The sequence below is a fragment of the Nocardia sp. NBC_01327 genome (genome assembly GCF_035958815.1).
GTDB lineage: Bacteria > Actinomycetota > Actinomycetes > Mycobacteriales > Mycobacteriaceae > Nocardia.
In genome coordinates, this window is record NZ_CP108383.1 from 6658055 (window position 1) to 6888740 (window position 230686).

At 66.0% G+C, this 230686-nt stretch carries 207 protein-coding genes, 3 rRNA genes, 7 pseudogenes and 1 riboswitch (2 of these 218 cut by a window edge); of the genes and pseudogenes, 90 read left to right on the plus strand and 127 right to left on the minus strand.

Translation table 11 applies throughout. The features are described from left to right. On the minus strand, positions 1–208 hold the start of the coding sequence (locus OG326_RS30710) for a VOC family protein (protein ID WP_327140633.1). It extends 311 nt beyond the left edge of the window; the window shows 208 of its 519 coding nt (coding positions 1–208); its start codon is at positions 206–208; its stop codon lies beyond the left edge, outside the window. A gap of 144 nt (positions 209–352) precedes the next feature. Here OG326_RS30710 and OG326_RS30715 point away from each other — a divergent pair, with 144 nt between their 5' ends. From OG326_RS30715 to OG326_RS30725, 3 genes are all read left to right on the plus strand, one after another. Beyond that, entirely contained in the window at positions 353–895 is a 543-nt protein-coding gene (locus tag OG326_RS30715) for a TetR/AcrR family transcriptional regulator (protein ID WP_327140634.1), read from the plus strand. Between the two features lie 32 nt (positions 896–927). Beyond that, complete coding sequence (gene merB, locus OG326_RS30720; RefSeq protein WP_327140635.1) at positions 928–1569, plus strand: organomercurial lyase; 642 nt, start codon at positions 928–930, stop codon at positions 1567–1569. Between the two features lie 224 nt (positions 1570–1793). After that, positions 1794–2630: an SAM-dependent methyltransferase gene (locus OG326_RS30725; protein WP_327140636.1), complete on the plus strand. Its 837-nt coding sequence runs from the start codon at positions 1794–1796 to the stop codon at positions 2628–2630. 90 nt (positions 2631–2720) lie between these two features. Here the strand turns inward: OG326_RS30725 and OG326_RS30730 are convergent, their stop codons facing one another. Further along, a complete protein-coding gene (locus OG326_RS30730; RefSeq protein WP_327140637.1) occupies positions 2721–3614 on the minus strand; it encodes an NADP-dependent oxidoreductase in 894 nt (297 codons plus the stop codon). An 87-nt stretch (positions 3615–3701) separates the two neighbouring features. On the opposite strand from OG326_RS30730, the gene OG326_RS30735 reads away from it, so the two are divergent. After that, a complete protein-coding gene (locus OG326_RS30735; RefSeq protein ID WP_327140638.1) occupies positions 3702–4295 on the plus strand; it encodes a TetR/AcrR family transcriptional regulator in 594 nt (197 codons plus the stop codon). Between the two features lie 142 nt (positions 4296–4437). Here OG326_RS30735 and OG326_RS30740 read toward each other — a convergent pair whose 3' ends face one another. Next, positions 4438–4842: a hypothetical protein gene (locus OG326_RS30740; protein ID WP_327140639.1), complete on the minus strand. Its 405-nt coding sequence runs from the start codon at positions 4840–4842 to the stop codon at positions 4438–4440. A gap of 109 nt (positions 4843–4951) precedes the next feature. Here OG326_RS30740 and OG326_RS30745 point away from each other — a divergent pair, with 109 nt between their 5' ends. The 3 genes from OG326_RS30745 (at position 4952) to OG326_RS30755 (ending at position 6777) form a co-directional block, all read left to right on the plus strand. Further along, positions 4952–5380, plus strand: coding sequence for a DUF6892 domain-containing protein (locus OG326_RS30745; RefSeq protein WP_327140640.1), 429 nt, complete (start codon positions 4952–4954; stop codon positions 5378–5380). Positions 5381–5784: 404 nt separating this feature from the next. Next, positions 5785–6312, plus strand: a complete 528-nt coding sequence (locus tag OG326_RS30750; RefSeq protein WP_327140641.1) for a hypothetical protein — start codon at positions 5785–5787, stop codon at positions 6310–6312. A 243-nt stretch (positions 6313–6555) separates the two neighbouring features. Beyond that, positions 6556–6777, plus strand: a complete 222-nt coding sequence (locus OG326_RS30755) for a hypothetical protein (protein WP_327140642.1) — start codon at positions 6556–6558, stop codon at positions 6775–6777. Between the two features lie 207 nt (positions 6778–6984). Here the strand turns inward: OG326_RS30755 and OG326_RS30760 are convergent, their stop codons facing one another. The 3 genes from OG326_RS30760 to OG326_RS30770 form a co-directional block, all read right to left on the minus strand. Beyond that, complete coding sequence (locus OG326_RS30760; RefSeq protein ID WP_327140643.1) at positions 6985–7347, minus strand: hypothetical protein; 363 nt, start codon at positions 7345–7347, stop codon at positions 6985–6987. Further along, positions 7344–7796: a TY-Chap domain-containing protein gene (locus OG326_RS30765; RefSeq protein WP_327140644.1), complete on the minus strand. Its 453-nt coding sequence runs from the start codon at positions 7794–7796 to the stop codon at positions 7344–7346. Before OG326_RS30765 ends, OG326_RS30760 begins: the two co-directional genes overlap by 4 nt. A 999-nt stretch (positions 7797–8795) precedes the next feature. Continuing rightward, positions 8796–9149, minus strand: a complete 354-nt coding sequence (locus tag OG326_RS30770) for a hypothetical protein (RefSeq protein WP_327140645.1) — start codon at positions 9147–9149, stop codon at positions 8796–8798. Positions 9150–9442: 293 nt separating this feature from the next. Here OG326_RS30770 and OG326_RS30775 point away from each other — a divergent pair, with 293 nt between their 5' ends. The 3 genes from OG326_RS30775 (at position 9443) to OG326_RS30785 (ending at position 11999) form a co-directional block, all read left to right on the plus strand. Next, a complete protein-coding gene (locus tag OG326_RS30775) occupies positions 9443–9931 on the plus strand; it encodes a DUF6461 domain-containing protein (RefSeq protein WP_327140646.1) in 489 nt (162 codons plus the stop codon). Positions 9932–10010: 79 nt separating this feature from the next. After that, positions 10011–10778: a hypothetical protein gene (locus OG326_RS30780; protein ID WP_327140647.1), complete on the plus strand. Its 768-nt coding sequence runs from the start codon at positions 10011–10013 to the stop codon at positions 10776–10778. A 471-nt stretch (positions 10779–11249) separates the two neighbouring features. Further along, entirely contained in the window at positions 11250–11999 is a 750-nt protein-coding gene (locus OG326_RS30785; RefSeq protein WP_327140648.1) for a hypothetical protein, read from the plus strand. A gap of 231 nt (positions 12000–12230) precedes the next feature. On the opposite strand, the gene OG326_RS30790 is transcribed toward OG326_RS30785, so the two are convergent. From OG326_RS30790 to OG326_RS30800, 3 genes are all read right to left on the minus strand, one after another. Next, on the minus strand, positions 12231–12776 hold the full coding sequence (locus OG326_RS30790; RefSeq protein WP_327140649.1) for a GNAT family N-acetyltransferase: 546 nt from the start codon (positions 12774–12776) through the stop codon (positions 12231–12233). A gap of 155 nt (positions 12777–12931) precedes the next feature. Beyond that, positions 12932–13843 (minus strand): TY-Chap domain-containing protein, encoded by a 912-nt coding sequence (locus tag OG326_RS30795; protein ID WP_327140650.1) that lies wholly within the window; start codon positions 13841–13843, stop codon positions 12932–12934. 262 nt (positions 13844–14105) lie between these two features. Then, on the minus strand, positions 14106–14837 hold the full coding sequence (locus OG326_RS30800; protein ID WP_327140651.1) for a TY-Chap domain-containing protein: 732 nt from the start codon (positions 14835–14837) through the stop codon (positions 14106–14108). Between the two features lie 344 nt (positions 14838–15181). Here OG326_RS30800 and OG326_RS30805 point away from each other — a divergent pair, with 344 nt between their 5' ends. Continuing rightward, on the plus strand, positions 15182–15595 hold the full coding sequence (locus OG326_RS30805) for a hypothetical protein (RefSeq protein WP_327140652.1): 414 nt from the start codon (positions 15182–15184) through the stop codon (positions 15593–15595). Positions 15596–15622: 27 nt separating this feature from the next. Here OG326_RS30805 and OG326_RS30810 read toward each other — a convergent pair whose 3' ends face one another. Genes OG326_RS30810 through OG326_RS43075 form a run of 3 tightly spaced genes read right to left on the minus strand, consistent with a single transcriptional unit; the run spans position 15623 to position 17974 of the window. After that, positions 15623–15799 carry a tyrosine-type recombinase/integrase gene (locus OG326_RS30810; protein ID WP_327140653.1) on the minus strand — a complete coding sequence of 59 codons (177 nt, stop codon included), beginning with the start codon at positions 15797–15799 and terminating at the stop codon, positions 15623–15625. A gap of 45 nt (positions 15800–15844) precedes the next feature. Next, entirely contained in the window at positions 15845–17848 is a 2004-nt protein-coding gene (locus tag OG326_RS30815) for a DUF6301 family protein (RefSeq protein ID WP_327140654.1), read from the minus strand. Positions 17849–17875: 27 nt separating this feature from the next. Next, positions 17876–17974, minus strand: coding sequence for a hypothetical protein (locus OG326_RS43075; RefSeq protein WP_442790846.1), 99 nt, complete (start codon positions 17972–17974; stop codon positions 17876–17878). 327 nt (positions 17975–18301) lie between these two features. On the opposite strand from OG326_RS43075, the gene OG326_RS30820 reads away from it, so the two are divergent. The 7 genes from OG326_RS30820 to OG326_RS30850 all read left to right on the plus strand — a co-directional run bounded on the left by OG326_RS30820 (position 18302) and on the right by OG326_RS30850 (position 23316). Then, positions 18302–19252, plus strand: coding sequence for a TY-Chap domain-containing protein (locus tag OG326_RS30820; protein ID WP_327140655.1), 951 nt, complete (start codon positions 18302–18304; stop codon positions 19250–19252). Positions 19253–19870: 618 nt separating this feature from the next. Further along, positions 19871–20161 (plus strand): hypothetical protein, encoded by a 291-nt coding sequence (locus OG326_RS30825; protein ID WP_327140656.1) that lies wholly within the window; start codon positions 19871–19873, stop codon positions 20159–20161. Positions 20162–20165: 4 nt separating this feature from the next. Further along, the gene (locus tag OG326_RS30830) at positions 20166–20729 is read left to right on the plus strand and encodes a hypothetical protein (RefSeq protein WP_327140657.1); all 564 of its coding nucleotides are present in this window, start codon (positions 20166–20168) and stop codon (positions 20727–20729) included. Positions 20730–20858: 129 nt separating this feature from the next. Continuing rightward, positions 20859–21281, plus strand: a complete 423-nt coding sequence (locus OG326_RS30835) for a hypothetical protein (protein WP_327140658.1) — start codon at positions 20859–20861, stop codon at positions 21279–21281. A gap of 224 nt (positions 21282–21505) precedes the next feature. Then, the gene (locus OG326_RS30840; protein ID WP_327140659.1) at positions 21506–22396 is read left to right on the plus strand and encodes a TY-Chap domain-containing protein; all 891 of its coding nucleotides are present in this window, start codon (positions 21506–21508) and stop codon (positions 22394–22396) included. A gap of 71 nt (positions 22397–22467) precedes the next feature. Further along, a complete protein-coding gene (locus tag OG326_RS30845; RefSeq protein ID WP_327140660.1) occupies positions 22468–22863 on the plus strand; it encodes a hypothetical protein in 396 nt (131 codons plus the stop codon). A gap of 195 nt (positions 22864–23058) precedes the next feature. Further along, positions 23059–23316, plus strand: a complete 258-nt coding sequence (locus tag OG326_RS30850) for a hypothetical protein (RefSeq protein ID WP_327140661.1) — start codon at positions 23059–23061, stop codon at positions 23314–23316. Between the two features lie 174 nt (positions 23317–23490). Here the strand turns inward: OG326_RS30850 and OG326_RS30855 are convergent, their stop codons facing one another. Beyond that, entirely contained in the window at positions 23491–24249 is a 759-nt protein-coding gene (locus OG326_RS30855; RefSeq protein WP_327140662.1) for an SDR family NAD(P)-dependent oxidoreductase, read from the minus strand. Between the two features lie 148 nt (positions 24250–24397). Between OG326_RS30855 and OG326_RS30860 the strand changes: the two genes are divergently transcribed. Continuing rightward, positions 24398–25033, plus strand: a complete 636-nt coding sequence (locus OG326_RS30860) for a TetR/AcrR family transcriptional regulator (RefSeq protein WP_327140663.1) — start codon at positions 24398–24400, stop codon at positions 25031–25033. A gap of 248 nt (positions 25034–25281) precedes the next feature. Here the strand turns inward: OG326_RS30860 and OG326_RS30865 are convergent, their stop codons facing one another. Beyond that, positions 25282–26067 carry an SDR family NAD(P)-dependent oxidoreductase gene (locus OG326_RS30865; protein ID WP_327140664.1) on the minus strand — a complete coding sequence of 262 codons (786 nt, stop codon included), beginning with the start codon at positions 26065–26067 and terminating at the stop codon, positions 25282–25284. 104 nt (positions 26068–26171) lie between these two features. On the opposite strand from OG326_RS30865, the gene OG326_RS30870 reads away from it, so the two are divergent. Together OG326_RS30870 and OG326_RS30875 are read left to right on the plus strand one after the other, a co-directional pair. After that, complete coding sequence (locus tag OG326_RS30870; protein WP_327140665.1) at positions 26172–26666, plus strand: MarR family winged helix-turn-helix transcriptional regulator; 495 nt, start codon at positions 26172–26174, stop codon at positions 26664–26666. A 308-nt stretch (positions 26667–26974) separates the two neighbouring features. After that, positions 26975–27595 carry a hypothetical protein gene (locus OG326_RS30875; protein WP_327140666.1) on the plus strand — a complete coding sequence of 207 codons (621 nt, stop codon included), beginning with the start codon at positions 26975–26977 and terminating at the stop codon, positions 27593–27595. 32 nt (positions 27596–27627) lie between these two features. On the opposite strand, the gene OG326_RS30880 is transcribed toward OG326_RS30875, so the two are convergent. Further along, positions 27628–28860, minus strand: a complete 1233-nt coding sequence (locus tag OG326_RS30880; protein ID WP_327139852.1) for an IS256 family transposase — start codon at positions 28858–28860, stop codon at positions 27628–27630. 278 nt (positions 28861–29138) lie between these two features. On the opposite strand from OG326_RS30880, the gene OG326_RS30885 reads away from it, so the two are divergent. Beyond that, positions 29139–29486 (plus strand): hypothetical protein, encoded by a 348-nt coding sequence (locus OG326_RS30885; protein ID WP_327140667.1) that lies wholly within the window; start codon positions 29139–29141, stop codon positions 29484–29486. A gap of 391 nt (positions 29487–29877) precedes the next feature. On the opposite strand, the gene OG326_RS30890 is transcribed toward OG326_RS30885, so the two are convergent. Beyond that, positions 29878–30246: a hypothetical protein gene (locus OG326_RS30890; RefSeq protein ID WP_327140668.1), complete on the minus strand. Its 369-nt coding sequence runs from the start codon at positions 30244–30246 to the stop codon at positions 29878–29880. Between the two features lie 317 nt (positions 30247–30563). Between OG326_RS30890 and OG326_RS30895 the strand changes: the two genes are divergently transcribed. From OG326_RS30895 to OG326_RS30905, 3 genes are all read left to right on the plus strand, one after another. Continuing rightward, positions 30564–31082 carry a DUF6630 family protein gene (locus OG326_RS30895; RefSeq protein ID WP_327140669.1) on the plus strand — a complete coding sequence of 173 codons (519 nt, stop codon included), beginning with the start codon at positions 30564–30566 and terminating at the stop codon, positions 31080–31082. A gap of 168 nt (positions 31083–31250) precedes the next feature. Then, positions 31251–31841 carry a DUF6630 family protein gene (locus tag OG326_RS30900; protein WP_327140670.1) on the plus strand — a complete coding sequence of 197 codons (591 nt, stop codon included), beginning with the start codon at positions 31251–31253 and terminating at the stop codon, positions 31839–31841. Between the two features lie 228 nt (positions 31842–32069). Next, positions 32070–33098, plus strand: coding sequence for an alpha/beta fold hydrolase (locus OG326_RS30905; RefSeq protein ID WP_327140671.1), 1029 nt, complete (start codon positions 32070–32072; stop codon positions 33096–33098). A 144-nt stretch (positions 33099–33242) separates the two neighbouring features. On the opposite strand, the pseudogene OG326_RS30910 reads toward OG326_RS30905, so the two are convergent. Both OG326_RS30910 and OG326_RS30915 read right to left on the minus strand, forming a co-directional pair. Then, positions 33243–34226, minus strand: a pseudogene (locus tag OG326_RS30910) (class I SAM-dependent methyltransferase). A 3-nt stretch (positions 34227–34229) separates the two neighbouring features. Next, on the minus strand, positions 34230–34580 hold the full coding sequence (locus tag OG326_RS30915) for a VOC family protein (RefSeq protein WP_327140672.1): 351 nt from the start codon (positions 34578–34580) through the stop codon (positions 34230–34232). A gap of 67 nt (positions 34581–34647) precedes the next feature. Between OG326_RS30915 and OG326_RS30920 the strand changes: the two genes are divergently transcribed. The 5 genes from OG326_RS30920 to OG326_RS30940 all read left to right on the plus strand — a co-directional run bounded on the left by OG326_RS30920 (position 34648) and on the right by OG326_RS30940 (position 39819). Further along, complete coding sequence (locus OG326_RS30920; protein ID WP_327140673.1) at positions 34648–35217, plus strand: TetR/AcrR family transcriptional regulator; 570 nt, start codon at positions 34648–34650, stop codon at positions 35215–35217. Between the two features lie 310 nt (positions 35218–35527). Beyond that, positions 35528–36577: a hypothetical protein gene (locus tag OG326_RS30925; protein ID WP_327140674.1), complete on the plus strand. Its 1050-nt coding sequence runs from the start codon at positions 35528–35530 to the stop codon at positions 36575–36577. Positions 36578–37137: 560 nt separating this feature from the next. Then, the gene (locus OG326_RS30930) at positions 37138–37485 is read left to right on the plus strand and encodes a hypothetical protein (RefSeq protein ID WP_327140675.1); all 348 of its coding nucleotides are present in this window, start codon (positions 37138–37140) and stop codon (positions 37483–37485) included. A gap of 329 nt (positions 37486–37814) precedes the next feature. After that, positions 37815–38327: a nitroreductase/quinone reductase family protein gene (locus tag OG326_RS30935; protein WP_327140676.1), complete on the plus strand. Its 513-nt coding sequence runs from the start codon at positions 37815–37817 to the stop codon at positions 38325–38327. Between the two features lie 118 nt (positions 38328–38445). Beyond that, positions 38446–39819 (plus strand): alpha/beta hydrolase domain-containing protein, encoded by a 1374-nt coding sequence (locus OG326_RS30940; RefSeq protein ID WP_327140677.1) that lies wholly within the window; start codon positions 38446–38448, stop codon positions 39817–39819. 72 nt (positions 39820–39891) lie between these two features. On the opposite strand, the gene OG326_RS30945 is transcribed toward OG326_RS30940, so the two are convergent. From OG326_RS30945 to OG326_RS30955, 3 genes are read right to left on the minus strand one after another with little or no spacing between them, the layout of a single operon-like run. Beyond that, on the minus strand, positions 39892–40422 hold the full coding sequence (locus OG326_RS30945) for a winged helix-turn-helix transcriptional regulator (RefSeq protein WP_327140678.1): 531 nt from the start codon (positions 40420–40422) through the stop codon (positions 39892–39894). Next, positions 40419–42668 carry a molybdopterin-dependent oxidoreductase gene (locus tag OG326_RS30950; RefSeq protein ID WP_327140679.1) on the minus strand — a complete coding sequence of 750 codons (2250 nt, stop codon included), beginning with the start codon at positions 42666–42668 and terminating at the stop codon, positions 40419–40421. Before OG326_RS30950 ends, OG326_RS30945 begins: the two co-directional genes overlap by 4 nt. A gap of 32 nt (positions 42669–42700) precedes the next feature. Beyond that, on the minus strand, positions 42701–45166 hold the full coding sequence (locus tag OG326_RS30955; protein ID WP_327140680.1) for a phosphoketolase family protein: 2466 nt from the start codon (positions 45164–45166) through the stop codon (positions 42701–42703). Positions 45167–45330: 164 nt separating this feature from the next. On the opposite strand from OG326_RS30955, the gene OG326_RS30960 reads away from it, so the two are divergent. Further along, positions 45331–46116 carry a CPBP family intramembrane glutamic endopeptidase gene (locus tag OG326_RS30960; RefSeq protein WP_327140681.1) on the plus strand — a complete coding sequence of 262 codons (786 nt, stop codon included), beginning with the start codon at positions 45331–45333 and terminating at the stop codon, positions 46114–46116. A 3-nt stretch (positions 46117–46119) separates the two neighbouring features. Here the strand turns inward: OG326_RS30960 and OG326_RS30965 are convergent, their stop codons facing one another. Continuing rightward, entirely contained in the window at positions 46120–47802 is a 1683-nt protein-coding gene (locus OG326_RS30965) for a CDGSH iron-sulfur domain-containing protein (RefSeq protein WP_327140682.1), read from the minus strand. A gap of 169 nt (positions 47803–47971) precedes the next feature. Continuing rightward, positions 47972–48142: riboswitch (M-box (ykoK) riboswitch) on the plus strand. Positions 48143–48349: 207 nt separating this feature from the next. Here OG326_RS30965 and OG326_RS30970 point away from each other — a divergent pair. Beyond that, entirely contained in the window at positions 48350–48526 is a 177-nt protein-coding gene (locus OG326_RS30970) for a hypothetical protein (RefSeq protein ID WP_327140683.1), read from the plus strand. Between the two features lie 10 nt (positions 48527–48536). On the opposite strand, the gene OG326_RS30975 is transcribed toward OG326_RS30970, so the two are convergent. The 3 genes from OG326_RS30975 to OG326_RS30985 form a co-directional block, all read right to left on the minus strand. Continuing rightward, positions 48537–49727: a DUF1501 domain-containing protein gene (locus OG326_RS30975; protein WP_327140684.1), complete on the minus strand. Its 1191-nt coding sequence runs from the start codon at positions 49725–49727 to the stop codon at positions 48537–48539. Between the two features lie 18 nt (positions 49728–49745). Then, positions 49746–51056, minus strand: a complete 1311-nt coding sequence (locus tag OG326_RS30980) for a DUF1800 domain-containing protein (protein ID WP_327140685.1) — start codon at positions 51054–51056, stop codon at positions 49746–49748. Positions 51057–51130: 74 nt separating this feature from the next. Beyond that, on the minus strand, positions 51131–51493 hold the full coding sequence (locus OG326_RS30985; RefSeq protein WP_327140686.1) for an ArsR/SmtB family transcription factor: 363 nt from the start codon (positions 51491–51493) through the stop codon (positions 51131–51133). A gap of 44 nt (positions 51494–51537) precedes the next feature. On the opposite strand from OG326_RS30985, the gene OG326_RS30990 reads away from it, so the two are divergent. After that, positions 51538–53553, plus strand: coding sequence for a heavy metal translocating P-type ATPase (locus OG326_RS30990; protein ID WP_442790847.1), 2016 nt, complete (start codon positions 51538–51540; stop codon positions 53551–53553). A 149-nt stretch (positions 53554–53702) separates the two neighbouring features. Here the strand turns inward: OG326_RS30990 and OG326_RS30995 are convergent, their stop codons facing one another. Next, positions 53703–54506 carry an alpha/beta fold hydrolase gene (locus tag OG326_RS30995; protein ID WP_327140688.1) on the minus strand — a complete coding sequence of 268 codons (804 nt, stop codon included), beginning with the start codon at positions 54504–54506 and terminating at the stop codon, positions 53703–53705. Between the two features lie 128 nt (positions 54507–54634). Continuing rightward, positions 54635–55051, minus strand: coding sequence for a MarR family winged helix-turn-helix transcriptional regulator (locus OG326_RS31000; protein ID WP_327140689.1), 417 nt, complete (start codon positions 55049–55051; stop codon positions 54635–54637). A gap of 72 nt (positions 55052–55123) precedes the next feature. Here OG326_RS31000 and OG326_RS31005 point away from each other — a divergent pair, with 72 nt between their 5' ends. Next, entirely contained in the window at positions 55124–55885 is a 762-nt protein-coding gene (locus tag OG326_RS31005) for an alpha/beta fold hydrolase (RefSeq protein WP_327140690.1), read from the plus strand. Here the strand turns inward: OG326_RS31005 and OG326_RS31010 are convergent. Next, on the minus strand, positions 55858–56826 hold the full coding sequence (locus tag OG326_RS31010; RefSeq protein ID WP_327140691.1) for an NAD(P)/FAD-dependent oxidoreductase: 969 nt from the start codon (positions 56824–56826) through the stop codon (positions 55858–55860). The genes OG326_RS31005 and OG326_RS31010 overlap by 28 nt on opposite strands. A gap of 83 nt (positions 56827–56909) precedes the next feature. Between OG326_RS31010 and OG326_RS31015 the strand changes: the two genes are divergently transcribed. The 4 genes from OG326_RS31015 (at position 56910) to OG326_RS31030 (ending at position 59277) form a co-directional block, all read left to right on the plus strand. After that, the gene (locus OG326_RS31015; protein ID WP_327140692.1) at positions 56910–57497 is read left to right on the plus strand and encodes a helix-turn-helix domain-containing protein; all 588 of its coding nucleotides are present in this window, start codon (positions 56910–56912) and stop codon (positions 57495–57497) included. A 111-nt stretch (positions 57498–57608) separates the two neighbouring features. Further along, positions 57609–58379, plus strand: coding sequence for an SDR family NAD(P)-dependent oxidoreductase (locus tag OG326_RS31020; RefSeq protein ID WP_327140693.1), 771 nt, complete (start codon positions 57609–57611; stop codon positions 58377–58379). A 98-nt stretch (positions 58380–58477) separates the two neighbouring features. After that, the gene (locus tag OG326_RS31025; protein WP_327140694.1) at positions 58478–59035 is read left to right on the plus strand and encodes a hypothetical protein; all 558 of its coding nucleotides are present in this window, start codon (positions 58478–58480) and stop codon (positions 59033–59035) included. Beyond that, a complete protein-coding gene (locus tag OG326_RS31030; protein WP_327140695.1) occupies positions 59032–59277 on the plus strand; it encodes a hypothetical protein in 246 nt (81 codons plus the stop codon). Before OG326_RS31025 ends, OG326_RS31030 begins: the two co-directional genes overlap by 4 nt. A 3-nt stretch (positions 59278–59280) precedes the next feature. On the opposite strand, the gene OG326_RS31035 is transcribed toward OG326_RS31030, so the two are convergent. Both OG326_RS31035 and OG326_RS31040 read right to left on the minus strand, forming a co-directional pair. Further along, complete coding sequence (locus OG326_RS31035) at positions 59281–59598, minus strand: hypothetical protein (protein WP_327140696.1); 318 nt, start codon at positions 59596–59598, stop codon at positions 59281–59283. A 126-nt stretch (positions 59599–59724) separates the two neighbouring features. Beyond that, a complete protein-coding gene (locus tag OG326_RS31040; RefSeq protein WP_327140697.1) occupies positions 59725–60366 on the minus strand; it encodes a pentapeptide repeat-containing protein in 642 nt (213 codons plus the stop codon). Positions 60367–60546: 180 nt separating this feature from the next. Between OG326_RS31040 and OG326_RS31045 the strand changes: the two genes are divergently transcribed. Genes OG326_RS31045 through OG326_RS31055 form a run of 3 tightly spaced genes read left to right on the plus strand, consistent with a single transcriptional unit; the run spans position 60547 to position 63098 of the window. Then, positions 60547–61821: an amidohydrolase gene (locus tag OG326_RS31045; protein ID WP_327140698.1), complete on the plus strand. Its 1275-nt coding sequence runs from the start codon at positions 60547–60549 to the stop codon at positions 61819–61821. Further along, on the plus strand, positions 61815–62687 hold the full coding sequence (locus OG326_RS31050; RefSeq protein WP_327146622.1) for an SDR family oxidoreductase: 873 nt from the start codon (positions 61815–61817) through the stop codon (positions 62685–62687). Before OG326_RS31045 ends, OG326_RS31050 begins: the two co-directional genes overlap by 7 nt. 48 nt (positions 62688–62735) lie before the next feature. Further along, positions 62736–63098, plus strand: a complete 363-nt coding sequence (locus OG326_RS31055) for a DUF1304 domain-containing protein (RefSeq protein ID WP_327140699.1) — start codon at positions 62736–62738, stop codon at positions 63096–63098. Positions 63099–63136: 38 nt separating this feature from the next. On the opposite strand, the gene OG326_RS31060 is transcribed toward OG326_RS31055, so the two are convergent. Continuing rightward, positions 63137–64672, minus strand: coding sequence for a helix-turn-helix domain-containing protein (locus tag OG326_RS31060; RefSeq protein ID WP_327140700.1), 1536 nt, complete (start codon positions 64670–64672; stop codon positions 63137–63139). A 241-nt stretch (positions 64673–64913) separates the two neighbouring features. Between OG326_RS31060 and OG326_RS31065 the strand changes: the two genes are divergently transcribed. The 3 genes from OG326_RS31065 to OG326_RS31075 are packed head-to-tail and all read left to right on the plus strand — an operon-like array spanning position 64914 to position 68152. Beyond that, positions 64914–66278, plus strand: coding sequence for a purine-cytosine permease family protein (locus tag OG326_RS31065; RefSeq protein ID WP_327140701.1), 1365 nt, complete (start codon positions 64914–64916; stop codon positions 66276–66278). Beyond that, positions 66275–67621 (plus strand): amidohydrolase family protein, encoded by a 1347-nt coding sequence (locus OG326_RS31070; protein ID WP_327140702.1) that lies wholly within the window; start codon positions 66275–66277, stop codon positions 67619–67621. Before OG326_RS31065 ends, OG326_RS31070 begins: the two co-directional genes overlap by 4 nt. A 12-nt stretch (positions 67622–67633) precedes the next feature. Further along, on the plus strand, positions 67634–68152 hold the full coding sequence (locus OG326_RS31075; protein WP_327140703.1) for a nucleoside deaminase: 519 nt from the start codon (positions 67634–67636) through the stop codon (positions 68150–68152). 15 nt (positions 68153–68167) lie between these two features. Here the strand turns inward: OG326_RS31075 and OG326_RS31080 are convergent, their stop codons facing one another. From OG326_RS31080 to OG326_RS31090, 3 genes are all read right to left on the minus strand, one after another. Continuing rightward, entirely contained in the window at positions 68168–69490 is a 1323-nt protein-coding gene (locus OG326_RS31080; RefSeq protein ID WP_327140704.1) for a cryptochrome/photolyase family protein, read from the minus strand. Positions 69491–69798: 308 nt separating this feature from the next. After that, positions 69799–70383 (minus strand): GNAT family N-acetyltransferase, encoded by a 585-nt coding sequence (locus OG326_RS31085; RefSeq protein WP_327140705.1) that lies wholly within the window; start codon positions 70381–70383, stop codon positions 69799–69801. Continuing rightward, complete coding sequence (locus OG326_RS31090; RefSeq protein ID WP_327140706.1) at positions 70380–71675, minus strand: helix-turn-helix domain-containing protein; 1296 nt, start codon at positions 71673–71675, stop codon at positions 70380–70382. Before OG326_RS31090 ends, OG326_RS31085 begins: the two co-directional genes overlap by 4 nt. Positions 71676–72003: 328 nt before the next feature. Between OG326_RS31090 and OG326_RS31095 the strand changes: the two genes are divergently transcribed. Continuing rightward, entirely contained in the window at positions 72004–72348 is a 345-nt protein-coding gene (locus OG326_RS31095; protein WP_327140707.1) for a hypothetical protein, read from the plus strand. 467 nt (positions 72349–72815) lie between these two features. Further along, positions 72816–73643: an NADPH-dependent oxidoreductase gene (locus tag OG326_RS31100; protein WP_327140708.1), complete on the plus strand. Its 828-nt coding sequence runs from the start codon at positions 72816–72818 to the stop codon at positions 73641–73643. Here OG326_RS31100 and OG326_RS31105 read toward each other — a convergent pair. After that, positions 73615–74493 (minus strand): helix-turn-helix transcriptional regulator, encoded by an 879-nt coding sequence (locus OG326_RS31105; protein ID WP_327140709.1) that lies wholly within the window; start codon positions 74491–74493, stop codon positions 73615–73617. The two genes, OG326_RS31100 and OG326_RS31105, sit on opposite strands and share 29 nt — an antisense overlap. A 121-nt stretch (positions 74494–74614) precedes the next feature. Between OG326_RS31105 and OG326_RS31110 the strand changes: the two genes are divergently transcribed. Then, positions 74615–75391 carry an NAD(P)H-dependent oxidoreductase gene (locus tag OG326_RS31110; protein ID WP_327140710.1) on the plus strand — a complete coding sequence of 259 codons (777 nt, stop codon included), beginning with the start codon at positions 74615–74617 and terminating at the stop codon, positions 75389–75391. Positions 75392–75656: 265 nt separating this feature from the next. Next, entirely contained in the window at positions 75657–76619 is a 963-nt protein-coding gene (locus tag OG326_RS31115; RefSeq protein WP_327140711.1) for an EamA family transporter, read from the plus strand. Between the two features lie 279 nt (positions 76620–76898). On the opposite strand, the gene OG326_RS31120 is transcribed toward OG326_RS31115, so the two are convergent. Continuing rightward, on the minus strand, positions 76899–77762 hold the full coding sequence (locus OG326_RS31120) for an NmrA family NAD(P)-binding protein (RefSeq protein WP_327140712.1): 864 nt from the start codon (positions 77760–77762) through the stop codon (positions 76899–76901). Between the two features lie 89 nt (positions 77763–77851). Between OG326_RS31120 and OG326_RS31125 the strand changes: the two genes are divergently transcribed. Continuing rightward, entirely contained in the window at positions 77852–78583 is a 732-nt protein-coding gene (locus OG326_RS31125) for a TetR/AcrR family transcriptional regulator (protein WP_327140713.1), read from the plus strand. Positions 78584–78587: 4 nt separating this feature from the next. Here OG326_RS31125 and OG326_RS31130 read toward each other — a convergent pair whose 3' ends face one another. After that, complete coding sequence (locus OG326_RS31130; RefSeq protein WP_327140714.1) at positions 78588–79223, minus strand: hypothetical protein; 636 nt, start codon at positions 79221–79223, stop codon at positions 78588–78590. A gap of 36 nt (positions 79224–79259) precedes the next feature. On the opposite strand from OG326_RS31130, the gene OG326_RS31135 reads away from it, so the two are divergent. Beyond that, a complete protein-coding gene (locus tag OG326_RS31135) occupies positions 79260–79907 on the plus strand; it encodes a hypothetical protein (RefSeq protein ID WP_327140715.1) in 648 nt (215 codons plus the stop codon). A 268-nt stretch (positions 79908–80175) separates the two neighbouring features. Here OG326_RS31135 and OG326_RS31140 read toward each other — a convergent pair whose 3' ends face one another. Continuing rightward, entirely contained in the window at positions 80176–81882 is a 1707-nt protein-coding gene (locus OG326_RS31140; protein WP_327140716.1) for a SulP family inorganic anion transporter, read from the minus strand. Positions 81883–82013: 131 nt separating this feature from the next. Beyond that, positions 82014–84536, minus strand: coding sequence for a LuxR C-terminal-related transcriptional regulator (locus tag OG326_RS31145; RefSeq protein ID WP_327140717.1), 2523 nt, complete (start codon positions 84534–84536; stop codon positions 82014–82016). Between the two features lie 276 nt (positions 84537–84812). Between OG326_RS31145 and OG326_RS31150 the strand changes: the two genes are divergently transcribed. After that, complete coding sequence (locus tag OG326_RS31150) at positions 84813–85475, plus strand: GAP family protein (protein WP_327140718.1); 663 nt, start codon at positions 84813–84815, stop codon at positions 85473–85475. A gap of 6 nt (positions 85476–85481) precedes the next feature. On the opposite strand, the gene OG326_RS31155 is transcribed toward OG326_RS31150, so the two are convergent. The 6 genes from OG326_RS31155 to OG326_RS31180 all read right to left on the minus strand — a co-directional run bounded on the left by OG326_RS31155 (position 85482) and on the right by OG326_RS31180 (position 91359). Next, positions 85482–86348, minus strand: coding sequence for a hypothetical protein (locus OG326_RS31155; RefSeq protein ID WP_327140719.1), 867 nt, complete (start codon positions 86346–86348; stop codon positions 85482–85484). A gap of 88 nt (positions 86349–86436) precedes the next feature. Continuing rightward, entirely contained in the window at positions 86437–87510 is a 1074-nt protein-coding gene (locus OG326_RS31160) for a PrsW family intramembrane metalloprotease (RefSeq protein WP_327140720.1), read from the minus strand. Then, positions 87507–88076 (minus strand): hypothetical protein, encoded by a 570-nt coding sequence (locus OG326_RS31165; RefSeq protein WP_327140721.1) that lies wholly within the window; start codon positions 88074–88076, stop codon positions 87507–87509. Before OG326_RS31165 ends, OG326_RS31160 begins: the two co-directional genes overlap by 4 nt. 212 nt (positions 88077–88288) lie before the next feature. Further along, a complete protein-coding gene (locus OG326_RS31170; protein WP_327140722.1) occupies positions 88289–89137 on the minus strand; it encodes a lysophospholipid acyltransferase family protein in 849 nt (282 codons plus the stop codon). Between the two features lie 504 nt (positions 89138–89641). Next, positions 89642–90370 (minus strand): ABC transporter permease, encoded by a 729-nt coding sequence (locus OG326_RS31175; RefSeq protein ID WP_327146623.1) that lies wholly within the window; start codon positions 90368–90370, stop codon positions 89642–89644. A gap of 35 nt (positions 90371–90405) precedes the next feature. Beyond that, a complete protein-coding gene (locus OG326_RS31180; RefSeq protein ID WP_327140723.1) occupies positions 90406–91359 on the minus strand; it encodes an ATP-binding cassette domain-containing protein in 954 nt (317 codons plus the stop codon). Positions 91360–91465: 106 nt separating this feature from the next. Here OG326_RS31180 and OG326_RS31185 point away from each other — a divergent pair, with 106 nt between their 5' ends. Further along, positions 91466–92209 carry a TetR/AcrR family transcriptional regulator gene (locus OG326_RS31185; protein ID WP_327140724.1) on the plus strand — a complete coding sequence of 248 codons (744 nt, stop codon included), beginning with the start codon at positions 91466–91468 and terminating at the stop codon, positions 92207–92209. Between the two features lie 169 nt (positions 92210–92378). On the opposite strand, the gene OG326_RS31190 is transcribed toward OG326_RS31185, so the two are convergent. The 12 genes and pseudogenes from OG326_RS31190 to steA all read right to left on the minus strand — a co-directional run bounded on the left by OG326_RS31190 (position 92379) and on the right by steA (position 107144). Then, positions 92379–94142 (minus strand): hypothetical protein, encoded by a 1764-nt coding sequence (locus tag OG326_RS31190; RefSeq protein WP_327140725.1) that lies wholly within the window; start codon positions 94140–94142, stop codon positions 92379–92381. Positions 94143–94263: 121 nt separating this feature from the next. Continuing rightward, positions 94264–95679: a ribosome biogenesis GTPase Der gene (gene der / locus OG326_RS31195; RefSeq protein ID WP_327140726.1), complete on the minus strand. Its 1416-nt coding sequence runs from the start codon at positions 95677–95679 to the stop codon at positions 94264–94266. Further along, entirely contained in the window at positions 95676–96344 is a 669-nt protein-coding gene (gene cmk, locus OG326_RS31200; RefSeq protein WP_327146624.1) for a (d)CMP kinase, read from the minus strand. The genes der and cmk overlap by 4 nt, the downstream gene beginning before the upstream one ends. A gap of 65 nt (positions 96345–96409) precedes the next feature. Beyond that, positions 96410–97270, minus strand: a pseudogene (locus tag OG326_RS31205) (pseudouridine synthase); the annotation flags it as partial. A gap of 909 nt (positions 97271–98179) precedes the next feature. Then, positions 98180–98842: an SMC-Scp complex subunit ScpB gene (gene scpB, locus OG326_RS31210; RefSeq protein WP_442791064.1), complete on the minus strand. Its 663-nt coding sequence runs from the start codon at positions 98840–98842 to the stop codon at positions 98180–98182. Positions 98843–99069: 227 nt separating this feature from the next. Beyond that, complete coding sequence (locus OG326_RS31215) at positions 99070–99945, minus strand: segregation and condensation protein A (RefSeq protein ID WP_442791065.1); 876 nt, start codon at positions 99943–99945, stop codon at positions 99070–99072. A 155-nt stretch (positions 99946–100100) separates the two neighbouring features. Further along, positions 100101–100994 (minus strand): ParA family protein, encoded by an 894-nt coding sequence (locus OG326_RS31220; protein WP_327146627.1) that lies wholly within the window; start codon positions 100992–100994, stop codon positions 100101–100103. Between the two features lie 193 nt (positions 100995–101187). Further along, positions 101188–102108 carry a site-specific tyrosine recombinase XerD gene (gene xerD / locus OG326_RS31225; protein WP_327140727.1) on the minus strand — a complete coding sequence of 307 codons (921 nt, stop codon included), beginning with the start codon at positions 102106–102108 and terminating at the stop codon, positions 101188–101190. Positions 102109–102357: 249 nt separating this feature from the next. Then, the gene (locus OG326_RS31230; protein WP_297628256.1) at positions 102358–103002 is read right to left on the minus strand and encodes an NUDIX domain-containing protein; all 645 of its coding nucleotides are present in this window, start codon (positions 103000–103002) and stop codon (positions 102358–102360) included. Positions 103003–103177: 175 nt separating this feature from the next. Then, positions 103178–104905 carry a CTP synthase gene (locus OG326_RS31235; protein ID WP_327140728.1) on the minus strand — a complete coding sequence of 576 codons (1728 nt, stop codon included), beginning with the start codon at positions 104903–104905 and terminating at the stop codon, positions 103178–103180. Positions 104906–105004: 99 nt separating this feature from the next. Then, on the minus strand, positions 105005–105925 hold the full coding sequence (locus OG326_RS31240) for a copper transporter (protein ID WP_327140729.1): 921 nt from the start codon (positions 105923–105925) through the stop codon (positions 105005–105007). A 7-nt stretch (positions 105926–105932) separates the two neighbouring features. Beyond that, positions 105933–107144 (minus strand): putative cytokinetic ring protein SteA, encoded by a 1212-nt coding sequence (gene steA, locus OG326_RS31245; RefSeq protein WP_327140730.1) that lies wholly within the window; start codon positions 107142–107144, stop codon positions 105933–105935. Between the two features lie 164 nt (positions 107145–107308). On the opposite strand from steA, the gene OG326_RS31250 reads away from it, so the two are divergent. Next, positions 107309–107728 carry an SRPBCC family protein gene (locus tag OG326_RS31250; protein ID WP_327140731.1) on the plus strand — a complete coding sequence of 140 codons (420 nt, stop codon included), beginning with the start codon at positions 107309–107311 and terminating at the stop codon, positions 107726–107728. A 79-nt stretch (positions 107729–107807) separates the two neighbouring features. On the opposite strand, the gene recN is transcribed toward OG326_RS31250, so the two are convergent. Genes recN through OG326_RS31270 form a run of 4 tightly spaced genes read right to left on the minus strand, consistent with a single transcriptional unit; the run spans position 107808 to position 111735 of the window. Further along, entirely contained in the window at positions 107808–109580 is a 1773-nt protein-coding gene (gene recN / locus OG326_RS31255) for a DNA repair protein RecN (RefSeq protein WP_327140732.1), read from the minus strand. Then, entirely contained in the window at positions 109558–110631 is a 1074-nt protein-coding gene (locus OG326_RS31260; RefSeq protein ID WP_442791066.1) for an NAD kinase, read from the minus strand. Before OG326_RS31260 ends, recN begins: the two co-directional genes overlap by 23 nt. Further along, on the minus strand, positions 110595–111467 hold the full coding sequence (locus OG326_RS31265) for a TlyA family RNA methyltransferase (RefSeq protein ID WP_327140734.1): 873 nt from the start codon (positions 111465–111467) through the stop codon (positions 110595–110597). Before OG326_RS31265 ends, OG326_RS31260 begins: the two co-directional genes overlap by 37 nt. A 1-nt stretch (position 111468) precedes the next feature. After that, the gene (locus tag OG326_RS31270) at positions 111469–111735 is read right to left on the minus strand and encodes a hypothetical protein (RefSeq protein ID WP_327140735.1); all 267 of its coding nucleotides are present in this window, start codon (positions 111733–111735) and stop codon (positions 111469–111471) included. A gap of 138 nt (positions 111736–111873) precedes the next feature. On the opposite strand from OG326_RS31270, the gene OG326_RS31275 reads away from it, so the two are divergent. Beyond that, a complete protein-coding gene (locus OG326_RS31275; RefSeq protein WP_327140736.1) occupies positions 111874–112632 on the plus strand; it encodes a class I SAM-dependent methyltransferase in 759 nt (252 codons plus the stop codon). Between the two features lie 4 nt (positions 112633–112636). Here the strand turns inward: OG326_RS31275 and OG326_RS31280 are convergent, their stop codons facing one another. The 9 genes and pseudogenes from OG326_RS31280 to OG326_RS31320 all read right to left on the minus strand — a co-directional run bounded on the left by OG326_RS31280 (position 112637) and on the right by OG326_RS31320 (position 125759). Beyond that, complete coding sequence (locus OG326_RS31280) at positions 112637–113074, minus strand: GNAT family N-acetyltransferase (protein WP_327140737.1); 438 nt, start codon at positions 113072–113074, stop codon at positions 112637–112639. Between the two features lie 98 nt (positions 113075–113172). Continuing rightward, positions 113173–114075: an HAD-IIA family hydrolase gene (locus tag OG326_RS31285; protein ID WP_327140738.1), complete on the minus strand. Its 903-nt coding sequence runs from the start codon at positions 114073–114075 to the stop codon at positions 113173–113175. 510 nt (positions 114076–114585) lie between these two features. Further along, positions 114586–115311: pseudogene (locus OG326_RS31290) on the minus strand (hypothetical protein); the annotation flags it as partial. A 1772-nt stretch (positions 115312–117083) separates the two neighbouring features. Next, a 5S ribosomal RNA gene (gene rrf, locus OG326_RS31295) occupies positions 117084–117200 on the minus strand. A gap of 195 nt (positions 117201–117395) precedes the next feature. Continuing rightward, a 23S ribosomal RNA gene (locus OG326_RS31300) occupies positions 117396–120514 on the minus strand. A gap of 338 nt (positions 120515–120852) precedes the next feature. Further along, positions 120853–122369 (minus strand): 16S ribosomal RNA (locus OG326_RS31305). The 16S, 23S and 5S rRNA genes sit together here, the layout of an rRNA operon. A 542-nt stretch (positions 122370–122911) precedes the next feature. After that, positions 122912–124192: a tyrosine--tRNA ligase gene (gene tyrS / locus OG326_RS31310; protein WP_327140739.1), complete on the minus strand. Its 1281-nt coding sequence runs from the start codon at positions 124190–124192 to the stop codon at positions 122912–122914. A gap of 236 nt (positions 124193–124428) precedes the next feature. Beyond that, positions 124429–124866, minus strand: coding sequence for a DoxX family protein (locus tag OG326_RS31315; RefSeq protein ID WP_327140740.1), 438 nt, complete (start codon positions 124864–124866; stop codon positions 124429–124431). Between the two features lie 224 nt (positions 124867–125090). Then, entirely contained in the window at positions 125091–125759 is a 669-nt protein-coding gene (locus OG326_RS31320; protein WP_327140741.1) for a FadR/GntR family transcriptional regulator, read from the minus strand. Between the two features lie 172 nt (positions 125760–125931). Between OG326_RS31320 and OG326_RS31325 the strand changes: the two genes are divergently transcribed. Next, a complete protein-coding gene (locus OG326_RS31325) occupies positions 125932–127584 on the plus strand; it encodes a 2-isopropylmalate synthase (RefSeq protein WP_327140742.1) in 1653 nt (550 codons plus the stop codon). 164 nt (positions 127585–127748) lie between these two features. On the opposite strand, the pseudogene OG326_RS31330 reads toward OG326_RS31325, so the two are convergent. From OG326_RS31330 to OG326_RS31350, 5 genes and pseudogenes are all read right to left on the minus strand, one after another. After that, positions 127749–128216 (minus strand): annotated as a pseudogene (locus OG326_RS31330) (Clp protease N-terminal domain-containing protein); the annotation flags it as partial. An 82-nt stretch (positions 128217–128298) separates the two neighbouring features. After that, a complete protein-coding gene (locus OG326_RS31335; RefSeq protein ID WP_327140743.1) occupies positions 128299–128922 on the minus strand; it encodes a DNA-3-methyladenine glycosylase in 624 nt (207 codons plus the stop codon). Positions 128923–128955: 33 nt separating this feature from the next. After that, the gene (locus OG326_RS31340; RefSeq protein WP_327140744.1) at positions 128956–129252 is read right to left on the minus strand and encodes a DUF3761 domain-containing protein; all 297 of its coding nucleotides are present in this window, start codon (positions 129250–129252) and stop codon (positions 128956–128958) included. Positions 129253–129424: 172 nt separating this feature from the next. Further along, the gene (locus OG326_RS31345; protein WP_442790848.1) at positions 129425–130339 is read right to left on the minus strand and encodes an RNA polymerase sigma-70 factor; all 915 of its coding nucleotides are present in this window, start codon (positions 130337–130339) and stop codon (positions 129425–129427) included. 75 nt (positions 130340–130414) lie between these two features. After that, positions 130415–131596, minus strand: a complete 1182-nt coding sequence (locus OG326_RS31350; RefSeq protein ID WP_327140745.1) for an NAD(P)/FAD-dependent oxidoreductase — start codon at positions 131594–131596, stop codon at positions 130415–130417. Between the two features lie 178 nt (positions 131597–131774). Here OG326_RS31350 and OG326_RS31355 point away from each other — a divergent pair, with 178 nt between their 5' ends. After that, complete coding sequence (locus tag OG326_RS31355; protein WP_327140746.1) at positions 131775–132494, plus strand: DsbA family oxidoreductase; 720 nt, start codon at positions 131775–131777, stop codon at positions 132492–132494. Between the two features lie 12 nt (positions 132495–132506). Here OG326_RS31355 and OG326_RS31360 read toward each other — a convergent pair whose 3' ends face one another. The 4 genes from OG326_RS31360 to OG326_RS31380 form a co-directional block, all read right to left on the minus strand. Next, positions 132507–132908 (minus strand): hypothetical protein, encoded by a 402-nt coding sequence (locus tag OG326_RS31360; protein WP_327140747.1) that lies wholly within the window; start codon positions 132906–132908, stop codon positions 132507–132509. Further along, on the minus strand, positions 132905–134458 hold the full coding sequence (locus OG326_RS43080) for a molybdopterin-dependent oxidoreductase (protein WP_442790849.1): 1554 nt from the start codon (positions 134456–134458) through the stop codon (positions 132905–132907). The genes OG326_RS31360 and OG326_RS43080 overlap by 4 nt, the downstream gene beginning before the upstream one ends. A gap of 62 nt (positions 134459–134520) precedes the next feature. Then, positions 134521–135201, minus strand: a complete 681-nt coding sequence (locus tag OG326_RS31375) for a TIGR04282 family arsenosugar biosynthesis glycosyltransferase (protein WP_327140748.1) — start codon at positions 135199–135201, stop codon at positions 134521–134523. After that, the gene (locus tag OG326_RS31380) at positions 135198–135863 is read right to left on the minus strand and encodes a glycosyltransferase family 2 protein (RefSeq protein WP_327140749.1); all 666 of its coding nucleotides are present in this window, start codon (positions 135861–135863) and stop codon (positions 135198–135200) included. Before OG326_RS31380 ends, OG326_RS31375 begins: the two co-directional genes overlap by 4 nt. A 144-nt stretch (positions 135864–136007) precedes the next feature. On the opposite strand from OG326_RS31380, the pseudogene OG326_RS31385 reads away from it, so the two are divergent. The 4 genes and pseudogenes from OG326_RS31385 to OG326_RS31405 form a co-directional block, all read left to right on the plus strand. Next, positions 136008–136616 (plus strand): annotated as a pseudogene (locus tag OG326_RS31385) (hypothetical protein); the annotation flags it as partial. Between the two features lie 1128 nt (positions 136617–137744). Continuing rightward, a pseudogene (locus tag OG326_RS31395) lies at positions 137745–137951 on the plus strand (hypothetical protein); the annotation flags it as partial. 5 nt (positions 137952–137956) lie between these two features. Beyond that, positions 137957–138652 carry a response regulator transcription factor gene (locus OG326_RS31400; protein WP_327140750.1) on the plus strand — a complete coding sequence of 232 codons (696 nt, stop codon included), beginning with the start codon at positions 137957–137959 and terminating at the stop codon, positions 138650–138652. Next, positions 138642–139676, plus strand: a complete 1035-nt coding sequence (locus OG326_RS31405; RefSeq protein WP_327140751.1) for a sensor histidine kinase — start codon at positions 138642–138644, stop codon at positions 139674–139676. Before OG326_RS31400 ends, OG326_RS31405 begins: the two co-directional genes overlap by 11 nt. A 186-nt stretch (positions 139677–139862) precedes the next feature. Here OG326_RS31405 and OG326_RS31410 read toward each other — a convergent pair whose 3' ends face one another. After that, on the minus strand, positions 139863–140918 hold the full coding sequence (locus tag OG326_RS31410) for an NAD-dependent epimerase/dehydratase family protein (protein WP_442791067.1): 1056 nt from the start codon (positions 140916–140918) through the stop codon (positions 139863–139865). A gap of 106 nt (positions 140919–141024) precedes the next feature. After that, entirely contained in the window at positions 141025–142215 is a 1191-nt protein-coding gene (locus OG326_RS31415; protein ID WP_327140753.1) for a low temperature requirement protein A, read from the minus strand. A 188-nt stretch (positions 142216–142403) separates the two neighbouring features. Between OG326_RS31415 and OG326_RS31420 the strand changes: the two genes are divergently transcribed. From OG326_RS31420 to OG326_RS31430, 3 genes are read left to right on the plus strand one after another with little or no spacing between them, the layout of a single operon-like run. Further along, complete coding sequence (locus OG326_RS31420; protein ID WP_327146630.1) at positions 142404–143135, plus strand: ABC transporter ATP-binding protein; 732 nt, start codon at positions 142404–142406, stop codon at positions 143133–143135. Beyond that, positions 143132–143920: an ABC transporter permease gene (locus OG326_RS31425; RefSeq protein ID WP_327140754.1), complete on the plus strand. Its 789-nt coding sequence runs from the start codon at positions 143132–143134 to the stop codon at positions 143918–143920. Before OG326_RS31420 ends, OG326_RS31425 begins: the two co-directional genes overlap by 4 nt. Continuing rightward, positions 143917–144516 (plus strand): TetR/AcrR family transcriptional regulator, encoded by a 600-nt coding sequence (locus OG326_RS31430; RefSeq protein ID WP_327140755.1) that lies wholly within the window; start codon positions 143917–143919, stop codon positions 144514–144516. Before OG326_RS31425 ends, OG326_RS31430 begins: the two co-directional genes overlap by 4 nt. On the opposite strand, the gene OG326_RS31435 is transcribed toward OG326_RS31430, so the two are convergent. The 4 genes from OG326_RS31435 to OG326_RS31450 form a co-directional block, all read right to left on the minus strand. Further along, complete coding sequence (locus OG326_RS31435; protein WP_327140756.1) at positions 144497–145804, minus strand: DUF3824 domain-containing protein; 1308 nt, start codon at positions 145802–145804, stop codon at positions 144497–144499. The genes OG326_RS31430 and OG326_RS31435 overlap by 20 nt on opposite strands. Before the next feature lie 182 nt (positions 145805–145986). After that, positions 145987–146208: a Trm112 family protein gene (locus OG326_RS31440; RefSeq protein ID WP_327140757.1), complete on the minus strand. Its 222-nt coding sequence runs from the start codon at positions 146206–146208 to the stop codon at positions 145987–145989. Positions 146209–146218: 10 nt separating this feature from the next. Next, positions 146219–146752 carry a GtrA family protein gene (locus OG326_RS31445; protein ID WP_327140758.1) on the minus strand — a complete coding sequence of 178 codons (534 nt, stop codon included), beginning with the start codon at positions 146750–146752 and terminating at the stop codon, positions 146219–146221. Positions 146753–147006: 254 nt separating this feature from the next. Then, a complete protein-coding gene (locus tag OG326_RS31450; protein WP_327146631.1) occupies positions 147007–149232 on the minus strand; it encodes a hypothetical protein in 2226 nt (741 codons plus the stop codon). Positions 149233–149567: 335 nt separating this feature from the next. Here OG326_RS31450 and OG326_RS31455 point away from each other — a divergent pair, with 335 nt between their 5' ends. The 3 genes from OG326_RS31455 to OG326_RS31465 all read left to right on the plus strand — a co-directional run bounded on the left by OG326_RS31455 (position 149568) and on the right by OG326_RS31465 (position 153381). Continuing rightward, entirely contained in the window at positions 149568–150599 is a 1032-nt protein-coding gene (locus OG326_RS31455; protein WP_327146632.1) for a glycosyltransferase, read from the plus strand. Next, entirely contained in the window at positions 150589–151728 is a 1140-nt protein-coding gene (rffA, locus tag OG326_RS31460; RefSeq protein ID WP_327140759.1) for a dTDP-4-amino-4,6-dideoxygalactose transaminase, read from the plus strand. Before OG326_RS31455 ends, rffA begins: the two co-directional genes overlap by 11 nt. A 144-nt stretch (positions 151729–151872) precedes the next feature. Beyond that, the gene (locus tag OG326_RS31465; RefSeq protein WP_327140760.1) at positions 151873–153381 is read left to right on the plus strand and encodes an HNH endonuclease signature motif containing protein; all 1509 of its coding nucleotides are present in this window, start codon (positions 151873–151875) and stop codon (positions 153379–153381) included. An 831-nt stretch (positions 153382–154212) separates the two neighbouring features. On the opposite strand, the gene OG326_RS31470 is transcribed toward OG326_RS31465, so the two are convergent. Together OG326_RS31470 and OG326_RS31475 are read right to left on the minus strand one after the other, a co-directional pair. After that, on the minus strand, positions 154213–154854 hold the full coding sequence (locus OG326_RS31470) for a class I SAM-dependent methyltransferase (protein ID WP_327140761.1): 642 nt from the start codon (positions 154852–154854) through the stop codon (positions 154213–154215). A gap of 112 nt (positions 154855–154966) precedes the next feature. Continuing rightward, entirely contained in the window at positions 154967–157933 is a 2967-nt protein-coding gene (locus tag OG326_RS31475; RefSeq protein ID WP_327140762.1) for an AMP-binding protein, read from the minus strand. Positions 157934–158458: 525 nt separating this feature from the next. Between OG326_RS31475 and OG326_RS31480 the strand changes: the two genes are divergently transcribed. From OG326_RS31480 to idi, 4 genes are read left to right on the plus strand one after another with little or no spacing between them, the layout of a single operon-like run. Next, a complete protein-coding gene (locus OG326_RS31480; RefSeq protein ID WP_327140763.1) occupies positions 158459–159865 on the plus strand; it encodes a family 2B encapsulin nanocompartment shell protein in 1407 nt (468 codons plus the stop codon). Between the two features lie 12 nt (positions 159866–159877). Next, positions 159878–161761 (plus strand): family 2 encapsulin nanocompartment cargo protein terpene cyclase, encoded by a 1884-nt coding sequence (locus OG326_RS31485; protein WP_327140764.1) that lies wholly within the window; start codon positions 159878–159880, stop codon positions 161759–161761. Between the two features lie 56 nt (positions 161762–161817). Then, positions 161818–162690, plus strand: a complete 873-nt coding sequence (locus OG326_RS31490; protein ID WP_327140765.1) for a geranyl diphosphate 2-C-methyltransferase — start codon at positions 161818–161820, stop codon at positions 162688–162690. Continuing rightward, entirely contained in the window at positions 162687–163265 is a 579-nt protein-coding gene (idi, locus tag OG326_RS31495; RefSeq protein ID WP_327140766.1) for an isopentenyl-diphosphate Delta-isomerase, read from the plus strand. The genes OG326_RS31490 and idi overlap by 4 nt, the downstream gene beginning before the upstream one ends. Here the strand turns inward: idi and OG326_RS31500 are convergent, their stop codons facing one another. The 3 genes from OG326_RS31500 to OG326_RS31510 all read right to left on the minus strand — a co-directional run bounded on the left by OG326_RS31500 (position 163266) and on the right by OG326_RS31510 (position 166157). Then, positions 163266–164756 (minus strand): NCS1 family nucleobase:cation symporter-1, encoded by a 1491-nt coding sequence (locus OG326_RS31500; protein WP_327140767.1) that lies wholly within the window; start codon positions 164754–164756, stop codon positions 163266–163268. An 80-nt stretch (positions 164757–164836) separates the two neighbouring features. Next, positions 164837–165562, minus strand: a complete 726-nt coding sequence (locus tag OG326_RS31505; protein WP_327140768.1) for a GntR family transcriptional regulator — start codon at positions 165560–165562, stop codon at positions 164837–164839. Between the two features lie 73 nt (positions 165563–165635). Further along, positions 165636–166157 (minus strand): hypothetical protein, encoded by a 522-nt coding sequence (locus OG326_RS31510; protein WP_327140769.1) that lies wholly within the window; start codon positions 166155–166157, stop codon positions 165636–165638. Positions 166158–166354: 197 nt separating this feature from the next. On the opposite strand from OG326_RS31510, the gene ilvA reads away from it, so the two are divergent. Further along, complete coding sequence (gene ilvA / locus OG326_RS31515; protein ID WP_327140770.1) at positions 166355–167569, plus strand: threonine ammonia-lyase; 1215 nt, start codon at positions 166355–166357, stop codon at positions 167567–167569. Positions 167570–167618: 49 nt separating this feature from the next. On the opposite strand, the gene OG326_RS31520 is transcribed toward ilvA, so the two are convergent. Further along, complete coding sequence (locus OG326_RS31520) at positions 167619–167942, minus strand: DMT family transporter (RefSeq protein ID WP_327140771.1); 324 nt, start codon at positions 167940–167942, stop codon at positions 167619–167621. 264 nt (positions 167943–168206) lie between these two features. On the opposite strand from OG326_RS31520, the gene OG326_RS31525 reads away from it, so the two are divergent. Beyond that, positions 168207–168386, plus strand: coding sequence for a hypothetical protein (locus OG326_RS31525; RefSeq protein ID WP_327140772.1), 180 nt, complete (start codon positions 168207–168209; stop codon positions 168384–168386). A gap of 62 nt (positions 168387–168448) precedes the next feature. On the opposite strand, the gene OG326_RS31530 is transcribed toward OG326_RS31525, so the two are convergent. The 14 genes from OG326_RS31530 to OG326_RS31595 all read right to left on the minus strand — a co-directional run bounded on the left by OG326_RS31530 (position 168449) and on the right by OG326_RS31595 (position 183338). Then, the gene (locus tag OG326_RS31530) at positions 168449–168643 is read right to left on the minus strand and encodes a hypothetical protein (RefSeq protein ID WP_327140773.1); all 195 of its coding nucleotides are present in this window, start codon (positions 168641–168643) and stop codon (positions 168449–168451) included. A 51-nt stretch (positions 168644–168694) separates the two neighbouring features. After that, complete coding sequence (gene argH, locus OG326_RS31535; protein ID WP_327140774.1) at positions 168695–170116, minus strand: argininosuccinate lyase; 1422 nt, start codon at positions 170114–170116, stop codon at positions 168695–168697. Continuing rightward, positions 170113–171030: an SAM-dependent methyltransferase gene (locus OG326_RS31540; RefSeq protein WP_327140775.1), complete on the minus strand. Its 918-nt coding sequence runs from the start codon at positions 171028–171030 to the stop codon at positions 170113–170115. The genes argH and OG326_RS31540 overlap by 4 nt, the downstream gene beginning before the upstream one ends. A 40-nt stretch (positions 171031–171070) precedes the next feature. After that, on the minus strand, positions 171071–172273 hold the full coding sequence (locus tag OG326_RS31545) for an argininosuccinate synthase (protein WP_327140776.1): 1203 nt from the start codon (positions 172271–172273) through the stop codon (positions 171071–171073). 134 nt (positions 172274–172407) lie between these two features. Next, positions 172408–172935, minus strand: coding sequence for an arginine repressor (locus tag OG326_RS31550; protein WP_355128412.1), 528 nt, complete (start codon positions 172933–172935; stop codon positions 172408–172410). Next, on the minus strand, positions 172932–173870 hold the full coding sequence (gene argF, locus OG326_RS31555) for an ornithine carbamoyltransferase (protein WP_327140777.1): 939 nt from the start codon (positions 173868–173870) through the stop codon (positions 172932–172934). Before argF ends, OG326_RS31550 begins: the two co-directional genes overlap by 4 nt. Then, a complete protein-coding gene (locus tag OG326_RS31560; protein WP_327140778.1) occupies positions 173867–175069 on the minus strand; it encodes an acetylornithine transaminase in 1203 nt (400 codons plus the stop codon). The genes argF and OG326_RS31560 overlap by 4 nt, the downstream gene beginning before the upstream one ends. Continuing rightward, positions 175066–175983, minus strand: coding sequence for an acetylglutamate kinase (gene argB / locus OG326_RS31565; RefSeq protein WP_327140779.1), 918 nt, complete (start codon positions 175981–175983; stop codon positions 175066–175068). Before argB ends, OG326_RS31560 begins: the two co-directional genes overlap by 4 nt. Further along, complete coding sequence (gene argJ / locus OG326_RS31570) at positions 175980–177191, minus strand: bifunctional glutamate N-acetyltransferase/amino-acid acetyltransferase ArgJ (RefSeq protein ID WP_327140780.1); 1212 nt, start codon at positions 177189–177191, stop codon at positions 175980–175982. Before argJ ends, argB begins: the two co-directional genes overlap by 4 nt. Then, positions 177188–178249 carry an N-acetyl-gamma-glutamyl-phosphate reductase gene (argC, locus tag OG326_RS31575; protein ID WP_327140781.1) on the minus strand — a complete coding sequence of 354 codons (1062 nt, stop codon included), beginning with the start codon at positions 178247–178249 and terminating at the stop codon, positions 177188–177190. Before argC ends, argJ begins: the two co-directional genes overlap by 4 nt. A 90-nt stretch (positions 178250–178339) precedes the next feature. Next, complete coding sequence (locus OG326_RS31580) at positions 178340–179764, minus strand: GntP family permease (protein WP_327140782.1); 1425 nt, start codon at positions 179762–179764, stop codon at positions 178340–178342. Positions 179765–179774: 10 nt separating this feature from the next. Continuing rightward, positions 179775–180383: a bifunctional 4-hydroxy-2-oxoglutarate aldolase/2-dehydro-3-deoxy-phosphogluconate aldolase gene (locus OG326_RS31585; RefSeq protein ID WP_327146634.1), complete on the minus strand. Its 609-nt coding sequence runs from the start codon at positions 180381–180383 to the stop codon at positions 179775–179777. An 8-nt stretch (positions 180384–180391) separates the two neighbouring features. Beyond that, complete coding sequence (locus tag OG326_RS31590; protein WP_327140783.1) at positions 180392–182008, minus strand: N-acyl-D-amino-acid deacylase family protein; 1617 nt, start codon at positions 182006–182008, stop codon at positions 180392–180394. A 10-nt stretch (positions 182009–182018) separates the two neighbouring features. Further along, positions 182019–183338: an amino acid deaminase gene (locus OG326_RS31595; protein WP_327140784.1), complete on the minus strand. Its 1320-nt coding sequence runs from the start codon at positions 183336–183338 to the stop codon at positions 182019–182021. Between the two features lie 153 nt (positions 183339–183491). Here OG326_RS31595 and OG326_RS31600 point away from each other — a divergent pair, with 153 nt between their 5' ends. The 5 genes from OG326_RS31600 (at position 183492) to OG326_RS31620 (ending at position 188240) form a co-directional block, all read left to right on the plus strand. Beyond that, the gene (locus tag OG326_RS31600; protein ID WP_327140785.1) at positions 183492–184526 is read left to right on the plus strand and encodes a sugar kinase; all 1035 of its coding nucleotides are present in this window, start codon (positions 183492–183494) and stop codon (positions 184524–184526) included. Then, the gene (locus OG326_RS31605) at positions 184523–185287 is read left to right on the plus strand and encodes an IclR family transcriptional regulator (protein ID WP_327140786.1); all 765 of its coding nucleotides are present in this window, start codon (positions 184523–184525) and stop codon (positions 185285–185287) included. The genes OG326_RS31600 and OG326_RS31605 overlap by 4 nt, the downstream gene beginning before the upstream one ends. 10 nt (positions 185288–185297) lie before the next feature. Further along, complete coding sequence (locus tag OG326_RS31610; protein WP_327140787.1) at positions 185298–185705, plus strand: RidA family protein; 408 nt, start codon at positions 185298–185300, stop codon at positions 185703–185705. Between the two features lie 120 nt (positions 185706–185825). Beyond that, positions 185826–187487, plus strand: coding sequence for an LCP family protein (locus tag OG326_RS31615; RefSeq protein WP_327140788.1), 1662 nt, complete (start codon positions 185826–185828; stop codon positions 187485–187487). A 252-nt stretch (positions 187488–187739) separates the two neighbouring features. Further along, entirely contained in the window at positions 187740–188240 is a 501-nt protein-coding gene (locus OG326_RS31620; protein ID WP_327140789.1) for a nitroreductase/quinone reductase family protein, read from the plus strand. 7 nt (positions 188241–188247) lie between these two features. Here OG326_RS31620 and OG326_RS31625 read toward each other — a convergent pair whose 3' ends face one another. The 5 genes from OG326_RS31625 to OG326_RS31645 form a co-directional block, all read right to left on the minus strand. Next, positions 188248–188964, minus strand: coding sequence for a helix-turn-helix domain-containing protein (locus tag OG326_RS31625; protein WP_327140790.1), 717 nt, complete (start codon positions 188962–188964; stop codon positions 188248–188250). Positions 188965–189068: 104 nt separating this feature from the next. Further along, complete coding sequence (locus OG326_RS31630) at positions 189069–189800, minus strand: helix-turn-helix domain-containing protein (protein ID WP_327140791.1); 732 nt, start codon at positions 189798–189800, stop codon at positions 189069–189071. 430 nt (positions 189801–190230) lie between these two features. Further along, the gene (locus OG326_RS31635) at positions 190231–190599 is read right to left on the minus strand and encodes a DUF6188 family protein (protein ID WP_327140792.1); all 369 of its coding nucleotides are present in this window, start codon (positions 190597–190599) and stop codon (positions 190231–190233) included. 49 nt (positions 190600–190648) lie between these two features. Beyond that, on the minus strand, positions 190649–191692 hold the full coding sequence (locus tag OG326_RS31640; protein WP_327140793.1) for a hypothetical protein: 1044 nt from the start codon (positions 191690–191692) through the stop codon (positions 190649–190651). A gap of 35 nt (positions 191693–191727) precedes the next feature. Next, positions 191728–192237 (minus strand): PspA/IM30 family protein, encoded by a 510-nt coding sequence (locus OG326_RS31645; protein WP_327140794.1) that lies wholly within the window; start codon positions 192235–192237, stop codon positions 191728–191730. Between the two features lie 416 nt (positions 192238–192653). On the opposite strand from OG326_RS31645, the pseudogene rho reads away from it, so the two are divergent. After that, positions 192654–193793 (plus strand): annotated as a pseudogene (gene rho / locus OG326_RS31650) (transcription termination factor Rho); the annotation flags it as partial. A gap of 3 nt (positions 193794–193796) precedes the next feature. Here rho and OG326_RS31655 read toward each other — a convergent pair. The 4 genes from OG326_RS31655 to OG326_RS31670 form a co-directional block, all read right to left on the minus strand. Next, the gene (locus OG326_RS31655) at positions 193797–194579 is read right to left on the minus strand and encodes an alpha/beta hydrolase (protein WP_327140795.1); all 783 of its coding nucleotides are present in this window, start codon (positions 194577–194579) and stop codon (positions 193797–193799) included. 83 nt (positions 194580–194662) lie between these two features. Next, positions 194663–197161, minus strand: a complete 2499-nt coding sequence (gene pheT / locus OG326_RS31660) for a phenylalanine--tRNA ligase subunit beta (protein ID WP_327140796.1) — start codon at positions 197159–197161, stop codon at positions 194663–194665. A 36-nt stretch (positions 197162–197197) separates the two neighbouring features. Continuing rightward, positions 197198–198259, minus strand: coding sequence for a phenylalanine--tRNA ligase subunit alpha (gene pheS / locus OG326_RS31665; protein WP_327140797.1), 1062 nt, complete (start codon positions 198257–198259; stop codon positions 197198–197200). Between the two features lie 156 nt (positions 198260–198415). Beyond that, positions 198416–199063 (minus strand): nitroreductase family protein, encoded by a 648-nt coding sequence (locus tag OG326_RS31670; RefSeq protein ID WP_327140798.1) that lies wholly within the window; start codon positions 199061–199063, stop codon positions 198416–198418. Between the two features lie 69 nt (positions 199064–199132). Here OG326_RS31670 and OG326_RS31675 point away from each other — a divergent pair, with 69 nt between their 5' ends. Then, the gene (locus tag OG326_RS31675; protein ID WP_327140799.1) at positions 199133–199516 is read left to right on the plus strand and encodes a winged helix-turn-helix transcriptional regulator; all 384 of its coding nucleotides are present in this window, start codon (positions 199133–199135) and stop codon (positions 199514–199516) included. Here the strand turns inward: OG326_RS31675 and OG326_RS31680 are convergent. After that, the gene (locus OG326_RS31680; RefSeq protein ID WP_327140800.1) at positions 199473–200945 is read right to left on the minus strand and encodes an MFS transporter; all 1473 of its coding nucleotides are present in this window, start codon (positions 200943–200945) and stop codon (positions 199473–199475) included. The genes OG326_RS31675 and OG326_RS31680 overlap by 44 nt on opposite strands. 102 nt (positions 200946–201047) lie before the next feature. Here OG326_RS31680 and OG326_RS31685 point away from each other — a divergent pair, with 102 nt between their 5' ends. Beyond that, complete coding sequence (locus OG326_RS31685) at positions 201048–201617, plus strand: TetR/AcrR family transcriptional regulator (RefSeq protein ID WP_327140801.1); 570 nt, start codon at positions 201048–201050, stop codon at positions 201615–201617. A 36-nt stretch (positions 201618–201653) separates the two neighbouring features. Here the strand turns inward: OG326_RS31685 and OG326_RS31690 are convergent, their stop codons facing one another. From OG326_RS31690 to infC, 5 genes are all read right to left on the minus strand, one after another. Beyond that, on the minus strand, positions 201654–203384 hold the full coding sequence (locus OG326_RS31690) for an amidohydrolase (RefSeq protein ID WP_327140802.1): 1731 nt from the start codon (positions 203382–203384) through the stop codon (positions 201654–201656). A 192-nt stretch (positions 203385–203576) separates the two neighbouring features. Beyond that, entirely contained in the window at positions 203577–204380 is an 804-nt protein-coding gene (locus OG326_RS31695) for a TrmH family RNA methyltransferase (protein WP_327146635.1), read from the minus strand. Positions 204381–204420: 40 nt separating this feature from the next. Next, positions 204421–204801 (minus strand): 50S ribosomal protein L20, encoded by a 381-nt coding sequence (rplT, locus tag OG326_RS31700; RefSeq protein WP_327140803.1) that lies wholly within the window; start codon positions 204799–204801, stop codon positions 204421–204423. Positions 204802–204893: 92 nt separating this feature from the next. Continuing rightward, a complete protein-coding gene (rpmI, locus tag OG326_RS31705) occupies positions 204894–205088 on the minus strand; it encodes a 50S ribosomal protein L35 (protein WP_297608498.1) in 195 nt (64 codons plus the stop codon). A gap of 60 nt (positions 205089–205148) precedes the next feature. Next, positions 205149–205889, minus strand: coding sequence for a translation initiation factor IF-3 (infC, locus tag OG326_RS31710; protein ID WP_327146636.1), 741 nt, complete (start codon positions 205887–205889; stop codon positions 205149–205151). Positions 205890–206214: 325 nt separating this feature from the next. On the opposite strand from infC, the gene OG326_RS31715 reads away from it, so the two are divergent. The 5 genes from OG326_RS31715 (at position 206215) to OG326_RS31735 (ending at position 212799) form a co-directional block, all read left to right on the plus strand. Further along, entirely contained in the window at positions 206215–206586 is a 372-nt protein-coding gene (locus OG326_RS31715; RefSeq protein ID WP_297608495.1) for a DUF1844 domain-containing protein, read from the plus strand. Positions 206587–206843: 257 nt separating this feature from the next. Continuing rightward, the gene (locus OG326_RS31720; RefSeq protein WP_327140804.1) at positions 206844–207689 is read left to right on the plus strand and encodes an LppX_LprAFG lipoprotein; all 846 of its coding nucleotides are present in this window, start codon (positions 206844–206846) and stop codon (positions 207687–207689) included. A 278-nt stretch (positions 207690–207967) separates the two neighbouring features. Next, a complete protein-coding gene (locus OG326_RS31725) occupies positions 207968–209428 on the plus strand; it encodes a fatty acid desaturase (RefSeq protein WP_327140805.1) in 1461 nt (486 codons plus the stop codon). 105 nt (positions 209429–209533) lie between these two features. Beyond that, on the plus strand, positions 209534–210688 hold the full coding sequence (locus tag OG326_RS31730; protein ID WP_327146637.1) for a type III polyketide synthase: 1155 nt from the start codon (positions 209534–209536) through the stop codon (positions 210686–210688). A 38-nt stretch (positions 210689–210726) separates the two neighbouring features. After that, complete coding sequence (locus tag OG326_RS31735) at positions 210727–212799, plus strand: ATP-binding cassette domain-containing protein (RefSeq protein WP_327140806.1); 2073 nt, start codon at positions 210727–210729, stop codon at positions 212797–212799. 238 nt (positions 212800–213037) lie between these two features. Here the strand turns inward: OG326_RS31735 and uvrA are convergent, their stop codons facing one another. Together uvrA and OG326_RS31745 are read right to left on the minus strand one after the other, a co-directional pair. Next, positions 213038–216091 (minus strand): excinuclease ABC subunit UvrA, encoded by a 3054-nt coding sequence (gene uvrA, locus OG326_RS31740; RefSeq protein WP_327140807.1) that lies wholly within the window; start codon positions 216089–216091, stop codon positions 213038–213040. Positions 216092–216216: 125 nt separating this feature from the next. Beyond that, the gene (locus OG326_RS31745) at positions 216217–217047 is read right to left on the minus strand and encodes a sigma 54 modulation/S30EA ribosomal C-terminal domain-containing protein (RefSeq protein ID WP_327140808.1); all 831 of its coding nucleotides are present in this window, start codon (positions 217045–217047) and stop codon (positions 216217–216219) included. 252 nt (positions 217048–217299) lie between these two features. On the opposite strand from OG326_RS31745, the gene OG326_RS31750 reads away from it, so the two are divergent. Beyond that, positions 217300–219033, plus strand: coding sequence for a sensor histidine kinase (locus OG326_RS31750; RefSeq protein ID WP_327140809.1), 1734 nt, complete (start codon positions 217300–217302; stop codon positions 219031–219033). 47 nt (positions 219034–219080) lie between these two features. Here OG326_RS31750 and OG326_RS31755 read toward each other — a convergent pair whose 3' ends face one another. Then, a complete protein-coding gene (locus OG326_RS31755; RefSeq protein ID WP_327140810.1) occupies positions 219081–220277 on the minus strand; it encodes a beta-ketoacyl synthase N-terminal-like domain-containing protein in 1197 nt (398 codons plus the stop codon). A 166-nt stretch (positions 220278–220443) separates the two neighbouring features. Between OG326_RS31755 and OG326_RS31760 the strand changes: the two genes are divergently transcribed. Further along, positions 220444–221787, plus strand: coding sequence for a diguanylate cyclase domain-containing protein (locus OG326_RS31760; protein ID WP_327140811.1), 1344 nt, complete (start codon positions 220444–220446; stop codon positions 221785–221787). 183 nt (positions 221788–221970) lie between these two features. Beyond that, entirely contained in the window at positions 221971–224379 is a 2409-nt protein-coding gene (locus tag OG326_RS31765) for a HelD family protein (protein WP_327140812.1), read from the plus strand. Between the two features lie 233 nt (positions 224380–224612). Here the strand turns inward: OG326_RS31765 and OG326_RS31770 are convergent, their stop codons facing one another. The 3 genes from OG326_RS31770 to uvrB all read right to left on the minus strand — a co-directional run bounded on the left by OG326_RS31770 (position 224613) and on the right by uvrB (position 228678). Then, complete coding sequence (locus tag OG326_RS31770) at positions 224613–225065, minus strand: universal stress protein (RefSeq protein WP_327140813.1); 453 nt, start codon at positions 225063–225065, stop codon at positions 224613–224615. 452 nt (positions 225066–225517) lie between these two features. Continuing rightward, a complete protein-coding gene (locus OG326_RS31775; RefSeq protein ID WP_327140814.1) occupies positions 225518–226438 on the minus strand; it encodes a helix-turn-helix domain-containing protein in 921 nt (306 codons plus the stop codon). Positions 226439–226512: 74 nt separating this feature from the next. Then, entirely contained in the window at positions 226513–228678 is a 2166-nt protein-coding gene (gene uvrB / locus OG326_RS31780; protein WP_327140815.1) for an excinuclease ABC subunit UvrB, read from the minus strand. Positions 228679–229140: 462 nt separating this feature from the next. On the opposite strand from uvrB, the gene OG326_RS31785 reads away from it, so the two are divergent. Continuing rightward, positions 229141–229725, plus strand: a complete 585-nt coding sequence (locus OG326_RS31785) for a DUF402 domain-containing protein (RefSeq protein ID WP_327140816.1) — start codon at positions 229141–229143, stop codon at positions 229723–229725. Between the two features lie 88 nt (positions 229726–229813). Here OG326_RS31785 and OG326_RS31790 read toward each other — a convergent pair whose 3' ends face one another. After that, positions 229814–230227, minus strand: coding sequence for a hypothetical protein (locus OG326_RS31790; RefSeq protein ID WP_327140817.1), 414 nt, complete (start codon positions 230225–230227; stop codon positions 229814–229816). A 196-nt stretch (positions 230228–230423) separates the two neighbouring features. On the opposite strand from OG326_RS31790, the gene OG326_RS31795 reads away from it, so the two are divergent. Beyond that, a protein-coding gene (locus OG326_RS31795; protein ID WP_327140818.1) for a DUF402 domain-containing protein crosses the window boundary here: on the plus strand, positions 230424–230686 show its 5' portion. Its footprint extends 262 nt past the window's final position; the window shows 263 of its 525 coding nt (coding positions 1–263); it begins with the start codon at positions 230424–230426; its stop codon lies off the right edge, out of view.

Sequence of the window (230686 nt, forward strand, 5' to 3'; positions counted from 1 at the left end):
CGGGCCAGTCCTGATGCTGGTCGAAAGCGAGCAGAACCGTATCACCGACCCGAATTTCGGCATGCCCGATACTCCCGTCCTCGAGCGGCACCCTCCCCAATTCGATGCCTTCGAACGCGGCCGTGACGAAGTCGAGCAACGCAGCCGTGTCCTTCGTGACGATCCAGGGGGCAACAGCGGTGTAGCCGGCGGGGGCAGTCGTGGTCATCATCGATTCCTTCCTCGTGGTCGCTCTCATCATGGAAGGCAACTAAGTCAGAACATGTCCTAGTAGCCACCGCCGCCGACCGCGATCGTGCACGAGTGCCGCGCGTCACAGTGCACTTTACCTTCCGGATGGTAAAGTAGCTGCATGGTTGCAGACTCCCGGAAGCGGATCCTCGACGGCGCGCTGGATCTGCTGCGCGCCGAGGAGGGCGGCTCGATCACCCTCGAGTCCGCGGCCCGGCAGGTCGGGCTGACCAAACCGGGTCTGATGTATCACTTCCCGACCAAGCACGCGTTGATGCTGGCCGTGGTCGATCACGTCGCGGCCCGCTGGGAACGGCTGCTGCGGGAGCGGCTCGGCCGCCCGCCGCAGGAGGTATCCGCACACGAGCGGATCAGCGTCTACGCCCAGGTCGCGCTGGAAGCGGAGTTCGATCGCAGCGACTTCGCGATCTTCGCCGATGCGCACTATCACCCGGCCCTCACCGAAGCCTGGACCCGTCACCTCACACCGTGGGTGAGCCTGCCCGACGACCTGCCCGCGCGCGAGCGGGCCACCCTGCTGGCGGCACGGCTGCTGGCCGACGGCTACTGGATCTCCGCGGCCGCGGGCCTGCTCACCGTCGACGAGCCCGACCGCCTCGCACTGCGCGCCGTTCTCGAGAACCTGCTGACCCCGATTCGATGATCCGACAGCTTCATTCGACGAAAGGACATGCCATGACCACCACCATGCAGGCCCGCTTCGACAAGCTCACCGACGATCTCATCGCCAAATGGTCCTCACAATCCGGCCGTGAACTCCTCGCCGCCGGAATGCCGATCATGCCTTACCTTTTCGAGCACGGGCCGGTACCGGTCAGCGTCGCCGATGCCGCGCTTCCGGAAGCCGACCGGCACATCGGCTTCGTGAAGTACTACTCCGACCGCCACTACGATGTCGAACTGAACGAGAACGGCGACATCATCGGCGCGGGAATCTCCTTGGCCCCCACCGCCGATCACATCAGCGAGCTCTACGGCAAGCGCTACTACAACTGGTGCATGGGCGATGTGATCATGTTCCCCCTCGTCTTCGGCGTCGACGCCCCCGCGGAAACGATCTGCCCGGTCACCGGGGAGAAGATCACCTTCACCGTCAGCTCGACCGGCCTGGACAACCTTTCGCACCCCGATGCCCATATGTCCCTGGCGCCGGCGACCGGCGGGGAGATCCGCCACGTCTTCTGCAACCACGTCAACCTCTACGCCACCGGCGAGGCCGCCGACATCGCCGCGGCCGCCGATCCCACCATCGCCGTCGCCCCCGCCCAGCACGGATGGGCCGCGATCAAACGACTCGTCGACGACATCGAGATGTAGACCCACAGTGACGGCCCCGAGAAGCCCGCCGCACCAGGGCTTTCCGCAGGCGCGGCGCGGTTCCTCGGGCCATCCGAGATGCCCCGCGTGCGGAACTCGCCCGCAACTTGTCCGGCCGATGCGCGTAGTCAAAGTTATTGGCGATCAACGCATTCGCACGATATTAGCCGCCTCCGTGTCGCATACTTGTGGCGATCTGTACCCATAACACTCAGGAGTCTGCGATGACCGAGTCCGACTACCCGAGCTCGGCACCGGTCGGGGTGGACACCACCCGCGCCAGCATTGCGCGGGTGTACGACGCCTTCCTCAACGGGAAGGACAACTTCGAGGTCGACCGTGAAGTGCTCGCCCGCGTGCAGACCGTCGCACCGCAGGCCACCGATTTGGCCTGGGCCAACCGTGACTTTCTGATCCGGGCGTGCCGATTCCTGGTGCGCAATGCGGGAATCGACCAGTTCCTCGACCTCGGGTCCGGGCTGCCGACGGCCGAGAACACCCATCAGGTGGTGCAACGCGTCAACCCCGATGCCCGCGTGGCGTACGTGGACAACGATCCGATGGTTCTCGCGCACGGCCGGGCACTGCTGGCCGAGAACAACAAGGCCACGATCTCCACCTGCGACATCTTCCAGCCGCTGGAAGTACTCAAGGACGCATCGGTTCTGGAGAATCTGGATTTCACCCGCCCGCTGGCCCTGTTGCAGGTGGGGACACTGCACCACTACCTCGGCGACGACTCGGCGGCGATCATGCAGACCTACATCGACGCACTCCCGTCCGGATCGTTCGTGGTGATCTCCCACTTCTTCGACCCGAAGGATCCGGAGGAGCCCGAACTCAGCACGCTTGCCGAGAACATGGAGGACAAGTTCATTCACAGCCCCATGGGCAGCGGCCGCTTCCGCACCCGCGAGGAAATCCAGGCCATGTTCGGCGATCTGGAGATGATCGAACCCGGATTGGTGCTGTGCGACGACTGGTGGCAGGACGGCCCGCGCCTGCGCATGCTCAGCGCGGTACGCCACTGCATAGTCGGCGGCGTCGGCCTCAAGCGCTAGCGCACGCGGGGCTCGACCAACCCGCCGCCAGATCCGCACGGCCCGTTGATCTTCCGCGGTATTGCGATGGCCGCTTCGAGTGCGGGCCGGTCAGACGAGCAGGACGCGGCGCCCGCGAGTGTGGCCGGATTGGCTGTCCGCGTGCGCTGCGGCGGCCGCGGTGAGCGGGTACGACCGGTCGACCGGGATGCGGAGCCTCCCGCGTCGAATGAGGTCGACGGCAGTGGCGAGTGCTTCGGGCATGCTTCCGCCGATGCCGGCGAATCGGATACCGAGCATCGGCGCCTCGAGGTCGGCGATGGTGACGACCTTGTCCGGGTCTCCGGTCAGGTCCAGGAGTCCGCGCAGGACGCCGGTGCCGTTGAGATCCAGCGCAGCGTCGATCCGGCCGAACTCACGTACGCGCTCGACCCAGCCCGGACCGTAGGTGGTGGCGATCGCGCCGAGGCTTCGCAGGTAGTCCTGGTTCGCGGCCCCGGCGGTGCCGATCACCGTAATTCCCAGGTCGCGGGCGATCTGCAAAACCGTCGACCCGACCCCACCGGCTGCGCCGCTGACCAGCAACGTTTGCCCGGGTCGGACACCGACCATCCGGATGATCCGCAGCGCGGTCTCGACCACCGACGGGTACCCGGCGGCTTCGATGAAGGTGAGCTCGTCGGGCAGGCGCGCCCAGCTGGTGAGCACGGCGTACTCCGCGTACGTGTTCGAACCTCGGCCGAATACGGGCTCGCCGACCTCCACATCGGTGACACCGTCACCGATTTCGTCCACAACGCCCGCGGCATCCTGCCCGACGCCGACGGGTAGCTGAATCGGGTGGACTCGTTGGAACTGCCCCTCGCGGACCCGCCAATCGTGCGGATTCACCCCCGCCGCCCGCACGGCGATGCGTACTTGGCCCGGCCCGGCATGGGGCTCGGCCACCTCAATCAGTTCCAGCACATCCGGGCTGCCGAATTCGGCGAAGCGTATCGCTCTCATGCCTCCAAAATAACGCTAACGGTTAGTGTTTTGCAACGGATAGTGTTTCATGATTGATGCATATTCGTATCTGATAGCATCGGCGGCGTGGACGTGCCGACCGGACGCCGGGAGCGAAAGAAGGCCGCGACCCGCGAGAAGATCGCCGACGCCGCCCGGCGGCTGTTCCTGGAACGCGGGTACGACGCGGTGGGAATCCGCGAGGTGGCCACCGAGGCCGACGTGGCCGTCACCACGCTCTTCGCCCACTTTCCCTCGAAAGAGGCCCTGGTTTTCGAGCATGATGAGGACTTCGAATACCGCCTCACGCACGCGGTCACCGACCGGGCACCGCACGAACCGCTGATCCCCGCACTGCGCAACGAGATCCAGGCCATGGTCCGGCACTGCGCGGCGCCGGAGGCCGTCCCGCTCTGGCACATGATCGACAGCTCACCTGCCTTGCGGCAGTACGACGGGTCGGTCCGGCTGCGGCACGCGGAGTCGCTGGCGGCGGCCATCGCCGCCGATCTCGACCAACCGCCCCCTGCGACAGCCTGCCGGACGATCGCCAGATTCGTGATCGACGCCTATTCCTTGGGTCGTGAGTCACCGGACCCGGAAGCCACGGTGAACGAGATCTTCCGGATGATCGAGGCAGCCTGGGCGGCCACTCCGGTAGGGGTGACCGAAAGACGCTGATGCCCACCGCCAGTTCGAACGTCCTAGTTCGACTCGAAATCGGCGAAAACCTGCCCCACGTCTGCCAGTCCATGCGAGACACCCCCGAAACCACCACGGCTGTCGCCCGCATCGGCGAATTCCTCCACAACCACCTGTGAAGTCAACTCGCCGAGCAGTCCACCAGCCACACCCCGTCAGTCTTGTGCCACACAGTGTGATTGATGGTGCCGTCGGCGAGTTCGACATCGACGCTGCCGGTATCCCCATCCTCGGTGGCCGAGACCAGCCGCTTGGGCAGCGGCCCGTTGTCATTGGTGGCCCCCGGCGTTTCCATCAGATCCTTCATGAGCTCGCGACATCCGGGATTGGTGTAGGGCAGCACGACATGCCCGTCACCACCGGAGTGCAGGGCATCGTCGATCAGCGCCTGCGCGGTATCTCGCAGACTTGCCGAGGGTGCGGCCGCAGCGGTCGGCGCGCCCGCGGTGAGCGCCGCAGCACTCACCATCGTGACCAAAGTCGTTGCGGCGAAGAGCAGTCGGGTACGTCGAATGAAAATCGGCACGGCCGGATTCCCCTAGATGTGTTCGTCGTTGTGCTGCGACAGTAGAGGAAGGCACCGACATCGACTGCGCGCCCAGGCACTCGGGCGGCGCGCTCGCTAGTTTGGGCATGTGACTGTGTTCGCGGACTTCAACCTGAAACTGTCCGTCATCGACGTACTGATGTACGGATTTCATCCGAGCCTTCCGCCCTGGTCTCTGACGGATGCGCTGGAAGCACAGGGGGTTACGGGTGATCTCTGGGCGTATTCGATCGAAAACTACCCAGACCAAATCGTGCCGGAGGCTCGAGCGTACTTCGAAAGCTTGGAGCTACCCACCGACTTACTCATCGGCATCGAGGAGTTGAACTTCGACGGCGGCTGCCGCGTGTATTTCGAATGCTGTCCGCACTGGGACGGTGAGAGCGAGCAGTTCGACGTCACCAGTCTCGACGACCTCGATCTCCTCCCGAATCTGAAGCGTGTAGTAAGCGCAGATTGGCTTGCGCCTCATCTCAAGGAAGTATTGCGCTCCCGCGGCATCGAAATGATCTCCTAGCCAGCCTGTCTCGGATACTCGGAGCAATTGCCAGGAGACGACTCATCACCAGTAGCGCACGTTCGGAAGGCTCCGGATCGGCAGTCCCAGTTGATCTTCCAAGCCTTGGGCTGGCCTGCCCGGTCAGCGCGGTACGGGATCTCGGCTGGCCGCCGGCGCACGAAGTCGCATTGGGGCCGTTCGGGGCCGGGGTTGATGGCCGAGTATTTTCGTCGGCGGTCCCCTACCGAAAGATCAACGGACAGCGTTGCTCTCACCCACTATCCAGCGGCGGCAGTTGAGCGCCAGCATGATCCGCTGAACGACTCCCCCACCTCATGGCCAGAGCACTAGTCTGAGTCTTCGAGGGAGGCAGCGCTATCTATCCAAACTCCGCCACGACGCATCGAGATCCGCACGGCTGCTTGGTTGTTCGCTGGGTCGCCGGTCCCGAGACCGCCGTTCAGATCAGCCGGTCCGAGCTGTCGATCAAATGGCACCAACCCGGAATCTGGCTGATCGCCGCCGGGGTTGCCTTGGCCCCCACGCTGGTTCTCATCATCAAGACGACCGCTGCGGCACATCGTCAGTACAGCCCCATCGGCCATATCTGGAGCATTGCGGGAATCGTGCTGCTCTACGTCGTTGTCTTCGGCCTCGTCCTGGCGATGTTCGCGTTGTTCAGCAGGACAGACGCCCAGCGCGGCTCGAATCGTGTACGCGCCTACGCCTTCCCCGGTGCCGCCATGCAAGCCCGCTACACGTCGAACTATATCGAGCTCACGACCGCCACCGGAATTACACACCACCTCTACACGGCGATCAAGCACGTCCGCATAGCCGACGACACCGTCACCTTCATCAACACAGCGGGATACCTGGTACTCCCCCGCGAATTGGCCCCCCGACCGCGCGATCGCAACCGTTCAAGACTCAATGCGCTAACCCGCTGACACGTGCCCACCGCGGGCCACGCACCTACATCCGATGACACCGGAACACCGCCAACTGCCGCTGCGACTTCCAACGCCAGGCCCACCGCCATGCCCTCTGCCGGAGGCTCTGCGCTCGTTTCCGCGTGACTGCGGATCCGACTGCCGCCGAACGTCGTACAACCCCGTCTATTAGCGAACCGCAAGGTTTCGTTAACGCCTTCCCTGGACTGTGGTCCAGTCAGACGACGAGGGGAGAACACAATGAAGGTACTCGAGAGAACCGCCATGGTCGGCGCAATCATCGCCGCGGCCTGCATCGCATTGGCGGGCACGGCTTCCGCATCAGCGACGCCGGTAGTGCACACCTGGTGTCCCCATAGCGAGGCGATGCATCCGACGTGGGATGTGAACACCGGAGAACCTGTCATCTGCGTCGACACCGGCGTCAGCGGGCTCATGTGGGTTCCCGACGCCACCCGCTGATTCCGACCATCGCGATAGATACACGTGAGGCGATACTGCGTCGAGTCCCGCCCGTATCCGAGCGGGGCCTCGACCCTTCTCAGGTCCATCGCCAGATCTCCACTGCCCGTTGATCTTCGCCATGTCGGCGCTGACCTCGGGTGGCGGCAGTGGCGTGCGTTTGCCGACATCAAGGCAGAGCCAAGCAAGAAATCCGGCTGAGCTCAGTCACGCCTGGCCGGAGTCTGGGTTCGGCGGAACGCCAGGAAATTCCTTGCGGTCGCCGATCGTGAGTCCTGCTGCGCGGACCGCGAGCTCGGCCAGGCCGCGCCACGCCTCTGGAGAGACCGGAAATTCCGAGTCGATCGTTTTCGATGACTCGTCGATCACGATCGACCACACATCCGTATCGCTTCGCCAGAGTGTCAGTTTCGCTGTCGGGACGGACTGTCCGGCATCGGAGCGAGCACCCAAGACCGTGCCAACCGGGTCCGCAGCAGAGCCGATTCTATTCAGGCCCAAGGCGTTACGCAGTGCATCCAGATGTGGCTGGTCGAGTCGCCCGTTCACGGTAAGCAAGAACCGTTTCACGGCAGATCCCGTAATGGTAGGCCCAGCAGCGGCAGCTCGATATTACGTTCGCTCGCTTCGAGATCCCAGGCACTGTAGGCCAACGCCGAGGTACTCGCGATGCGGTGAACGTCGCGAAACCCGGTGACGATCATGCTGGCCAATTGGCGGTGAATCATTACCGATACGGGCCAAGGCAGCTCGATCCACCAACAAGTACCGTGGTCGGAATTTCCCGGTGATTGCCAGCCCACCTCTGACATGAGCTCAGGATCGGTACCGAAAGAGGCCAAGGCACCGGATAGCGGCTCACCCTGAAAGGTCGCCCAGACGCTGCCGCCAGGCCGTACCAGCTGTGCTTGAACGTACGGGACCGACCATCCGACGCTACCGATCGTCACGACCGCGTTCTCCGGGAGCACAGCCACCTGCTGGGTGAGTCGGTCTGCGAAGTCACTCCAGTCGGTCATACCCACCCCGGTCTCGAAGCACCGTCATCCCATCCCAGTTTGGCCGCACTTCGGCTCAGCCCTCTTGCATCCCGCGGACGGTCCGCAGCGGCGCAGCGGATACTAACGCCCCGCGGTACGGATGAGCAGGGTTGCACGTCGGCGTCCAGCTTCACCCTGCTCGCGGCGTGAGAGTGTGTTCGGGTTGCGGGCAGAGGGTATTCGCATACCGGCCGACGATTCGGACGATCTATTCACTGCTTGGCAGTGCGCCAGCTGTGCCCAGAATCCCACCACACCAACATGTTTCGAGTCGTGAGTGTTGTGTTCTACCCCTGAACATTGCGCATTCGGTCGCCGGTACACACCTCACGATGGGCGCTCCTGTCAGATGAGCCCGTTGAACGAAGACGTGGCGCCGGTGATGCCGCCTGTGTTGTCAGGTCGGATCCAATCCGATCCCCGGCGATATTCGCGCAGATACTCGGAGTGCCACCGCGGCCAATCCATATAGATATCCCCCGACTGCTGTCGATATCGGCGGTATTGGCGACCAGCTGTTCGTAGCGACTTGCGAGCCTCGCGTGCTGCGTGCCGAGCCCCCGCGAGCGCGGAGCGCATCTGGGAGGCGCTCAGCTCCACAGGTGGATCGATGAAGATCCCCGTTCTCCGGAACATCTGTTGCTCCTCCACGACGCAATCGCGCGATGACGGAGTCGGATGTCGCCCCAGCACGATCGAAACTATTATCCGCCAGTACCAACCCGGGCCGCCGGGCACCGATTCTTCTGGCTCCCCGCAACATTCGGCCCAGCAGGGCCATCAAGCGACAGTCGCCGATGTCGGTCGAACGCCACCGGTTTGAATGCTCTGAACGGCAACTGCAGACCGGCATGTCCAGTGCATAAGCGTTCGGAACTGGCGGAACCGACAACCATACGCAACCGGGCAGCGGCGGACATTCTTCTGCCGCAACGACTCCCGTGTAGCACTGCATCGCGGCCGGGTTCGCTGGGCGCGTCACTCCACGATCAACCGGCGGGCCTGTTCGATAAGTTCCTCCGGGTGCGGGGGTGTGCTCTTGCACGACTGGCCAACTTGCCGGCCATAGGCGTAGACAACGACGGTATCGGCCATCGTGACGTCTTCACGCGCAGCGGCGTGCCGCACTTGCCGGTAATTGACCGTACCGAAGGTGATGTCGGAGTACTCGGGCTGATGACTGAGCCCGAAACAGGCGGTCAGGGAGCTCCAGCGCTCGTTGCTGCGATACTCGATCACCACAATCTCATTGCTCGTAGTGAACTCATCGATCGTCTTCCATTGCCCGTAAGGGCTGGTGTGAGGATCGAAGGCGATCCACGTAACTGGCATCCGCGTCACCTTTCTGCGAGCTTCCCGCCGACCTGAGAAGCCTGTGCGGAGAGCGGGTTTCGTGTCAACCGCCAGTCCCGATCGCTCAGTTGACATCCGCCAGCCGGAACAGGCGTGGCCAGCGGGCGCGGCGGCCAGCTCAGAACGCGCGGTTCTCGCTCATGGTCGCAAGTGACCGGAATGTCTCTGCGCTACAGGGGAGATCGCCGTGGCTTGTTGCGGCGCATGTCGGTGGGGTTCGCTACCGTTCGGCCAGTCGTCGGAGGACGAGTTATGCCGGGATGGGGTTTGAGATGGGCTGGAAGATAAGCGGATTGGTCGTGGAAGGTGCGCTGGATCCGTCCCGATTACCAGGCTACCCGAGGGACACCGGGGAGACCGTCGGCATCGACGATGTACTCACCGGGGCTATCGACTACGCGGTCACGTCGTCTGGGGATTGGGCTCTTGTTCTCGATCGCGACGGTAGGGCAAGCTTCGATGACGAAGCGCTGGAAGCATTTTCGATTCATGGTCGGGTGTTGGCATTCGTGACCCACAGCGTGGTGACGTTGCATGGATTTGCGTGGTACGTCGACGGTTCGCTGGTGCGCCGAGTCTTCTACTCGGAAGGACAGTTGGCGGATGAGTACGGGGTAGCGATCACGGCGGAGGAACGAACCGAAACCCCGCTCGGGGAAGAGGACATCTTCGAGATCATCTGGGAGCTGACCGGATTGGCTTGGAGCGTCGCGGATGACGCCCGGTACCAGCGGTGGACCTGCACAGAACTCCCTGACTGACTCTGCTGTTGTCCAGCGGCGGGAAGCCGCAAATAGTGCGTTCGGTGCGGAGTACGCGCTGACCGAGGAGGGACATGCCATGGCCGCCAGCGGGTCGGCGCGGTTGATGAAGATGATCACGGTCAGTCTCAGTGAGCGGTTGGCCGCGGAGGGCTTCGCCCCGTCGGTGGTGCCGGAAGGGCTTACGCCGGCCGAGCCGGGCAAGCGCTATCCGCGCTACCGCAGAGAATGGTTCACCTCTCCCGCGAGCAGCAATACTCAGCTGAGGCGGGTGGTCGAGGCCAACATGCTGCGAGACAACGGCGGGAGCGTGGGCCTCACGTGCATTGCAAGGTTGATGGCAGACCCGGTCGCTCGATTGCGAGCGGACTTGTCGGCCGAGGCGTTGGAAAGGAATGCCAAGGTGCGGTTGCCGGGGTGCCTGGAGTCGGTTCAGTTCGGGTTCTTTCCGCATCCGAGCCACCCTGGGAAGGCGACGGTCTGGATCAGCGTCGAGATCGATATCGATTATGGGGTGGACCGGATCATGGGCTTGATGGGTGGTCCGGTCGCCCAATGGTTCGACCAGCGTGCGAGTCTGGCGCAGCTTGTGGAGTTGGCTCGCATGCCGAACTTGACGGACATGGACAGGTCCAATCCGGATCCTGGGCGGTTGCGTGATGTCGTGATGTTGGCGTTGTCGCAGGGACGTGCCCAGGAGGCGGTGTCGTTGATGGAGTGGTATTTGCAACGCGACCGGTTCCACAACTGGGATTCCCTGGAACGGGCGTCCGCTTTCGACGCGGAGATGTCGGTTCGTTTCACTGAGTACGCTCACCTGCGTCGCAGCGAGGGCTCGCTGTCATGATTATTCGGGAACACGATTGAATCGACGGGTTGTAGCGGGTTCTGCTATCGACGCTCCTCGTCCTCAACTCGATGCGGGTTCAGGCGGTCATCGTCCAGGCCGCGGTGTTGCATCGATTTCTGACGTTTTGAGTGGCGGATGGGAAATTTTCGCGACGAACCTTTCAGAATGCCGCTTAGGGCCACTAACAGCAACGGAAATCCTGCCGCCCCCACAACGAATCGCACCCGATTACCTGCCCAGATCATCAGCGAATCATATTGCCACGCATCAGGAAACGCCGTCGACCAACCAGTTTGGACAGCCGACCAACGCGCGGGAAGCTGTGCGGGCTCAGGCGGTCATCGCAACACTTCATCGAGTGCTTCTGATGGTGTGCGGAATCCGAGTGTTTGCCGAGGTCTGGCAGGGGTGTCGTGCGTGATGCGATCATGCTGGGCGACAACCAAGTTACTGAGTCACGGGGTACTGATGGGCGACTACGACTGGGCCGAGTTCGCGACGAATCTTGCCGGCCGGTACATCGAGTTGTTGTCGGAAGAACTCGCGCCGAGGCTTCTGCCCGGGGGTTTTCAGGTATCGCCGTCTCGAAGCGGTGACGATGACGAACTGCGGTTCAGTGGCCGGGTGCCGTTGTTCCCGCAGTTGACCAGGGTGATTGATGTTTTTGTCGAGCCTCTGCGGGATTGGATGGGGATGACGGCCTGGGCGCGCGCGGTGTCGGCCGAGGTTGGTGAGGTGATCGGTGGCCTGCCCGAGTCGGCGCAGTTGACGAACTGCGCGGACCCGCGTACCGAGCTCGGCCTGGTCGACTTGGCCGGGTTTAACAGCTTCATCAACGCAGGTCCGTACGGTTCGTTTGCCTTGCGTGATGAGTCGAGCGTGCGCGGTGCGGCGGACTGGGTGGTCCTGGAGTGTGTGAATGGTCCGGTGGGCGAGTGGTTTTCGCAGCGTGATGATCTGACGAAACTTCTCGGCCTGGCCAAGTATGCGAGGCCGCGGTCGGTGGATCAGGTCAACCCGGATGCCAAGCGGTTGAGGGCTGCTGTCATTTTGTGCTTGTTGAACGAGCGTTTCGCGGACGCGGCCGGGCTGATGGGCTGGTACCTGGAGGCGGGACGGTTCAGTGTCTTCGATTCCTTCGAGCGGGCGTCGGCGTTCGATGCGGCGCTGTGTGAGCGGTTCCCCGGATATGCGCAAGCCCGAGCGCTGATCGGCTGACCGCTGGTGGTTTCCCCATTTTCTGGGCTGAGCAGCTGCCGCTCTGACGAACCCTGCGGCAGAACTACAGCACGACAATCGGCAGATCATTGCGTTCGACCAACACCAGATTCCTTCTGCCGGTTGATCTTCCGAAATTCCGTGCTGGCCGTTTCGAACAGCGCGGTATGCGGCATGTGAGTGCGTTGCCAATTGAACCCGCCTGATCCGACGGACTGTCACAACAATCATCTACACCGTTGGTGGATCGAGCTTGAGTGTCATCCAGATCGAGTCGCCGCGTTCGGGATCCGGGTCGACCCGCCCGCTGCGGTCGAAGCCGAGTTTCTCCAGCACGCGGAACGAAGCCGTGTTCCACTCTCGCACCGTCGCCCACAATCGTCGTCGCCCCGTACATGCCGCGGCCTCGACAACGGCCCGGCCAGCCTCGGTCGCATACCCGTGTCCGTGGGCTCGCCGGACGAGCTCGTAGGCGATCTCCGGTTCGGCGTATGACCCTTGGCCGACGATCAGACCGCAGTAGCCGATGAACTCTCCAGTGTCTCGAACCTCGATGGGAAGCAACCCGAGACCAGGATCAGCACCGAGAGGGTTGGCCACCAACCACTCACGCATTTCCTCCAGGGTCGGCCGACCGTCCGCGCCGATCCTTCGCCGGGCCCGCGCATCGCGCTCGATCCACAACTGCCGGTGTTGCTCCGCGTCTGAGGGCCGCCATCGCCGCAGCCGGAGTCGCTGGGTCGACAGACTCGCCGGAAAGTTCGAGTAGGCCACCACGACCCGAATCTACGCGACATCCAACCAGCGGATCAGCGTGTTCGAGGGACCGAAATGGCCTCGGCTCATTGATCTTTGAGCCCGCTGGTTTGCCGCATCGACCCGCCCGCCTCGCGGCATGACAGTGTGTTGGTCACTCCCTACTGCAGCGGCAACTACTTCCGCCGAACGCTATTCCGACGCAAGTACCTCGTCGCAATAGCGGATAGCTTGGACTGCTTCCGTGGTGGTGCGTCAGCGAAGACGCGCGATCGACAGGGGCGTGGGAGGCGGTTCAATCCGAGGGCATCGACTGCGAAGGCTTGGGAGAGTCCGTCTCTCCATGCCTGAACCTCCAGGTCGATGGGAGCGGCTATCGCCAGCGCACCCGACAGCGCCCATACGACGTCCTCGGTGAGCTCGGTGTAGTCACTCGAGGTTAGGGGTGGGTGCAGTTCCTTCGCCCAGTTTTCTGTCCCGTTGCCCGGGGGCTCGGACCAGCCGTGCGCGGACATAAGAGCTTCCTGCTCTTCGGACATTCGATGTCGCGGGTCCAGGGTGCGGTTCGACGCCACCTCGCAATAGATCTCTCCGGGCCAGTGCACGATCTGGGCGTATCTATCGTCGGTCGCGCGCAGGGTCAGGTAACCATCGGCAGGCATGCCGGCCAGCACCCGCGCCAAACGGTCAGCGAGATCTGGCCAATCGACCGGCGGGGCGGCGAGCTCAGGCTGGAGCCTTCGGCCATCCCCGAGATCTCTGGCAGGATCAGGTAGTTCCCAGTCCTGGTCGGGTAATCCCCAGTCGATCGTGACTCGCGCGTCGGGTACCAGCTCGGCGACTGAGTGTTCGATCTGCGCCTCGAAACGAGGCCCCCACTTGTACCAGCGGGTGATACTCATGGGTGCAGGATCGGTTTCCCCGCGGACCACGAATATTCCGTCGTCGAACGCTTCGCAGTACGTAGGCACCTCGTAGTAGACGCGCTCATGCAGCAATACGGCATCTACCGCGGCGAGCACAGCCCGGGCGAGTGCCTCATCGCCGTCGAACCTGATCGTCAAACGGAGATCGATGTTCTCTGACACGTACTGAAGCTAGATGAACCTTCCGACAACCACTTCCGCTCTACGGCAATCGAGTGCCTCGGGCACGCGCCCGCATCGTGTAATCGGCAAGAGCACGCGCCCGGAACTGCGGCCGGCCAACCAGTTTGGACGGCCGACCAACGCGCGGGTCGCGGCATGAGCGGATATCAACGAAGCGTGCAGGGCCACTTCTCGGGTCGGTCTTCACGCGGCGGGGGATTGCGCACCTCGTGGCAAAGGTCTGGCCCGGAGCTGAGAACCTTCAGGCTTCCCTCAACCCGAGGATCGCAACGTCGGGATCAGGAGTGTCCAGCGCGTCGCACCAGACCGTCACCGTCAGATCTGTCGGCGCAGCTAACCGGAACAAACGCACCATCGCATCGACCGCTTGCGCTGCAACACGCTCGCAGGACCAGGTATCGAAAGCGAGCTCGATCTGCCAGGTGGGCATGCCCTTGTCATCAGGTGCGGTCCACCCTGCCGCACGAAGCCACTCGCCCTCGACATCAGTCATATTGCCGCCGATCGAGCAGATCCACTCGGCCAGGAACTGGATGCACTGGCCATTCGGCATGTTCAACTGGACGACTCCGCAGTACGGTATCTCCTCCAAAACGGTAGCCAGACGACCCGTGAAGTGCTCCCAGCTCACGGGCGGCGCGGCGGGCTCTGCCGCGCGCGACCGCCTGTCTGAGTAGCCATCGGGATAGTCCCATTCAAACCTCACCACCGCCGTCGGTGCTACTGCAGACACCTGCCGTTGCACTTGCTCCTCGAATTCGGGCACCCAAGTAAAAAACCGACTGAACCCCAGCGGCCGCGGCGAAATGACCCGCACATCGACTACTCCGTCGTCGCTCGTACGCCGGACGACCGCGACATCGTGCTCGATGCCCAAGCCTCGGACGACATCTTCGAACACTCTGAACACACGTTCCGCGTCCTGCGGGACGAGGCCGTAGACAGTGAAACAAACATCGATGGGGGTTGACACACCCGAACGTTACCGCCGGTCATTGAGTAGCGACACAACGGCTTTCAACACGGGCTGATGCCGGAGGCGCTGACAGTCGTCCCAAACCGTATCAGCCTGGAGTCGCCGCAGACTCCTGATTCAGGTGCCCGCAAGCGGCAGGTGAACGCGCTCTCGCTCATTGGCGTAGTGCGGCCTGCGGACCCAGATCGCCTCCGCCGGTTGATCTTCGGCTGCCCCGGCTTTGGCCGTTCCGAACCACGCGGGTCGCGGCATGAGCGGATATCCGGTCGCGGACGTGGAGGTTTGTCTTTAGGGTCACGGCGTGGCCGGGATATGTAGTCGTGGCGGAGAGGTGTCGTGGGATGAGCAGATTCGCTGAGGTCATTGTTCTGGCACGTGGGGCGGAGGAGGTCATGAAACATCTGGAGCAGGACGATGATTCCCGGCGGTGGCATCAAAACTTCATGGCGATCGATGATACGAAGTTCTCAGGGGCGGGATTTCAGTATCGGTCTAGCGAGTGCTATGCCTGGATTATCCAGTTCTCCCGAAACACCTGGGGTGGGCTGTTGTCGTATCTCGAAGCCTTGCCGTGGCCACGCCCGGACTCGGTGCAGGTTCTCATCCGCGACGAGGAGGACGACTGCTTCGGACTTTGGATGATCTACGACGGCAAGCTGACCGAAGTGCCTCTTCCGCGAACGGAACGGATCGAGTCCCCCGGCCACTCTGTCACCGGTGTGCTGATCAGACAGGATCGGCAAGAACCATCCTGACATCGGCATGTGCGGATGTTTGATATGTCATGTGGCGGAGGCCATGTAGGCCGCGAGGATGTAATTCGGGTGCCGGTCGAGGTTGGTGCGAGCGCGGTCGTAGCGCATCGTGGTGCGTGGATCGGCGTGCCGGGCGGCGATCTGCACATCACGCAGATCGACGCCAGCGTCGAGCATGGTGGTGACGAAGGTGTGCTGCAACATGCGCACCAGGGCGTTTCAGGGACTGGTGAATTCATTGCGACGCACTCAACTCCATGTCCACACTGCCGTGTCGATGGTGTCCGAACCCTGCACGCGGAGCTTCAACTCCGATAATGAACTGGTCGTTCGCGCACGCAGTGCCCATACCGCACAGTGCGCGAGATGCTGGTAGTCGCGGAACATCACCGGCGACGAGAGCTGCTGATGCCAGTTGAGGCGGGTGTCGTTCGGAGGTGTCCAGCCTTGGTACTCGATCATGTGCCTTTCCGTGCCGTCGCCCATCCGCCATTCTGGGTCGGCGAAGTCGGGGCTGCCGAGCTCGACATCCAGCGCTCCGGGCTGGGAGGTGAAGCGAGCGAACCAGTTGTCTTCTCCGCCAAGGACGAGACTCGATTTGGTGGGGATGCCGGTGGCCAGCATCGCGGCCAGGTCCTCGATCAGCTGGTTCCATGAAGCACGGGCGATGTCGTCCGCCGCCAGCCGCAGCGCGATGGTGCGGCTTCTCTCACGTTGAGCTGGGCTCACCAGCTCCACAACGATTCTGTTGTGATCGCGGATTGCCCCGACGACCGCTACGGGAAACTCCCAGCACAAGCTTTTGCTGTGTCGCAGAGTGCCGTGGACGGATTCTCCCAGCGTGTCTCGGAATCCGCCGAGAGCGGTCTGCAGTGCGCGGTCCAGTTCGCCGTTGAGATGGGAATAGCTGTCACTGTGAAGGTCGTAGTCGCACAGGTCGCTGCTGATAGTGACCTCGACACTCTCGAGCGTGTCGCCGGCGAGCCAGAAAATGGCCTGCGGGGAGCCTTCCAATTTTAGGCCGGTCGTGGCGTAGATCATGCGGTCGAGTTTGAGGTCCGAGACGTCGCGCCACCCGGCGTGTGCAGCGAATCGTTCCACATCGGTGCGGGTCCAGGTCCAGTCGAAGTTCGACGCGGCGCGGATCACATCCAAGCCCCCGGGCACGTCGAGCTCGACGTCGTCGTCCTGATACGACCGCGACGGATTCCTGGGAAGCTCATGGTCATTGGAGGCATAGACTGCTCGTGGCCTGTCGTCCGCCGGTCGGAGTGCGGTGGTGTCCAAGGCGCCGCCGCCGCGACGCCAACCCTCTGACTGCAACTCGTTCGGCGATCCCACACCGATTGCCTGTAATCCGGCAACGACCCGCGACGCGAGGTGGCTGTAGTCCGGCGTCCGTATCGGCTCGGTGCAATCGCGACTCCAGTTGTCTTCGCCGTCCGGCGGTATCCACCCGGCGGCGATGAGTACCCGATCGACGTCCTCGCCGTATTCCCATTCCGGACCGACAAAGCAGGAGTGGCTCAGCTGGGCATACAACGTGCCGGAAGTCTTGGCGAATTGGGCATACCGGTTGCCGGACGCGCTGATGATCAAATTGGTGTCGCTGGGGATGTCTTCGAGATACTGGGCGAGGGTTTCGGCGAACCGGTCCCAGTCGGTCAACCCGGAACGCCGCGTGACCCGCTCTTGCTGACACCCATCCCAAAACCGTTGCCACACAGGGTTTACCAGCATCAGTTCGACGCTGTGCCGCGACGTGACGATGCCGATCGCCACACCCTCCAACTCCCACACCGACCCGTGGTCGGTGCCGATCGCCCCGACCGTGGGCTCGCCGAACACCTGTGCGAGAGCGGCGGTGACCTTTTCGGCCGCCGCGGCCAGCAATTCCGGTGTCTCGTGTTCGAAGCTGTTCGGGCAATCGGAAACGATGACATGCACCTGGCGTAACTCGGCGTCACTGTGCCAGAAAACCGCCGAGCCACCCCACACCGTCAGTGCCGTCCGCACGAACGAGGCTTGTTTGTCCGCACCTTCAATCGTGGCCAGCTCACTCCACCCCACGGATCCGGCGAACCGCTCCCTATCGGTGAGTGACCATTCCCAATCGAAAGACTCAGCTGCCCTGGCGATCTCGACCGCACCCATCACATCCACTCGCACCGGAATCCTCATCACGGTCGCGACGTTAGCGCGCTGCACCGACAGGTAGATGCTGTCTGTAACGAGGACGCCGTGCGCCGCCACAGTCGTTCTACCTGCGGCCACGTGCTTTCATTCAGACGGCCACCGCCGCGTCACGTCATCGCGTTCGACCGCCCGGCGCGCGTGCATCTGCCAACTGCAGCCGTGTCGATGCAGCAGCAACGACACCCGTTGGTCGTGCAGGACGCATGGAAACGACGCCCGATCACGGTCTCGACCCGCGCCAATGTCCAGCAGTGATCGGCATCATCGTGCGTCTGCTGCAGTTCATTGTGCTGAAACCCCACACGGGAAGTCACCGGTCTCGTGCAAGAGCGGTCTGTTCTCCAGCGTTCAAGGCACCACGATTCGCGTGCTGCGTCGCCGAACGTCGGCACGTACATCGGTGGCACCGTCGTTCTGTTCGATCACGGTGTCGGAGAGGCTGTATAGCCTGTCGCGTGTGATCCCGCATCGGCGGGCACGCTGCAGAGTTGGTTCCAGCTAAGGGATTTCATGTCGTTCGATATCGATCGGAGCGCCGCCGAGCGTGCGGTTATCCAACTACTCGCCCCGGACGTCGAATTGCCCAACGACACCGACAGTTTGACGGATCTGCTGTGGGTCAAAGACATCGTGACCTATGTGCTCCTGGACGACTGCCATGGCGCGATCCTCGACCATATCCGTGCACTGCCCAGTTATCCGAGCGATATGGACTGGAGTTGGTACCGCGACTACATCAGCGAACTTCCGTTCCTGGACCACGGAGAGGGGATCGATCGGCTCCTCGAGCTCATCGCCGAACACTGCAGACAACTCGGCGTGCTTATGGTGAGCCTCGATACCCGCGCCGACAACCATGCGGTCGGGTTCGTCGAGGCCAAGCACTGGCAGCGCAACGCCGACGTGGTCACTCAAGCCCACCCGCTCCTGTCGATCATTCGTGAAGGCTCACTGAGCAGGCTGGGCGGTGACACCCAGCACGGCCCGCACCAACTGGCCGAATTGCGGCGCCAAGCCGAGCAGCGGCGTCAAGACATGACCGAATGGGAACGGTTCGCCGAAAACATCGTTGCGCTGCTGGACGGCGGTCCTGTCGGCACGATGGCAGTGCTGGATTGCAGTCGAGGCGGTGTCCAGTTCTCCGACGAACCAGACGCGTTGTCCGTGGAATCCCTCCGAGATGACGCAACGCGCGATGACACCGAGATCAACCAAGTGCTGGCCGAGCAAGGATGGGCTCCCTTCGAGGAATCCTGGGGCCCAGTATGGGAATACCGCATGCCCGCGCGCTATCCCAGATACATCGGCACATATCGGCAGTTCGCTGACCAGGTTGTCATCGGGCTACGAGCATCGAAGATCAACTCACCCACCGAACTGACGGTCTACGGCTACAACATCGTCTCCCAAGCCGACGAACCAGACCTGTCAGTTCTAGGCATCCCAGTCACGGACGGTTGATGTTCAACTGGCCTGCGCCGCCGCTCATTCCGTCGGCCTCAGATCAGTACGGCCGGTTGCTCTTTCGCCTTCTCGTGCTGGCCGAATCCGTAAGCGCGCTATGCAGTGCGGTCTCAGGCGGGCTCATCGCACGCAACTCGGCAATTGCGGACGCTCCGTTGGCCTCAGATCGGCTCGGCCCGTTGATCTTCAGCCTGCCTGGGGTGCCGGACCTGTCAGCGATCACTCGCGGCAATGCCTGACCCAGCGCTGTAGCCCGCAGGATGAACTAACGTTGGCGGGTACGTATCATGATCTGCGGAGGGAACGTGTCGGAGGGGACGCCGACCGGTGTCAGCTATTGGACGGGTGCGACCTTGTCCGTGACGCTTGGGTTCGGCACGTTGGTGGCCATCGGGCTCGTCGCTGGTGCTGCCTGTGACTGGCGGTTCCATGGCGGACCAATGCCGAGTTACTGGCTGGCCACAGCTGTCGGCGGGGTGATTCGGTTGGCAACACGGGGGCGAGGGCGTGACGTGATGCACGGTGTGAGCGCGGGGATATTGGCGAGTTCGGCACTCCTGCTGGTGATCTCGATGGTCGGTACCCTGCTGTGGCTCACGGTCTGATCGCGATCCGATGACCGATACCCAGCGTGAATCCACCGCGGTCGACGACACCGCATGGTTCGGACGGTCCTCGTTCCACGCCGCGACCGTGGTGACGGTGCTGACTGCCGCACCGATTCTGATCCTCGTCTACACAGCCGCTCTGTGCGCAGTGCTTGCCGCCATCGAGTTGCTGACCGCCCTGTACCTGATGATCTCACCAGGTACGTCGCGGCAAGTCGGCGTCGGAATACTGTTCGGGTTGATCGGGTCGGTGATCGCCGTCGGGACATACCTGATCATCACCATCACGCTGGCCTGAGCCGATGACCATACACACGGGCGATCGCGCGACCACGCAGGTGATCCATCCGCTGGCTGTATTGGCCGGCGAGGGTCTGCTCGAGGAGCAAAGCTGGCCCGGTGTCGCCCGAGTCCTTCTCGATCAAGGGTTTCGATGGCCGGCCCTTCCCGAGCTCGCGGCATTGTATGAACCCGAGGAATACCGAGTTGTCTCGAGACTGAAAAACCTTGCCACACAAACCGACCGCGACCTCACCGGCAGTCCACGCCTGGACCCTTGGGACGTGATCGCGGGTCTCTACGGACGCGCCTGGCGGTTGGGGATGCTCGATGAGACCTTGGCGATGTGGCGTATGGACCACGTCTGGTTCCACATCCGAGACCTACAGAAAGATCACAGCCACGGCGTGAGGATCCTGTGGACGGCCATGGGCGTGAAGGAATTCGACGATGACCACCCATCATCGGATGTCCCCGCCCGAGCAGAAGCTGTTCTCTCCGAGGCCGATTCACTGCTGGAGCCACACGCGTTGAGTTACCCACTGTGCGAAGCGATACGCGAAGCCATGGACAACGCCGGTTACTGAAACCCTGTCGATCCTCGGCATCCCCGCGCTAGCCTGTTCGATCATTGCAGTCAGTGGCAGTAGCGGATCTGCCAGTGCACCGGCCCGGGATCGGCGACCGCCCATTCGCGTCCTCATATTGTTGCGGGTATGACGATTCGGCTCGCGCGGCCAGTGCGCGGAGTTACCGTGCGCTCCAGGAAATCTCCGGGCAACTGTGCACCCGACTGGGGCTATGCCGAGCTGGACTTCGAGCCGGTCACCGACGACGAATCGTCTTCTGTCGAGTTCGCCTGCGAACCGTGCGAGGACGAGGAACTCGCGAAGGCCCTCGCCGAGGGAGCTTTGATCGAGCTGGCGGGCGCGGGCACTCATGATCCGGACCGGCACCGGGGACACGCGGTCCTGGCACGAGTGGTGGTCCGCATCATCCAGCAATCTCAGGTCGATTCCTGCGTCGCGGTCTATCGCGGCTTGGGCGTCCTGGCTGTGCGTGAAATGCTCAGCTGCATCGCCGAGGACCGCGTCCCGCAACCGATACAGACCAGGATCAGCATCGGGTTTCGGCCATGACCCGAGGTCGGCTCAGTAGTCGCCGCGCTGCGGCCGATGTGACCGAGCTCGGCGACCGACCTCCGGCTTCGCTGATCGACGACGGTGCTGCGCCGCAATAGGTTTCGGTTGTCGCGAGCCTGCGCTGGCCGGGTCGCCTGAGCCAGGAGGCATTGTCGGATGTTGTTTACTGCAACGGTTCTGGCGTTGAGCGGACGACGGTGAGGCTCGGTACGGTGACGGTCATGGCGAACGCGTACTACCTGATGGAGCTTTCGGCCACTCTCGATGCGGGAGTATCCGAGAACGAGATCGCCGAGTTGCAGTGGCATCTGGGACTGCAGCCCAGTCCTGCGCCACCACTCCAACTGGCTGATGCTGTGAACGTTTTCCAGCGAGGGCCGGCGTACCGCCGCGGCACTGATCCCGATCTGTTCGCTGACCTCGTCCAAAACCCGGGGGCGGGCAACTGGGTACTGACGGCCTGGCAGGAGCCCGATCCGGACGAGCTCGAATCCCTCGAGCTGCTGTTCCTGTGGCTGGCCGCCCGAACCGATACCGCCACAAGGAATATCGACGGATCGGTGTGCCTCGGGCGCATGCGGTTCTGCGATGAAATGAAATGGACGAACACGATCATGGTTTTCAGTGATCAGTGGGTGGCGTATCCGCGCATTCCCGGGCCGCTCGCATCAGAGCTACTGCCCGCAGGTAGTAGCGCAGCGGCAACCTGGGAGGATTTCGCGGTCCGGCTGGCGGTGACATTGTCACGGCTACGCGAGGACGAATGCGTCTCCCTGGAAAACGAGCAGGTTCTCGTTCAGTTCCTCGACTTCTCCAGCGAAGAGATCGTCGGTCATATCGGCTTCGACGACGCCTCAGCGCAGTCGGGTGATTCGGGAACGGACATGCGGCAACGGGGTTGGCGCGAACCAGAGGGCCTGCACAACTGGCATCGTCGTCTGCCCCGTCCGATCAGCGCCGCACAGTTACAAGGTGTGGCCGAGGCGACCGTGTCGGCCCTGCGGGATGTCGTCGGTGTTCGATCGCCACAGGACCTTTCACTTTCCGCGTTCGGCAACTACCTCGGCGAGAAGCCCGATGTATCGGCCATGGGGTTGACGTTGTCTTCGTAGCTCTCGGAGAATCGGCCGAGAGCACGTCCGATCAGGCTCTTGTGTCGGTGGCGGTGGCTAACGTCTGTGTCGTGGACGAAGCGCTTCAGTTCGATATATCCGGTGCCATTGCCGTCGCACTCGCATATTTCGAGAGCGCCTGGGGTGACCCTCTCGACGGTACGGATATCGAGATGATCCGGGCGCGATGGGTCTTCCCGCAGGTGGTGTTCAGTCTTGAACGTCGATTTCACTCGGTCTTCTTCCGACTGACCAGTCCTGCCGCATACGAGACAGAATCCGCCACCATGGCGATCTCCATTCGCGCCGGTAGGCCAACGCCTCTCGAGTATCCGGCTCGGCTTCGTCCGCTGAAGCGAACTGAGAACCGCATCGGCCGACCCGGGCTTCCACTCTTCGACAGTCGCGCGCGTTCGATCGGCAGGTATTCGGTTTGCCTTCTCGCTGAGAATAGCCAGACGGCCTGAACGGCCGAAACATCAAGGAAGGCAAGCATTGTGAGCGCGCAATGCACATCATCAGACCCGGCGAAGATACTGTGGTGGAAACGGCGGTGGCGGATCCGCAGGCGGTCGGCGATCGTGGTTGTGCTGTGCGCGATCGCGGGCCTTGTCGGCTGGGCGGTGTGGGATGACCACCGAGTAGACAACTGGGGAGGGGAAATGACCTTCCAAGTAGTGGCAGGCCACGACAGCGGTCCGCACACCGACGCTCTGCTACCGGTCAAGCCCTTGCCGGCCGCGACTCCCCAGTTCGTCAAAGACGCTGCCGCCGAGGTGATCATGGATTTGGTCCGGCCTGGAACAGTGCCGGACGGTACTCGCGTGGTGTGCCATGTCGATGTGTGGTGGCGTCATTCGGAGATGGGGACCAGGTTCTGGATCGAAAGCTGCACCCCGAACATCGACCGCTACCAGTGAGTCGCCAGATTCCGAGCTTGATGTATCGCATGCGTCCGAACCTAGGAGTTGGAGTGCGCTCCAACGCAACTGCTCCTCGGTCCGGAACTCACAGGCGTCGAACACTGCGACGGCCCCGAGATTGCCCTGTGCCGTTGACCTTCAGCTCGGTACCTGCGCGACCCCGACGGTCCGTCAGAGGAGGGCGCCGCCGGAGACCTCGATGCGCTGGGCGGTCATCCAGCGCAGGCCCTCCGATGCCAGTGTGGCGATGGCGTCGCCGATCTCTTCGGGTTCGCCGACGCGGCCGAGCGCGGTCTGCCCGGCGAGACCCTGGCGCATCTGGGCGTCATCGCGCATGGCACCGCCGTTGAAGTCGGTGGCGGTCGGCCCGGGGGCAATGGAGTTGACTCGGATGCCGCGGGGGCCGAGTTCTGCGGCCAGAGTGCGGCTCAGGGCCTCGACGGCGGCTTTCGAGGCGGAGTAGACCGAGGTCGCGAGACTGGTGTGGCGGGTCAACGACGACGAGACGTTGATGACGCGGGCGCCCTGCGCCAGCAGCGGCACAAGCGACTGGATGAGGAAGAACGTGCCTCGCACGTTCGTGCCGAACACCGTGTCGAAGTCGTCGGCCGTGACAGCTTCCAGCGGGCCGAAGACGCCGACCCCCGCGTTGTTGACCACGATGTCGAGCCGTGAAGCCCCCCAGCGCTCGAGCAGTCCGCTGAGCTCGGAAGTGAAGGCTCCGAAAGAGGAGACGTCGCTGAGGTCGAGACGCACGACAGCGGCAGTCCCGCCCGCAGCGTGCACTTGCTGCGCCGTCTCCTCGGCCCCGGCCGCATCACCGCGATGGGTGACCACGACCCGCACTCCGCGCGTCGCCAGGGCAAGAGCCGTGCTCCGACCCAGGCCACGGTTTGCACCGGTCACCAAAGCGATCCTGTCGACTGTCATCAGCTGCTCCCTCATTGCACGGCACCCGAGAGACTGCGGGCGCCGCAATCAGATGCGAGTCGCTCGACTCGCCTTTGCATCGCAACTGTAGGCATGCCAAAAGAGGCGAGTCAAGTGACTCGCCTCGGAGCTAGGGCATACTGCACGCATGGCAGCAGAGCTCTCCACACATCACCGCCGCCTCGCCCAGCAAAAGCGTGAGGCGATCATCTCCGCAGCCACGGACCTCTTCCTGAACCGCGGTTACGACGGCACTTCCCTCGCCCGCATTGCCGAAGGGGCGGCAGTCTCGAAGTCCACGCTGTTCAAGCAGTTCCCCACCAAGGCAGCCCTTTTCGAGGCCATCGTCACCGAGTCCTGGCAGCGCGATGCCGGCGGCACTGTCGCACGGCCTGAGGTCGGAGACCTGCGTTCCGGCCTGACTTCCATCGGCCACCGCTACGCCGACCTGATCGGCCGGCCCGGCATGACAGCCCTGTTCCGCATCGTCATCGCCGAGCTGCCCCGCTTCCCCGAACTGGGGCGGATGCAGTTTCAGCTCGGCAAGCTGCCCTACTTCACCTCGGTCCAGCACTACCTCGAGTCAGAGCACGAGGCCGGTAATGCCGACGTCCCGGACGCCGAGAGCGCCGCCAACCAGTTCCTCGGGATGATCGCCAACTACGTTCTGTGGCCCCGCATGCTGCTGACCGACTGGAACCCCGCAGCCTCTGACATCCGCTACGCCGTCGAGCAGGCCGTCGAAACCATGCTCGCCCGGTACACCACCGATCGACCAGCCTGATCCGAAACCGGAATTCGTACGCCGGTACCGGGTGCCGAAGGGGCCCCGAGCCGGTTACTGGTAGTCACAGCCTTCCGATGACGAATGCACTTCGCTCGCGCACTGCTGGCACCGAGCGGCGTTCCGGCCGTTGATCTTTCGGGGTGCGCGCTGGCCGGTTCGGTCAGCCCGGTATGCGGCAGGTCCGGATATCGGGTTGCGCCGTCGCTGTCGGAAGTCACGTCGCCAGGCTCTGATCACCGGTCAATTCAGAGAGTGGTTGGGAGAACGCCGCCGTCCGCCCGGATCGCCGCACCGTTGGTCGCCGACGAGCGCGGGCTCGCGAGGAACGTCACCAAGTTCGCGATCTCGCAGGGTTCGATGAAACGCTGGATGAGCGAGGTGTCGCGTACGAGTGAAGATTTCAGGTCCTGCGGCGAGAGTCCCTGAGCGGTCGCGATCCGCTCGACCGTACTCGCCACGCCGTCGGAGTAGGTCGGGCCTCCGAGCACGGTGTTGACGGTGACCCCGGTGCCTTTGGTGAGCTTTGCGAGCCCGTTGCTCAGCGCCAGTCCCGCCGCCTTGGTTGCTCCGTAGTGCACCATGTCGCCGGGGACGTCGACTGCCGATTCGGTTCCGATGAAGATGATCCGCCCCCAGCCGTTCGCGAGCATTCCGTCGAGGACCCCTCGCGAAAGGCGAACCGCGCTCATCACGTTGATATCGAAGTACCGCAGCCACTCCTCATCCGGCACCTCGACGAACGGTTTGACGTCGAACAATCCCACGTTGTTGACAAGCACGTCCACGGGTCCGAGCTCCTCGAGCAGTGCCCGAACCTGTTCCGGCGCAGCGAAATCCGCGGCGATCCCGGAGACCTGAGCGCCCGGCGTGGATGCTCGAAGACGTTCGACCGCCTCGACAACACGTTGCTCGTGCCGCCCATTCAGCACTACGGCAGCACCCTCGACCGCACATGCCGCGGCTACGGAGTAGCCGATTCCCTGCGTGGAACCGCTGATGAAGATCTTCTTGCCTGCGAGCTGCATATCCATGGTCGTATCCCTCCCGGTCCCGTCGACCGCGGTTCACTTGCTTGGGCAAGTGAACCCTACGCGCAGTTACTTTCCCAGGAAAGTTACGAGGTAGGATCCTGAATATGGCAGGCACCGAAGACTCGGACACCTTCACCCCGGACGAGCTAGAGACGTGGTCAGCTCTGGCGACCTTGCTCGAGTGGCTCCCCGTGGCGCTCGACACTCAGCTACAGCGAGATTCGGGCATGAGCCACTTCGAGTTCGGGGTCCTCTTCGCCCTTTCGCAAGCCGCGGACGAGACATTGCGCATGAGCACGCTGGCCGGATACGCCAACAGCACCCTGTCGCGCCTGTCGCGCGCAGTAGCCAGACTGGAGCGCCGGGACTGGGTGCGGCGCGCACCCGATCCCCACGACGGTCGCATTACGATCGCGATCCTCACCGGCGCGGGCCGGGATGCAGCGCGCACGGCGGCACCTGGGCACGTCGCACTTGTACGGAAACTCGTATTCGACTCACTGACGCGTGCGCAGGCGGAGCGGCTCGGTCACTCCAGCCTGCGGATCGCTGAAGCCATCCGTGCAGATGGTCCGTGGCGGCCCGAGAGCGAGCGCTAACATCGACTGCGGCCGTTGGGTTATCGAAATTGATCATCCAACGCCTCATGCCGGCTTCGACGCAAACGGTTCCCCGAATATGTAGCAGCTCGAGCATTGATGGCGTGAGCTTCACAGGGTGTATGGAGTTGCCGCTCGTCGGCATTATGGGGCATCGCCCGCAGCCGAACGACGCTCTACCCGTTGATCTTCGGCAGGCCCGCGAGGCCGCTTCGGAACGCGCGGGTCACGGCATGAGCGGATGCGGCATCGGCCTGCTGATCTCCACCACCCTCCAGTGTGTCAGTCGACGTTGCTAGGTTCGCCATGTGAGTGAACACCAGCAAGATGTGGCCCAGATCGATGAGGTCACAGCGCGATTCCTGCGCCTCAATCGTGGTTCGGACAAATACTCCGAGCGGATCCTGAACTTGGTTGAAGGGCGTCATCTGCTCGATGCGATCCCGCTGCTCGTGGAAGCGGATTTCGGATCGTGGTCTCGCGCGGATATCGACCGCATTCTCGGGGGTGTGGGATGGCCCGTCCAGGAGGATCGGCACGGGGTCAAGGCCGTCATCGAGACGGATTCGCAGTGGTCGTATGTCAGCGCGTCGGTGACGCCTGACTATATGGACCCCGACCGGTGGGGGTTCGGTGAGTTCTATGCCTTGTCGATGACACAGTATGCCGCTCCGGCACAACTGCATCGGGCGTACGTGGCGGCTCTGGAGGCGTGCGTGCGACTGCTCGGCGCGCCACCATTGGTAGGTGGACCCGACGCCTTCTCGATGTGGTGTGGACCGGATATCACCATCAGATTGACGCGTTCGATCAGATACTCCTGCCTCCATCTCGGCATCGAGCCCACCCAGTCGTCGGCCGGCTATGAGCACTGGGATTGGAAGTGGAACGAGGAATGGCAGAGGGTCAAGTCCAAATGCGTGGTGTAGCAACGGTGGTCATCGCTTGATCCGGTAGTGGGTCAGGCGGTCAGTGCCGCGGTGGTGTCCTCCTGTTCGTCGGGGTCGGTGAGCCCGCGGGAGCGGGCAAGAACGTCCAACCCGAGGTAGCGGCGTCCTTCGATCCATTCGTCGTGTTGCTCGGCCAGGACGGCGCCGACGAGACGGATGATCGCGGTGCGATCGGGGAAGATACCGACCACGTCGGTGCGGCGGCGGATCTCTTTGTTCAACCGTTCCTGGGGATTGTTCGACCAGATCTGGCGCCAGATCTGCTTGGGAAACGCGGTGAACGCCAGCAGGTCCGCGCGGGCAGCATCGAGGTGCGCGGCGACTCTGGGCAGCTTCTCGGTCAGGGCGTCGAGCATCCGATCATATTGGGCGGCAACCGATTCGGTATCGGCTTGATCGAATACCGAATGCAACAGGGTGCGAACCCAGGGCCAGGAACTCTTCGGGCAAACCGACATCAGGTTCACCGTGTAATGGGTGCGGCAGCGCTGCCAGCTCGCGCCGGGCAAGGTCGCGCCGATCGCGGCCACCAAACCCGCATGCGCGTCGGAGGTGACCAACGCGACCCCGGACAGGCCGCGAGCGACCAGGTCGCGGAAGAATGCCAGCCAGCCGGCACCGTCCTCGCCGGAAGTGACTTGGATACCCAGGATTTCGCGGTAGCCGTCGGCGTTGACGCCGGTGGCGATCAGGGCGTGGACGTTGACCACGCGCCCGTTCTCGCGGACCTTGAGCACCAGGGCGTCTGCGGCGAGGAACGTGTAAGGGCCCTGATCCAAGGGGCGGGTGCGGAATGCTTCGACCTGGGCATCGAGGTCGCGGGCCATGATCGAGACCTGGGACTTGGAAAGTGTTGTGATGCCCAGGGATTCGACGAGTTTCTCCATCCGCCGTGTCGAGACCCCGAGCAGATAGCAGGTCGCGACCACGCTGGTGAGGGCCCGTTCGGCGCGTTTGCGGCGTTCCAGGAGCCAGTCCGGGAAATACGAGCCGGATCGTAGTTTCGGGATCGCGACGTCGAGGGTGCCGACGCGGGTGTCGAAGTCGCGGTGGCGGTAGCCGTTGCGGTGGTTGATCCGGTCGTCGGAGCGTTCGCCGTAGCCGGCTCCGCAGGCGGCGTCGGCCTCGGCGCTCATCAGGGTTTGCACGAAGCTGGACACCATCTCGCGCAGCAGGTCCGGGCCCATTACCGCCAATTGGTCGGCGAACGGCTTGCCCGGGTCGATAGGCTGGATATTGGTCATCGCGTGAAGTCTCCTTCGAGTGACTGTGAGAGGTCCTTCGAGGATCACGCGGTGACCACCTTGCTGTCCGGGGATTACGCCAGACTCAGCAGCTGATCAGCTGCCGTACACCATCTTCGTGGACGCAACCATGGCAGAGCCGGGACAGCTGGCAGGTGCGGCCTGACTGCAGCCGGAATGTCGGGTTGCCGGCGTGGGGTCATCCCGAGCCGCCCGCGACGACATGGGATGGCCTCGACAACAGGCTCAGCGAACTATTCACCTCACTGGGCGCAGATATGCCCACGCTGCGGGAGTACGTCACCAATATCGTGTGGACGATCCACAGCAGCAGCTCGGAAGGCATTGTGCAGGGCATCTTCTCGACGAATGAAGACACGTGCTACATCGAGATGCGGGACAACGGCGAAGAGCTTTTCAATCAGACCTATCCGCTGACGGTTGAGGGCGGCCGGGACGCAGCAGTCGCGACCCTGGCCCACCTGCATGAAATCGCCGCGACGCCAGAGGAATTGCGACTGAGTCAGGCATGGACAGATGAGGGCTATACAGATGAGGGCCGGGCGCGGCAATCCTCACGATCCCTGTGGGAAATCCGGTTCGGCCTGGGCAGCGAGAATTCCTGACCGTGGTCAGCGATCCTTCGAGAACCTGATCGAGCCCAGAGCGGCGGGGACTGCGCTGCGCACACCGTCCATGATGGTGCCTCCAGAGCAGGGCGAATCACGTTGAGTTCGCGCGCGATCTGCGACCGACAGCGGGTTCGCCTGCTACGGGACATGCATCGCCCGAACCGGGTGATCAGCCTAGGTATGCAACCGCACGCTTATCGACATGAGCGGATACGAGGAAGTGTGCTGTCGGCCAACCGGTTTGGTCGGCCGACCAACGCCGGGTCGCGGCAGATGAGTGCGTTCGCTTGGTGCCCGCCTTCGGATAGGCTGCCTATGCTCGACGTGTTGACCGCAGTCGTTCAGCAGGGACCAGCGGCGACAATCAGCTCACTCGATGTGCCGGCTAATCGCAAGTACCGGTGGCCGCCTTGCTTATTCCCGTAGTCATGGCATCCTGCATAGCCGGCGGCAGAAGTGTATACTGGCTAGTCTTTTTCAGTTCGGCAAGCCTATCTGCCAACTCACGCTCTGGTGTCCAGGTCGAATCCCCGGCAGCTCGCTGTTTGGCGAATTTGAAAACATCGAGCCACTGCCGACAGGTGGTGGTACTGAAGGTCCCATCACCAGGGGCCGGATTGCCTGCGGCGGGCGCGGAACTGGCGGCGGACGGCGGAGGCAGTGCCGTGGTTGCCGTTGTAGCAGTGGTCGATTGCGACGAACAGCTGACGATCAGCGCAGACATGCCGACCAGCAACAGAATCGCAGATTTCATCACGAGAAGTCCCCCTCGATGCATTCGAAGTGCGAATGCTAGCCGACTACCGAACTGAGTGCCTATCCGAACGCCTGTGCTCCACACGCGATTGATCGGCACCGAACGACCCTACGATCTACACGACGCGAATCCTATCCATCAGCATCGACCTTCAGTCGAGTGGCGTGCTGTGGCCAAAGGCCCTCAGCTCGGCAGTCAACCTAGTTCAGCCGACGTCGGATCGGCACGGCGGGTTGATCTTTGGGAGTCCGGTACCGACCGGATCTATCAGCGCGCCATGCGGCATGTCAGTGCGTCCGGTTAGATTCCGATCCATGATCATTGGGGAGGAACAGCGAGGGGCGCTGTTCGGAATTGTCGAACTTCTTGCGCCCGATACAGATGCGGCTCGTGAGCGATTGGAACAACAGCTCGAAGAGGTCGAGGAAGAAGACTACTTCACCCCGGAAGAGGCGCTCATCGACTCCCTCTACGGATTCGACAAGGACGCTGAACCTTTCCGTAGCGGACTGACCTACTGTGACTGGAAGTCGGACCCGAGTGAGATCCGCGATTATCTGAAGGACCTTCCGGCCTATCCGCAAGGGTTGACCTGGGATTGGTGGAACTGGAGCACCGACCAGGAGTGGGATTCGAGCGATCTACAGGACTTCTTGTGGCCTCTGGCCGATCGGTGCCTGGAACTTGGGGTTTCGCTGGTCGGCATTTATGTCGACGGCGATGGCTACACCCTTGGATTCCTGAGTACCGGCAAGATCGAGCGGTTTCTGGAGCTCGCCACACTCGCAGAGGCCCAGGTGCATGTCCATCGGCCGGGTACACCCATGCCGTGACCTTGCTCAGCGGCCACGGACATGGACCACCGCCGTTGGCCCCTCGGACCGAGCGGAACGTCGTGGAATCGGCATGAGCACCGAATGCAATCATCCGTTGATCTCCGCTGTCACCCTCCAGTCCTAAGCTACTGCGGCACAACCTGATCAGAGACTGTAGGAGAATCTTTGTCCGAGCATTCCCGCCCGCAGCCGTCACCGCTGCCCTGTTCCGCTGAGTACGCGCTGATTTCCACAGCTGTGCTGCTCGCCCCGGACGAGAACTGGGCGTCACACCTTGTTCAGATGGTCGGTGAGGCACTCAACGACCCTGACGAGTTCAAAAAGCGGCATCGCAACTGGCTTGACGAACGTCCGTGCACCCCTGTCGAACTCGCACGGGAAGCGCTCATCGTCTCCCTAGGGGGAGGCATGTGGGGCATGGAGGCATACCTGGCCCTGTGTGATCACAGCGAAGGTGCCATCGACGTCTCCGACCGGTTGCGTCACGTGTCCCGCAACTGGAAGGTGTCGTTGGACCTGGATCCCACGAGCCTCGGATTCACTCAGCCCGACCAGCTTGACGGTGATACCTACCTTCGCGAAGTGGCCGGGAAATGTCGCGGGGTGGGTCTGACCTTGTTTCGCTTGTGGCGGGGTGACAGTTACGAATTGGGCTTCGTGCGAACGGACCGTTGCGGTCTGCTGCTAGCCGACGCGGCCTCCGCCGGCTTCACTTACGAGGCGGACCGGATGTTCGAGATCGTAGAACCCCACTGAGGGGCCCGCTCATCGGCATGAGCGCGCACCCGGAAGCGCTGTCGGCCAACTCATTTGGACGGCAGAGCAACGCGCGGGTCGCGGCATGACATTAGGTCGATCACGCATATCACCGGCCTAACGGGCTGGACTTGGGGATCGCCTGAATCGCATGTACCCCAGCCAATCTCGTCCTAAGTGGTCGGTGCGTCGACCATTGTGGACGGGGCGGTGCGTCAGGGTGGCTGAGTGGCGATTACGACGACAGGGGAGTTCATGGAGGGCTTGGCTGGTGATAGCGGTAGTGAACGTTGGGATGGCCGAACGACGTTCGTCCTCGTGCACGGAGCGCATGGCAATGCCGCAGCGTGGTCATCACTGCTGCAAGAGCTTGCATTGCTCGGGCACCGTGCGCTCGCGGTGGATCTGCCAGGCCACGGGATCGACGCGTGTTTCCCGCTGTCGTACCAATCACCGCAAGACTTGGCGGTGTTCAATGCACAATCCTCACCACTGGCCGCGGTAACGCTGGAAGACAACGTCGCACACGTCGAGTCCATGGTTCGCCGGGTCGCGAAGTTCGGGCCGGTCGTGCTTGCCGGGACCAGCGGAGGTGGCGCGACCATCAGCGGCGTCGGCAACACAGTGCCCGGTCTCCTATCTCACATGGTCTATATCTCGGCTTGGTGTTGCGTCGAACTACCAAGCGTGGCAGCATATCTGGCTACTCTCGGCCATCACGATGTCGCCGAATCAATGGTCAACTGGCGCGCGGCCGACCCGCAGTTGCTGGAGGTACTCAAGGCGGGACTGATGGCTGATGCCACCGATGAGCAGTTCCGTGTTTGCTTGAATACGTTGGAACCGGCCGACTCCGCTCAGGTGCTTGCCGCCGATTCCCGCGTGGACGCGGCGACGTGGGGTCGGATTCCGCGAACCTATATCCGGCTTGCGCAGGATCGGGCCATCCCTATCGACTTGCAGGACAAGATGATCGCCGAGGCCGATGCACTCACTCCTGACATCGCTTCGACGTCCTCACGGTCGATACCAGCCATATGGGAATACGACTGCACAGCAACGAAATCGCCGATATCTTCGACCGCCTTGTCGCATCGGACACGCACTGACCAGGGTTGTCTCAGCCGCCCAGCAGCTGTACGTGTGTCGCATCGGCTAGCCATCGAAACATCACCGCCGTCGTCGCCTCCAGAGCGCAAACGCCTTGAACTCGCCATGTGTGTGCGTTCGGCCAGTTCGGATGGCCACCGCCAGTGAATCTTCCGCCGCACGGCTTTGGCTGGTTCGGTCGGCGCAGCCAGCGGCACACAAGTGCGTTTGGAGGTGCTACGGGTGAGCCAACTCGCGGTGGATCGATTCCTTCGACAAACCTGTAGCCCGAGTCGGTCGTTGTATGGGCTACTACTTCACCTTCTTGTTGAGAGCGCCGCTGACGTAGAGGATGTCGCCCATGCTTAGGGGGTCGTCGTTCAGTGACGAAAAGTTGTTGGCGGCGAACAATTCTCGGATGCTGATTTCGTTCAGCGTCCAGCCGCGGGCGGTCAGGTAGGGAGCCGCTTCGTTGCGCTCACCGAGATATCGCAACTTCGCCATGTCACCACTGTCGAACCCGTGGGCGCGCCAGCGTTCCGAGATGCGGTGCAGGCCTTGTTTTGTCGTGTCCTCCTCGTCCGGTTGCGGGTTGGGCCTGCTTTCGGTGGCCACCCGGCTTCCCGGCGCGCTGAGTTCGGTGATGGTGTCCAGCAGGCGGTCTTGTGCCTCGGGCGGCAGGTAGGACAGCAGGCCTTCGGCGGTCCATGCGGTCGGCAGGGCCGGGTCGTATCCGGCGGCGCGCAGTGCGGTGGGCCAATCCTCGCGCAGATCGGCCGCCGTCACTCTTCGGTCGGCGGTGGGTGCAGCACCCAACTCACCGAGTGCGCGGGTCTTGAATTCGATAACCTGCGGCTGGTCGACCTCGTACACCACGGTCCCGGTTGGCCAGGGCAGTCGGTACGCGCGGGAATCGAGCCCTGCGGCCAGGATCACGACCTACGTGATGTCCGCGTTCGTCGCATCGAGGACGAACTCGTCGTAGAACTTGGTGCGTACCACGGCGATATCGATCCATACCTGCTCGACGGTGCCGGCCGTACCGGACATGGCTTCGGCGGACCCAATCGCGCCGCCTGGCACGTCGTTCGAGTCGTTGGGCGGCACTTCGCCGGTCGCCAGCCGGGTGAGGAAGTCGATGCCGACCGCCCGCACGAGCGGTTGCGCGAACGGGTCGTCGATGAGTGGACGATCCGCGCGAGTCGCTATCGCCCGGACTGCCGCGGCCATCGTGGCGGTCATACCGACGCTGGATGCCAGGTCCCAACTGTCTCCATCACGCCTGGTGAAAGTCATTTCCTACTGCTCCGCGGCCTGCCACAGCGCCAGGGTCGCGCCGCCGGGCTCGTCGATGACGACCACCGAACCCGGCGGCAGGTCCATGCGAGGCTTGACGATTCGTGCACCCAGCGCGACAGCGTGCCGGGCGGCGGCATCGACGTCGGGCACCGGAACGTACGGAATCCATTGCGGGCGGCGCGAATCGCCCTCGGCGAGCGGGGTGAATCCGCCCCAGGGTCCGTTGTCGCCACCGAACACGGCACCGGCGGGGGATTCAATGATCGGCCAGCCGAACATCTCGGAGTAGAAGCGGCGTGAGGCGTCGAGGTCAGTGGTGCGAACATCATGAAACACGAAAACCTGGGTCATATGTCCTGACTTTAGGTCGACTGTCCCAAGTTCGCAATGAAGTGGGTAGATTGGTGAGGTGACAGCGATGAGACCCGTGATCGAGGCCAACCGGCGTGGCAAACGCGAGCAGATCATCGATGCGGCCAAACAGGTTCTCGCGCACGACGGTTTGGCCGCGTGCACCACCCGCGCGGTCGCAGAGGCGAGCCCACTCACCAAGAGTGCGGTGCACTACTACTTCGACGACATCCACCAGATCGTGGACCTCGCGATGCGTGAACACGTGACCGCAATGGTCACGGTCCTGCGCTCGGCCGCCGAGACCGAATCCGAGCCGGCCGAAAAACTGTGGGCGGTGGCGCGCACCTACCTGGCGACGTTCGCCGAACAACCCAATGCCGCGTTCCTGTGGTTCGAATACTGGGTCGACACCGGACGCCGCCGATCGACCGACACTGTCGCGGCAACCCTCAACGATATGCAAGCTCTGCTGAGCGACCTCGCCGCAGAACTCCCGATCGACGACCCGGAGGCAACAGCGCGAATGCTGGTGTCCTGGCTGATGGGCGCTGTCATCCAGCAGCAAGTGCGGCCGACCACGCCCAATGTTCTACGCGAAGAACTGAACTCGATCCTGCGAGGCAGGATCGACTAGAGCACACGCGCTCATCTCTCGGTTCGATTCCTGGCAGTCTCATCCATCCGATATTCGCTGCCAATACAGCGCATCGGCCTTGATCATTACTTCTGATCGACCGAGCGCACCAGCATCCTTGAAGGAGATTGACCGAGCGATGGCAGTCTCCAGATAGCCGGGCGGGCAAGTCGTGGCGACTGTCGGGTCGGGCTGTCCGTCGCTCGCCCCGCAATTCCCCAGCCGCGTCGAAATTCTCGCGATACGACCACAGAACTGGGGGCGCATCGGCGGCAGCGCTGTGAGGCCGATTGCTGGCAAGATCAACACTATGCGCTCCAGCGTGCCCACCCTCGTGCTGCTGATGGCGGCTGTTCTGCTGACCGGATGTGGCTATTTCGATCGAGGACGCGACCAGGCCGAGCATGACAGCTGGTCGCGCAAGATCGAGGCGGCCATCCGGGCCCTTCCGGGGGTGACGAGCGCGTCACACCGCTTCGAGCACTACAAGGGCAGGCATTTCAACGCCAAGCTCGACGTTCAGCTCCGCGACGACGCCACACCGGGCGAGGCCGCGTCCGTGGTGAGTGTTATGGGCGCTCAACAGCTTCCGCGCCGCTTCCATGGCGACCCGATAGCGGTCACCATCGACCGGATGGCGGACTCCTATTCCGCGTACTGGATTTTCGGTCGCGAAGTGGGCACGGAAGTGAATGCCGCAAACACCTGGGCGCGACTGTGGGCTGCGGGCACCGAAGTGCACTGGGACTCGAGCGGCGGCTTTGCGGACCGCATAACCAACACCATCGACGTCCGGGCGGGCTCCGAGAGCGAACCTCATCGCGCCATCGCGGCGATGCGCCGAATCATCCGGGACTTCCCCGAACTGGCATCCAACCAGTGGATCGTGTCCACCGTTCATGGACGGGAGCGTGGGTTCACCAATCATTCGGAACGGCGCCCCGGGTCGTATCCATGGTCAGATGATCGCAGCACCCCCCACCAAGAGCCCACCCCTCGCTTCCCGTCCGATGACGAACTCGACCTGTGGCAGTGGTTCCTGACCGATCAACCCATCCCGTATCTCGCTCGAATGTCCGTCTATGACCCGCCTTTCGAAGGCCGCACACTGGGCGTCACCGTATTCCCTCCCCTAGGTACGGAATTCAGCGCCGCACAGACCACACAACTGGCCGATCTACATCTTCCCTACCTGGCCGGCTCCGGCACTGTGGTCGACTACACGATCGACACAACCAACGGCCCCGGCTACTCCTACGGCCGCCCCTTGTTCGAGGTCGTAGTCGGCCGCTGCCAGACACTCGGGCACAACGTCTTACCGGAGTCGCAGCCCTACGTACGTCAATATGAACACTGCTGATCCGCGTCCCACAACCATCGTGTCGAGATGATCGGTAACGCCGACATCGAAAGCCCGGCACGAGATATCGCGGCGAGATCATCCCGCCAGATCTCGCATTACTGCGCTGGTATCGGCCGACTGACGTAGTACGGCGGCGTGAGATGCGCTCGGCCCGTTGATCTTCTAGCTCTGGCCACGTTGGCCGATTCGACTGTTCTCTCGGGCAGGATCACAACGCTACAACCGGTCTCTCCGACCGGGTCTGTCCAATGGCCGACACGGACTCCGGGAATTCCGATTGCCATGTTGCCCCTCCCCCGCGAACGAACTGTTTCGAATGCGATGTCGACCCCACACCGATGCAATCCGTAGGTCATTCCGGACACACAATTCGGCAGATCAGTGCGTTCGGCCGGCACCAGATGGATGCTGCCGGTTGATCTTCCGAGGCACCGCGCTGGCTGTTCGGTCAGCGGCACGCGCCAGCACAGGATGTCAGTGCGCGCTCCGCAGCCGCCCGTAGATGGCTCCCGTCCTACACTGCCACGCGAATAGCCGACGCATTCTAAGATCATCCGGTGAAGCTCGGGGGAACCGCCTGGCAAGACCTGCCGTTGTGGACGAGGATTGCGCTGCGAGTCTGCGGTACTGCGGTCATCGCCGTCATCACAGGTTTGATCGCGTTTGTAATAATTCCGGACTCCGGGGTGCACATGGCCGATGCCCGAGTCGGCGAATGCATCGACATCGCAGACAAGCTTGTCGCATCGTGTTCGGACTCTCGAACCTTGTACCAGGTCACCGCAGTACTTGGCCCAGGTCAGGATTCGAAATGCCCAGCGCTGGACACCACTGCCCTCGGCAAGGTTGCATCGTTCGAGGAAATCGATAGCAAGACTCTGTGTTTGGCAATGGTCATCCGCTAGGCCGTAGCCGCTCCCTGCTGAGCCAGAATATACGGCCGTGCCGTCCTGTAATTGACTGCCGCACAACACCATCGGGCGCGCTGTCAGCTGAGATGACCTTTGCTCATCGACCTTCGGGTCTGCCGCGTGAGCGTTAAGACACGGCACGGTAATCGGCGGTTGTGGACGTTCGGCCGGGCGCGGATGGCTACCGCCGGTTGCTCTTCCGCGGTAGGGCGCCGGCCGGTTCGGTCAGCGCGGTCAGCGACTTCATGGAGGTTGCGAATCGCGTCACGAATTCTCGTTGAACTAGGACCGCAGCTGTCCTATCTCCGCGACACACTCGAATCATGAGCGAAACCGAATCGACTGTAGGACAGACGGATCAGGTCGGCATTACCGACTACAACGATCCGAACGCACCGTGGAACCAGGCGTGGGACCAGGAGGGCGGCATCGCGAACTGGAACGATGATGTGATCAAGGAGTTCCGGGAGAACATGGGCAGGGTGGGTGGCGCTTATGCGGGCGGGGACCTCATTCTGCTCACCACTACAGGAGCCAGGACCGGCAGGCGGCACACAACTCCGCTGGGACCGCTGCACCGGGGTGACACCATGTTCGTGAGCTCGTTCATCGAGGACAAGTGCCCGGCTTGGTGGTACAACATCAAGGCCAATCCGCAGGTCACTATCGAGCTCCGGGGTGAGACCTACCAGGGAACCGGCGCGGTGCTCGAAGGTGCGGACTACGACGAGTTCGCGGCCTGGGCACTGGCCAACAACCCGCTGCTGGCGGACTTCCAGTCCAAGGTCGACCGACCCCTGCCCCTGGTCGTGCTGACTCTCGACAGTGCGAGCTGAGCACTCCAACCTCCCAGCCCCGGCGTCGGCAATGGTGCGCCGGGGCCGACCCGCCCGATGCCGGATCGGCGCGAGTTCGACGATTGTCGAAAAACCAAGCACTTGTTAGGGTTTCGAGATGGAGCTCTCCGGTCCGGCAACTGGTCCGATCACCCTGATCTCGACGTTTTTCCCACTGGCCGATGTCGGTTACGTCGCCGAGGAGTACTTCCTGTCCGGCACAGCCGGGTCCTACCGCCTGACCGGCTCGGCCGGTGACGACGGGGAGTGGGCGACCGAGCCGGACGGTCTCGCGCCGTTCACGACCAGATTCGTGGTCTACCGGCCGGTCGAGGGCTACTCCGGGACGGCTGTCGTGGAGTGGCTCAACGCCTCCTCGGGTGCGGACACGCCGCCGATCTGGCTGCTGGCACACCGGCATCTCATTCGGGCCCGGATGGCCTGGATCGGGATCTCCGCGCAGTACGCCCCGATCCACGGCGGCAGCGTCATGGCCGCGGCCGCCGAGGAGGACGACACCTGGAACTCGGTGTTGCTGCCACCGCTGAAGCAGGCGAATCCGGTGCGATACGCCTATCTCTCGCATCCTGGGGATGCCTACTGCTACGACATCTACCGGCAGGCGGGAGAGATGATCCGAAGGCTGCTGCCCGAAACCCGGCAACTACTCGCGGCCGGGCAGTCGCAATCCGCGGCCGCGCTCGTCACATTTGTGAATGCCGTTGCGCCACATGGCTCGCCGTACGACGGGTACTTCATCGACGGTCGTCCGGGCCGCCCTGCCACGCTGACCGGCTTGGTGGATCCCGAGGCGCTCGACGGTGGCACGCGGGTGCGTGCGGATTCGACCGCGCCGGTGCTCGTGCTCCAAACCGAGTTCGAGGTGGTCGGTCTCATGCGCTCGATCGACTCCCGCCAGCCCGACTCCGACCGCTTCCGGCTCTGGGAGCTGGCCGGCGCCGCACACGCGGACTCCTACACCGTCGGCGCATCGTTCACCGATTCGGGCGCACTGACCGCGCAGGAACTGGCCGAGCGAATGGCGCCACGACGCAATCCACTGGGCGTCGAATTCCCCGAGCCGATCAATTCCGGGCCACAGCATCACTACGTCGCGCAGCAAGCCATCGCGGCGCTGTCCCGCTGGGCCGACGGCGGACCCGCTCCGGCACAGGCCGATCGGCTCACGGTATCCGCCGGAGAACTGGTGCTGGACGTCCATGGCAACGCGCTGGGCGGTATCCGCACACCGTGGATGGACGTGCCACTGGCAGTGCTGTCCGGGCTCGGACAGGAGGGCGGCGGCCCGGCGATCATGTTCGGTTGCACGCGACCACTCCCTGCACCCGCCCCCGACGACTACCTCGCGGCATTCAGCGCGGCAACCGACAAGACGGTCACGGCAGGCTTCCTCCTGACTGAGGACGTACCGGAAATCCTCGCCATGGCAGCCGCGAATCAACCGTCGAGCCCCGAGCACGCATCCCGGTAACCATCTAGCCAAACCCGACCCGTGCCTGGGACGCGATAGATTCAGGTCGTTCGGATTCCCTGGGGGACAGCGCTATCCACCGTCCATCGCACTCTCTGCCGAGTCGGGAGTGGTGAATCTTCCGGTGGCCAGGGCGGTTTCGCGGTGGCGGTCGGGGAAGCCGGGGCCCAGGTGGACGGAGACGTCGGCGTGGTGGAGGGGGGCTCGGCAGTGGGCGCAGACTACTTCGGCGTGGGTGTCGTGGTGGCAGGTGTTGTGGTGGAGGGTGATCGGGGGGCCGGCGTCGGGGGCGAGCCAGGTGTCGCCCCACTGCATCATGGCGGCGATGACGGGGAAGAAGTCGCGGCCCTTGGTGGTGAGGTGGTATTCGTGGCGGGGTGGGCGGTCCTGGTAGGGGATCTTTTCCATGAGGTCCTCCTCTACCAGGCGGGTGAGGCGCTGGGTGAGGACATTGCGGCTGAGGCCCAGGGTGCGCTCGAAATCGTCGAAGCGCTTGGCGCCGTAGAACGCCTCGCGCAGGACCAGTGGTGTCCACCAGTCACCGATGAGGTCTACGGTGCGGGCTACGGTGCACGGCCAGTTCGCGAAAGTCGTCCGTTTCATGCGCCCACGGTATCCAGGCGGGCCGGGACGTACTTGTGCCACGGTGTGCCGACCCATTCGTCCCGGGAGTCGAATTCGGTCAGTTCGTTGGGTGCGACGCCGGTGGTGACCTGCGCACCGGTGGCGTCGGTGACCGAGAGCCCGAAGCCATTGGGCAGCGAGAGGTGTCCGGAGCGCATGCGATCGGTCGGCTCCACCGGTACCTCGACACTGCCGCGCCGGGTGCTCACGCGCACCAGATCGCCCGCGGCCAAGCCCAGCCGGTCGGCGTCGATGACGCTGAGGCGCAGTGTGCCGCCGCTATCACGCTTGCGCCACAGGGGATCTCGGACGATGGTGTTGGCGGTGAAGGCCCGGCGCTCCCCGGCGGAGAGCACAAACGGCCACTGCCCGCCGACGGATTCCGGTTCGGGCAGTGTGGCCACCACCTGCAGCAGTTCCGCGATGCTCAGCTGCACCTTGTTGTCGCGCAGCCGCTTCCAGGTCTCCTCGTAGTCGTCCTCGGTAATGACGACGCCGTGCTCGCCCTCGAGAATGGCTTCGAAGAGCCGCTCCCCCGCAGCCAATCCGGTGCCGTATCCGGCGCGTTCGACACTCTCGGGGAACTTGCGCGCACAGTTGTAGGCCGCCGCCCAGAGCAGGGCGGCAGCTGCCGCACCGTTCGGCAGCGTCGGGCCGAGCGTCCGATACAGCAGTACGGGAGCGAGTTTCGACTTGGCGCGATCGGCGAGCACGCCGAGGAACGCCATGGCGAATGCCTCACGACCCTCCGCGAGCGCGGCCCGCAGCGGCGCGTAATCGTCCTCGGTGAGCGCGCCGGACGCCTCGACCAGGCGGGCATGGATCTCCGGCTCCGACAGCACCCCGCCGGGCGCGGGCAGCACCGGATGGCGGAGGTGGAAGATATTGCGGGGGAAGTCGAAATTGAAGAACGTCGCCTCGTACTTCTCGAACTGGGTCGCCGCGGGCAGCACATAATCGGCCAGGCGCGCGGTCTCGGTCATCGCCACATCGATGACCACCACCAACTCCAGCGCTTCCAGCGCCGCTCGCATCCGAGCCGAATCCGCCAGGGAGTGCACGGGATTGCTGCTCTCGATGAACATGGCGCGGTAGCGGGCCGGATGATCGGTGAGGATCTCCTCGGTGATCACGTTGGCGGGTATCAGGCCACTGATAATGGGCGCGCCGGCCACCGGACTCTTGGGCCACTCCCCCGCCGGATGCCCCCGATCGTGCCCGATGGCGGCCATACCGGTGAACGCGTACTGCGTTCCGGGCTTGCCCAGATTGCCGGTGAGCAGCCAGACCAGCTTCTCCAGATAGCTGACCACGGTGGAGTACCGGTTCATCTGCACGCCGAGATCCTCCAGCGCGGCCACCGAGGTCGCCCGCGCCAGCCGATGTGTCGCGGCCACCACCAGATCGACCTCGACATCGGCTATGGCGCAGTACTTCTCGATGGGAACCCCGCGCAACACCGCGACCACCTCGTCGAGGCCCTCCGCATGCTCGGCGAGCCAGTCCACCTCGATCAGATTGTCGCGCAACAGAATTGCCGCCATCGCCGACAGCAGGTAGACATCCGTGCCCGGTCGCAATTGCAGATGGAAGTCGGCCAGTTCCGCCGTCTCGGTGCGCACCGGATCGAGCACGATCATCGACCGGTCCGGATCCCGCGCGATCTCCTTCAGCACCGTGCGGGCACGCGGAAAACCGTGCGACTGATAGGGATTCTTGCCGATGAAGAACGCCACCTCGGCATGCTCGACATCGGCGCGCACCGGATGCCCGAACATGCGCGCGCCCACCCAGAAGTCGCCGGTCTTCTCCTGCGCCAGCGCGCTCGACCGGTACTTCATGCCGAAGGCGGCCATGGTCGCGGGTGCGTACGCCCCGCCCAGATGATTGCCCTGACCGCCGCCGCCGTAATAGAAGATCGATTCCCCGCCGTAGCGGAGCCCGACCTCCTGCAGCCGCGCGGTGATCTCGGAAATCGCGGTATCCCAGTCGATTTCCTCGAACTCACCATCGGGCCGCCGGCGCAGCGGGGCGGTGATCCGCCCCGTGCGCCCGTTCTGATAGTGATCCAGCCGCAGCGCCTTGTTGCAGGTGTACCCCGCCGAGGCGGGATGCAGTTTATCGCCGCGGATCTTCTCGAAGGACCGTCCGTCCGGCCCGAGCAGCACCTGAATGCCGCAGTTGCACTCGCACAGGATGCATGCCGTGGGCCGCCATTCCGTCATCGGTACAGCGTAGGGCAGTTAGTTCACTAGCGCTACTTACTCGAGTAGGGCCAGGTCCAGCCGGCGACCTCCGGAATATCCTCACCGTGCTCCCGAGTCCAGGCCCGCGCGCTCCAGCGGGCGTCGACCATCTCCTGACGGAGGCCGGCCGCCGTGGTCCCGAGTCCGGGCACCCGATCGATGACATCCATGACCAGGTGGAAGCGGTCCATATCATTGAGCATCACCATGTCGAAAGGCGTTGTGGTGGTGCCCTTCTCCTTGAACCCGCGCACATGCAGGCCGGAATGATTGGCACGGCGGTAGGTCAGGCGGTGGATGAGCCACGGATAGCCGTGGAAGGCGAAGATGACCGGGCGGTCGGTGGTGAACATGGTGTCGAAGAGACTGTCCGACAGACCGTGCGGATGTTCGTCCTGCGGCTGCAGCCGCATCAGATCCACAATATTGATCACGCGAATCCGCAACTGCGGCAGCCGTTCCCGCAGTATGGCGGCGGCGGCGAGAATCTCCAGCGTGGGCACGTCCCCGGCGCAGGCCAGCACCACATCGGGCGTGGTGCCGATATCGTCATTGTGGCCCGCCCACTCCCAGATACCCGCGCCGCGAGCGCAGTGCGCGGCGGCCTCGCCCACCGAAAGCCAGTCGGCCTGAGGCTGTTTGCCCGCCACCACGACATTGACGTAGTGGCGCGAGCGCAGGCAGTGATCATAGGTCGAGAGCAGGGTATTGGCGTCCGGCGGCAGATACACGCGCACGATCTCGGGCGACTTGTTCAGCACGACGTCCAGGAAACCGGGGTCCTGATGGGTGAAGCCATTGTGGTCCTGACGCCAGACATGGGACGAGAGCAGGTAATTGAGGCTCGGTATGGGCCGCCGCCACGCCACCGCCGCACTGGCGTCGAGCCATTTGGCGTGCTGGTTGAACATGGCGTCGATAATATGGATGAAGGCCTCGTAGCAGGTGAAGACGCCGTGCCGCCCGGTGAGCAGATACCCCTCCAGCAGGCCCTCGCACATATGCTCGGATAGCACTTCGATGACGCGGCCCTTGCGATCCAATTTCACGTCGTACTCACCGATTTCGGCCTGCCAGTCGCGGCCGGTCACGGTAAGGATGTCCTGCAGGCGATTGCTGGCGAGTTCATCGGGCGCGAAAGTGAGGAAGTTGTCGGGATTGCCGGCGGTGACATCGCGCAGCCAGGTACCCAGCACCTGGGTCGCCTCATGCATGGTCGCTCCCGGTCCGGGCAACTCCACGCCGTAGTCACGCCAGTCCGGCAGCCGCAGATCGTGCACCAGCATGCCGCCGTTGCTCACCGGATTGGCGCTCATTCGCCGGTCGCCGACCGGCACCAGGCGCTGCAGTTCCGGGACCGGTTGCCCGGCCTCGTCGAAGAGCTCGCCGGGCCGGTAGGACTCGAGCCACTGTTCCAGCACCGCACGGTGTTTCGCATCGGTGCGGGCGGCGGGCAGCGGTACCTGATGCGCACGGAAGGTGCCCTCGACCCGCTCACCGTCGACCACGGGCGGGCAGGTCCAGCCCTTCGGGGTGCGCAGCACGATCATCGGCCAGATCGCGCGGGTGCCGTCACCGCCGCGAGCGGCCTGCTGGATCGCGGCGATCCGGTCGAGGCAGCTGTCCATGGCCGCCGCCATATCCTGATGCACCGTCGCCGGGTCGCTGCCGGAAACGATGACCGGGTCGTAGCCGTATCCGCGCAGCAGCGAGAGCAACTCGGACTCCGGAATACGGGCCAGAATGGTCGGATTCGCGATCTTGTACTGGTTCAGCGCCAGGATCGGCACCACCGCGCCGTCCCGCGCCGGATTGATGAACTTGTTCGCATGCCAGCTACCGGCCAGCGGGCCCGTTTCGGCTTCGCCGTCGCCGATCACACAGAAGACCGTGAGGCTCGGATTGTCCAGTGCCGCACCGAAAGCATGCAGTAGCGAGTAGCCGAGCTCACCGCCCTCGTGGAAGGACCCGGGCGTCTCGGGCGCGCAGTGACTGGGCACCCCGCCCGGGAAGGAGAACTGCGCGAACAGCGCGGCCATGCCCTCGCCATCCCGCGGAATATGGCTGTACAGCTCGGAATACGTGCCCTCCAGCCAGGCGCACGCATTGGGCCCCGGCCCTCCGTGCCCCGGACCCGCGACGAACACCGCATTGAGATCTCGCGCGAGAATCGCCCGATTCGCATGCACCCACACAAGATTCAATCCGGGCACGGTGCCGAAGTGTCCCAGCAGTCGCGGCTTGATCTGCTCCGGCTCGAGCGGCGCCCGCACCAGCGGATTGGCCATCAGATAGATCTGCCCGACCGAGAGATAGTTCGCCGCTCGCCACCACGCGTCGATCCTCACCAACTCGTCGCGTTCGAGCGGCCCGGCCACCTCCCCGAGCCGATAGGGCCGCGGAGCGAGGGTCTCGCCGCCTTGCCCGCCGATATTATCGGCCGAGGTATCACTTGCTGCGCCGGTCAACTGCGTCATGCGTCGAGCTCCTCACGCTTCGGGACATCGCTGGGCGAACCTGCGGGCGGGGATTTCATCGCCCAGGCTACCGGCCACGCGAACCGGCACGCCATTACGACGCACCGCACCCGAGTGTGCTCCGCCCCCGGCGGTAGTGCCGATATTCGTGCAAGGATTCCGGGATGGAAGCCGCGCCCGAGACGAGCACCCCGCAGGTCCAGACACGGTTGCGGACTGTGATCGCGCTCTATATCGCGATCACACTCATCGCGTCGGCGGGATTGCTTGCCGCGCAATCCGTCAGCGGGATCGACGCGGCGGTCCTGTCACTGGTGCAGTTCGCCCCCGCCATCGCGGCCGTGATCACCTGGGTGTCCTTCCGCAAGAGCATTATTGGGCTGCTCCCGGCCGAAATCCCCTGGCGGCGGGTGCGAATCGATCTGCTGGCGATCCTCGTGGCGTGCGTATCGATCTGGCTGCTGGCCGCCGCGAGTATGGCCTGGTCCGGGCACACCATGGTCGGGCCCGCGGCGGTCGCGGGCACCCCCTTCGCGGTATTCGTGGTGCTGCAGCTCATCGGAGCATGCGGCGAGGAGATCGGCTGGCGCGGTCTGTTGCAACCGCTCCTGGAGTCGCGCGTGCGCCGGGCCGCCGCCGTGGCTCTCACCGGGGCGATCTGGGCGCTATGGCACGTCCAAGCCTTCGCCGCGGGTTTCGTGGCCGCCCTTGCGTTCGTCGTGGCGGCCATGTCGTTCTCGGTACTGCTCGGGTACCTGGGCAATGGCAGCGTTCGCCAGCGGGTCCTGATCGCCTCGATCGGGCATTGGCTGATCAATATCGCCTGGTACCTCGTGGCCGGTGATAACACCCTGGACCGGCCGCAGGTCGTCTTCGTCGCGATCGGCGCGGTGCTCGTCGCAGCCGGTGCCATGGCGGTGCGCGCTGCGGTACGCCACCGCGCGCACTGAGCCTCAGGCCGGGCAGCCGTCGGCTATCCAGCGGGCGAAGGCATCCACCCGCTCGGCGGGCCAGGCCCCGTCACACGGCATGCTGCCTTGCCGAAGACGGGCCAGGATGGCCTCGGCGTGCTGCGTGACATCGTCGTGGGACCACAGATCGAACACGAAACTCATGGATTTGCGGTCCATTTCGCGGAACAGCGGCTTGATGTGGTCGGCGAAACCCACCGGCTCACCCTCGGCGGGAAGTTCCACGGTGTGCTCGGCGACCGGAGCCAGGGCCGAGACTCGGGAACCGGGAGTCGCATTGCAGACCCACCACCAGCGCGGCACCGGCATATGCGGGGGCGGCGTCGCACCGGGCTGCGAATTCTCCACCGCGATACGCGAACCCCACTCGATATACGCGGCGAATGCGGCTCGGAATTCCGGATCGGCCGGCAGACCCGCATCATCGGCCGAGCGCGAGATCAGCTGGGCCCAGCGGGCGCGCCACTGCTCGGTGAGCGATTTGTTCGCATGCTCGGCGACCATATGGTCGTAGCCACCGTACTGCTCGGTGTAAAGCTTTGGCCCACCGAAGGTTTCGACGAGCCAGGCGGCCACTCGCTCCGGGTGGTCGGGTGACATGCGCGCGAACAACGGCGCCAGCAGTTCGTCCTGCGGAACGTATTTGCCGTAGAAGATCTTCGTCATCCGCGTGATCGCCGGCAGCCCGCCCGCCCACTCGTACAGGCTCGGATCCTGCGACAGCGGCGGATCCTGGAAGTCGACGTAGTAGTGCATACCGCTGCAGAACGGTTTGTTGCGGGAATGGCCGCACCGGCAGAGGCTGTAGTGCTCGCGGGGCACCGCACCGTCGAGCGCGATATTTCCGGTGACCCGGTAGGGGCCGTCGTTGGAGACCTCGATAGCGGCGGCACGATCGGGGAACGCGACCTGCGGACTGCCCAGGGCACCGGAGGGGCAGGCCCGCACCGCCGCCATCAGCTCGTCCGCGCGGGCTCCGCTGGGCGCGACGAAGGGTTCCGCGGCGGAGCGGAAGGCCGTCGGCGCCCGGTCGGTGCAGAATCCGGAGTGCGCGCACAGACCGCGATTGTCGGTGACCGTCACCGACATGCCCTCGTAGGTATCGAGCCGGTCGGGAACACGGTCGGGATCCTTCTCGCCGGTGAACCCCGCCCCGGCATGGCTGCCATCGCACAGCGGCTTCATTTCCGAAGCGCCGCAACGACATAGCGCCATCTGCGGGAAGGTCCGTATCGGTTCGCCCAGCCAGTTGGTGAGGCGTTCGGGGTTGGTGACCAGGTACGGCCCATCGGTGGCCACCTCGATGCGGGTCGCTGAAACACCCTGTATCTCAGTGAGTTCCGCTACTCGCGCCGTCACAGTCGCTTCGTCCGCGGCGAATACGCAGGCAAGGTGCTGTAGCGCGGCCACGGCCTCCTGCAGTTCGGGCAGATCGCAGGTCGCGCGCAGGCGGGTGGCATCCTTGGCCAGCTCCCACAGTCGCAGCTCCGGAATCTCGATCGACCCGTCGGATTCCGTTGCACCACCGTCGAATTCGCCGAGAGCAGCGGTAAGTGGCCGGATCACCGAGTCCGCGAGCGGGTGGGCTCCGTCGACGAGCTCGCCATCGAGTCGGCGGGCCCGAGCCAGCAGCGCAGACAGTTCGGATTGCGTGGCAGTGGTCAAGGGTCGGCCTTCCCTCACAGTGGCGGATGTCCACCCGAAAGAATGCCAATGAATCGTGCCGGCGGTGCGGTAGTTCGCTCAGCGCGTAGGTGCGCCGCCGCCCCGGCGGGCCACGCCCAGGCGCCGCCGCGGCTTGACAACCGGTCCGTACCGGTCCAGTATTGCCAGGTCAGCACCTCGCTAGGCGAGGCTCCTGTTCGAACACAGGCCACTGATCCGACGACGTCGAGAGACGCCCAGGGTTAGGACAGATCATCCCGGATTAAGGGTCGATCCAAAGTGGCTTCCCCGCTCGGGGATACGTCGTTCAGTGCCGAAGCTCTGACGAGAGGGGTGCCGGCCGAGCCGTTCAGACTCTGGCCTACTCCCCTGCACGAATGCGGTTGACCCGTTTTTTCCAGGCGCCCCCGTGCGCCCCAGCGGCAAGGAGGTGAAGGGACGACATGAAGTCCGGCGATAGTCCGTATCCGAGTCCGGCGTACCACCGCTCGTTCCCAGCCTGCCGCGAAATAGCTTGCGGCGGCTGACTTTCCGTAAGGAGAAAGTCATGACCTTCACCGTATCCCCGCGTCAGCTCACCGTGCTCTCCATACTGGGCGACTCGGCCCGGCGCATGAAGGCCCGGCACACCCTGACCGCTGCCGAGCGCCACAACATGCGGGCGTCCTTCCACCGCACGGCAATCTTCACCGCCTCCATGGGTGGGCCCACCTACTACCGGTGACCAGGGCTTTTCACGCCATCAGTCCGATATCGCGGCGGCCCTGGCCGACGGCCGGACCGGGGTCCGTCGCGACCACCTTGTGCAATAGCTCGTGGTAGACGTCGCGGAAATCGACGGTGGACTTCAGATCGCCATTGTCGAGGTCGGTGAGACTGGGTTCGTCGCCATAGAATCCGCCCCGGATCGGGGCGCCGGCGACGAATACCGGTCCCGCGGTGCCATGGTCGGTGCCCTGCGAGGCATTGGCGGCGACGCGGCGTCCGAATTCGCTGTAGGCCAGCAGAACTACGTCACGACCACGCGGATGGGTTGCCATATCCGCGAGGAAACCGGAGACCGCCGTATCCAACCGGCCCAGTAATTGCTCCTGGGTGCGGCGTTCGTCGGCGTGGGTGTCGAAGCCGCCCAGGCTGACCGAGTAGACCTGGGTCGGGACACCGGCTTTGATGCAGGTGCCGACCAGATCGAGTTGGGCCTGCAGCGGATTGTCCGGTGATTTCGCGGGTGGCTCGACCTTCGAGAATGCCTGCAGCACAGCCTCGTCCGCACCGTAGCCGGCGCACACCAGCGCCTGCGCCGCACTGTCGTGCGGATCCACCGTCGCCAGCCCGCTCAGCGCTGCCGTCATATCGGCCGACAGCGGCGCGGAGGCCGGATCCAGCGCCGCGGCAGTGTATTTCGCGCCGATCGCCAGCTGCGGCAAGACCGGCCCGATACTGACCGCACGAATGGGATCACCGCCGGTGGCATCGAGCCAGCGGCCGATCCAGCCGGAGTTGACCGGCTCGTCCGGTGCGGCGGTCTGCCAGATATCCATCGACCGGAAGTGGCTGTGATCGGGTCGCGGATAGCCGACACCACGCACAATGGCCAGGTTGCGCTGCTGCCACAGCTGCGCGAAACCCTTCATGGCGGGATTGAGCCCGAGCTGCTCATCGAGCCTGAGCACCTCCTCCGGCTGATAGGACAGCTCCGGGCGAGCGGCATGATATGCGTTGTCCGCGTATGGGATTACCGTATTGATGCCGTCGTTTCCGCCATAGAGGGTGAGCAGCACCAGTACGCCCGAGCCCGCCGCCAGCGGTGTGGTGGCCGCACGATGGTGCAGTTCGTCCCAGGTCACACCGGCCGCGCCCAGGACGCCGAGAGCGCCGAGCACACTGCTGCCGACGAGGAAGTTCCGGCGGTTGAATTCCGGCATGGGGCAATGCCTTTCCGCTCAAGTGGTCAGGTATTCGGGAGTGTTCAGGGCAACGGCGGTCAGCCGGATCGGGTCACCGTGCACCGAGGCCAGGACCGCGGCGCTGCGGTCGGACCAGTGCCCGATGCCGAGCCGATGGCCGACGGCATCGATGCGGTCGGCGGCGCCGATCGCGGAAAGCCAGCCCAGGTCGGCTTTTCGCGCCAGCACGGTGGCTGCGCGCAGCCGGGTCTGCGCGGCCGCGGTCGACAGCCACGCCTGACCACTGGACCAGCCGCCCACCGAGGGCGGATAGAAGGGCAGCTGCCCGAGTGTGCGCAGCACGTTCACCTGCGTCTGCACCTGGGCATCGGTGCCCACGGGCACCGCGAGGGCCCGCACCGCGCCGACCAGCCATTCCACCGGCCCCTGCACGACAGTGCCGGTGCCACTGAGGAATTCGGCATCGGTGAGTACGGCGACCACCAGCCGGGTGATATTGCGGTCGGGTCCATAGGCCGCCGTCAGCCGATCGAGCGCGGCCGCCGAGGGGGGTGCGTCGGCGGCCAGCTGCTGCCACATTCGACCCGCCACGAACCGCGCGGACTCGGGACGCGCGAGTACCGCGGCACAGAATTCCCCGGCGCCGAGCGAACCCGTCACGCCCAGCACAGTTTTCGATCCGGCGTCGTGACGCTTCGGATCGAGCCGAGTGGAACCGTCCGCGGCAATCGTCCAGCCGGTCAGGGCGCGGGCGCCCTCGCGGACATCGGTCTCGCTGTACCCATTGCCGTGCCCGAGGGCGAACAGCTCCATGAATTCCCGGGACAGGTTCTCATTGGGCGCTTTCGCGGTATTGGCGGTGCCGTCGAGCCAGCGCAGCATGGCCGGATCGGTGAGCATGGCGTACGCCAGTGTGCCGAAATCGCCTGCGCCGAGCCGGCGTAACGTCTCGTTCTGCACCGCCATCTCGGTGGCACTGCGCACCTTGCTCGCGGAGGTCGCGAAGTGGTTGTGCCACAACAGCGTCAGCTTCTCCGGCAGCGGCCGCTGCGCGGTGGCCATGCGGCGCACCCACCAGCCGGTCAGGGTCTGCAGCTCGGCGGTGAGTGCGCTCTGATACTGCTTGCGGACATCGGTGGCGGCATCCCGGCCCGGTCGCACCGGTTCGGTGAAGACGGGCAGCGGCGTCTGCACCGCACCGGGATCGGCGGACCCGTCCAGCTGAGCGCGGAGATAGTCGGCGACAGGCAGCGTCTGCGCGGCGTCGATCTCCGATCCCGTCGCGCCGAATCCCGCGCGCCGCAGCACTCGGGCGCATTGCATCCATTGCACCGATTGCGACCCCATGCGCCGAGTATCGGCCTGCGATCGGGCGTGTGCGTCTGCGCCGGCGGGAACCTTCAGCCGATCCTCAGACTGACCTAGCCCGCGGCCTCGGGCCGCTCGGTGAGACCGAGCCGCAGATGCTCGCTGTGGTAGACCGCCTCATCCAGGAGCTGTGCGACGTGATTGTCGTACAGGCTGTAGACGATGCTGCGGCCCGCGCGAGTACCGATGACCAGACCCAGATTCCGGAGCAATCGCAATTGATGCGAGACGGCCGACTGTTCCATGCCCACGGACTCGGCCAGTTCGGAGACCGGCCGCGGACCCTGCCGCAGCTCGGTCAGGATGAGCAGTCGGCTCGGGGTGGCCAGCGCCTGCAACGTAGTCGCCACGTGCGCAGCCGATTCCGCGTCGAGGCGCGCCACCGGCCGATCGCGGCCCTCTACCCCGTGTCCCATGAACGTGCAGTCTATCTCACAGGCACTTATGAAGACCTCTTCATATGATCTGTTATTCTCGGGTGGCTTTCTCGCCCCCTGGAGGTCTTCCCGTGGTCTCGTCCACAGCCACGCCCACCCGCCGCGCCGCCGCACCACCGGTCGCGCCGGTGCGGCGCACACGACTGTTCGCACTGCCCGAAATGCGTTGGGCGGCAGCGGCATTGGCGCTCTTCATCCTCGCGCTCGCCGCACAGCAGCTGGGCGGGCCGACGTGGCTGGCTTGGGCGCTGTACCTGGCCTGCTACGTCACCGGCGGCTGGGAGCCCGGGCTGGCGGGGCTTCGAGCGCTGCGCGAGAGGACCCTGGACGTCGATGTGCTGATGGTCGTCGCCGCCCTGGGAGCGGCGGCGATCGGGCAGGTGCTGGACGGCGGACTGCTCATCGTCATCTTCGCCACCTCCGGCGCGCTGGAGGCCCTGGCCACCGCCCGCACCGAGGACTCCGTGCGCGGACTACTGGACCTCGCCCCCGATACCGCGACCCGGCTCACCGCCGACGGCGCCGAGCAGCCCGTGCGGGCGATCGATCTCGCGGTCGGTGAGGTGATCCTGATCCGTCCCGGTGACCGCATTGCCGCGGACGGCAGGGTGGTCGGCGGGGCGAGTGAGGTGGATCAGGCCACCATCACCGGCGAACCGCTGCCGATGGACAAGACCGCCGGTGACGAGGTGTTCGCCGGAACCCTCAACGGCACCGGCGCGCTGCGGGTGCGGGTGGATCGGCGCGCCGCGGATTCGGTGGTGGCGCGGATTGCCGGACTCGTCGAGGAGGCCGGTCGCACGAAGGCCGCGACACAGCTGTTCATCGAGAAGGTCGAGCAGCGCTACTCCCTCGGCATGGTCGCCGCCACGCTCGCGGTATTCGTGGTTCCGCTGCTGTTCGGGGATGCGTTGCGAACCGCACTGCTGCGCGCGATGACGTTCATGATCGTGGCCTCGCCGTGCGCGGTCGTTCTCGCCACGATGCCGCCGCTGCTGGCGGCGATCGCCACCGCGGGGCGGCACGGGGTGCTCGTGAAATCGGCGGTGGTGATGGAACAGCTCGGCGCGACGACCCGAGTCGCCTTCGACAAGACCGGCACGCTGACCCGGGGCACGCCCGAACTGGCCGATATCCGCACGCTGCCCGGTAGCCCGTTCACCGATGAGCAGATCCTGCGGTTGGCCGCAGGCGCCGAGCATTCGAGCGAGCACCCGCTGGCCGCAGCGGTGGTCCGAGCGGCCCGGACGCACGGATTGGCACTGCCGACTGCCGAGGAATTCGCCGCGCTGCCCGGCCGAGGAATCTCCGCGCTGGTCGACGGTCATTTCGTGCAGGTCGGCTCACCGGCCGCGCTACTGGATGCGACAGCACACTCCGCGAGGGCTGTTGCTGAGGACCTGCAGCAGAGCGGGCGGACCGCGGTGCTCGTGCTGTGTGATCGGAGACCTGTTGCCGTACTGGGCATTACCGACCAGATGCGGCCCGAGGCGGCCGCCACGGTTACCGCTCTGACCAAATTGACCGGTGCCGCACCGGTATTGCTCACCGGCGACAACCGTGCCGCTGCATGGCAATTGGCCGGACAGGCTGGTATCACCGATGTGCGCGCCGGATTGCTGCCCGAGGACAAAGTCGCCGCGGTGCTCGAGCTCGAGGCTCAGGGTGCGCACGTGACGATGGTCGGCGACGGCATCAACGACGCGCCCGCGCTGGCTGCCGCGCATACCGGAATCGCCATGGGCAGAGCAGGATCCGACCTCACCCTGCAGACCGCCGATGCCGTCGTGGTCCGTGACGACCTCAGCGCGATTCCCGCGGTCATCGCGCTGTCGCGGCGAGCGCACCGCGTCGTGGTCGCCAATCTTGTCATCGCCGCGACATTCATCGCCGTACTCGTGACGTGGGACCTCGTCGGGCACCTGCCCCTGCCGCTGGGTGTGGCGGGCCACGAGGGATCAACTGTCATCGTCGGACTCAACGGCCTACGCCTGCTGCGCAATTCAGCGTGGAACCGGACTGCCACCACGGCGCACTGACGCTGCGGCGCCCAGCGTGAGCGGCCGGAAGCCGGAGCGCGGCAAGAGAGATCACCGAGCCATACCCGACTTCCGATCGAGCCATACCCGACTTCCGACCGAATCATTCCCGACTTCCGACCGCGCAGGGCGGTCGCAGGTGCCCCCGATCAGTGACCGGCGGCGGACTCCACTACTGCCGCGACCTCGAGGGGATGCGATACCAGCGAGGCGTGGGAGGCGTCGAGTTCGGAGGTGTGGGCGCTCATGCGGGAGGCCATGAAGCGCTGGGAGGCCGGCGGGATCACGTGGTCCTGTGCGGAGACGATGTACCAGCTCGGGGTGTTCGCCCAGGCGGGGGCCGCCGAGGGTTCGATATTCGCGGTGACGGCGAGGGAATGCTGGTGGGCGATCATATCGGCCGCGGTCGCGGGGCTGACGTCCTGCGCGAAGACCGAATTGAACAGGTCGGGGGCGACGTAGCCGTCGAGATTGTGGCCGGCGATGCCGTGCGGGTCATCGACCACGCGCACCAGCAGTGCCGGTGGCAGCAGCTGACTGCCGGGGAATCGGAGGGGATCGAGGGCCTGGAGGGCGACCTCACCCTGGACGGGCGCGAAAGCGGCCACGTAGACCAGGGATTCGACCTTCGGGTCGTGGATCTGGGTGATGACCGTGCCGCCGTAGGAGTGACCGACCAGGACCACGGGGCCGGAGATGGTGTCGAGGGTGCGCTGCACCGCGGCCGCGTCGAAGGCCGGGCCGCGCAGCGGGTTGTCGGGGACCACTACCTGATAGCCGTCATCGCGCAATTTCGCGGCCACACCGTCCCAGCTGGTGGTGTCGGCGAAGGCGCCGTGCACGAGAACCACCGTCGGCAGCGGGTCGGCGTGCGCCGGAGCCGCGGCGACCGCGACACCGAGTGCCAGGGCCACCACCGCGAGGACACCGCGTGCTCTACTTCGGAATTGCATGGACAAACCTGCTTTCCGTTCTCGAGAATGTCGAGCCGATACAGCCTTGCACGAAGGCGGAGGCAGCGCAGCACCTCCCCGGCGTTGTCGATCATTCCGTGACCGAACCGGGAGAGGCCCGCGCCGCGTTATTCGGTTCGAATCCCCACCCGCAGTAGCAGATTCAGCAGTGTGATGTGTTCGGCCGCGGACAGATCGACGAAGGAATCGGCGAGGACCTCGTCGGCGACCCGGTTTCCGGCCGCCAGGACCTGAGCGCCGGTGGCGGTGAGGCGGTGTTCGATGGTGCGGCCGTGGCCGGCGGTGCGGTCGATGAGGCCGCGCGCCGCCAAGCGGTTGGCGAGAGTGCCGAAGGCCTGTTCGCTCTGGAAGGTCTCCTCCGCCAGCGCGCGTGCGCTGGATCCGGGCTCACGGGCTATGGCGCGCAAGGCATCCCACTGCGCCAGGGTCGCGCCGACGCCGGTGAGCGCGCGGTCCAGTGCGCGATGGTGGCGGTACTGGGCTTGTTTGACCGCCCGTCCCAGAGCTTGCAGGTCACTCGGCATGGACAGAACCATAGCAGTATGACTAAGCTTGTTTATATCAACATGTTTAGTCATCGATCGAAGGCGCTACCCATGACCTCTCTGACCATTACCGAATCAGGCAGCGGACCGGCCGTTCTCGTCCTGCACGGCGGCGCGGGACCGTTCAGCGTGGCCGGCATCGCCGAACACTTCGCCCGCACCGCGCACGTACTGACCGCCACACTGCCCGGCTGGAACGGCACCGTGCGACCGGACGAGATCGACACCATCGCCGATCTCGCCGCCGCCTATCTGACCCTGCTGCGCGAGCGCGAGTTGCACGAGGTGCTCGTCATCGGCTCGTCCGTCGGTGGCTGGATCGCCGCCGAGATGGCCGCACAGGATCGCGCGGGCACCGTGGGCGGGGTGGCGCTCATCGATGCCACCGGCGTGTGGATCGACGAGGCGCCGATGCCCGACTTCTTCGGTCTCGACGCCCGCGCGATCGCCGAGTACTCCTATCACGATCCGGATCGCTTCTATCAGGACCCGGCCGATGTTCCGGCCGCGCAATTGGCTGTGCGACAGGCGAATATGGTTACGCTGCGGCATTTCGCGAGTGATCCGTACATGCACGACCCGTCACTGCTGGCGCGGCTGTCCGGCATCACGATCCCCGCGCTGCTGGTGTGGGGCGAGAGCGACCGCATTGTCACCCCGGCGTACGGCGCGGCGTATGCCGCGGCCTTCGGCAATGCCCGGCTCGAAATCATCGGCGCGGCAGGGCATCTGCCGCATATGGAACAGCCGGACGCCACGTTCGCCGTTCTCGACGTATTCGCGAATCAGGTCAGCGGGACGCCCGCGCGGTAGGCCTCGACGGCGGTCAGGGTCTCCTCGTCGACCAAGTCGAAGTTGATCTGCGCACCGGCGAAGGCTCCCGCCGCGGCCGCGGCGCCGACCTGCGCGGAGAGGTCGGCGACATTGCCCGCCAACCACACTCCGGGCACATCGGCACGGCCGGTGGGATCGCTCGGGAGGTACTCACCCATACCCGAGGGGTGCTCCTTGGGCAGGAGCCCCAGCGGTGCAAGGAAACTCGCCTCCGCCACCATGCGTGATCCGACCACCACCGCTTCGCGTTCGACCACCGTGCCGTCGGAAAGACGCAGTCCCGCAAGCCGATCCCCGGCGATCTCCACCGCGGTCACCTCGCCGGTCACCACCCGGATGCCGCGGGCGGCGAATTGCTCGGCCTGCTCCTCGGTCGGCGGCGCGGAGGTGTGGGTGAAGTAGGTGATATCGGAACTCCACTGCCGGAACAGCAGTGCCTGATGCACCGACATCGGGCCGGTGGCCAGCACGCCGATGGCCTGATCGCGCACCTCCCAGCCGTGGCAGTAGGGGCAGTGGATCACATCGCGGCCCCAACGGCTCTGCAGCCCAGGGATATTCGGCAATTGATCGACCAGGCCCGTGGTCACCAGCAGCCGTCGCGCGCGGACGGCCCGGCCGTCGGTGAGCGTCACGGTGAATCCGGCGCCGTCCTGCGCCGCGGTAGCCACCGTGCCCGTCACCACCTGGCCGCCGTACTGCCGCACCTCGGCCCGGCCGCGCTCGATGAGTTCCTGCGGGGCTATGCCCTCGCGGGCCAGCAGCCCGTGCACACCGCCGGCCGGGGCATTACGCGGATGGCCCGCATCGATCACCACCACCGAGCGCCGGGCGCGCGCCAGCATGAGCGCTCCGTTCAATCCGGCCGCACCGCCGCCGACCACCACCACGTCATAACCGTCTGCCAACTGATCTGTCATCAGTGACCACCTCCTTGGTCACGACCATGCGAGAACACCCACAATTTCGGCAAGGAAAGTTGCTGATACGGCAAACTCGAAGGATGGACGAAGAACTCGACCAGGCGCTCGACGCGGTGGGACCACGGTTGCGTGACCTGCGACGACAACGCGAAACCACGCTCGCCGAGCTGTCGAAGACGACCGGTATCTCGGTCAGCACGCTGTCGCGGCTGGAATCGGGGGTGCGGCGGCCGACGCTGGAATTGCTGCTACCGCTCGCCAAGGCGCACGGCGTCACCCTCGATGAGCTCGTCGGCGCGCCGCCCACCGGCGATCCGCGGATTCATCTGCGCCCGGTCAGCCGGGGCGGCATGACCATGGTCCCGCTCACCCGCCGGGCCGGGGGCATCCAGGCCTTCAAGCTGGTGATACCGGCGAACACCCGCAATGAGCCGGATCCGCGGACGCACGAGGGTTACGAGTGGCTCTACGTCCTCAACGGCCGGTTGCGAGTTGTGCTGGGCGAGCACGATTTTGTGATGAATCCGGGCGAGGCGGCCGAATTCGACACCCGAGAGCCGCACTGGTTCGGCCCGGCGGATGAGGGCGAATCGGTCGAATTCCTCAGTCTCTTCGGCAAACAGGGTGAGCGCGCGCACCTGCGCGCCCGCCCGAAGACCGGCTCGTGAGAGGCCGCTAACCGACCAAGCACTTGCTTGTTTCGAGGGAGTGGACTACCAATGAGGTTCGATCCACACACTCGTCGCGCCACCGGGCGCGGCCCGCACCGAAGGAAGTAGATGGACGACTTCGGTCATCGCACCGGAGCCGCACTGGTGCTCGGCGCCAGTGGCGGCCTGGGACTGGTCACGGCGCGCATGCTCATCGAACGCGGCAGCAATGTCGCGCTGACCTACTTCCGATCGGCCGGCAAGCTCGATCCCCTGCTGAAGCTGGCCGAGACCGAGGGGCGCACGGCCGCGGCGTGGCAGCTCGACCTCACCGATGCGGCGCAGACCGCCGAGGTCATCGGGCAGGTGGCCGCCGATTCCGGTGGCATTCACACGCTCGTCTATGCCGCCGGACCGCATATTCCGATGCGGCATCTGAGCCGAATCGCGCCGGAGGACTTCAAGTCTCAGATGATCGACGATGCGGTGGGCTTCTTCCATGCCGCCCACGCCGCACTCCCCCATCTGCGCGCCTGCGGCGGCAATATCGTCGCCATCACCACCGCGGCCACCACGCGCTTCCCGATTCGGGACGGTCTGTCGAGCGCCCCCAAGGCGGCGGTCGAGGCGCTGATTCGCGGTATCGCGGCCGAAGAGGGCCGCTTCGGCATTCGCGCCAATTGTGTCGGCCCGGGCATGACCACCGACGGAATGGCCGATCGGCTCATCAAATCCGGTGATCTCGACCAGAACGCACTCGATATCACCCGGGCCAATATTCCGCTCCGGCGCTTCGGCGATGCCGAGGACATTGCCGAAGCCGTATGTTTCCTCGCTTCCGATCGCGCCGATTTCATCAGCGGCCAGAAATTGGATATCGACGGCGGCTACGGCGTGTAGCAGCCCGCCGCAGCGGCGCGTCCCGAACCGATCCGGGCCCGAATCATCCAAGATGACACAGGGATCGGTCCGGACGAGGTCGGAAGGCGGTATTCGACGTGATCGGTGCGGCATCGGAGGCGGTGACGGGAAATCCGGCGCCCTTCACCTGGGTTACCGCACTGTCGATGCTCATCTTCTGCGGAATCCTGTGGCTGATAGTCGAATACATGCGGACACACACCCGAGCCTCCATGTGGCTGTGGGGTCTGTCGCTGCTGACTTTTCCACTGTGGATTTGGGGCCCGGGGCGCGATATCGGGCTGATCAATTGGTTCTCGTGGGCGAAGATCCTTTCTGTGCTCATTCCGCTGACCGTGGTCGGGGCCATGCGCATCGCGGTGGCCGAGCAGCGGCAGGGACGCGTATGGGAACTACTGCGCAATCCGCGATTCCTGTGGTTCCCGTACGCGATTCTGTTCTTGAACATTGCCGAGGCCACACTGCGCGACTTCCAGCTCGACAATCTCTGGAATGCGGCGGTGGGCGTGGGACTGTGCCTCACCATTCCCTACAGCCCGCGCTTCTGGGCGGTGCTGCCCGGACGTAATGCGGAGCTGGTCGCCTACACCACGATGGCGTGGAACTTCCTGTACACCACATCTTCCCGAAGGTGATGCCGTCCGACGGCTGGTTCAACAATGATGTGTGGCGTGTATGGGGCGTGGTGAATTTCGTGCTCACCATCCCCTATCTTTTCTGGTACACATGGCAATTGGAGTCGGGCCGGGCGTTCATCATGTTCCGGCGCGGGCCTGCCCGGCAGGAGTTTCTGCACGAGCACGGCGATGACATCAAGCGCCTGATGGCGCTGAACTCCTCATTGGATGCCGGCCGGGATACCAGCGAAAAGGCCTGAGCCTCAGCAGCGAGCGGCGTAGGCCGTGTGCGGCGCCGGATGCAGATCGCAGTGGCTGCTGTAGTTCGGCTGATTATCGGGCACGTTCGGAATATTTCCCGTGTCGTTCCCGAAGGTGGTGCCGTTGCTCGCGGGGCCGTTCCCGAAAGTGGTGCCGTTGGTCGAGGGCCCGTTCCCGAAGGTGGTGCCATTGGTCGAGGGGCCGTTGCCGACGGTATTGGACGAAGCATTCGCCAGGGCCGGAGCCAGCGTGGCCGGAACGATCACGAAGGCGCCGACGAGCGCGAAAGCGGCGGCGGCGGTGCGGACATGGTTACACAAACCACGTGCGGTCGGAGGGTATTTCTTCATACCCTGACAACGAGTTCGCCCTTGGCACAGTTCATTTCGGAAATGTTTCGACTGCGCTTCCCCGCTGTTATCTTCACCGTGCCACGGGCGCGGCTCCTAGTCTTTGACCACGATGCCGATCGCGGCGGCGAAAGTGGGGGCGAGATCGAGGAGCTGAGTCGAGGTGATCGTCGCGCCCGCGAGCGCCTCGACACCATCGGAGACATTGAGGTAGCGCGCGCTGCGCAGGTCCACCTTCTTCAGCTCGGCTTTCCGCATGGACAGCGCCTGCACCTCCGAACCCGGAAAGCTGACGGCGGTCAGTTTCGCCTCACTGATATCGATATGGCGCAGTACACAATCCACGAAGGACACATCGTTGAGATGAGCGCCGCGCAGGTTCACCGAATCGAATTTGCAGTTGTAGAACCGGACCCGGCGCAGCCGCGCCCCGAACGCCTCGACACCCGAGAAGGCATTCATCACCAATTCGGTATCCAGCCAAGAACTATCCGACAGGTCGGTACGGATCCACTGGGTGCCGTGGATCCACACGTCATTGAAGCGGGCGTGCCGCATCGTGCCACCGGACACCGTGCCCGCTGTTATCGCGCATTCGGTGAATTGCGCACCCCGGGCCTGCACCTCATCCAGTTGCAGCCCCTCGAAGAGCGCGCAGTCGTACTCCCCCTCCATCCCAATCTCGTCATGCTCCACCAGGTGGCGTGCGAACGACAGGTCGGCCAACTCCCGCGGCATCAGAAGTCCTCACATGATCGGTAATCGAAGCCGATGACATACGTCGCGGCCCCTCGACCGTAGACGAGGGTTTCAGGATCATCGCGAGGCGGAGCGCCCTGCATACGTCCGGAGCGCACGGTGATATACAGGCGTGAACCTTCGCACCGAAACTGACGGAAACGACTGCTAGGAGCGAATTTGACGTCCATTCAGACCATTACCTCCGCACTGGCGGGGCTCGATTCGATCCGCGGCGAGCTGGCCGATTTCTATCGCGATCTGCACGCGCATCCCGAACTGTCCGGAGTCGAGTTCCGCACCGCGGATCAGGTGGCGCGGCAGGCGGCCGCGCTCGGGTACGAGGTGACCACCGAGATCGGCGGCACCGGCGTCATGGCGGTGCTGGCGAACGGTCCGGGTCCGACGGTGCTGGTGCGGGCGGACTTCGACGCCCTGCCCATCCAGGAGGCGACCGGACTGGCATACCAGTCGCGCATCGACGGGGTGATGCACGCCTGCGGGCACGATATGCACGCCACCTGTCTGCTGGGCGCGCTGAAACTGCTCGGCGATGCCCGGGCGTCCTGGTCGGGAACGCTGCTGGCGGTCTTCCAGCCGGCCGAGGAGACCGGCCGCGGTGCGCAGGCCATGATCGACGACGACCTCTTCGCCCGCTTCGGCACCCCCGATATCGTGCTCGCACAGCACACGGCCCCGGTTCCGGTGGGTCTGATCGGCGGGCACAGCGGTATCGCGGCGGCGGCCACCGATGCGCTGCGCATCGTGATGCACGGGCACGGCGGGCACGGTTCCCGGCCCGAGGCCACGGTCGATCCGGTGGTGATGGCGGCGGCCACGGTCATGCGATTGCAGACCATCGTGTCCCGCGAGGTCGCGGCCGATGAGGCCGCGGTGGTGACGGTCGGGGCGATGCGGGCCGGGACCAAGGACAACATCATTCCCGATGACGCTGAGCTGCAACTCAATATCCGCACGTTCACGCCGGAGGTGCGCACGCGGGTACTCGCGGCGGTGGACCGGATCGTGCGGGCCGAGGCGGCGGCGGCCGGTGCGCAGTGGGCGCCGGACACCTCGGTCATCGATGCCTTCCCGGTCATGGTCAATGACGCCGATGCGATGCAGCGCACGCTCGGCGCGTTCGCGGCGGTGTTCGGCAATGACAAGGTGTTCGATCCCGGTCGGATCACCGGCAGTGAGGATGCCGGAAACTTCGCGACCGCGGCCGGAGTTCCCTTGTGCTACTGGATGTTCGGCGTCCTCGATCCGTCGGTGTTCGGCGGTTCCGATCCGGTGCAGATCCTGCACGACCTCATCGGCGGGAGGCTCGATCTGAAGACTGTTCCGGGGCCGCATACCGCGGGTTACGCTCCGGTCGTGGATCCGGCGATCAGGGTCGGGGTCACGGCCATGACGACCGCCGCGCTCACCTGGCTCGGCGAGGCTCGATCGTGACGACCATCGGCGTGACCGGGGCTACCGGCAAGCTGGGATCGCTTGTGGCACAGCGGCTCTCCGCGGCGGGCGCGGATCTGCGATTGATCGCGCGCAGTCCCGGCAAACAGCTGCCGGTTCCCGATGCCGACGTGCGGTATGCCGAATACGGCGACGGGCAGCTGTTCGAGGCGGCGACCACCGGGGTGGACACGCTCCTGCTGGTGTCGGCCATGGAGAGTGAGCTGCGGGTGGCCGAGCACACCACCGCGATCGATGCCGCGCTCGCCGCCGGTGTGCGGCGCATCGTCTACATCTCGTTCCAGGGCGCGGCGCCGGAGGCCACGTTCACCTTCGCGCGCGACCACTGGTACACCGAGCAGCACATCCGGCAGACGGGTGTGGAGTTCACGGTGTTGCGGGACAACAACTATCAGCTGCATCTGCCCGGACTCGCCGATCCGGAGACCGGGGTGATTCGCGGACCGGCCGGTACCGGACGCGTCGCCGCGGTGGCGCACGAGGACATCGCGGAGGTGGCGACCGCAGTTCTGCTCGACGGCACGCTGCTGCCCGGTGAAGTCCGCGATGTCACCGGACCGCAGGCGCTGACGCTCGCCGAGGTCGCCGGCATTCTCAGCAGGCATACCGGGCGGACCATCACCTATGAGCCGGAATCGATTCCCGAGGCGTACGCCAGCCGGGCCGGTTACGGGGCGCCGGAGTGGATGGTCGCGGGCTGGGTCACCTCCTACGAGGCCATCGCGACCGGCGAGCTGGCCGCCGTGTCCGATACGGTGCAGGCGATCACCGGGCGCCTGCCGATCACGTTCGATCGGTATCTCACCGACCATCCCGATATCCTCGGCACGCTGTCCACGTCATGATTAGCGGGCAGGCGCCGAGCTACTCGGAGCACAGGCGAAAGGGTGATCATGCGGGTCGTCGCTGAAATTCTCGTCGGCCTCCTGGCCGTACTGCACCTCTACATCATGGTCATGGAAATGTTCCTCTGGACCACACCCCGCGTGCGCGCTTCCTTCGGCAGCACAGCCGAATTCGCCGAGCAGACGAAGGTCCTGGCGGCAAACCAGGGGCTGTACAACGGCTTTCTCGCCGCGGGCCTGCTCTGGGGCCTGATCGCCTCGGACCCGGTGGGTCACGACGCCCAGATCTTCTTCACGGCCTGTGTGGTGGTGGCGGGACTCTACGGCGGAGCGACAGCCAGCCGCCGAATCCTGCTGGTTCAAGCGCTGCCCGGCGCTATCGCGCTCGCGGCAGTTCTGATCAGCGGTTAGGCGTATCGAACTGTTTCTAGGTCCGCCCGGCTCGGACCTCAGCCGATGGACAGGGCGAGATGGAAGTCGACGCGGTCATTGAGACCGGCCAGACTGTGGCCGGTCAACTGTTCTATGCGGCCGATGCGGTAGCGCAGGGTATTGACATGGACGTGCAGATGGGCGGCGCAGCGGCTCCAGGATCCGGAGGCGTCCAGGAAGGCGGCGAGGGTGGCCACCAGATCGGCGCCGCGCTCGCGGTCGTAATCCTCCAGTGGTCCGATCAGGCGCTGCCGGAACAGGATTCGCACATCGTCGGGAACCGAGGCCAGCAGTAGCAGGTGTGAGGACAATTCGGCGCTGGTCGCGGCGGAGAACCAGTCCTTGGACAGCATTGCCGTGCGGTGTGCGTGGCGCGCTTCGTGCAGCGAACGACGCAGGGCCGTGATGCCTGTCGCCCCGTGACCGATACCGGTGACCACTCGGCCCCCGCCGACGAGGGGGCGCAGCCGTTCGGCGGCCTGGCGCACCACATCGATCAATTCCTTTCCCGCCGTATCGGATTCGACCGGGGTCAGGACGAGGTACCCGGTCTCGGTGCCGATCGGTTCCGTCGATCCCGGCCGGGTGCGCACGATATCGCCGAGGACGACCGCGGCGAGTTCGGCGCCGTACCGGGTGTCGGCGGTACTGGCCAGGACCGCGGTGATCGGGCGATCCGGATCGAGTCCCAGACTGCGCAGCCGCGCTTCGGCAGCTCCGTCGTCGCCGGTGCCCAGGAAGTTCAGGGACTCACGCAGAAACCGCTCCTCGATGAGCCGGCGTTCCTGCCGCGCGGCTTCGGTCATCGCCCAGAGTGCGCATACCTGAGTGATGGCGTCGACGATCCACGGTTCACGGTCGCGGTAGTCGCCCTCGGTCACCAGATACCCCACCGGCGGACGCCGCGCGATCGGCGACTGCACGGGATGCAGTGATGCGGTGCCCTGGCCCACCGCCTGGACACTCGGAAATACCGCCTCCGCCAGCGCATTCCGGAAGGCACGATCCAGTCGGCCGGCCTCGGGTTCCGGCAGCGCACCGCCCATGATCAGCCCGGTCGCCGAGAGCAGGGCGCAGTCGAGCCGCGTCGCACGCCGCAGGGCCGAGACGAGACCCTCGGGTCCTTCTCCCGCCGCCAGACTCGCGAGCAGCTCCCGATGCAGCCCGCTGCCGGGTGCGCCGGTGATCGCGGAATGGACGGCAGCGGTGATGGTGGCGTACGAGACATCGTCGCGCACGGTGCACAGGGTGAGGCGATGCCGTTGGGCCGCATCGCGAATCGCCTGCGGGACGCGGCCGACGATGGCGGTGCCGACCACCAGCGCCGCCGATCCCGCACCGGCGAGCGCGGCGCAGAAGATCTCCGCATCGGATTCGGTGCGGTACCAGCCCGCACTGGTCAGCACCAGCTCCCCGCCCGCGAGGTAGCCGACCGGATCGGGCAGATCGGTGGTGTAGACACCGCGCACAATGCGATCGGACGGACTGTGGCTCAGCAATTCCAGACCGAGGTCGGGACGGTCGAGCAGTTCCGATACCAGCAGCGGCGGCATCGTCCTCACCTCCGAGCGGGATCGAGTGTTACAGCGATGTGCACACCGATGACTCGATGTTCGGAGGATTCTACAAACCCCGCACCGCTGCGGCAGTTCGGGTTCGTACAGCGGCGCTCTGATGAAACCCCCTGGCAGAAGACTTGACTGAAGTAGTCGCCCGATCAATGCCGATCTCGCGCACCCCTCGGAAACGCCGCTCAGGCCGGAGTCCGCCGCTTGTCGCTCGTAGGAGTCACCAATGTCCGCTGCCGATGAGGTCCTCGCGACCGCACGGGAAAATCCCTACGGCATAGAGGTTCTCGGGGTCGAACCCATTCCGCCGGAGCTCCGGCACGGCGGGCCGAGATCGTTGTTCACGCTGTGGTTCGGCGCGAACACCCAGTTCGCGACGCTGTCGGTGGGCGCACTGTCCACCGCGGTGTTCGGGCTGGATCTGGTGCCCGCCATTCTCGCCATCGTGCTGGGCACGCTGATCAGCTCGGTGCTGGTCGGGGTGCTGTCCACCCGCGGTCCGGCCACCGGTCTGCCGCAATTGATTCAAACCAGGGGGCCGTTCGGCTGGTTCGGGAATCTGCCCGCGGTCGTCTCCACGGCGGTGGGCGGGATCGGCTGGTACGTGGTCGATACCACGCTGGGGATCTTCATCCTGCGAGATTTGCTCGATATCGGCTTCACGCCCTCGCTGCTGATCATGGTGGTCGCGCAGTTGATCGTGCCGCTCATCGGCTACCGCCTGATCCACGCGATGGAGAAGTGGCTCGCCACGGGGTTGGTCTGCGTTTTCGCCGTGGTCACCGCCTACGCCACCGGCCAGGTCAGCCTGACCACGGCCACCCATCCTGCGGGGAGCGTCGTCGGGGCATTCCTGCTGACGGTGTCCGTCACCGGTGCGCGGGGATTGGGCTGGGCGGCATATGCCTCCGACTACAGCCGGTATCTACCCGCAGGCACCAGTAGCCGACGCGTATTCGCCGCTGCCGCAGGCGGTTCCATTGTCTCCGGGGTCTGGATCGGCGGGCTCGGGGCGGCGCTCGGCACGGTCGCCGCGGTCGCTGATCCCAGTTCCATGGTCCGGCAATTCCTGCCCTCGATCTTCGGCACCGTCGTGCTCGTATCGCTGCTGCTGTCCACCCTCGCTTCGACGGTGCTGGACCTGCATTCGGGGTCGATGGCCGCCCTCGCCGCCGGGGTGCGCATACCGCGCTGGGCATCGGTGGTGCTGGTATGCCTGATCGGATCGGTGCTGGCCTGGTGGGCCGGGCAGCACGATTTTGTCAGCACCTTCCAGAACTTCCTGCTGATCACCAGCTACTGGCTCGCGCCGTGGGCGGCGGTGACCGTCACCGCCTTCTTCCGGCGCGGCCGAACCGTCGCCACGGCTGTTGAATTGTCCGATCGCCGACGCCGTTTCGGCTGGGGGCTGCCCGCCACCGTGCTCGGTGTGCTGGCGTCGATCCCGTTCATGAGCCAAAGCGTGTACACCGGGCCGATCGCGGCCGCGCATCCTGATATCGCCGGGCTCGGACACGTCATCGGCTGCACTGTCGCAGTTCTCGCCTACATCGCGGTCACCGCTCTCGACCAGGAAAGGGTCCCCGCATGATTTCGCCTCGCACCCTGATTCGCAATGGCATTGTCATCCCCTGCGCCGGAGACAGAGCGGTGTTCGATCCCGGCTCGGTGCTGATCGAGAACGGGCGCATCACCGCCGTCGGAACCGTGGCGCAACTCGACGCCGCGGCCGCCGATGCGATTGTCGTCGATGCCACCGATCACGCGGTCATTCCCGGTCTGCACAACTGTCACCTGCACTCCGGACTGCTGCGCGGGACCGCCGAATCCAAGTCGCTGTGGGATTGGCTGCGCGACTATGTCGATCCCGCGCATCGCGCGCTGACACCGGATATCGCCGAGGCGGCGTCGCTGCTGTGCTACACCGAGGCGCTGCGCGGCGGCACCACCTCGGTGATGGATATGTGGCGCTATATGGAGGGTTCCGCGCACGCTGCGGAGGCGGTGGGCCTGCGTGCCACACTCGTCCCGTACGTTGCCGATCTGCCGGGATACGACTACTTCGAAACGCTCGCGAGCAATCGCGCGCTGCTCGAGAACTATCGCACCTACGCCGATGACCGGGTGCGCTCCTGGGTCGGGCTCGAGCATCTGTTCTATTGCAGCCCTGAAGCTTTCACCGCTGCGGCCGCGCTCGCCGACGAGTTCGACACCGGACTGCACACGCATTCCTCGGAGACTGTTTCCGAAGTCGAGGAATCGCTGCGCAGATTCGGCCGCCGGCCGATCGAAGAGTTCCTGCACCGCGGCATTCTCGGCCCCCGCACCGTGGTGGCGCACTGCGTCTGGGTGGACGAGCGGGAGATGGATATCCTCGCGGAGACCGGAACCAGTGTGGCGCACTGCCCATGCTCGAATATGAAGCTGTCCTCCGGGCCCGCGCCGGTAATCGCCATGCGCGACAAGGGAATCACCGTTGGGCTGGGCAGTGACGGTGAGAAGGAGAACAACAATCTGGATCTGCTCGAGGAGATGAAATTCGGGTCGCTGCTGCAGAAGGTCACCACCCTCGATCCGACGACGGGGGACCCGTGGGACATGTTGACCATGGCGACTATCGACGGCGCACGCGCCCTGGGGCTCGACGGCGAGACCGGGTCGCTCGAGCCCGGTAAGAAGGCTGATGTTGTGCTGGTGGATCTGCGCGCCCTGCACACTACGCCGCTGCTGCACGGTGACGACTTCAATGCGGTGGCGCACCTGGTGTTCTCGGCTTCCGCCGCTGATGTGTCGCAGGTGTATGTCGACGGTCGCCTGGTCGTCGATGACGGGAAGGTGCTGACCGTCGACACCGATGCGGTCCGGGCACGAGCCCAGAATGCCGCCGAAGAACTCTTCGCGCGGCGCGCCGACCTGACCAGAGAGAGGTCCTGAAAGATGACTGTCATGACGGCAAGTACTCAGCCCGGTCCGGGCTCCACCGGCGATTTGCCGGACGGTGATCTCGCCTTGCTGCGCACGGCGATCGCAGAATCGTTCGCCTCTCGGGAGCGGGGGCGGCATCCCTTCGGCGCGCTCGTCGCTGACGAGAACGGGGTGATCGTGGCGCGGCGGGGTAATAATTCCGCGCCTCCGGAGGGTGATCCGACTCAGCATGCCGAGCTCTCCGCTGCTGCGGAGGCGGTCAAGCACCTCACGTCGGAGGAGCTCGCGCGGGCCACCCTGTACACGAGCGCGGAGCCCTGCGTGATGTGCGCGGGGGCCATTTATTGGACGGGTATCGGGCGGGTTGTGTACGCGCTCTCGGAGGAGAAGTTGCTCGGGCTTACCGGGGACAATCCGGAGAACCCCACGTTCGCGCTCCCCTGCCGTGAGGTTTTCGCGCGCGGTCAGCGCCACATCGAGGTGTGCGGGCCGATGCTGGAGGACGAGGCGGCTGCCGCGCATGAGGGGTTCTGGCACTAGCCGCAACGCATTTCGTCACATGCCGTTGCATTCGATGAGCGGGGGCGGGTAGTCGGGGGCGAGGAGGGGGGCTCGCCAGGGTTTGTGGATGTCGGCGCCGGGGAGGTGGGCGAGTTCGGGGAGCCAGCGGCGGGCGTAGGCGCCGTCGGGGTCGTAGCGGTCGGCCTGGCGGATGGGGTTCAGGACTCGGTTGGGGCGGGAGTCGGTGCCGGTGCCCGCGGCCCACTGCCAGTTGAGTTGGTTGTTGGCGACATCGCCGTCGACGAGCCAGCGCTGGAAATGGGCAGCGCCGATACGCCAGTCGATGCCGAGGGATTTGCTGAGGAAGCTCGCCGCGATGAGGCGGGCGCGGCCGGGCATCCAACCCTCGGCCAGGAGTTGACGCATGCCCGCGTCGATGACCGGGTATCCGGTGCGGCCGGCGCACCAGGCCGCGACCGCCTGGGGATCATTGCGCCAGGGTGCCGGGCGGGAGCGATAGTCCTCGGTGGCGACCTCGGGCCGGGCGGCCAAGATCTGATTATTGAAGTCGCGCCAGGCCAATTGGCGGGCGAAGGCGTAGCCGCCGGGGGTCGACAGGTCGGTGCGGCGGACCATTTCGGTGGGTGACAGGCAGCCGAAGTGCAGGTAGGACGCCAGGCGGGAGGTGGCATCGGCGGCCAGATCGTCACTGGCGGAGGCATATTCGCCGATGGGGCCGGAAAGCCAGTCGCGCAACAGCTTTCGCCCGGTCGTCTCGCCGCCCACGGCCAACTGCGGTGAGCTCTCCGCCGAACTCAGGGCGGTGATGTCGGGCAGTGCCGCACCGGCGATATCCGGCACCGTCACCTCGCCGGGTCGTGCCACCGCACTGCGCAGGGGGGTCTCCAGCCAGCGTCGGAAGTACGGCGTGAACACCGCGAAGTGGTCCCGCCCGGTCGCCGGGCGCAGATCCGGAGGATCGACGACGCTCACCGACCCCGAATGCACGATCAGCCGACAATCGCTGCCCCCCAGCCGATCCCGCAGCCGCCGGGCCCGCACGGTGCTGTACCCGCTCACATCCGAGGCGATATGCACCTCCGTCGCCCCGGTCTCGGCGACCACCCCCGCCACCTGCTCAGCGATATCACCCCGCCGCACGACAAGCCGTCCCCCGACAGCCCGCAACTCGCTCTCGAGCTCACCGAGCGCCGCCAGCAGAAACCGAATCCGATTCGCCGAAAGCGACGCCCGCTCGAGAATGCGGTCGTCGAAAACAAACAGCGGCACCACCGCACCGGCACGACAGGCCGCCGCCAACACCGGATTGTCCCGCACCCGCAAATCCCTCGTGAACAGGGCAACTGCGACGCTCATCGAAGATCCACCCTAGGCATCCGGCCATCGTAGCTTCGCCCTAGTGAACAATGAGCCACGTTCGACACCGCCGACAAGGAACGGCAATGAATGAGCCCGTAGGGCCGCGCCAGGCCGCTCTCCTCTCCCCGGAGAACCACCAGCCTCCCCTCCCCGAAGACCATCAGCCTCGTCGTGTGACACGCAGGGGCGCACCGCTTGCCTACCTGATCGCCTGCGAGTCGCTATCGCTTCGTCAGGGCGCGAATCGCTTCCGCGAGCGCGGGCGCTGCGATCAGGTCATCGAGAACGACATCGCCATACGAGCGCTACGACTCCGACTTCAGGTCGCGGATCAGGACATGCAGCGTCGGCGCATCCGGCCAGCTGGGCTTCAGAGTGCCGACTCGCCGCCAGCCCCAATTGATGTAACTGGTGTAGGCGCGCACGTTGTCCGGTTCGACGAGCAGAGTCGCCCGCTGTTCCGGTCGCCCCCCGAGCAACTCGTCGTGCAGTGCCCGGGCTATCCCGCGCCCGGCGAATTCCTTACAGACCATGATCTCGCTGAGCGCAAAGGTCCGCATTCCATTCTCAGCGACGAAAGCCGCGCGATCCCCTTCCCCCAGTGCAAGATTCGCCCACCATCGACTGTTCGAAGCGAGCGGCCAGCCCCACGCCTGCCCGACCGGCTCACCCTCGATACTCCCCACAACAAGCTCGAACCGGCCCGCATGCGGATCGGTATACGCATCGAAGCGCCGCATGAACGCCTCCGGCGCGACAAACGAATCGCCGGCGGCAATCTGGTCGACATACGCATGACGGTAGACACTTTCGACAGTGTCGCGAATCCCACGCGCCTGCGCGGCGGTGTATCGGTCGAATCGCAGCCCGGGGATGAGGTCGGTGCTCATACAGTCACTGTGCACGCCAACGCATCGAACCGGCGGCGAAATTCCTCCGCCACGGGGAGATCCGCTACCGAAAGCCGCATAGGTTCGAGCATCTTGATCGTTCGCGGCGACGCCAACCCGTCGGCGAGATCAGCCAGGACAGGAAGGCTTTCGGAGATCGCATTCGCGAAATCGCCGCCGCTCGCGAATGTCGCTGCCTTGCCCGCACGGTAGAAGGTTGTATTGCGGCCCGGCGCGTCACGTTCCATCTCATTGAAGATCTGGACAGCTCGGTCGGTGTTTCCGAGGCGCGCGTATCCGCGCGCCTCGTGAAACCGGATCTCGCTGTAGGTGACGAAGCGCAGCCACACCGGGCTGGTCTCGATCGGCTCGTTGTCGATAGCTTCCGCGAGCTCTCGCCACGCGGTCGCGACGGCACGCGAAAAGCCCTGCGCATCACCGAGTTGGGCATGGGCTTGCGCATCGCGCGTGGCGATTGCCGCATGGATTCGCCCAGATGGACGGCCACGCAGCAGGTTCCGGGCATGCCCTGTCAGTCGCAGCGCATGCCGGGCGCTCCCTTGCCCGGTCGCGGTGAGCGCCAGCGTCTGCAAGGACTCCGCCACGCACGCGTGCACGGTGACATCGTCGGCACCAGCCTGATTTCCCAGGGAGAACGCATCTGTGACACAGCGTTTGGCGTGCGGGTGCATGGTCGCGTCGAACGCCAGCCAGCTGGCAGTCGCGGCGAGATTCCCTACTTCGGCCGTGAACGCCGACGCCGCTGCGCCAGTATCGAAGATGCAGGTGTCGAGTACCCGCTTCATCTGCTCCAACTGGTAGAACACAGCACGAACGAGCGGAGCGCCGCCGGTTTTACACGCCTGCTGCTCAATCTGATCGGTCAGCAACGCCAATCGCTGAGCATCGCTGACGCCAACGCGGGGCGCGTCCACGTCGACCAGGGGTGCAGCCAACGTAATACCCGCCAGAATTCCGAATTCCCGCCGCTTCATCTCGTCATTGCCCTCCGCGCTGAGCAGTTCGCTACCAGATGGTGGCAAATTCAGGTACGCCTCCGCGAGCGCGATCCGAAAGCGCTCTGACGGTGCGGATTCGAGTCCTGAGAGCAGCGTGTCGAGAGCCTCGGCCGATCGGCCCACTACAGGCCGATCAATCGTGGCTCGCTGCTCCCATTTCTGGACGGTCGGAGTCACGAACCCGAGCGTTTCGGCGAACTCCTCCTGAGTCATTCGTAGTGCCGCCGTGCGCAGCGCTCGAACCTCAGTTCCCGTCCATTTGCTGACGATCATCGTTGCCCCTGCTCCGACCTCGCAACAGTCCGTCTGTGAAGCGTACGACCTCCGTAGTGGCCGCATGGCTGGGATCGGCCATCCCGCTCGGAGATGCTCGACAGGAGCCCCGGAGCTGGGCGCTCGCAACGACAACCGAGGCCAGGGAGGAATCGGGAATGGAACTCATCCTCGCTCTCACGCTCACTGCGACAGTGCTCGCGGCAGCTCTAGCCGGTCGGCGCACGGCGTACCGGCCGCGCCACTGCGCCGGAGTCACGGTCGCTGACCTTCGGGCACGGGTGGCGGCCGATCGCACGTTCCTGCCGGTTGCCAGGGGGTGGTGATCGTGCTCGAAATACCTACTGCCATAGGCTATTTGCGCTCGGATATCTCCCGCTCGCGCCAGCCTTGGGATGAGATTCAAATCCGTAGCCTCGCACGGCGGCTCGGGTATGTGCTGGCGAAGACCGTCGTATTCAGTGAACGCACCGATGATCCGATGCAGCGGGTGATCGATGTTGTCCGCACCATCGATGCCGAAGCGGTGGTCATCCCGGGGCTCGAGCATGTCGACGGGTATCCACCCTCTGCGCTGCTTGCGGTCGCTGATGTCATTACCGTCTCGCCCGAGCAGACCTTCTCGCGGTGGGTCATCCCACCCGATGCGCCTGCCGGTATGAGTGCTCGATGACACATCGTTTCGGCCGTCAATTGCGGCAGGGGACCTTACAAAAAACGGGTGCAGGGCGGGGGTTGGACCGTGTTGGATGGGTGGGTGACATTGCCACGTAAGGGAACTCGGGTGCTTGCCCTGGATGGGGAGCGGTATCGGTGGGTTGTTTCGTCTAGTGATCTGCCCAATTTGCGGTTTGTGATCGAGGCCGAGGATGTGAATGGGCAGCGGGTGGTGGTTGGAGTGGATGATGGGTCGGTGATTACGCCGGCGCTGGTGAGCAGGGCTGTGGCGGAGGCGCTTCGTGCGGGGTGGACGCCGCAGGAGCGTGGTCCGCAGTTGCATTTCCGGCTCGAGGGAGAGCAGTTTGTGCCGCACGGGGTGGGAGGCGGGTGGCCGGCCTGAGGGTATTCGGTGTCTGAGGGTTCGGCTCGAGGTGCGGGCAATACCTGACGGGGCGGGTCGGGGCGGCGACTATTGCGGGTATGACCCAGATCGCGTCCTCTCCTGATCAGGTGGTGGCTCAGCGCTACCGCGACCCGGCACCGACTGCGCCTGCGGGCTGGAATCCGGTGCTGCAGGTGCTGCACGAGCATCGGTCGGTGCGCCGGTATCTGAGCGATCCGGTGCCGGATGCTGTACTCCGACTGCTTGTTTCGGCGGCACAGTCCGCGCCGACCTCCTCCAATCTGCAGGTGTGGAGTGTGATCGCGGTTCGCGATCCGGAGCGGAAGGCACGGCTCGCGGCACTGGCCGGCGATCAGGAGCACATTCGGCAGGCACCGGTACTGCTGGTGTGGACGGCCGATCTGGCGCGGTTGCGCGGGCTGGCGGCCGAGCGTGCGGTTCCGCTGGACGGGGCCGACTATCTCGAGTCGAGCTATGTGGCGTTTCTGGACGCGGCGCTGGCGGCACAGAATGCGGTGGTCGCGGCGGAATCGCTGGGGCTGGGCACCGTCTATATCGGCGCGATTCGCAATAACCCCGAGCAGGTGGCGGCCGAATTGTCCTTGCCGCCTGGGGTTTTCGCGGTGGTCGGCTTGGTCGTGGGCACTCCGGACCCGAGCGAGGACGCGCGTGTGAAGCCGCGCCTGCCGCAGGCCGCGGTGCTGCACGAGGAAACCTACGATGCGAGCGGGCAGAGCGCGCATGTGGCGGAGTACGAGACGCGCATCGCGGAGTTCTACGCCGAACAGCAACTCGACCACTCCTGGACCGACCGGGTGCTGTCCCGCCTCGGCTCGGCCGCCGCCCTCAAGGGACGCGACCGGCTGCGCGATCAGCTTACGGCCCAGGGCTTTCCGCTGCACTGAGCCGCGGTGCGCCGGTGTCGTCCACACCCAGATTGGCGAGCAGTCGAAGGTTGTCCGCAACGATGCTGCCCGGTTCCGGAGCCAAGGTGATCAGCTCCTGACCGGAGCCGTCCGGCAGCATGAACCGCTCCTGATGCAGGGTGATCACGCCGACCATCGGATGCCGAAAGCGTTGCGCCCCATGGCCGCGCACGCTGACCTCGGCGGCGGCCCACAGTTCGCTGAACCGGCGGCTGCCGATGGACAGCTCACCGATGAGCGCGGCCAGTTCCGGGTCATCGGGGAACTCCCCCGCGGCATGACGAAGGTGGGCCACGCTGTCGGCGGTGCACGAGGATCGATCGGCGTACAGCTCGAAGCGGTCGGCGTCGAGAAAGATCATCCGAGCGAGATTGCGTTCCGCGACCGGCATCTGGTCCAGATCGCAGTACAGCAGACCTGCCAGACGGTTGTAGGCCAGCACGTCGATGCGGTGGTTGAGGATCAGCGCCGGATAGTCCGACATGGAGTCCAGCAGTCGTCGCAGTTGCGGTCGGACCACGGTCGGATAGCCGGCCCGCTGCGGCCGGCGGCTGCGCTGTTTGACCAGCCTGTGCAGGTGCTCACGGGCCACCTCGTCCAGTTGCAGCACCCGCGAGAGCGCATCCAGCACCTGCTCCGACGGTTGTGTCGCCCGGCCCTGTTCGAGCCGGGTGTAGTAATCGACGCTCACACCCGCCAGCTGCGCCAGTTCCTCGCGTCGCAAACCGGTCACCTTGCGGCGGCCACCGCCGGTGACGCCGGCCGATTCCGGCGACACCCGCGCTCGGCGCGACTGTAGGAACACGCTGAGGTCGCCGAGATCATCCATACCTCCCAGTATGCGCAGGCGCGGCCGGGACATCGGTGGCCCTGTCAGTCCCAGGGAACCCGGGTCCGGTGGATACGCAAGTCTCTGGTGGCTGCCCCGCATCGGCCACAGGATCGCTGACATGAACGTACTGATCGTCTACGCGCACCCCGACCCGAAATCACTGACCGGATCGCTGAAGGACTTCGCCGTCGACGCCCTGCGCGCGGACGGCCACGAGGTCGCGGTCACGGACCTGTATGCCATGAAATGGCAAGCGGCAGCGCACTTCACCGACTTCGACGGCATTACGGGTCCGGATTTCATGTCCGCCTCCGGGGAGGCCTACCGGTCCGATCGGCTGATCGCGGAGGTGCGCGCCGAACAGCAGAAGCTGCTCGACGCCGACCTGGTCATCCTGCAGTTCCCGCTGTGGTGGTTCACCATGCCCGCGATCCTCAAGGGCTGGATCGACCGCGTCTTCACCTACGACTTCGCCTACGGCGCACAGGTTTCGCGCTACGGCGCGGGACCGTTCACCGGTAAACGCGCTCTGGTCGCCACCACCGTGGGCGGCAGAATCGGGCACTACACCGACCGCGGAGTCAACGGCCCCATCGACGACCTACTGTTCCCGATCAATCACGGCGTGCTGTCCTTCACCGGGTTCGATGTCCTGCCCCCGTTCGTCGCGCACAGCGCGGTCCACCTGAACGACCAGCGCTACACCGAGATTGCCGAAAGCTACCGGCAACACCTCGCGACCGCGTTCACCGCCGAACCGATTCCCTACCGCTCGGAATCGGGCGGCGACTACGCGGGCCTGACCTATCAGGACGGTTCGGAGCTCGTGCCGGGTCGAGAACCCCACGGCACCAGCGGATTCGCACTCCACATCGCTGCCCCGGGCCAGCGGTGACGCTGGTGGCATCAGCAAACGCGAATCGTGCGTACCCACCCATGACGGTGACGTGAACGTGGCGCCGACCAGGAACTGGTGGCGGGATCTTCTCGACGTTTACCGCCCTCAGTTCCTGGTGAGCGTCGTTTCAGTTGTCGGAGAGGGGCATGAGGTGTCGACGCGGCCTGTGCGGTGACGAACTGCGCGGATGTTGGGGACCGGCCGGGCCGGTGGTGGGGAAATCCGGTGGTGCGGTCCGTGATCACGTGGTCACACTGCACTGGTGGCGCGGAGGGAAGAGGCTGGGCGAGTATCGATCCGAACCCGGGCGACCGGGTGGAGTCTGACCTCGTGGGTGTTGTTCGCCGGTTCCGGGCCGTTGGCCAAAGCGGTGATGATGGCGGGCTGGCCTGCGGCGGCGGTGACTTCGGCGCGGATCGTGTTGGCGGCGGGGCTGCTGGTGCCGCTCGTTGCGGTGGTGCGGCCACGGGCGCTGCGATTCCGCCGTGCCGATCTGTGGCTGCTACTCGGGTACGGAATTCTCGGCGTCGCGGGGGTGCAATTGCTGTTCTTCGTTGCGGTGGCACGGGTTCCGGTCGGGGTGGCGATGGTGCTGGTCAATCTTGCGCCGGCGTTGGTCGCGCTCTGGGTGCAGGTGGTGCGGCGCACTCGACTGCCCGGAACGGCGTGGCTGGGCATCGGATTCGCCGTGCTCGGATTGGCCCTGGTCGCACAGATCTGGCAGGGCGCCCGGTTGGACCTGCTCGGCATTGCCGCCGGTCTGGGCTCGGCGATCTGCTCGGCCGGATACTTCCTGCTCGGCGAACACGGTGCGAGCAGGCACGACCCGATCGGGCTGACCGCTGCCGGATTGGCTATCGGCGCAATGGTAGTGGCGGTTTTCGCCCCGCCTTGGACGCTGCCCGCGGCACTACTTTCCGCGCCGGCCGTACTGGGTGATCTACGAACGCCGGTCTGGCCGGTGCTGCTGATCCTGGCGGTGGCCGGCACCGTGCTGCCCTACCTGGCCGGGCTTCGCGCCCTGCGCGATCTGCCCTCGGCATCGGCCAGCGTACTGGCCGTGGTGGAACCTGTGGTGGCCGCCGCACTGGCCTGGCTACTGCTCGGCCAATCGCTCGGACTGATGCAGATGATGGGCGCTGTGATCATGCTGACGGGCGCAATGCTGGTGCAGCTGACCATGTCCGACACCGCTCCCGCCATATCGAACCGGACGCGGCGGTAGCGGTGATCGGCCCGCACGCAGCGAGCCGATCCGCCCGGGTTCACCAGCCGGAGCCGGAACCGCCTGATCCGGTGTTGGCCAGAATGGTGCCGATGATCATTTGGGCGAGCCCGGCGACAGAGCCAAGAAATTCCACGATGTCCTCCGCTATCTCCTCCGCCGATTGTCCGGCGGTAGCCGTGAACCTAACCCAGCAAACTTCTGGAAGACAGATGTTTCATAAAATTCGGTTTGGCTATGACCGGACGTCCGATCGCACCTCAGGGCCCGCGGTAGGGGTCAGTTCGCGGTGATGAGTCCTGCGAGGACCGCACGCAGCGGGGTGGGGGTGCGGCCCAGGAGGCTGCCGAGAGCTGTTCCCGTAGTGGTGAATTCGCCGTTTCGGGAGGCGTGGAACATGCCGAGCAACATGGTGGCCTGGGATGCGGGGACGCCGTGATCGATCAGACCGGCTACCCATTCTTCGTCGTCGATGACAACCCGGTGAATGGGACGGCCGGTGAGGTCGGTGAGGATTGCGGCAATGTCTTTGAGGTCCAGGGCGTTCGGGGCGGTCAGCGGTGGGGTGGGGCCGTCGAAGCAGGGGTCTTCAGTGAGGATGCGGGCGATGGCGGCGGCGAGGTCGCCATGGGTGGTCCAGGAGACCGGGCCGTCGGCGGGGGCGGCGAGTTCGCCGGTTTCGAGGGCGCGGCCCAGTAGCAGGGGGACGGTGCTGGCGTAGAAACCGTTGCGGAGCGATGTGCAGGGGGTGCCGGTTTCGGCGAGATAGCGCTCGGTGGCGGCGTGGTCGGGCATGGGGGCGAAGAGCGAATCAGCGGCTGCGCCTTGGTGACTGGTGTAGAGGATGCGCGCTGCGCCCGCAGCGCAGGCGGCATCGATCGCCGCGGTGTGCCGAGCGACAGCGGAACCGCCGGTTTCATTGGACGAGATGAGGAGCAGCTGCGTGGCGCCCTCGAATGCCGAAACAAGGGAATCGGGGGCGGCGAAGTCGCCCTGGCGAACGCGCACGCCTCGTGCGGCGAGGTCTGCGGCGCGGGCGGTATCGCGAACGCTGACACCGATGCGGTCCGCCGGAATCCGCTCGAGCAACTGCTGGACTATCTGCGAGCCGAGGGTGCCGGTGGCACCGGTAACGATGATCATGCTCTGCCTCTTTCAACTGTTATCGCTGGAATCATATTCACGTTAGCACTGATAAATCAGTGATAGCAACGATGCGTTATCGTTGTTACATGTCGGACGCCAAAACAGGCAGTAGCAGCAGGGACGAGACGCGCGCACAGCTCGTGGAGGTCGCCGCACAGCTGATTCGCGAGCACGGTGCGGCCGCTGTCACCACGCGCGCCGTCGCGCAGGCGGCCGGTGTGCAGGCACCGACGATCTATCGGCTGTTCGGCGATAAGGACGGGCTGCTCGATGCCGTCACCGAGCACGTCTTCGCCGCCTATATCGCCGGGAAGAAGCTCACCGAAGACGACAGCGACCCGGTCGTCGCACTGCACGCGGGCTGGGACACGCATATCGGCTTCGGGCTGGCCAACGCGGCGCTGTTCGGGCTGATCAATGATCCTGCCCGCAATGCCGGAACCTCCGCGGCCAACACCGCGGGCGTGGCGGTGCTGCGCGCGCGCGTGCATCGGGTGGCGGCGATCGGCCGGCTCCGAGTGCCCGAGCGCCGCGCGGTGGAGCTGATTCGCGCCGCGGGCACGGGCACGGTCCTCGCCCTGCTGTCCGTGCCGGAGCAGGATCGGGATCTCGACCTCGCGGATGCCATGTTCGACGCGGTGATGCGGTCGATCCTCACCGATGCGCCCGCACTCGCCGAGGACAGCCCGACTGCGGCGGCGGTCGCCTTCCGCACTGTGGTGCCGGAACTGCCGATGCTCACCGCGACCGAGCGCGCGCTGATGTCGGAGTGGCTCGACCGTGCCACCGCCTCGCAGCAGAGCGGCCGACCGGCCTGAGCGGTCAGGCCGGTTTGCTGTGCATGTCGAGGCCGGCCACAAACGCGGCCGCTTCCCGATGGGAGCGCACTCGGACGAATTCGATGTGCCCGTACACCGGGTCAGCCTGCGCGGTCAGATATTGCGCGCGATTCTTGGCGTGAGTTGTCCACGCCCACATGATCACCGACTGCTCCGGATCGAGCGAGAACAAATTGGTCCAGCGTTCCCGATTGCCGTTCCACAGTTCGCGCCTGGCCAGCGCACGGCCCAGGGTCCGCTTGACGATCTGCGCCATCACCAATGGACGCGGCAGATCGAACCAGATCACGGTGTCCGCCCGGGCCCAGACCAGGTCGCCGACCTTGCTGCGATAGTTCCCGTCCGCCACCCAGCCGGGCTGGGCGATCAACTCGGTGACCACGGCCCGGAATTCCTTGTCGGGCAGCTGGGTCCAATCGGCCTGGTGATAGAGGGCATCCAATTCGATATGCGGAATCCCCAGCTGCAGCGAAATGCGCCGCGCCAGTGAACTCTTTCCCGAACCGGAGGTCCCCACCACCGAAATCCGCCGCGTGCTGCCCACCAGAGCATTATCCACGGGGTTGCCCGGGCGGCGGCGCACGACCCAATCACGCACTACGGCTGCGATATCGAGCATTGGCGGCACCCACCCGGGCGCGCTAGCCTCGTGCGCATGGGGCTGGCTGTGGCAACGCATGTACTCGCTGACGCATTGAAGGACGGTGACGACCCCGAGCACCTCGAGTATCTGCGGGAGCAGTTCCGTGCGATCAACGATCTGCTTGCCGGGGAAGGACTTCCGGCGCATTCCGAGGCCGAGGTCCACGGGACCGCGAGCCGGCGGAGTCGACTGGGCGGCGTGCCCTACAGCTTTGTGCACTATCTGCGGCGCGCGTACGCGCGGGCGCACGAGAAGCCCGATGAGGCGCTGACACCGGTTGCCGCCGGCGAGAATCCCGCCGACGATCCGGCGGTCGATCAGCTCACCTATATGTTCGAGTCGCATCTGCTCTGCCACTCGGACTGCGAAGGCTATTACGTGCCGGTCGATTTCACGGAAGTTCTCTTCCCTGACGATGATTCGGGGCTACCCGGCGGCATGGTCGGATCGAGCAATGCACTGATGCGCGAACTCGTCTACGTCGCACCGTATCTCGGCATCACACTCATCGACGGCGAGTTGCCCGACGCCGAAATCGACAGGCTGTGTGAAGAATTCGACGACGACAGCCCGCTGTACCGCGAGAAGGAGACCTGGCTGCTCTTCTACGAGGCAGCCCGCGTCTCCCTCGAGAACCACACCGTCATCACCTTCTGCTGACTGCCCGGCGATCAGCGCGGACTGAGCCGGATCATGGTTCCGGGGATCACCCACAGCGCCAACGAACCCTTACGCGCCCCGCGACTGCCTGCCTTCTGTGTCATGCCACCAACGCCGATAACCCCTCCCCCACCAGCGCTTCTCGATTCCTGACCGGTCCCGCCCCGACTCACCTCAGGCGGAAGTCGGGGCGGGTGCAGATCCAGCACTACGAGAAGAGTTGCGCCCGTAGGTAATCGGCAGTTCGAGCGGAGGCTGGGATTGCGGGTCAGGGTTTGTCAGGGGTGGGGGTTTCGCCTTCGTGGGCGGCTATCCAGGCGTGGCCGCGGGCGACGGCCTGGTCGAGGGGGCCGAGGAGGACGGTGGTGGCGGGGATGATGTCGTCGGCGCCTAGGAGGTCGGTGATGCCGGTGCGTTGGAGGGCCTGGGCCAGGGCTGGGCGCACGCCGGTGAGGATCAGTTGGCCGCCTTCGGCGTGCAGTTGGTTGGCGTAGCGGCGGAAGAGTTTCAGCATGGCGGAGGACGGGATGTCGGGGGCGGCACGCAGGACCAGGACCAGGACCGCATTGCGCGCGCCGGTGAAATCGGGCAGGCCCGCTTCCAGGCGCGGCAGTTCGGCGAAGAAGCTGGAGCCGTCGTAGTTGAGGACGGTCACCTCACCGGAGGTGAGGGTGGCGGGCACCGGGGCGGTCGACCACACACCGTCCGCACCGCGCTGCAGTGCGGTGAGTTCGGTTCCGCGCGTGGCCTGTACGCAGTAGAGCAGCAGCGACAGGATGGCGCCGATGACGATCGCCTGCTGCAGCGGCAGCTGGGTGGTCGCGGCGAAGGTGGCGAGCATGGCGGCGGTGGAGAGTTTCGAGGTGCGCCAGACCATGACGATATCGGCGCGCTTACCCCAGATGAGCTCACCGCCGACCACCAGAATGAGTCCGCCGATCACCGGCACCGGAATGCGTTCGGCCAGCTTGGCGCAGGTCAGCACCACCACGGCCAGGAAGATGCCGGAGATGACGCCGGCCCATCGGGTGCGCGCGCCGACACTGGCGGCGACACCGGTGCGCGAGAGCGAACCACCGGACGGCAGCGCCTGGAACAGGCCGCCACCGATATTGGCGACACCCTGGGAGATGAAGTCGCCGTTCATATTCGAGCGCGAACCGTCGGGATTGGGCATGGACGGCGCCACACCGGCGGCCTGCGCCAGCGCCACCATGGCCACCGACAGCGCGCCGGGCAGCAGATGCGGCATCGCATCCCAGTTCGGCAGCGACAGACCGGGTAGCGCGGCGGGGATCTCCGCAATCCCCCGCACCAGTTCGACATCCAGGCTCAGCGCGGCGACCGCGACACTGACCACCACCATGGCCACGAGCAGAGCCAGGGATTCGAGTTTCGGTATGGCCCGCGCGATCGCCCACACCGCGACGGTGGCGATCGCCACCCAGGTGGTCGTCGACTGCCAGTGCGATATGCCGGCCAGCCAGTTCCACACCTGCACCAGCTTGTTGTGCCCGCCCGGCTTGTAATCGGTGGCGTCCTTGAACACCCCGGTGATGATCTGCAGCGCGATACCGGTGGAGAAGCCGATCATGACCGCATTGGAGACGAAGCTGAGCACCACGCCCAGTCGCAGCAGCCCCATGAGCAACATGATCAGGCCGACCATAATGGCCAGCGCCGCAACGTTTCCGGTGCTGTGCGCATCCAGGCCCGCATCCGAGAGCACCGACTGCCCGGTCAGGGCGATGGCACTGGTGAGGGTGGTGACCATGAGCACCGTGGACGCGGTGAGCGAACCCAGAATGGGTGGCATCACACCGGCGTAGAGGCCTGCCACCGGACTGAATCCGGCAATGGAGGCGTACGCCATGCCCTCGGGAATGCTGAACAGCCCGGTCGCCATACCGGCGGTCACATCGGCGGCGGTGGGCTTGCCGATCTTGGCGCGTGCGCGCGCGAGCACCGCGCTCACCACGATCTGTTCCCCAGCCCGCCGAATAGCTGCGCAACCATGATGCCTCCTGTCGGCGTGGCGATGTCGATCACTGCTCGACCCTCGTCGACCGGGGGCGGTCTGTCTTCACACGCCACGGGTGAAGTCGATCAGAGCCAGCCCGAGTGCCGGGCGCGATCCATCGCGCCCAGTCGCGAATTGGCATCCAGCTTCGAATAGATGCCGCGCAGATGAGTTTTCACGGTATTGATGGACACCCCCAGATCGGTGGCGATCTGCTGTGCGGTGCGACCGGACGGCAGCTGCTTCAACACGACCATCTCGGTATCGGTGAGCGGCGGATTCGAAGCCCGCTGCCGGGAATTGGGGTGACGTCGAATCAGCTCGGCGAAGGCATCGTAGTTGCCGAATCGGCCCGCATAGGTATCGAGCAGATCGACGGCATGCGGAATATCGAAGAAGGGACGCAGAATTCGCTCCGGCGCGGCAGTGCGCAGCGCTTTCTCGATACCGCTGTGCACCTTTGCCGAACTACTCGAATCTTGCTGCGACAGGGCGTGCAGCAACCATCCGGTAATCGCGGTGACCGGGTGCAGGGTGTCCGCGATCGCGAGCAGCGGATCCAGCAGTGTGCGGGTGGTGTTCGGCCGATTGGCGGCCTGCGCCAGAGCGGCGCGGGCCACCGTGATCTCGGGCGTATCGCCGATGGCGATGCGCGCCCGCTCGACCAGCAGCAGCGCGCTGTGCGGCTCGTGCACCCGCAGCATCACCCAGACCGCGTGCGGAATCAGCCCGCTGCTGGTCACCGGGGCCGGATGCTTGGCCAGCAGTTCGAGCAGACAGTGCCGCACGGCCTCGGCCGCGGCGCCCTTGTCGGCGGCGCGCTCGAACTGCAGCAGCAGCCCGACCACCTGCGCATGGCAACCGCCGACGGGGCCGATCGAACCGTCCCGGCGGGCGTGGCCGGCCAGCGCGGCGGCGATGTAGTCCGGATTCGGTTCCTCACCATGCAGATACGCGCCCAGCGCCGCGAGCGTCATCGCCTGTGTGGTGTCGGCGCTCAGCGGCACGTCATCCGCGGTGGCGATGGCGAGACTGCGTTCGGCCCGCTCCCGCATGGTGGTGACCGCACCGACAACACCGGCCGCCAGGGCCAGCCGGGTCACCGCGTGAATGGCCAGGCGCGGTCGCCCCGCGTGCTCGGCCAGGGCCAGACCGGATTTCAGCAACTGCTCGCCGCGCTCCACCTCACCGCGCGCGACCAGGGCGGTCGCGGTCTGGATGGCCGCATAGCAGTCGATGTCCGCCTGGCCTGTGGAGGGAATCGACTCGGGAATCTCGAACTCGCCCAGGGCGATACCGCCCGAGACCGCGAGATCGGCGGTGATGGCCAGGGTGAGCGAGGCGAGCCAGCAGGCGGGCACGAAAGATTCGCACTGCTCACCGCGGGCCCGGGCGACCGCGAGATAGGCCGCCGCATCAGCGGTGTCGCCGCCGATCAGCGCGGCCACCACCCGCAGCAGCCAGACGAACGGATCATCCGCGAGCGCGGGCTGGGACCGCTGCAGCTGTTCGAAGAGGTCGGCGCCGTCACCATCGAGCACCATGGCCATGCCGGCGTCCGACAGGAACTCCGTCAGCGCGCCGCGGTCGGGCACCTCGAGTAGCTGACGCAGCGCCTGCGACCGCAGACCCAGGTCCCGGAACCAGTCGGCAGCGCGAATATGCAGCTCCGAGCGGTTCTCCCGGCCCAGGCGATTGGCCTCGGCACGAAAGTGCGAGCGCAGGATCGGGTGATATTCGAACCACTGCTCACCGTCGCTCAGCGTGCTGGTGAGCGGGAATTCGAGCCGCCCGAGCTCGTGCATCGCATGCTCGGCGCCGTCGCCGACCAGTGCGTCGGCCAGCGATTCGGTGAAGGTGTCGAGAATGCTGGTGTAGGTCAGGAACATTCGCAGATGCACCGGCAGGTCGGTGATGAATTCGTCGGCCAGATAATCGGATACGGCATGCGGTGCGCGGGCCAGCGCGGTCAGCGCCGCGGCATGCTCGGCCGGATGATCGGCGAGCTGGCTGGCGACGATCCGGACCAGCGCGGGCCAGCCCTCGGTCAGCTCCAGCACGGTCGCGACCTCGGCCTCGCTGAGCCGGCACCCGTGCTGCCCGCACAGCTCGGCGACCTGTCCGGCGGTCAGGGTGAGATCGCCGAAACCGAGCCGGGTCAGGCCGCCGCGCAGGTCCAGCGAATGCCAGCGCAGCGGCGGCGCGACGCGGCCGGAGATGATCGTGGTGACGGTCAGCGGCGAATTCTGCAGGAAGTGTTCGAGTCCCGCGAGCACGTGTGCGTCGGTGAGCAGATGCGCGTCGTCGATCACCAGCACGGTCGGGGTGGCATGACTGGCCAGCGCCGCGCCCAGCGCGACGGCATCGGAGATCTGCGTGGCGGGCATCATGCGGCGGGGCGCGTCGGTGACGGTGACGCCCAGCGCGTGGCGCAGTGCGGCCCAGAAAACCGTGCCCTCGTTCATCTCGTCGGTGACCGTGCACCAGGCGACGCCGGTGCGCAGATACGGGCCGCCGTCGCGGTGCTCCAGCCAGTCCGCCAGCAGGACGGACTTGCCGCTACCGGCGGGCGCGCAAATCAGCAGCACACTCGTATTAGCCGTATCCACAGCACTATCGAGACGTTTCTCCAGACCCGGCCGGGAAATCGTTGGAAAAGCTGGAATCGGAACGCCAGAGGGCCGAACCAACGGAATTGTCACCGTGCCTCCTGCACCGAGTGCCGATACTTCGCCAACGCTGCTGCGTGGGCGAATTTACCGGATGGGAGTGCTGTGAGTGTGAACCCGTTTGATCTTGGTGTGTCCATGTCTATCAAATACTGCACGCCCGGGTCATCCGAAATGGGTGATGCCGCTTACACACGCCGGGGCTATGTTTCCGGCATGGGCTCAGTAATCGGGAATCTGCTACCGCTCGCCGTCGGTGTGGCCATCTCACCGATCCCGATCGTCGCCGTCATTCTGATGTTGCTCGCGCGTAATGCGGGCGGCGCCAGTCTCGGATTCGCGGTCGGCTGGGTCGGCGGCATCGTGATCGCCACCGGAATCTTCGTGCTGCTGGCCGGATCGATCGATACCGGCGGCCACACGGGCGCGCACGCGACGCTCTTCGGCTGGATTCGCATCGGGCTCGGCCTGCTGCTCATCGCTCTCGCGGGCAAGCAGTGGAGCGCCCGCGCCGATACCTCGACACCGCAGTGGATGCGGGCCATCGACGAGGTCACCTTCCCGAAAGCCCTCGGGCTCGGCGCACTGCTGTCCGCGGTCAATCCGAAGAACCTGCTGCTGTGCGTCTCGGCCGGCGTGGCCATCGGTACCGGAACCCTTTCCGGCGGTGGCGAATTCATCGCCCTGATCATCTTCACGGTGCTGGCGGCCGCCACCGTGCTCGTTCCGGTGCTCGGGTATCAGGTCGCCGCCGAGCGCATCCGGCCCACGCTGGACTCGCTGAAGAACTGGCTGCAGGCGAACAATCACATGGTGATGGCCATTCTGCTGCTGGTCATGGGGAGCGTCGTGCTCGGCAAGGGCATCGAGGCGCTCTGAGCCGGTTTACGACGACACACTGGCGGGCGTGCGCGAAATGCGGCCGCCCAGGCGCTCGTTGACGACAAAACCGTGCTGCCTGCACCAGGCCGCCAACCGGGGAACCGCCGAATCGTCATCGCGGTAGGTGGGGACCAGCTGACCGACGATGTAGAGGTGATGGGCGTCGGCGGCGCGGCAGAGGTGCTGTAGCGTCGCGGTGCCCAGGCCGGTGCCGCGCAGTTCGGGATTGACGGTGATGTTGTCGAGTTTGATGGTGTCGGCGTACACGTCGAACACCACGTCGACGAGATGGTCACTGCGGCGCAGGGTTTCGATATCCGACGGCAGTGGGCGCAGTACGCCGGGCAGATGATCGGCCAGTCGTGTTCTCGCGCCGTCGTCGGGGGCGGCGCGGGTCACGACGAGCAGTTGCTCGGTCAGATCCGAGACCGCGATGCGATCGCCCAGCGCGGCCAGTGGACGCGCATCCGCGCTGTTCTCGGTGATCACCCGCAGCTGCCGGACCCAGTGCGGTGCGGTCGGCTCGTACTCGGCGGTGAGCTCGGCAAGGGTGGATTCCAGCCCGACCACGGCGTCACGGCTGCGCAGATAGCCGCCCGACAGCGCGCCCCAGCGGCGATCGTCCGCGCCCACCCCGTGCTGTGCCAGTTCCCGCAGCAGCACATCGCGGCGACCCGACGCATTGGCGATCGGCGCGCCCGGCAGCCGGTGCAACCAGCGCCGCCACCCGCCGAGGTTGGCGCGAATGCGGCTGGCCGCGACATCACCACTGGCCGCCAGGTAGTTGCACAGGGCTTGCTGACGTCGGTCCAGTAGCTCCTGCGCATGATCGGACCCTGGCCGATCGGGTAGCGAATTGCCGTCACTCATAGCAACCAAGCTAGCGTTCAGTGCACCGCTAGCAGGCAACCGGCGCGCTCGTGATTTTCCACACTGGGTGGTCGAAGCCCTCGCGAAGTCAGCGCGGCATGGTTTGCTGATAGTTCCAGACGGGGTTCGGGGGCGGCCGATAATCCGCCAGCGCCGTGACCCGATCGATCAGATCACGCTCGAAACGTCGCGCCTGCGGGCGACTCATCCGCATCGAATACCGAAGACCGGCACGGGCTCTGCGCCGACTGCGGCGGGTAAGCAGCTGCGCCAGCTGGGGTTCCGCACCCAGGGTGCGGGCGATCGGCTGAGAGATGGTGGCGCGCAACCATTTCCGTTCGGTGCCCAGCACCCAGCGGTAGGCCAGGCCGAAGATGATCAGATCGACCACGACCGGCAGGAACAGCACCAGCACCGCGGGACCGTGCGATCGCGGCGCGTCGAAAATGGCGTGCATGGCGACGGCCAGGCCGTAGAAGAGGGCGAACACACCCACCCGCCAGGCCCAGGAACGATCGGTACGGATGAGCAGCAGCACCACGCCGACACCGGCGAGCGCCGACATCGCCCAGTGCGAAGTGAGGGCGGTGATCAGGCGCAGCACCGCCACGATGAGCACATCGGCCACCGGTTCCTGCGGCGCGGCCAGCGCGGTCTGCGCGCTGTAGAGCACGTCCTCGGCGATCTGCGCGCCCAGACCCACGAAGCCGCCAATCAGCAGACCGTGCACGGGACGGCTCAGCAGCGGACGGAACAGCACCGCGACCACCGCGATGCCGATGACCTTGATGAACTCCTCGTCGATGGGCGCGGCGATGGCGGACTGCCAGCTGATCGCGAACCGGTCCCCCGCCAGATTCGTGATCACCGCGGTCACATTGTCATTGGCCCACAGCGCCATGCCCGGCCACACGGTGAAACCCCAGAGGAATCCCATGACAATCGGCGCGATCAGCCTGCGGCGGGCCCGAAACGGGTCCAGCGCGAACAGGATCGCCCCGAAAACGAACAGCGTCAGGGCGGTGATCGGCAGTGCCGCCAGCGCCGGCGTGCCGCCGAACCAGATCAGGCCCGCCGCCTGGAGCACGAACCACAGCGGCCCGAGAACCACCGCACAGCAGTACACCCAGAACAGAGCCGACCGCGGCTGGAACCACCTCATGCCTGCACCGCCCGGCTCGATTCGAGCACGGTCTGGATGAGCGCGCGACCCGCCTCGGGGGTCGAACCGCTGACGGTGATCGTCACCCCGACATCACCGCTGTTGGCCACCGCGCACACCCCGCCCGTCACCTTGGGCAGCACACACAGCAGTCCGTGGAAGGAACCCGCATCGACGGTGCCGCCGTCGAAATGCGCCTTCGGATCACTCGCGCGGATCGGCAGCAGCATTCGCGGGCCCGCGACATCGAAGTCGGTGATGCCGTAGACCGCGGAGATGCCGAGCCGCGTGTCACCGTCCTCGGAGCGGAACAGCGCCCGGGACTCGTCGCCGGTGGCGACGCGGCGCATCGCCTCCGGGACCGCGAAGGTGACGGCATTGTTCGGATCCGCGTTCGAATCCAGCGAGCCGAATCCGGTGGCGGTCAGCGTGATGTGGGCGCCGGCGGCAACGGCGGTTTCCCGGGTCGGCACCACGGCGTTCAGCACCGCGGGCACCACCGCGATCGCGGCCAGCGCGCCGACGGTCGCCAGCGCGGGCACCACCGAATGAACAAGACGCACCATCAGTTCCAGCCTCCCGGTCCGTGCGGTACGCCGGCCACAGCGGCACGCGCCCGAATGGGATCGGTGGCCGGGCAAGCCTCCGCCTGACGATTGTCGCGAGTTAACCACATTCCAGCGCAACGACCGGGAATGCACGCCGGTGCCCACCCGAGGGATTCGGCTCCCGGAGCAGTTCTCCGAGAGCCGAATTCGCACCGCGTGCGGTGCTGCCGCTAGAACAGATTCGCCAGCCCCGACAGCGGGCCGGGCAGTCCGGCCACGTGGTTCTTCACACCGGTCAGCACCGGATTGGGGGTCGCGGCCCGGAGCCGATCGAGTTCGGTCTGCATGGTCGCGACCGTCTCCTCGTAGTAGCCCTCGACCAGATCCGCATCCTCCGGATCACCCGGCTGCGTCGACCAATCCAGCGCGGGCAGGAAGCTCACATCCACATGCGAGGGCAGCGGGATCTGCGGCAGAATCGGCGCCACCCCGAAGGGCAGGCCGACGGTGTACGGAAACACCTTGGCGCGCACCAGCTTGTCGAGGCCGAGCAGTTTGGCGGTGCGCTCACCGCGGCTCAGTACGAAGATCGAATCGTGGCCGCCGTTGGCGACCGCCGGGATCACCGGCACGCCCATTTTGAGCGCCAGCCGGATGAAACCCTTGCGGCCGGCGAAATCCACCTTGCCGCGATCGGTCCAGGGGCGGCACGCCTCCCAGTCCCCGCCCGGGTAGACCATGACCGCGCCGCCGTCCTTGAGCCCGTTCGTGGCCGCCTCCTGCGAGGCCGGAATCACACCGAACGTACGTAGCGTGTCACCGAGACCCGGTGCGCGCAAAAGGATTTCATGTGCCACACCGTAGGTGGGCTCGTTCGGGCGGCGGTCCAGGGCCGCCATGAAGGTGATCCACACCTCGGGCGCCCAGTAGATCGACGAGTGATTGCCGATCACGAGCACCGGGCCGGATGCCGGCAGATTCTCGATGCCGGTCACCTTCGGCGTGAAGTAGCTGGTGTAGGCCCGGGCCACCGGAAGCAGCGGGTGGTTCGGGTCGGGAAGTACCGTCGTATTACTCATGGGTGTGTTCCTGTCGTATTGCCTTGCCGGAGACGAGCGGCACGCGACTACACACACTGACGCTGATCGAGCGACGTCGAGCCGAATTTCATTGCCCCCGGCCACATCCCCATTGATTGTCCCGACGGTCGCGTGGAGCGATCCAGTGTGGCAGTGCGTGTGCGTCGCAACGTTGCGACCTGTGCCCGTCACCGTCCTCCTGCCCTTTCGAGGTTATCAACCCAAGCAATTGCTTGTTAGGAAGTGTGCGAAACCCAACATCCCCGGCGTGAATTCAGCGAAGGTGGGTACCTCAACCCTAGGATGCATATTTGCTCTGACTCTTTGCGTCGTGGCTATGATCTTGCGGCGCAATGCAACTGGACGCATATGCACCTGACCCGAGGGGTCCCCCGGGTTGACATGCCCGCAACACATAGTTAGATGCGCATATCCGTGTAGACGAATATCGGAGGGGTCCGGATGTCCCGGGCCCCTCCGACAGGTGCGGTCGTCGTCCTCGATTCAGTTCATGCCGCGGCGGCGATAGAGCGTCCCGGCTGCCAGGTAACCCACGAGACCGATTCCGGCACACCAGATTACGGCGGTCAGGGCATTGTCACCGATCGGTGTGCCCATGAGCAGGCCGCGCACGGTCTCGGTGACGGAGGTGACGGGCTGATGTTCGGCGAAACCGCGCAGCCAGGTCGGCAGGGTGTGCACCGGCACGAAAGCGCTACTGACGTAAGGCAGGAACATGAAGCTGAAGGTGAATCCATTGGCGGCCTCCGGATTCGGCGCGAGCAGTCCCAGTGCGGCGGCCAGCCAGGACAGCGCAAGAATGTACAACGCGAGCAGTCCGAGAACGGCGAGCCAGCGGATCGGATCGCCGGTGGGCCGGAAGCCCAGGGCCACCGCGACCAGGATCACCAGACCGGTGGTGATGAGATTGCGCAGCACGCTCTCGACCACGTGGCCGGTCAGCACCGAAGAGCGTGAGACCGCCATGGTGCGGAACCGATCGACAATGCCATTGTGCATATCGGTGGAGACGCCGACCGCGGTGGACGCGGAGCCGAAACCCGCGCACAGCAGGATGATTCCCGGCACCACATAGTCGATATAGGCGCCGCTGACATTGATCGCGCCGCCGAAGACGTAGACGAACATCAGCAGAATCATGAGCGGGACCGCGAAGGTCATGATCATGGTGTCCGGACTGCGGAGCGTATGCCGGAGATTGCGGCCGATCATGGTGGTCGAATCCTGGGCCGCGCGAACCAAAGTGGTCACAGCTGTGCACCTTTCGAGGAATTGCCGGTCAGCGCGAAGAAGACATCGTCGAGATCCGGTGTGTGAATGGCCAATTGGCCGATGGTGAGATCGTGATCGTCGAAACGATCGAGCAGTCTGCGAATATCGCCGACACTGCCGTCCGAGGGCACCGCCAGCACCAGCTGTTCGGCATCGATCTCCGCGGTGGGAACCGCCCGCGCGGCGGCCGCCAGACCCTGCTCATCGGCGAAGCTCAAGCGAAGGTGGCCGCCGGGGGCGAGCCGCTTCAGTTCCTCGGCGGTGCCCTCCGCCACGATGCGGCCGTCATCGAGCACCGCGATGCGGTCCGCGAGCTGATCCGCCTCCTCCAGATACTGGGTGGTGAGCAGAATGGTCACGCCGTCGCTGACCAGACCGCGGATGACCGACCACAGCTCACGGCGGCTGCGCGGGTCGAGTCCGGTGGTGGGCTCGTCGAGGAAGACGATGGTCGGCTCGCCCATGAGGCTCATGGCCAGATCGAGCCGGCGCACCATACCGCCGGAGTAGGAGCCGGTGCGCTTACGCGCGGCCTCGACCAGGTCGAACTGCTTGAGCAATCGTGTTGTGCGCTTTGCGGTTTCGGCGGCGCCGAGGTGCAGCAGCCGTCCCACGAGTCGCAGGTTCTCCTCCCCCGTCAGGATCGGATCGACCGCGGAGGACTGTCCCGTCACCCCGATGATCGAGCGCACCGCATCGGGCTCACGCACCGGATCGTGGCCGCCGACCCAGATCTGCCCGGCATCGGGCCTGCCCAGGGTGGCGAGGATCCGGACCATGGTGGTCTTCCCCGCGCCGTTCGGGCCGAGCAGCGAAAAGACTGTTCCGGCAGGGACATTCAAGTCGATGCCGCGGAGCACCGGGTGCTGTCCGAACGATTTTGTCAGCCCGGACACTTCGATGGCGGGCCGGAGGCTGGTGGATGTCATGGGGTCCCCGATCGGAAACTGTTTATGGGATACACTCTGTTTATAGGCTACACAGTTTCCTGGATGGCGCAAGATGTGTGCGGGGACAACAACGACAGGAGGTCGCATGGAGACGCCCGAGGAGCAGGCGCTGCCCAAGCTGGTCAGGCTGCTGTGGGACCTCGACGACCCCGGCAGCCGCGGCCCGAAACGCGGTATGAGCCTGGACGAGATCCTCGAGGCCGCGATCGCCGTTGCCGACGCCGAGGGCTATGCCGCACTCTCGATGAGCCGCGTCGCCAAACAGCTCGGCTTCACCACGATGTCCCTCTACCGCTATGTGGACAGCAAAGAGACACTCGTCGAGCTCCTGCTCGATCGCCTAGTCGGCGCGCCCCCCGCGATACCGGCCGATATCGGCTGGCGCGCCGGACTCGAAGCCTGGGCCTGGGGCGAGTTCCGTGCCATCCGCGTCCACCCCTGGTGGCTGGACATCCCCCTCAGCACTCCCCCGCTGGGCCCGAAGAATATGGACTGGCTCGAAGCCGGACTCACCGCAATGGCCGGCGCCCCCATCCCCGAGCCCGTCAAATTGCAAATGGTGACAAACCTTTCGCTGTACGTCATCGGCCGCGCCCGCTTCCTCAAGGACACCGTCGAACGATCCGAAGACGACACCGACTACGCCGCCATCCTCGCCCAGGTCCTCGACCCCACCCGCTACCCCGCCATCACCAGCGCCCTCACCCACCGCGCCTTCGACGATGACGACATGCACTGGGAGGAAGCCGATTTCCGCTTCTCCCTGGACCGCCTCCTGGACGGCTACGAACACTTCATCACCACATTCACGTCCACACCCCCCGACTGATACCCCCGCACGAGATCCCCCACCACTCAACCCGCATCTGCCACAACAGCATTCGCACCACACAGCGCGTCTCCAGACGGGACACCCTCCGCAAGGGTTGCTCGGCACAGAGACGGGCTGTGTCGTTCGGTGCCGCCGTCGAGAGGCGGCTGCGGGGTTCGCCTTCGGCCTACCCGCGTCGGTCGTCGAGGTATCCGAACAGGTTTCGGGGGTGGGCGGTCTTGAACGCTTCGATGATCGATCGGGCCTGGTCGGCGGGGGCGATGGGGCCGAGTTGCAAGCCGAAGCTGAATTGTTCACGTGGGTCGGTGGATTCGTCGATGAAACAGAGGGTGGTGCGGTCGTATTCGCCCAGGTGGGCGCCAATCCAGTCGATGGAGCAGTTCCAGCGGGCGAGGATGGAGGGGTCTTCCCGCAGGGCTGTGGTGAGCAGGCGGACCAGGGTTCGGGCCGGCCATTCCCAGGCGTGGTCGGCTTCTGCTCGGGCTACCTCGCGGTCGTATTCGGCTGCGGGGAAACGGAATTCAGGTATCAGAGGGCCGATACCCTGGTCCGTTCCACGCCAGAGGACCTCATCGCCCTCCTGAACGATCTCGACATGCAATGCGCCGCAGCAGCCTTCGGCGCACCAGGCGCTGGCGAGTTTCACCACGCGAGGCGTTTCGGTAGCGCGCAATTCGTGGCGGAGCAACAACCACTCGGGCGATCGGGCCGCGCCCTGGCGGAATTGCTCGGCGATGATCGGGCGACCGTCGACCAGAATGCGGGTTTCGACACCGCCCAGAACTCCCGGCCGCGGAGGTATAGGCATGCTTATGCGAATCTCGAAGCGGCGGGGGCCTTCCGCGTCGTATGGAGCGTCAACGATATTGCGCGCCCAGCGCGCCCGCCATGAACAGTACGGGTCAGAATCCGCCGAGACGTTCAGGGTTCGAGTCCATGCCGGGGAGCGTAGGACTCTCAACAGGCGATCCAGTACGGCTTCGCGCTCATCGTCCGCCCAGTCGAGACAGGCCGACGCGCCGGTGCGGAGGTCTTCGACGAGAGCGGTCAGGTCCGCGTAGCGGTCCGATGTCGGTGTCATCCAGGTGGTTTCGGCGGCGACGAGTGCGAGTGCACGCTTCGCATCCGGGTACCGGTCGATGACGGTGGCGTAATCGTCGTGGCTGGTCATCTGCAGCAGCAGGCCGATTGCCTGATCGCGTACCCGATCGTCTCGATCGGCCTCGGTCAGCGCGGCCGCCAGCCCGGTGACTTCCGCGATATGGAGGGCGTAGGCGTTGCGCGCGGGGCTGGAGAAGATCAGCGCATTCCGCAGGAGCCAGTGGCGCGCAACCGGATCCGAGGCGTCCACCAGGCCTTGGAGAACACATTGGCGCTCAGTCGATTTCGTGTGCTGAGCCAGCCAGACAAGATCCGGTGCGGTACCGGCGATAGCGCCCAGTGCCGCAACAGCACCGCGGACGAAGCATGAAGCCAGTGCGATTGTGCGCAGCAATGGAATATCTTCCGACGTTCCGGTCGCCGAGAGTAGCGACAGGCCGGCCAGAACAGGCCTGCGGTCACTGCTATTGCGCACCAGCCAGATTCCGAGCTGTCGGAGCCGTTCCGGATCAGGCCCGGGTAGCGGAATGTCCTCCTTGGCATACTCACCGTCGAATATCGACATTTCCGGGCGGGTGAACACATCGCGAATAGGCTCCGGCCGGGCCTCAGGGTCGGCGATATATGACTCCCACGCAGCGACAAGGGTTGCGCTGCGCTCTTCGGATGTGGTGGTTTCGCACGACCTACGCTGCGCAACAGCCGTATCCGGGAGGGGATCACCACCATCGGGCAGCGGTCCGTCGGGATGCAGCCGGTGCAGCCGGGCAATGTGGTCGAACAGGGAATCCGGGTGCTCGAGCGCGCTGCGCTCGTACGGGGCACTCAACGGAGGAGGGTGGACTCGATTCTCTTGGTCACGCCGACCACGATACCGAGGACCGGCGGAGCCCGCCAGTGGGTATGCGATAGGCCCCCGGTGGGGTGCCGGGGGCCTATCGGTGGGGCGGTTACTTCTTGCGGTCGCGCTTTTCGCGGACGCGGACGTTGACCTGGACCGGCGAACCGTCGAAGTTGAACTCTTCGCGGAGTTTGCGCTCGATGAAGCGGCGGTAGCCGGCCTCGAGGAAGCCTGTGGTGAAGAGGACGAACGTCGGGGGGCGGGTGGAGGCCTGGGTGGCGAACATGACTCGGGGGAGGCGGCCGCCGCGCATGGGGGGCGGGGTGGCGGCCACTACTTCCTTGAGCCAGTTGTTCAGGCGGCCGGTGGAGATGCGCTTGTCCCAGGAATCCAGGGCGGTTTCCATTGCGGGAACGAGCTTTTGCACAGCGCGGCCGGTACTGGCCGAGATGTTCACCCGCTGCGCCCAGCGGACCTGCACCATTTCGCGATCGATTTCACGTTCCAGCTGCTCGCGGCGATCTTCGTCGACCAGATCCCACTTGTTGTAGGCGATCACGAGCGCCCGGCCGGTCTCCGAGATCATGGTGATGACCCGCAGATCCTGCTCGGTGATCGGCTGCGAGGCATCGATGAGGATGACCGCGACCTCGGCGGCCTCGATGGCCGACTTGGTGCGCAGCGAGGCATAGAACTCGGTGCCGCTGGCATTGCCGACCTTGCGCCGCAGACCGGCGGTGTCGACGAAACGCCAAGGCTTGCCGCCCAATTGGACCAGCGAGTCGACCGGGTCGACGGTGGTGCCGGCCACATCGTGCACGACCGACCGCTCCACGCCCGAAAGCTTGTTGATCAGACTGGATTTGCCGACATTCGGCTTGCCGACCAGCGCGACACGACGCGGGCCGCCGACCAGACCTGTTCCCTCACGCGGGGTTTCGGGCAGCTGGACGAGAATCTCGTCGAGCAGATCACCGGTACCGCGACCGTGCGTGGCCGAAACCATCTTGGGCTCACCCAAACCCAGCGACCACAGCATGGCCGCATCCGATTCGACCTTGCCGTTGTCGACCTTGTTGGCGACCAGAATGACCGGAGTCTTACTGCGCCGCAACACCTTCGCCACGGCTTCATCGGTCGCGGTGGCGCCGACTGTGGCGTCCACGACCAGCACGATGGCGTCGGCGGTCTGCATGGCGACCTCGGCCTGCCGGGCCACGGCCTGCTGCAGACCCTTGGCGTCGGGCTCCCAGCCGCCGGTGTCCTGCACCAGGAAACGCCGTCCGGCCCAGTTGGCCTCGTACGAAATGCGGTCCCGGGTCACACCCGGGACATCCTCGACCACCGCTTCACGGCGGCCCAGAATACGGTTCACCAGCGTGGATTTGCCCACGTTCGGCCGGCCGACAATGGCCAGCGTCGGCATGGGCAGATTTTCCGCCGCATGCTCGCCCTCGAGTTCGGCGATCTCCCAGTCGGCTTCATCCGACCAAATGCCGTCACCGGCGAAGGTGTCCTGCGTCACTGCGCGCCTCCTGCCGAAATCTGCTGCCGCACAACGCGATACAGCTCGTCAATAACCTCGTCCTTGTTGAGCTCGCTGGTGTCGACCAGAATCGCGTCCTCGGCGGGACGCAGCGGCGACACCTTGCGGGTGGAGTCGAGGTTGTCGCGGCGCTGCACATCGGCGAGCACCGCCTGGAAATCGTCGCCGCGGCCCTCGGCAATGTTCTGCACATTGCGGCGCTCGGCCCGTGCCTCGGCGGACGCGGTCAGATAGATCTTCACATCGGCGTCGGTCAGCACCACGGTGCCGATATCGCGGCCCTCGACCACAATCCGGCCCGCGGTCGTCGCGATACCGCGCTGCAGCGCGACCAACTGGTCGCGTACCTCGGACACGGCGGACACCGCGGACACGGCCTTGGTCACCGCATTGCCGCGAATCTCCTCCGACACATCCTCACCGTCGAGCAGGATCAGCTCCCGGCTCGGATCGGTGCCGATGGTCAGCGGCAGCTCCTTGACGGCCGCCACAATGGCCTCGGCATCGTCCAGATCGACGCCGCTGCGCAGCACGCGCAGGGTCGCCACCCGGTACATGGCGCCGGTATCGAGGTAGGCGGCGTCCAGCCGGGCGGCCAGCTTCCGCGAGACACTCGACTTGCCGGTACCGGACGGACCGTCCATGGCAACGACCAGCGACGAGGACCCGGTGAGCCCGGCAAGCCGATCTTTCACACTTCCCACACCGTTCACAACGACACCGCCTCGTAGAGCTTCCCGATTTCGTCACGGCCCAGCACACGCAGAGCGCCCGGCCGCTGATCGCCCAGGGCGACCGGACCGACATGGGTGCGCACCAGCGCGGTCACCGGATGGCCGACCTCGGCCAGCAGACGACGCACAATGTGCTTGCGACCCTCGTGCAGCACGAGCTTGACCAGCGACTTGCCCTGGCCGACCTCGAGCACCTGGAACTTGTCGACCTTGGCCGGGCCGTCGTCGAGTTCGACGCCGTCCTTCAGCAGCTTGCCGACATTGCGGTTGTTGACCTCACCGTTGACCGTGGCGAGGTAGGTCTTGGAGACCTCGAAGGACGGGTGCATCAGGCGGTGCGCCAGATCGCCGTCATTGGTGAGCAGCAGCAGGCCCTCGGTATCGGCGTCGAGGCGGCCGACGTGGAAGAGCCGCTGGCCGGCCGCGATCCGCTCGGAGACGATATCGCCGACACACGGGCGGCCCATCTCGTCGGACATGGTGGACTGCCAGCCCTTGGGCTTGTTCAGCGCGAGGTAGACCTGCTCATCGCGCACGACAACACGCACACCGTCAACACGAACGATCGCGTTCTCCGGATCGATCCGCAGACCCTGCTCTTTCACGATCTTGCCGTCGACCTCGATGCGACCCGCATCGATCATGTCCTCGGCCACGCGACGCGAGGCGACACCGGCCTTGGCCAGCACCTTCTGCAGACGCTCGCCCTCGCCCCACGGCAGCTTCTTCGGACCCGCGGTCTCCGCCGGGTCGACGTTCTGGTGCTTGGCGGGCTTGGCATTGCTGAGCATCACCGCGACCGCGGGCGAAGGACGATGCACCTTGGCCTTCTTGGGCGCGGGAGCGGTGCTCGGAGCCGTCGGGCGTCCGCCGCGCGGCGCCGCGCCACGGGGAGCCGCAGCACCACGCGAATCGGACGAACCGCCACGCGAACCCTGGTAGCCGGAGCCGCCACGGGAGTCAGACGAACCACCACGCGAGTCGTACGAACCGGAGCCACCACGCGAATCTCCGCGCGAGCCTTGGTAACCCGAGCCACCACGCGAATCAGACGAACCACCACGCGAACCCTGGTAACCGGAGCCACCACGCGAGTCGCCGCTACCGAAGGAACGCGAATCTCCGCGCGAGCCTTGGTAACCCGAGCCACCACGCGAATCAGACGAACCACCGCGCGAACCCTGGTAACCACGCGAGTCGGACGATCCACCGCGCGAGTCGTACGAACCGGAGCCGCCACGCGAATCTCCGCGTGAGCCTTGGTAACCCGAGCTACCGCGCGAATCAGACGAACCACCACGCGAACCCTGGTAACCCGAACCACCACGCGAGTCAGACGTTCCACCGCGTGAGCCCTGGTAACCGGAGCCACCACGGGAATCGGACGAACCACCGCGTGAGCCCTGGTAACCCGAGCCGCCGCGCGATTCGTACGAACCGGAGCCGCCCCGCGAGCCCTCATACGATCCGGAGCCGCCGCGGGGTCCCCCACGCGAACTGTCCGAGGATCCTCCGCGAGACGAGCCGCCACCCCACGACTGCGAGTCTCCGCGTGATCCGGTGCGTGGGGCGGAGCCGCCACCACGCGAATTGCCACTTCCATATGAATCGCCACCCCGGGATTGCGCGGACCTGTCGGTCCGGCCTCGGGCGGCCTGCGAATCGCCCCGGGGCGATTCGAATCCACGTTTACTACGTTCCGGTGTGCCATCTCGGCGAGCGGGAGTATTCACGTTGTCCTAATTTCAGTCTTCGGTGCCGAGGTTGATATCCGCCTCGGCCGGTTTTTTCAGCCTGGTGTACCGAGGGTCGGTGTCCAAGCTCTCGTTGATCTCATCGATCAGGTCGACGCCCGGGAGCAGCGGCGCCAACGCCGGCAGATCCGACAGTGACGCGAGCCCGATCCGTTCCAAGAACAGCTCGGTGGTGACGTACAGGGTGCCGTTCGTCTCCGCGTCCGTTCCGGCCTCCGTGAGCAGTCCCCGCGCCAGCAGGGTCCTGATCACGCCGTCGATATTCACTCCGCGCACCGCACTCACTCGGGCCCGGGTAACCGGTTGACGATAGGCGATCACCGCCAGGGTTTCCAAAGCGGCGCGAGTGAGCTTCGTGCGTGCGCCGTCCAACAGCATACGTTCCACGTAGGGTGCGAACTCCGTCCGCGTGTAATAACGCCATCCGTCACCCACGAATCTGAGATCCATGCCACTGCGGCGGGCGCTCAATTCCGCCGACATCTCGCGCAATGCCCGCTCGACCCGCACAGGTGTGTCGTTCACCGCACTTGCGAGCAGATCGACCGGCGCGGGCGCGTCGACCACCAGCAGCATCGCCTCGAGCGCCGACCGGAACTCGTCCTCGTCCAGCGCACCCGGATCGAAGTCCTCGACCACATCCCCGATATCCAGCCGCGTCTGCCCGAATTCCCCGGCCGTCGCGCTCGGTTCGTGCGCGCGCGCTGCCGCCTCCGACTTCGTCTCGCCGAACGAGGCCACCGCATCTGCGGGGACGGATGCATCGCTGGGGCTGGACCCGACGCCGGCCACGACCCCGCCCTGTTCGGACACAGCAGCACTGGATTCGGACACAGCGTCGCTCGACTGGTGCACTGCCTCTGACTGCTGCATCGCGTCGGTCATCCGTAGTCTTCCTCGATAGTGACGGGTTCCGCCGGTTGGTCGGCGAGCTCGCCGAGCCAGCTCACGCGGAGCGGGCCCAGGGGGTCGGGCTGGTCGAACTCGATCGTTTTGCCGCGATAGAGCTCGAGCAGCGCCAGGAAGCGGGCGACGATCTGCACCGCCACCTCGCAGTCGGCGCAGATCTCCCGGAAGGTGGTCCAGCCGCCGACCCCGCGGCTCTTGAGCATCTCCAGCACCAGCGCCGCCTGTTCGGCGACCGAAATGGCGTGATTGTGCAGGTGATCCAGGCCCACCGTGGGGATCGGGCGCGGGGTGAAGGCCGCCGCGGCGACCTCCGCGAATCCCGCGGCATCCACTCCCAGCGTAACGTCCGGCAGCAGCGCCAGGTAGCGCTCCTCGAGCGACACCGCGCGCGGATACCGTTGCAGCGCAGCCGCCTCGAGCTCGCCCAGCAGCTCTGCCACCTGCTTGAACGCGCGGTACTGCAGCAGCCGCGCGAAAAGCAGGTCGCGCGCGGAGAGCAATTCCAGATCTTCCTCGTCGGTGACCTCACCGGACGGCAGCAATCGCGCGGTTTTCAGATCCAGCAGCGTCGCGGCGACCACCAGGAATTCGGTGGTCTGATCGAGGATCTTGTCCGCGCGCAGACCCGTCTCCTCGGACATGCTCGCGGTCAAAGCCTTGGTGTAGGCGATGAATTCATCGGTGACCTTGTGCAGCGCCACCTCGGTGACGTCCAGGCGCCGGGAACTGATGAGCTGCAACAGCAGATCGAAGGGCCCCTGAAAGTTGGTCAGCTGCAGATGAAAGCCGACCTTTTTGTCTGAATTGCCGGTATCTGCAGGGATTTCAGCGATAGGCGCGGCGACGATTTCCTCGATCGCCACGATATCGGCGACGATGCCGCCATCCCCCGCAGGTGTCTCGGGCGAATCCACGAGTGCCTCGGGCACATCCACGGGTGCATCGGGCAAAGGAGTATCCACGTCCGCCGGAGAGTGCGCGGTCGTGCGGTCGGGCGAATCGTTCAACGGCCCGACCGGTGAATGACTTCCCGCGCCATAGCCCGATACGCCTCCGCACCACCGGATTTCGGCGCCCAGGTGGTAATGGGCTCACCCGCGACACTGGCATCCGGGAAACGCACGGTCCGCGAAATCACCGTGTCGTACACCAGATCGCCGAACACTTCGACCACACGCGTCATGACCTGACGCGAATGCAGCAGGCGGGCATCGAACATGGTGACCACGATGCCGTACAGGGTGAGCGCCGGATTCAACCGGTCCCGGACCTTCTCCACGGTGTCATTGAGCAGCGCTAGCCCACGTAGCGAAAAGTATTCGCACTCCATGGGAATGATCACACCGTCCGCGCAGGCGAGCGCGTTCACCGTGAGCAGACCCAGCGACGGCTGGCAGTCGATGAGGATGTAGTCGTAGCGATTGCGCAGCGGCGCCAGGGCGCGGCCGAGCGTGTGCTCGCGGCCGACCTCGTTGACGAGCTGAATCTCCGCCGCCGACAAGTCGATATTGCTGGGCAGCAGGTCCATACCCTCGACCTTGGTGTTCATCAGCACCTGATCGACACTGACCTTGCCCGGCCCGACCAGCAGGTTGTGCACGGTCATATCGAGATCATGATGCGCCACACCGAGTCCCGCGGACAGCGCGCCCTGCGGATCGAGATCCACCAGCAGCACCTTGCGCCCGTGTTCGGCCAGTGCCGCACCGAGATTGATGGTCGAGGTGGTCTTGCCGACGCCGCCCTTCTGATTGCACATGGCCACGATCAGAGCGTCGCCGGTGTGATCGACCGGGTTCGGATCGGGGATATCGCGCAGCGGTCGCCCAGTGGGACCGAGTTCCGCGCCGGCGTCCACATCGGGCGCCTCCCACAGGGTTTGCGCGGCGGTCTCGATCCGCTGGCCCGCACCACCGGCTTTCGTCACGTCCGCTACTCCTTCGACGTTCCTGCCCTTGCTCCGCCCGACCGAATGTGCCGGTGGACGGCGCGCCCGGCCGCGTGTGCGGCCGGTTCACTGATAGACGCTACCGTCTGCCAGTACCAGACCCACGCTCGGACACGCACCCTAAACCCGCACTTCAGGCTGGCTAGCGGGCCCGCGGATGGGCTGTCGCCCATACCTCGTGCAACGTGCCGACGGTCACCAGAGTGTAGATCTGCGTGGTGGTTACCGAGGCATGACCGAGTAACTCCTGCACCACACGTACATCCGCGCCACCGTCCAGCAGATGCGTGGCGAACGAATGTCGCAGCGTATGAGGGGAAACGTGCGCCGCGATACCGGCCCGCTCGGCCGCGGTGTGCAGCACCTGCCAGGCGGACTGACGCGAGAGCCTGCCACCGCGATGATTGAGGAACAGGGCGCTGTTTCCCTTGCCGCGCACCGAAAGTGCGGGACGGCCGCGCACCAGATAGGTGTCGACGGCGGCCAGCGCGGGACGGCCGATGGGCACCATGCGCTGCTTACCGCCCTTGCCGCGCAACACCACAGCACGATCGGCGGCATCGATATCGTCGACGTCCAGGCCGATGATCTCGGAGATGCGCGCGCCCGTGGAATAGAGCAATTCCAGCAGTGCCCGATCGCGCAGACCGCGCGGGCCGTCGGCGGCATCCCCGCCCGCCGCGTCGAGCAATCGCGAAATCTGGTCGTACGGGAGCGCTTTGGGTAATCGACGGGCGGGACTGGGCGGCTTCACCGGATGGGCGACATCGGCATCGGTCACACCCTCGGCCGCGGAGAATTTGTGCAGGCCACGCACCGCGACCAGGGCCCGCGAGGCGGAACTGGCCGCCAGCGCCGGATGATCGGCGTCGCCGGCGCGCAGGGACACCATGAAATCGGAGATATCGGTCTCGGAAACCCGTGCCAGGGTATCGATCCCCCGGCCGTCCAGGAAGCCGCGATACCGGCTCAGATCACGACGGTAGGCGCTGAGCGTATTCCGGGCCGACCCGCGCTCCACCGTCAAATGATCCAGGTAGACGTCGATCTGGCGGCTCAGCACGTGCACATCATGGCAGCAGTCACCGACAGGCAACCGCTACCGCGAATCCCGCGCGTCCGATTTGCGTAGACCCCTCGTCATCCCGGTTGCGCGCACCCGTCATCCCGGCATGTTTTTGGCCGGGATCTCGCAGCGGGATTGGATCCCGGCCAAAAGCACGCCGGGATGACGAGAGCAGTCGCGGCCGGGGTATGCGAGAGCAGTCGCGGCCGGGGTGGGGGAGATCAGTCGCGGCCTGGGTGGGCGAGATCAGTCGCGCTGGGCCGCTTTGCGTTCCAGGAAGGCGGTGGGCATACCCGGCCAGGGCGCGTCTGCCGGGCGCAGTTCGGCGCCACTCGCACGCGCGGCGATCAGCGCTGTCACACCTGCGACTGCTGTCGCATTGGTGATCTCACCGGCGAGCGCGGCGCGCATCGCTTCGGCCAGCGGCACCCGCAGCACCTGCAGGTCGGCCTCTTCCAATTCCGGTTCGGGCTGCTCGGTTTCGTAGATTCCGGAGGCCAGGTAGATGCGCAGCGCCTCATCGGTGAATCCCGGGGACAGTGCGATATCGACCAGCACCGACCATTCGCGTGCGGCGAGGCCGGTCTCCTCGGCCAGCTCCCGCTTGGCGGCCTCGAGCGGGTCCTCCCCCAGTTTGTCGAGCAATCCGGCGGGCAGCTCCAGTAGTCGCCGCCCGATCGGATGCCGATACTGGTTGATGAGCACCACATTGTCGTCCTCGTCCACCGCCGCGACGGCCACCGCGGCATGGTGCTCGATCACCTCGCGCTCGGCGACCTTGCCGCCGGGCATGACCACCTGATCCAGCCGCAGGGCCAGGATCGCACCCGAATACACGGTGCGACTCGAGACGGTGTCGAATTCATGCGTTCCGGGCGCCGATTCAGCCATGCAGCAACCATAGCTTTCCCGCCTCCCCGGAACTTCTGCGCACGGCTGGGTGCCGTGCGCAGTCGGGGACGCGTGCCGGCGGTCGGGTGCCAACCTGATTTCGGGGTACCCCAGGAGTTACCCCGACCGAACGAAATCAGTAGTCACCCTGTGAAGCACGAGCAACCCTCCCGGGTCAGCTGGTCACTTTCTCGCCATCGGCGGGCTCGGCCTCGGCCGGGACATCCACCGGAAGCTGTTCGGCCAGCTTGTATTTCAGAGCCGCCCCGATCAGCGCCGCGAACAGCGGATGCGGACGGGTCGGCCGCGACTTGAGCTCCGGATGCGCCTGGGTGGCGACGAAGAACGGATGCTTGGACTGCGGCAACTCCACGAACTCGACCAGCTTGCCGTCCGGGGAGGTACCGCTGAACTTCAGACCGCTCTTGGCGATCTTGTCGCGGTAGGTGTTGTTGACCTCGTAGCGATGCCGGTGCCGCTCGGACACCTCGGTCTCGCCGTAGGCCTGCGCCACCACCGAACCCGCTTCCAGGATCGCCGGATAGGCGCCCAGTCGCATGGTGCCGCCGAGATCGGCCTCACCGGCCACGGCCTGCTGCTGATCGGCCATGGTGGAGATGACCGGATATTTGACGTCCGGCTCGAATTCGGTCGAGTTGGCATCGGTGAGACCCACCGAACGCGCCGCCTCGATCACCATGCACTGCATGCCCAGGCACAGACCCAGCAGCGGAATGCCGTGGGTGCGTGCGTACTTGATCGCACCGACCTTGCCCTCGATGCCGCGGATGCCGAAGCCGCCGGGCACCAGCACCGCGTGCACATCGTGCAGATGCGCCCGCGCGCCCGCTTCGGTCTCGCACTCGTCGGACTGCACCCAGCGGATGTTCACCTTGGCATGGGCGGCGAAACCGCCCGCACGCAGCGCCTCGGTGACCGAGAGGTAGGCGTCCGGCAGATCGACGTACTTGCCGACCAGCGCGACGGTGACGTGCTCGCGCGGGTTGTGCACCCGATCCAGCAGACCACCCCACACCGTCCAGTCCACATCGCGGAAAGGCAGGCCCAGGCGGCGCACCACGTACGCGTCCAGGCCCTCGCGGTGCAGCACCTTCGGAATGTCGTAGATCGACGGTGCGTCGGGAGTCGAGATGCAGGCATCCACCTCCACGTCGCACATGAGCGCGATCTTGTTCTTGAGCGGCTGCGGCACTTCGCGATCGCAGCGCAGGATCAGCGCATCGGGCTGAATACCGATATTGCGCAGCGCCGCCACCGAGTGCTGGGTCGGCTTCGTCTTGAGCTCGCCCGAGGGACCCAGGTAGGGCACCAGCGAGACGTGCAGGAAGAAGCAGTTGTCGCGACCCACGTCGTGCCGAATCTGCCGCGCCGCCTCGAGGAAAGGCTGCGATTCGATATCGCCGACGGTGCCACCGATTTCGGTGATGACCACATCCGGAACCTGCCCGTGCAGATCAGGTCCGGCCATGGCCTGGATGCGATTCTTGATCTCATCGGTGATGTGCGGGATGACCTGCACGGTGTCACCGAGGTACTCGCCGCGACGTTCCTTGGCGATGACCGTCGAATAGATCTGGCCGGTAGTGACATTCGCGATCCCGGAGAGATCGCGGTCTAGGAACCGTTCGTAATGACCCACGTCGAGGTCCGTCTCCGCGCCGTCCTCGGTCACGAACACCTCTCCGTGCTGGAAAGGGTTCATGGTGCCGGGATCGACGTTCAAGTACGGATCCAACTTCTGCATCGTGACACGCAAACCGCGTGACGTGAGCAGCTGACCGAGGCTGGAGGCGGTCAGACCCTTGCCGAGTGAAGAGGCGACACCACCGCTGACGAAGATGTGTTTCGTGGCCGCGCGCGCCGGAATCCGTGATTGACCCACGGGACTTCACGGTAACACGGATTCGGGATGCCGATCGAATGCCACGCGAGTCCGCGCCGATCCCATGCGACGGAAATTGCCCGTGATTGGCTCGATGGGTCAGTGCGGCATGGCGGCGACTGTGAGCGAGGTCGCCTTGTCGCCCGTGCCGTATCGCCCGGTGCCGCCGTTCAGCTGCTCAGTGAGCCCGAGCACCGTGGTGATGCGGCCGATCTCGTGGTCCACATTGTCCACGGTGGTGATTGTTGCCAGCGGCGCTTCCGAGCGCGCCACGGCGATCGGACCGGGTCCGTCGGCCGCCCCGTAGCGACCCGCGAGCACCACCCCGGAACCGTGTGCGCGCAATGCCGCGGCAAACCTGGCGATAATGGTGCCGCGATTGTTCTCGCCGGACCGCGCGCCGTCACCGGCCACCACGACCGCCAACTGTGCGGGCTTCACGTCTGCGAACGTCAGGAATCCGCCGCCGCGCAAGGTCTCCAGCGCGAGCCCGCGTTCCTGCTCGGTGCCGCGCGGCTGATTGTTGGCCGGATCGGTGAGCAGCACCTGACCCAGCAGATCGCCGGCCAGGCTGCCCTGGTCCGCGGCATCGATCTTGAGCTGCGCGCCCGCCGGGACCACATTGGTCAGCGCGGTGCGCAGCCGATCGCTCTCCGAGGAGTCGGTGAAGGCCCCCGTCAGCGCCACCCGGCCGGTGACCGCCGCACCCGCGGTGGTGAGCGCCGCGGCGACGGCGTCGACATCGGCGCTGTCGGAATCGGGTGTGGTGAACAGCAGCACGCTCTTGGTGGCGAGGCTGTTCGCGAGCACCTTGCCCGCCGCATCGGACAGGAAACTGTCGGCAGCCTTCAATTGCTCTGTGAGCCTGCTGTTCTCAGCGGTCAGCGAGTCCACCTGCTGACGGTTCCCCGTGCCCGGAAACAACCCGTCGCTGTGCGTGCGGGTGCCGAGCACCACGCCGACCGCGAGGGCCAGGAAGATGGCGGCGATCGAAACGGCGTGGTGGCGAAAGGAAATCACTTGTCCCCTACCTGTGCTGATCGAGCTGAACCTGCAACCAGTGCGAGCCGCGATGCCAGGTTTCGGTGAACCAGGTCGCCGCCTCACCCCCCATATTCGTCGCCAGCAGCACCACGATCAGGGCCACCAGCGCGGCCATGACGACCAGTGCCAGCGCCCAGCCGGAACCGCGGTGCCGGTACAGCGCCGCAACGGCATTCGCGTCCATGAGCTTGGTGCCCATTTTCAAACGGGTCAGGAAGGTGGCCGGATTGGAATCGCGGCGGCCACGGTCGAAGAAGTCGTCGAGCGAGGCGGCCGCGCCCACGGTGACGATCAGCGTCGCGCCGTGATGATCGGCCAGCAGCAGCGCCAGATCGGCGGGCGCGCCCGAGGACGGGAAGGTGGTCGCGCCGATGCCCAGATCCTGGATGCGCTCCAAACCCTTTGCGTGCCCGTCGGTATCGGCAGGCAGGATCACCTCCGCACCGCATTTGAGCGTGGTGGCGGTGATCTCCTCCGGATCGCCGACGATCAGATCGGGGCGATAGCCGTGGCGGGTCAGGGTATCCGCGCCGCGGCCGACGCCGATCAGGATCGGCGCGTACTCCTTGATGAACGGCTTGATGCGCTTGAGGTCCGTCACATGCTCGGGACCGTCCGCGACAACCACGACATGCCGCTTCTTCATGTCGATCGCGACCTCGGGCACCCCGATGCCGTCGATGAGCAGCGAGCTCTCGGTGCGGATGAACTCGATGGTGTTGCCCGCGAACGCTTCCAGATGATCGGCCAGGCCGTTGCGGGCCTCGATCATGCGCTCGGAAATGCTCGACTCGGTGAGCTCGATGCCCTCGACGAGGGCGTCCGGCTCCTTCCTGGTCAGCTTGTCGGCGTAGATGACGCTGCCGTCGATGCGGACCTTGGTGCCGTCCTTGATCTTCTTGAACACATCGGAGCTGAGGGTGTCCAGCAGCAGAATTCCATTGGCCACCAGCACCTCCGGCCCCAGGTTCGGGTAGCGGCCGGAGATGGACGGCGAGGCGTTCACGACCGCGGCCACGCCGGCCTCGACGAGCCGGTCGGCGGTGAGCCGATCCAGATCCATTTCGTCCAGGACGACCACATCACCCGGTCCCACGCGCTGCAGCAGACGCCTGGTATTGCGGTCGACCCGGGCCATCCCGACAATTCCGGGGAGCGTTTCAGTGCTACGCGTCAACAGGGCCGGCATCTTCATAACGATCGATCTTTACCGGAAAGTCTCAACCATTGGTGGAGGCGCGCCGGTCCTTCAGCATTCGTCACTGTGATGCCTGCGATGGAATGTCCCAGACGGGACTGTCTACTTACCCATCGGTAAGGCTAAGCTCCGCACTACGGTTCGAGAGGAGACCCACCGTTATGGCCAGCACCACCGTCGATACTGTCCTGTCCGCTCCGCGCGATGTCGTCTACAAGCTTTTCAGCGACCGAGATTCGCTCAATGCCTATCTGCCGGTTAAGTTTTCGCTCGTCAGGCCGGGCGCCGAAAGCCCCTCCGGCGTCGGCGCCCAGTACAAGATCGGCCTCGGCGGCCTCGGCCTCACCGAGGAGACCACCGAATTGGTCCCCGGCGAGCGCATCGTCTACAAGGTGGTCAAGGGCGCGCCCGTCAAGCGTCACGTGGGCACCATCAGCCTGACCGATGCGCCCGGCGGCACCCGGGTCGTCTACACCATGGAGTCCGAGCCCAGCCTGCCCGTTCCGGCCAAGGCGCTCGAGGTCGGGCTCAAGAGCCTGATCAATACCTTCCTCGGCGCCGCCCGCAAGGCCGTCAAGTAGGACGCACCGCATCATGCATGCACCGAGGGCCCGCGGATAATCTCCGCGGGCCCTCGGTGTTTCGCTGCTGGTTCGCGGATCAGCTGGCGGCGGTGACCTTTTCGGCGTCCGCCGTGGTCAGCAGCTCCCAGGCGTGGGCGCGGCCGGTTTCGGTGTCGTCGAGACCGGCCAGCATGCGGGCCAATTCGACAACGCGCTCGTCCCGGGTCAGCGCGCGGACGCCGGAATTGACGCCCTTGCCGTCATCGACCTTGTCGACCACCAGATGGGTATCGGCGAAGGCGGCCACCTGCGGCAGGTGGGTGACCACGATGACCTGGTGGGTGCGGGCCAATCGGGCCAGGCGGCGGCCGATTTCGACGGCCGCGCGGCCACCGACGCCGGCGTCCACCTCATCGAAAACCATGGTCGTGCCGTGTTCGGAGCTGGCCAGCACCACTTCCAGCGCCAGCATGATGCGCGAGAGCTCACCACCGGACGCGCTCTTGCTCAAGGGAAGTGGCTGTGCGCCCGAATGCGCGGCGAGCCGGAACTCGGCCTCGTCCACACCGGTCGAACCGGCGTGCAATTCCTTGCCGTCGAGGGTGAGCGGGGCGGAATCCTGCACTCCGGCGGGCACCGGCTGCACCAGGACCTCCAGCCGCGCCCGTCCCATGGCCAGACCGCCGAGCTCGGTGCTGACGGCGGTGGCCAGCTTGCCCGCGGCCTTGGTGCGCGCGGCGGTGAGTTTGCGGGCGGCCTCCCGGACCTTGACCGCCGCGGTCTCCACCTCCGCGGCCAGGGCGGCCAGGGCCTCCTCGGAGACGTCCAGAGAGGCCAGGCGCAGGCGCGATTCATCGGCCCACTTGATGACACCGTCGATATCCGGTGCGTACTTCCTGGTGAGCGTCTTCAGTTCGGCCTGCCGGGTGAGCATGGAATCGAGCGCGCCCGGATCCGACGGCAGATCCGACAGATAGGAGCTGAGTTCGGTGGTCAGGTCCACCACCACCGAAATGGCCTCGCCCAGACGGGGAGCCAGGCCCACGAGGGCCGGATCATCGGCGGCTTCCATGCGGGCGCGGGCGGTGCCGAGCAGATCCAGCGCACCCGAACCCTCACCGGGCGTGTCCGAGGGACCGGCGAGCGCATCGTGCGCCGTCGACGCCGCCTCGCGCAGCGAATCCAGATCCGAGAGCCGGTGCACCTCGGCGACGAGGCGCTCATCCTCACCGGGTTCCGGTGCGATGGCATCGATTTCGATCAGCGACTGGGTCAGATGATCGGCCTCGAGCGCCAATTCGCGACTGCGGGCGGTGCGCTCGACCAACTGATTGCGCGCGTCCAGCCAGACCCGGCGCACCTTCTGGTACTTCTTCAGCAGTCCCGAAACCGAATCGGCGGCGAACTGATCGAGCGCGTGCAGCTGCTGATCCGGGCGCTGCAGGCGCAGCTGATCGTTCTGGCCGTGCACCGTGAGCAGCGGTGTCGTGAAATCCGAGAGCACCGAGGCGGGGACGCCGCGGCCGCCCAGATGCGCGCGGGAGCGGCCGTCGCTGCCCACCGTGCGGACGGCGATGATGCTGCCGTCGTCATCGCGTTCGGCGCCGGAGGATTCGAGCACCTCCTCGACCTCGGTGATGGCCCCCTCGTGGACATCGTCCACGGTGAAGCGGCCTTCGACCACCGCGCGCGAGGCGCCGAGTCGTACCCGCCCCGGATCGGCGCGGGCTCCGCTGAGCAGGTGCAGGCTCGTCACCACCATCGTCTTGCCCGCACCGGTCTCACCGGTCAAAACGGTCAAACCCTCATGGAATTGCGCGGTGGCGGTGGAAATTACGCCCAGCCCGTCAATCCTGATCTCTGTCAGCACTCGTGCTCTCCGTTCGGCGGTTATCTATCTCGCCTGCACTCGGACGCTCCGTGGTTACACGGGCCGCCGTCTCCGCGCCTGACCGCGCAGACGGGCGGCCTCGCCAGCCTGTCACGGGCAACTGGAACTTGCGCACCATCCGGTCGGCGAACGGTGCGGAATCCAACCGCACGTATCGCACCGGCTCGGCCCCGCGGACCGCCTCGACCCGGCCGCCCCGCGGCAGTGCGAGGGTGCGTCGGCCGTCGAGGAAAACAATGGCATCGTGGCCGGTGGCAACGGTTTCCACCGCTATTCGCGACGCCGGACTGGTGACCAGCGGGCGCGCGAACAGCGCATGGGCATTGCTCGGAATCACCAGCAGCGCTTCGAGTTCCGGCCACACCACCGGACCGCCGGCGGAGAAAGCATAGGCCGTCGAACCGGTCGGCGTGGCGATCAGCACCCCGTCGCAGCCGAAGGCCGACACCGGGCGGCCGTCCACCTCCAGCACCAGTTCGAGAACGCCCATGCGCGCGGCGTTTTCGATACTGGCCTCGTTCAATGCCCAGCCGCGTTCGACGATCACATCGTCCACGCGGACACTGACATCGATGGTCATGCGCTGCTCGAGCGTGTAATCGCGCCGAACCACCTGGGACAGCGCCTCATCGAGGTGTTCGGCCTCGGCCTCGGTCAGAAAACCGATGCGGCCCAGATTGATTCCCAGCACCGGCACCGACGCGTCACGCGCCAGTTCGGCGGCGCGCAGGAAGGTGCCGTCACCACCGAGTGCGAGCACCATCTCACAGCCGACACCCGCATCCGGGCCGTGCGGCATGATCCGCACCGGATAGCCGACGGCCTCGCTGGGCGTGTCGAGATCGAAACGGGTGCTGTACGCCTCGTCCTCGAGCACCCGCAGGCCGATGCCCGCCTCGTCGAAGATCTTCGCCACCCGATGCGCGGTTTCGGTGATCTCGGTGCGACCCGGATGCGCGACCAGCAGGATCTCCCGCCCGGTCTCCCGCGAATTCACTGTGGTCCCTCCTCCACCGCCCGCTCGATCAATGTCGCTACCCGAGCCTGCTCCTCCGCACTGTAAACGGCGGACGCAGAGCTCGCAGCGGACACCGTATCGCTCGGGTCCGACACTCCATCCTTACGCAACCACAGGAAGTACTCGACATTCCCGGACGGACCCGGCAGCGGGCTCGCCACCACACCGCGGGTCCGCAGACCCAGCTTCGCGGCGGCGGCGGCCACCTCGCGCACCGTTTCGGCCCGCAGCGCCGGATCCCGCACCACGCCACCGGATCCGAGGCGATCCTTACCGACCTCGAACTGCGGTTTCACCATGGGCAGCAGATCCGCGCCCGGCGCGCAGCAGGCGGCCAGCGCGGGCAATACCAGGGCCAGGGAGATGAACGACAGGTCGGCGACCACCAATTCGACTGTGCCGCCGATGAGTTCGGGAGTGAGCGCGCGCACATTGGTGCGATCGTGCACCAGCACGCGATCATCGTTCTGCAGACGCCAGATCAGTTGCCCGTAGCCGACATCCGCGGCCACCACTTCCTTGGCGCCCTTGGACAGCAGTACATCGGTGAATCCGCCGGTGGACGCGCCGGCATCCAGGCAGCGTTTGTTCTCGACCGAGACGCCCTCGGCTTCGAAGGCCGTCAGCGCGCCCAGCAGCTTGTGCGCGCCGCGCGAGGCCCACTGCACCTCGTTCGGCTCATCGCGCACCAGCAGCGGAGCGCCGGTCTCCACGCCGGTGGCGGGTTTGGTGGCAACGGTTCCATTGATGAGGACACGGCCCGCGTCGATCAGCTCGACCGCGTGTTCCCGCGACCGCGCCAACCCGCGGCGAACCAGTTCGGCGTCCACCCGTGCGCGTCTGGCCACCCTAGATCTTGTCCACCGTTGCCAGGGCCTGCACGAGCACCTCGTGCGCCTGCTCCAGAATCCGAGCGCGGCGCACCATATCGGTGCCGTCGGAGGCCGAATCCCGGGCGCCCGCCGACAATTCGGTCAGCAGCGCGTCGACATCCGCGCGCACTCGCGCCGGATCGGCGAACTCCTGGTTCGCACCTGGCACATGCTGCCCCGGCAGCGGCATCCCCGGACGGGGTCCCGGGGCGGGAAACGGCGGGTGGGGCGTGGGCGTACTCATGGTGGCGACAACGCTACCCGAACTTGCATTCGAACAGTATCCAGGCCACGAAGGTTCGGCTCGTGTGTCCGATCGACTCCACCGCGAGGCGCCGCGCGGTGCGGAAATCCGGTGGACGGCCCTGGCAGAATCGGGCAAATGGATCGCAACTTCGAAGACCTCGTCGACGAAGCCGACACCGTCTCGGTAGCCGGCTGGGACTTCTCCTGGCTGGACGGGCGCGCCAGCGAACAGCGGCCGTCGTGGGGGTATCAGCGGCAGCAGGCACAGCGACTCGCGAGCGCCCGCGCGGCGCTGGATATTCAGACCGGCGGCGGTGAGGTGCTGGCCGAGGCCGCGCAGCTCCCGCCGACCATGGTCGCCACCGAGTCCTGGCCGCCGAATCTGGCCAAGGCCACCCGGCTGCTGCACCCGCGCGGCGCGGTGGTGGTCGCCGATCCGGACGAACCGCCGCTCCCCTTCGCCGATGCGGCCTTCGATCTGGTGACCAGCCGCCATCCGGCAACCATCTGGTGGGACGAGATCGCCCGCGTCCTGCAACCGGGCGGAACCTACTTCGCGCAGCATGTGGGCCCGGCCAGTGTGTTCGAGCTCGTCGAATACTTCCTCGGACCGCAGCCGCAGGCCCGCAAGGGCCGAGACCCCTCGACCGAAGCCGCCGCCGCCCACACCGCCGGGCTGGATATCGTCCAATGTCACACCGAACGACTCCCCATGCGCTTCAACGATATCGGCGCGGTCGTCTACTTCCTTCGTAAAGTCATCTGGATGGTCCCCGGCTTCACCGTGGCGGCATACCGGGATCGCCTGCACGATCTCCATCAGCAGATCACCACCGAGGGACCGTTCCTCGCTCACTCCTCGCGGACACTGTTCGAAGCCCGCAAGCCCGAGTAGGACTTCACAATCCGAGGGTGAAGTGGTGTGCGGTGATGGCCAGGTGGTGCCGCATGTACAGGCGGTGCGCCGGGGCCCGGTCCAGGGCTACACCGGAATCCAGCTGCACCGCTTCACATTCGAGGTCGACTGCCTCATTCCGAATCCAGTGCATAAGGGTGTCACCGTGGCCGCGGCCACGGGACTGCGGCAGTGTGCTGAGATCGTCGACATAGAGATGACGGCCCCAGGCCGTCGAATACGCGACCCGGAAACCGATGACCGCGACGGCGGTATCGGAAGCATCGTCGAAAATGCCGACGAGCCGATAACCTGCCGGGCGAAGGCGGGTATCGATCAGGTCGACAATGGCGGCGGCGGTTTCCCAGCGGGGGCGCAGCGCCAGCAAGGCCGGAGCGGCCAATTCGGTCTGTCCTGCGGGAATTTCGCGTACTTCGGTCACCGTATCGACGGTAGTGAATGCGGAGTGATGACTACAGGGCCACTTACCGGAAAGTCCGGCAAACCAATTTCGAGGGAATGCCGGACCGTGAAAATCACCTATCGGGCGGCGGGCGGGGCCGCGACGGCGATCGCGCGGCCGGGGTGCTTCTGCAGGAGAGCGCCGACGACATCGGCGATATCGCCGTCGCCGGGCGCGATGGGTGCGGTATCGGCGACCGGATGATTCAGAGCGTCAAGGGATTCCGCGATATAGGTGGGGAGGCGGCCGGGGGGCTGGGTGCGGAGGTCCGCGAGGGTGCTCACGCCGGTGAGAACCAGGAAGGATTCGAGGCCGACGGTGTGGGCGCCGTCGATATCGGTGTCGAGGCGGTCACCGACCACCAGGGCCTCCCGGGTGCCGACCCGGGTGAGGGCGTCCTCGAGCAGGGGCGCGTAGGGCTTGCCCGCCACAATGGGTTCGAGGCCGGAGGCGGTGCGCAGGGCGGCGACCATGGAACCGTTGCCGGGAGCCAGACCGCGTTCGTTCGGGAGTGTCGCATCGGTATTCGCGGCCACCCAGAGCGCGCCGGCGCGCAAGGCGTACGCGGCCTCGGCCAGATCCGGCCAGGCCGTCTCCGGAGAATGGCCCTGCACCACGGCGGCGGGGGCGACACCGTTGAAACGGCGAACCGGTTGCAGGCCAACGGCGGTCACCTCGGCCGCGAGATCATCGGTGCCGACCACGAGTACCGACGCACCCGGCTCGAGACGGGCCGCGAGCAGATGGGCGGCGGCCTGCGCGCTGGTGACGACATCGTCTTCGCCTGCGGTGAAACCGATTTCGCGCAGATGCACCACCACCGCGGCGGCGGAGCGACTGGCATTATTGGTGACATAGGCCAGACGCTGCTCCGGTGCGCCCGAAAGTGCTTCCGGCGCACCGGGAATCACCTCGTGCCCGCGATACAGGGTGCCATCCAGATCCAGCAGCAGTGCGCCGAACCGATCCCGTAGCCGCATTACGACGCCCCTCTCACACTTTCTTCGCCCGAAACCGATCGGCTGGCCGCCCCATACAGGGACGGCCAGCCTACTAGGTCGATGCCACGGCCAGATCTCGCATGCGGCCGATTACTTCTTGCTGTCGCCGTCCTCGGCCTTGTCCGCGGCCGCGGTGTCGGCGGCGCTCGCAGTGTCGGATTCCTCGACCGGGTCAGCGCCACTGGGCTTTTCGGCCTCATCGGCGCTGTCGGACTCGTCGGACTCGTCAGCGCTCGCGGACTCGTCAGCGCTCGCGGACTTCTCGGTCGATGCGACGGCGTGCGGCACTACGTCCGAGTCGTCGTCATCTTCATCGTCGAAGTCGTCCGCTTCCGCGAAGTCGTCCTCGTCGTCTTCGGCGTCCGCGTCTTCGTCGTCCTCGGTGCCGTCGTTCACGGCGGCAGTCCAGTCCGACTCGTCGTCTTCGTCGGATTCAGCGCCGTCGGCCACGGCGGAGGTCCACTCCGAATGCCCGGATCCGCCCTCGGCCAGGTCCGCAGCGCGGTCCTCGGCGTCGGTCTCACCCTCGGTATCGGCGGACGCGGCGTTCATGAACCAGGTCAGCGATTCCTCCGCCCGACCGGCGGCCAGCAGGGCCTCGGCATAGGCGTAGAACAGGCGCGCGGACGCCGGACCCGTCTTGGACGGATCCAATTCCGCGGTCTGCAGGCTCACCACGGCCTGGTCGTACTGACCGAGATCCATCCGGGCGCCGGCGACCACAATGCGCAGCTCGGTGGCCTCATCGCCCTTCAGCAGGCGGGCCTCATCGCTGCGGCCCAGTTCGATGGCACGCTCGGGACGGCCGAGGCCGCGCTCGCAGTCGGCCATGACCGCGAGCAGACCGGCGCCGCCGGACATGCGGCGCGCGGTACGCAGCTCGGACAGCGCCTCCGCCCACTCACCGGCGTGATAGGCCGCGACACCATTGGTCTCACGCACCACCGCAATACGACCGGCACGCTGACGGGCCGCACGCGCATGCTCGAGGGCGAGCTCCGGATCCTCATCCAGCAGCTGCGCCACCATGATGAGGTGCCGGGCCACGGAATCGGCATTGGTCTTGTCCAGGCTCAGCAGATCGCGGCGCACAGCGGGCTCGAGATCCGAGGCCTGCACCTCCTCCGGCAACTCCGGCTCATCCGGGCGACTCGCACGGCGCTCGCCACCACGGGAATCGCCGCCGAAGCGCGCACCCTCGCCGCCACGACGACGGTCGGACGAATCGTCACGACCGGCAAAGGACGAACGCTCGGGACGCTCCGCACGGGCGGGACGCTCACTACGGTCGGAACGCGCCGCATCGTCCCGGGCTGGACGCTCGGAACGATCCCGATCCGGACGCTCCGCACGATCCCGATCCGGCCGGTCGGCGCGGTCACGATCCGGGCGCTCAGCGCGGTCACGAGCGGGCCGGTCGGCACGATCACGGTCCGGACGGTCGGCGCGGTCGCGATTGAAACCGCCACCCGAGCTCGGCCGGTCGCCACCACCGAAACCACTGCGGCCGAAGCTCTTTCGCTCATCACGATCGCCTTCACCGCGATCGCCACCGCGATTGAAACCACCGCGCTCACCGCTATTGCTATCGCGATTGAACCCACCGCGATCGCCACCACGGCTCTCACTGCTGCGGCTATCGCCGCCACGGTTGAACCCGCCACCGCTGTTGCTATCGCGGTTGAAACCACCGCGGCTGTCCCCACCGCGACTATCGCCACCACGATTGAACCCACCGCGGTCGCCTTCGCCACGGTTGAATCCACCGCGATCGCCACCACGGCTCTCACTGCTGCGGTTATCGCCACCGCGGTTGAAGCCGCCACGATCGCCACCCCGGCTATCGCCCCGGCTGTCACTGCCGCGGTTGAACCCGCCGCTACGGTTGTCGCCACCGCGGCTGTCGCTGCCACGGCTGTCGCTGCTGCGATTGAAACCGCCACCGCTCGCGCCACCACGGTTGAAACCACCGCGATCACTGTCACGGCTCTCACTGCGGTTGAATCCACCGCGCTCGCCACCCCGGCTGTCGCCGCGGTTGTCGCTGCTGCGGTTGAACCCACCACCACTATTGCTATCGCGATTGAACCCACCCCGGCTGTCCCCACCGCGGCTATCGCCACCACGGTTGAACCCGCCACGGTCACTACCAGCGCTTTCACCGGAACGGCGGAATCCGCCGCGGTCATTGTCACGGCCTTCGCCGGACCGGTTGAAGCCGCCACCACGGCTGTCGCTGCTGCCTCGGCTGTCGCTGCTGCGATTGAAACCGCCACCGCTCGCGCCGCCACGGTTGAATCCACCGCGCTCACCGCTATTGCTATCGCGGTTGAATCCGCCACGGCTGTCGCCGCCGCGGCTGTCACTGCTCCGGTTATCGCTGCTGCGGTTGAATCCGCCGCGACTGCCGGAATTGCTGTCCCGGCTCTCGCCACGGCCGAAACCGCTGCGGCCACCGTCGCGAGCTTGGTTCTCACGGTTGGAGCCGCCACGGCCGTAGCCGGCGCTGCCGCTGTCACGGGTCCCTGCGTTATCGCGGCCGCCCTCCCGGTTGAAGCCGCCACCTCGGCTGCCTTCACTCCGATTGGAGCTACCACGGTCGCTGTCACCGCGACCCGCGCTACCGCGCCCGGCGTCACGCCCGCCGTCACGATTGAAACCACCGCCGCCGCTGCTGCTTCGATTGAAGCCCGACTTGCCTTGGTCGCGCCGATCGCCCGAACTATTGTCGCGCGCCGGCCGGCTGCTGCCGCCCTCACCGGATCCGCCGCTACGGCGGAAAGGTTTACGGTCGTCGCTCTGCTCCGCCACGGTGATCCCTCTCTATAGTTTGCCTGCGGTACCCGGCCCGCGGCGCTGGCGCGCGTGAGGGTTGGCGGCACAGCCCGCCACCACAAATTCAATCACGCGCCGCTGAGCGTCCAGGCGGCACCGGGTCTAAAACGACGAAAGGGGACCCACATGTGGGTCCCCTTTCGTGAAGGATGTTCCGGCGGTGTCCTACTCTCCCACACCCTGTCGAGTGCAGTACCATCGGCGCAGGTGGCCTTAGCTTCCGGGTTCGGAATGGGACCGGGCGTTTCCCCACCGCTATAGCCGCCGTAACTCTATGAAACTGTCACATCCCATGTGCCAGAGAAAGATTCGAGGGCCTTGCCCTCGAACACCCAGTAAGGGTGGTCGAGGCAAAAGCCTCGGATATCTTCCTCCGGGGGTTCAAGAGCTCGAGGCCCCTGAAACACCGCCACACAGAATTGTGTGTTGTTTCAGATACCGCACAGTGGACGCGTAGCTTCTTTGTTGGTAAGTCCTCGGCCTATTAGTACAGGTCACCTGCACCCGTTACCGGGCTTCCAGTTCCTGCCTATCAACCCAATGGTCTGTTGGGGGCCTTAACCCCTCGAGGGGGTGAGAAACCTCATCTTGGAACAGGCTTCCCGCTTAGATGCTTTCAGCGGTTATCCCTTCCGAACGTAGCAAACCAGCCGTGCCCTTGGCAGGACAACTGGCACACCAGAGGTTCGTCCGTCCCGGTCCTCTCGTACTAGGGACAGCCTTCCTCAAGTTTCTGACGCGCGCGGCGGATAGAGACCGAACTGTCTCACGACGTTCTAAACCCAGCTCGCGTGCCGCTTTAATGGGCGAACAGCCCAACCCTTGGGACCTACTCCAGCCCCAGGATGCGACGAGCCGACATCGAGGTGCCAAACCATCCCGTCGATATGGACTCTTGGGGAAGATCAGCCTGTTATCCCCGGGGTACCTTTTATCCGTTGAGCGACACCGCTTCCACTTGCCGGTGCCGGATCACTAGTCCCGACTTTCGTCCCTGCTCGACCTGTCGGTCTCACAGTCAAGCTCCCTTGTGCACTTGCACTCGACACCTGATTGCCAACCAGGCTGAGGGAACCTTTGGGCGCCTCCGTTACATTTTGGGAGGCAACCGCCCCAGTTAAACTACCCACCAGGCACTGTCCCTGAACCAGATCATGGTCCGAGGTTAGAAGTCCAATACGATCAGAGTGGTATTTCAACGATGACTCCACGAACACTGGCGTGCCCGCTTCACAGTCTCCCACCTATCCTACACAAACCGTACCGAACACCAATACCAAGCTATAGTGAAGGTCCCGGGGTCTTTTCGTCCTGCCGCGCGTAACGAGCATCTTTACTCGTAATGCAATTTCGCCGAGTCTGTGGTTGAGACAGCTGAGAAGTCGTTACGCCATTCGTGCAGGTCGGAACTTACCCGACAAGGAATTTCGCTACCTTAGGATGGTTATAGTTACCACCGCCGTTTACCGGGGCTTAAATTCTCAGCTTCGCACCGAAGTGCTAACCGGTCCTCTTAACCTTCCGGCACCGGGCAGGCGTCAGTCCGTATACATCGTCTTACGACTTCGCACGGACCTGTGTTTTTAGTAAACAGTCGCTTCTCACTGGTCTCTGCGACCTCACCCAGCTCGGGAAGCAAGTTCCGTCACCAGACAAGGCCCTCCTTCTCCCGAAGTTACGGAGGTATTTTGCCGAGTTCCTTAACCACAGTTATCTCGATCGCCTTAGTATTCTCTACCTGACCACCTGTGTCGGTTTGGGGTACGGGCCATGTACCAGCTCGCTAGAGGCTTTTCTCGGCAGCATAGGATCACTGAATTCGCCTCAATCGGCTACGCATCACCTCTCAGGCTACATGTTGTGCGGATTTGCCTACACAACGCCCTACAGGCTTACACCCGGACAACCATTACCGGGCCCAGCTACCTTCCTGCGTCACCCCATCGCTTGACTACTACAACCGGGGTCCCATGCAGCCACGCTCCCCCTCGCCCGAAGGCTCGGTAAGACCGCTTTTGGATGGTTAGCACAACTGATTCGCCATTGGGCGCGGATACACGGGTACGGGAATATCAACCCGTTGTCCATCGACTACGCCTGTCGGCCTCGCCTTAGGTCCCGACTCACCCTGGGCGGATTAACCTGGCCCAGGAACCCTTGGTCATTCGGCGGACGAGTTTCTCACTCGTCTTTCGCTACTCATGCCTGCATTCTCACTCGCATGGCCTCCACGGCTGGATCACTCCGCCGCTTCCCTGGCCATACGACGCTCCCCTACCCATCCAGACTCCTGGCCCGAAGGCGGGATAATGTCTGAATGCCGCGGCTTCGGCGGTGTACTTGAGCCCCGCTACATTGTCGGCGCAGGATCACTTGACCAGTGAGCTATTACGCACTCTTTCAAGGGTGGCTGCTTCTAAGCCAACCTCCTGGTTGTCTTCGCGACCCCACATCCTTTTCCACTTAGTACACGCTTAGGGGCCTTAGCCGGCGATCTGGGCTGTTTCCCTCTCGACTACGAAGCTTATCCCCCGCAGTCTCACTGCCACGCTCTCACACACCGGCATTCGGAGTTTGGCTGACTTCGGTAAGCTTGTGGGCCCCCTAGGCCATCCAGTAGCTCTACCTCCGGTGTGAAACACGTGACGCTGCACCTAAATGCATTTCGGGGAGAACCAGCTATCACGGAGTTTGATTGGCCTTTCACCCCTACCCACAACTCATCCCCTCAGTTTTCAACCTAAGTGGGTTCGGGCCTCCACGACGTCTTACCGTCGCTTCACCCTGGCCATGGGTAGATCACTCCGCTTCGGGTCCATAGTGTGCGACTAAAGGGCGCCCTATTCGGACTCGCTTTCGCTACGGCTACCCCACACGGGTTAACCTCGCCACACACCGATGACTCGCAGGCTCATTCTTCAAAAGGCACGCCATCACCCCACGAACAAGTTCGAAGGCTCTGACGGATTGTAAGCGCACGGTTTCAGGTACTATTTCACTCCCCTCCCGGGGTACTTTTCACCTTTCCCTCACGGTACTAGTCCGCTATCGGTCACCAGGTAGTATTCAGGCTTATCGGGTGGTCCCGACAGATTCACAGCAGATTTCACGGGCCCGCTGCTACTCGGGTGTCTCTCACACAAGCCGTTGAGTTTTCGCTTACCGGACTCTCACCGTCTATGGTTGGCCGTCCCAGACCAATTCAGCTAACACAACGGTTTCTGACTTGTGCCCACCACGGCAGTGGTGAGAAGAGAGATCCCACAACCCCAAGAACGCAACGCCTGCCGGCTATCACACGCTCCTGGTTTAGCCTCTTCCGCTTTCGCTCGCCACTACTCACGGAATCACTGTTGTTTTCTCTTCCTGTGGGTACTGAGATGTTTCACTTCCCCACGTTCCCTCCACACGCCCTATATATTCAGGCGCGGGTAACACGACATCACTCGTGCTGGGTTTCCCCATTCGGACATCCTCGGATCTCAGCTCGGTTGACAGCTCCCCGAGGCTTATCGCAGCCTCCTACGTCCTTCATCGGCTCCTGGTGCCAAGGCATCCACCGTACGCTCTTACACACTTACTAACAAAGATGCTCGCGTCCACTGTGCAGTTCTCAAACAACACACAAGAAAGACACTTCTACTCGGCACCAGCCGGAACCGAAGTTCCGCGGTATGACCGAAAGGTCAATCCTGTCGTTTGTTTTGATATCCAGAAAGTGCAGACAGCGTCTGTGCTTTCAGGACCCAATAGTGTGTCGGTATATCCACCGCGAGCCGGCCATTGAAGGCCGACCGCAATGCGATGAAAGTTGTCAGTGTTCCACCCATGAGCGTCCGCCGGACTACATGTGAGTCCGAAACGGTCTCTGCCAGAGCCGCTCTCACCTATGTGAGGGGCTACTGGAGATGTGCTCCTTAGAAAGGAGGTGATCCAGCCGCACCTTCCGGTACGGCTACCTTGTTACGACTTCGTCCCAATCGCCAATCCCACCTTCGACGGCTCCCTCCACAAGGGTTAGGCCACCGGCTTCGGGTGTTACCGACTTTCATGACGTGACGGGCGGTGTGTACAAGGCCCGGGAACGTATTCACCGCAGCGTTGCTGATCTGCGATTACTAGCGACTCCAACTTCACGGGGTCGAGTTGCAGACCCCGATCCGAACTGAGACCGGCTTTAAGGGATTCGCTCCACCTCGCGGTATCGCAGCCCTCTGTACCGGCCATTGTAGCATGTGTGAAGCCCTGGACATAAGGGGCATGATGACTTGACGTCGTCCCCACCTTCCTCCGAGTTGACCCCGGCAGTCTCTCACGAGTCCCCGCCATTACGCGCTGGCAACATAAGATAAGGGTTGCGCTCGTTGCGGGACTTAACCCAACATCTCACGACACGAGCTGACGACAGCCATGCACCACCTGTACACCGACCACAAGGGGGGCCGTATCTCTACGGCTTTCCGGTGTATGTCAAACCCAGGTAAGGTTCTTCGCGTTGCATCGAATTAATCCACATGCTCCGCCGCTTGTGCGGGCCCCCGTCAATTCCTTTGAGTTTTAGCCTTGCGGCCGTACTCCCCAGGCGGGGTACTTAATGCGTTAGCTACGGCACGGATCCCGTGGAAGGAAACCCACACCTAGTACCCACCGTTTACGGCATGGACTACCAGGGTATCTAATCCTGTTTGCTACCCATGCTTTCGCTTCTCAGCGTCAGTTACTTCCCAGAGACCCGCCTTCGCCACCGGTGTTCCTCCTGATATCTGCGCATTTCACCGCTACACCAGGAATTCCAGTCTCCCCTGAAGTACTCTAGTCTGCCCGTATCCCCTGCAAGCTTAAGGTTGAGCCCCAAGTTTTCACAGAAGACGTGACAGACCGCCTACAAGCTCTTTACGCCCAGTAATTCCGGACAACGCTCGCACCCTACGTATTACCGCGGCTGCTGGCACGTAGTTGGCCGGTGCTTCTTCTACAGGTACCGTCACTTGCGCTTCGTCCCTGTCAAAAGGGGTTTACAACCCGAAGGCCGTCATCCCCCACGCGGCGTCGCTGCATCAGGCTTTCGCCCATTGTGCAATATTCCCCACTGCTGCCTCCCGTAGGAGTCTGGGCCGTGTCTCAGTCCCAGTGTGGCCGGTCACCCTCTCAGGTCGGCTACCCGTCGTCGCCTTGGTGGGCCGTTACCCCACCAACAAGCTGATAGGCCGCGGGCCCATCTCGCACCGATAAATCTTTCCACCCTCGAACATGCATCCGAAAGTCATATCCGGTATTAGACCCAGTTTCCCAGGCTTATCCCAGAGTGCGAGGCAGATCACCCACGTGTTACTCACCCGTTCGCCGCTCGTGTACCCCGAAGGGCCTTACCGCTCGACTTGCATGTGTTAAGCACGCCGCTAGCGTTCGTCCTGAGCCAGGATCAAACTCTCCGTTGAAGACTCTCAACTCCACCCTTACGGATGCAATCGGAAGAATTAACCAGAGTCCGAAAACCATGGCAAAACAAAACGCCAGCAAAAAAGTATTTGCTGACTAAATGTCCGACCTCTCAACCGGGGGGTATGAGAAGCCGGAACCAATAATAATATTGGCACTGACATTCATCGACACACTATTGAGTTCTCAAAGAACAGGCGCACACACCATCCGGCCGAATTAACGACCCTCCAGTGAGGCAACTTTTCCAGCCTAGCTTCTCTGCTCCAGCGAGTCAAGCTCGGGTTCAGATGGGCTTTACCTGTTTGGTCAGGCGCTCCTCGTACAACCTCGTGTCCGGGGCCGCATTTCCAGCCTTTGAGCTGGGCGTTTGGCTCCCGGTCGGTGTCCGTGTCGCTCTGACCTGGAATAAGTTACGTGGCGGGAAACGCCACGTCAAATCGCCTGGTCAGGGGTCCGTAACCGCAGGTCGCGAGGGCGCGATTCGGACCTTTCGACGACCTGGGCCAGTGGAATGTGACCCAGGTCATGTCGATCGGCTCTAATCGGCCCTGCGGACGCCGGCGAAGTTCTTCTTGCCGCGACGCAGTACCAGCCAGCGGCCGTGCAGGTAATCGGAGTCGGACGGCGTCCACTCCAGATCGGACACGCGCTCGTTGTTCACGGCCGCGCCACCCTCATTGACAGCACGGCGCGCCGCGCCGCGACTGTCCGAGAGTCCGGTGGCCACCAGCAGGTCCACGATCGTGGAACTGGTGGTGGATTCGGCGACCTTGCCGTCGACGGCGGCCTCGGTCAGTGCGGCGGCCATGGTCGACTCGTTCAGATCACGGAGTTCACCGCGGCCGAACAGGGCCTGACTGGCCAGCTGCACGGAATGAGTGTTCTCCTCACCGTGCACGAGGGTCGTCATCTCGGCGGCCAGGCGGCGCTGCGCCTCCCGCGCGTGCGGGCGCTCGAGGGTGGCCTGCTCCAGCTCGTCCAGTTCCTCCCGCGAGAGGAAGGTGAACCAGCGCAGGTAACGGACCACATCGGCATCGGCCGTATTCACGAAGTACTGGTACCAGGCGTAGGGGCTGGTCATCTCCGGATCGAGCCAGAGACTGCCGCCGCCGGTGGACTTGCCGAACTTCTTGCCGTCGGCGGAGGTCACGAGCGGCACGGTCAGGGCGTGCACGTGCTCGCTGTCGACGCGGCGGTTCAGCTCCACGCCCGCGATGATGTTGCCCCACTGATCCGAACCACCGACCTGCAGCCGGCAACCGTGATTGCGGCGCAGCTGCAGGTAGTCGTTGGCCTGCAGCAGCATGTAGGAGAACTCGGTGTAGGACATGCCGTCGCTCTCCAGGCGGCGCTTGACCGTATCGCGGGCCAGCATGACGTTCACCGAGAAGTGCTTGCCGATATCGCGCAGGAACGAGACCGTGCTCAGCGGCCCGGTCCAATCCATATTGTTGGCGATGATCGCGCCCGTGGGTGAATCGTCGAGATCGACGAAGCGCTCCAGCTGGGAGCGGATGCGGCCCGCCCACTCGGCCACGGTGTCGGTGGAGTTCATGCTGCGCTCGCCGACGTCGCGAGGATCGCCGATCAGTCCGGTCGCGCCGCCCGCGAGGACAACGGGGCGGTGGCCCGCACGCTGAAAACGCTTGAGCGCCAACAGGGGAACGAGATGTCCGGCGTGCAGGCTGGCCGCGGTCGGGTCGAAACCGGCATAGAGGGTGATCGGCCCCTTCGCCAGATCCGCACGCAGCGCGTCCAGGTCGGTGGACTGCGCGATCAATCCGCGCCAGGTCAGTTCATCGATAATGTCGCCGCTCACGTCGCCCTATCTTTCCGCACCCGGAATGCCCGCTGACCAGTAGGTCGGCCCCGGCCCCATCGACGGCGCGTCGATGGGGTGGCCGATCCGGATCATCCCGGCCTCGCCTCGCGAACAAGCCCCGTCTGCGAGAGGAGGAACGGGAGAGCGTCAATGCCGGTGTGACCGGCACGCGCCTGATCCGCCACCGAGTGTCCTCGGGGGCGGATCAGGTGTCGAAGCAATATTCAAGGGAGTCAGCGGTTGAGCAGTGCGGTGAAGGTGGCGAAGGAGGCGCGGCGCTCGTAGGCGATCCAGGCGAACATGACGGCCAGGACCAGCGGGAAGGGGGCCAGGGCGGCATTGTGCAGCAGGAAGACCTGGGTGGCGGCGGCCAGCACCGTGGTGATGGACAGGCCCGCGGCGGCGGGGCCGCTCAGTCGGGGCACCAGCAGGCCGATGCCGCCGGAGACCTCGACCACGCCGGTGAAGTAGCGGAACCATTCGCCCCAGCCGATATCGCGGAAGGTCTGCACGGCGTCGTGCTGGCCGACCAGCTTCGGCAGACCCGAGGCGATGATGAAGAAGAGGCCGAAGAGGATCTGCAGGGTCCAGAGCACCCGGTTGCGGGTCTTGCTCGGGACGGCGACGGTGCTGGTGGCGGAGGTCTGGGCGGTGGCGGCGATGGCGGTCATGGTGAGTTTCCTTCGGGGGCTTGCGAGTTCGGGGTCGAACTCGGTCATACGTAGAGACGGAGCCCGTTTCGGAAACTCATCGGCGATCTCGAAAGAAATCTTGAATTCGACCTTTGCGCTGGTCAGTGCCTCGGAAAGCGTGAGATCGCGGACTCTGCGGCGGATACGCGGTCCCGGCACGCCCCGCCGAGCCGATCGCCGACCACGCCCGCACGGTCTGCCGCCTACGTCAGTGCGATCTTCAAAGAGGTGAGGTGGACGCGGCTCGCGGTAGCGGCGGTCTCGGGCTTGCGGGCGCGGATGGCCACATAGAGGTCTTCGTGCGCATGGTGGTCGGCGCCCGGATCGGCGATCGGCCGGATGCGGAGCATATCGACCATGGCGCGGCGTAAGCGTGGGACGAAGGCGTTGAACATCTCCAGCAGGATGTCGTTGTGCGCGGCGACGATGACCGTGCGGTGAAAAGCGGTGTCGGCGTCCACAAGTGCCTCGACGGACTCGCCGGCCTCGGCGCGTGCGGTCAGGGCGCGCAGAATAGTGCGCAGGTCGGCGGGGGTGCGGCGCTGCGCGGCCAGGGCCGCGGCTTCGGCTTCGATGGCAATGCGGGCCTCGATGACCGCCTCGATATCGGCCCGGCGCAGCACGGTATCCCAATCCTCGGCCACATCGAGCGCGGTGACGAAAACGCCTGCGCCCTGGCGGCTTTCGAGCACACCCCGCCCCGCGAGTTCGCGGATGGCCTCCCGCAGCGTGGAGCGGCCGACGCCGAGCTGGGCGGCGAGCGTGGTCTCCCCCGGTAGCCGGTGCCCCAGCTCCCACTCCCCCGCCCGCAGCCGTTCCAGTAGTACTTCGGCAGCTTGCGCGGCGAGCGGGTGCCTCTGGACCTGCGACATATCCTTTTCGCCTCTCTACTTGTCTGAGGAGTAATTCCCGTTTATTCTAAGCCACATGACACAGGGTGTGCTGCTTCTGCTTCTTCGCCGCGGCGGGGTCTGACCGACCGGCACCCTGCCCGCGGGTTGAACTGCTGCGCCGGTCTCTCTTCCGACGCGAAAGACAGCAACCATGTTTTCTTCCACCACGTGGAACCGCCAGCAGCCCTCCGCCATGCCCTCGCACCGGTATCGCGATGTGTACGAACGGGTTTCGGTACCCGTCACCGATCGGCAGTGGCCCTCGAACCGAATCACCGTGGCACCACTGTGGGTACCGGTCGATCTGCGGGACGGCAATCAGGCGCTGGCCGAGCCCATGGACCCGGCGCGCAAGCGGCGCTTCTTCGACATGCTGGTGGCCATGGGCTACAAGGAGATCGAGGTCGGGTATCCCAGCGCCTCGCAGACCGACTTCGATTTCGTGCGGCTCATCGGCGCCGAGGGGCTGGCGCCGGAGGACGTCACCATTGTGGTGTTCACCCCCGCCCGCCGGGATCTGATCGAGCGGACCGTCGAATCGATTCGCGGCATCACCAACGATGTTGTCATCCATATGTACATCGCGACCGCGCCGATCTGGCGGGATGTGGTGCTCGGCGCCTCGCGTGAGCAGGTTGCCGACCTGATCACCGCCGGTGCGCGCGATATCGCGGAGCTGGCCGGAGAGCTGCCGAATGTGCGATTCCAGTTCTCCCCCGAGGTCTTCATGCTCACCGAGCCGGATTTCGTCCTGGATATCTGCGATCGGATCACCACGGTCTGGGATGCGGCACCGCAGCGGCCGGTGGTGCTGAACCTGCCCGCGACGGTCGAGGTGGCGACACCGAATGTGTATGCCGATCAAATCGAGTACATGCACCGGAATCTGGCGCGGCGCGAGAGCGTCATCCTGTCGGTGCATCCGCACAATGACCGCGGTACCGGCGTGGCCTGCGCGGAGCTGGCGGTCCTGGCCGGCGCACAGCGGGTGGAGGGGTGCGTTTTCGGCAATGGTGAGCGCACCGGCAATGTCGATCTGGCCACCCTCGCCTTGAATCTGCATGCGCAGGGTGTGAATCCGATGATCGACTTCTCCGATATCGACGAGATCCGGCGCACGGTGGAGTACTGCACGCGACTGCCGGTGCCCGAGCGGCATCCGTATGCGGGCGATCTGGTGTACACGGCGTTCTCCGGGACGCATCAGGACGCGATCAAGAAGGGGTTCGCCGAGCACCGGGCGCGCGCCTCGCACACCGGCGTGCCGGAGAGCGAAATCCCCTGGGAGGTACCGTATCTGCCGATCGATCCGGCGGATGTGGGGCGCTCGTACGACGCCGTGATCCGGGTGAACTCACAGTCCGGCAAGGGCGGAATCGCGTATCTGCTGCAGGAGGAGTACGGGCTGGACCTGCCGCGGCGGATGCAGATCGACTTCGCGCGGTATGTGCAGCGGCATACCGACAGCACCGGCGCCGAGGTTTCGGCGCGCACCCTGTGGGAGCTGTTCACGGAGGTGTACGCGCGGGAGCTGAAAGGGTTGCCGGACAACGCAGTTCCGGATGAGAGCTCGGTGGAGGAGCTCGTACGCGCGCTGGCCGATCAGGGTTGCGTCATCGACGTGCTGGCACTGCACGAGCAGGCGCCGGGCCGCACCGGGTTCGCGGCCGCGGTGGCGTATCTCGAGTATCGGGACGGGCAGCAGGTGCGGTGGGCGTTCGGAATGGGCGAGTCCGCGGCCCAGGCCGGGCGCGCGGCGGTGACGGCAGCGGCGGATCGCTCCCGGGCTACGGTCGACGTGTAACCCCGCGAGGTCGCCGCGCGGTGCGGACCGCGCGGCGGCACAGTCGATTCCGCGACAGATCAGTCGTCGGCGCCGTGCTGCCGGGAGTCGCCCAGCCGCTGTTCCAGTTCGGTCACACGGCGTTCGAGAGCCTCGATGCGCCGTGCCATAGAGCTGGCCCCATAGACGGATTTCACTGCGGGGGTAGCGGATTCGGCATTCGATCCGCGTATTTCGAGAATGCGGCTGCGAACCCGCCCGGCGCCGGCGTCCATGCCGTTCAGTATCTGCGCGGCCACCCCTTCGCCTTCTTCGACCAGACCGAGCAGCAGATGCTCGGTGCCGATCTCGGAATCCCCCAGCTCCTTCGCCTCGTACAGCGACAGCTCCAGCAGCCGCTTCGAACGCGGGGTGAAGGGGATGTGAGCGTCCGGTTCGCGGGCACCCACCCCGATGAGCTGCTTGATCTTGCTGCGCACGGCCTCCAGGCTCACCCCCACATCCTCGAGTGCGTGCGCTGCCACACCGTCGTGCTCGCGGATCAGCCCGAGCAGCAGATGCTCGGTGCCTATGTAGTTGTGGTGCAGCAGCCTGGCTTCCTCCTGCGCCAGCACCACCACCCGGCGAGCCCGGTCGGAGAATTGATTGAACATGAGACCTCCAGTGGAGCGACTTCCACTCCACGGTAGCCCGCACGCGGCCCGCAGTCGCGGAATCCGCTGGTGTGCTCCAGGTTCAGGCGGGGCTGTCCAGCCGCGGCGCGCGCGGACTGCGGCGATAGACGGATACGGCGGGCGAATCCGCCAGCCACAGCCGCCAGGGCCGTTCGGCGGCGAGCCGGACGCCGACCCTCGGGCCCGCGGAAATGGTTGCGGGCTCGGTGATTTCGGGAGCCATTTCGAGCCGGATCGCGGATTCGGCGTCGAAGAGGTCGGTTCCGTAGTCGCCGAGGGTGATTCCCAGCGCATTGCCGAGATTGCCCGGCCCCCTTGCCAGATCGGCATCGGCGCGGGCGGCGGGCCGGCGGCTGCGGGCGAGGTCGTGGCCCGCGATCACCTCACCGGCCCGGATCAGCACCGCACCGGCGGTGCCGTCCGGGCCGGTGGTGACATTCACGCAGGTGTGCATCCCGTAGCTGAGGTAGACGTACAGCACTCCGGGCGGACCGAACATGACGGCATTGCGCGGAGTGGGGCCCGGGTACGAGTGCGCGGCCGGATCGGGCCACGGACCGGCGGGGTCGCCCCCGTACGCCTCGACCTCGGTGATCCGAATCCCCACCGGCCCCGACCACAGGGTCGCGCCGAGCAACCGGCGCGCGGCGACGAGCGGTTCGACAACGAGTTCCTCAGCAGGCACAGCTACCGATTGTGTCCTATGCCCCCGACACGGTTACAGCCACTTCGCGACCCCGTGATGGCCGGAGCAGGTGCCCCGGTGGTTCTCACTGAAGCTGTATTCACCGTCCTTGCAGACGGCGGTTGCCCCCGGCGGTGCGCTGGGGGCCTGCTGTGGGCGCGGGACGCAGTCACCGTCGACATTGTCGTATTCGTTCGCCGCGCAGGAGGCGTGCATCAGTGGCGCGGCGGCGGTGGCAGGGGCGCCGAGCAGTGCGCCCGCGCCGAAGAGCGCGGCGGACACGGCGGGCAGGACGAAGCGCAGAGCGCGCTTGCGGTATTCGCTTGTCAACTGAGATTCCTTGTACGAGAACAGGTTCCGCCGGAGTGCAAAGGCCCCCCGACTCAGGCGCCGAACACTACCGCATGGGCCGCGCGGCCCGGTACGGTTCGGCCGATGACTAGGGGCGGCCTCGGCAACCGGGGGAAAAACACTCGTCCCCCAGTTGGTTTTGCCCCCGGGACTATTCGCTCGCGGGCCGGAGGCCGTCGAGCTTGTCCGGGTTCACCTGGAAGCGGAGGTTCTCGATACGGCCGTCGACAACGTCGTAGGTGAGCGCGCCCACGATGTAATCGCCGATCTTGCCGAGAATGCTGAGTTCACCGTTGACGAAGGCGGGTTCGAGGTAGATGCCCGCGCTGATCGGTTTCGCCATGACGCCGAGCATCCAGCGGGCGACATGATCGGGGCCGTGCAGCGGGCGGCGGGCGGCGGTGACCTTGCCGCCGCCGTCGTTCCAGAGCGTGACGTCGGGCGCGAGCAGTTCCATGAGCGCGTTCAGGTCACCGCCCTGGCAGGCGGCCATGAATTTTCCGGTGATCTCGCGTCGCGCGGCGTCGTCGGCGTCGAATCGTGGTCTGCGGGATTGCACATGGGAGCGGGCGCGATGCGAGATCTGCCGGACTGCGGTTTCGGGGCGGTCCAGGAATCCGGCGATCTCGGCGTGTGAGTAGCCGAAGACTTCGCGCAGGACGAAGACGGCGCGCTCCACCGGTGTGAGGGTTTCCAGGACGACCAGCATGGCGGTCGACACGGTGTCGGCCATTTCGGTCTCCTCGGCGGCATCGGTGGTGGTGAGCAGGGGTTCGGGCAGCCATGGGCCGACATAGGTTTCGCGGGTGGCCCGGGCGGAGGTGAGGCGGTTCAGGGCCAGATTGGTGACGGTCCGAACAAGGTAGGACTTGGGGTACTCGACCGAATCACGGTCGGTGGCATGCCATTTGATCCAGGCGTCCTGCAGCACGTCCTCGGCGTCGGTGACGGTGCCGAGCATCTGGTACGCCGTGCCGAACAGCAGCCGGCGGTGTTCGACGAAGGGGTCGATCGTCGCGTCGGGCTGGGCGGGCGTGCCGCTGTCATGGTCCTGCATGGGATTCATATCTACCGGGCCTTGCGCATCGAATCCATCGGAGGGCCGGGATGCGCTGTGGCATCCCGGCGTCCGATAGCTGTGTCATGCGGTCTTGCGGGTGGCGCGGCCGCCCTTGGACAGCTGCACCGAGACGGTCATGTGCTTGCTCATCTTGAAGCTCGGCACCGGGCTGCCGCTGACCATCGCCTTGTACGCAATGGCGGCCCGGCCCCGCAGGTACCAGCGGTTCGGGGTGTCGTCGGCGTTCGTGAACTGGATGACCGCGTCCTTGCGGCCCAGGCTCACCGGCTGGTGGATGTAGCCGAAACGGAAGGGCCGCACTGCCTTTCCGCGCAGTTCACGAGCAATGGCATCCGCGGCGTAGGCCGCGGTCGGCAGACCGCTCTGGCAGGTGCCGTGGATCGGGCCCCACGCCTGCGTGACGGCGGCGGCGTCGCCGATGGCGCGGATCTCCGGATGCGAGACCGAGCGCAGGGTGGCATCGGTGACGATCAGCCCGCGCGCATCGGTGGCGATGCCGGCCGCGGCGGCCAGCGGTGCGACCTTCACACCCGTGGTCCACAGCGTCAGATCCGAGGTCAGCAGTTCACCGGTGCTCAGGTGCACGGCATCGGGGAGCACCTTGGTGACCTTCACTCCGACGATCCGCCGCACGCCGAGCCGGTCCAGGGCGCGGTTCAGGTGGGCGCGGGCCTTATCGCCCATCATCGCGCCGGGCTCGGCCTGGCTCACGAGGGTGACGGTGAGGCCGGGGTGGGATTCGGCGATTTCGGTCGCGGCCTCGATACCGGTGAGTCCGCCGCCGCACACGGTGACGGCGCCGCCCGTGCGAGCGACCTCGGTCAGACGCTCCGAGAAGGCATGGGCCCGGCGGGGATCGTTGAGGGTCCAGGCGTGGTGGTCGGCGCCGGGGACCCGGCTGGTGTCGGTGCTGCTGCCGAGCGCGTAGACCAGGGTGTCGTAGGACAGCTGCGCTTTGTCGTCGAGGGTGACGATGCGGGCGGCGGTATCGATGGCGGTGGCCGCGGCCTGGTGGAATGCCACGCCCGAGCCGTCCAGCAGGTCCGTGATGCGGTAGTCGGCCAATTCCTGACCGGCGGCCACCTGGTGCATGCGCAGCCGCTCGGTGAATCGGGCGGACGGATTGACCAGGGTGATGCGCACGGCCTGCTTCCGGGTGCGGCGGGCCAGCCGGAGGGCGGCCAGCATGCCGGTGTAGCCGGCGCCGAGGACGACGATTTCGTGGGTGTCGGTGGTGTTCATCGCTGCGCTCCTGAGTGTGTCGCGTGGTGGTTCGGCTATGGGACAAACCAGGACCGCGGAACGTGACACCACGGGTGGGTGACGCCGGTCACAGCGGAATCTTCGGTCCCCGTTCCGGGTTGGAACGGGGGATGGCCGGGTCTCCGGCCTGCGAATTTCCGTCTTCGAGTGAGGTGTGATGGCCGTACAGGTCGAGATCTGGACCGATATCAACTGCCCGTTCTGCTACTTGGGCAAGGCGCGATTCGAGGAGGCGCTGCAGGCGTTCCCGCATCGCGACAGCGTCGAGGTGGTGCACCGGTCCTTCGAACTGGATCCGACACTGCCGCACGACCACAGTGACGCCGTGGTGCCGCATATCGCGGAGAAGTACGGCATCAGCGAGGAGCAGGCCGCCGCCAATGAGCGCGGTATCGGCGCACAGGCCGAGGCGATGGGGCTGACCTATCGAATCGAGGGCCGCGATTTCGGCAGTAGCTTCGATATGCACCGGCTGCTGCACTTCGCGCTGGCGGAGGGCCGGCAGGAAGCGATGCTGAATGCGTTGTACGCCGCCAACTTCGCCGAGGACGCGCCGCTGTTCGGCGATGCCGAGCGACTGGTGCGCGTCGCGGTGAACGCCGGATTCGACGAGGCCGGGGTGCGCGCGGTGCTCGACGATTCCACCGCCTACGCCGAGGCGGTGCGCGCCGATGAGGCCGAGGCCGCGGCGCTGGGTGCGCGCGGGGTGCCGTTCTTCGTCATCGATCGCAAGTACGGGGTATCGGGCGCGCAGCCGTCCGAGGTGTTCGAGCAGGCGCTGCAGCAGGCGTGGACCGATCACGCTCCGGTGCTGCAGACGGTCGCCGAGGGTGAGGTGTGCGGGCCGGACGGTTGCGCTCTGCCCGAACGCAACTGAGGTAGTCGCGGGTCAGGGGTGTGTGGTGCGGGTTCGGCGTAGCGCCACCAGGACCAGCACCCAGACCACTGCTACCGCCACCGCGAGACCCAGGATGTAGTTGCGGTCCAGGATGGTCGGGTTGGGAAGGGCTCCTTCTCGGCCGATCACCGGGGCTGCGATGAGTAGCAGTGTCACGGTGCAGACCGCACCGCATGCCACTGGGGCCCACCAGGATTCGGGGAGCATCCGGCGGGCGGCCACGCCCAGGGTTGCCGCGAGCGGTGCGAATACACCGTCGTGCAGCAGGATTCCGCCCGCGAACCAGAGTGCGATCGAGCGCAGGTCGGCAGGGTTCATCTGCAGCAGCAGGCTGATTCCGTACCAGCCCAGCCACAGGCCGAGCACGACCAGCAGTCCTCGGATGATTGTCATGCCAGCACCTCGATGGTCGAAAGCCATTTGGTTTGCAGGACTCCGGGGCGATTCGGCGCGATGAGACGGCACGGGTAGCCGTGGTCCAGATCCAGGTCCTCGCCATTGACGCGGAGGGCAACCAGGGTGGAGGCGTCGATCGCATGCCGCCGCGGGAGGACGGTGGTGCGGTACAGGCCACCGGACTCCAAGGATTCGAAACGCACGTCACCGCTGCGGTATTCACCGACGGCGGCGAGCAGATCGCGCAGCCGCACACCCGACCAGTGCGCCGAAGCACTCCAGCCTTCGACGCACGCGATCGGCAGCGTCGACTCCGACTGCGGGAGCGCCGCGAGCTCGGCGCGGCTGAACGCACGCCGCACGCCGCCGACATCGACCATGAGCCGATAGGCCGAATCCTGCGCCCGCCCCCCCACTCCGGCGGCCGCGGCGGTGCGATTGACCGGGAGTCCTTGGGGCCCTTCGCCACTCCTCGGTGAGAGCACTGCCACCCACCGCAGGAACGGTATCGTCTGGCCGGCCACCGCAAGTCCCGCGACGGCGGCGGCGATCCCGGCGGCGCTCAGCACAGCGCGCCGGGAAATAGCGGGCTGCGCGACAGACGTCGAATTATGCTGCACAACAGCAGATTCCGGCAATGGTGTCGTAGTGGGCATTGTGGGCGAACTGTCCGACGCGCGCGAACCTCCACGCTCCGACACCAGGTCCGAATGACTATGCCCAGCACCAGGCTCGGCGGTCGATGCCGCCGCCCCCGGCATGGGCGGGATACCGACGTCCGGTGGCGTCGCGACCGAGTGGTCCGACGCGGCGGTATTCTCCGGCAGCACCCGGGCAGAGGTCCGCTCCGAGACTGCGGGTTGCCCCTGTTGCGGCTCCCCCGCATCGCGCGGTTCCGTATGCCGCATTGCAGGCGAATCACCCTGTTCAACAGCAGATTCCAGCTCAGGTGCCAGCGCAGGGCCCGAGACCGCAGCCGGTTTCGCCAGGGGGCGGGCCAGGGCTGTGCGGATGATCGGGAGTTTTACCGCGAGGTGGATGGCGAGAGCGCCGACGGCTACGTAGGACATGGCGTAGTGGGTGGTGGTGAAGAAGAATTTCCAGGGGTAGAACTGGGCGGTATTGAACAGACCGGTGACCAGTTGGAAGATGACCGAACCGACCAGCAGCGCAATCGATCCGCGTTCGAGCATGCGGAGTGGGTTGCCGATGAGCGGGCGGCTGAACAGTCTCGGGAAGACGGCCCAGAGTTTGACCAGTAGCAGCGGGATGGCGATGACGCCCGAGATCACGTGCGCGCCCTGGGTGACGCGGTAGAGCCACACCGGATGGGCGGGCCAGTAGAACCAGGTGGGCGGGTGTTGAATCCAGTGGCTGATCAGCCCGGTGAGGAAACACAGTGTGATGGAGATACCCAGGGCGATGCCTACCCGCGCCGCCACCGCCGGACCCCGCGCGGCCGACACCTGCGACGCGATCAGGGCAGGCACGAGCAGAGCCGGCGGCTCCGGTTCCAGCGGGGCGATGACGCCCCGGGTCTTCGACACTGTCTTCTCCAATACTCGGAATCTATTGTCACACAATCGAATTACCGCCGTGGCGGCCCTGTCTACAGCAGGGCGGGGGTCGAGGCGGCGTGGATGAGGTCGAGGGTGGCGGCGAAGCGGCCGGTGGATTGGGCGGCGACGGACAGAGCGTCGGCGTAACAGTCCACGTCGGTGAGCACGGGCAGGCGGTGTACCCGATAACCGCAGCGGCGCAGGGCTTCCCGGGTGAGGTCGCCGGTGCGGGCGGTGGACATGGGGACGTCGACCAGTAGGCGGGCGGGGCGGGGGTCGGTCAATCCCAGTGCCCACCAGCCGCCGTCGGCGGCGGGGCCGAGCACGGTGTCACCGGTGGCGGCCAGCCGGGCGGCGGAGCGGGCGAGCAGTTCGGGACCGGCCTGCGGGGTGTCCATGCCGATTTGCAGGACGGGCAGTCCGAAGCGGGCGGCATCGGCGTGCGCATTGGCCAATCGCTCGCCGAAGGTGTTGCCGCGCTGCTGTATGACGGTGAAACCGCGCAGGGCCGCGGCGATCGTGCCGGATTCCTCCGCCATGGCGAGATTGCCGGTCCAGGCGACCATGCGCTCTTCGGAGCCGCACGAACGCACCGAGGCGAGCGTGTCGAGCAGGGCGGCGGCGGCCAGGCGGGCGGCATCGCGGGGCGGAAGTGGCGGGGTCAGGCGGGTTTTGGCGAAACCCGCGATGGGGGCCTTCGCGACGACGAGCAGGGTGGCGGCAATGGTCATCGGACACTCCAGAAGTCTTGGGCGGCCCGGACAGTTCCGCGCCACGAACCGGAAACCTTCGATACGCCATGGGTTCTCGGCCGGTAGGTGATGTCGCGTTCGACGAGTCGCCAGCCGGAACGCGCGGCGGCCACCAGCAATTCGAGCGGGTAGCCGGAGCGCGGGTGCAGGGGGCCCAGAGCCAGCAGCCGGGCGCGGTGCACCACGCGCATGGCGGCCACGTCGTGGACGGCCAGACCGTAGCGCCGGCGCAGGCGGGCGGCGACGATCTGATTGCCGAGCCGGGCGTGCCAGGGCCAGGCCCCGGACCGGTGCGGGCGGCGACGGCCGACGACCATATCGACGTCGGGTCCGAGTTCGGCTACCAGCAGCGGTAGTTCGCGCGGATCCATGGAGCCGTCGCCGTCGAGGACGGCCACCACTTCGGTGCGGGCTGCGGCCACGCCGGCCTGCACGGCGCTGCCGTAGCCGGGCACCGGTTCGGCGATGACGTGCGCTCCGGCGAGCCGGGCCACGGCGGCGGTGGCATCGGTGGATCCGTTGTCCACCACGATTACCCGATAGTCGCGGGGGATTGCCGAAAGTACGCCGGGCAGTGCGCCTGCCTCGTCCTTGCACGGGATCACAACGGTGACGCCCCGTTCCACCTTGGATTCGGTCACGTCTAAGACGGTAGAGCCGCGCGGGTCGAATGAACCGGTAGCGACCGGTGACAAAAGTATGACGAGAGCTGGACCGACACCCATTCCGGTGCAAAGACGGGGGTGACGCGGCCTAGTCTGGGTTCCGTGCGGAAAGCCCCTGTCATGACCCGCCCGCGCCGTGTCGCGCGGCGCGCCGATGTGTACTGCGCGGCGGCGGCCGCGGCACTCGTCGCTCTCGCCTTCCTGGTTCCGCGAATCCTCAGCGAACGAGCGCGCGGCCATCTCTATGCCGGCGCCGCGCCGATCTTCGGAAACTGGCTACCGCACGTGGGCTGGGGAACCGTTCCGGCGCTCGTGCTGGCCGTACTGGTCGTGCGCTACGGACCGGACCTGGCGTACCGCCTGCCCTGGCGGCGCGCCCTCCTGCTCACCTGGCTGACCGCCGTTGCCTGGGCTTTCGCGCTCGCCATGGTCGACGGCTGGCAGCGCGGTTTCGCCGGTCGGCTCACCACCCGCGACGAATACCTGCACGAGGTGGGCGGCGTCAGCGACATCCCGGCAATGCTGCGCGGATTCTCCGCCCGCATACTCGATTTCCAGCCCGACTCCTGGACCACCCACGTCTCCGGCCACCCCCCGGGCGCCCTGCTCACCTTCGTCCTCCTCGACCGACTCGGTCTGCACGGCGGCGCCTGGGCCGCCGTGCTCTGCGTCCTCGCCGGCTGCAGCGCGGCCGCCGCCGTCCCGGTCGCCCTCCGGTCCCTGGGTGCACCGAAAGATGCTGCCCCCCTGGATGATTCCGGACGCATCGGCACAGAGGCCGGCGCAAGCAGCGGCAACTCGGACGGCCGCAACCTCGATGAGAGCAACTCGGCCGACCGTGGACCAGGCAATGGCAAGTCAGCCCTCGACATCCTCGTGGGCCGGGATGGTGACCGGCTCCGCGCCGATGACTCGATCCAGGAAAGCAGCAGCGCAGCCGATGCTGTGAACGCCGGACACTCGGCGGGCGAAGTCGGCCGAGCGGCAGGGCAATTCGCGAGTGATGCGGAACTGCGGGCTCGGGCGGTCATGCCGTTCCTGGCGCTGGCTCCCGCCGTCATTTGGATTGCGGTGTCGGCGGATGCGCTCTTTGCCGGGGTGACCGCGTGGGCGGTGACCTTGCTGGCCATAGCGACTCGGCAGCGACCGCAATGGGTGCTCACCGCGCTGGCGGCCGGGATATTGTTCGGGTTCGGGATGTTCCTGAGTTACGGGCTGGTCCTGATGGCGGTGCCCGCGGCGGCGGTGCTTGTGGCGCGCACATTGCGGCCCGCGGTGCCAGCACTGTTGGGTGTGCTGCTGGTCGTGGCGGCGTTCAAGGTGGCCGGATTCTGGTGGGTGGACGGTTATCACCTTGTGGTGCAACGGTATTACCAGGGCATTGCCAGCGAGCGACCCTTCTCCTACTGGGTGTGGGCAAACCTCGCGGCGACGGTGTGCGCGGTCGGGCTCGCACCGATGGCGGCCCTGCACCGCGTCGCGCTCGGACTGCGGCTCAGCGCGCTCTGGGACCGCACGGGCGGGCGGACGCCGACGCAGCCGACATCGCTCCCCTCGGCCGCCACGACCTCGATGCTTGGCGCAGGAATTGCCGGCGCCCCGTGGTCGCCCGAACCTGCCGACAGTTCAGTGGCCCAGCCGCCGGAAATCGCCACTGGCTCAGCGACACTCAGGTCGGACCCCATCGTCGAGGCGGCAATATCGAGGTCGGCCGTCGCGACGGCCCCGGTGATGCAGGCCCCGGCGACCGCCACATCGCAGACGACTCCCGCCACTGCCCCGTCGATCTTCAGGGCAGCGCGTGCGGCCGCCGTTCCCGCGGTGCGGCGGTGGCAGGGTGCGGTGAATCCGGTGGCGCTGCTCGCCGGGGCGGGGTTGCTGGCGGTGCTGCTGGCTGATCTCAGCGGGTTGAGTAAGGCTGAGACGGAACGGATTTGGCTGCCGTTCGATGTGTGGGTGCTGGCCGGGGCCGCGCTGCTGCCCGCTCGCGGGGTGCGGGTGTGGCTGGCGGTGCAGGCGACCGGCGCCCTGGTGCTCGTTCATTTCATTCTGACGAATTGGTGACTGTCATGCGCATTCTGGTGGCCGACGACGATGCTGTTGTCCGGGAAGTGGTTCGGCGATATCTGGAGCGGGACGGGCTCGAGGTGATCGAGACGGCGGACGGCCCCGCGACGGCGGCGGTGCTGGCGCGCAATGACATCGACCTGGCGGTGCTGGATGTGATGATGCCGCCGCCGGACGGGATCGATCTGTGCCGGGCGGTGCGGTCGGGGCCGCGGCCGGGGACGCCGATCATTCTGCTGACGGCGCTCGGCGACGAGGACGACCGGGTGATCGGATTGCAGGCCGGGGCGGACGATTACGTGACCAAGCCGTTCAGTCCGCGCGAGCTGGCGCTGCGGGTGGCCTCGGTACTGCGGCGCGCGAATCCGCCCGTCGTCGAGGAGGAGGTACTGCGCAGCGGGGGCGTCGAGGTGCGGCGGGCCGCGCGGGTGGTGACCATCGACGGCGCCCCGGTCGAACTGACGGCCCGGGAATTCGATCTGCTGATCTTCCTGCTGGCCCATCAGCGCCGGGTGTTCAGCCGTGATGAACTGCTCGCGCAGGTGTGGGGCTGGAGTTTCGGCGATCAGTCCACGGTGACCGTGCATATCAAGCGGTTGCGGGCCAAACTCGGTGCGGCGCATCGCATCGACACCGTCTGGGGCCGGGGGTACGCCTGGGGTCGCGTCGATGCCGAGGAGGACAACCGTGCCGACTGATATGCCGGGACTGATCGGGTATGCGCTGGCCGCATCGCTGCCGGTGGTGGGGCTCGGCGCAGTACTGCTGCGCTATCTGCGCAATCGCACCATGACCACGAGTATGGCTGTGCTGGTGCTGATTCCGACCCTGGCCACCTTGAGCGGGGTGGTCGCGGTCAGCGGGCTCATGTTCACCGCCGAGTTCGAGCGCTTCGCCGTGGTGCTCGGTGTGGTCACCGCCGTGACCGTGCCCGCGGCCATTCTGCTGGGCCGGGCGCAGGCGCGAACGACGGTGTGGGAGCGGGAGATGCTGGAGCAGGAGCGGGCCGCGGAGCGATCGCGCCGCGAGTTGGTGGCGTGGGTGAGCCATGATCTGCGGACTCCGCTCGCGGGGATTCGCGCCGTGGCCGAGGCACTGGCCGACGGCGTGGTGAACAATCCGGCCGATATCGAGCGGTACGCGAATCAGATTGTGCGCGAGAACACTCGGCTCTCCGCCATGGTGGACGATCTGTTCGAGATGTCGAAGATCAACTCCGGCGCCCTGCGGCTCACCCTGGAACCGGTGGATCTGCGCGAACTCATCGACGAGGTGCTGGCCGCCAATCAGCCGACCGCCATGCGGGCGCGAATCACGCTGGCGGCCAGGCAACCCGGCGATCGGATCGTGGTGGCGGGCAGCGACCAGGCCCTGAGCCGCGTGCTCACCAATCTGGTCGCCAATGCCATCGCCCACACCCCGCCGGGCGGTCGCATCGACATTTCCACCGGCACCGACGACGGTCACGCCTGGGCCCGGGTCGAGGACACCGGTCCGGGCATCGCCCCCACCGATCTGCCCCGCATTTTCGAGGTCGCGTACCGCGGCACCTCCGCCCGCTCCCCCGCCGCCGCCGAACTCGGCAGCAGCAGCGGTATGGGCCTGGCCATCGCCGCGGGCCTGGTCGAAGCCCACAATGGCGATATCAGCGCCGAAAACCGCGAGCAGGGCTGCCGATTCCAAGTCCGCCTCCCCCTCCTCACCGCCGGCGACGCCAACTAGCCGCGGCACCAAGATCACCAGGAACTGGTGGCGGCATCGTTCGAGTAGCCGCCGCCACCTGTTCCTGGTCGACGCCTGTTGCCAGATGGGCCGGCGCCGGGCTGGGCACCGGCGCCGGAGGCCGCAAGCAACGGCGCGGTGGCGAAATCGGTGGGCCCGGTTCAGGGATCGACCGCCGGTAGCCGGTCAGCGCCAGGTCGGGGCGCCGGTGCCGGACACGGCGCGCAGGGGTGCGGTCGCGAATTCGGTGAGCCCACGATTGGGAGTGATCGTCGCGGCGAATCCCAGTACGCGTCTGGCCTTTTCCGGGCTGGCGACAATGTGGCGGACATCGCCGGAGCGGTATTCGCCGGTGACGACCGGGGCTTTGCCGCCGCAGGCCGCTGCCAGGACGGTGGCGACCTCGTTGATGGTGATGGGGTGGCCTGAGGCGACGTTGAGGGTGGTGAAGCTGTCGAGCGGGCGTTCCAGGGCTGCCACATTGGCGGCGGCGATATCGCGGACGTGCACGAAATCCCGGGCCTGACAGCCGTCTTCGAAGACGCGCGGGGATTCGCCCGACTCCAGCGCCGAGCGGAAGATGGCGGCGACCCCGGAATACGGTGTGTCCCTGGGCATATCGTCGCCGTAGACATTGTGGTAGCGCAGGGCGGTGACGGTCGAGTCGGTTGCGGTGGCCCAGGCGAGGGCGTAATGCTCCTGCGCGACCTTGCTGGCGGCGTACAGGCTGCGCGGGCGCAGGGGCGCATCCTCATCGATCGGTGTCCAGTCGAGTGGCTCGCCGGACGGTGCGCGATGGTCGAAGGCGCCGCGGTCCAGGTCGGCCCGGGAACGCGGACCGGGCACGAAATCGGCGGCGACACCGCGGTATCGGCCCTCGCCGTAGACCACCATGGAGGAGGCGAGCACCAGGTGACGGCAGTGCGCCCGGTCCATGGCGGCGAGCAGGACCGCGGTGCCGAGATCATTGTGGGCGGCGTACGCGGGCGCGTCCTGCGCACTCACTCCGGCGCCGACCACGGCAGCCTGATGGCAGACGGCGTCGATCCCGTACAGGTGCGCGTCGAGACCTTCCGGGTCGCGCACATCCACCTGATGCACCCCCGGCGGCGGGGTCGCGGCGGCGCCGTGTGCGGCGGGGAGCATGAGGTCCAGCGCGATCACCTCGTGCCCGCCCGCCGTCAGCGCCCGGTGAATATGCGATCCGATGAAACCGGCTGCGCCCGTCAGCAATACCCGCATGGTCATGCCTTCCCGATATGGTTCCAGGTCATGCGGTCGATTCTGGCGGCGACGGGGCAGTTATGCCCGTTCGCCTCCGGCGTGGCGCGGATTCGTCAGCGTTTGGTCACTCTCGCGGGCGGCGCGCGACGATGGTCGAGCGGCTCAGGTATTTACCCGCCCCGCCCTCGCGAATACTCATCAGATCGTCGGCGATGACAAAGCCGTAGCCGACCACCACCAGCACGATGAGCTGACCCCACGCCACCCAGGCCATGCCGATCGGCGCGGTCGCCATGACCGCGACGGCAGCGATCAGCCGCACCCACGGGCGCGGCAGACCCAGCACCTGCCGGAAGCAGGCCTGCCCGACGAAGTACAGCGCCACGCCACCCGAAAGTGCCAGTGCGGCAGCTTTACTCGCCGCTTCGTGACCGTGCGCGATGGTCATGCTGATACCGGCCGCCGTCATAATGATGCCGACCAGCAGGAGGTAGAAGGCGTAGTCGTAGCCCGCGACGGCGGCCTGGGTGCGCTCCGCCGTGGGCAGCGCACCGAGGGCGTGCTCGCCGCGTTCGTCGTCGAGCCCGAAGAACGCCCACCACAGCACGTAGACCAGGGTGAGGCCGAGTGCGACGGTGGCGACCATTCCGATCGTAATGTCCTGTCCCGCAAGCCCGGTGCCGATGGCCACCACGGATTCGCCCAGCGCCACGATGATGACCAGGCCGTGCCGCTCGCAGAAGTGGCTGACCCGCACCACGAATCCACCGCCGTGCACCAGATACGGCGAGAGGATCTGCACCCCGAGCGCCAGCGCCCACAGCAGATAGCGCGGCCAGCCGTGAATGCAGCCGCCCGCCAGCACCAGCCCCGCCGAGAGCGCGTTGAACGGGCCGATCCGCCGAATCCCCGCCGCGCCGTCCGTGCCCGAGGTCGCGAACATCAGGGCGTGCACGATCGTGATCAGCATGTACGCCAGCCCGAACGCCAAACCCGATCCGGTGAACGCTCCCGGAATCGACAGCGCCAGCACGAAGAATCCGAACATGCCGATGAGCAGCCAGGTGCGGCGGCCGGAGCTGTCGGGGGCCACCTCATTGGTGAGCCAGACATATCCGGCGTACATCCACCAGATGACACCGAACATCAGCGCCACCTGACCGAGCGCCGCCCACCCCGGATGGTGGGTGAAGGCATGCGTCAGCTGGGTGATGGTGAAGACGAAGACGAGGTCGAAGAACAATTCCAGGGTGGAGGCCCGTAGTTGGCCGCCCTCGGCGGCATCCTCCACGGCGCCGGGATTCTCACTGTTCACGCAGCAGAGCGTAGAGGTGGAATGTCCCTTCTGACATCCCGACCAGCCGGTTCGATTGGAAGTAGACCGCCGGCACGCCGAAATCGCCGCATCCTACGGCCGGTCCGGGGTGGGTCTTGCGCTCCGATGGACGGCGGCGCACAATTCATCACGTAGTGAATTCAACACTCGATGAATTGAGGGTGACCGTGACGGCACCGAGCTCATCGCCCGCCATAGCCATCGAGCACCTGCGGGTGGTTCGCGGCGGACGTCAAGTACTGCAGGACATTTCGCTGACCGTGCCGCAGGGCAGTATTACCGGGCTGCTCGGGCCGTCGGGCTGCGGGAAGACCACGCTCATGCGCAGCATGGTCGGCACCCAGCTCATCGCGGCCGGGACCGTTCGGGTGCTCGGCGACGAAGCCGGATCACCCGCGCTGCGGCGGCGGGTCGGGTATGTGACCCAGGCGCCGAGCATCTACGACGATCTGTCCGTCGCCGACAATGTCTCGTATTTCGGTGCGATGTACGGATGTTCGGTCGCCGAGGTCGAGGCGGCGATTTCGGCGGTGGGGCTCAGCGAGCATGCCGGGAATCGGGGCAATCAACTCTCCGGCGGGCAGCGGACGCGGGTATCGCTGGCGTGTGCGCTGGTCTCGGATCCGGAACTGCTGGTCCTCGACGAACCGACCGTCGGGCTGGATCCGGTGCTGCGCGCCGATCTGTGGACGCAGTTCCACGCGCTGGCGAAGCAGGGCCGCACGCTCATCGTCTCCAGTCACGTCATGGACGAGGCCGAGCACTGCGATCAACTGCTGCTCATGCGCGAGGGGCGGCTGCTGGCGCAGCTCAGTCCGGACGAATTACGCGCCGACACCGGCGAATCCAGCCTCGAGAACGCCTTTCTCGCGCTGATCCGAATGGGAGAGAAGTCGTGACCGCCACCCTGTCGCGCCCGGCCGGGCCGAAACCGCTGCGCTGCTATATCGCCACCACCGTGCGCATTCTGCGCCAGCTGCGCGCGGACCCCCGCACCGTGGCCATGATTCTGCTGGTGCCCGCACTGCTCATGACGCTGCTGTACTTCGTGTACAAGAACTACTCGGTCATGCCGGGCGCACCGCGACTGTTCGACCGGGTCGGAATCACCATGCTCGGGGTGCTGCCGTTTGTGGTCATGTTTCTCATCACCGCGATTGCCATGCAGCGCGAACGGGTTTCGGGCACCCTCGAGCGACTGATGACCACGCCGTTGTCGAAGCTGGATCTGCTGGCCGGCTACGGCACCGCCTTCTCCATCGCGGCGGGAGCACAGGCCGCGATCGCCTGCGGGGTGGCGTTCTGGCTGCTGGATCTGCAGGCCGCCGGTAGTCCGTTCCTGGTGGTGCTCATCGCGGTGGTCGACGCCGTGCTCGGTGTGTCACTGGGGCTACTGGCAAGTGCGTTCGCGCGCACCGAATTCCAGGCCGTACAGTTCATGCCCGTGATCGTGCTGCCGCAGTTCTTCCTGTGCGGGCTGCTGGTGCCGCGCGGGCAGTTGCCCGGCTGGCTGGAGGCCGTGAGTAATGTGCTGCCGCTCAGCTATGCGGTGGACGCGCTGCAGCAGGTGTCCGCGCACACCGGCGTCACCGGCCTGATGTGGCGGGATCTCGCGGTTGTCGCCGGATTCGCCGCTGTCGCACTGGGTCTCGGTGCGGCCACCCTACGACGGCGCACCGCATGAGCGACGGCAATGCCCGCACCGGCCGGCGGCCCGGCCAGTCCAGCACCCGGGAGGCGATTCTCGACGCCGCCCGGGTGCGGTTCGCCGAGGTGGGATTCGAGCTGGCCTCCATCCGCTCCATCGCCACCGCCGCGAGCGTGGATCCCGCACTGGTGCACCACTATTACGGCACCAAACGGGAATTGTTCGCCGCCGCACTGGAATTGCCCTTCGACCCGCAGGTGGTGCTGGAACAGCTCGCCGCCACACCACTGGATCAATTGGGCGAGACCATAGTCCGGGCAGTTGTCGGCCTCTGGGACTCCCCCATCGGCACCCCCGTCATCGCCGCCTTCCGCAGCCAGCTGGGCAGCACGGACCCCGCGCTGGCACGCACCTTCATCCTGGACATCGTCCTCAAAGAGATTCGCCCCAAGGTGGATTCACCCCCCGGCACCGGCGCGAAGCGCTCGGTCCTGGCGGCCTCCCAGCTCGCCGGCCTGATGGTCACCCGCAAACTGCTCCGCATCGAGCCCATCGCCTCCATGCCGGTAGAGGAACTCGCCGCCCTCGTAGGCCCCACCCTCCAGCGCTACTTCACCGGCGATCTTCCGTAGCCGGACCCTGCGGCGGAGGTGTACTCCAACCCTGCTGCGGCGGCGCACCCCAACCCTGTGGTGGCACACCTCCGTAAGCCGGTCCACCCTGCGCGAACCCTCCTGGCGGAGGCGTGAATCCGGCTGGCTGAGGCATGCCGGGCGTGTAGCCGCCCTGCTGCATCCACTGCGGATTCGGTTGCGGGGCAGCACCGTAGGGGTGCGCCGCTCGGGGGCTGGTCGGCTTCGCGAGCACTGTCAGCACCAGCACGACAAGCGCAAAGACTCCGCCCACGCTGAGAACCCAGAAACCAGGCCCGAAAAGTCCAATCGAAGAGTGGTTGACCAACTGCACGTTCACCACTTTCAGCACGACGGTGAGGCTCGCCGCGAAACCCAACGCAGCGGCGACGGATCCAAGCGTTCGACCCAATCGCGTACGACCGGTGAACAAGACGATCGCAGCGATCACGGCAGTGATCACGGAAAACGCCAGTGGCACACCGCCTGGCTGCGTTCGATCGCCGCTCCACCACATTGTTGTTTCACTGCCGCTGAGCAATTCGAGGCAAGAACCGGTCGTCAACACGACCGAGAGAAAGATGGAAAGCACCCCCACCGTCACATCTATACCCGACGACCGTGCCGTCACCGGACGTTCATGGTGATTCAGCGGCGGTGCCGGGACAGAAGGCGAAGCACGGAGGGCGACCGAGGCACTCGCGAGGGCGACGAGCGACAACAGGAGGGTCAGACCGAGAACCAGGAAACCTGGCCCCAACGTGGAGCGGACACCCTCCTTCTCGAGCAGAACCTGCATGCTGACGTCGAAGACAGTGGATAGGCTCACGCCGGTCGCCAGCCCTGCCGCCGCCACCCCTGAACCGCGCACTCGCCGGCTACGTCGTCCGAGCCCCGCGAGCAGTAGCCCCGCGACCGAGACCGCCACCACTGCCGCAAGCAGGAATCCGATGCCGAGCACTTGGCCATGGGATTGTTGGGGATTGGACCCGACATGGGCTGTGAAGTTGATTTTCCAGGGCTGCGACTGCACTTCGAAGTCCACATGACCGACACTGGTATCTGAGCTGTTTGCAGTCGTCAGCAATGTCAGAAACGACGCGATGACGAACAGCGGCGCGATGACACCGAGCAGCCCCGCGGTCACCCAGTCTGCGCCACGCCTGCCCACGGGGGCATTCGGTACCTCTCCGGACAGAGGCTGCACCCACGGCTGCGGCTGATTGTTCGAATATCCGCCGGGGCCATACGGACTCGGATACGAACCGGGCGGCGGAAAAGTGCTCACCGCCGCAGACTATGCCATCGGCCCCGGCTCGGCGCGGCGCAAGTCGGTCACCGATCCCCTTGTCCAGCCGCAGAATTCAGCCTGACAAGGCAAAACGACTGAACTCGGAGCCGGGCAACGGGAAAGTGCTCACTGCCGCGCCATATGCCACCCCGTGCGGCTCGGCCGGGCTGAGTGGAGGCTCAGCCCTGGGCGATGAAGGTGAGGTGTTCTTCGTCGCTGACGTCGCGGGCCTCGTCGGCGAGGAGGACGGGGATGCCGTTGTCGATCGGGTAGGCGCGGTGCAGGCGGGGGTTGTAGAGGACGGGCGCGCCCTGGTCGTCGCGGACCAGCTGCAGGGGGCCCTTGTCCTGGGGGCAGGCGAGCAGGGTGAGCAGGGTGGCGTCCAGGGTTTCCTCCGACATGATCGACAACCTACCGGTCCGCCGGGGTGGGCTCCGCATCGTGGGGGCTGCGGCGGAACGAAATGTGCCGATGGCCGAAGAAACTGCCGAAGGCGACCAGGCCCATGACCACGACGGCGGCGGGCTTGCTCGGCGTGTGCAGTACCGAGACGGCGAATTGCAGCAGGGCCATATTCAGCACCATGCCGACCAGGTTCACGCCGACGAAGGCCACGAAGTCCCGCATGAGGTGCCCGCGCACCCGGAAGACGAGGGTGCGATGCATGACGAAGGCCACCACCATGCCGACGGCATAGGCCAGCGCCACCGAGAGCGCCGCGGCGACATCCTTGGAGACGACGCCCTCGAGGACCGTCAGCCAGACGATGGTGAGCACCATGCCCATGAGCGTGTTCAGCCCGCCGACCAGGGCGAAGGCGACCTCTTGCCGGCGCACCAGGCGCAGCAGCGGCCCGGCCGGAGCACTGTCCGGCTCACCCACAGCGGGCTGCCCCGAATCGATTTCGGTGCCCGCCGGAGTCACATCGAGGACCGGGCCCGTCACAGCGCCAGCCGGCCTCGTTACAGCGCCGTCCGGCGAAGTCGCCCTGCCGTCCGGCGAGGTCACCCTGCCGTCCGGCGAGGTCACCCTGTCGTCCGGCGAAGTCGCCCTGTCGTCCGGCGAAGTCGCCCTGCCGTTCGGCGAAGTCGCCCTGCCGTCCGGCCCGAGGCCCCGGCCGTGCCCTGCACCCCCGTCCGGCCCGTCCGGCCCGTCGGGCACGGCGGTTCCGGAGGCGGTTATCGAGCCGTCGGTGGTGGTCACGAAATCGAGTCTACGAGTTCGCGTTTCGGGTCCGGATCAACCAGCTCCGGCAGGTCGGTGTCCTCACCGCCGTCGTCACCGCGGCGACGCGTGCGGAGGTAGAGCCATTCCAGGACGCCGAGGCCCACGAGACCCACGGCGGCCGCACCGATTCCGATCTTCCAGCCCGGCGGACGCCAGGTCAGTTCGAGTTCGGCATTGGAGGTCCCCGCCGGGATGTCCACGGCAACAAAGGACTTCGCGACAGTGGTGAACGGGATGCTCTTACCGTTCAGGGTGACCCGGTAGCCCGGCCAGCCGAGCCGGGCGAAGACGATCCGCCCGCCGGTCGGCGACGAGACACGCACCTTGCTGGTGGCGTCGGTCTCCGATATCGAGGTCGCGTCCACATTGCGGGCATCACCGATACGCCCGTTGACGGTGGAGATCAAGCCGTTGTCGCGTTCCAGGACCCAGATGTACTTCTCGTGCCCGGGTGCGTCGACAAAATGCCAGCCGTCCGGCGCGGGCTGATTGCCGGCATCGGGGAACATGGCCTTCTGCAACACCATTCGGTCGATCAGCATGAGATCGGCGAGGGTGCGGCCGGTGGTCGGCTCGGGAGTGAACATGCGGCGGTACGAGTCGGGGCAGACGCCGCCGTCCCAGATCATGCAGAGCATTTCGCCGAAGTAGAAGTAGCCGTTGGGCGTATAGCCGTTGACGTAGTTCTGCTCCAGATCCTTGGCGTAGTTGCCCCACACCAGCGACCCGTACGCACCGTCGAGGCTCTTGTCCGCGGGCTGCAGCAGTCCGCGATCACCGAGCTGAAGTGTGGTGCCGCCCTGGAACTTCGGGAATGCGGCCTTGGCCTCCTCCCGGTTCGCGGGCAGGTTCCACGACATGGGTGTGGGCTGCACGCCCAGCACCTGGAAGTAGGCAATCGGGAACATGGCGACAATGGTCAGCGCCACCGCGGCCGAGACGCCCCGGGTGCGGGCCAGCCACACCACGGCCGCGCCGAGCAGCGCCACCACGACCGCCGAGAGCACATGCCACAGCACATCGTGCGGATCGGCGGAGAAGGTGCGCACCCACAGCGCCAGGATCAGCACACCCGCCGCGATGCCGCGATTACGCCAGCCGCGCACGGTGCCGAACCGGCCGAGCAGGACGCACACCAGCACCAGCAATCCCAGTGCCAGCATGGGCAGCACGCGGGCGGGCCAGCGCAGCGGTCCGATGGTTCCGGGCCCGGCGGTCCACATGAGCATGATGATCGCGAACAGCGCAAGCGAGGTGAACTGCTTCCAGTGCGCGCGGGCCACATGCCAATCCACGAAGGCCAGCGCCGGAATCAGGAACCAGGCGATGTAGACCATGGGCAGCGGCTGGACATAACCCCACCAGGAGTTGAACGCCGGCAGCGTGCTCGGCAGGCTGGCATTCAGCGATTCCGACCACGGCACCGTCAGGAACTGGTCGTTATTGATCTGCGAATTGCCGCGCCAGCTCACCTGGGCCGACAGCATGCTGGGCAGGAAGGTGATCAGACCCGCCGCGCCCGCGCAGGCGGCGGCCGCGGTCAGGCGGGCGAGCGGCATCCAGGATGCGCGGCCGCGCCACACCAGTTCACCGACCGCGACGGCGACCAGCATGATGGCCGATTCGACCGCAGGGAACACGTACTGCACCGAGATGGCCAGGTACAGGAAGACGAAGACCGGGATGGGCCCGCTCTTGCCGCGCGCATAGCGGACCGAGGAGGCCCACGCGTGAATCATCCACGCGGTGCCCGTCATAGCGGTGAACCAGCTGGCCTCGTCGAAGAACAGGAAGAAGCCGGTGAACGGGAAAGCGACGCCCGCCACAGCCGCCCACTGCGGGCGACTGTCGTAGGCCAGGCACACCCGGTACACGCCGAGTCCGGCGATGATCGCGAAGATCACCTTGACGATGGTCGCGTAGACCGCGAGGTTCGGCACCGAGGGCGCGATCAGATCGATCAGCAGCTGCGGCGGGTTGAAAAGCCCCGCCTCCTCATTGGTGTAGTTGCCGGACATCCACTGCTCCGGACGCAGCAGCGGGAAGTCGCCGTTGCGGAAGGCGCGACCGAAGAACACCCATAGTCCGCTGTATTGGGATTCGGTGTCATCGGTGTAGAAGTGGCGGGCATTGGCGAGCAGCACCGCTATGTATCCGAGCGTCACACCGATCGCGGTGACGAAGCCCCAGCGGTACACCTCGCGCCTGGCCGAGCGCTCCTCGGGCTCGGGTCCGGTGGTCTCCGCCACCGTCGAAAATGCACTTTCCACCACGAGTTCCAGACCCTACAGGGCGTCGCGTTGGCTGGCATCAGGCTGTGCGGCAATGATGTTGTGGTGATCATCCGCTGCCCCGAAAGCTGCTACCTGCACCGTGTTAGAGTTCAGCGCGGCTCGGGCTCTGTCGTTCGGCGTGAAGTACCGGCGCGCACCGTCATCGAAAGTCGATTCAGCTGATGCCGATTCCCCCCGCACACGCCCCTCGGCCCCGTACCGATACGAGCGTCACCGCCGGTCCTCCGGGACAAGCGCGGGTGCATGCCGTGTCCGTGGTCGTACCGGTGTACCGCGGCGAGGACACCATTGCGGCACTCGTCACCGAACTCGACAAATTGAGCGGCACGGTGACCACGCCCGCCGGTGCGAAGTTTCAGGTGGACGAAATCATCCTGGTGCACGATCACGGCCCGGATCGCTCCGATGTGGTGCTGCAGGAACTCGAGCAGTCCTACCCGCAGGTGCGCGTGGTGTGGATGAGCCGTAATTTCGGGCAGGACGCGGCGACCATCGCGGGCATGGCGGCCGCGGGCGGCGACTGGACCGTCACCATGGACGAGGACGGACAGCACGATCCGGCGTTCATCGGTGAATTCCTGGACGCGGCGATGCGGGAGCGCGCCGATCTGGTGTACTCCAAACCGGTCAATACCCGGCCGCACGGCTTCCTGCGCAATATCACCTCGCGGGGTGCGAAAATCGTGCTGGCGACGTTGTTCGCCTTCCCCGATTCCACCCGGTTCGAGAGCTATCGGCTGATTCGCGGCGATATCGCGCGGCAGCTGGCGCAGGTGGCGTCGAACGGCGTGTATCTGGATGTGGCGCTCACCTGGGTGGTGAGCGATGTGGCGCAGGTGCCGGTGCAATTGCGCGCCGAGGGCCGCGAGGAGTCCGGGTACAACTACCGGCGGTTGTTCTCGCTGTTCTGGAAAATGGTGCTGTGCAGCGGAACTCGCGGGCTGCGACTGGTGAGCATGCTGGGCGTGACGCTGGCGCTCGCGGGCGGTGTGATGGCAGCGTGGGTGGTCTATCACGCGCTCACCGACAGCGGCGACGATCCGCAGGGCTGGGCCTCGCTCATGACGGTGCTGCTGCTGGTGTCCGGCGCGCTGCTGTTCTCACTCGGCCTGATCGCCGAGTATCTCGGTGTGGCGCTACACGTGCTCGTGGGCAAACCGCTGTATTTGACGGTAGATTCGCCGACGCCGCGCCCGGCGCAATCGGTTTCGGCGCAAAATTTCCAGTACAGCAACGCAGGAACGAGGGGGATCGACCCGGGTGAGCACTGACCGCATCATCTTCAGCCGTCCGTTCCGCGCCACGCGCGAATTGGCGAATGTGGAGGCCGTGCTGTCCTCCGATCACAGCCACGGCGACGGCCCGTTCACCGCGGCGGCCACCGCGAAGCTGCGCGACATCACCTCCGCGCCGTATGCGCTGCTGACCACCTCGTGCACGCACGCGCTCGAAATGGCGGGGCTGCTACTGGAACTCGGGCCCGACGACGAGGTGATCGTCCCGAGCTTCGCCTTCACCTCCACGGCGACGTCCATGGCATTGCGCGGGGCGACAGTCGTTTTCGCCGATATCGATCTCGCGACCGGCAACCTGGACCCGGAGTCGGTGGCCGCGGCCATCACCCCGCGCACCAAGGCCGTGGTGATCATTCACTACGGCGGTGTGGCGGCGGATATGGAAGGGCTGCAACAGCTCGCGGACGCACACGGCGTCGCGCTCATCGAAGACAATGCGCACGGACTGGGCGGGCATTGGCGCGGCCGGCCGCTGGGAACCATCGGCACCGTGGGCGCACTGAGTTTCCACGATACGAAGAATGTGCACTGCGGTGAGGGTGGGGCGCTTTTGCTCACCGATGAAATCCTCATGGCGCGTGCGGAAATCGTGCGCGAGAAGGGGACCGATCGGGCGCGGTTCCTGCGGGGCGCGGTGGACAAGTATTCGTGGCAGGACATCGGGTCGAGTTATCTGCCGAGTGAGCTCAATGCGGCGGTGCTGGATGCGCAGTTGACGGAGTTCGACACCATTCAAGCCAATCGGCACCGGGTGTGGGATTCGTACGCCGCCGCTCTTCCGGAGTGGGCGGGTCGCAACGATGTCCATCTGATGACGGTGCCCGACGACCGCGATCACACCGCACATCTGTACTACCTGCGTGTACCCACCGAAGCGCGCCGCGATGACCTCATCAAACACCTGGGCGCCCAGGGCATCTCAGCTCCATTCCATTACATTCCGCTGGATTCCAGCCCGGCCGGACTCAAGCTCGGCCGCACGCCCACACCATGCGTGCGCAGTGCTGAATTCTCCGGAACCATTGTGCGCCTGCCGCTTTGGCCTGGGCTGACGGAAGAGCAGATTGCGCGTGTCGTCGAAGGCGTAACCAGCTTCACTGTCTGAGGGATAAGAACAAAGACAAAGACGCCTGGACAAGAAGAAGCAAAACAAGAAGAGACGAAAGATAAAACCCGGATATTCTGAATAGCCTTATATCACAACGGAATTCGCCTTTCCGGGTCTGTTTCCCCGGAGTAGAATAGAGGCATGGAATCAAGGGAAGAAACCGCAATCACGACCAGTGCGCAAGCACTGGTCGCGGCGGTCGATTCCCTCACCACCCTGTCGTTGATTCCGTTGCCCGACACCGACATTGTCGCGTTGATGCAGCAGATCGAAACCAGCACCCGACGGTTGGCATCCGTGCAACGAGACCTGATCGTGCAAGCGTGCGCCCGGTCCCTGCCCACCAAGAACGGTTCCGGGAGCCCGGCCCTGTATTTGCAAGCGGTGCTGCACATCTCGCACGGGGACGCGATCAACCGGTGGCGCACCGCCGAAGACCTCGCCGTGTGGCACCGCGTCGGTGACGAACCCGACCCGGCCCCCGTCCTGCCGTGTTCGGCCCAGGCCCTCGATGACGGGGCGATCTCCCTCGACCATGTGCGGGTGATCCGGCAGGTCATGAACCGGCTGCCCAGCAAAGTCCCCGCCGAAGCTCGCGCGTACGCGGAAGAAGAACTGGCCCGGCAGGCCCGCGCGTTGGATCCGACGCATCTGCCTCGGATCGGGGAGCGGATCCTGGGTTACCTCGACCCGGACGGCAAACTCACCGATGACGATGACCGCCAACGCTTGCGGAGTGCGAGTGCGAGTCCGCAACGCTACGACCTGATGTCCACCCTCACCGTCGAGCTCACCCCTGATGCGCGTGGGGCCTTCGATGCGGTCATGGCGAAGCTCGCGCGTCCGGGCATGTGCAACCCTGCGGACAAGGAAAGCCCGTGGGCCGAGGACGAGGACAACCCGATACCCCGGGACGTGCTGGAGGCGTGCGCCGCCCGCGACGAGCGTTCGAAGGTGCAACGCCAGCATGATGCGTTGCTGGCGGTGCTGCACCCGGATTTCAATCCGGCCAAGCTCGGCTCGCATCGCGGCCTGCCGGTCTCGACGATCCTTACGATGAGCATCGAGGACGTGGAACGCGTGGCCGGGGTGGCTACCACCGCGACCGGTGGCACGGTGCCGGTTCCCGAGGCGTTGAAGTTGGTGGCCCGCCGCTCGAAGACGTTCGTGTTGGTGAAGAACAAGGACGGCATGCCCCTGCACCTGGGCGAAGCCCGCCTGGCGAACCCGGCACAACGGTTGGCGTTGATCGCCACCGAACGCGGGTGCACCCGCCCCGGTTGCTCGGCTCCGGCGAGTATGGCGGCGGTGCATCATGTGACCGAGTTCTGCAAGGGCGGGCGCACCGATATCGAGAACCTGACCCTGGCCTGCGATCACTGCCACGCCCTGGTCAAGGACGGCCCGCGCGGGTGGAAGACGATCAAACTCGGTGCGGATTCGGACTTCCCGGGCCGTACCGCCTGGATCGCCCCTGCGCATGTGGACCCGACGGGTACTCCGCAGGTCAATCACCTGCATCACCCGGCCGAGTTGATGGCTGAGGCTCCGCCGTCGCTGCGGCCTGGCCGGGTGTGTCGTGCCTGGGGGTTGTCCCCGGTGCGGTACCGGGTGCTGCGCCGGGCTGCCCCACCGCCACCGCGACAATAGGTTTCCCGCCCCTGGTGTCACCGACAGGTTGATCCTGTCGGTGCTACAGGTCGTTGCCTATCAGGGTATTTCGAGACCGGCTCGCCCTCGGAACCCGAACCATGACACCTCGGCCGCGACAAAAGGGCTTCCCGCCCAACTCCCTCACAGTCAGGCCGATCCCGCCCTGCTGCAGGCCGTTGCCCGACTTGGCCTTTCGGGTTCTTGATCTTCGATCCCTGTGTTCCAGGCATCTTCTTCTTTTCGCTCTTCGTCTTTTCGTGTTTGTCTCGGAAACCGGACCACAGCCGGTCTTCCGGCTGGTACCGCAGATTCCCTCGTGACCGCGGAAGGTAAATCGGGTACCCCGCCCGACGTCACCAGCACGGCCATCTCGGGCCCTGCCCGCACCCAGAGACCCACCACCGCCTCTCGATACAAGCAACCCAGGTGCACCGGCCTCATCTCGGCCTCGAAACCCCTGAAGCGGGCACTACACAACCCTTCTCCTCGACCGCACAGCAGGTATCCGCACGGCACAGACCCGATAACCGTTGTGCCGCTGAGACACCCGCTGTTCGATCCCCGGTGGCCGACGGTTTCTATGCCGAAACGGTCGGTGCACCTGGGTTTCTTGCGTCCCGGGCAGGGTTGGTCAGCACGGGGGTGCGGGCAAAGCCCGAGATGGCCGTGCTGGGCACGTGGGGAGGGGTACCCGGTTTACCTTCCGCAGTCAGGAGCGGACCTGCGGTACCAGCTCGGTCGACCGGCTGTGGTCCCGTTCTCGAGAACAAGAAACGGAAAGACAAGGATCGAGAGCCAAAGATGAAGGGCGCGAATGTGGTTCGGGGACTAGTTCTTGGGGCGCGCGATTAGGAGGTGGCCTGGGATGGGTTTGTGGGCTAGGGGGCGGTCTTCGACTGTTAGGCCGGAGGCTTCCAGGGCGGCGATTACTTCTTTGACCGGGCGGAGGTGGAAACCGTACTGGGTGAAGGGCATTCGGGACATTGCTTCCGGGTCGCCTATGCCGATTACGGCTTTGCCCTGCGGGCGGAGGACTCGGGCGAATTCTGCGCAGACCTGGTCGAGTTCGGGGACGAAGTAGATGGTGTTGACGGTGATTGCGGCGTCCAGGCTTGCGTCATCGAGTGGGAGGGCGGTCAGTGAGCCTTCGTCCACCTGCAACCGTCCGGCCGCGATCTGGGTCGAGAAACCGGACCTGGCCCGCGTCAACATGTCCGGCGAGATCTCGATTCCGTGCACATTCCCCGTCGGGCCCACCTGCTCGAGCAGCAGCGAAATCCCCACACCTCCGCCGAACCCGATATCAGCGACGGTCTCCCCTACCCCGGGCGCCGCCGCCCGCACCGCCTCATCGATCAGAAACCGATTGGTGCGATTGAGCAGCACCGCGGCCCCCTTCCCGAGCAATCCGTGAGGATTGCCGAGCTGACCGGCGACAGTGGACAACACGCGCGCTGCGAGGGGGTTCACCTCACCGATCGTACCGACCGCAAAGTCTGGAAGCTGGAAGTAGAAACCGCCTCTACCGAATTGTCGGCAAAGGCGGTTTCTACTTTCGGCTGTGCGGGCTCAGCGGTTCGAACTAGGCGAACAGGCGGTCCGCGACGTCCTGGGTGAGGATTTCGTAGGTATCGGATTCGCGGTTGTGCCACCAGGTTCGGTCGCCGGGCTGCGGGCGGCCCGCAGCCTGGACAGCTCGGGTGGAAGGGCGGTAGGTGGAGCTGCGAGGAATATCGTCGACCACATAGATGAGGTCTGGGCGCTGGTCGGGGGCCAGGTGGCTGACGGCCTCCGTGGCGTCCTTCGGGCTCAGGCGGTGGCCTTCCCGAATGCTGATGGCGGCGACGGCCAGGGTGCGGTTGCCTGCGGGGAGTCCGTAGGCGACTTCCAGGTCCACGGCGGTGATGTCGTTCAGGGCATCGACGATCGGCTGGGTATAGACGGGGCCGCGCGTAGTGCGAATCACCGTGTCGCTGCGGTCCATCAGCCAGTAGTCGCCGTCGCTGTCCCGGCGGAAAAGGTTCTCCGTGGGCATCCAGGCGTCACCGGGGGTGAAGACGCCGCGCAGGCCGCCCGCCGAAAGGTCGACCGTATCGGAGACGGTGCCGATCAGCAGGCCCACCTCGTTATCGGCGCAGCGGCGGGCAAAACCCGAGTCCTCGACGAGGATCTCATCGGCGAGCGGGTCGTAGGCGATGAGTTCGACCTTGGCGGTACCGGGCACCGGTCGGCCCTTGCTGCCGATCTTCGCGCCGGACACATTGGCCAGCACCACATCCCCCTCGATGGAGGCGTAGAACTCGAGCACCCGCGCCGGAGCGAACCGGTCCTGCGCCCGCCGCCACAACCCGGCCGGCATACCGGAACCGATGAACAGGCGGATCGGATGCGGATGGCCGTTGGGGAAGGTGTCGGCGTCGAGAATGTCGCGCAGCATGGTCCAGGTGTAGGTGACCACGGTGACGCCGTAGCGGTGCACCTCGGCCGCGAACTGTGCGGGATCGAGCGAGCGGGCCAGTGCGATGCGGCTGCCACCGGCCACCGCGCCACCCAGACTCACCAGTAAACCGGACGAATGGTGCAGCGGCGCAAGGCAGTACACCGTGTCCTCGCGGCCCAGATCGGCGGCGGAGGCGGTGCCGAACGCGGACAGCGCCCAGCGGTGGTTGGTCACGTACTTGATATCGAAGCGGTCGCCGGTGCCGGTGACCAGAATGAAGGCCAGCTCGCGCGCCAAGCCCGGATTCGGCTGGTACCAGGACGGCACCGTGACCTGCGCCGGATCGATCTGCTCCAGATCGGTGACCACGCAGTCCTGCGGAATATCCAGGCCGCGGGCATCGCCGCCGCCCAGCACCAGGACCCGGCGGCCGGTAGCGGCCGCGGCGCCCAGATTCTCCGGATCCGCGACAATCAGTTTGGCGCCGGTCAATTCGACGATCTTGGACAATTCGCTGCCGGGCGCGAGCAGCACCGCCACCGCGCCGAGCCGCGAGAGCGCGGCAATGGCGACCAGGGCGCTGGGCCGGGTCTCCATGACCACACCCACCCGCGTGGCCGGGCGTACACCGGCGGAGATGAGGCCGCGCACCACATTGTCGATGCGCTGATTGACCGCGGCATGCGTATGCACCCGGTCCTCGAACAGGAACGCTTCCCGCGCGGGACCGCGCCGTGCCTGCTCGGACAGTAGGCGGCCCAGCGAAACCCGGGTGTGCGGCTGGATCATGCCCAGGCGGGTGAGCCGGGGCAGCGCACGCGCCGCCTCACCGGAAAGCTCGACGGTGCCGCGCAGCGTCTGCCCGGCCACGCCCTCGATGGCCTTGCCGAGCTCCGCGCCGGCCTCGGCCAGACTGCCGACGGCGTGCACCGCACGGGTGAGTCCGGTGGTCGGACCCTTGCGGGCCACCTCGTGGCTCATGGGCTGGATCTGCTCGGGCAGTTCGCCGCGACCGCTGAGCCAGTTGACCCAGTCGCGCACCTGCGGCCAGGTCTGCTTGGTCGCGGTGGAACCGGAGACGAGCCCGAAATGTCCTGCCACCACACTGGATTCGTACACGTCGGCATTGGGCGCGGCACGCACGATACCGCGGACGGCGGCGGGCTGGCCGATATCGTCGACCTCGCCGACGACCGCCAGAATCGGGCATTTCAGATCGGCGAGCGAGATGGGCTGGTCACGAATGACGAAACCGCCCAGCATCATTCGATTGTGCTTGATGAACTGCGTGAGCAGATCGGTGAGCGCGGGCCCCGGATAACCGAGCCAGCCGTCGGCTTCGAGGAAGCGACGCTGGCGTTCCCGGGGCAGCAGGGCCTCCCGGTCGTGCAGTTGGCGCAGGAAGTCCAGCCGGGCCTTGACGGTTTTGACCGGATCCAGGGCCTGAAAGCCCAGGCGCACCATGGAATCGGTGATCGGCAGCCGGTTGAGCACATGATCGGCGAGGAAATCGGCCGCGCCCTGCGCGAGTCCGTAGGGAATGCCGAAGGGTATGCCCGCCACCGCGTCCACGGGACTGCCGAAGGTGACGATGGACTCCACGCCTTTGCCGAGACGGTAGGCCGCGGTCTGATAGGCGAACATGCCGCCCTGCGAGTAGCCCATGAGATGCACACCGCGGCCGGTCAATTCGTTCACGGTCTCGATGGCGCTGTTGACGGCCAGCACATGGTCGGCGAGGTCGCGGTCCCAGCCGCCCTCCTCGGTGGTGGGTGAGCCGAAATCGACCACCCAGCAGTCGATTCCACCCTCGTGCAGAATGCCGACCGCGCCGTCCGAGCCGTTCACATCCCAGATCTCGGCGGTGACCATGAGTGGGGGCACCAGCAGTGCGACCGGTCGGTCCGAAGGGGCGCTCGCCGCGGATGCCGCAGTGGCATCGGGGAAGTAGTGCCGCAACCGGTAGGTGCGCTTACGCTCGACGATCTCGTACGGCGAGGATTCGATGTCGTGAACCAGTCCCCCGAACCGGATCACCTCGAGCCCGTTCTGCGCGGTTGCCACGAGGCGCGCCAGCGGCCCCACAACGGACTTCGTATTGAATTTCACGGCTTTGCTCCCAGACCTACCCTGCTCGTGACCTGCGTCATCCGCCCCGACGCGTTCTGATGAGCTTGCCATAAGGCCACCTTACTGCGCGGCGGCTGTGACCAGTCCCATGTGACCTAAGGGCACGAAGCGCCGCACCTCGAGCACGTCGGGCAGCTCAAGCAAACGGACAGCCCGGTCGGTTCAGCTATTTCTGTGAATATGCGAATCGGCCCATCCGACGCAACACTCGGCCGGTCAGCACGCTCGTCCAATGCCCGCCAGGGACAGTTACGACGGTGTTGCTGCGAGGCCGCGAAGCTCCGACACGGCAGCGATAGCAATGCGCCAGACATCATGTTTATGCATTTCGCTGCGCTCGCACGATTGCGCGATCTACCATCGGTATCGCTGGAACGCACTGTCGCGCTTATCTTTTCACTCATCATGTCTAAAACTCCGCAGGCCCGTGTTCGGACCTGCCGTATCGCCGTGGACTCCACCGCTCGTGCAACGCGGTGGCCCTTAGAAGGTGAGGACCGCAGCATGACCATCGAAATGCCCCTTCAGACTGAAAACGGCCATCGGAAAACCCTCAGTACCACCGCCGCCCACCAGCTGGCGCACACCACCAAATCCGAACCGCAGATGCAGGGCATCAGCTCCCGATGGCTGACCCGCAATCTGCCGTGGACACAGGTCAAGGGCGGTGTGTATCGAGTCAACCGGCGCCTCACCCACACCGTCGGCAACGGCGAGGTCGAATACATCATCAACGGCCCGAACGCCCGGGTCATCCCGCTCGAACTGCAGGAGCTCCCGCAGCTGCGGGGCTTCGAGGACGAGGAGGTGCTCGCCACCGTCGCCGCACGCTTCGAACAGCGCGACCTCCCGCCCGGCACCGTCGTCGCCGAATTCGGCAATCCGATGGATCAGGTGCTGCTGATCGTGCACGGCAAGCTCAGCAAGATCGGCACCGGCGAATACGGCGAGGCCACCAAGCTCGGCATGCTCGCCGGCGGCGACTTCTACGGCGACGAGACGCTGATCGATCCGGACGCCATCTGGCCGGTAACCATCAAAACCGTCACGCCCACCACCGTTCTGGTGCTGACCCGCCCGGCGCTGCTGCAGCTGTGCGACAACATTCCGGCACTGCAGGAGCATCTGTCGGCGGTGGCCAATGTGCCTGCCGCGCCGCAGAACAAATTCGGTGAGGCCGAGATCGTGGTCTCCTCCGGCCACCACGGCGAGCCGATCCTCGACGGCACCTATGTCGACTACGACTCGCAGCCACGCGAATACGAACTCAGCCTCGGCCAGAGCGTATTGCGGGTACACACCCGCGTCGCCGATCTGTTCAACGATCCGATGGACCAGATCGAACAGCAGCTGCGCCTGACCATCGAAGCCATGTACGAGCGCCGCGAATACGACCTCGTCAACAATGCGGACTTCGGGCTGCTCAACAATTGTGATCTCAAGCAGCGCATCTACACCGAGTCCGGCCCGCCGACCCCGGACGATATGGACGAGCTGCTCAGCATGCGGCGCAGCACCAAACTCTTTCTGGCACACCCGAAGGCGATCGCCGCATTCGCCCGCGAGTGCAACAAGCGCGGTCTCTACCCGGATCCGGTGGAGGTCGACGGCCATCGCGTGCCCGCCTGGCGCGGCGTGCCGATCTTCCCGTGCGGCAAGATCCCGGTCAGCGACACCTCCACCACGTCCATCCTCGCCATGCGCACCGGCGAGAAGGATCAGGGCGTCATCGGCCTGCACCAGACCGGAATTCCGGACGAGTACGAACCCAGCCTGAATGTGCGATTCAAGGGGATCGACGATCAGTCGATCATCTCCTACCTCGTCAGCTGCTACTACTCGGCGGCCGTCCTGGTCCCCGATGCGCTCGGCATTCTCGACAATGTGTCGATCGCCCGTCAGTCCGACTGATCGGAGCCGGCCATGTCGGTGCTCTCACGCGCCGCGGCGCCGCCCGCCACCCACGAGGTGGCGGCGGCGGTCGCCGCGCTGCTGAAGTCCTTCGACCCGAATGCGCCGTCCACCCTCGTGCTTCCGGAGGGCCCGGATTCCGTTGGCGCACTCGATGATCCACGACCGGGCGAATCCGATGCCGCCGAGGTGCATCTTTCGCCGAAACGGTTGCTCGGCCCCATGGGGTTGGGGTCCGCGAGCCTGCTGGTGAATCTGCCCACCCTCAAGGCGATCGCGGGAATCGCCGATCAGGCATCCCATCCGAGCACACCCGCCGGTGGCGCGGTACCGGCCCTGCGGCCCGCGACACCGAAACCCGGTGCCGGGCAGCCGCTTCGCCCGATACCCCGGGCGAATACCGCAGGATTCGCGCCCGCACCACCTGCCCCGGCGCGGACCGGGGCGCCGAAAGCCACCGGACGGGCCGCAACCAGCCCGCCGACGGGAGCCGGCTCACCGGCGCGAACCAGCGCGCCGGTGGGAAAAAACACGCCGACGGCCACAAGCTCATCGGCGGCGGCCGGCACTACGGCGGGGCGAATCCCCCTCGGCCCCAGCGGACTCGGTGCTCTGTCGCCGCTCCGCCGACCAGGCGGTTCGGCGCGCGCTCCGGGAACGAAAGCACCCGCAGCGGCGGCGCCGAGTACCTCCGGAGCGGCAGCGCCGAGCATTCCGGGAGTCGCGGCGCCGAGCGCCTCGGATATCGCCACACCGAGGTCCACTCCGCTCGCCGCCCCCGCCGCCACCACGGCGGCGGGGGTGGCTCCGCCCGTCGAGAGCAATGCGGTGCGCACTCGTACACGGCCGATATCGCACGGCCCCAGCGGAATCGGCACCGCGTCCGCCATCCGGACGCAGTCGGCGGGGTCGGCGATTCCGACGCTGTACTGTCCGCCACCGGTGCGGGACGATCCCACGCTCGCGGCGGCGGTCAATACCGGAATCATCGCCTGGGCACAGGAGATCGGGCTGTACGAGGGCCGATTGGACGATCTGCGCAAGGCTGATTTCGGGCGCTTGATCATGCTGGCGCATCCGGACTGCGATGATGCGGACCGGCTGCTGGCAGCGGCCAAATGCGCGGTCTCGGAGTGGTCGGTGGACGACTACTACTGCGAGGAGGACGCCAGCGATCTCGCGCCGGACGGCAGTCACTCGACCGCCACCGCCGAACTCGGGCCCCGGCTCGAATTGGCCGCCGCCGCAATGGATCCGGTGCATCTGCCGATCCAGTACCAGGCCCAGGTCGACAAGGCCATGCAGAGCGATCCGATTCTGCGCGCCTTCCGCACTTCGTTCGAACATCTGTCCCGGTACGCCTCGCCCACCCAGGTCGCCCGCCTGCGGACGGAGATCGCCGGCTGGTTCATCGCGCTGTGCGCGGAGGCCGGTTGGCGGGAGGCCGGGCGGATGCCGCCGGTCTGGGAGTACCTGCTCAACCGGCAGCCGCACAGCTTCCTGCCGTGTATGGCACCCATCGACGCGGTCGGCGGCTACGAGTTGCCTGCCGCGGAATACACCGATCCGCGGGTCCGGCGGGTGGTGACCACGGCCGCACTGGCCAGTCAGATGGTGAACGACCTGTACTCCATGGCACGCGAAGACCTTTCCAACGGAAGGGAATTCAACCTGCCGACGGTGCTCGCCGCCGAGGAGAAGTGCTCACGCCGAGAGGCCGTGCAGCGCACCGCACAGGTGCACGACGAACTGGTGCACCGCTTCGAAGCCGAGGCGGGCGCGCTCGCCGCCGGCGGTTCCGCCGAACTGCGCCGCTTCCTGGGCGGTCTGTGGGCCTGGATGGGCGGCAATCGCGCCTGGCATGCCGACAGTCGGCGGTACAACGAAAGCGATTGATCTCCAAGGTTTTTCAGCTCCTCATCTTCATTCAGCGATCGAGAGGATGATCTGCCATGACCACGTTCCGCCCCGAATCCGAGAGCGTGCTGCACACCGACTATCAGAAGTCGGTCGCCGCCTACTGGAACAACAACCCCAACGATGATCGAGTCAACACCGTGCTCGGCGAGGTGGACGGTCTCTACCACCACCACTACGGCATCGGCGAGCCGGACCTGTCGGTCCTGGAGGGCGCCGAGGACACTCGCCAGGAGCGCCTCGTCCGGGAATTGCACCGCCTCGAAACCGCTCAGGCCGATGTGCTGCTCGACCAGCTCGGCGATGTGCGCCCGGGTGATCGGCTCATGGACGGCGGTTCCGGCCGCGGTGGCACCAGCTTCATGGCCAATCAGCGCTTCGGCTGCCGGATGGACGGCGTCACCATCTCCGAGTACCAGGCCGGCTTCGCCAATGACCAGGCCAAGGAGCGCGGCGTCACCGACAAGGTGCAGTTCCACTTCAAGAATATGCTCGACACCGGTTTCGAGACCGGGTCCATGCGCGGCATCTGGACCAATGAAACCACCATGTACGTGGACCTTTTCGACCTCTTCGCCGAGTTCTCCCGGCTGCTGGAGCCCGGCGGGCGCTATGTCTGCATCACCGGTTGCTCCAATGATGTGTTCGGTGCCCGCTCGGCCTCGGTGAGCTGGATCGACGCGCACTACGGCTGCAATATCCATCCGCGCAGCGAGTACTTCAAGGCGCTCGCCGCCAATAATCTGGTGCCGGTCGCGGTCACCGACCTCACCCCGGCGACCATCCCGTACTGGGAACTGCGCACCCATTCCGAGCTGGCCACCGGTGTGGAGAAGCCCTTCCTGACCTCGTACAAGGAGGGCAGCTTCCAGTACCTGATGATTACCGCCGATAAGGTAGGCCGGTGACCGGCACTCTCGACACTTCCGACGCCACACCGGCAGTCGACCGTGAAGCCCTGCTCGTCGAGCTCGTGGACGAGCAGGGCCGCGCGGCCGGATCGCTGGCGGTGGCGGCGGCCCACACCGCACCCGGCCGACTGCACCGCGCCTTCTCGGTGCTGCTGTTCGACGGGGCAGGGCGGGTACTGCTGCAGCAGCGGGCCGCGGTGAAAACCCGCTTCCCGCGACTGTGGACCAATACCTGCTGCGGGCATCCCGCACCCGGGCAGGCGGTGGCCGAGGCCGCCGCCGTGCGGCTGGGTGAGGAACTGGGAGTGTCGGCCGCGCTGACCGAGGTCGGCACCTTCAGCTATCAGGCGGCGGACGGGCGGACCGGGCGGGTCGAGCACGAATTCGATCATGTGCTGATCGGGCGGCTGATCGGCCAGGATCCGAAACCGAATCCGGCCGAGATCGACGATATCGCCTGGGTGACCGTCGGCGAACTGCGCACCGCGGTCGCCGCGGCGCCCGGCGGGTACACACCGTGGCTGGCTCAGGTCATCGAGCTCGCCGACCGGGCGTACACCGCCGGTCGCTGATTACTGGGTCACGGTCATCGCGAACCGCGAGCTCTTCGCCAGGCCGTAGTACACGACCAGGGCCAGGCCGCAGCCGATGAACCAGCTGTACTGCGCCGCGGTGTACATCCCCGTCACATCCTTGGCCAGCACGGGGAAGACCGCGGCGGCCGCGCCCACCACCGTCGCGATCACCGCGACCGGGTTGAATCCCTTTCGGTACCAGTAACTTCCGGTCTGCGACAGCGTGAACAGGTCGTCGACCACGATAGTGCGCTTGCGGATCAGGTAGTAGTCGGCGATCAGCACACCGAACAGCGGGCCGATGAACGCGCCCAGGGTCTCCAGGGTGTAGTGGATGACCTCGGGGTTGTTGTAGAGATTCCACGGGGTGATGAGCACCGAGCCGACCGCCGCGATCATGCCGCCCATACGCCAGCTGATGCGCTGCGGGCTGACATGGGAGAAGTCGAAGGCCGGGGAGATGAAGTTGGCCACGATATTGATGCCGACGGTGGCGATGGTGAAGGTCAAGGCGCCCAGCACGATCGCGAAGGTGGAGTCGATGCGCGAGACCGTCTCGACCGGATCGGTGATCAGCTTGCCGTAGACCGGAATGGTCAGCGAGGCGGTGATCACCACGAGCAGCGAGAAGGCCAGGAAGTTGACCGGCAGTCCGAGCAGATTGCCGCGGCGCACGGCGGGCATGGACTTGGCGTAGCGGGAGAAGTCACCGAAGTTCAGCATGGGGCCGCAGAAGTACGACACCACCAGGGCGATCGCGCCCAAAATGACCGGCAGCGCATTCCAGCCGTGGTACTTCACCGAGCCGAGCTCCAGATTGATCGAACCCCAGCCGGCCTTGTAGATCAGGTAGCCGCAGAGCGCGAACATCACGACATAGACTGCGGGACCGCAGAAGTCGATGAACCGGCGAATGGACTCCATGCCCTGCCAGAACACCGCCGCCTGCACCACCCAGAGCACCAGATAGGCACACCAGCCCAGCAGTGACAGGCCGAGGAAGCCGTAATCGGAGGCGACCGCGTACGGCGCCAGGCTCGGGAACAGTTTGACGGCGACCACAATCAGCGCCGCCGAGGCCAGGTAGGTCTGAATTCCGTACCAGGCCACCGCGATCAGGCCTCGGATAATGGCCGGAATATTCGCCCCGCGCACCCCGAAGGCGCTGCGGCACATGACCGGATACGGCACGCCGGTGCGCTGACTGGGCGCGGCCACCAGATTGCACAGGAAGTAGACGATGGTGATGCCGACCAGCAGGGCGGCGAGCACCTGCCAGCCGGCCAGGCCGAGCGCGAACAGGCTGCCCGCGGTGACGTAGCCGCCGACGCTGTGCACATCCGACATCCAGAAGGCGAAGATATGGTATGAGCCCCAACGCTGTTCGCGCAGCGGGGCCAGGTCCTCATTGGTGAGCGCGGGGTCGTAAACTGGGGCGGTCACCGTGGGAGGTGTGTCCGCCGTGACGGGTGTGGCGATATCGGTCATGGCGCATCCGATCCGAAGAGCAATGGTGGGCTCAAGGTAGGAACGGGCCGTTGCCCCGCCATTGCACCTCCATTGCCCCCTTATTGCGGTATCGATATATCTTCGGCGGCCACCAGCAATCCGGTATCGGTGGGCAGCGTGGAGATCACCTGCTCGAGCCGCAGGTGGTGGCGGCGGGCGATGGCGAGCAGCCGATCCACATCGCGATCCAGGAACGCGTCGAGCATGAGGTTGTGATCGCCGTGCAGCCGTTCCCGATCGGCGTGCGAGACATGCACCATGGGCTGGATGGGTTCGGTGACATTCCAGGCGGCCTCGAGCATGTGAATGAGCCGGAACAGCCGGGACGGCCGGGTCAGGGCGAGATGGAAGGCCCGGGAGTGCCGATGGTAGGCGACCGGGTCGTCCTCGTGAATTGCCTTCTCCAGCAATTCATTCGCCGCCACCAGCGCGGCCCGGTCCTCGGCGGAGGCGTTGATCGCCGCCATGCTCAGCGCCGCCTCCTCCAGGGTCTGCCGCACGATATACATTTCGCGCAGTTCGGCGGCGGTCAGCTGGGCGACGGCGTATCCGGCGTGCTGCTCATGCGTGACCAGGCCCTCCCCGATCAGGATTTTGAGCGCCTCGCGGACCGGTATGTGGCTCACACCGAACAGTTCCGCGATCTCACGCAGCGGAATCACGGTGCCCGGCGGGGCAGCGCCGTCCAGGATCACCCGGCGCAATTCACCGAGAATGATCTGCGGTCGACCCGGTTGGTCGACCACCAGGGTGGCCAGCAGGGCGGAGCGTCGACGTGGGGGCATACTGCCAAGCTAGGTTTCCCGTGTTGGTTTTCTCGGTCGGTGGTGTCACAACCAGGAAAAGTTGCCGCCGATTTCACCACATACTGGCGGACAATCGGCCCGGGCCGGTGGTAACGCCCGGGCCCATGCAACCCATGACCATAGTCGGGGTCATCATCTCGTATTCGGCGACCACGCGGACGCGACCGCCCTGCCCCAGACCGCCGACCACCTCCATCGGGCCGATCGTGGGCTGCATCATGCCGACCGGCCACGGGCCCCACAGCTTGCTGGTCTCACCGTCCGACCAGAGGATGTCGACGGTGAGCGGGCCGTCCGCCGGATGCATGCAATCCGAGGCCGCCACATGCACTCCCGTGAAGGTGCCGCCGGTGATGCCCGGAACGCCGAGGCAATCCCACAGCCTGCCGACCGAGGTGAAGGTGAGCACGCGGGGCGTCATATCGATGGCGCCGTCCACGGCGGTCCAGCGGAAGTCGCCGCCGGAACAGCTACCGATGGTCGGGACCTCGGCGGCATGGGAGGCCGCGGCCGGGGCGATGCTCACAGCGGCGGCAACGGCGAGTGCGGTCACGATCTTCACTGCATTCGGCACAGCTTCCCTCTCCCGGCGGTCTAGTGGGGCATCGGCGCAGGTCAGCGCGAAATCGAGCAGATGCTCAATCGGTCAGAAGATAGCTCGCGAGGCGGGCTCGGCCCGGGATTGTCCGCCCGGGCCGGGGTCCGTACGCGTGGCGCGACGCGGCGCGGCGGGGACGAGACAGTTCGGTTGACGCCTGGCAGCATGGCGCCATGGACCTGATCGCACGGATCGACGCGGCGGCACACCTGCTGGCACCGGTCATCCGCCGGACCCCGATGGTGGCCTCGCGGGTCATGGCGGAGCGCACCGGGCACGAGGTGTGGCTCAAATGCGAGAACCTGCAGCGGACCGGCTCGTTCAAACCGCGCGGGGCCTACAACCGCATTGCCAATCTGCCGGAGTCCGAACGGCGGCTGGGCGTCGTGGCGGCCAGCGCGGGCAATCATGCCCAGGGGGTCGCCTGGGCGGCAACATCATTGGGCATCGAGTCGACCGTCTTCATGCCGGTCGGCGCGGCGCTGCCGAAACTGGTGGCCACCAAGGCATACGGGGCCACGGTGTATCAGGTCGGCGACACCATCGACGAATCATTGACCGCCGCAAGGGAATTCGCCGAGCAGACCGGGGCGACGCTGGTCCATCCGTTCGATCACCCCGATATCGTGGCCGGACAGGGGACGGTGGCGCTGGAGATCCTCGAGCAGATGCCGGACGTCGGCACGGTCATTGTGCCGACCGGTGGCGGCGGCCTGCTCGCGGGCGTCGCGGGGGCGCTGCAGCAGTTGGCGCCGCAGGTGCGGGTGATCGGCGTGCAGGCCTCGGGTGCGGCGGCGTGGCCCGGATCGCTCGAGGCCGGGAAGCCGATTCGATTGGCGCAGATGATCACCATGGCCGACGGCATCGCCGTGGGACAGCCCGGCGAGGTGCCGTTCGGGCACATTGTCGAATGCGCGCCGACCATTGTGACCGTCGATGAGGATGCGCTGTCGCGGGCGCTGCTGCTGTGTATGGAACGCGCCAAACTCATTGTCGAACCGGCGGGCGCGGCCGCGGTGGCCGCGCTCATGGCCTGCGATCTGGACGAACTCGGTCTGCAGGGTCCGGTATGCGCGATTCTCTCCGGCGGCAATATCGATCCGCTGCTGCTGACCCGGGTGATCGGGCACGGCCTGAGCGCCGCGGGCCGCTACCTCGCCGCTCGCGTCACCCTCTCCGATCGGCCGGGGAGTCTCGGCGGACTGCTCGCCGAGCTGGGACGCACCGGCGCGAGCGTGCTCGATGTGGTCCACTCGCGCACCGACACCTGGCTCGCCATCGACGAGGTGGAAGTACTGCTGACCCTGGAAACCCGCGGGCCCGCGCATCGCGACGAGGTGCTCACCGCGCTCGCGGATGCGGGATACACACTGCGCGTACAGGATTGAGCGTGCCGAAACCGGTACCCACACGAGATTCAGTGCGCCCGAAAACGATTCAGTGCGCCCCGCCGAGCTCCAGTGCCAGTACCCCGACGATCACCAGCCCGATCCCGCCGACCTGCACCATGGTCAGTCGCTCATCCAGGAACAGCGCGCCGATGGTCGCCACCGCCACCACGCCCACGGCCGACCAGATGCCGTACGCGACCCCGATCGCCATTCCCCGCTTGAGCGCCTGCGACAGGAAGACGAAGGCCGACGCGTAGCCGATCACCACGATGATCGACGGCACCAGTTTGCTGAATCCGTCGGAGATCTTCAGCGACACCGTGGCCGTCACCTCGAACGCTATGGCCAGTCCCAGAAACAACAAGGTCATGCCGGCACACTATCGGGCATACCGGGCCCGAAAGGAGATGCCCGGCGTGACGCCGTATGGTTACTGGGACGGCATGTGGATGCCACCGCACTTCCGAGCCGCCTCAGCGCTGAAATACAGAGAGCGCACCTGTGCCGAATTGTCAGCACCGCTGCTGAGCCTTCGCACATTTCCGGCTCCGAACGCCGATCTCCCGCCGCTACGCGGCACTCCGATCTCGACCGGTCATCCGGCGAGTCGGTCATACTCCCCCAGGAGGACCTCGTGTCTGACCACACCGTGAACCCGCAGCCGCAAGCAGCCGATGCCGAAACCGCCGAACGGCCGATGTCGCGCCGCGAGCGCCGGGGCAAGCCTGCTCGCAAGCAGTCGGACGCCGGCCCCATCAAGTCGGGCCGCTTCACCATCCCCGCCACCAAACGGTCGAACTTCGTCAAAGAATGACCCGGCAGAATCACGAATGCCCGCCGTTTCCGCGGCGGGCATTCGTCGTTCGTACAGGATGATCAGCAACCGTCTTCGTCTGTACCGTTCATCAGCCGATCCAATTCACGTGGGTCGAGCCGTTTGAGCTCCGCCTCGAAAGCCCGGTCGTAGTGCCGGTCGTTCGGGTCACCGCCGTAGCGCCGCCGCGACACACGGCCGTACTGCTTCAGGAACGGCTGAATCTCGGCCTGTAGCCGTGCTTCCCGCTTGGACACAAGCGAACCGTAGCCCTCGCATCCGGCGACGGCTACGGGTTTTCGCCGGGTTCAGCGCAGCCAGGTGCGGTGGTCGGCGGCGGTGCTGCGGACTTCCTCGAGCTGCTTGGCCACCTGGACGCCGGCGGTGCCGCCGCGGGCATTGCGGGAGGCGATGGAACCTTCGACGGTGAGGACATCGCGGACCCGAGGGGTGAGGTTCGGGTCGACGGCGGCGAATTCCTCGTCGGTGAGATCGGCGAGGCCGACGCCGCGGGCTTCGGCGGCGCGGACGCAGCCGCCCGCGGCCTCATGGGCGACGCGGAACGGGACACCCTGGCGGACAAGCCATTCGGCGATATCGGTGGCGAGGGTGAAACCGGCGGGGGCCAGCTCGGCCATGCGGTCGGTATGGAAGGTCAGGGTGGAGACCAGACCGGCGATGGCGGGCAGCAGCAGCTCCAGCTGAGCCACCGAATCGAACAGCGGTTCCTTGTCTTCCTGCAGGTCACGGTTGTAGGCGAGGGGTTGGGCCTTCAGCGTGGCGAGCAGGCCGGTGAGGTTGCCGATGAGGCGGCCGGCCTTTCCGCGGGTGAGCTCGGAGACGTCCGGGTTCTTCTTCTGCGGCATGATCGAGGAGCCGGTGGACCAGGCGTCGGCCAGGGTGATGTAGCCGAATTCCGGTGTGCTCCAGATGATCACCTCCTCCGCCATGCGGGAGAGGTCGACGGCGGTCATGGCCAGCACGAAGGCGGCCTCGGCGGCGAAATCACGCGAGGAGGTGGCATCGATCGAATTGGCCGCTGCCGCATCGAAATCCAGGTCGGCGGCGATCGCCTCCGGATCCAGGCCCAGCGAGGAACCGGCGAGCGCGCCGGAACCGTACGGGGAGATGGCGGCGCGCTTGTCGAAGTCGCGCAGGCGATCGATATCGCGCAGCAGCGGATGCGCGTGTGCCAGCAGGTGATGCGCGAGCAGGACCGGCTGCGCGGCCTGCAGATGCGTCTTGCCCGGCATGACGGCATCCGGATGTGCGGCGGCCTGGGCGACCAGGGCGTCGACCACCTCGAGGACGCCCGCGGCGACCCGGCGCACGGCATCGCGCAGCCACATGCGGAAGAGCGTGGCCACCTGGTCATTACGAGAGCGGCCCGCGCGCAGGCGGCCGCCGAGTTCGGTGCCGACCCGCTCGATCAGGCCGCGCTCCAGGGCGCCGTGCACATCCTCATCGGACTCGGCGGGGACGTAGGCGCCCGAGGCCACATCGGCGGCCAGCTGATCGAGTCCGGTCAGCATGGCGGCCAGATCACGCTCGGACAGCAGTCCGGCCTTGTGCAGCACGCGCGCATGGGCTTTGGACGCACGGACGTCGTACGGCGCCAGCACCCAGTCGAAGTGGGTCGACTTGCTCAGCGCGGCCATTGCCGCGGCCGGGCCGGACGCGAATCGTCCGCCCCACAGCGCGCCCTCATTGGTGCTGCCGCCCTGGGTCATAGCGTGTCGTCTCCTCGCGGTCGTATCGCGGTCATCAGGATGTGTGTACTCATATCGGGCCGTGCCGACTCCGGGACGGCGCGGCCGTGGTCCTGCAGCAGGGCGACCGGATCACCCTCGCGCACCAGCCACTGCTGCATGGCGAACCAGCTGCGCGGATCGGTGCGGCCCTCCCACGGATACCAGAGCTGTTCGAGATCCATGCGAATCCCGGCCTTGGCCAAGGCTTCCCGGCGACGTTCGCGCATATCCTTCGACAGTGCGCGGGAACCGGTGCCGATATTCAGCGCCATCCGGCTGCCCGGCGCGCTGAGCGCGGCCACATTCTCCAGCAGCCGGTCCTGCGCATCCCCGGGGAGGTAGCGCAGCAGGCCCTCGGCGAGCCAGGCGGTCGGCTGATCGGGATCGAAACCCTTGTCGAGCAAGGCTTTCGGCCAATCCTGCCGCAGATCGATCGGCACCTCGCGGCGATCCACCTCGGGCACATCATCGGCGAGCGCTGTCGCCTTGAATTCCAGCACCTTCGGCTGATCCAGTTCGAAAACTGTACTGCCGGAAGGCCATTGCATCCGGTACGCGCGCGCATCCAGGCCGGAGGCAAGAATGACGAACTGCCGGACGCCCGCGGTGATCGCCGCGGTGAAGTAATCGTCGAAATACAGCGTCCGGGCGATCAGGAAATTGCCCATCACACCGTTGGTATAGGTGCCGCCGGTCTCGCCACCGCCGGTGAGCGCGGCATCGATGATCGAGTTCCAGCCGTCCGAACCGACCGCGGCCACCAGCTTCGCCGCGTACGGATCGCGGAAGACCGCATCCTCTCGACGGGTCTCGTTGGCCCGCATGGCGGCGACACCGATGGCGGTGGCGCCCACACTCTCCGTGATGTCCCAGCTGTCGTCATCGGTTCGCATGGACGCCTCCTCAGGCCGGTGGATACCCGGTCGCAGGCTACTACTTCTTGCTGAGATCCCGACGCGCCGCAACCTTGGAGGACAGGCCGTGGATCTGCACGAAGCCCTTGGCCAGCGACTGGTCGAAGGTGTCGCCGGCATCGTAGGTGGCCAGGTTGAAGTCGTAGAGCGACTCGTCCGAGCGACGGCCGTTCACGATCACGCTGCCGCCGTGCAGGACCATGCGAACCTCACCGGAGACATGCTGCTGGGTGTCCTGTACGAAGGCGTCCAGCGCGCGCTTGAGCGGGGAGTACCACAGGCCGTCGTACACCAGCTCGCCCCAGCGCTGCTCGACCTGACGCTTGTAGCGGCCGAGCTCGCGCTCGACGGTGACCGCTTCCATCTCCTGGTGCGCGGTGATGAGGGCGATGGCGCCCGGCGCCTCGTAGATCTCGCGGCTCTTGATGCCGACGAGACGGTCCTCGACCATGTCCAGACGGCCGACGCCCTGGCGTCCGGCGCGCTGGTTCAGCTCGGTGATGGCCTCGAGCATGGAGACCGGGCGGCCGTCGATGGCGACCGGAACACCCTTGTCGAAGGTGACGATGAGCTCGTCCGGCGCCTCGAAGTTGACGGTCGGGTCGACGGTGTAGTCGTAGACGTCCTTGGTCGGGGCGTTCCAGAGATCCTCGAGGAAGCCGGTTTCCACCGCGCGGCCCCACAGGTTCTGATCGACGGAGAACGGCGACTTCTTGGAGACATTGATCGGCAGGTTGTTCTCGCCGGCGAACTCGATGGCCTTCTCGCGGGTCCAGGCGTAGTCGCGAACCGGGGCGATGACCTTGAGCTCGGGCGCGAGCGCGCCGATGCCGACCTCGAAGCGGACCTGATCGTTGCCCTTACCGGTGCAACCGTGCGACACGGTATCGGCGCCGTGGTACTCGGCGGCCTCGACCAGGTGCTTGACGATCAGCGGCCGGGAGATGGCCGAGACCAGCGGGTAGCGGCCCATGTACATGGCGTTCGCCTGGATGGTCGGCAGGCAGTACTCATTGGCGAACTCGTCGCGCGCGTCCACCACGATGGATTCGACCGCGCCGCAGTCGAGCGCGCGCTGGCGCACATCGTTCATGTCCTCGCCGCCCTGGCCCAGGTCGATCGCGACCGCGACCACCTCGGCCCCGGTCTCCTTGGCGATCCAGCTGATCGCGACTGAGGTGTCCAGCCCGCCGGAGTAGGCGAGTACGACGCGCTTGGTCATAGTCCGTGTGCTCCTCGATTAGTACGTGTAGGTCGGTTCCCCCGGCGTCCTGCAAATGATTATGCACGATGATGCAATCCCATTCATAACCGGGGGCCCTCGAACAGAAAAGACCTGGCCAGAGCCATGATGGGTCAGGCGAGGAGTTCGATTTTGGTGGCCAGTTCGGCGCCGGTGGTGGGTTCGCGGGCTATGACGGCGATGGTGTCGTCGCCGGCGATGGTGCCGACGATCTCAGGCAGGGCGGCGCGGTCGAGGGCGCTGGCCAGGAAGTGGGCGGCGCCGGGTGGGGTGCGAAGGACGGCGATATTGCCGCTGGAGTCGGTGGAGACCAGGAGGTCGCCGAGGAGTTTGGAGAGGCGTTCGGTGCCGCCGGTTACGCCGCGGACGGGGCTGCCGTCCTCGGGGACCACGTAGACGCCTGCGCCGCCGTCGGCTGCGCGGAGTTTCACCGCGCCGAGTTCGTCCAGGTCGCGGGAGAGGGTGGCCTGGGTGGTGTCGATGCCTTCACCGGAGAGGAGGGCGGCCAGTTCGGATTGGCTGCGAACCTCGTGCTGGGAGAGGATGGCGACTATGCGGGCCTGGCGGCCGGCTCGGGTGCGGGCGATTGCCGCACCTGAGCGCACGGGAGCCGTTGCGGCCGAGCGTCGCTCACCGCTCACCGGGCACCGCCCTGTTTGGCGAGCAGCCAGACCAGCAGGGCCTTCTGGGCGTGTAGGCGATTTTCGGCTTCGTCCCACACCGCGCTGTGCGGGCCGTCGAGGACCTCGTCGGTGATCTCCTCGCCGCGGTGCGCCGGAAGACAGTGCAGCACAGTCACATCGGGGGCGGCATGGGCCAGCAGGGCCGCGTTCACCTGGAAGGGGCGGAAGGGGGCGACGCGGTCGAGGCCGTCGTTCTCCTGGCCCATGGACATCCAGGTATCGGTGACCAGCGCGTCGGCGCCTTCGGCGGCCGCGATCGGATCCGCGGTGAAGGTGATGGTGGCGCCGGTTTCGGCGGCACGCTTCTGGGCGAGCTCGACAATCCACGGCAGCGGCTCGAAACCCGCGGGGGCGGCGATGGTTACGTTCAAACCCGCGGTCACGCCGCCGAGCAGCAGCGAGTGCGCCATATTGTTCGCACCGTCGCCGAGATAGGTGAGCTTGCGCCCGGCGAGATTGCCCTTGCGCTCCTGCAGCGTCTGCAGATCGGCCAGGATCTGGCAGGGATGGAACTCGTTGGAGAGCGCGTTCACGACGGGAACGGTTGCGGCGCCCGCCATTTCGTCGAGCCGGGTCTGCTCGAAGGTCCGCCAGACGATCGCGTCGACATACCGCGAGAGCACCCGGCCGGTATCGGCGAGCGTCTCCTCGCGACCGAGCTGGGTATCACGCCCGTCCACGACCACGGCGTGCCCGCCGAGCTGGGCAATGCCCATTTCGAAGGAGAAGCGGGTGCGGGTGGAGTTCTTCTCGAACATGACCGCGACACCGCGCGGACCGTCGAGCGGACGCCGGGAGAGCGGGGCCTTCTTCAGTTCCGCTGCGATGGCGAGGATTTCGGCCTGTTCGGCCGGGCTCACATCATCGTCGCGCAGGAAATGGCGAATGGTCACTTCTGGTTCTCCTTCTCCACCTGGGCCTGCGCGGCGTCGAGAATGCCGGGGAGGTCGGACAGGAAATTGTCGGCCTGGGTTTCGGTGAGCACCAGCGGCGGCGCCAGCCGGATCACATTGGGCTTGGCGGGATTGATGAGGTAGCCCGTCTCCCGCGCCGCCGCCTCCACCTGAGCCGAGGCGTCGGCGGTGAGCTGGATGCCGATGAGCAGACCCGCACCGCGCACATGATCGATGAGCGGGTGGTCGAGATCGTCGATCCCGTCGACCAGAATCTTGCCGACCTTCTCCACGTGTGCGAGCAGACCCTCCTCGTCGATGGTCCGCAGCACCGCCAAAGCCGCTGCGGCACAGACCGGATTGCCGCCGAAGGTGGTGCCGTGCATACCGGGCTGCAGCAGTTCGGCCGCCGGCCCCTGCGCCAGTACCGCGCCGATGGGCAGGCCGCCGCCCAGCCCCTTGGCCAGGGTGATCACATCCGGCACGATGCCCGCCGCCTGGTGCGCGTAGAACGCACCGGTGCGGCCGATACCGGTCTGCACCTCGTCCAGGATCAGCAGTGCGCCTTGCTGTTTGGTGATGGCGCGCGCCTTGGCTAGATAATCGGCCGGCGGAATGACCACGCCGCTCTCCCCCATGATGGGTTCGAGAAACACCGCGGCGGTATCAGAGTCGACCGCAGCCGCCAGCGCGAGTGCGTCGCCGTAGGGCACGTGCACAACACCGGCGGGCATCGGCTCGAACGGCGTGCGCTTGGCCGCCTGCCCGGTCAGCGCCAGCGCGCCCATGGTCCGCCCGTGGAACGCTTCCTCACACGCGACGATCTTGGTCTTGCCGGTCAGTCGCGCCATCTTGAACGCGGCCTCATTGGCCTCGGTGCCGGAGTTGCAGAAGAACGCCTTGCCGTCCCCGTCGCCGAAGTGCGCGAGCAGCCGTTCCGCGAGTTCGATGACCGGTTCGCTGGCATACAGATTCGACACATGGCCGAGCGTGCCGAGCTGATTGGTGACCGCCTCCAGAATCGCCGGATGCGCGTGCCCGAGGCTGTTGACCGCGATGCCGCCGAGGAAGTCGAGGTAGCGCTTGCCGTCGGCGTCGTAGACGACCGCGCCCGCACCGCGCACCAGCGCGATCTTCGGGGTGCCGTAGTTGTTCATCAGCGCGGAAGTCCACCGCTGCTGAATATCGGCTGTGCTCATGACTTCACTCCGTTCGAACTCGCAACGCCCGCGGGGGTCACCATGGTGCCGATGCCCTCCCCGGTGAACAGCTCCAGCAGTACCGAATGCGGCACCCGCCCGTCGATGACGTGCGCGGTCGGGACACCGCCTTCGACGGCACGCAGGCAGGCTTCCATCTTCGGCACCATGCCCGCATCGAGGCTGGGCAGCAACTCGGCCAGCGCATCGGTATCGATGCGGGTGGTCAGCGAGGACCGGTCCGGCCAATCGGTGTACAGGCCTTCCACATCGGTGAGAATGACCAGTTTTTCCGCGCCGATGCCCTGCGCCAGCGCGGCCGCGGCGGTATCGGCATTGATGTTGTGCACCACACCGTCCGCATCGGGGGCGATGGTCGAGACCACCGGAATGCGGCCCGCCGCAATGAGATCCAGCACCGCATCGGGATTCACCTCGGTGACGTCGCCGACCAGGCCGATATCGGTGGGCGCGCCGTCCACCTCGACGGTGCGCCGGGTGGCGGTGAACAGTCGCGCGTCCTCACCGGAGATGCCGACCGCGTAGGGCCCGTGCGCATTGATCAGCCCGACGAGCTCGCGGCCCACCTGACCGAAGAGCACCATGCGCACCACATCCATGACCTCGGGCGTGGTGACGCGGAAACCACCGCGGAACTCACCTTGCAGGCCAAGCTTTTTCAGCATGGCGCTGATCTGCGGGCCGCCGCCGTGCACCACCACCGGATGCACGCCCACGGTGCGCAGGAAAGCCATATCGGCGGCGAAGGCCCGCTTGAGGTCCTCGTCGATCATGGCATTGCCGCCGTATTTGACGACCACCACCTTGTCGCGGAACTTCTGCAGCCACGGCAGCGCATCGGCGAGCACATGCGCCTTGTCCAGCGCCGAAAGCTGTTCGCGCACCGAACTCATGAGCTGTAGGCCGAATTCTCTTCGACGTATCCGTGCGAGAGATCGGTGGTGCGGATGGTGGCCTCACCGTCGCCGAGTCCGAGGTCGACCAGCACCTGGATATCGGCGCCGGACAGATCCACATCGCGTGCGCCGGGGGCGCCCATGCCATTGACGCACACCGGATATCCGTTGAAGGACACCGAAATCTTGTCCGCCTCCAGCTCGATCGGTGCGATGCCGATGCTCGCCAGCACGCGGCCCCAGTTGGGGTCGGAGCCGAAGAACGCCGTCTTGACCAGGCTGTCGCGGGCGAGGGCACGGGCGCCGATGAGCGCCTCGTCCTCGCTGATCGCGCCGCGCACGGTGATGTGCACCCGCTTGGTCACACCTTCGGCATCGGCCATGAGCTGCTCGGCCAGATCGTCGCAGACCGCGAACACAGCGGCATCGAGGTCGTCCTGGCTGGGCGCGACACCGCTCGCGCCATTGGCGAGCAGCAGCACAGTGTCATTGGTGGAGCAGGAGCCGTCGACATCGAGCCGGTCGAAGGTCAGGGCGGTCGCCTTGCGCAGCGCCGCGTCCAACTGGGCGGGCGTGGCGACCGCATCGGTGGTCAGCACGATGAGCATGGTCGCCAGCGACGGTGCGAGCATGCCCGCGCCCTTGCCCATACCGCCGACGTTCCACTTGTCCTGATGGTGGAACGCCACCTCCTTCGGCACGGTATCGGTGGTCATGATGGCCCGTGCGGCCTCCGCGCCGCCCGAGAGCCCGCCACCCATTTCGCGCACGATCTCGGTGACGGCGGGCAGCAGCTTGTCCATGGGCAGCCGGTCGCCGATCAGACCCGTCGAGCAGACCGCGATCTCGCCCGCCCCGGTCTCGGTGCCCCAGTTGCTCAGCGCCTTCGCGAGCTCCTCGGCGGTGGCGTGCGTGTCCTGGAAGCCGCCGGGACCCGTACAGGCATTGGCCCCACCGGAATTCAGGATGACCGCGCGCAGCCGGCCGGTCGTGAGCACCTGCTGCGACCACAGCACCGGTGCGGCCTTCACCTTGTTGCGGGTGAAGACGCCGGCCGCCGAATACTCCGGTCCCTCACTGAATACCAGTGCCAGATCGGGCTTTCCACTGACCTTGATGCCCGCCGTGATACCGGCCGCGCGGAACCCCAGCGGTGCGGTGACGCCCTGGGTCCGGACCAGCTTGCCGACAGAGGTTGAAGTCACGGTGCCACTCCTACGGTGGAAAGTCCTGCGGTCTCGTCGAATCCGAGAGCCAGATTCAGGGATTGGACAGCCGCGCCCGCGGTGCCCTTGGCCAGATTGTCGATGGCGCCGATCACCACCAGCAGTCCGGCGGCCTCGTCCACGGCCACCTGCAGGGTGACGGCATTGGATCCCAGGACCGAACCGGTCTGCGGCAGTACGCCTTCGGGCAGCAGGTGCACGAAGGGCTCATCGGCATACGCTTTTTCGTAGACGGCGCGGGCCGCGGCGGCATCCACGCGCGTCGGAGCGGTGCAGGTGGCGAGAATGCCGCGCGGCAGCGGAGCCAGCACCGGGGTGAAGGACACGGCGACGTCGATACCGCCTGCGGCGGCCTTCAGGTTCTGGGCGATCTCGGGAGTGTGCCGGTGCGCGCCCGCGATGCTGTAGGCACGCAGCGAGCCCATGACCTCCGAACCCAGCAGGCCCACATCGAGTTTGCGGCCCGCGCCCGAAGTGCCGCTCACGGCAACAACATTCACATTCGGCTCGATAATGCCCGCGGCAATGGCCGGGGCCAGCGCGAGACTCGACACCGTCGGGTAGCAGCCCGGCACCGCGATCCGGGTCGCGCCGCGCAATTGCTCCCGCGCACCCGGCAGTTCCGGCAGACCGTACGGCCAGCTGCCCGCATACGGGGTGCCGTAGTACCTCTCCCAGGCCGCACCGTCGGTGAGCCGGAAATCGGCACCGCAGTCGATGATGACGGTCGATTCCGGCAGCGCCTGGGCAATGGCCGCGGACTGCCCGTGCGGCAGGCCCAGGAACACGATGTCGTGCCCGGCCAGCTCCTCCACGGTGGTCGGGCCGAGGACCCGATCGGCCAGCGGCAGCAGATGCGGTTGCAACGCCCCGAGCAGGCTGCCCGCATTGGATCCGGCGGTCAGCGCCCCCAACTCGAGACGCCCGCTTCGATAGGCTGGGTGTCCGAGCAGCAGTCGCAGGACTTCGCCGCCCGCGTACCCGCTCGCACCAGCGACCGCGACCCGCAGCGTGGGTCCACTAGAGGTATCCGCCATGTGATGATTATGCACGATTGTGCAAGCTCATTCACAGCGGGGTCCGGCAGACCGCGGCCACAGCGGTCTACCGTCCCCGGTCGTCGCAGGTCAGGCCACAAAAGCGAACAGCACCGCCGCCACCGCGAAGCTCACCACCGACAGCACCGTTTCGAGCACCGTCCAGGTCTGCAGCGTCTGCTTGACCGTCAGATTGAAGAACTTGGAGATGATCCAGAAACCGCCGTCATTGACGTGGCTCAGCACAATCGAGCCCGCGGCAATGGACATGGCGATCAGCGCCAGCGCCATCTGCGAGTAGTCGTGGCCGACCACCAGCGGCGCGACGATGCCACCGGTGGTGACGATGGCCACGGTGGCCGAGCCCTGGGCGATGCGCAGGCCACAGCTGATGATGTAGGCCAGCACGATCACCGGAAGCCCTGCGGCGGACATGGTTTGGGCCAGGGCCGTGCCGATTCCGGTGGCGGAGATGACCTTTCCGAAGAACGCGCCCGCACCGACCACCAGCAGCAGCATGCCCACCGGGCGCAGCGATTCAGCGGTGAGGGTGCTCAGTTCCTGCACGGTCTGCCCGCGCCGCAGACCCAGCACGTAGAAGGCGGTCAGCACGGCGATGAGCAGGGCCACGGCGGGCGTACCCAAGAAGGTGAGCACCTCCAGAGGCTGCGAATTCGCCTGCAGCAGTTGGCTGCCGAAGGTCGCGCCGAGAACCAGGACCAGCGGGATGCCGATAATGCCGCCGATGAGCGCCACCGACGGCGGCGGGCGCACCGCCGTGGCCGTGGTGGTGCCGGGGCCGTCACCGGCCGGTTCGGCCACCAGGAACTCCGCGGGCACCTCGACCTTGACGCGATTGCCGATCCAGCTGCCCCAGACGATGCCGGCGGCGATGAATCCGGGTATGCCGCAGACGAATCCCATGAGAATCAGCCAGCCGAGGCTGACGCCGAGCAGACCGCCCAGCGATACCGGACCCGGATGCGGCGGCAGGAACGCATGCGTCATGGACAAACCCGCGACCATGGGCATGGCATAGCGCACCAGCGACCCGCCGCCGCGCTTGGCGGCCACATAGACCAGCGGCGCGAGCACGAAGATCCCGATATCGAAGAACAGCGGGATGCCGAAGATGAGGCCGAGCAGACCCATGGCGACGGGCGCGCCCTTCTCCCCGAAGGCCCGCAGCAGCCGGTCGGTCAGCACGTCCGCGCCGCCGGAGCGTTCCAGGATCGCGCCGAGCACCGTGCCCAGCCCGATGATGACGGCGATATGCCCGAGAATGCCGCCGAAGCCCGTCTCCAGCAGGGAGTCACCGGATTTCATCGGCGTGCCGACGATCTTCGAGACCGGCAGGCCCGCCGCGAGGGCCAGGCCCAGGCTGGTGAGCAGCAGGGCGATGAACGGTTCCAGCTTGATCCGGATGATCGCGAAGAGCAGGACCGCGATGGACAGACCGCAGAGCACCAGCAGTCCGGGGGTGGTGGTGCGCAGCCAGTCGACTGTGGCGCCCATGGTGTACCTCTCAGTTCAAAGAGCGAACGAACGATGCCGCCCGCGTGGCGATGTCGGCCCAGCGCCCGGCCGCGACATCGGCGGGTGCGACCACATCGGTTCCGGCGGTGACCGCTACCGCGCCCTGTGCCAGGAAGTCGGCGGCATTGCCCGCATTGACCCCGCCGGAGGGGATCAATTGCGCTTCGGGAAAGGGCCCGCGCAGGTCCTTGAAATAGCCGGGGCCGAAGGTGCGGGCGGGGAAGATCTTCACCGCCGCCGCGCCCAGATCCATGGCCCGCATGACCTCGGTGGGCGTCAAAGCGCCCATGACAACCGGGATTCCGCGCCGCGTCGCCACCTCGGCCACCTCCGCGCACAGCCCGGGCGTCACCAGGAATCGCGCGCCGCTGTCGATGGCGGCGGCGGCCTGCTCACCGGTGAGCACGGTGCCCGCGCCCATGACCCCACGTCCGGCCTCGGCGGCCTTGCGCAGGCAGTCCAGCATGCCCGGGGTGGTGAAAGTCAGTTCCACGGCGCGGATTCCGGATCCGGCGAGCGCCTCGGCGAGCGCGACCGGATCGGGAATCTCCGGCGCCCGCACCACGGTGAGTACACGATCGGCGCGAATGACGTCCATGGCGGAGGTCAACGGGTCTCCTTCCGAGACGTATTCATGCGCAGGGCGCGACCGGCCCGCACATCGGTGGGTGTGCCTGCGTCAATGGCGAATTCACCATTGACGAGGACGTAGGGAATGCCGTGCGCCTGCTGCTTGGGGTTGTCGAAGGTGGCGGTATCGGCCACCGTGCGCGGGTCGAACAACACCAGATCGGCGGCGTAGCCCGGCCGGATCAGTCCGCGCTCGCGCAGCCGGAGCCGCTGTGCGGGACGGCCGGTGAGGTGGTGCACGCACTCCTCGAGCCCGAGCACGCCGAGCTCGCGCGAGTAGCGGCCCAGGTAGCGGGGGAAGGTGCCCCAGGCGCGCGGATGCGGCCGCTCCCCCACCAGCAGTGCGTCACTGCCGCCCATATGCCGCGAGTGCCGCATGATGGCGCGCACGTTCTCCTCGTGCCCGACATGCTGAAGGATGGTGGTGGCCAGCTGATCTCGGGTCAGCAGATCGAAGAACACCTCGACCGGCGGCATATCCCACTCGGCGGCGATCTCGTGCACGGTGCGCCCGATACAGCGATCGAGTTCCCGGTTCGCGACACCGCTGATCTGAATGGTCTCCCAGTCGACCACCACGCCGTGGCAGCCGTCGGAACCGTGCACAGTGACATCGGTCGCGATGCGCAATCGGGTCGGCAGATCGGCAATGCGCTCGAGCGCCGCATCGGGTCCGCCGGACATGGCCCAGCTGGGCAGCAATGCCGACAGTGTGGTGGAGCCGGGCAGATACGGATAGGTATCGAGGCTGATATCGCAGCCGTCCGCGAGGGCCGCATCGACCAGGGCGAGGAATTCCGGTGCGCGCCCGCGATTCACGCCGAAGTTCATGGTGGCGTGCGTGAGATGCAGTGCGCAGCCGGTGCGCCGGGACAGTTCGATCATCTCGGCGTAGGCCTCGAGCGCGCCCGCGCCGTAGGAGCGGGTATGCGGCGCGTAGAAGCCCCCCGCTTCGGCCACCACCTCGCACAGGGCGGCGAGTTCCGAAGTGCCGGCATACATTCCGGGCGTGTAGGTGAGTCCGCTGGACATGCCGACCGCGCCCTCGGCAAGGGCCTGCGCGAGCAGTGCGCGCATCCGGTCGATCTCGGCGGCGGTGGCGGCGCGCTCATGACTGCCCACCACCATCAGGCGCAGCGTGCCCTGCGGCACCAGGTACGCGGCATTGGGTGAGATGCGCGCGGAATCCAGGCGGTCCAGATATTCGGCGACGGTGCGCCAGGAAAAGTCGAGATCGGCGGGATTGCCGTTCCACCCGGCGATCTGACGACGCACCACGGCCAGCGCCGCATCGTCGATGGGCGCGTAGGAGAGCCCGTCCTGTCCGAGAACCTCGGTGGTGATGCCCTGGCTGAGTTTGGCGAAGTGCCCCGGTTCGGTGAGCAGGTGCAGATCCGAATGCGCGTGCATATCGATGAAACCCGGTGCCAGCGCCAGGGTTTCACCCTCGTCGATGGTGCGTGCGGCGCCGGTCACTGTGCCGGGCGCGGCGATTCGCGTGATCAGCCCGCCGTCCACGACCACATCGCCCCGGTACCGGTTCGAGCCGGTGCCGTCGATGATGTCGATATCACGAATCAGTAAGTCGGCCATGACAGTCCGCTCAGAAGTAGGTGTGCAGGAAGTCGACGATGCGCGGCCGCTCGGCATCGGCGTCGTCGACCACCGGAATGAGCCGCCACTTGTCGAAGGCCGTGCACGGATGCGAAAGCCCCAGTCGCACCACCGAACCCACCGGCACCGCCTCGGCGGCGCCGTCCGGCAGCCGCAGGAAGGTGTGCTGGTCATTGAGCGCCGTCACCACCGCGCCCGCGGGCAGCGATGGCACCGCCGGTCCCGCCATCCGCTGCGGGACCGGCAGCCCCTCATCGAAAGGGAGATCACGCTTGCCCGCATCGAGCAGCGCGAGCCCCGGTTCCGGCCGGGAGACGCTGCGCGCCCAGCCGTGCATGCCCGCACGCAGCGGGCGGTCGGCGCCGGTCAGCGCCACACCACCGGCGGTGAGCGGGGAGATTCCGGAGTAGAAGCCGTCATCGTGAATCAGGTACGCGCCCGAGCGCAGCACCACCGTGGCCGGAACCCCGTGCGCGCCATCCTCGTCCGCGAGACCGGCCAGCCGCTCCACCACCAGATCCGGATAGGCGCTGCCACCGGCGGTGAGGATCGCGCGACCTTCGTAGCGGCCCTGGGACGCCAGCTCCTGATGCAGGATGCCCAGCTCGTCGAGGTAATGCCGCACGGCCGCAAGCCCTTCCGGGGTGCGGTCGTGCGCCAGTGCACCCTCGTAGCCGCCGACACCGGCGAGCACGAGCCGCGCGGAGTCGTGGATGGCCTCGGCCACCTCGTACGCCTCGGACAGGGTGCGAGCCCCGGTACGCCCGTGCGGCCCACCGAGTTCCACCAGCACCGGCACCCGCACGCCCTCGGGCGCGGACTCGAGGATCCGTTCCATCTCGCGCACGGTCGAGAGGCCATCGGCCCAGCAATAGAATTCGAAGTCCGGGTCATTCGCCAATTCGTCGGCGACCCAGCGCAATCCGATCGGATCGACCAGCGCGTTCGCGAGCATGATGCGGTCCAGTCCGAACGAGCGGCCCACCTGCACCTGCCACACGGTGGCCAGGGTGATGCCCCATGCGCCGGCCTCGAGCTGCTCACGCCACAGCTGCGGCGACATGGTGGTCTTGCCGTGCGGGGAGAGCCGGACCCCGGCCTGCCGCGACCACGCCGCCATGACCGCGAGGTTGGAATCGACGGCCGCGCGGTCCACGGTCAGCACCGGTGTCTGCAGATCGTCCAGATGCGGTGCGGTGGCCAGGTATTCACGCACGCTCAGCCCCCAGGCGGCGGGCGGCAGCGATTTGTGCTGCGGCCCCAGCCGCTCCCCGCCCAGGGCGGTGACGACGCCATTGTCGAGAGCCACGGCATTCCTTCCGATTTCATGCGACCGATTCACAGCCGACTATTTATAGCCGAGTTGCATTGCGTATTTTGCAACGATTGTTGCGCATTGTGTTTAGTGGTGGTTATTCTGCACACGATGACCGCAAGCCGCAACCGTTCTAAGGAGATTGGTGTGACCCAGCCGACTAAGCGCGCGGTCACCGTCGGCGAGGGACTCGCCGTACTGATCGCGCAGCCGGGCCCGCTGGCGGACTCGCACACCTTCGAACGCGGCGCGGCGGGCGCCGAGGCGAATGTCGCCACGGTGCTCGCACAGCTCGGCATCCAGACCGCCTGGGTCTCCCGTGTCGGCGACGACGGCTTCGGCCGCTATCTGGTGCGGCATCTCGGTGAGCGCGGCGTGGACACCTCCGCCGTGACCGTCGATCCGGCCCGGCCCACCGGCGTGTACGTGAAGGAACGCGGCAGCGGCTCCTCCCGGGCGGACGACCTGGAGGCCGGAGCCAGCCGAATGCTGTACTACCGCACCGGATCTGCCGCCAGCGCCCTGTCCCCCGCCGATCTCACCGCGGCGGCACGGCTGCTCGGCGCGGCCGATGTCATCCACTTCACCGGCATCACCCCGGCGCTCTCGCCCGCCGCCACCGGGTTCACCGAGGCCCTGCTCGCCCAGCCGCGCGGGCAGCGCCTGATCAGCTTCGACCTGAACTACCGCCCGGCGCTCTGGGAGCGGCGCGGCGAATCCGCCGGGGAGATCCTGGCCCGTCATATTCGCGGCAGTGATGTCGTCTTCCTCGGCGCGGACGAGGCCGAAGCGGTCTTCGGAGTCGGCGATGCCGAGCGGCTGCGCGCCCTCTTCCCGCAGCCCCGTCACCTGATCGTGAAGAACGATAAGCATTCGGTGACCGGATACATCGGCGATGTTCGCCTCGAGGTGCCCGCGCTGCGTCTGGACGTGACCGAGCGCATCGGCGCGGGCGACGCCTTCGCGGGCGGCTATCTGGCGGCACTGCTGCAGGGCCGCCCGCACGAGCAGCTGCTGCGCTTCGGACATCTGTGCGCCGCCGCCGCGCTCACCGGCACCGGTGACGTCGCCGAGCTGCCGCCGCTGGCCACCCTCGAATCCCGCTCCGCCGCGAGTACTTCCGAATGGGCGGGAATGAATTACGCCCGGCCGCAGCCCATCCCCGAGAATGTCCCCTCATGAGCCAGAGCCTGCTGCGTGCCCTCACCATCCTCACCCAACTCGGTGAGGAGCCGAAGTCCCTGGACCAGTTGGCAACCCAGCTCGGCGTGCACAAATCGACCGTGCTGCGGCTGCTGCAGACCATGGAGGGCGAGCGCTTCGTCACCCACGATCCGGAGCATAAATATCGATTGGGCTCACGGCTTTTCGAGCTCGCCAATCGCTCGTTGGAGGGTCGCGATGTGCGGATCGCGGCGCGGCCGCACCTGAGCGCGCTCAATGCCGCCACCGGACAGACCGTGCACCTGGCCACCTACGAATCCGGCGAGGCCATCTACATCGACAAACTCGATGCCACCCACAGCGTCCGGATGTACTCGCGGATCGGGCGGCCCGCCGCACTGCACTGCACCGCGGTCGGCAAGGTGCTCGTCGCCGCGCTGCCGCGCGCCTCGTGGCGCGCGATTGCCGAGGGCATCGAGTACCGGCCGTTCACCGACCGCACCATCCGCACCCCCGAGCAGTACCTGACGGAGCTGGAACTCGTTGCGGCCCAAGGCTATGCCGAGGACCACGAGGAGCACGAGAGCTTCATCAACTGCGTGGCCGTCCCCATTCGCGACGGCACCGGCGCCGTCATCGCCGCGCTGTCGATGTCGGTGCCGGACATGCTGCTCGATCACGACCAGGTCCTCGGCATGCTGCCGCAGGTACGCGCCGCGGCCGCGGCCGTGTCCACCGAGCTCGGCTGGAGTCCGAGCGCCACACACCCCGACCAGTGAAAGGCCGACCATGAGCGAAAAGATCGCCGTCCGCACCGACAAGGCCCCCGCGCCCGCCCACACCTTCTCGCAGGGTGTGCGCAAGGGCCCCTTCGTCCAGGTCTCCGGGCAGGGTCCGGTCGACCCCGTCACCAATGAGTACCTGTACCCGGGTGATGTCGCGGCGCAGACGATCCGGACGCTCGAGAATGTGAAGGCGATCGTCGAGGCGAGCGGTGCGAGCTTCGACGATGTGGTGATGCTGCGCGTCTACCTCACCAAGCGTGAGGATTTCAGCGTCATGAACGACGCGTACGGCGAATTCGTCACCGCGCACACCCGCGGCACGGTGCTGCCCAGTCGCACCACCGTCTTCACGGGCCTGCCACGAGCGGAAATGCTGGTCGAAATCGACGCCGTCGCCATCGTCGAGGACTAGGCCGCTGGGCGTGATGGTTATGCACGACTGTGCAATTCCATTCACGCGAGGGTGCTTATTCCGGCATAATCAGAGGCCGATCTGACATCACCGGTCTGCTCCGGCACACTCGACATAGCCATGTACGACGACGACACTGAACAGCTCCCCGTTTACCGCCCCACCGGCAGTGCGCGCAGGTCAGCTGAGACGCCCCCGACCGAGCCCCGGCGCACGCGCCGCGCCCGGCCGAATTCGCATCGCCGCGCCGCGGAAGCTCCGGCCTCCGCGCAATCGAAGCGGCTGCGGTACGCCGGCCGCGGGGTCATGTCACTGGTCACCGTCGGGGTGATGGGCATCACCGGTGTCCTCTGGTACGGGGAGACCACCCTGGACCAGGGTTTCACCCGCTCCGGTGCGATCGCCGAGGAGGACCGCACCCTCGACGGCGATATCAATATCCTGCTCATCGGGCTGGATACCCGAAAGGATCTCAACGGCAACGATCTGCCGAAGGAGATCCTCGACCAGCTGCACGCCGGCGACGGCTCCGAGGGCGGCTACAACGCCAATTCCCTGATCCTCGTGCATATTCCGAAGGATATGAAGAAGATCAGCGCCTTCTCCATTCCGCGTGACGACTATGTGCCGGTGTCCGGTATCACCGGCTACGACCACGCCAAGATCAAAGAGTCGTACGGCCTGAAGAAGTACATGGTCGAGGAGAAGCTCAAGGCGCAGGGCGTCACCGACAAGGTCGATCTGGAGCGGCAGGGCCGCGAAGCCGGGCGCGCCTCCATCGTGCAGACGGTGAAGGCGCTCACCGGCGTACCCATCAACCGCTTCGCCGAGGTCTCGCTCGCCGGGTTCTACGATCTGGCGACCGCGCTCGGCGGCGTCGACGTGTGCCTCAATCACGCGGTGGACGACAGCTACTACTCCGGCGCCCAATTCCCCGCCGGCAAGCAGCATCTCGACGGCTCCGACGCCCTGGCCTTCGTGCGCCAGCGCCACGGCCTCGACAATGGCGACCTCGACCGCACGCACCGGCAGCAGGCCTTCCTGACCTCGGTCGCGAAATCGCTGAAGGATTCCGGCACGCTCACCAATGTGGGCAAGCTCAAGGCGCTCATGGATGTGGCGCACAAGGATGTGGTGCTCTCGGACGGCTGGAGCCTCACCGATTTCATCACCACCGTGGGCCGCGCCGGTTCGCCCTCGATCGAATTCAATACCCTGCCCGTGCTGCGCTACGACACCGTCGACGGCCAGGACGTCAACATCATCGATCCGGTCGCCATCAAGAAGACCGTGCGCAGCGCCTTCGGCGTCGAACAGCCGGCCGTCGCCGCCGCGCCCCGCACCACGCCCACCAGCACCCTCGACGTGGTCAATGCCACCGGCACCCCCGGCATGGCGGCCAAGGTGCAGAAATCCCTGGGCGCCAAGGGATTCCCCACCGGCGATGTCAGCAATGCCACCTCCTCCGACGGCAGCTCGACCGTCGTCTACTACGGCACCGGCGCCGACGCGGATGCCCAGCAGCTGACCGATATGCTCGGCGGCGTCTCCGCCAGCCCGTCCTCGAATGTCACCGCGGGGCATATCAAACTGGTCCTGGGCACCGACTTCGAGCTTCCGGAAACCCTCGACCCGGCCGCGGCGACCACCGGCGGCACCACCACCACGACCACCTCCAAGGCGGCCGCCGCCGCGGCGGCCGCGACCACCACCGACGGCGCCCCCGACAACGGCAAGCCGGTCACCACGACCATCGGCTCGGATATCCCCTGCGTGAACTGAGTGGTTCCGCCGCTGAAAACCGGAGCAGCGCAATGACAAAGGAGCACCGGCTCCCTGCTCTACCGCGCTGCCCTGGCCGCCGCCGTGCACACCGCCCAGGCCGTCGTGGCCTCCGGACCGCTCCCCCCACCGGCATTCCGGCCTGCGCCGCCATCCAGAAGCTCATCGCGCCGTAGTCACCGGCCACCTGACGACTCACTGGACAGTATGTAAAGTGAGCCGCGTTACGCCCCGTCGAGCATTGGGATACAGATGGCAGGCAAGAATTCGGGAACCGGCACCCTCACCCTGAGCGGGCGGTTCAATCACTACTCGAGCGTCTATCTGGGCTGGAGCGCACGCACCTATTCGCGCGTGAACAGCTGGATCTACACCCGATCCGGCGGTACCAAGCTCGCCTCGCTACAGGGCAAGCCGGTGTTCCAATTGATCGTCAAGGGTCGCAAATCCGGCGAACCACGCCCGGTCATGCTCATGCTGATCCGCTCCGGCGACGACCTGCTGGTGTCCGGTTCGAACGGCGGCCACCCCGGCACCCCGAACTGGTGGCTGAACCTGGCCGCCGCCCCCACCGCCCGGGTCCAGGTGGGCGCGGAGAACTGGCCAGTCGATGTGCGCGTGGTCACCGATCCGGCCGAGTACGAAAACCACTGGCAGACACTGGTCGCCGGATACCCCGACTTCGCCACCTACCGCGCCCTGAGCACCCGCACCTTCCCGATCGCGGTGCTCAGCCGCGCCACCGGAGACTGATCGGCGATCACCCCGCGGGCGTCATCGTGTACATCAGCCACTCCCGGCGCGGAAGTTCGCAGCGGAAGAGCTGAACGTTCATCACGATCAGCTCGCCGGTATCGGGCGACCGCACCCGGGTGCTGCGATGCGGGACCCCCTCGGGTGGCAGACTCGCCGACCACAGTCGTTCCCAGTCCGGCGACTGCCGGCACACGGCGGCGATCTCCTCGCCACGGGCGGACGCGGCGGCGCCGGGCCCCATATGCCGGAAGGCGTAGACCATGGTGCGCACCTCGCGCTCCCAATCACCCATGGCCGCACGGGCCCGCGGATCCAGCAGCATCCACTCGAGGCCGTTGGCGCCCGCCTCCGCACCCGGAAACCACCGGCGATACGCATCATTGACCGCGATGATGTCGTGCTCGGGAACGGTCTGATACCACGCCGGGTGCGGCAGGGTCTGCAGAAAATTCAGCTCGGCCGGTTCCATCTCGCCGGAGTGCAGCCCGGTCAGTTCCGGCAGCAGTGCGCTGGCGGCCCATTCGCGATACGGGAACTCGACCTCCAAGGCCGTGAAGAGCGCACCGAGCGCGATCGCGGTGGGCTGGCGGACACCCTGTTCGATCTTCTGGATCAACGCCTCCGAGACCCCCGCCCGCCGTGCGAGTTCCGCGCGCGTCAGCCGTGCCGCTTCCCGGCGCACGCGCAGAAATCCCGCAATTGTCGTATGCGCCTCGGCCACTACCGCCGCTCCTCCGTATCCGATATCCGTCGCTCCAGTGCGTGCTGCTCGCCGTCGAACCTACCGGCGAGCCTGAATGGCCTGTGCCGCAGGGCGATAGCGCATCATTCGGGCCCGAGCGCGGGCACCAGGGTATACATCCACCACTGGCGGCGGGGCAACTCGCAGCGGAAGATCTGGACCTGCATGCGGATGAACTCACCGGTCTCGAGCGACCGCACGCGGGTGGGACGGCGGCGGATCTCGGTGGGCGGGATATCGGTCGACCAGAAGCGTTCCCAGTCCGGCGCGTCCCGGCACAGGCGGGTGATCTGTTCGATGCGCTCGGGGGTGGCGATGCCCGGGGCCATATGCCGGAAGGCCCACACCATGAAGTGCGCCTCCCGCTCCCAGTCGCCCATGACATGGCGGGCGATCGGATCCAGCAGCATCCACGCGATGATGTTGACTCCGGGCGTCAGACCCGGAAACGCCTGCAGGTAGGCGTCATTGGCCGCGATGAGGTCCAGTCCGGGCAGCGTCTGATAGCAGGCCGGATAGGGCAGGCCGTTCAGGAAGTCCAGTTCGACCTGCTCCGGTATGTCACCCTCGTACGGGATATCGGTCAGTTCCGGCTGCAGCACGCTCGCGGCGTGTTCGCGGTACTGCATCGGCACATCCAGCGCTTCGAACAGGGCGGCGAGCGCGGTCGAGGTGGGTTGCCGAGTGCCCTGTTCGACCTTCTGGATCAAGGCCTCCGAGACTCCCGCGCGGCGCGCCAGTTCCGCCCGCGTCAAACCGGCTGCTTCCCGTCGTACGCGCAGGAAACCCGCAATTGCCGAATGTGCTTCGACCACCCTTGTGACTCCTCCGGACCCGTTCGCGATGACGCTTCCGCGTACCGCCGCAGCCAAACCTACCGTTCGGTATTAAAGGGTCCGCAGGCACTCTGTACGACCTGCGGACCCGAACCGCAAATCGCGCAACTGGGACAAATTGGGACAGGGCTTCGCATTGACGCGGGGCGGGCCGACTCGGGATGCTCACCAGGGTCGTTCAACGCCGCACGGCCACTACCGGATGCCTCGGAGGGGACGGCATGGACTCGGGTCGCTGATGATGGGCGACCCGCGGGACGTGCCGCAGTGCATCGGCCACGATGGGCCGTACCGACATACGGCACGCCGTGGACACGCTGCGGTCGGTGTGCGTGCTGAGCACGCCTACCGACCGCAGCGCACACGGCACGAACGGATACGGCGCGCCTCAGGCCGGACATGGTGCGGGTCAGGACTTTTCGGACCAGATCGCCAGTTCGCCGCCGGGCATGCAGACGACGAGGTAGACGCCGGGCGTGGTGACGTGCCAGGCCTCGTAGTAGCGGTCGGGTTCCACCGCCAGGTGCGAACCCGAGTCCAGGAGCATGCGCAGCGTGCCGCCGGAATCGGCTGCGGCGGAGACTATTACGCCGTCCAGCGCGGCTGCCAGATCTGCGGCGGGGGGTTCGCCGGCAATGTGGTGCAGCGTGGGGCCCACGGTGCGGTGCAGCACCAGTTCGCCCTCTATGTGGATTTCGTAGCCGCCCGCGCCCAGCACGAGGACGGAGGGGCCGGGCGACAGCACTGTGAGGCGCTCACCGGTGATCGGTAGATCCATATCGCCTCCAGCGGGTCGGCGCCCCGGCGGATGCCGGGGCGCCGGGCTACTACTTGGTGGCCTCCGCCAGTACGGCGATGACCTGATCGGAGACGAAGAACGGCTCCAGACGCTCACGAATCAGCTTGGCCAGCACGCCGTTTCGCTTGGCGGCCTCGACCACAGCGGGTCCGTAGCGCAGGATTTCCCTGCCGATGTCCGCACCGGACAGACCCAACTCCGGCAGCAGGGCGGCCAGGGTGTGATCGCCGTACTTCTCGAAGAAGACCTCCACGCCCTGATCGACCAGGATGCCGAAGTACTCCTTCTCGCGGGTGGTGAGCGCGATGCGGTAGATGATCAGCGCCAGATCCTGCAGATCCTGCTGCGAGAGGTACTCGCGCAGACCGCTCACCGGCTCACCGGCGTGCAGATCCCAGAATTCCATGGCCGCATCGTGCACCGGCGCGTCCCGCAGCATCTCGCGAATCGCGTTATTGGTCCGCTTGAGCGCGAATTGCGCTCCCTTACCGGCCATTTCGCCGAGGAAGGTGCCGTCGCCGGTGGCCTTCTCGGCGGCCTTGCGGGCCTGCTTGGCGGCGGAGGTGCCGAGTGAGACCAGCGATCCGACGCCCGGAATCTTGTTCGCCATCTGCCGATTGCTCTCCATGAAATCGGAGATCAGCTTGTCCACGAATTTGGAGGCCACGGTGGCGATGAGCGGACTTTCGGTGAGCCGCTCCAGGATTCGCTCCTGCGCCTGATGCATGCCGAAGATCTTCTCCAGCAGCTGCTCCACCGGCTCGCGCTCCACCACATCGCCGAGGGTGTAGTCATTGTTCGCGGCGATATCGTCATACAGCGAGAGCGACAGCTGGCCGACCATCTCCTGTAGGACGGGGCTGCCGCCGATCAGATTGATAATTGTGGCCACAGTCTCCTTGGCCTGGTCGAGCTCCACCACATCGCGGAAGATGATGGTGTCGGCAATGCCGATCACCGCCTCCACATCGCGGCCGATCACCTCGGTGAAGCGATCACCGGTCACCTCGGCGAGAATGAAGTCGACTTGCAGGTCGAGCAGCCGTTCGGCGATTTCGCGCGGCTCGGTCATAGGGTTCCACCCATCGTCAAGAAAAGACCGCCGGTTCAGTCGGAATCGTTGCCGTGCATCGATTTTCGAATCTGTTCCAGGCGTTCCCGCGCGGTTTTCTGCCGCGCGTCCCACTGTTCCTCGACGCTACGACCCGCGGGCGTCTGCCGATCGAGCTCGTCCATCCCCTGTGCGGTGCCGTAGCGCTGCTCGACCTTATCGCGAACTGACTCGAAAGTAGGGACGCCCGATGTCGTATACCCGCTGATGCCTGGCGCGATCGGTATACCGGCCGGCGGTACCGGTGGGACCATGCCCGCCGGACCCCCTTCTACCTGGTCCAATGTGACAGGAACGTCCAGCGGCGGCGAGCCGGGCGCCGGATCCGTGTCCGGAGTCACATCGATGTAGTCGGGTGCATGACCGGCGGTGGCCGCCACCGCGGCCGCCACCTCGTGCAGCGCACCCAATGCGGCCCGGCCGGCACTGGCCTCGGCCACGGCCGCCGCCAGCTCCGCGTCCGGCAACTTCGCCAATTCCGATACGAGATCCTCGGCATTGCTCATACGGACCAGGCTACGCAGCGCGCGCCCCGCCGAGGGCGCCATTGCGCTGACGCCGAGTACGGCGTATGGTAGGCCGTGTTGTAAGCCCGTGGATGTAGGTAGACGCAGGTCCCTCCCACGAGATTTCTTCCCTTCCGAGTCAGTTTTCCGGCAGTAGTTCTGAGCTACCCGCTGACACCCACTCGGATCCCCTTGCGGCCCGCCGTCCCGGCGTCCCGCCTCCGGTCGTACGCGGCCGCTCCACATACACACTCCCGGTGCGTAAGTCACCGGATGCCTTTCACAGGAGAACACTCATGACCACCATGGAAACCCGGCCGGCCCGCAATCGCGCCGCCGCACCCAAGTCCACCCCGTCCAAGTCCACCCCAACCAAGCCCGTCGAGAACACCGCACCGCCGGTCCTCGACACCATCGAAACACTGTCGCCCGCAACGGGAATCCTCGATATCAGCGGCAATACGGCGACCCTGCGCAGCAGCGGCTACCTGCCCGACCCCGCCGATATCTCGGTGCCCACCCGGCTCGTCCGCGAATTCGGTTTGCGCCGTGGCGATTTCGTGACCGCACTGGTGCGTCCGAGCACCCCGAATCAGTCGAATGCCCAGCAGTCGAATGCCAAGGGCGGCAAGTCCGCAACGCTGGTGCGCATCGACACCGTCAACGGCCGCCCTGCGAGCGAAGCCCTTTCGCGCCCGCACTTCGGCGAACTGACACCCATTCATCCCGACGAGCGCCTGCGCCTGGAGACCGAGCCGCACAAGCTCACCACCCGGGTCACCGACCTGATCATGCCGATCGGCAAGGGGCAGCGCGCCCTCATCGTCGCACCGCCCAAGGCGGGCAAAACCTCTGTGCTGCAGGCGATCGCGCACGGCATCGCCGCGAATCACCCCGAGGTACACCTCATGATGGTGCTGGTCGGCGAACGGCCCGAGGAGGTCACCGACCTCTCCCGCGGCGTTCCCGCCGAAGTGGTCGCTGCCACCTTCGATCACTCACCGGCGCAGCAGACCGCACTCGCGGAACTGGCCATCGAACGCGCCAAGCGGCTCGTCGAACAGGGACATGACGTTGTCGTACTGCTCGATTCGCTCACCCGGCTGGCCCGCGCCTACAACACCTCCGGACCGGCCTCGGGCCGAATCCTTTCCGGCGGTGTGGATTCCGCCGCACTGCTGCCGCCCAAGAAGTTCCTCGGCGCGGCCCGCAATATCGAGCACGGCGGCTCGCTCACCATTGTCGCCACCACGCTGGTGGAGACCGGTTCGCTCGGCGACACCGTGATCTTCGAGGAGTACAAGGGCACCGGCAATGCCGAGCTCAAGCTCGACCGCAATCTCGCGGCCCGGGGCGTGTTCCCCGCGGTCGACGTCACCCGCTCCAGCACCCGCCGCGATGAGCTGCTGATGGTTCCCGCCGAGCACGACGCGGTCGACAAGCTCCGCCGGACGCTGTCCGAGCTCGATGATCAGCGCGCGCTGGACCTGCTGCTCGACGGTCTGCGCCGGACCGGCAGCAATGCCGAGTTCCTGGCCAATATCATTCGCAAGTAAGCACTATCCGGAGGTCAGCCGCTTGGGCGGCAGCACCCTCGCGACCCAAGCCGCGACCGTGCCCGACCACCCCGGAATCAGCACCAGATCATTGTGCGCACCGCCCGGATAGATCACCAGTTCCTTGGGCTCCGGAGCCGCTTCGTAGAGCGTGCGCCCCATCTGCACGGGCAGCATCTCATCGGCGTCGCCGTGCATGATCAGCACCGGGGAGCGCAGCTGCCGAATCCGCCGCAGACTCGGATAGGCATTGGGCACGACCACTTTGGGCAGATACGGATAGACGGCCCCCGCCGCATCCCGCAGCCCGGTGAAGGTCGACATGAGCACCAGCGCTGCGGGCGGATACGCCGTCGCCAGCTCCAGCATGACCCCGCCGCCGAGCGATTTACCCAGGTACACAATCCGATTCGGATCGATTCCGGGCTGTGCGAGCAGGGCATCGCGCGCCGCCCGCGCATCCAGATACGTGCCCTCCTCGCTGGGCCGCCCACCGCTGCGCCCGAATCCGCGATAGTCGAAGACCAGCACATCGAATCCGGCCGCCGACAGCAGCGCCAGAATCGGCGACCGATCACCGATATTGCCGCCATTGCCGTGCGCGAACAGGATGTGCCCCAGGGGTTTCCCCGCCGCCCGCACGAACCAGCCATTGACGGTCACCCCGTCGGTGGTCCGCAGGGACAGATCCTCGTACTCGACCCCGAACTGGTCAGGCGTCATGACGATGCGCCGATCGGGGACGTAGGTCAGCGCATTGAGAAAAGGCCGTGCCGGATGCCGCATAACGCCTTCCTACTCCTCTATACAACAGCGGCTCGTCGCGACACCCGAAAGTGCCTGCGACGAGCCGCTGCTCGATCTTCCGGCTAGCGCAGCACCGCACCGACGGCGTCGGCCGCGGCCGCCACCGCCGAATCGCGGGCCGCACTGGCCTCGTCCTCGGTCAGCGTGCGGTCGATGGCCCGGAAGCGCAGCGCATAGGTGAGGGATTTGCGGCCCTCACCCGCCTGCGCGCCCTCGTACACGTCGAACAGCGAGATCTTGTCCAGCAGCTCACCCGCACCCGAACGCAGTGCGGCCTCCACCGAGGCGGCCGGAACCGTCTTGGCGACACTCACCGACACGTCCTGCAGGACCGCCGGGAACGGCGAAACCACCGGGGTGGGCCGGTTTTCGCGCAGCGGCAGCGCATCCAGATCGATGACCACGGCGCAGGTGCGCGGCGGCAGGCCGGAACGCTCCAGCACGGCCGGATGCAGTTCACCGGCGTGGCCGACCACCGCACCGTCGACCAGCAGTTCGGCGCCACGGCCCGGATGCCACGGCAGGAAGGCCACGGCCCGGCGCTCGATGACCACGCCCGCAGCCTCGGCGACCACATCGACCAGGCCGAAGGCATCGGCGGCCTCGACCGCGCGACCGGGGCCCCACGGTCCGCGCGGTTCGCGCTTACCGGTCAGCACGGCGGCGACATGCACCGGCTGATCGGGCAGTGAGCGCAGCAGCGCGCCGATCTCGTCCTCGGTCGGACGGCGGTCCACCGGCAGCGGGCCGACCGGTGCGGTCTGCTCGGTCCGGCGCACCACCTGGGCGATCCCGTAGATGGCCAGATCGCGCTCACCGCGAGAGATATTGCGGGCGGCCACCTCCAGCAGTCCCGGCAGCAGCGTCGAGGCCAGTTCGGGCCGATCCGCATCCAGCGGGTTGAGCACGCGCATGGTGTTGCGGCGCGGATCGTCGGCGGGCAGTCCCCAGATGTCGAACACCTCGCGGGACATGAACACCGGCACCGGCACCTCGACGCAGCCCTCGAAGGCCAGGGCCTTGCTGACCGCGCGGCGGCGCTTCTGCTCGGCGGTCAGTCCGCGACCGGCCGGGGCGGTGGGCAGCACCGACGGAATCTTGTCCAGACCCTCCAGCCGCAGCACCTCCTCCACCAGATCGGCGGGCTGGGTGAGATCGGGCCGCCAGCTCGGCGGGGTGACGATCAGCTGGCCGTGCCCGGCCTCGCTGACGCCGACATCGACCGCGCAGCCGACCTGCTGCAGGCGGCGGGTGGAAGCGCCGGGGGCGTAGTGCACGCCCGCAATGCGATCGGCCAGATCGATGTCCATGGCGATGGGCTCGACGGCCGGAACCGGCACCCGCACATCGGTGAGCACGGATTCGACTGTGCCACCGGCAATCTCGGCGAGCAGACCGGCGGCGCGGTCCAGCGCGGCCAGATTGAGCTCCGGATCGACAATGCGCTCGAAACGGCGGCTGGCCTCGGAGCCCAGCTTGTGCCGGCGTGCGGTGCGCGCCACGGCGATCGGATTCCAGGTCGCGGCCTCGAGGATGATCTCGGTGGATTCCCCGCCGACCTCGGTGCTCGCGCCGCCCATGATGCCCGCGAGGGAGATGACGCCGGAATCGTCGGCGATCACCACATCCTCGGCATCGAGGGTGCGCTCGACCTCGTCGAGAGTGCGCAGGGTCTCACCCTTGTTGGCGCGCCGCACCACAAGTCCGCCCGACACCTTCGCGGCATCGAAGGCGTGCAGCGGCTGGCCCAGTTCGAGCATGACGTAGTTGGTGACGTCGACCGCCGGGGAGATCGGGCGCACACCCGAGAGCAGCAGTCGCCGCTGCAACCACCACGGGCTCACGGCCTTCGGATCGATGCCGGCGACCTTGCGCACCGCGAAACGCGTGCACAGCGCCTCCGGTTCCAGCCGCACCGGCCACGCCTCGGCGTCGGCGTCGGGCAGCGACCGCACGGCCGGATCCTGGAACTCCAGATCGAAACCGCAGGCCAGTTCCCGCGCCAGACCGCGCGCCGAGAAGGCGTAACCGCGGTCGGGGGTGATGGCCAGTTCGATGACGGTGTCGTCCAGGCCGAGCAGCTCATTGGCATCGGTGCCGGGCTCGGCGGTACCGGGCTCGAGCACCAGAATGCCGTTGTGGTCCTTGCCGATGGCCAGTTCCGCGACCGAGCAGATCATGCCGTTGGAGGTGTGCCCGTAGGTCTTGCGCGAGGCGATCTTGAAGCCGCCCGGCAGCTCACCACCCGGAAGCACCACGACCACCAGATCACCGACGGCGAAATTCCGTGCGCCGCAGACGATCTCCTGCAACTCAGGCGTGCCGATATCGACCTTGCAGAACCGGATGGGCTTCTTGAACTCGGTCAGCTCGGTGATCTCGGCAACCCGGCCGACGACCAGCGGATGCTCGATCTCGCCGCCCACCCGCTGCAGCTGTTCGACCTCTTCGACCTCCAGGCCGACCCGGACGAACCCCGCGTCGAGCTCCTCCGGCGTCACCGACCACCCGGGGGTGGTGCGCTGCAGGATTTCCGTCAGCCAGGACTGCGCTACTCGCACTTGACGTTTCGCTTCCTCGTTGGAGTGGGGGTGGGCTCAGGCTTGGATGCCGAAGGGCAGCGTGAAACGCACGTCGCCCTCGACGATGTCGCGCATATCGGGCAGGCCGTTGCGGAACTGCAGAGTCCGCTCCAGACCCATGCCGAAGGCGAAACCGCTGTACACCTCGGGATCGATCCCGCTGGCAATGAGCACCTTCGGATTCACCATGCCGCAGCCGCCCCACTCGACCCAGCCCGGACCGCCCTTCTTGTCCTCGAACCACACGTCCACCTCGGCGGACGGTTCGGTGAAGGGGAAGAAGCTGGGCCGCATGCGGGTGGTGGTGTTCGGGCCGAACAGCGCACGCGCGAACGCGTCCAAGGTGCCCTTCAGATGCGCCATGGTCAGGCCCTTGTCGATGGCCAGACCCTCCACCTGGGAGAACACCGGGGTATGCGTGGCATCGAGCTCATCGGTGCGGAAGGTGCGACCGGGGCACACCACATAGATGGGCAGGTCACGAGAGAGCATGGAGCGCACCTGCACCGGCGAGGTGTGCGTGCGCAGCACCTGCCGCGAACCCTCGGGCGCGATATGGAAGGTGTCCTGCATGGTGCGCGCCGGATGATCCGGCAGGAAGTTCAGGGCGTCGAAGTTGAAGTGCTCGGTCTCGACCTCGGGACCTTCGGCGATCTCCCAGCCCATGGCGACGAACACATCACCGACACGCTCGGAGAGGGCATTGATGGGGTGCCGCGCGCCCACCGCACCGCGCCGGGCGGGCAGGGTCACGTCGATGGCCTCGGCCACCAGCACCGCGGCATCGCGCTCGGCGAGCAGTTCGGTATTGCGGGCCTCGTAGGCGTGCGTCACGCGCTGCCGGGCCACGTTCACCCGCTTGCCCGCCTCGGACTTCTCCTCCTTGGGCAGCGTGCCCAGGGAGCGCTGTGCCAGCGCGATCGGCGACTTGCCGCCCATGTACTCGGTTTTGGCGGTCGCGAGCGCTTCCAGGTCGGTGGCGGCGGCGAACGCCTTCTCAGCGGCCTCCGCGGCGGCTGCGAGGGATTCCTCGGTCAGCGCCGCGGTCTGCTCGGCACGGTCGTTGTCGTCGGCCACGATGGTTCGTCACTCCCCTGGCTGGTGCGGGTCGGGCGGAAATTCCTGCCCTATTCTTGCTGGTCGAATCGTAGTCGTTGTAATCAGCCCGGTTCATCCGCTTTTCTCGCAGGCAGCGCGCACCCTCCCGGCGTGGTGCGCGCCACCCGCACCCGGTCACGCGACCGGGTAGGTCTCGCGGAAAACAGTGCGCTCGACGGCCCGCCGGCCCGGGTGCGGACGCTGCTCGGCGGCATAGCCGACGGACATGAGCAGGGCGATGGACAGATCCGGGCGATCCTCGATGCCGATCACCTTCTTCACCCTGTCCTCCTCCCAGCCGTTCATCGGCGAGGTGGCCAGCCCGAGCTCGGTGGCGGCCAGCATGACGTAGGCGGCGGCGATCATGGCGTCCTTCACCGCGTACTCGCGCAGCAGCCCGCGCTCGGCCAGATTCTGCTGGAACTCGGTGGACGCGACCGAGAATCCGGCGATGAACTGCTCGTTCCAGGCGCCGTTGCGGCGGGCGTGGTCGTACACATCGCCCCGATCCTCTTGCCACGCTTGGGTTTCCGCGACGAAGACCAGCAGCACCGGGGCCTCCTGCGGCTGCGGCTGCCCACCGGTGGCCCAGGCCAGACCGTCCCGGCCCGCCGGTTCGGTGACCACCACGATCGAGCGGTCCTGCAGATTCCAGCTGGAGGGCGCCTCCATGGCCAGTTCCAGCAGGGCTTCCAAGGCGGCGGCGGGCACCGGATCGGGCCGGTAGTGCCGGACGGTGCGGCGGGCGCGAATGGCTTCGGCTACGGAGATCATGGTGTTCATGCCACTAACTATTGGAGAGTGACTCTTGTTTGTGAAGTAGGCACTAAATAGTGCGCTACTCTCCTGGACATGACCACGTTCGTCGAATCCTCGGGCCTGCCCGCCGACGTCTACTCCCCCAAATGCCCCACCCGCCAGGTCCTGGACCACATTGCCGGGAAGTGGACGATCCTCGTGGTGGACGCCCTGCTGCAGCAGGACACCATGCGCTACACCGAGCTGTCCCGCCGCATCGGCGGCGTCTCCCAGAAGATGCTCACGCAAACCCTGCGCAGCCTGGAAGGCGACGGATTCCTCACCCGCACAATGCATCCCACCATTCCACCGCGAGTGGAATACCAGCTGACGCCACTGGGCCGCAGCCTCGCTGAACCGATCAGCGCGCTGCGGCAGTGGACCGAAACTCATATCAATGAAGTGGAGCGAGCCCGGGCTCTGAATCACGCTGAGTAACAGTGATTTCCGCGGCCGGACGCTTGCGGCCGGGGAGGAACAGCGAGATCACCGCGCCCACCGCGACAATCGCGGCGCCGACGTAGATCGCCGGTTGCAGGCCGTCGACGTAGCTCTGCGGCGTGGCATAACCGCCGCGGGAGGCGAAGACCGACGCCAGGATCGCGACACCCATGGCGACACCGACCTCACGAATGGTGTTGTTGGCGCCCGAGGCCATGCCCTGATCCTGCGCGGAAGCGCTGGCCATGACGACCGAGGATGCGGGCGCGAAGGTCAGGCCCATACCGATGCCGCCGAGGATGAACGGCAGTACGAACGAGCCGTAGGAGACATCGACCGTGACGATCAGCGCCATCCAGCCCAGCGCGAACGCCAGCAATACCTGACCGGTAGCGACCAGCACCCGGGGACCGACCTTGTCGACGATCAGACCGGCGAGCGGGGCCACCACCATGGGCGCCATGGTCCACGGCATGGTCCGAATACCCGACTGCAGCGGCGAATACCCCTGCACCACCTGGAAGTACTGGGCCAGCAGGAAGATCGAGCCGAACACACCGATCGAGAAGGTGAACAGGACGGTATTGATCACGCTGAAGCCACGGGACCGGAACAGGTGCAACGGCAGCATCGGCGCGCCGACCCGCCGCTCCCAGACCACGAATGCGACGAGAAGCGCTGCGCCACCGAGCAATCCGCTGAGCACGACGGCCGAACCCCAGCCGTCGTCGGCGCCGTGAATGACACCCCACACCACCGCGAGCACGCCACCGGCCGAGAGCAGCAGGCCGATCACATCCAATCGGCGTGCGCCACCGAAGGATTCGTTCAGCACCCGTGCGACAAAAGGCACGGCGAGGATGCCGATGGGCACATTGATCCAGAAGATCCACTGCCAGTTCAGGCCGTCCACGACCGCGCCGCCGATGACCGGGCCGAGTGCCACGCCGAGTCCTGAGATGCCACCCCAGATACCGATGGCGGCGCTGCGCATCTTCTCCGGGACCGAGGCCGACAGCAGAGTGAGTGAGAGCGGCATGACCGCGGCCGCGCCGAAGCCCTGAATCGCCCGGAACAGGATGAGCATCCACGGTTCGGACGCCATGGCGCAGGCGGCCGAGGCGGCGGTGAAGAGCGCGATGCCGAACAGGAAGAGCTTGCGGCGACCGAGTCGGTCACCGAGGGCGGAGGCGGTAAGCAGCAGGGAGGCGAACGAGAGCGTGTAGGCGTTCACGAACCACTGCAGGTCGCTCAGCGAGGCGCCGAGGTCATGCTTGATGACCGGCAAAGCGCTGGTCACCACCAGATTATCCAGCGTGACCATGAACATGGGGATGCCGACGGCGGCAAGGACGGCAGCGAGCGGGGGTTTGCGCGAAGCGCTCGACCCGGGTGCGCCAGGGGCGGTTTCGAGTGTTCCAGTCATGTCCAAATCCTTGTTGTTATCGACTGATAACAAGAGAGTATGCATTGACTGATAACATGTCAATAGTGACTATGATTCCCCAATGACGAGGAGGCCGAAGCCGTGACGAGAACCCGCATGACCGCCAGCGAGCGTGGCGAGGAAGTGCTGCAGGCCGCCGTCATCGCCTTCGCCCAATCCGGTTACGCCGCAACAAAAACCGATGAGATCGCACGCCTGGCAGGCGTGTCGCAGCCATATGTCATCCGCCTCTTCGGCACCAAGCAGCAGCTGTTCCTGGCGACCTTGGAGCTGGCGTGCGATCGCATCGAGGAGATCTTCCGGGCCGCCGCCCTCGAGGCCGACCCCGTCGCCGCCCCCCGGGACAAATTGGACACGCTCGGGTCGGCGTTCGAGACCTTCCTCGACGAGCGCGACCTGCCGCTCATGCTGCTGCACGGCTTCGCCGCCTGTGGTGAACCGGCGATCGGCATCGCGACCCGCGACCGCTTCGGCCGGATCTACCAGCTGATTCGCGATCTCACCGGAGCCTCGGTGTCCGAGGCCCGCGACTTCATCGCCGCCGGCATGCTGCTCACCGATCTGGCCGCCATGCGGACCACCGGACCCGAAGCCATCGAAACACCTTGGGCCACAGAGATGCTCGACGACCTGCGGGGTACAGGCGCCTGACCTTCGGCCCGGCGCCCTCCCGTGCGGATCGAGGCCTCAGCAGTGGTATTGCACCAGCGCACCGAGATTCGCGACCTCCGGACCGGCCTCCGACTCCTTGACCTCGCCCGAGCCGAAGCGCGTCGTCCCGCGCCGAATGGTCTCCACCACCCGCACGTCCTCCCAGGACTTGAGGTTCTCGGGTTCGGCCAGCGTGAGCGGATCGACGCTGAGCACCACAAGATCGGCCAGTTTGCCGGTTTCGATGGTGCCCTTCGTCTTCTCCTCGAAGTACTGGTACGCGGCATTGCTGGTCAATGATCTGAGCGCATCACGCACCGACACCCGCTGTTCGGCGCCGATGACGGTCCCGCCGCCGGCCGACGTCGTGCGGGTCACCCGGGTGACCTGACTGGACAGAATGGCGATCGAATTCGCCAGCGCCACAGGCGCATCGTGATGCGCGGTATAGCGCAGCCCGTTCTCCAGCGCCCACGCGGTCGGCGAAATGTTCTCGGCGCGTGCGCCTCCCAGTACCGTGCTGCGATACCACTCACCCCAGTAGAAGGTATGCATGGTGAAGAACGACGGGATGATGCCGAGCCGGGCGAATGCCTCGATCTGATCCCGTCGAGCCGTTTGCGCGTGAATCGCGACGGGCCTGCGGTGCACCGCATTCGGCTCCCCCAGCCGCTGACAGGCCGCATCGACCGCGGCGATGAACTGATCGATGGCCGCATCACCGTTGACATGCGCGATGACCTGAATATTGCGCCGGAAGGCCTGGTACACCTTGTCGTTCGCGTCTTCGTCGCTCAGGATCCGATAGCCGCTGTAACCGTCCTCCTTACCGGGAACCGGCTGCACGAAGTACGGCTCGGTGAGCCATGCGGTCCGCCCCTGCGGTGAGCCGTCCAGCACCAGCTTGACTCCGGCCAGGCGCATGCCGCGGAAGTAGTCGTCCTTGACATCCAGCCGGTCCCAATCCGCATCGGTTACCAGCTCCGAGGCCTTGAAATACACGGCGAGGTCGATCAGGAAACCGGTGGAATTCTGCAGCCCCCGAAGGTAATCCAGGATCGGGCGCTTGACCCCGCCGTCCTGCGCGGTGGTGAACCCGAATCCGTTGTACTCCTTACGCCCCGCCGCGTAGAGACCGGCGCTGTCGAGCGGGTTCAGTCCGCTCACGGCCAGATCGAAGGCCGGATCGAACACCGTCTCCTCCAGCGGCTGGGGCGCGCCGAGGTCGTAGCCGAGCAACCGCAGTCCCTCTGCGTTGACCACACCCAGATGCGCGGACTGGTGCACCGCGAGCACCGGCCGATTCTGCCCGTCCGCATCGGAGACCCGCTCCAGATCCTCCAGCGTGGGATGACCGCCGATCAGCGAATCGTCGTATCCCATACCGATAATCCACTTCGACCGCTTGCCGACGTCCGTCTTCGCCCACGCCGACAGCGTGCCGACCACATCCTCGACCGAGGCCACTTTTCCGTCGGGCTCCGCGAGCAGATTCGCGAGCATGGCCTGCAATCCGACCCCGCCCATATGGCCGTGCGCATCGATGAATCCCGGCAGCAGGCACTCGCCGCGCAGGTCCTGCATACGCGTGGAGTTCCCCTTCCACTGCGCCTCGGCCTCCGCGAGATCACCGACGAAGACGATCTTTTCGCCGCGAACGGCCACCGCCTCGGGCGGCGCGGCCTCCCCCTCGTTCATCGTCACGATCGAGCCGTTGAAGAAGATGCGATCAGCCTTGAGCAAGGCCGAGGTATCGGAGTCTGACATGGCGAACCTCTTCCAACCGATCGCCGAAAGAGGTCGCCCACAGTCGCACCAGCCGCCCCCAGCAGCGATGCCGACGAAATGAGAACCCATTCATTGTCGTTCGGCCCCCACCGCATCGGGGGCCGAACGACAAATTAGCCCGTACCTCGAAAACCCTTGAGCAAACCGGGAATTCGGTTTCGTGGCGCGAAATCAGCGCCGGGCGGCGTACTGCACGCGCGCGCTGGCGTAGAGGCAGATCGATGCCGCCGCAGCCAGATTCAGGCTTTCGGCGCGCCCGTGAATGGGGATCCGCACCCGATGGGTGGCCCGGTCGGCGATCGCGCGGTCCAGGCCGTGCGCTTCGTTGCCGAACAACCAGGCGACCGGTCCGCTCAGCAGCTCATCGGCCTCGTCGAGGTCGACCTCACCCTTGGCGGTGGTCGCCAGAATGGTGATGCCCGCCTGTTCGAGGGAGGACAGCACCTTCTCGGTATCACGCTCGCGAGCGAGCGGGACGTGGAAGAGACTGCCCGCGGCGGCCCGCACGCATTTGCCATTGTGCGGATCGACCGAATCACCGGCCAGCACCACACCATTCGCGCCCACGGCGTCCGCGACGCGAACAAGGGTGCCGGCATTACCGGGATCGGCGATCTCCACCGGCACGGCCAGCAGGGTCGGCGCGGCGCTCAGCACCTCGTGCAGCGGCACGTCCACGGATCGGCAGACGGCGAACAGCCCCGCCGGAGTCACGGTCTCCCCCAGCATTTCCGCGGCCCGGTCGCTCACCAGCGTGGTGCGCACGCCCGAGGCGGCGGCGCCGGCCACCAGCTGATGTTCGCGACCGGCGATCTTGGCGGAGTAGAACAGCTCCTCGATACGCCCGGTCTCGAAGGCCGACTCCACCGAGTTCGCGCCCTCGGCCAGGAACAGCCCGCTCTTGCGACGCACCGGAGCCCGATGCAGCTTGACAGCCGAAACGACCCGGGAATTGCGCTCGGAGAGCGCTTCCACGGGTCGTTCCGAATTCTGCTGTGTTGTCACGCAATCCGGCTTAAGCGGCCGGAGCGTTGACGTCTTCCGGCAGCGCAGCCTTCGCCAGGGCGACGAGGCCGGCGAACGCCTCGGCGTCGGAGACGGCCAGCTCGGCCAGGATCTTGCGGTCAACCTCGATCTCCGCGAGCTTGAGGCCCTGGATGAAGCGGTTGTAGGTGATGTCGTTCAGACGCGCGGCGGCGTTGATACGAGCAATCCACAGCTTGCGGAAGTCACCCTTGCGCGCCTTACGGTCGCGGTACGCGTAAGTGAGCGAGTGGAGCTGCTGCTCCTTGGCCTTGCGGTACAGCCGCGAGCGCTGCCCGCGGTAGCCCTTGGAGGCCTCGAGTACGGAACGGCGCTTCTTATGAGCGTTGACGGCCCTTTTGACGCGTGCCACTTGTCAGTCCTTGATCGATCGGCGGGCGCTGCGGTTGCGCCCGGGAGGGGGTCGGTTGCTGGCGTTCGAGAACGCGAGGTGCTGACGCAGCCTTAGAGGCCGAGCAGCTTCTTGACGCGAGGAACGTCCGCCTTTGCGACGACCTCCGTGCCTTCCAGACGGCGAGTCCGGCGCGAGGACTTGTGCTCGAGCAGGTGGCGACGGTTGGCCTGCTCACGCATGAGCTTGCCCGTGCCGGTCACCTTGAATCGCTTCGAGGCACCGCTGTGCTTCTTCATCTTCGGCATGGATTCCTCAATCTGTCTCGTGCCGGCGGCGCACCAGGGCGCGCCGCCGGATGATCGTTATTACTGCTGCGGGCTGGCCGCCTGCGCCTCAGCCGCCGGCGCGGCAGCCGGAGCTGCCGGTTCGGCTGCCGGGGCAGCAATTTCTGCAGCCGGGGCTTCAGCCGGAGCCGCAGCCGCGGGCGCACTGCTGCGCTGCGGCGTCGAGCTCGCTTCGTTCTGTGCCTTCACCCGCGTCTTCGCACCCTTGTGGGGCGCGAGGACCATGGTCATGTTCCGGCCGTCCTGCTTGGCCGAGGTTTCGACGAACCCGAGGTCCGCGACGTCGGAGGCCAATCGCTGCAACAACCGGAACCCGAGCTCCGGACGCGACTGCTCACGACCACGGAACATGATCGTGACCTTGACCTTCGACCCGGCGTCCAGGAAGCGAACAACGTTGCGCTTCTTGGTCTCGTAGTCGTGATCATCGATCTTCGGGCGGAGCTTCTGCTCCTTGATCACGGTCTGGACCTGGTTCTTCCGGGACTCGCGCGCTTTCTGCGCGGTCTCGTACTTGAACTTGCCGTAGTCCATGATCTTGCATACCGGCGGACGCGCGTCCGGTGCGACCTCGACCAGGTCGAGGTCGGCCTCGAGGGCGACGCGTAATGCATCTTCAACACGCACGATCCCGACCTGCTCACCACCCGGTCCGATGAGGCGGACCTCGGGTACGCGGATGCGATCGTTGATGCGAGTCTCAGTGCTGATGGGGCCTCCTAGGTCAAGCGGTTCGTCAACGACCGCAAGCAATAACTGCAACCCCAATTTCAACACGAAAGCCCCGCGTTGGTATTTCTCCAACACGGGGCCCGAGTCGACCGATCCACGACGCGAACAATTCGCATCGCACCTGTGGCGGGGGTAAACCCACACAGATACCCACCCGGTAAAGGATGGGCGACCGGACCGCCGAGCCTGGTACGAGACCGGCAGACGGTGGGAGTCGGGCTCCACTTGATGCCCCAAGCCGGTTAGGAACCTGTCTGGGGCGGTCGTCGCGGAAAAGTCTAACATCAGTGCGCCGCAGCTCCGAATCGGCTGCCCCCTCGACCAGGGACAACCTGGTCGGTGCGATGCTCTACCCATGAGTGAGGCGACTTTGAACGAGCAGGAATCGGCTCTCATCGACGGTGAAGTCGTGCGCGAACTGGCCGAGATCCCGGCGGTCGAGGTTATCAGCCGGGCCGCCGTCATGCTGATGAGTTCGGCCGCCGAGAAGCTCGGCCTGGGCGAGCCGGATCCGTCCGCCAGCCCGCACCTGGACCTGGACGAGGCCCGGCGGGTCATCACCGCGCTGGCCGGTCTGGTCACCGCGTCGGTCGAGTACCTCGGCCCGCACGCCGGTCCCATCCGCGACGGCCTGCAGTCGCTGCAGCGCGCGTTCCGCGAGGCGTCCTCCCATCCGGACGCACCCGGCACCGGTCCGGGCGAGAAGTACACCGGCCCCGTCTACTGAGCTTGACACGAATCCGGCCTCGGCCCGGCACGACCACTTGCGGTCGGGCCGGGCCGAATTCGTTAGATAGTGAAAACATCTTGGATGGAAGGCTTTTCGCGAATACTCGGACGGAAAGCCTTGGCGCTGCGGACGTGGTGCTGATTGGATGCTGGGGTGGCGTCGGACCGAGCGGGGTGCTCGGGAAGTGCTGCATACTACGACGCGGGGAGCGGCAGCTGCCCGCATACAGAGAACGAAACCTTCGGGGGTTGTACATGATTGAATCCATTTTCGAGCAGAGTTCGGCGCGCGCGCATACCGCGCGCCGACGCCGCCGTGCACTCGTCCCGGCGGTAGTCGCCGCGGCGGCGCTCATGGGCGCACTGGTGACCGGCTGCTCCTCGTCCGACTCAGGTTCCTCCTCGACCACGTCCGCCGGAGCGCCGGCCACCGGCCCGCTGCCGGACGGCGCGCAGCTCATCGCCGAATCCTCGCGTACCACCCAGACGCTGCAGTCGGTCCATCTGGACCTGCAGGTCACCAATATCCCGAACCTGCCGGTCGACTACGTCAAGGCCGATATCACCAATCAGCCGCAGGGCTCCGGCCAGGCGCTCGGCGAGGCCAAGGTCCGCGTCAAGGAGAACGACCCGACCTGGACCGAGACCAAGTTCCTGGTCGTCGACAAGACCCTGTACGCCGGTGACGGCACCAAGTACGCACCCGTCGGACCGGCCGAGAAGATCTACGATCCGGGCGTCATCCTGGACAAGGACAAGGGCATCGCCCACGTCATCGCCGAGGTGCAGAACCCGAAGGCCGAGGCCCGCGAGACCATCGACGGCGTGAACACCGTCAAGGTCACCGGCACCATCGACACCGCGGTCATCGACCCGGTCGTCCCACGCATCGGCCAGACCGCGGGCGTGCTGCCCATCACCCTGTGGATCGCGGACGTCGCGCCGCCGACCACCTCCGCCTCGGCGCTGCCGTCGTCGGCCGCCTCGCCGGGCACCGGTCCGAACCTGGTGCGCGCGGTGGTCACCAAGGACGCGGGCAATGTGAATCTGACGCTGTCGGGCTGGGGTAAGCCCGTCACCGTCGCCAAGCCGGCGGGCTAAACAGCAGGCGCCTGCCTGGCATCCGAAATACGGAGCGGTCCGGGAACGCGGAACGGCGGCAACAGCCGTCTTCCGCAGTCCCGGACCGCGTTTCGTGATGTGCCGGTGCGCGTGACCGTCCAGTTCGGTCGAGGGCTTAAGAAATTGATTGGTGAAATGCAAGGCCCCGCACGCACGATAACGAGGCATCGCTCGAACGCTGTGGGTGCGTATGGCTTCGGGGTAGCTATGAAACCTGATCAGCGGAGCGCAGGGCTGATCAGACACGGAGGAATGAGATGACAACCGACCACACGGATACCGAGGAGCGGGATCTCCGTCCACCCCCGCCGTCGGGTCCACCTCCGGTTTCCAACGTCTGGGTCTACAACGGCAAAGCCTACGACCTGAGCGACTGGATTTCCAAGCATCCGGGCGGTGAGTTCTTCATCGGGCGCACGAAAAACCGTGACATCACCTCGATTATCGGTTCGTACCACAGGAACCCGGAGGGGATCGGGAAGCTGATCGAGCGGTACGCGCTCGACCGGGTGGCGGTTCCGGAGGATATTCACCCGAAGGCCAATGCGCCGGACTTCCTGTTCAAGGAGGGTTTCGACAGCTGGCGCGATACCCCGCAGTATCGCTTCGACAATAAGGACGATCTGCTCCATCAGGTGAAGAAGCGGCTCAAGGAGCCGGAGCTCGCCGCGCGCATCAAGCGGATGGACAAGACGTTCAATATCGTTGTGGCACTGCTGGCCATCGCGTACTTCGCGGTGCAGGGCGTGCGCCTGTTCGAGCGCAGCTGGATGCCGCTGCCGGTCTTCGTGATCGCCATGGTGCTGCTGCGCAGTTCGCTGGCCGGTTTCGGTCACTACGCGATCCACCGCGCCCAGAAGGGCATGAACAAAATCTATACGAATGCCTTCGACTTCAATTATGTCGCACTGGCTTTCGTCACCGCGGACGGTCACGCGCTGCTGCACCACCCACACACCCAGAGTGAAGTCGATATCAAGAAGAACGTCTTCACCATGATGACGCGGATCCCCCGGCTCTACCGGGTGCCGATCCACACCATCCACAAGTTCGGGCACACGCTCACCGGCATGACCATCCGCCTGCTCGACGTATGCCGCCTCACCCGCAAGGTGGGCATCAAGGATATGTACGGGACCTGGGGTGGGGCGCTGCCGCACTTCATCGGATCGTTCGGCGTGCGGTTCCTGCTGCTCGGGGAGTTCATCGCCTTCACCGTGATGGGCGACTTCTGGGCCTGGGCACTGCAATTCGTGATCTCGCTGTGGATCAGCACCTTCCTGGTGGTGGCCAGCCACGACTTCGAGGTGGAGACCGAGGAACTGGAAAGCAATACCGAAGACTGGGGTATCAATCAGCTGGAACAGGCCTACGACCTGAAGGTTGTCGGCAACCGCTACGTGGACTGCTTCCTGTCCGCCGGGCTCAGCTCGCACCGGGTGCACCACGTACTGCCGTACCAGCGCAGTGGCTTCGCCAATATCGCCACCGAGGATGTATTGCGCGAGGAGGCAGCCAAATTCGATGTCGAATGGCTGCCCGCGAAGAGCTTCTTCACCGACCGCTTCCCGAAGCAGATCCAGACGTACCTGCTGGCACGTTCGGACGATGCGAAGGAACAGAACTGGGGCTTCTTCCGCGAGCATTTCGCGCCGTCGGCCTTGAAGACCTGCGCCGTCTACACGGTTCAGGGCTTCACCGGAATCGGCACGGTGTGAACCGATTCCGCTGATCGACGCGCACATTTTTATCGAAAGAAGGGGAGTAATTTCGTGACTATCACCATTGGCGAGGGGGGCGCTGCGCCCACGGCGACGGCTCGGGTGACGGGCGGTGAGCGCGGCTACGGACTGGTTCAGCCTGTACTGCCGCCGGCGCCGCCGACCACGGTCGGCGTCATCGAAGGCATCGCAACGGGTTCGCCGCTCGAGATCCATGATCAGGCCGAGGCCGCGGCGCGCGTCGCCGAGCGGTTCTCCGATCCTGTTCAGCAGGCCCGGATTCCGCGGATCTATCAGAAGACCCGGATCCAGACCCGCAGGCTGGCAATCGATCCGCTGGATCCGGAGTTCCTTCCGTTCAGCGGGCGCCCGGCCACCATCCGGGAGCGCATGAACCTGTTCTACGAGCACGCGGTACCGCTGGCCGTGGATGTGGCGCGGCGCGCGATCGCGGGGCTGGAGGATCCGGCCACCCAGATCGGGCTGCTGGTCTTCGTGACCAGCACCGGATTCATCGCGCCCGGTGTGGATGTGGCCGTGGTCAAGCAGCTCGGACTGGCCAAGTCGGTCGGCCGGGTCGTGGTGAACTTCATGGGCTGCGCGGCCGCCATGAACGGTATGCGCACCGCCGTGGATTACGTTCGGGCACACCCGGATAAGAAGGCGATGGTCATCTGCCTCGAGCTCAGCTCGGTCAATGCCGTCTTCGACGACAATATCAACGACGTGATCATTCACAGCCTGTTCGGCGACGGCTGCGGTGCGGTCGTCATCGGCGCGGGCCAGGTGCAGCAGCCGCTGGCGCCCGGCAAGATCGTCATCCGGGACAGCTTCAGCTACCTGTTCGACGATGCGGAGGACGGCATCGTGCTCGGCGTCAACGATAACGGCATCACCTGCGAGCTATCGGAGGAGCTGCCGCAGTACATCCTGCGCGGCGTCGATCCCGTCGTCTCGGAAGTGCTGCACCGCAATGGATTGCGGAAATCCGATATCGACCTGTGGGCCATCCACCCGGGTGGACCCAAGATCATCGAGCAGTCCGCGCAGTCCCTGGGCATTCCGGTCGAGCAGGCCGCGGTGAGCTGGGATGTGCTGGCGCGCTACGGCAATATGCTCAGCGTCTCGCTGATCTTCGTCCTGGAGGAGATGATCCGGCAGGCCGGCAGCGGCAAGCCCCTCTCGACCGGTGTGGCGTTCTCCTTCGCGCCCGGGGTGACCCTCGAGGGCATCGTCTTCGACATCGTTCGCCAGTAGTCCACGCGCACAGCACTATTCAAAGAAATCAGCAGCCAATGCAACTCATCAGATTCCTCATCTCGATCTCCTGGATGCGGATCGCGGCCGTTATCGCGGCCGGCCTCGTCTGCGGTGTCGCCAATACCTACCTGGTGACGCTCATTCGCGGCGTCGTCTCGCCCGGACCGCATCCGGACGCCACGCTGGGGCACTTCGCCCTGACGGCAGTGGTCATTCTGGTCAGTGGTGTCATCTCGCAGGTGCTGCTGATCCGGCTCGCACAGGAGGCCATCTACCGGCTGCGGGCGGACCTGAGTTCCGGGATCGTCTCGGCGCCACTGGAACACCTGGAACGGCTCGGCATGCACCGCCTGATGGCGACGCTGACCGAGGATGTGCGATCGCTGTCGCAGGCGGTGACCGCCATCCCGAGCATCTGCATCGATGTGACCACCATTCTCGGTTGCCTGGTGTACCTGTCGATCCTGTCCGGGCCGCTCTTCGCGGTCACGGTCGCGGGCACGCTGCTCGGAATCGCCTGTGTCGAAACGATTCTCAAGCGGGTGCGCGGTCTCTACCGCGAGGCGCGGGAGAACGACGACGCACTGCTGCGCGCGTTCACCGCCGTGACGCTGGGCATCAAGGAACTCAAGCTGCACCGCGGCCGGCGCCAGGACTTCATGGACCGGCATCTGCTCGGCTCGGCCGAGAAACTGCGGGCGCAGAACGTCGAAGCCGGGTCCAAATTCGCTGTGGCACAGGGCTTCGGCCAGGTACTGCAACTCGCCACCATGGCACTCATCCTGTTCGTGATCGCCAAGGCGCTCAAATTGCCCGGCGATGTCATGTTCGGCTACGTCCTGGTGACGACGTTCCTGGCCATGCCCATGCAGAACTTCATGAACCGGATTCCGGACCTGCTGCGCGGGGATGTGGCGCTGGCGAAGATTCGCGGCATGAACCTGTCCATGGAGGCCATTCACGACGAGAGCGATCTGCCCTTCACCGAGCGGCCAGCGGTGACCGAGGCCCGGCTGCAGCTGACGAATGTCGGCTACACCTACCGCTTCGAAGCGCCGTCACCGTTCCCGGAGGGGCCCGGAAGTCCCACTCCGGGCAGCGGACCGCATCCGGGGGCAGGGCCCGGACGGCCGGGAAAGCCTGGCGCACAGCCGAACCGGCCCGGCGCACACCCGGAGAGTGCTCACCCGGCAGGTCCGAACGGACATCCCGACGCGCCGGGTTCACATCCCGGGCAGCCGGGCGCCCGAGCGGGGCGGCCGGGACCGCACCCCGAGGGTCCCCCGCCCGCGGGTCCGGGAGGCCATCCCGGAGGCCCCGGATCTCACCCCGGAGGTGTCGGCGCACATCGGCCCGGCATGCCACCGCCGCCGCGGCGGGGCGGGCATCCGGCCGGACCCGATGTGAACGGCCATCGCTGGGTCGATCACGGCGGGCACGAGGGGAAGCCGGTGCCGATGAGCGCGCTGCCGGAGGATGCGGGTGATGCCGGATTCGCGCTGGGCCCCATCGATCTCACCTTCGAGCCCGGGCAGATCACCTTCATCGTGGGCGGCAACGGCAGCGGCAAATCGACGCTGGCCAAGCTGATCACCGGGTTGTATGTGCCGCGCACCGGGTCGCTGTCGCTCAATGGCGAGCAGATCGATCACGAGAATGTCGAATGGTTCCGGCAGAACTCGTCGGCCATCTTCACCGATTTCCATCTCTTCGAGGACTATCTGGGCTTCGACCGGCCCGGCATCGATGCCGAGGTGCAGCACTACCTCGAGGAGTTGCAGATCGCGCACAAGGTGACCGTGCGGGACGGGCGACTGTCCACCATCGATCTGTCGCAGGGGCAGCGAAAGCGCCTGGCGCTCTTGACCGCCCTGCTCGAAGACCGCTCGATCTACCTCTTCGACGAATGGGCCGCGGACCAGGAACCCAAGTTCCGCGACGTCTTCTACACCGAGATCCTCGCCGACCTCAAGGCCCGCCGGAAAACGGTCATCGTCATCACCCACGACGACCGCTACTTCCACCTGGCCGACCAGCTCGTCAAACTCGACTTCGGCAAACTCACCGAAGCGAGCACGACAGCAGGGATGGCAGCTCACTCGGAGTAGGCGCCGGCACCCAGCCGAGAACGTAAACACAAGGCCCCCGCCAGATCTAGCGGGGGCCTTGCTGTGGGTTGAGTCCCTCGGCCCAGCGGACGAAAATCCCTCGTCATCCCGGCGCGCATTTGGCCGGGATCCACACCCGCGGGCCGCATCTCAGCGGTGGATCCCGGGCCAAAAGCATGCCCGGATGACGGGGTGGGTGGTCGCCCCGGGGCGGGGAGTGTGCCCCGGGGCGGGTGACTCAGCGGAGGGCGGCTGCCTTGCGGCGGGCTGCTGCCGCTTTCTTGGCGGCGGCGTCTGCCGGGGGCTTCTTTTGGGCGGCGGTCTTTTTCGCGGGGGTGCCGGTGCTCTGTGCGGGCGACTTGTCGGCGGTGGCCTTGGCGGCTGCCTTTTTGGCCGGAGTCTTTTTGGCGGCGATCGCCTTGGCCGGGGCGGCGGGCTGGGCGTCCAGGACCGTTTGCAGGAACTGGCCGGTGTAGCTCTCCGGTACGGCCGCAATATCTTCCGGGGTGCCCTCGGCAATGACGGTGCCACCGCCGGAGCCGCCCTCGGGGCCCATATCGATCACCCAGTCGGAGGTCTTGATGACATCCAGATTGTGCTCGATGACGATGACGGAGTTGCCCTTGTCGACGAGGCCGTTGATGACCTTGAGGAGTTTGCGGATGTCCTCGAAGTGCAGGCCGGTGGTCGGCTCGTCGAGAATGTAGACGGTGCGGCCGGTGGAGCGCTTCTGCAGTTCCGCAGCCAGTTTCACGCGCTGGGCCTCACCGCCCGACAGGGTCGGCGCGGGCTGGCCCAGGCGGACGTAACCGAGGCCGACATCGACCAGGGTCGCCAGATAGCGGTGGATCGAGGAGATCGGCTCGAAGAACTCCGACGCCTCCTCGATGGGCATATCGAGCACCTCGGCAATGGTCTTGCCCTTGTAGTGGACCTCGAGGGTCTCCCGGTTGTAGCGCGCGCCGTGGCAGACCTCGCACGGGACGTACACATCCGGCAGGAAGTTCATCTCGATCTTCAAAGTGCCGTCGCCCGAGCAGGCTTCGCAGCGGCCGCCCTTCACATTGAAGGAGAACCGGCCCGGCTGATAACCGCGCACCTTGGCCTCGGTGGTCGCGGCGAACAACGTCCGGATCTTGTCGAAGACGCCGGTGTAGGTGGCGGCGTTCGAGCGCGGGGTACGGCCGATCGGCGATTGATCGACCTGCACCAGCTTGTCCAGATGGTCGAGGCCGTTGATGCGGGTGTGCCGGCCCGGCACCTGCCGCGCCCCGTTCAGCTTATTGGCCAGCACCGTCGCGAGAATATCGTTGACCAGCGTCGACTTACCCGAGCCGGACACACCGGTGACCGCGGTGAGCACGCCGAGCGGGAAGTTCACCTCGACATTGCGCAGATTGTGCTCGGTGGCGCCGACCACGGTGAGCTGCTTCTTCTTGTCCACCGGCCGCCGCAGCAGCGGCATCTCGATAGTCATCCGCCCGGAAAGGTATGCGCCGGTCAGGGATTCCTTGTTCGTCAGCAGCCCCGGATACGGCCCGGAGTACACCACGCGGCCACCGTGCTCACCGGCCAGCGGGCCGATATCGACCACCCAGTCCGAGGCGTGAATGGTGTCCTCGTCGTGCTCGACCACGATCAGGGTATTGCCGAGATTCTTGAGCCGCGTGAGGGTTTCGATCAGGCGGCGATTATCGCGCTGGTGCAGGCCGATCGACGGTTCGTCCAGCACGTACAGCACGCCGACCAGACCGGAACCGATCTGCGTCGCGAGGCGGATGCGCTGTGCCTCACCACCGGAGAGCGTGGCCGCCGCCCGCGAGAGCGACAGATACTCCAGACCCACATCGAGCAGGAAGCCCAGGCGCGCCTGCACCTCCTTGACCACCTGCGCGGCAATCGCGGCCTGCCGGTCGTCCAGGGTCAGCGAGTTCAGGAAGTCGGCCGCCCCGCCGATGGACAACTCGGAGATGTCCGCAATGGACAGATCCTGCTCCCCCGCCCGCAGCGTGACCGCGAGAATCTCCGGCCGCAGTCGCGCGCCGTTGCACACCGGGCACGGAATATCGCGCATGTACCCGTCGTAGTGGTCCTTCATCGCCTCCGATTCGGTGCTCTCCATGCGCCGCTGCAGGAACGGCATCACACCCTCGAAATCGGCGTAGTACGAACGCTTCCGGCCGTACCGGTTGGTATAGGAGACGTGCACCTGCTCGGAACTGCCCTCCAGCACGGCCTTTCGCGCCTTGAGCGGCAGGTCCTGCCAGGGTGTCTTCATGGAGAAGCCGAGCGCCTCGGCCAGACCCGACAGCAGCCGGGTGAAGTATTCGGCGGTCTGCCCGCGCGACCACGGCGCGATGGCGCCGTCACCCAGGCTCAACTCCGCATCGGGCACAACAAGATCCGGATCGACCTCCTTGCGGATGCCGAGGCCGGTGCAGTCCGGGCACGCGCCGTAGGGCGAGTTGAAGGAGAACGAGCGCGGTTCCAGATCCTCGATATCGAGGGGGTGACCGTTCGGGCAGGCCAGCTTCTCGGAGAAGCGGCGCTCCCGATCGTGCGCGTGCTCATCACGATCCACGAAATCGAGCACCACGATGCCGTCGGCCAGGCGCAGCGCCGTCTCGATCGAATCGGTCAGGCGCTGTTTGGAACTGGACTTCACGGCGAGACGGTCGACGACCACCTCGACATCGTGCTTCTCCTGCTTCTTCAGCTTCGGCGGCTCGGTGAGCGGATACACCACGCCGTCGACCCGGACCCGGGAGTAGCCCTGCCCGTGTAGCGATTCGAAGAGATCGACGAATTCGCCCTTGCGGGTGCGCACCACGGGGGCGAGCACCTGGAATTTGATGCCGTCCTCCATGGCCAGCACCTGGTCCACGATCTGCTGCGGCGACTGCTTCTCGATGAGATGGCCACAGGTCGGGCAGTGCGGCGTGCCCGCGCGCGCGAAGAGCAGGCGCAGATAGTCGTAGACCTCGGTAATCGTGCCGACCGTGGACCGCGGATTGCGGTTGGTCGACTTCTGGTCGATCGAGACCGCGGGCGAGAGTCCCTCGATGAAGTCCACATCCGGCTTGTCCATCTGCCCGAGGAACTGCCGGGCGTACGCCGACAGCGACTCGACATACCGGCGCTGTCCCTCGGCGAAAATGGTGTCGAACGCCAGCGAGGACTTACCGGACCCGGACAACCCGGTGAATACGATGAGGCTGTCGCGAGGTAGGTCGATATCGACCCCTTTGAGGTTGTGCTCTCGCGCTCCGCGCACCGTCAGGCGATCCGCCACCGGCCATCCTTCCAACGTTTCGGCATCAAGAAGTCAATCCCCCGACGCCATGCTAGGCGTGCCCACCGACAAGTTCGGCCGCGCGCGCTGAAACGCTGGTCACACTGGGTAAATTGCGCGCTACGTCAATCCAGAACGAGACGGTCCGTGAACGACAACGACGCGTCCCGGGCCGATTGTTCCGGTGCGTGGCGGCGCACACACGGCACCACGATCGCGCGCGGCTGTAGCCCGCGCTCACGGGGGCGATCCTCGGTGCCGGCGGCGGTGACCAGGGTCAGGTCGCCGTCGAAGCGGCGGTAGAGCAGCCGTCCACGGCGGGTGTCGGGATCGATGAAGAACAGGTACGGCACGCCGCCCATGCACAGCCGCGCCGCGGCGTCGTCCTCGTGCAGCGCCGGAACCGGGTCGCGGTGCTGACGCAGCGGCCGCACTCCGAGCTGCCCGCTCCAGCACGCCACCGCATCGGCGCCGGTCTCGGCATCGATATAGAGGTGCGCGTCGTAATCCATGGCGTCCAGGGTCCGGGCCGCGGCCTCGGCGGTGGCCACCTGTAATCGACAGTCCTTGCGCCGCACGATCGGTCGCGGGCCGCTGACCATGGCCAGACTCGGGCGAGCCGGGTCCGGCCATGGTCGCGACACCTCCTCCGGCGAGCAGCCCAGCCGCAGGTCCAGGCGCTCTAGCGCGAAAGTGGTGGCAAAACGACCTGGCCCGGCGACCTGTACCCGGAGCGCCTTCCCCAGCGTCCGGATCGAGATCTGGGCGAGGGTGGTCCCCTCATCGGAGTCGGGCCAGTGCAGGCGTGCCCGCACCGGCCCTTCCACCCCGTGGCGGCGCAGGATTCTGCCGAGGCTGCGCACCACGCGGGTCACCTCCGCCGGCGGTACCGGTCCGCGCGTGGTCACCACGAAGTCCGGATCGATCCCACTCGTCCACACGTCATACGCGCCCATAACCGACCCACTTCTCGTTTCCGACCCGGCAACCCGCTCCTATGGCAACACGCGGGAGAGTGCCGCAAACAGAGTCGAAAGTCCCAAGCCGGGCTATTTTTTGGAAATCTTTCCGTTAAATAGTTGGCGAATGGTTGCCTCAGGTGAAATCGGTTGTGTGACACTGGCATACGCATCAACAACCTTTCGGCAACCAGTGCGCGCGTAACATCCCGAATGCCGCGGCGCCCCCGACGGACAGCCAGGAAAACCATGCACGATGCACCCCGCACCGGGCCCTACTCGGTGCGCGACACGCTGTCGCAGTTGCGATTACGTGAATTGCTCACCGAGGTCAAGGACCGCGTCGAGCAGATCATCGACGCCCGCGACCGCATCGACGGACTGGTCGAGGCCATGCTCGCCGTCACCTCCGGCCTCGATCTGGACCAGACGCTGCGCACCATCGTGCGCGCCGCCACCAGCCTGGTCGACGCCCGCTACGGGGCGCTCGGCGTGCGCGGCCACGATCAGCAACTCGTCCAATTCATCCATCACGGCATCGACGACCGGACCCGCGTGCTCATCGGCGCGCTGCCCGAGGGCCACGGCCTGCTCGGGCTGGTGAACGGCGAGCCGATCCGGCTCGATGATCTTGCGCGCCATCCCGCTTCGATCGGATTCCCGCCACACCATCCGCCCATGCGCAGCTTCCTCGGTGTGCCGGTGCGCATTCGCGGTGAGCTGTTCGGAAACCTGTACCTGGCCGAGAAATCCGGCGGGCACCCCTTCACCGAGGACGACGAGGTGCTCATGCAGGCGCTCGCGGCGGCGGCCGGTATCGCCGTCGACAATGCGCGACTGTACGAATCGGCCCGCACCCGGCAAGCCTGGATCGAGGCCACCCGCGATATCGCCACCGAATTCCTCGCCGATACCGATCCGGCCAAGGTGCTGGCCCATGTGGTCGAGCACGCCCGCGAGCTGACCGGGTCCCAGCGCGCCCTGCTCGCGGTGGTCGCCGATCCGGATACACCGCCCGAGGACGTCACCGAACTGGCGGTGGCGCAGTGGTCCGGGCCCGGCGACGATCCGGAGAGCGCGACCGTCCGAGCCTGCGACACCGCCGTCGGGCAGGCCCTGACCGCCCGCAGCCCGCTGCGCTTCGACGATGCGCGCCAGGTCGATCTGGGCGCGGCCCTCCCCGATATCGGGCCCGCACTGGTCCTGCCGCTGCACACGCCCGATTCCATACTGGGCGTGCTGATCACGGTGCGCTCCGCCGAATCCGCGCCGTACCCGGACGAATTGGTGGAGTTGATCGCCGCCTTCACCGATCAGGCCGCGCTGGCAATGCAATTGGCGGTGGCGCAGCGGCGCATGCGCGAACTGGACATCCTCACCGATCGCGATCGCATTGCCCGCGATCTGCACGACCACGTCATCCAGCGGCTCTTCGCCATCGGCCTGTCACTGCAGGGCACGGTGCCGCGCACCCGCGTTCCCGAAGTGCGGCAACGACTCAACAACACCATCAGCGATCTGCAGGATGTGGTGGAGGAGATCCGCACCTCCATCTTCGATCTGCACGGCGGCGACGGGCACAGCACCCGGCTGCGCCAGCGCATCGAACGCGCCATCAAACAGCAGACCGCCGCCACCGAGATCCGGGCGCTGCTGCATGTGACCGGACCGCTGTCGGTGGTCGAGCCCGCGCTCGCCGATCATGCCGAAGCCGTTGTGCGCGAAGCGGTCAGCAATGCGGTGCGGCATTCCGGCGCGGACACCATCACCATCGATATCGGGGTGGCCGATGATCTGACCATCGTGGTCGCCGACAATGGCTGCGGTATCGCGGAGGGCATCACGCCCAGCGGGCTCACCAATCTCCGCCATCGCGCCGAACAGTCCGGCGGCCGGCTCGCCGTCTATCCGCGCCGCGACGAGTCCGATACCGAGGTCAAGGAGACCGGCACCAAACTGCACTGGTCCGTGCCCCTGCACTGAGGGACCTGGGGATCCCGGCCGAAAGCTCGCCGGGACGACGGGCACGGTCAGTTCACCGGGCCGAGCACCAGCGCGGAGTTGTTGCCGCCCATACCCAGTGCGGTCTTCACAGTCAGTCCGTCGCCGCCCGCCATCACACCGTCCACCAGGCGCGCATGCGCGGGCGCGACAATCGGCGCCGACACCAGCAGGCCGCGTTCGTAACCGAGCGCGATCGAGGCCACCTCGACGCCCGCCGACGCCGCCTGGCAGTGCCCGGTCAGCGGTTTGGTCGCGCAGACCAGCGGGCGATTGCCGAAAAGCTGGGACAGCAGCGCGGTTTCGGCATCGTCGCACTGCTGGGTGCCGGAGCCGTGCGCATTGAGGTACGCGATCTCCTCGGGCCGCACATCGGCACTGGCGAGGGCGCGGCGCACACATTCGAAGATCTGCTCGTGCGAGGGTTCCACCGAGATCACGTGATAACCGTCATTGGTCATGGCCCCGCCCAGGATCGCCGCGTACGGGCGGTCGGCCTCGCGGGTGACCACGAACGCCGTGGAGGCCTCGCCCCAGCTGAATCCGCGGCTGCCGGTCTGGAACGGGCGGCACGCCGTCAGGGGGTCGACATCGATGACGGCCGCACCCAGGGCCTCGAAGTGTTCCACCATATCGGGCGTTCCGGACAGATCGGTGGCGACGACCACCACATCGTCGGCGAAACCCTGTGCCAGCCACAGCTGAGCGGTGAGCAGCCCGGCATTGGCCGAGGAGCAGGCCGAGGTGACGTTCATGGCCGGCCCGTGAAAGCCGAACTCCTGCATCAGGTTCGAAATCGGCGTGGACGGCAGTAGTCGCAGATAATCGCGGGCGCGGCGGTGGCCGTGATCCTCCACGTAGAAATCGCGCCACTCGTACACATTGCCGAGCACGATGGCGTGCAGCAGACCCACGGTGTGACCGGGCCGCCAGCCGCGCGCGGTCGCATCCGCGACGGCCTCGCGCACCGATTCCTGGACAGCCCGGACATACCGGCTCGGGCCGACATCGGGATCGCCACCTTCCGGCACGCGGGCAACCCATCCCTGCCTATCGCGTTCGGGGCCGTACCCTGAATGGAGCCGGGCTGCGGGCTTACCACTCAGCAAACCCTCCCAGAGGGTTTCTCGACCCCAGCCGTACCCGGTGACGGCACCGATTCCGGCAATGGTCATATGATCTTGGTGCTGTTCCGCGGTGTGCGGGATAGGGGTGGTGCCAGGCATTTGCATCGTTCCTTCCCGGAGCCGGTGCCTGTAATGATCGCCAGTAGCAAGCCGATGCTGTGCGGAACTGTGATAGATCCAATAGCGGTTGGTGCGGTCTCCAGCAAACCTCGCCGATCACACCATAGGCCGAGCTCCAACGACGCGTTTCACCGACGATCAGGGGGTGCTTGAGGTGGTTGGTAACGATCGGGCAAATACCCCGACCGATGCCGAGCAGCTGGCCCAGCGGTACCGCACGCTGGTGGAGCACAGCCCCGACGGGGTCGTGGTCCACGAACGCGGCACCATCGTGTACGCCAATCCGGCCATGCTGCGGTTGCTCGGCGCACAATCCGTCGACGATGTCGTCGGGGCGCCCGTCGCCGACTTCGTCGAGGCACGCGATATTCCCGGCATGCTGGAGCGCATCCGGCGCCTCACCATCGCCGGAACCGCTTCGGAGCCCGCCGAATTGGCGCTGGTGCGCTGCGACGGCAGCACCTTGGACGCGGAGACGGTATCGGTGCTCACCGCGTGGCAGAACCGGCTCGCCTATCAGGTGGTGGTGCACGATCTGACCCCGCAGCGCCGCGCCGAGGCCGCGCAGGCGCGCGCCGAGCAGTTCTTCACCACCGTGGTCTCCCAATTGGAGGAGGGGGTGGTGGTCATCGACCGGGAGGGGCATATCGAATCGGCGAATCCGGCGGCGCGCCGCATATTCGGTTACGACGCGGACGATCTGATCGGCACTCGCCTGGACGATCTCCCGCTGTGCCTGCTCGATGCCAACGCACAGCCGATGCCGCCGACCTGGACGCCGGTCATCCGTACCCTCGCCACCGGAGAGACGGTGACGCGCTTCGTCTTCGGGGTGGATCGGCCCGATGGGCAGCGGCGCTGGCTCTCGGCCAGCAGCCGGCTGCTGAATCCGGAGGACCCCAACTCCCCCGCGGTGTCCTCGTTCAACGACATCACCGAATTCCGGGCCAGCCGAAGGCAATTGGAGTACCAGGCCACCCATGATCCGCTGACCGGGCTGGCCAATCGGGCGCTTGTGCTGTCGCGCCTGGCGGGCGCGCTGGGCACCAGTGAGGATCTGCCGGTCTCCACGGTGCTGTTCATCGACCTGGACGGTTTCAAGATCATCAATGACACGCTCGGGCATGCCATCGGCGATACGGTCCTGCAGATCGTGGCGCAGCGGCTGCAGCGCGGCCTGCGCTCCGACGACATCGTGGGACGCATCGGCGGTGACGAATTCCTGGTGCTGCTGTCCGGGCGCACCCTGGGCGAGGATCTGGAAGCTCTGGTCACCCGGCTGCGCCAGACCATGGCCGAACCGATCATCGCGCGCGGGCATCGCATACAGGTCAATGCCAGCATCGGCATCACGCCCCTGCACGCGGGCGACGCACGCACGCCCGAAGCCGTCCTGCACGATGCCGATATCGCCATGTATCGCGCGAAACCGCCCGGGCATCGCGACAACACGCTGACCCGCCGCAGCGACAGCACGCACGCGTCGTGAACCTGCCCGGCACGACCTGCCCGGCCTGAGCCGCTCGTCACGCTTCACCAGCCGATACGGCGAGCCGGGGAATAGCGAACTAGACTCGACAACTCTGTTCTCGATGGTTCGCGCGCCGTGCGCCCAAGGCACCGCGTGGTGACAAGGAGTTCCGTTTTGCCCGACCTCACCGAGGAGCGTTCTGTGTCCGCGTCACCGTCCGAAGCCACCAAGACGGCGGCGGAGCTGGAGCGTGAACAGCAGCACCTGACACTGCTCTACGAGCGGCTCGACGGGATGCGCGAATACGCGCAACGCCGACTGCGCACCGTCCTGCTGGAGACCGGCGGCACGCCGCAGGCCCGGAGTGAACGGGAATCGTTCACCCAGCTCTACTCCGAAGACCTATCCAAGTACGACGCCGCCGAACACGGGCTGTGCTTCGGGCGCATCGACCTGGCCGAGAGCGATGAGGCGGACGGCGCCTCGTCCACCGGCAGCGCCTCCGCCAACGGCAGCGCCGCATCCAACGGCAATGGGTCCTCCAACGGCAACGGCGCTGCGGCCGATGCTTCCGGCAACAGCGCCGGCGGCGAAGGCGAGAAGCGCTATATCGGCCGCATCGGCATTCTCGACGAGACCGACGACTACGAGACACTGCTGCTGGATTGGCGTGCGCCCATGGCGCGCCCGTTCTATCTGGCCACCACCGCCGCCCCCGACGGCGTCACGCGGCGGCGGCATATTCGCACCCGCAATCGCAAGGTCACCTCGGTCAATGACGAGTACCTCGATCTCGGGGCGGCCCGTCGCGACGGTGTGATCAGCGGCGACGGCGGTGTGGGCAGTGAGAGCGCGCTGCTGGCCGCGCTCAATGCCGCACGCACCGGGCATATGAACGACATCGTCGAAACCATTCAGCACGAACAGGATGCGATCATCCGCTCCGAGCACAAGAGCGTGCTCGTGGTGCAGGGTGGTCCCGGCACCGGTAAGACCGCGGTCGCGCTGCACCGTGCCGCCTACCTGCTGTACACCTACCGCAAGCAGCTGGACAAGGCCGGTGTGCTCATCATCGGCCCGAACTCCACCTTCCTCGACTACATCGGGCAGGTGCTGCCCTCGCTGGGTGAGACCGGCGTGCTGCTGTCCACCGTCGGCAATCTGTATCCCGGAGTACAAGCCACACTGGAGGATTCGCTGCGCGCCGGACAGCTCAAGGGTTCGCTCGACATGCTCGAGGTGCTCAAGCGGGCGGTGCGGGACTGGCAGGAGATTCCGAAGGATCCGGTGCGGCTGCACTTCGACGGGCGCGAATTGAACCTGGACCGCCGGGTGGTCACCAAGGCGCGCGGCCGTGCCCGCTCCTCGCGGCGGCCGCACAACCTGGCCCGGCCCATTTTCGCCGCCGGTGTGGTGGACGCGCTCACCGATCAGCTCGCCGAGCTCATCGGCGCCGACCCGCTCGGCGGGCGAAACCTGTTGAGCCAGGCCGATCTCACCGAGATCCGCGACGAGATGCGCGCCGACGCCGATATCCAGCGCGCCATCGCGGCGCTGTGGCCGCTGCTCACACCGCAGGATGTGCTGGGCGGACTGTGGGCCGACCCCAAGCGCCTGGCCAATGCCGCGAATCAGCTCAGCCCGGCCGACCGCGCCGAGCTGCAGCGCACCGACAGTGGCGAATTCAGCGATGCCGACGCCCCGCTGCTGGACGAGCTGGCCGAACTGCTCGGCATCGACGACAGCGAGGAGCGCGAGCGCTCCCGCCGCCGCTGGCGTGCCCAGCTGGCCGAGGCCCAGGACGCCCTCGACATCCTCACCGGCTCCGCGCCGCAGGACCTCGAGGACGATCTCGATCCCGAACTGCTCATGGCCTACGACCTCATCGACGCCGGCCAGCTCGCCGAGCGCCAGCAGGTGCGCACCAGCCAGACCACCGCCGAACGCGCCGCCGGGGACCGCACCTGGACCTACGGGCACGTCATCGTGGATGAGGCGCAGGAGCTTTCGGAGATGGCCTGGCGAATGGTCATGCGCCGCATTCCGAATCGCTGGATCACCGCCGTCGGCGATGTCGCCCAGACCGGTGATCCGGCCGGTGCGTCCTCCTGGCAGCAGGTGCTCGAGCCCTATGTCGCCAAGCGCTGGAAGCTCACCGAGCTGACGGTCAACTACCGCACGCCCGCCGAGATCATGGCGGTCGCCGCCGATGTGCTGGCCGAGATCGATCCGGGCGCCTCCATCCCCCGCTCGATTCGCGACTCAGGCTTCCAGCCCACCGCCTACCGTGTGCCCGCCACCGAACTCGCCGCCGAGGTGGGGCGGCTGGTGGCCGCCGAGGCCGAGCATCCGGGGACCACCGCCGTCATCGTGCCGCACGATACGGCCGCGAAACTGGCGCACCTGGCCGATGATTCGGCCCGCGTGCTGACCGTGCACGAGGTCAAGGGCCTGGAGTTCGACGCGGTCATCCTCGTCGAACCCCAGCAGATCCTCGACGAATCCCCGCGCGGGATGAACGACCTGTACGTGGCGCTGACCCGCTCCACGCAGCGACTCTCGGTGGCGCACAGCGAAGACCTCCCGGAGGTCCTGCACCGGCTGCGGTGAGACAGTGGTTCGGGGGCCAAGGCCCCCGGACCCCCAACCTGCGGCTACGACCCGAACACCGAGCGCCGCAACCGAAGCGGGAGCCACGACCCAACGCCCGGCCCCGCACCAGAGCCGCAACCCCGACCCGGGCACCCAACTCCCGGATCAGGGCGGGAGTTGCGGCCCGGAACGCAAAGCGGCCGTGACCAATTGGTCACGGCCGCTTTCCGCAGGGGCGAAGCCCCCACCTGTCAACGCACGGTGTGCACGATGAGCACGTCGCTGCGGGACTTGCGGGCCACGTCCGACGGCACGGAGCCGAGCAGACGACCCGCGAGGGTGTTGAGGCCACGGTTACCGACCACGAGCAGGTCGGCGTCGAGCTCCTTGAGCAGGGTGAGCAGTGATTCGACGGGCTCGCCGACCACGGCCTTCTCCACCACGTTCACGGCGCCCGCGGCAACTGCCTTATCGCGTGCCACGCGCAGGATCTCGCTGGTCGGCGCGGAGCCGCGCACCTGGTAGGCCTCGTCCTTCAATACGTCCGCGGCGGCTGCGACGTCGCGGTCGTCGGTCGGGTAGTACGCGCAGGCGATGTACAGCGTCGCGCCTGCGGCGCCGGCCAGAGCAGCGGCCCGCTCGACGGCGACGTACGACGAGTCCGAGCCATCGGTACCGACGACGATCGTCCGGTAGGCGGTCATTCTCTCCTCCAAGTACAAAGGTTGGGGCCGCGGTGTCTACGGTTCCGTAGTTACCGCCGCGGCAACTGCGCCTGACAATAGCGGCATAACCGGCGGAAATTTTCGATATCGCAACACATCACAGTTGCGTGCCGCATCGGGACTGTCGCACATTCCCAGCACGCTGCGCATACGGCATCGGCTACCAGCGAATTCCCCACCGGCAGTGTGAAACACCACAAATCGCGAACATCATTGCGCCCCTGGGACATTCGTCACAACACAGGATTTCTACCAGGTGCGGACCGGTCCGTCCGGCGCGCACACGCGCTCCGGGCGGACCGGAAAACCGCTATCTCACAGATCGTGATAGTCGGCCCAGAACCAGCCGAGAATCACGCTGAGTACGTTCATGCGTTCCTCTTCCGTACGGCCGATCAATGACGGGCAATACTAGCTCGCCGAGCGTCGGTTCAGAGGCTCAGACGTGCGTATTCCAGCGGAGCCATCCCGATCTCCTGCGCGAACTCGCGGGAGAAATGGGCCTGATCGAAGTAACCGAGATCCAGTGCGAGGGCGGCCAGATCGGAGGTGCGGCCCTGCGCCAGCAGCTGCGCGCCGTCCTGTAGCCGGAAACGGCGCAGCACCCATTTCGGGCTCACCCCGACGTAGCGGCGAAACAACCGCTGCAGGGTGCGAATCGGGGTATCGAAACGCTCGGTGACCTGGTCGACGCGGGTGAGCTCGCGATCGGACTCCATGGCGTCCATGATGCGCAGCACCAGGCGATAGGCGGTGTCATCGGCGACCGCGCGCCGGGCCGCGGCCTCGACCAGGAATGCCTCGACCAGCGTGCGCCGGCTCTCGTCGTCCGGATCGGCCAGAATCTGCTCGGCCAGATCCCCGGCCTCGGGGAGCACCTCGGTCAGCGGCAGAGCGGTATCGCGCAGCGCGCCCACATCCAGTCCGGTGAACGCGCCGAAGCCGCCGGGCCGGAACTTCACGCCGAATGTCTCACCGACACCGGCCAATTCCCGCACGTACTTGGTGGTCCATACACCGGTGACAAAGCCGCCCCGGCGCTCGTGCGTGTGCTCGAAGGTCATATTGACCACCGGAAAGCCCAGCACCTCAGCGAAGTAGGGCGGCTGACCGCGCCGATCCCAGCGCACCGACCAGTAGAACTCGACATAGCGGCTGACCTGCTCACCGGCCGGCAAACGGCTGTGGTTGCTGGCGCGGATCTGTTCCCGCGGGCGCAGAATGCCTTTCGCCGTCTCGGGCGGCGGCACCGGGCGCGGCGCGTACGACTCCGGGAGCAGATCCGACTCCGGGCGCACCGCATCGTCACCGGCCATGAGGCTGTCGCTTTCTTCCAGGATCTGTCCCGGCATGCCGAACTACGGCGTCGTCATGGATATCTTCGGCCACCGCCGGCGACGGCACCGCACTACTCACGGCGCCTTCCTCATTGCAGCCCGGCGGCATCCATACCGCGCAGTTCCTTCTTCAGGTCGGCGATTTCGTCGCGCAGGCGACCGGCCAGCTCGAACTGAAGCTCGCGGGCGGCGTTCATCATCTGCGCGGTCATCTCCTTGACCAGGTCCGCGAGCTCGGCGCGCGGCATGGACTTGATATCGCGGCCCTCGTAGACGCCGGCGCTGACGGCGCGGCCCGGTTCGCCCTGGGCGCGGCGGCCACGGCTGGAGTTGCGGCCCGAGCCGCCGACCTCGATCTCGGTCTCCTCGGCCTCGCGGTAGACCGTATCGAGAATGTCGGCGATCTTCTTGCGCAAGGGTTTCGGATCGAGGCCGCGCTCTTCGTTGTAGGCGACCTGTTTGACGCGGCGGCGATCGGTCTCGTCGATGGCGTGCTGCATGGAGTCGGTGATCTTGTCCGCATACATGTGGACCTCACCGGAGACATTGCGCGCCGCACGACCGATGGTCTGGATGAGGCTGGTCGAGCTGCGCAGGAAGCCTTCCTTATCGGCGTCCAGGATCGCGACCAGCGAAACCTCCGGCAGGTCGAGGCCCTCGCGAAGCAGGTTGATGCCGACCAGCACGTCGTACTCGCCGAGTCGCAACTGCCGCAACAACTCCACGCGCCGCAGTGTGTCGATCTCCGAGTGGAGGTAGCGCACCCGCACGCCGAGCCCGAGCAGATAATCGGTGAGATCCTCGGACATCTTCTTGGTGAGGGTGGTGACCAGCACCCGCTCGTCCCGTTCGGCGCGCAGCCGGATCTCGTGCACCAGATCGTCGATCTGTCCCTTGGTCGGCTTGACCACGACCTTCGGGTCGATCAAACCGGTGGGGCGAATGACCTGCTCGACGAATTCGCCACCGGTCTGGCCCAATTCGTACTTTCCGGGGGTGGCTGAGAGATACACCGTCTGCCCGATGCGGTCGGCGAACTCCTCCCAGGTGAGCGGCCGGTTGTCGACCGCCGAGGGCAGCCGGAATCCGAACTCCACCAGATTCCGCTTGCGCGACATATCGCCCTCGTACATGGCGCCGATCTGCGGCACCGTCGCATGCGATTCGTCGATGACGAGCAGGAAATCCTCGGGGAAGTAATCGATGAGCGTCGCGGGCGCGGTGCCCGCGCCACGGCCGTCGATATGGCGCGAGTAATTCTCGATACCGGAGCAGAACCCGACCTGACGAATCATCTCCAAGTCGTACTGGGTGCGCATCCGCAATCGCTGCGCCTCCAAGAGTTTGCCCTGTTTATCCAATTCGGCCAGGCGCGTTTCGAGTTCGGCCTCGATATCCTTGACGGCCCGTTCCATTCGATCGGGACCGGCGACATAATGGGTGGCCGGGAAAATACGAACCATATCCACCTGCCGCACCACATCACCGGTGAGCGGGTGCAGATAATAGAGCGCTTCGATCTCGTCGCCGAAGAATTCGATGCGGATCGCCAATTCCTCATAGGAGGGAATGATTTCGACGGTATCGCCGCGCACCCGGAAACTGCCGCGCGTGAAGGACATATCGTTGCGGGTGTACTGCACATCGACCAGCAGCCGCAGCAGCTTGTCGCGGTCCACCTCTTCGCCCACCTCCAGCATGACCGACCGGTCGAGGTAGGACTGCGGCGTGCCGAGGCCGTAGATGCACGACACCGACGCCACCACCACGACATCGCGGCGCGACAGCAGGCTGGAGGTGGCCGAATGCCGCAGCCGCTCCACATCGTCGTTGACGGAGCTGTCCTTCTCGATATAGGTATCGGTCTGCGCGATGTACGCCTCGGGCTGGTAGTAGTCGTAGTACGAGACGAAGTACTCGACCGCATTGTTGGGCAGCATCTCGCGCAGCTCATTGGCCAGCTGGGCGGCCAAGGTCTTGTTCGGCGCCATGAGCAGGGTCGGGCGCTGCAACTTCTCGATCAACCAGGCCGTGGTGGCCGACTTACCGGTACCGGTGGCGCCGAGCAGCACCACATCCCGCTCGCCCGCATTGATGCGCCGCTCCAGCTCCGCGATGGCGGCGGGCTGATCACCGGCGGGAACGTGCTCGCTGACCACCTGGAACCGGCCCTCGACCCGCTCGATATCGCCGATGGGCCGGAACTCGGAATGTGCCAGCGGCAGGTCGTCCGGGATCTCGGTTGCGAAAGCCATGTTCACAGCCTAGGACGACCCACCGACAGGTTCACGCCGAGCGGCCCGAGTCGCTGCCGGCAACGGCGGAACCGGGGCGCCGACCCGCCCGAGTCGCCGGTGACACTGCGCACATCTCCGGCCTATGCCCCGGGCCGCGGACGCCCGCGCAGCCCGGCGCGGCCCGATTCATCGCGCGGATGTGCGCCCGAGACGCCGCATCGGAAACGCTCCGAGCGCCTCGGATACCCGGGCGTGGCACGGTCGGGACCTGAGGATATTTCTCAGCGTTTACTTTCACGCGGCGCCGCGCCGAACAGATTCGGCTGTACCAAATGTCCGAATTATAGTTTCTCCCAAGGAAGTTCAAAGAAATCCCAAGAGGTGTCGGCGAAATTCCGTTCCGCGCACGGTCGTCCGATTCCCAGCACCCAGGTGTAACCTGATCTGGCTGGTTGCACGAGTCGGAGAAGAGGCAGGGCGATGACCGGTCTGCATATGCCACAGCGGAATTCCACCAACGGCGCTGACCCGCGCCGGATGGGAAACACCACTCCCCCAGTATCGCCGCATCGACCCAGGCTCGAGTATTTCAATCTGGCGGCGCTGTCCTGGACCGATTATCACGGTTACTTACATCAGGTCGAGCGGATGGCCGCGCAACCCTGGGGTCTGTATGTGGAGCGGATCGTGGACAATCCGCGCTTCCACTACATCGAATCCTGGTTGCTCCCAGAGCTTTCCCTGCGCGTGACGGTGTATCACCTACGGCCGGGCCACGATCGCGGGCAGACCTACTACCTCGACATCGGCGATTACGCCCAGATCGAGCCCAAGAAGTGGCGCGCGGAGGGACACTATCTACACGTGGTGGCCCGTCCCGGCCAGATGCCCGAGCTCCTCGGCATCGACGAGCTGCTCGCGGCACACGCCGCCGGGCACTTCGACACCGCTCGCACCCATCGAGCCATCGAGCGTGCGGCGGCGGTGGTGGACGGTCTCGCCGCGTGCGGTCATGATGTCGACCGCTGGCTCGCCACCAAGGGTCTCGCGCTCAGCTGGTTGTAAAGGCGCTTCGGCCAGCGCGCCGCGAAAAGGCCACCCGGTCCGTATTGTGTTCGGCCCGGGTGGCTTTCGCTTACTGTCCGCCCTCCGACTAGCCGGACAGGCTCGGGAACAGCCCGTTCAGGCCGCAGCCCACGCTGCCGAAGGCGCTGGACGGGGATACCTGGACCACGGTCGACTTGCTGATCAGGTCCTGGGTCGCCTGAATGGTGTGGGCGCCGGCGGTGGTCGGGGTCCACTGGATGGTGACCGAATTGCTCAGCAGCGACGGGGTGACCGGGCTGCCGGTGATCGCGGTGCCGTTATCGGTGAAGCTCACCGACAGCAGGCGGTCGATCGCGATGGTGGCCGTGACCGTATAGGCGCAACCCACCTGTTGATTCGAGCCGCCGACCGAGATATCGCTGACCCAGGCACTCGCCTGGGGCGCTACCAGAACCATGGTCGCGGCAGCAGCACCGAAGGCGGTCAGACCCATTCCGGCGCGGCGAGCGCGGGCGCTCATTGCGTTCATACTGTGTACTTCCCTCTTGGTATGTACCACCCACGTCAGGTGTGGGTAGCCGCACCGTAACGAACACCGGCGTTTCACATTGTGATTTTCCGGAAAATAGTCCCGTAAAACGCTGTTTACCCAGTTCCGGCCACAACTCGGGCCCGCTCCTCTGGACGATGACGGCCCGACAAGCGATGCTGTTGGCATGACTCAGGCGCCCGCGGTAGATCTACACCGGCCCAAGGTGGAGTACTTCAACGTCGATGAGCTCACCAATATCGACCCGAAGGGCTTCGTCCGCGCGGTCGAGCGCTACCAGGTCGAGCCGTGGGGCCTGTACATGGCGCGGACGTCGGATCATCCGGAGTTCCACTACATCGAATCCTGGCTGCTGCCGAGCCTGTCCATTCGCGCCACGGTCTTCCACTTCACCCCGGCGCACCTGCGCGATCAGGACTACTACATCGA

Excerpts from the sequence above, each read along its gene's own strand:
- OG326_RS30715 (WP_327140634.1), top strand. The coding sequence starts at position 353 with ATGGTTGCAGACTCCCGGAAGCGGATCCTCGACGGCGCGCTGGATCTG.
- merB (WP_327140635.1), top strand. The coding sequence starts at position 928 with ATGACCACCACCATGCAGGCCCGCTTCGACAAGCTCACCGACGATCTC.
- OG326_RS30725 (WP_327140636.1), top strand. The coding sequence starts at position 1,794 with ATGACCGAGTCCGACTACCCGAGCTCGGCACCGGTCGGGGTGGACACC.
- OG326_RS30730 (WP_327140637.1), bottom strand. The coding sequence starts at position 3,614 with ATGAGAGCGATACGCTTCGCCGAATTCGGCAGCCCGGATGTGCTGGAA.
- OG326_RS30755 (WP_327140642.1), top strand. The coding sequence starts at position 6,556 with ATGAAGGTACTCGAGAGAACCGCCATGGTCGGCGCAATCATCGCCGCG.
- OG326_RS30765 (WP_327140644.1), bottom strand. The coding sequence starts at position 7,796 with ATGACCGACTGGAGTGACTTCGCAGACCGACTCACCCAGCAGGTGGCT.
- OG326_RS30770 (WP_327140645.1), bottom strand. The coding sequence starts at position 9,149 with ATGCCAGTTACGTGGATCGCCTTCGATCCTCACACCAGCCCTTACGGG.
- OG326_RS30775 (WP_327140646.1), top strand. The coding sequence starts at position 9,443 with ATGGGCTGGAAGATAAGCGGATTGGTCGTGGAAGGTGCGCTGGATCCG.
- OG326_RS30780 (WP_327140647.1), top strand. The coding sequence starts at position 10,011 with ATGGCCGCCAGCGGGTCGGCGCGGTTGATGAAGATGATCACGGTCAGT.
- OG326_RS30785 (WP_327140648.1), top strand. The coding sequence starts at position 11,250 with ATGGGCGACTACGACTGGGCCGAGTTCGCGACGAATCTTGCCGGCCGG.
- OG326_RS30805 (WP_327140652.1), top strand. The coding sequence starts at position 15,182 with ATGAGCAGATTCGCTGAGGTCATTGTTCTGGCACGTGGGGCGGAGGAG.
- OG326_RS30810 (WP_327140653.1), bottom strand. The coding sequence starts at position 15,799 with ATGTTGCAGCACACCTTCGTCACCACCATGCTCGACGCTGGCGTCGAT.
- OG326_RS30820 (WP_327140655.1), top strand. The coding sequence starts at position 18,302 with ATGTCGTTCGATATCGATCGGAGCGCCGCCGAGCGTGCGGTTATCCAA.
- OG326_RS30825 (WP_327140656.1), top strand. The coding sequence starts at position 19,871 with ATGACCGATACCCAGCGTGAATCCACCGCGGTCGACGACACCGCATGG.
- OG326_RS30830 (WP_327140657.1), top strand. The coding sequence starts at position 20,166 with ATGACCATACACACGGGCGATCGCGCGACCACGCAGGTGATCCATCCG.
- OG326_RS30835 (WP_327140658.1), top strand. The coding sequence starts at position 20,859 with ATGACGATTCGGCTCGCGCGGCCAGTGCGCGGAGTTACCGTGCGCTCC.
- OG326_RS30840 (WP_327140659.1), top strand. The coding sequence starts at position 21,506 with ATGGCGAACGCGTACTACCTGATGGAGCTTTCGGCCACTCTCGATGCG.
- OG326_RS30850 (WP_327140661.1), top strand. The coding sequence starts at position 23,059 with ATGACCTTCCAAGTAGTGGCAGGCCACGACAGCGGTCCGCACACCGAC.
- OG326_RS30855 (WP_327140662.1), bottom strand. The coding sequence starts at position 24,249 with ATGACAGTCGACAGGATCGCTTTGGTGACCGGTGCAAACCGTGGCCTG.
- OG326_RS30860 (WP_327140663.1), top strand. The coding sequence starts at position 24,398 with ATGGCAGCAGAGCTCTCCACACATCACCGCCGCCTCGCCCAGCAAAAG.
- OG326_RS30865 (WP_327140664.1), bottom strand. The coding sequence starts at position 26,067 with ATGGATATGCAGCTCGCAGGCAAGAAGATCTTCATCAGCGGTTCCACG.
- OG326_RS30870 (WP_327140665.1), top strand. The coding sequence starts at position 26,172 with ATGGCAGGCACCGAAGACTCGGACACCTTCACCCCGGACGAGCTAGAG.
- OG326_RS30880 (WP_327139852.1), bottom strand. The coding sequence starts at position 28,860 with ATGACCAATATCCAGCCTATCGACCCGGGCAAGCCGTTCGCCGACCAA.
- OG326_RS30885 (WP_327140667.1), top strand. The coding sequence starts at position 29,139 with ATGCCCACGCTGCGGGAGTACGTCACCAATATCGTGTGGACGATCCAC.
- OG326_RS30890 (WP_327140668.1), bottom strand. The coding sequence starts at position 30,246 with ATGAAATCTGCGATTCTGTTGCTGGTCGGCATGTCTGCGCTGATCGTC.
- OG326_RS30895 (WP_327140669.1), top strand. The coding sequence starts at position 30,564 with ATGATCATTGGGGAGGAACAGCGAGGGGCGCTGTTCGGAATTGTCGAA.
- OG326_RS30915 (WP_327140672.1), bottom strand. The coding sequence starts at position 34,580 with ATGACCCAGGTTTTCGTGTTTCATGATGTTCGCACCACTGACCTCGAC.
- OG326_RS30920 (WP_327140673.1), top strand. The coding sequence starts at position 34,648 with ATGAGACCCGTGATCGAGGCCAACCGGCGTGGCAAACGCGAGCAGATC.
- OG326_RS30925 (WP_327140674.1), top strand. The coding sequence starts at position 35,528 with ATGCGCTCCAGCGTGCCCACCCTCGTGCTGCTGATGGCGGCTGTTCTG.
- OG326_RS30935 (WP_327140676.1), top strand. The coding sequence starts at position 37,815 with ATGAGCGAAACCGAATCGACTGTAGGACAGACGGATCAGGTCGGCATT.
- OG326_RS30940 (WP_327140677.1), top strand. The coding sequence starts at position 38,446 with ATGGAGCTCTCCGGTCCGGCAACTGGTCCGATCACCCTGATCTCGACG.
- OG326_RS30945 (WP_327140678.1), bottom strand. The coding sequence starts at position 40,422 with ATGAAACGGACGACTTTCGCGAACTGGCCGTGCACCGTAGCCCGCACC.
- OG326_RS30950 (WP_327140679.1), bottom strand. The coding sequence starts at position 42,668 with ATGACGGAATGGCGGCCCACGGCATGCATCCTGTGCGAGTGCAACTGC.
- OG326_RS30955 (WP_327140680.1), bottom strand. The coding sequence starts at position 45,166 with ATGACGCAGTTGACCGGCGCAGCAAGTGATACCTCGGCCGATAATATC.
- OG326_RS30960 (WP_327140681.1), top strand. The coding sequence starts at position 45,331 with ATGGAAGCCGCGCCCGAGACGAGCACCCCGCAGGTCCAGACACGGTTG.
- OG326_RS30970 (WP_327140683.1), top strand. The coding sequence starts at position 48,350 with ATGACCTTCACCGTATCCCCGCGTCAGCTCACCGTGCTCTCCATACTG.
- OG326_RS30975 (WP_327140684.1), bottom strand. The coding sequence starts at position 49,727 with ATGCCGGAATTCAACCGCCGGAACTTCCTCGTCGGCAGCAGTGTGCTC.
- OG326_RS30980 (WP_327140685.1), bottom strand. The coding sequence starts at position 51,056 with ATGGGGTCGCAATCGGTGCAATGGATGCAATGCGCCCGAGTGCTGCGG.
- OG326_RS30985 (WP_327140686.1), bottom strand. The coding sequence starts at position 51,493 with ATGGGACACGGGGTAGAGGGCCGCGATCGGCCGGTGGCGCGCCTCGAC.
- OG326_RS30990 (WP_442790847.1), top strand. The coding sequence starts at position 51,538 with ATGATCTGTTATTCTCGGGTGGCTTTCTCGCCCCCTGGAGGTCTTCCC.
- OG326_RS30995 (WP_327140688.1), bottom strand. The coding sequence starts at position 54,506 with ATGCAATTCCGAAGTAGAGCACGCGGTGTCCTCGCGGTGGTGGCCCTG.
- OG326_RS31000 (WP_327140689.1), bottom strand. The coding sequence starts at position 55,051 with ATGCCGAGTGACCTGCAAGCTCTGGGACGGGCGGTCAAACAAGCCCAG.
- OG326_RS31005 (WP_327140690.1), top strand. The coding sequence starts at position 55,124 with ATGACCTCTCTGACCATTACCGAATCAGGCAGCGGACCGGCCGTTCTC.
- OG326_RS31010 (WP_327140691.1), bottom strand. The coding sequence starts at position 56,826 with ATGACAGATCAGTTGGCAGACGGTTATGACGTGGTGGTGGTCGGCGGC.
- OG326_RS31015 (WP_327140692.1), top strand. The coding sequence starts at position 56,910 with ATGGACGAAGAACTCGACCAGGCGCTCGACGCGGTGGGACCACGGTTG.
- OG326_RS31020 (WP_327140693.1), top strand. The coding sequence starts at position 57,609 with ATGGACGACTTCGGTCATCGCACCGGAGCCGCACTGGTGCTCGGCGCC.
- OG326_RS31040 (WP_327140697.1), bottom strand. The coding sequence starts at position 60,366 with ATGCCGCGGGAGTTGGCCGACCTGTCGTTCGCACGCCACCTGGTGGAG.
- OG326_RS31055 (WP_327140699.1), top strand. The coding sequence starts at position 62,736 with ATGCGGGTCGTCGCTGAAATTCTCGTCGGCCTCCTGGCCGTACTGCAC.
- OG326_RS31060 (WP_327140700.1), bottom strand. The coding sequence starts at position 64,672 with ATGCCGCCGCTGCTGGTATCGGAACTGCTCGACCGTCCCGACCTCGGT.
- OG326_RS31065 (WP_327140701.1), top strand. The coding sequence starts at position 64,914 with ATGTCCGCTGCCGATGAGGTCCTCGCGACCGCACGGGAAAATCCCTAC.
- OG326_RS31070 (WP_327140702.1), top strand. The coding sequence starts at position 66,275 with ATGATTTCGCCTCGCACCCTGATTCGCAATGGCATTGTCATCCCCTGC.
- OG326_RS31075 (WP_327140703.1), top strand. The coding sequence starts at position 67,634 with ATGACGGCAAGTACTCAGCCCGGTCCGGGCTCCACCGGCGATTTGCCG.
- OG326_RS31080 (WP_327140704.1), bottom strand. The coding sequence starts at position 69,490 with ATGAGCGTCGCAGTTGCCCTGTTCACGAGGGATTTGCGGGTGCGGGAC.
- OG326_RS31085 (WP_327140705.1), bottom strand. The coding sequence starts at position 70,383 with ATGAGCACCGACCTCATCCCCGGGCTGCGATTCGACCGATACACCGCC.
- OG326_RS31090 (WP_327140706.1), bottom strand. The coding sequence starts at position 71,675 with ATGATCGTCAGCAAATGGACGGGAACTGAGGTTCGAGCGCTGCGCACG.
- OG326_RS31100 (WP_327140708.1), top strand. The coding sequence starts at position 72,816 with ATGACCCAGATCGCGTCCTCTCCTGATCAGGTGGTGGCTCAGCGCTAC.
- OG326_RS31105 (WP_327140709.1), bottom strand. The coding sequence starts at position 74,493 with ATGGATGATCTCGGCGACCTCAGCGTGTTCCTACAGTCGCGCCGAGCG.
- OG326_RS31110 (WP_327140710.1), top strand. The coding sequence starts at position 74,615 with ATGAACGTACTGATCGTCTACGCGCACCCCGACCCGAAATCACTGACC.
- OG326_RS31120 (WP_327140712.1), bottom strand. The coding sequence starts at position 77,762 with ATGATCATCGTTACCGGTGCCACCGGCACCCTCGGCTCGCAGATAGTC.
- OG326_RS31125 (WP_327140713.1), top strand. The coding sequence starts at position 77,852 with ATGTCGGACGCCAAAACAGGCAGTAGCAGCAGGGACGAGACGCGCGCA.
- OG326_RS31130 (WP_327140714.1), bottom strand. The coding sequence starts at position 79,223 with ATGCTCGATATCGCAGCCGTAGTGCGTGATTGGGTCGTGCGCCGCCGC.
- OG326_RS31135 (WP_327140715.1), top strand. The coding sequence starts at position 79,260 with ATGGGGCTGGCTGTGGCAACGCATGTACTCGCTGACGCATTGAAGGAC.
- OG326_RS31150 (WP_327140718.1), top strand. The coding sequence starts at position 84,813 with ATGGGCTCAGTAATCGGGAATCTGCTACCGCTCGCCGTCGGTGTGGCC.
- OG326_RS31155 (WP_327140719.1), bottom strand. The coding sequence starts at position 86,348 with ATGAGTGACGGCAATTCGCTACCCGATCGGCCAGGGTCCGATCATGCG.
- OG326_RS31160 (WP_327140720.1), bottom strand. The coding sequence starts at position 87,510 with ATGAGGTGGTTCCAGCCGCGGTCGGCTCTGTTCTGGGTGTACTGCTGT.
- OG326_RS31165 (WP_327140721.1), bottom strand. The coding sequence starts at position 88,076 with ATGGTGCGTCTTGTTCATTCGGTGGTGCCCGCGCTGGCGACCGTCGGC.
- OG326_RS31170 (WP_327140722.1), bottom strand. The coding sequence starts at position 89,137 with ATGAGTAATACGACGGTACTTCCCGACCCGAACCACCCGCTGCTTCCG.
- OG326_RS31175 (WP_327146623.1), bottom strand. The coding sequence starts at position 90,370 with ATGATCGGCCGCAATCTCCGGCATACGCTCCGCAGTCCGGACACCATG.
- OG326_RS31180 (WP_327140723.1), bottom strand. The coding sequence starts at position 91,359 with ATGACATCCACCAGCCTCCGGCCCGCCATCGAAGTGTCCGGGCTGACA.
- OG326_RS31185 (WP_327140724.1), top strand. The coding sequence starts at position 91,466 with ATGGAGACGCCCGAGGAGCAGGCGCTGCCCAAGCTGGTCAGGCTGCTG.
- cmk (WP_327146624.1), bottom strand. The coding sequence starts at position 96,344 with ATGGACGGTCCGTCCGGTACCGGCAAGTCGAGTGTCTCGCGGAAGCTG.
- OG326_RS31230 (WP_297628256.1), bottom strand. The coding sequence starts at position 103,002 with ATGGCTGAATCGGCGCCCGGAACGCATGAATTCGACACCGTCTCGAGT.
- steA (WP_327140730.1), bottom strand. The coding sequence starts at position 107,144 with ATGAAGATGCCGGCCCTGTTGACGCGTAGCACTGAAACGCTCCCCGGA.
- OG326_RS31250 (WP_327140731.1), top strand. The coding sequence starts at position 107,309 with ATGGCCAGCACCACCGTCGATACTGTCCTGTCCGCTCCGCGCGATGTC.
- OG326_RS31270 (WP_327140735.1), bottom strand. The coding sequence starts at position 111,735 with ATGAGTACGCCCACGCCCCACCCGCCGTTTCCCGCCCCGGGACCCCGT.
- OG326_RS31275 (WP_327140736.1), top strand. The coding sequence starts at position 111,874 with ATGGATCGCAACTTCGAAGACCTCGTCGACGAAGCCGACACCGTCTCG.
- OG326_RS31285 (WP_327140738.1), bottom strand. The coding sequence starts at position 114,075 with ATGCGGCTACGGGATCGGTTCGGCGCACTGCTGCTGGATCTGGATGGC.
- OG326_RS31315 (WP_327140740.1), bottom strand. The coding sequence starts at position 124,866 with ATGACCGCCATCGCCGCCACCGCCCAGACCTCCGCCACCAGCACCGTC.
- OG326_RS31320 (WP_327140741.1), bottom strand. The coding sequence starts at position 125,759 with ATGTCGCAGGTCCAGAGGCACCCGCTCGCCGCGCAAGCTGCCGAAGTA.
- OG326_RS31325 (WP_327140742.1), top strand. The coding sequence starts at position 125,932 with ATGTTTTCTTCCACCACGTGGAACCGCCAGCAGCCCTCCGCCATGCCC.
- OG326_RS31345 (WP_442790848.1), bottom strand. The coding sequence starts at position 130,339 with ATGAATCCCATGCAGGACCATGACAGCGGCACGCCCGCCCAGCCCGAC.
- OG326_RS31350 (WP_327140745.1), bottom strand. The coding sequence starts at position 131,596 with ATGAACACCACCGACACCCACGAAATCGTCGTCCTCGGCGCCGGCTAC.
- OG326_RS31355 (WP_327140746.1), top strand. The coding sequence starts at position 131,775 with ATGGCCGTACAGGTCGAGATCTGGACCGATATCAACTGCCCGTTCTGC.
- OG326_RS31360 (WP_327140747.1), bottom strand. The coding sequence starts at position 132,908 with ATGACAATCATCCGAGGACTGCTGGTCGTGCTCGGCCTGTGGCTGGGC.
- OG326_RS31375 (WP_327140748.1), bottom strand. The coding sequence starts at position 135,201 with ATGACCATTGCCGCCACCCTGCTCGTCGTCGCGAAGGCCCCCATCGCG.
- OG326_RS31400 (WP_327140750.1), top strand. The coding sequence starts at position 137,957 with ATGCGCATTCTGGTGGCCGACGACGATGCTGTTGTCCGGGAAGTGGTT.
- OG326_RS31410 (WP_442791067.1), bottom strand. The coding sequence starts at position 140,918 with ATGCGGGTATTGCTGACGGGCGCAGCCGGTTTCATCGGATCGCATATT.
- OG326_RS31430 (WP_327140755.1), top strand. The coding sequence starts at position 143,917 with ATGAGCGACGGCAATGCCCGCACCGGCCGGCGGCCCGGCCAGTCCAGC.
- OG326_RS31440 (WP_327140757.1), bottom strand. The coding sequence starts at position 146,208 with ATGTCGGAGGAAACCCTGGACGCCACCCTGCTCACCCTGCTCGCCTGC.
- OG326_RS31465 (WP_327140760.1), top strand. The coding sequence starts at position 151,873 with ATGGAATCAAGGGAAGAAACCGCAATCACGACCAGTGCGCAAGCACTG.
- OG326_RS31480 (WP_327140763.1), top strand. The coding sequence starts at position 158,459 with ATGACCATCGAAATGCCCCTTCAGACTGAAAACGGCCATCGGAAAACC.
- OG326_RS31485 (WP_327140764.1), top strand. The coding sequence starts at position 159,878 with ATGTCGGTGCTCTCACGCGCCGCGGCGCCGCCCGCCACCCACGAGGTG.
- OG326_RS31490 (WP_327140765.1), top strand. The coding sequence starts at position 161,818 with ATGACCACGTTCCGCCCCGAATCCGAGAGCGTGCTGCACACCGACTAT.
- OG326_RS31500 (WP_327140767.1), bottom strand. The coding sequence starts at position 164,756 with ATGACCGATATCGCCACACCCGTCACGGCGGACACACCTCCCACGGTG.
- OG326_RS31505 (WP_327140768.1), bottom strand. The coding sequence starts at position 165,562 with ATGCCCCCACGTCGACGCTCCGCCCTGCTGGCCACCCTGGTGGTCGAC.
- ilvA (WP_327140770.1), top strand. The coding sequence starts at position 166,355 with ATGGACCTGATCGCACGGATCGACGCGGCGGCACACCTGCTGGCACCG.
- OG326_RS31520 (WP_327140771.1), bottom strand. The coding sequence starts at position 167,942 with ATGACCTTGTTGTTTCTGGGACTGGCCATAGCGTTCGAGGTGACGGCC.
- argH (WP_327140774.1), bottom strand. The coding sequence starts at position 170,116 with ATGACCCAGGGCGGCAGCACCAATGAGGGCGCGCTGTGGGGCGGACGA.
- OG326_RS31540 (WP_327140775.1), bottom strand. The coding sequence starts at position 171,030 with ATGCGAACCGATGACGACAGCTGGGACATCACGGAGAGTGTGGGCGCC.
- OG326_RS31545 (WP_327140776.1), bottom strand. The coding sequence starts at position 172,273 with ATGACCAAGCGCGTCGTACTCGCCTACTCCGGCGGGCTGGACACCTCA.
- OG326_RS31560 (WP_327140778.1), bottom strand. The coding sequence starts at position 175,069 with ATGAGCACAGCCGATATTCAGCAGCGGTGGACTTCCGCGCTGATGAAC.
- argB (WP_327140779.1), bottom strand. The coding sequence starts at position 175,983 with ATGAGTTCGGTGCGCGAACAGCTTTCGGCGCTGGACAAGGCGCATGTG.
- argC (WP_327140781.1), bottom strand. The coding sequence starts at position 178,249 with ATGGCGGATACCTCTAGTGGACCCACGCTGCGGGTCGCGGTCGCTGGT.
- OG326_RS31580 (WP_327140782.1), bottom strand. The coding sequence starts at position 179,764 with ATGGGCGCCACAGTCGACTGGCTGCGCACCACCACCCCCGGACTGCTG.
- OG326_RS31585 (WP_327146634.1), bottom strand. The coding sequence starts at position 180,383 with ATGGACGTCATTCGCGCCGATCGTGTACTCACCGTGGTGCGGGCGCCG.
- OG326_RS31590 (WP_327140783.1), bottom strand. The coding sequence starts at position 182,008 with ATGGCCGACTTACTGATTCGTGATATCGACATCATCGACGGCACCGGC.
- OG326_RS31605 (WP_327140786.1), top strand. The coding sequence starts at position 184,523 with ATGAGCCAGAGCCTGCTGCGTGCCCTCACCATCCTCACCCAACTCGGT.
- OG326_RS31610 (WP_327140787.1), top strand. The coding sequence starts at position 185,298 with ATGAGCGAAAAGATCGCCGTCCGCACCGACAAGGCCCCCGCGCCCGCC.
- OG326_RS31615 (WP_327140788.1), top strand. The coding sequence starts at position 185,826 with ATGTACGACGACGACACTGAACAGCTCCCCGTTTACCGCCCCACCGGC.
- OG326_RS31620 (WP_327140789.1), top strand. The coding sequence starts at position 187,740 with ATGGCAGGCAAGAATTCGGGAACCGGCACCCTCACCCTGAGCGGGCGG.
- OG326_RS31635 (WP_327140792.1), bottom strand. The coding sequence starts at position 190,599 with ATGGATCTACCGATCACCGGTGAGCGCCTCACAGTGCTGTCGCCCGGC.
- OG326_RS31640 (WP_327140793.1), bottom strand. The coding sequence starts at position 191,692 with ATGACCGAGCCGCGCGAAATCGCCGAACGGCTGCTCGACCTGCAAGTC.
- OG326_RS31645 (WP_327140794.1), bottom strand. The coding sequence starts at position 192,237 with ATGAGCAATGCCGAGGATCTCGTATCGGAATTGGCGAAGTTGCCGGAC.
- OG326_RS31655 (WP_327140795.1), bottom strand. The coding sequence starts at position 194,579 with ATGCGGCATCCGGCACGGCCTTTTCTCAATGCGCTGACCTACGTCCCC.
- OG326_RS31670 (WP_327140798.1), bottom strand. The coding sequence starts at position 199,063 with ATGAACACCATGATCTCCGTAGCCGAAGCCATTCGCGCCCGCCGCACC.
- OG326_RS31675 (WP_327140799.1), top strand. The coding sequence starts at position 199,133 with ATGACCACGTTCGTCGAATCCTCGGGCCTGCCCGCCGACGTCTACTCC.
- OG326_RS31680 (WP_327140800.1), bottom strand. The coding sequence starts at position 200,945 with ATGACTGGAACACTCGAAACCGCCCCTGGCGCACCCGGGTCGAGCGCT.
- OG326_RS31690 (WP_327140802.1), bottom strand. The coding sequence starts at position 203,384 with ATGTCAGACTCCGATACCTCGGCCTTGCTCAAGGCTGATCGCATCTTC.
- rpmI (WP_297608498.1), bottom strand. The coding sequence starts at position 205,088 with ATGCCGAAGATGAAGAAGCACAGCGGTGCCTCGAAGCGATTCAAGGTG.
- OG326_RS31715 (WP_297608495.1), top strand. The coding sequence starts at position 206,215 with ATGAGTGAGGCGACTTTGAACGAGCAGGAATCGGCTCTCATCGACGGT.
- OG326_RS31720 (WP_327140804.1), top strand. The coding sequence starts at position 206,844 with ATGATTGAATCCATTTTCGAGCAGAGTTCGGCGCGCGCGCATACCGCG.
- OG326_RS31725 (WP_327140805.1), top strand. The coding sequence starts at position 207,968 with ATGACAACCGACCACACGGATACCGAGGAGCGGGATCTCCGTCCACCC.
- OG326_RS31735 (WP_327140806.1), top strand. The coding sequence starts at position 210,727 with ATGCAACTCATCAGATTCCTCATCTCGATCTCCTGGATGCGGATCGCG.
- OG326_RS31745 (WP_327140808.1), bottom strand. The coding sequence starts at position 217,047 with ATGGGCGCGTATGACGTGTGGACGAGTGGGATCGATCCGGACTTCGTG.
- OG326_RS31750 (WP_327140809.1), top strand. The coding sequence starts at position 217,300 with ATGCACGATGCACCCCGCACCGGGCCCTACTCGGTGCGCGACACGCTG.
- OG326_RS31755 (WP_327140810.1), bottom strand. The coding sequence starts at position 220,277 with ATGCCTGGCACCACCCCTATCCCGCACACCGCGGAACAGCACCAAGAT.
- OG326_RS31770 (WP_327140813.1), bottom strand. The coding sequence starts at position 225,065 with ATGACCGCCTACCGGACGATCGTCGTCGGTACCGATGGCTCGGACTCG.
- OG326_RS31775 (WP_327140814.1), bottom strand. The coding sequence starts at position 226,438 with ATGCCGGGACAGATCCTGGAAGAAAGCGACAGCCTCATGGCCGGTGAC.
- uvrB (WP_327140815.1), bottom strand. The coding sequence starts at position 228,678 with ATGGCTTTCGCAACCGAGATCCCGGACGACCTGCCGCTGGCACATTCC.
- OG326_RS31785 (WP_327140816.1), top strand. The coding sequence starts at position 229,141 with ATGACCGGTCTGCATATGCCACAGCGGAATTCCACCAACGGCGCTGAC.
- OG326_RS31790 (WP_327140817.1), bottom strand. The coding sequence starts at position 230,227 with ATGAGCGCCCGCGCTCGCCGCGCCGGAATGGGTCTGACCGCCTTCGGT.